The sequence below is a fragment of the Thermoactinomyces sp. DSM 45892 genome (assembly GCF_900107305.1).
Classification (GTDB): domain Bacteria; phylum Bacillota; class Bacilli; order Thermoactinomycetales; family Thermoactinomycetaceae; genus Baia.
The window spans coordinates 57,672-288,357 of the sequence record NZ_FNPL01000001.1; the positions used below are offsets into that span (position 1 = coordinate 57,672).

Annotated in this window: 229 protein-coding genes, 1 pseudogene and 1 riboswitch (2 of these 231 only partly in view); of the genes and pseudogenes, 86 read left to right on the forward strand and 144 right to left on the reverse strand. The window is 40.3% G+C overall.

What is annotated here, in order from left to right:
* From BLU58_RS00255 to BLU58_RS00335, 19 genes are all read right to left on the reverse strand, one after another.
* On the reverse strand, positions 1-595 hold the start of the coding sequence (locus BLU58_RS00255) for a single-stranded-DNA-specific exonuclease RecJ (protein ID WP_093290231.1). 1,025 nt of this gene lie to the left of the window's left edge; only the first 595 of its 1,620 coding nucleotides appear in the window; it begins with the start codon at positions 593-595; the stop codon falls past the left edge of the window.
* The gene (locus BLU58_RS16220; RefSeq protein WP_176786416.1) at positions 558-731 is read right to left on the reverse strand and encodes a hypothetical protein; all 174 of its coding nucleotides are present in this window, start codon (positions 729-731) and stop codon (positions 558-560) included. Before BLU58_RS16220 ends, BLU58_RS00255 begins: the two co-directional genes overlap by 38 nt.
* A gap of 9 nt (positions 732-740) precedes the next feature.
* Positions 741-1,793: a hypothetical protein gene (locus BLU58_RS00260; protein ID WP_093290232.1), complete on the reverse strand. Its 1,053-nt coding sequence runs from the start codon at positions 1,791-1,793 to the stop codon at positions 741-743.
* Between the two features lie 23 nt (positions 1,794-1,816).
* On the reverse strand, positions 1,817-3,331 hold the full coding sequence (locus tag BLU58_RS00265) for a DnaB-like helicase C-terminal domain-containing protein (RefSeq protein WP_093290233.1): 1,515 nt from the start codon (positions 3,329-3,331) through the stop codon (positions 1,817-1,819).
* A gap of 14 nt (positions 3,332-3,345) precedes the next feature.
* Positions 3,346-3,924, reverse strand: a complete 579-nt coding sequence (locus BLU58_RS00270) for a hypothetical protein (protein ID WP_093290234.1) — start codon at positions 3,922-3,924, stop codon at positions 3,346-3,348.
* Between the two features lie 12 nt (positions 3,925-3,936).
* The gene (locus tag BLU58_RS00275; protein WP_093290235.1) at positions 3,937-4,221 is read right to left on the reverse strand and encodes a nucleotide modification associated domain-containing protein; all 285 of its coding nucleotides are present in this window, start codon (positions 4,219-4,221) and stop codon (positions 3,937-3,939) included.
* Positions 4,222-4,289: 68 nt separating this feature from the next.
* Positions 4,290-4,787: a hypothetical protein gene (locus BLU58_RS00280; protein WP_093290236.1), complete on the reverse strand. Its 498-nt coding sequence runs from the start codon at positions 4,785-4,787 to the stop codon at positions 4,290-4,292.
* A 92-nt stretch (positions 4,788-4,879) separates the two neighbouring features.
* Entirely contained in the window at positions 4,880-5,359 is a 480-nt protein-coding gene (locus BLU58_RS00285) for an AAA family ATPase (RefSeq protein WP_093290237.1), read from the reverse strand.
* Positions 5,360-5,399: 40 nt separating this feature from the next.
* Complete coding sequence (locus BLU58_RS00290; RefSeq protein WP_093290238.1) at positions 5,400-6,518, reverse strand: hypothetical protein; 1,119 nt, start codon at positions 6,516-6,518, stop codon at positions 5,400-5,402.
* 139 nt (positions 6,519-6,657) lie between these two features.
* Complete coding sequence (locus BLU58_RS00295; protein WP_093290239.1) at positions 6,658-7,044, reverse strand: hypothetical protein; 387 nt, start codon at positions 7,042-7,044, stop codon at positions 6,658-6,660.
* 310 nt (positions 7,045-7,354) lie between these two features.
* Positions 7,355-8,338: a phage lytic cycle repressor MrpR family protein gene (locus BLU58_RS00300; protein ID WP_093290240.1), complete on the reverse strand. Its 984-nt coding sequence runs from the start codon at positions 8,336-8,338 to the stop codon at positions 7,355-7,357.
* Positions 8,339-8,776: 438 nt separating this feature from the next.
* Positions 8,777-9,109: a hypothetical protein gene (locus BLU58_RS00305; protein ID WP_176786417.1), complete on the reverse strand. Its 333-nt coding sequence runs from the start codon at positions 9,107-9,109 to the stop codon at positions 8,777-8,779.
* Positions 9,110-9,233: 124 nt separating this feature from the next.
* Positions 9,234-9,590 (reverse strand): hypothetical protein, encoded by a 357-nt coding sequence (locus BLU58_RS00310; RefSeq protein WP_093290242.1) that lies wholly within the window; start codon positions 9,588-9,590, stop codon positions 9,234-9,236.
* 410 nt (positions 9,591-10,000) lie between these two features.
* Complete coding sequence (locus tag BLU58_RS16675) at positions 10,001-10,126, reverse strand: hypothetical protein (protein WP_255404502.1); 126 nt, start codon at positions 10,124-10,126, stop codon at positions 10,001-10,003.
* A 142-nt stretch (positions 10,127-10,268) separates the two neighbouring features.
* Entirely contained in the window at positions 10,269-10,940 is a 672-nt protein-coding gene (locus tag BLU58_RS00315; RefSeq protein WP_093290243.1) for a hypothetical protein, read from the reverse strand.
* 88 nt (positions 10,941-11,028) lie between these two features.
* Entirely contained in the window at positions 11,029-11,223 is a 195-nt protein-coding gene (locus BLU58_RS00320) for a hypothetical protein (RefSeq protein ID WP_093290244.1), read from the reverse strand.
* Between the two features lie 146 nt (positions 11,224-11,369).
* Entirely contained in the window at positions 11,370-11,990 is a 621-nt protein-coding gene (locus BLU58_RS00325; protein WP_093290245.1) for a hypothetical protein, read from the reverse strand.
* Between the two features lie 195 nt (positions 11,991-12,185).
* Positions 12,186-12,494, reverse strand: a complete 309-nt coding sequence (locus tag BLU58_RS00330; RefSeq protein WP_093290246.1) for a hypothetical protein — start codon at positions 12,492-12,494, stop codon at positions 12,186-12,188.
* Between the two features lie 96 nt (positions 12,495-12,590).
* Positions 12,591-13,166: a DUF3846 domain-containing protein gene (locus tag BLU58_RS00335; RefSeq protein WP_093290247.1), complete on the reverse strand. Its 576-nt coding sequence runs from the start codon at positions 13,164-13,166 to the stop codon at positions 12,591-12,593.
* 863 nt (positions 13,167-14,029) lie between these two features.
* Between BLU58_RS00335 and BLU58_RS00340 the strand changes: the two genes are divergently transcribed.
* Both BLU58_RS00340 and BLU58_RS00345 read left to right on the forward strand, forming a co-directional pair.
* Complete coding sequence (locus BLU58_RS00340) at positions 14,030-14,425, forward strand: hypothetical protein (RefSeq protein WP_093290248.1); 396 nt, start codon at positions 14,030-14,032, stop codon at positions 14,423-14,425.
* Positions 14,426-14,428: 3 nt separating this feature from the next.
* Entirely contained in the window at positions 14,429-14,989 is a 561-nt protein-coding gene (locus tag BLU58_RS00345; RefSeq protein WP_093290249.1) for an antirestriction protein ArdA, read from the forward strand.
* A 738-nt stretch (positions 14,990-15,727) separates the two neighbouring features.
* Here BLU58_RS00345 and BLU58_RS00350 read toward each other — a convergent pair.
* Complete coding sequence (locus BLU58_RS00350) at positions 15,728-16,348, reverse strand: YknW family membrane protein (RefSeq protein ID WP_093290250.1); 621 nt, start codon at positions 16,346-16,348, stop codon at positions 15,728-15,730.
* Positions 16,349-16,774: 426 nt separating this feature from the next.
* Positions 16,775-17,707: a TolB family protein gene (locus tag BLU58_RS00355; protein ID WP_093290251.1), complete on the reverse strand. Its 933-nt coding sequence runs from the start codon at positions 17,705-17,707 to the stop codon at positions 16,775-16,777.
* An 875-nt stretch (positions 17,708-18,582) separates the two neighbouring features.
* Here BLU58_RS00355 and BLU58_RS00365 point away from each other — a divergent pair.
* Positions 18,583-18,861: a hypothetical protein gene (locus BLU58_RS00365; RefSeq protein ID WP_093290253.1), complete on the forward strand. Its 279-nt coding sequence runs from the start codon at positions 18,583-18,585 to the stop codon at positions 18,859-18,861.
* Positions 18,862-18,887: 26 nt separating this feature from the next.
* Here the strand turns inward: BLU58_RS00365 and BLU58_RS00370 are convergent, their stop codons facing one another.
* Positions 18,888-19,958, reverse strand: a complete 1,071-nt coding sequence (locus tag BLU58_RS00370; protein WP_093290254.1) for a hypothetical protein — start codon at positions 19,956-19,958, stop codon at positions 18,888-18,890.
* A 159-nt stretch (positions 19,959-20,117) separates the two neighbouring features.
* Positions 20,118-21,137 carry a tyrosine-type recombinase/integrase gene (locus tag BLU58_RS00375; RefSeq protein WP_093290255.1) on the reverse strand — a complete coding sequence of 340 codons (1,020 nt, stop codon included), beginning with the start codon at positions 21,135-21,137 and terminating at the stop codon, positions 20,118-20,120.
* 271 nt (positions 21,138-21,408) lie between these two features.
* Here BLU58_RS00375 and BLU58_RS00380 point away from each other — a divergent pair, with 271 nt between their 5' ends.
* From BLU58_RS00380 to BLU58_RS00540, 33 genes are all read left to right on the forward strand, one after another.
* Positions 21,409-23,634, forward strand: coding sequence for an AAA family ATPase (locus BLU58_RS00380; RefSeq protein ID WP_093290256.1), 2,226 nt, complete (start codon positions 21,409-21,411; stop codon positions 23,632-23,634).
* A 67-nt stretch (positions 23,635-23,701) separates the two neighbouring features.
* Positions 23,702-24,064, forward strand: a complete 363-nt coding sequence (locus BLU58_RS00385) for a hypothetical protein (RefSeq protein WP_093290257.1) — start codon at positions 23,702-23,704, stop codon at positions 24,062-24,064.
* 84 nt (positions 24,065-24,148) lie between these two features.
* Entirely contained in the window at positions 24,149-24,487 is a 339-nt protein-coding gene (locus BLU58_RS00390) for a C97 family peptidase (protein WP_143123649.1), read from the forward strand.
* 305 nt (positions 24,488-24,792) lie between these two features.
* Positions 24,793-25,089, forward strand: a complete 297-nt coding sequence (locus tag BLU58_RS00400) for an HU family DNA-binding protein (protein WP_093290260.1) — start codon at positions 24,793-24,795, stop codon at positions 25,087-25,089.
* Positions 25,090-25,355: 266 nt separating this feature from the next.
* A complete protein-coding gene (locus tag BLU58_RS00405; protein WP_176786418.1) occupies positions 25,356-26,831 on the forward strand; it encodes a DUF2828 family protein in 1,476 nt (491 codons plus the stop codon).
* Positions 26,832-26,877: 46 nt separating this feature from the next.
* Positions 26,878-27,048: a YonK family protein gene (locus BLU58_RS16225; RefSeq protein WP_176786419.1), complete on the forward strand. Its 171-nt coding sequence runs from the start codon at positions 26,878-26,880 to the stop codon at positions 27,046-27,048.
* A gap of 53 nt (positions 27,049-27,101) precedes the next feature.
* Positions 27,102-28,376 carry a metallophosphoesterase gene (locus tag BLU58_RS00410; protein ID WP_093290262.1) on the forward strand — a complete coding sequence of 425 codons (1,275 nt, stop codon included), beginning with the start codon at positions 27,102-27,104 and terminating at the stop codon, positions 28,374-28,376.
* Between the two features lie 14 nt (positions 28,377-28,390).
* A complete protein-coding gene (locus tag BLU58_RS00415; RefSeq protein WP_093290263.1) occupies positions 28,391-29,344 on the forward strand; it encodes a hypothetical protein in 954 nt (317 codons plus the stop codon).
* Positions 29,344-31,044 carry a terminase large subunit domain-containing protein gene (locus BLU58_RS00420; RefSeq protein ID WP_093290264.1) on the forward strand — a complete coding sequence of 567 codons (1,701 nt, stop codon included), beginning with the start codon at positions 29,344-29,346 and terminating at the stop codon, positions 31,042-31,044. The genes BLU58_RS00415 and BLU58_RS00420 overlap by 1 nt, the downstream gene beginning before the upstream one ends.
* 16 nt (positions 31,045-31,060) lie before the next feature.
* The gene (locus BLU58_RS00425) at positions 31,061-32,551 is read left to right on the forward strand and encodes a hypothetical protein (protein WP_093290265.1); all 1,491 of its coding nucleotides are present in this window, start codon (positions 31,061-31,063) and stop codon (positions 32,549-32,551) included.
* Positions 32,552-32,572: 21 nt separating this feature from the next.
* Positions 32,573-33,721, forward strand: coding sequence for a hypothetical protein (locus BLU58_RS00430; protein ID WP_093290266.1), 1,149 nt, complete (start codon positions 32,573-32,575; stop codon positions 33,719-33,721).
* A gap of 3 nt (positions 33,722-33,724) precedes the next feature.
* Positions 33,725-34,234, forward strand: a complete 510-nt coding sequence (locus BLU58_RS00435) for a hypothetical protein (RefSeq protein ID WP_093290267.1) — start codon at positions 33,725-33,727, stop codon at positions 34,232-34,234.
* 31 nt (positions 34,235-34,265) lie between these two features.
* The gene (locus BLU58_RS00440; RefSeq protein ID WP_093290268.1) at positions 34,266-35,267 is read left to right on the forward strand and encodes a hypothetical protein; all 1,002 of its coding nucleotides are present in this window, start codon (positions 34,266-34,268) and stop codon (positions 35,265-35,267) included.
* 60 nt (positions 35,268-35,327) lie between these two features.
* Positions 35,328-35,921, forward strand: a complete 594-nt coding sequence (locus BLU58_RS00445; RefSeq protein ID WP_093290269.1) for a hypothetical protein — start codon at positions 35,328-35,330, stop codon at positions 35,919-35,921.
* 8 nt (positions 35,922-35,929) lie between these two features.
* The gene (locus BLU58_RS00450; RefSeq protein ID WP_093290270.1) at positions 35,930-36,349 is read left to right on the forward strand and encodes a hypothetical protein; all 420 of its coding nucleotides are present in this window, start codon (positions 35,930-35,932) and stop codon (positions 36,347-36,349) included.
* A gap of 13 nt (positions 36,350-36,362) precedes the next feature.
* On the forward strand, positions 36,363-37,091 hold the full coding sequence (locus BLU58_RS00455) for a hypothetical protein (RefSeq protein ID WP_093290271.1): 729 nt from the start codon (positions 36,363-36,365) through the stop codon (positions 37,089-37,091).
* Entirely contained in the window at positions 37,088-37,606 is a 519-nt protein-coding gene (locus BLU58_RS00460; RefSeq protein ID WP_093290272.1) for a hypothetical protein, read from the forward strand. The genes BLU58_RS00455 and BLU58_RS00460 overlap by 4 nt, the downstream gene beginning before the upstream one ends.
* On the forward strand, positions 37,596-38,447 hold the full coding sequence (locus BLU58_RS00465; protein WP_093290273.1) for a hypothetical protein: 852 nt from the start codon (positions 37,596-37,598) through the stop codon (positions 38,445-38,447). The genes BLU58_RS00460 and BLU58_RS00465 overlap by 11 nt, the downstream gene beginning before the upstream one ends.
* Before the next feature lie 23 nt (positions 38,448-38,470).
* Complete coding sequence (locus BLU58_RS00470; protein ID WP_093290274.1) at positions 38,471-39,214, forward strand: hypothetical protein; 744 nt, start codon at positions 38,471-38,473, stop codon at positions 39,212-39,214.
* Positions 39,215-39,327: 113 nt separating this feature from the next.
* Positions 39,328-40,260: a DNA cytosine methyltransferase gene (locus BLU58_RS00475; protein ID WP_093290275.1), complete on the forward strand. Its 933-nt coding sequence runs from the start codon at positions 39,328-39,330 to the stop codon at positions 40,258-40,260.
* A 16-nt stretch (positions 40,261-40,276) separates the two neighbouring features.
* Positions 40,277-40,783, forward strand: a complete 507-nt coding sequence (locus tag BLU58_RS00480; protein WP_093290276.1) for a hypothetical protein — start codon at positions 40,277-40,279, stop codon at positions 40,781-40,783.
* Complete coding sequence (locus BLU58_RS00485) at positions 40,783-41,241, forward strand: hypothetical protein (RefSeq protein WP_093290277.1); 459 nt, start codon at positions 40,783-40,785, stop codon at positions 41,239-41,241. Before BLU58_RS00480 ends, BLU58_RS00485 begins: the two co-directional genes overlap by 1 nt.
* Positions 41,242-41,254: 13 nt before the next feature.
* Complete coding sequence (locus tag BLU58_RS00490) at positions 41,255-42,073, forward strand: hypothetical protein (protein ID WP_255404504.1); 819 nt, start codon at positions 41,255-41,257, stop codon at positions 42,071-42,073.
* A 26-nt stretch (positions 42,074-42,099) separates the two neighbouring features.
* Positions 42,100-43,080 (forward strand): tyrosine-type recombinase/integrase, encoded by a 981-nt coding sequence (locus tag BLU58_RS00495; RefSeq protein ID WP_093290279.1) that lies wholly within the window; start codon positions 42,100-42,102, stop codon positions 43,078-43,080.
* 50 nt (positions 43,081-43,130) lie between these two features.
* Positions 43,131-51,392 (forward strand): phage tail tape measure protein, encoded by an 8,262-nt coding sequence (locus tag BLU58_RS00500; protein WP_093290280.1) that lies wholly within the window; start codon positions 43,131-43,133, stop codon positions 51,390-51,392.
* A 35-nt stretch (positions 51,393-51,427) separates the two neighbouring features.
* Positions 51,428-52,195 (forward strand): phage tail domain-containing protein, encoded by a 768-nt coding sequence (locus tag BLU58_RS00505; protein WP_093290281.1) that lies wholly within the window; start codon positions 51,428-51,430, stop codon positions 52,193-52,195.
* A gap of 112 nt (positions 52,196-52,307) precedes the next feature.
* Positions 52,308-56,366, forward strand: coding sequence for a phage tail spike protein (locus BLU58_RS00510; protein WP_176786420.1), 4,059 nt, complete (start codon positions 52,308-52,310; stop codon positions 56,364-56,366).
* Positions 56,367-56,384: 18 nt separating this feature from the next.
* The gene (locus BLU58_RS00515; protein WP_093290283.1) at positions 56,385-58,601 is read left to right on the forward strand and encodes a DUF859 family phage minor structural protein; all 2,217 of its coding nucleotides are present in this window, start codon (positions 56,385-56,387) and stop codon (positions 58,599-58,601) included.
* Between the two features lie 16 nt (positions 58,602-58,617).
* Positions 58,618-59,157: a DUF4376 domain-containing protein gene (locus tag BLU58_RS00520; RefSeq protein WP_143123651.1), complete on the forward strand. Its 540-nt coding sequence runs from the start codon at positions 58,618-58,620 to the stop codon at positions 59,155-59,157.
* A 73-nt stretch (positions 59,158-59,230) separates the two neighbouring features.
* On the forward strand, positions 59,231-60,271 hold the full coding sequence (locus BLU58_RS17095) for a peptidoglycan recognition protein family protein (RefSeq protein WP_093290285.1): 1,041 nt from the start codon (positions 59,231-59,233) through the stop codon (positions 60,269-60,271).
* A gap of 65 nt (positions 60,272-60,336) precedes the next feature.
* The gene (locus BLU58_RS00530; protein ID WP_093290286.1) at positions 60,337-60,660 is read left to right on the forward strand and encodes a hypothetical protein; all 324 of its coding nucleotides are present in this window, start codon (positions 60,337-60,339) and stop codon (positions 60,658-60,660) included.
* 24 nt (positions 60,661-60,684) lie between these two features.
* Positions 60,685-61,017 (forward strand): phage holin, LLH family, encoded by a 333-nt coding sequence (locus BLU58_RS00535; protein WP_093290287.1) that lies wholly within the window; start codon positions 60,685-60,687, stop codon positions 61,015-61,017.
* Between the two features lie 132 nt (positions 61,018-61,149).
* Positions 61,150-61,860, forward strand: a complete 711-nt coding sequence (locus BLU58_RS00540) for a DNA-methyltransferase (RefSeq protein WP_093290288.1) — start codon at positions 61,150-61,152, stop codon at positions 61,858-61,860.
* Positions 61,861-62,192: 332 nt separating this feature from the next.
* Here the strand turns inward: BLU58_RS00540 and BLU58_RS00545 are convergent, their stop codons facing one another.
* Entirely contained in the window at positions 62,193-62,777 is a 585-nt protein-coding gene (locus BLU58_RS00545) for a hypothetical protein (RefSeq protein ID WP_093290289.1), read from the reverse strand.
* Between the two features lie 155 nt (positions 62,778-62,932).
* Here BLU58_RS00545 and BLU58_RS00550 point away from each other — a divergent pair, with 155 nt between their 5' ends.
* The gene (locus BLU58_RS00550) at positions 62,933-64,477 is read left to right on the forward strand and encodes an OmpL47-type beta-barrel domain-containing protein (RefSeq protein WP_093290290.1); all 1,545 of its coding nucleotides are present in this window, start codon (positions 62,933-62,935) and stop codon (positions 64,475-64,477) included.
* Positions 64,478-64,600: 123 nt separating this feature from the next.
* Positions 64,601-65,371, forward strand: coding sequence for a hypothetical protein (locus tag BLU58_RS00555; RefSeq protein ID WP_093290291.1), 771 nt, complete (start codon positions 64,601-64,603; stop codon positions 65,369-65,371).
* 110 nt (positions 65,372-65,481) lie between these two features.
* Here BLU58_RS00555 and BLU58_RS00560 read toward each other — a convergent pair whose 3' ends face one another.
* From BLU58_RS00560 to BLU58_RS00600, 9 genes are all read right to left on the reverse strand, one after another.
* Positions 65,482-65,892 (reverse strand): NucA/NucB deoxyribonuclease domain-containing protein, encoded by a 411-nt coding sequence (locus tag BLU58_RS00560; RefSeq protein WP_093290292.1) that lies wholly within the window; start codon positions 65,890-65,892, stop codon positions 65,482-65,484.
* A 446-nt stretch (positions 65,893-66,338) separates the two neighbouring features.
* Entirely contained in the window at positions 66,339-69,359 is a 3,021-nt protein-coding gene (locus tag BLU58_RS00565) for a UvrD-helicase domain-containing protein (RefSeq protein ID WP_176786421.1), read from the reverse strand.
* A gap of 19 nt (positions 69,360-69,378) precedes the next feature.
* Positions 69,379-69,789 (reverse strand): hypothetical protein, encoded by a 411-nt coding sequence (locus BLU58_RS00570; RefSeq protein ID WP_093290294.1) that lies wholly within the window; start codon positions 69,787-69,789, stop codon positions 69,379-69,381.
* Between the two features lie 57 nt (positions 69,790-69,846).
* On the reverse strand, positions 69,847-70,008 hold the full coding sequence (locus BLU58_RS16230) for a hypothetical protein (protein WP_176786422.1): 162 nt from the start codon (positions 70,006-70,008) through the stop codon (positions 69,847-69,849).
* Between the two features lie 229 nt (positions 70,009-70,237).
* The gene (locus BLU58_RS00580; protein WP_093290296.1) at positions 70,238-70,426 is read right to left on the reverse strand and encodes a hypothetical protein; all 189 of its coding nucleotides are present in this window, start codon (positions 70,424-70,426) and stop codon (positions 70,238-70,240) included.
* A gap of 127 nt (positions 70,427-70,553) precedes the next feature.
* Positions 70,554-70,772, reverse strand: a complete 219-nt coding sequence (locus BLU58_RS00585; RefSeq protein ID WP_255404514.1) for a hypothetical protein — start codon at positions 70,770-70,772, stop codon at positions 70,554-70,556.
* Between the two features lie 13 nt (positions 70,773-70,785).
* A complete protein-coding gene (locus tag BLU58_RS16595) occupies positions 70,786-71,484 on the reverse strand; it encodes a hypothetical protein (protein ID WP_218122164.1) in 699 nt (232 codons plus the stop codon).
* A gap of 417 nt (positions 71,485-71,901) precedes the next feature.
* Complete coding sequence (locus tag BLU58_RS00595) at positions 71,902-72,915, reverse strand: hypothetical protein (RefSeq protein ID WP_093290297.1); 1,014 nt, start codon at positions 72,913-72,915, stop codon at positions 71,902-71,904.
* A gap of 160 nt (positions 72,916-73,075) precedes the next feature.
* Positions 73,076-73,531: an SMI1/KNR4 family protein gene (locus BLU58_RS00600; RefSeq protein WP_093290298.1), complete on the reverse strand. Its 456-nt coding sequence runs from the start codon at positions 73,529-73,531 to the stop codon at positions 73,076-73,078.
* Between the two features lie 162 nt (positions 73,532-73,693).
* Here BLU58_RS00600 and BLU58_RS00605 point away from each other — a divergent pair, with 162 nt between their 5' ends.
* On the forward strand, positions 73,694-74,200 hold the full coding sequence (locus tag BLU58_RS00605; protein ID WP_093290299.1) for an SMI1/KNR4 family protein: 507 nt from the start codon (positions 73,694-73,696) through the stop codon (positions 74,198-74,200).
* Positions 74,201-74,252: 52 nt separating this feature from the next.
* Here BLU58_RS00605 and BLU58_RS16695 read toward each other — a convergent pair whose 3' ends face one another.
* Positions 74,253-75,710 (reverse strand): HNH endonuclease, encoded by a 1,458-nt coding sequence (locus BLU58_RS16695; RefSeq protein ID WP_255404515.1) that lies wholly within the window; start codon positions 75,708-75,710, stop codon positions 74,253-74,255.
* 236 nt (positions 75,711-75,946) lie between these two features.
* On the opposite strand from BLU58_RS16695, the gene BLU58_RS00615 reads away from it, so the two are divergent.
* On the forward strand, positions 75,947-76,480 hold the full coding sequence (locus tag BLU58_RS00615) for a hypothetical protein (protein WP_093290301.1): 534 nt from the start codon (positions 75,947-75,949) through the stop codon (positions 76,478-76,480).
* Between the two features lie 370 nt (positions 76,481-76,850).
* Here the strand turns inward: BLU58_RS00615 and rsgA are convergent, their stop codons facing one another.
* The 3 genes from rsgA to BLU58_RS00630 form a co-directional block, all read right to left on the reverse strand.
* Positions 76,851-77,912 (reverse strand): ribosome small subunit-dependent GTPase A, encoded by a 1,062-nt coding sequence (rsgA, locus tag BLU58_RS00620; RefSeq protein WP_093290302.1) that lies wholly within the window; start codon positions 77,910-77,912, stop codon positions 76,851-76,853.
* Between the two features lie 118 nt (positions 77,913-78,030).
* A complete protein-coding gene (locus BLU58_RS00625; RefSeq protein ID WP_093290303.1) occupies positions 78,031-79,224 on the reverse strand; it encodes an MFS transporter in 1,194 nt (397 codons plus the stop codon).
* A gap of 1 nt (position 79,225) precedes the next feature.
* Positions 79,226-80,470 carry a tetratricopeptide repeat protein gene (locus tag BLU58_RS00630; RefSeq protein ID WP_093290304.1) on the reverse strand — a complete coding sequence of 415 codons (1,245 nt, stop codon included), beginning with the start codon at positions 80,468-80,470 and terminating at the stop codon, positions 79,226-79,228.
* A gap of 692 nt (positions 80,471-81,162) precedes the next feature.
* Between BLU58_RS00630 and BLU58_RS00635 the strand changes: the two genes are divergently transcribed.
* Complete coding sequence (locus tag BLU58_RS00635; protein WP_093290305.1) at positions 81,163-81,891, forward strand: hypothetical protein; 729 nt, start codon at positions 81,163-81,165, stop codon at positions 81,889-81,891.
* A 747-nt stretch (positions 81,892-82,638) separates the two neighbouring features.
* On the opposite strand, the gene BLU58_RS00645 is transcribed toward BLU58_RS00635, so the two are convergent.
* The 9 genes from BLU58_RS00645 to BLU58_RS00685 all read right to left on the reverse strand — a co-directional run bounded on the left by BLU58_RS00645 (position 82,639) and on the right by BLU58_RS00685 (position 92,501).
* Positions 82,639-83,310, reverse strand: coding sequence for a hypothetical protein (locus BLU58_RS00645; RefSeq protein WP_093290307.1), 672 nt, complete (start codon positions 83,308-83,310; stop codon positions 82,639-82,641).
* Between the two features lie 21 nt (positions 83,311-83,331).
* Positions 83,332-83,847, reverse strand: a complete 516-nt coding sequence (locus BLU58_RS00650) for a crossover junction endodeoxyribonuclease RuvC (RefSeq protein WP_176786423.1) — start codon at positions 83,845-83,847, stop codon at positions 83,332-83,334.
* 57 nt (positions 83,848-83,904) lie between these two features.
* Positions 83,905-87,132, reverse strand: a complete 3,228-nt coding sequence (gene dnaE, locus BLU58_RS00655; RefSeq protein ID WP_093290309.1) for a DNA polymerase III subunit alpha — start codon at positions 87,130-87,132, stop codon at positions 83,905-83,907.
* Positions 87,133-87,154: 22 nt separating this feature from the next.
* Positions 87,155-87,991: a thymidylate synthase gene (locus BLU58_RS00660; protein WP_093290310.1), complete on the reverse strand. Its 837-nt coding sequence runs from the start codon at positions 87,989-87,991 to the stop codon at positions 87,155-87,157.
* A 22-nt stretch (positions 87,992-88,013) separates the two neighbouring features.
* A complete protein-coding gene (locus BLU58_RS00665; protein ID WP_093290311.1) occupies positions 88,014-88,505 on the reverse strand; it encodes a hypothetical protein in 492 nt (163 codons plus the stop codon).
* A gap of 282 nt (positions 88,506-88,787) precedes the next feature.
* A complete protein-coding gene (locus BLU58_RS00670) occupies positions 88,788-89,483 on the reverse strand; it encodes a magnesium chelatase domain-containing protein (protein WP_093290312.1) in 696 nt (231 codons plus the stop codon).
* A 146-nt stretch (positions 89,484-89,629) separates the two neighbouring features.
* Positions 89,630-90,355, reverse strand: coding sequence for a methyltransferase domain-containing protein (locus BLU58_RS00675; RefSeq protein ID WP_093290313.1), 726 nt, complete (start codon positions 90,353-90,355; stop codon positions 89,630-89,632).
* A 1-nt stretch (position 90,356) separates the two neighbouring features.
* A complete protein-coding gene (locus tag BLU58_RS00680) occupies positions 90,357-91,484 on the reverse strand; it encodes a DegT/DnrJ/EryC1/StrS family aminotransferase (RefSeq protein ID WP_093290314.1) in 1,128 nt (375 codons plus the stop codon).
* Positions 91,485-91,526: 42 nt separating this feature from the next.
* On the reverse strand, positions 91,527-92,501 hold the full coding sequence (locus tag BLU58_RS00685) for a glycosyltransferase family 2 protein (protein ID WP_093290315.1): 975 nt from the start codon (positions 92,499-92,501) through the stop codon (positions 91,527-91,529).
* A gap of 286 nt (positions 92,502-92,787) precedes the next feature.
* Here BLU58_RS00685 and BLU58_RS00690 point away from each other — a divergent pair, with 286 nt between their 5' ends.
* The 3 genes from BLU58_RS00690 to BLU58_RS00700 all read left to right on the forward strand — a co-directional run bounded on the left by BLU58_RS00690 (position 92,788) and on the right by BLU58_RS00700 (position 95,300).
* Positions 92,788-93,531: an SDR family NAD(P)-dependent oxidoreductase gene (locus tag BLU58_RS00690; RefSeq protein WP_093290316.1), complete on the forward strand. Its 744-nt coding sequence runs from the start codon at positions 92,788-92,790 to the stop codon at positions 93,529-93,531.
* Complete coding sequence (locus BLU58_RS00695; protein ID WP_093290317.1) at positions 93,528-94,562, forward strand: S-adenosylmethionine:tRNA ribosyltransferase-isomerase; 1,035 nt, start codon at positions 93,528-93,530, stop codon at positions 94,560-94,562. Before BLU58_RS00690 ends, BLU58_RS00695 begins: the two co-directional genes overlap by 4 nt.
* A gap of 102 nt (positions 94,563-94,664) precedes the next feature.
* Positions 94,665-95,300: a helix-turn-helix transcriptional regulator gene (locus BLU58_RS00700; RefSeq protein ID WP_093290318.1), complete on the forward strand. Its 636-nt coding sequence runs from the start codon at positions 94,665-94,667 to the stop codon at positions 95,298-95,300.
* Between the two features lie 106 nt (positions 95,301-95,406).
* On the opposite strand, the gene BLU58_RS00705 is transcribed toward BLU58_RS00700, so the two are convergent.
* The 3 genes from BLU58_RS00705 to BLU58_RS16700 all read right to left on the reverse strand — a co-directional run bounded on the left by BLU58_RS00705 (position 95,407) and on the right by BLU58_RS16700 (position 96,711).
* Entirely contained in the window at positions 95,407-96,171 is a 765-nt protein-coding gene (locus BLU58_RS00705; protein WP_093290319.1) for an ankyrin repeat domain-containing protein, read from the reverse strand.
* A gap of 151 nt (positions 96,172-96,322) precedes the next feature.
* Entirely contained in the window at positions 96,323-96,583 is a 261-nt protein-coding gene (locus tag BLU58_RS00710; protein WP_255404550.1) for a MerR family DNA-binding protein, read from the reverse strand.
* Between the two features lie 44 nt (positions 96,584-96,627).
* Positions 96,628-96,711: a MerR family DNA-binding transcriptional regulator gene (locus BLU58_RS16700; RefSeq protein ID WP_255404551.1), complete on the reverse strand. Its 84-nt coding sequence runs from the start codon at positions 96,709-96,711 to the stop codon at positions 96,628-96,630.
* Positions 96,712-96,925: 214 nt separating this feature from the next.
* On the opposite strand from BLU58_RS16700, the gene BLU58_RS00715 reads away from it, so the two are divergent.
* From BLU58_RS00715 to BLU58_RS00735, 5 genes are all read left to right on the forward strand, one after another.
* Entirely contained in the window at positions 96,926-97,693 is a 768-nt protein-coding gene (locus tag BLU58_RS00715) for a MerR family transcriptional regulator (RefSeq protein ID WP_093290320.1), read from the forward strand.
* 7 nt (positions 97,694-97,700) lie between these two features.
* On the forward strand, positions 97,701-98,624 hold the full coding sequence (locus tag BLU58_RS00720; RefSeq protein ID WP_093290321.1) for a CPBP family intramembrane glutamic endopeptidase: 924 nt from the start codon (positions 97,701-97,703) through the stop codon (positions 98,622-98,624).
* 28 nt (positions 98,625-98,652) lie between these two features.
* Positions 98,653-99,585: a phosphotransferase family protein gene (locus BLU58_RS00725; protein WP_093290322.1), complete on the forward strand. Its 933-nt coding sequence runs from the start codon at positions 98,653-98,655 to the stop codon at positions 99,583-99,585.
* A 36-nt stretch (positions 99,586-99,621) separates the two neighbouring features.
* Positions 99,622-100,050 (forward strand): DMT family transporter, encoded by a 429-nt coding sequence (locus tag BLU58_RS00730; protein WP_093290497.1) that lies wholly within the window; start codon positions 99,622-99,624, stop codon positions 100,048-100,050.
* 61 nt (positions 100,051-100,111) lie between these two features.
* A complete protein-coding gene (locus BLU58_RS00735) occupies positions 100,112-100,582 on the forward strand; it encodes a DMT family transporter (protein WP_093290323.1) in 471 nt (156 codons plus the stop codon).
* 77 nt (positions 100,583-100,659) lie between these two features.
* Here BLU58_RS00735 and BLU58_RS00740 read toward each other — a convergent pair whose 3' ends face one another.
* From BLU58_RS00740 to smc, 12 genes are all read right to left on the reverse strand, one after another.
* Positions 100,660-101,025, reverse strand: a complete 366-nt coding sequence (locus tag BLU58_RS00740; RefSeq protein WP_093290324.1) for a YraN family protein — start codon at positions 101,023-101,025, stop codon at positions 100,660-100,662.
* 85 nt (positions 101,026-101,110) lie between these two features.
* Positions 101,111-101,887, reverse strand: coding sequence for a ribonuclease HII (locus tag BLU58_RS00745; protein ID WP_093290325.1), 777 nt, complete (start codon positions 101,885-101,887; stop codon positions 101,111-101,113).
* Positions 101,880-102,773, reverse strand: a complete 894-nt coding sequence (ylqF, locus tag BLU58_RS00750) for a ribosome biogenesis GTPase YlqF (protein ID WP_093290326.1) — start codon at positions 102,771-102,773, stop codon at positions 101,880-101,882. Before ylqF ends, BLU58_RS00745 begins: the two co-directional genes overlap by 8 nt.
* Before the next feature lie 22 nt (positions 102,774-102,795).
* Entirely contained in the window at positions 102,796-103,404 is a 609-nt protein-coding gene (lepB, locus tag BLU58_RS00755) for a signal peptidase I (protein ID WP_093290327.1), read from the reverse strand.
* Positions 103,405-103,490: 86 nt separating this feature from the next.
* Positions 103,491-103,844, reverse strand: coding sequence for a 50S ribosomal protein L19 (gene rplS, locus BLU58_RS00760; protein ID WP_072330234.1), 354 nt, complete (start codon positions 103,842-103,844; stop codon positions 103,491-103,493).
* Positions 103,845-103,941: 97 nt separating this feature from the next.
* Positions 103,942-104,685, reverse strand: coding sequence for a tRNA (guanosine(37)-N1)-methyltransferase TrmD (trmD, locus tag BLU58_RS00765; protein ID WP_093290498.1), 744 nt, complete (start codon positions 104,683-104,685; stop codon positions 103,942-103,944).
* 9 nt (positions 104,686-104,694) lie between these two features.
* Positions 104,695-105,222, reverse strand: a complete 528-nt coding sequence (rimM, locus tag BLU58_RS00770; RefSeq protein ID WP_093290328.1) for a ribosome maturation factor RimM — start codon at positions 105,220-105,222, stop codon at positions 104,695-104,697.
* A 39-nt stretch (positions 105,223-105,261) separates the two neighbouring features.
* Entirely contained in the window at positions 105,262-105,513 is a 252-nt protein-coding gene (rpsP, locus tag BLU58_RS00775) for a 30S ribosomal protein S16 (RefSeq protein ID WP_072330238.1), read from the reverse strand.
* 50 nt (positions 105,514-105,563) lie between these two features.
* Positions 105,564-106,910 (reverse strand): signal recognition particle protein, encoded by a 1,347-nt coding sequence (ffh, locus tag BLU58_RS00780; RefSeq protein ID WP_093290329.1) that lies wholly within the window; start codon positions 106,908-106,910, stop codon positions 105,564-105,566.
* Between the two features lie 25 nt (positions 106,911-106,935).
* Positions 106,936-107,268 (reverse strand): YlxM family DNA-binding protein, encoded by a 333-nt coding sequence (gene ylxM / locus BLU58_RS00785; protein WP_093290330.1) that lies wholly within the window; start codon positions 107,266-107,268, stop codon positions 106,936-106,938.
* A gap of 224 nt (positions 107,269-107,492) precedes the next feature.
* On the reverse strand, positions 107,493-108,482 hold the full coding sequence (gene ftsY, locus BLU58_RS00790; protein WP_093290331.1) for a signal recognition particle-docking protein FtsY: 990 nt from the start codon (positions 108,480-108,482) through the stop codon (positions 107,493-107,495).
* 12 nt (positions 108,483-108,494) lie between these two features.
* Positions 108,495-112,088 (reverse strand): chromosome segregation protein SMC, encoded by a 3,594-nt coding sequence (smc, locus tag BLU58_RS00795; RefSeq protein WP_093290332.1) that lies wholly within the window; start codon positions 112,086-112,088, stop codon positions 108,495-108,497.
* Positions 112,089-112,357: 269 nt separating this feature from the next.
* Between smc and BLU58_RS00800 the strand changes: the two genes are divergently transcribed.
* Entirely contained in the window at positions 112,358-112,966 is a 609-nt protein-coding gene (locus BLU58_RS00800) for a trimeric intracellular cation channel family protein (RefSeq protein ID WP_093290333.1), read from the forward strand.
* A 44-nt stretch (positions 112,967-113,010) separates the two neighbouring features.
* Here BLU58_RS00800 and BLU58_RS00805 read toward each other — a convergent pair whose 3' ends face one another.
* Positions 113,011-113,712, reverse strand: a complete 702-nt coding sequence (locus BLU58_RS00805) for a deoxynucleoside kinase (protein ID WP_093290334.1) — start codon at positions 113,710-113,712, stop codon at positions 113,011-113,013.
* 141 nt (positions 113,713-113,853) lie between these two features.
* Here BLU58_RS00805 and BLU58_RS00810 point away from each other — a divergent pair, with 141 nt between their 5' ends.
* Entirely contained in the window at positions 113,854-114,510 is a 657-nt protein-coding gene (locus BLU58_RS00810; RefSeq protein ID WP_255404517.1) for an HD domain-containing protein, read from the forward strand.
* Positions 114,511-114,758: 248 nt separating this feature from the next.
* On the opposite strand, the gene BLU58_RS00815 is transcribed toward BLU58_RS00810, so the two are convergent.
* The 10 genes from BLU58_RS00815 to fapR all read right to left on the reverse strand — a co-directional run bounded on the left by BLU58_RS00815 (position 114,759) and on the right by fapR (position 122,732).
* Positions 114,759-115,361, reverse strand: a complete 603-nt coding sequence (locus tag BLU58_RS00815) for a hypothetical protein (protein WP_093290335.1) — start codon at positions 115,359-115,361, stop codon at positions 114,759-114,761.
* A gap of 83 nt (positions 115,362-115,444) precedes the next feature.
* Positions 115,445-115,936, reverse strand: coding sequence for a GNAT family N-acetyltransferase (locus BLU58_RS00820; RefSeq protein WP_093290336.1), 492 nt, complete (start codon positions 115,934-115,936; stop codon positions 115,445-115,447).
* 115 nt (positions 115,937-116,051) lie between these two features.
* Positions 116,052-116,759: a ribonuclease III gene (gene rnc, locus BLU58_RS00825; RefSeq protein ID WP_093290337.1), complete on the reverse strand. Its 708-nt coding sequence runs from the start codon at positions 116,757-116,759 to the stop codon at positions 116,052-116,054.
* A 22-nt stretch (positions 116,760-116,781) separates the two neighbouring features.
* Positions 116,782-118,026 carry a beta-ketoacyl-ACP synthase II gene (fabF, locus tag BLU58_RS00830; protein WP_093290338.1) on the reverse strand — a complete coding sequence of 415 codons (1,245 nt, stop codon included), beginning with the start codon at positions 118,024-118,026 and terminating at the stop codon, positions 116,782-116,784.
* A 115-nt stretch (positions 118,027-118,141) separates the two neighbouring features.
* Positions 118,142-118,378, reverse strand: coding sequence for an acyl carrier protein (acpP, locus tag BLU58_RS00835; protein ID WP_072330259.1), 237 nt, complete (start codon positions 118,376-118,378; stop codon positions 118,142-118,144).
* 64 nt (positions 118,379-118,442) lie between these two features.
* A complete protein-coding gene (gene fabG / locus BLU58_RS00840; RefSeq protein ID WP_093290339.1) occupies positions 118,443-119,186 on the reverse strand; it encodes a 3-oxoacyl-[acyl-carrier-protein] reductase in 744 nt (247 codons plus the stop codon).
* Positions 119,187-119,201: 15 nt separating this feature from the next.
* Positions 119,202-120,137, reverse strand: a complete 936-nt coding sequence (gene fabD, locus BLU58_RS00845; RefSeq protein WP_093290340.1) for an ACP S-malonyltransferase — start codon at positions 120,135-120,137, stop codon at positions 119,202-119,204.
* Positions 120,138-120,147: 10 nt separating this feature from the next.
* Complete coding sequence (locus tag BLU58_RS00850; protein ID WP_093290341.1) at positions 120,148-121,146, reverse strand: beta-ketoacyl-ACP synthase III; 999 nt, start codon at positions 121,144-121,146, stop codon at positions 120,148-120,150.
* Between the two features lie 6 nt (positions 121,147-121,152).
* Positions 121,153-122,142: a phosphate acyltransferase PlsX gene (gene plsX, locus BLU58_RS00855; protein WP_093290342.1), complete on the reverse strand. Its 990-nt coding sequence runs from the start codon at positions 122,140-122,142 to the stop codon at positions 121,153-121,155.
* A 14-nt stretch (positions 122,143-122,156) separates the two neighbouring features.
* Positions 122,157-122,732 (reverse strand): transcription factor FapR, encoded by a 576-nt coding sequence (fapR, locus tag BLU58_RS00860; RefSeq protein WP_255404552.1) that lies wholly within the window; start codon positions 122,730-122,732, stop codon positions 122,157-122,159.
* A 216-nt stretch (positions 122,733-122,948) separates the two neighbouring features.
* On the opposite strand from fapR, the gene BLU58_RS00865 reads away from it, so the two are divergent.
* Positions 122,949-123,260, forward strand: coding sequence for a DUF4870 domain-containing protein (locus tag BLU58_RS00865; RefSeq protein ID WP_093290343.1), 312 nt, complete (start codon positions 122,949-122,951; stop codon positions 123,258-123,260).
* Positions 123,261-123,371: 111 nt separating this feature from the next.
* Here BLU58_RS00865 and rpmF read toward each other — a convergent pair whose 3' ends face one another.
* From rpmF to BLU58_RS00885, 4 genes are all read right to left on the reverse strand, one after another.
* Positions 123,372-123,554, reverse strand: a complete 183-nt coding sequence (gene rpmF / locus BLU58_RS00870; protein ID WP_072330272.1) for a 50S ribosomal protein L32 — start codon at positions 123,552-123,554, stop codon at positions 123,372-123,374.
* Positions 123,555-123,630: 76 nt separating this feature from the next.
* Positions 123,631-124,143 carry a YceD family protein gene (locus BLU58_RS00875; protein ID WP_093290344.1) on the reverse strand — a complete coding sequence of 171 codons (513 nt, stop codon included), beginning with the start codon at positions 124,141-124,143 and terminating at the stop codon, positions 123,631-123,633.
* Positions 124,144-124,204: 61 nt separating this feature from the next.
* Complete coding sequence (locus tag BLU58_RS00880) at positions 124,205-125,266, reverse strand: SepM family pheromone-processing serine protease (RefSeq protein ID WP_093290345.1); 1,062 nt, start codon at positions 125,264-125,266, stop codon at positions 124,205-124,207.
* Positions 125,259-126,056 (reverse strand): patatin-like phospholipase family protein, encoded by a 798-nt coding sequence (locus BLU58_RS00885; protein ID WP_093290346.1) that lies wholly within the window; start codon positions 126,054-126,056, stop codon positions 125,259-125,261. The genes BLU58_RS00880 and BLU58_RS00885 overlap by 8 nt, the downstream gene beginning before the upstream one ends.
* 128 nt (positions 126,057-126,184) lie before the next feature.
* On the opposite strand from BLU58_RS00885, the gene ylbJ reads away from it, so the two are divergent.
* Positions 126,185-127,402 (forward strand): sporulation integral membrane protein YlbJ, encoded by a 1,218-nt coding sequence (ylbJ, locus tag BLU58_RS00890; RefSeq protein ID WP_093290347.1) that lies wholly within the window; start codon positions 126,185-126,187, stop codon positions 127,400-127,402.
* Positions 127,403-127,404: 2 nt separating this feature from the next.
* Here the strand turns inward: ylbJ and coaD are convergent, their stop codons facing one another.
* From coaD to BLU58_RS00920, 6 genes are all read right to left on the reverse strand, one after another.
* Positions 127,405-127,902: a pantetheine-phosphate adenylyltransferase gene (gene coaD, locus BLU58_RS00895; protein ID WP_093290348.1), complete on the reverse strand. Its 498-nt coding sequence runs from the start codon at positions 127,900-127,902 to the stop codon at positions 127,405-127,407.
* Positions 127,903-127,915: 13 nt separating this feature from the next.
* Positions 127,916-128,470, reverse strand: coding sequence for a 16S rRNA (guanine(966)-N(2))-methyltransferase RsmD (gene rsmD / locus BLU58_RS00900; protein ID WP_093290349.1), 555 nt, complete (start codon positions 128,468-128,470; stop codon positions 127,916-127,918).
* Between the two features lie 89 nt (positions 128,471-128,559).
* Complete coding sequence (locus BLU58_RS00905; RefSeq protein ID WP_176786424.1) at positions 128,560-129,687, reverse strand: Ger(x)C family spore germination protein; 1,128 nt, start codon at positions 129,685-129,687, stop codon at positions 128,560-128,562.
* A gap of 4 nt (positions 129,688-129,691) precedes the next feature.
* Positions 129,692-130,777, reverse strand: a complete 1,086-nt coding sequence (locus BLU58_RS00910; RefSeq protein WP_093290351.1) for a GerAB/ArcD/ProY family transporter — start codon at positions 130,775-130,777, stop codon at positions 129,692-129,694.
* On the reverse strand, positions 130,774-132,291 hold the full coding sequence (locus BLU58_RS00915; RefSeq protein WP_176786425.1) for a spore germination protein: 1,518 nt from the start codon (positions 132,289-132,291) through the stop codon (positions 130,774-130,776). The genes BLU58_RS00910 and BLU58_RS00915 overlap by 4 nt, the downstream gene beginning before the upstream one ends.
* 501 nt (positions 132,292-132,792) lie before the next feature.
* Positions 132,793-133,110 (reverse strand): hypothetical protein, encoded by a 318-nt coding sequence (locus BLU58_RS00920; protein ID WP_093290353.1) that lies wholly within the window; start codon positions 133,108-133,110, stop codon positions 132,793-132,795.
* A gap of 356 nt (positions 133,111-133,466) precedes the next feature.
* Here BLU58_RS00920 and BLU58_RS00925 point away from each other — a divergent pair, with 356 nt between their 5' ends.
* Both BLU58_RS00925 and BLU58_RS00930 read left to right on the forward strand, forming a co-directional pair.
* Positions 133,467-134,963, forward strand: a complete 1,497-nt coding sequence (locus BLU58_RS00925; protein WP_255404553.1) for a DUF6056 family protein — start codon at positions 133,467-133,469, stop codon at positions 134,961-134,963.
* A 118-nt stretch (positions 134,964-135,081) separates the two neighbouring features.
* On the forward strand, positions 135,082-136,557 hold the full coding sequence (locus BLU58_RS00930; RefSeq protein ID WP_218122166.1) for a UDP-N-acetylglucosamine 1-carboxyvinyltransferase: 1,476 nt from the start codon (positions 135,082-135,084) through the stop codon (positions 136,555-136,557).
* A gap of 89 nt (positions 136,558-136,646) precedes the next feature.
* Here BLU58_RS00930 and BLU58_RS00935 read toward each other — a convergent pair whose 3' ends face one another.
* From BLU58_RS00935 to BLU58_RS00995, 14 genes are all read right to left on the reverse strand, one after another.
* Positions 136,647-137,714 (reverse strand): acyltransferase, encoded by a 1,068-nt coding sequence (locus BLU58_RS00935; RefSeq protein WP_093290355.1) that lies wholly within the window; start codon positions 137,712-137,714, stop codon positions 136,647-136,649.
* 85 nt (positions 137,715-137,799) lie between these two features.
* A complete protein-coding gene (locus tag BLU58_RS00940; RefSeq protein WP_093290356.1) occupies positions 137,800-142,083 on the reverse strand; it encodes a PolC-type DNA polymerase III in 4,284 nt (1,427 codons plus the stop codon).
* A gap of 194 nt (positions 142,084-142,277) precedes the next feature.
* Positions 142,278-142,421, reverse strand: coding sequence for a hypothetical protein (locus BLU58_RS16240; RefSeq protein WP_176786426.1), 144 nt, complete (start codon positions 142,419-142,421; stop codon positions 142,278-142,280).
* Between the two features lie 68 nt (positions 142,422-142,489).
* Entirely contained in the window at positions 142,490-142,690 is a 201-nt protein-coding gene (locus BLU58_RS00945) for a hypothetical protein (RefSeq protein WP_093290357.1), read from the reverse strand.
* 172 nt (positions 142,691-142,862) lie between these two features.
* Positions 142,863-143,441: a SpoIIIAH-like family protein gene (locus BLU58_RS00950; protein WP_093290358.1), complete on the reverse strand. Its 579-nt coding sequence runs from the start codon at positions 143,439-143,441 to the stop codon at positions 142,863-142,865.
* 15 nt (positions 143,442-143,456) lie between these two features.
* The gene (gene spoIIIAG / locus BLU58_RS00955; protein WP_093290359.1) at positions 143,457-144,089 is read right to left on the reverse strand and encodes a stage III sporulation protein AG; all 633 of its coding nucleotides are present in this window, start codon (positions 144,087-144,089) and stop codon (positions 143,457-143,459) included.
* A 15-nt stretch (positions 144,090-144,104) separates the two neighbouring features.
* Positions 144,105-144,734, reverse strand: coding sequence for a stage III sporulation protein AF (gene spoIIIAF, locus BLU58_RS00960; protein WP_143123652.1), 630 nt, complete (start codon positions 144,732-144,734; stop codon positions 144,105-144,107).
* A gap of 1 nt (position 144,735) precedes the next feature.
* Entirely contained in the window at positions 144,736-145,932 is a 1,197-nt protein-coding gene (gene spoIIIAE / locus BLU58_RS00965) for a stage III sporulation protein AE (RefSeq protein WP_093290361.1), read from the reverse strand.
* 13 nt (positions 145,933-145,945) lie between these two features.
* The gene (gene spoIIIAD / locus BLU58_RS00970; protein WP_093290362.1) at positions 145,946-146,335 is read right to left on the reverse strand and encodes a stage III sporulation protein AD; all 390 of its coding nucleotides are present in this window, start codon (positions 146,333-146,335) and stop codon (positions 145,946-145,948) included.
* A 16-nt stretch (positions 146,336-146,351) separates the two neighbouring features.
* Positions 146,352-146,558 carry a stage III sporulation protein AC gene (gene spoIIIAC / locus BLU58_RS00975; RefSeq protein ID WP_093290363.1) on the reverse strand — a complete coding sequence of 69 codons (207 nt, stop codon included), beginning with the start codon at positions 146,556-146,558 and terminating at the stop codon, positions 146,352-146,354.
* A gap of 10 nt (positions 146,559-146,568) precedes the next feature.
* Positions 146,569-147,087, reverse strand: a complete 519-nt coding sequence (gene spoIIIAB / locus BLU58_RS00980; RefSeq protein WP_176786427.1) for a stage III sporulation protein SpoIIIAB — start codon at positions 147,085-147,087, stop codon at positions 146,569-146,571.
* Positions 147,080-148,060, reverse strand: coding sequence for a stage III sporulation protein AA (spoIIIAA, locus tag BLU58_RS00985; RefSeq protein ID WP_369813678.1), 981 nt, complete (start codon positions 148,058-148,060; stop codon positions 147,080-147,082). The genes spoIIIAB and spoIIIAA overlap by 8 nt, the downstream gene beginning before the upstream one ends.
* Before the next feature lie 140 nt (positions 148,061-148,200).
* On the reverse strand, positions 148,201-148,614 hold the full coding sequence (locus tag BLU58_RS00990) for a DoxX family protein (RefSeq protein WP_093290366.1): 414 nt from the start codon (positions 148,612-148,614) through the stop codon (positions 148,201-148,203).
* 142 nt (positions 148,615-148,756) lie between these two features.
* A complete protein-coding gene (locus BLU58_RS00995) occupies positions 148,757-150,073 on the reverse strand; it encodes a helix-turn-helix domain-containing protein (protein ID WP_093290367.1) in 1,317 nt (438 codons plus the stop codon).
* A 220-nt stretch (positions 150,074-150,293) separates the two neighbouring features.
* On the opposite strand from BLU58_RS00995, the gene BLU58_RS01000 reads away from it, so the two are divergent.
* Positions 150,294-150,593 (forward strand): hypothetical protein, encoded by a 300-nt coding sequence (locus tag BLU58_RS01000; RefSeq protein ID WP_093290368.1) that lies wholly within the window; start codon positions 150,294-150,296, stop codon positions 150,591-150,593.
* Between the two features lie 170 nt (positions 150,594-150,763).
* On the opposite strand, the gene BLU58_RS01005 is transcribed toward BLU58_RS01000, so the two are convergent.
* The 3 genes from BLU58_RS01005 to BLU58_RS01015 form a co-directional block, all read right to left on the reverse strand.
* Positions 150,764-151,387, reverse strand: coding sequence for a glycosyltransferase (locus tag BLU58_RS01005; RefSeq protein ID WP_093290369.1), 624 nt, complete (start codon positions 151,385-151,387; stop codon positions 150,764-150,766).
* A gap of 16 nt (positions 151,388-151,403) precedes the next feature.
* Positions 151,404-152,615, reverse strand: a complete 1,212-nt coding sequence (locus BLU58_RS01010) for a hypothetical protein (protein ID WP_143123653.1) — start codon at positions 152,613-152,615, stop codon at positions 151,404-151,406.
* A 174-nt stretch (positions 152,616-152,789) separates the two neighbouring features.
* A complete protein-coding gene (locus tag BLU58_RS01015) occupies positions 152,790-153,221 on the reverse strand; it encodes a CD1247 N-terminal domain-containing protein (RefSeq protein ID WP_093290371.1) in 432 nt (143 codons plus the stop codon).
* Positions 153,222-153,366: 145 nt separating this feature from the next.
* Here BLU58_RS01015 and BLU58_RS01020 point away from each other — a divergent pair, with 145 nt between their 5' ends.
* The 5 genes from BLU58_RS01020 (at position 153,367) to BLU58_RS01040 (ending at position 157,690) form a co-directional block, all read left to right on the forward strand.
* Positions 153,367-154,647 carry an MFS transporter gene (locus BLU58_RS01020; RefSeq protein WP_093290372.1) on the forward strand — a complete coding sequence of 427 codons (1,281 nt, stop codon included), beginning with the start codon at positions 153,367-153,369 and terminating at the stop codon, positions 154,645-154,647.
* A 15-nt stretch (positions 154,648-154,662) separates the two neighbouring features.
* Complete coding sequence (locus tag BLU58_RS01025; RefSeq protein WP_093290373.1) at positions 154,663-155,463, forward strand: phosphosulfolactate synthase; 801 nt, start codon at positions 154,663-154,665, stop codon at positions 155,461-155,463.
* Positions 155,460-156,197 (forward strand): 2-phosphosulfolactate phosphatase, encoded by a 738-nt coding sequence (locus BLU58_RS01030; protein ID WP_093290374.1) that lies wholly within the window; start codon positions 155,460-155,462, stop codon positions 156,195-156,197. The genes BLU58_RS01025 and BLU58_RS01030 overlap by 4 nt, the downstream gene beginning before the upstream one ends.
* Positions 156,198-156,267: 70 nt before the next feature.
* Positions 156,268-156,723, forward strand: a complete 456-nt coding sequence (locus tag BLU58_RS01035) for a DUF441 domain-containing protein (protein ID WP_093290375.1) — start codon at positions 156,268-156,270, stop codon at positions 156,721-156,723.
* A gap of 97 nt (positions 156,724-156,820) precedes the next feature.
* Positions 156,821-157,690 carry a DegV family protein gene (locus BLU58_RS01040; protein ID WP_093290376.1) on the forward strand — a complete coding sequence of 290 codons (870 nt, stop codon included), beginning with the start codon at positions 156,821-156,823 and terminating at the stop codon, positions 157,688-157,690.
* 58 nt (positions 157,691-157,748) lie between these two features.
* On the opposite strand, the gene efp is transcribed toward BLU58_RS01040, so the two are convergent.
* Genes efp through aroQ form a run of 3 tightly spaced genes read right to left on the reverse strand, consistent with a single transcriptional unit; the run spans position 157,749 to position 159,867 of the window.
* On the reverse strand, positions 157,749-158,306 hold the full coding sequence (gene efp / locus BLU58_RS01045) for an elongation factor P (protein WP_093290377.1): 558 nt from the start codon (positions 158,304-158,306) through the stop codon (positions 157,749-157,751).
* A gap of 28 nt (positions 158,307-158,334) precedes the next feature.
* Positions 158,335-159,405, reverse strand: a complete 1,071-nt coding sequence (locus BLU58_RS01050) for a M24 family metallopeptidase (protein WP_093290378.1) — start codon at positions 159,403-159,405, stop codon at positions 158,335-158,337.
* Positions 159,406-159,429: 24 nt separating this feature from the next.
* Complete coding sequence (gene aroQ / locus BLU58_RS01055) at positions 159,430-159,867, reverse strand: type II 3-dehydroquinate dehydratase (RefSeq protein WP_093290379.1); 438 nt, start codon at positions 159,865-159,867, stop codon at positions 159,430-159,432.
* Positions 159,868-160,015: 148 nt separating this feature from the next.
* Between aroQ and BLU58_RS01060 the strand changes: the two genes are divergently transcribed.
* Positions 160,016-160,981, forward strand: coding sequence for a DUF1385 domain-containing protein (locus BLU58_RS01060; protein WP_255404525.1), 966 nt, complete (start codon positions 160,016-160,018; stop codon positions 160,979-160,981).
* 27 nt (positions 160,982-161,008) lie between these two features.
* Positions 161,009-161,275 carry a hypothetical protein gene (locus BLU58_RS01065; protein ID WP_093290380.1) on the forward strand — a complete coding sequence of 89 codons (267 nt, stop codon included), beginning with the start codon at positions 161,009-161,011 and terminating at the stop codon, positions 161,273-161,275.
* 16 nt (positions 161,276-161,291) lie between these two features.
* On the opposite strand, the gene BLU58_RS01070 is transcribed toward BLU58_RS01065, so the two are convergent.
* The 3 genes from BLU58_RS01070 to mntR all read right to left on the reverse strand — a co-directional run bounded on the left by BLU58_RS01070 (position 161,292) and on the right by mntR (position 163,166).
* Entirely contained in the window at positions 161,292-161,672 is a 381-nt protein-coding gene (locus BLU58_RS01070) for a protease complex subunit PrcB family protein (protein ID WP_176786428.1), read from the reverse strand.
* Between the two features lies 1 nt (position 161,673).
* Positions 161,674-162,651, reverse strand: coding sequence for a patatin-like phospholipase family protein (locus BLU58_RS01075; protein WP_093290382.1), 978 nt, complete (start codon positions 162,649-162,651; stop codon positions 161,674-161,676).
* A gap of 80 nt (positions 162,652-162,731) precedes the next feature.
* Positions 162,732-163,166: a transcriptional regulator MntR gene (gene mntR / locus BLU58_RS01080; protein ID WP_093290383.1), complete on the reverse strand. Its 435-nt coding sequence runs from the start codon at positions 163,164-163,166 to the stop codon at positions 162,732-162,734.
* A 139-nt stretch (positions 163,167-163,305) separates the two neighbouring features.
* On the opposite strand from mntR, the gene BLU58_RS01085 reads away from it, so the two are divergent.
* Positions 163,306-163,545 (forward strand): DivIVA domain-containing protein, encoded by a 240-nt coding sequence (locus tag BLU58_RS01085; protein ID WP_093290384.1) that lies wholly within the window; start codon positions 163,306-163,308, stop codon positions 163,543-163,545.
* On the opposite strand, the gene BLU58_RS01090 is transcribed toward BLU58_RS01085, so the two are convergent.
* The 5 genes from BLU58_RS01090 to fadH all read right to left on the reverse strand — a co-directional run bounded on the left by BLU58_RS01090 (position 163,542) and on the right by fadH (position 170,264).
* Entirely contained in the window at positions 163,542-164,300 is a 759-nt protein-coding gene (locus tag BLU58_RS01090; protein WP_093290385.1) for a metallophosphoesterase, read from the reverse strand. The genes BLU58_RS01085 and BLU58_RS01090 overlap by 4 nt on opposite strands.
* Positions 164,301-164,393: 93 nt before the next feature.
* Positions 164,394-166,148, reverse strand: coding sequence for a serine/threonine-protein kinase (locus tag BLU58_RS01095; protein WP_093290386.1), 1,755 nt, complete (start codon positions 166,146-166,148; stop codon positions 164,394-164,396).
* Positions 166,149-166,347: 199 nt separating this feature from the next.
* Complete coding sequence (locus BLU58_RS01100; protein ID WP_093290387.1) at positions 166,348-167,169, reverse strand: lipoate--protein ligase family protein; 822 nt, start codon at positions 167,167-167,169, stop codon at positions 166,348-166,350.
* Positions 167,170-167,350: 181 nt separating this feature from the next.
* Positions 167,351-169,297, reverse strand: a complete 1,947-nt coding sequence (gene ptsG / locus BLU58_RS01105) for a glucose-specific PTS transporter subunit IIBC (RefSeq protein WP_093290388.1) — start codon at positions 169,295-169,297, stop codon at positions 167,351-167,353.
* Between the two features lie 199 nt (positions 169,298-169,496).
* Positions 169,497-170,264, reverse strand: a complete 768-nt coding sequence (fadH, locus tag BLU58_RS01110; RefSeq protein ID WP_093290389.1) for a 2,4-dienoyl-CoA reductase — start codon at positions 170,262-170,264, stop codon at positions 169,497-169,499.
* A gap of 262 nt (positions 170,265-170,526) precedes the next feature.
* Here fadH and BLU58_RS01115 point away from each other — a divergent pair, with 262 nt between their 5' ends.
* Positions 170,527-170,877, forward strand: coding sequence for a hypothetical protein (locus tag BLU58_RS01115; RefSeq protein ID WP_176786429.1), 351 nt, complete (start codon positions 170,527-170,529; stop codon positions 170,875-170,877).
* 23 nt (positions 170,878-170,900) lie between these two features.
* On the opposite strand, the gene gcvPB is transcribed toward BLU58_RS01115, so the two are convergent.
* From gcvPB to gcvT, 3 genes are read right to left on the reverse strand one after another with little or no spacing between them, the layout of a single operon-like run.
* Positions 170,901-172,358, reverse strand: coding sequence for an aminomethyl-transferring glycine dehydrogenase subunit GcvPB (gcvPB, locus tag BLU58_RS01120; protein WP_093290391.1), 1,458 nt, complete (start codon positions 172,356-172,358; stop codon positions 170,901-170,903).
* Positions 172,355-173,701: an aminomethyl-transferring glycine dehydrogenase subunit GcvPA gene (gene gcvPA, locus BLU58_RS01125; RefSeq protein WP_093290392.1), complete on the reverse strand. Its 1,347-nt coding sequence runs from the start codon at positions 173,699-173,701 to the stop codon at positions 172,355-172,357. Before gcvPA ends, gcvPB begins: the two co-directional genes overlap by 4 nt.
* Positions 173,702-173,730: 29 nt before the next feature.
* Entirely contained in the window at positions 173,731-174,825 is a 1,095-nt protein-coding gene (gcvT, locus tag BLU58_RS01130) for a glycine cleavage system aminomethyltransferase GcvT (protein ID WP_093290393.1), read from the reverse strand.
* 149 nt (positions 174,826-174,974) lie between these two features.
* A riboswitch (glycine riboswitch) is annotated at positions 174,975-175,081 on the reverse strand.
* Positions 175,082-175,245: 164 nt separating this feature from the next.
* Here gcvT and BLU58_RS01135 point away from each other — a divergent pair.
* Entirely contained in the window at positions 175,246-176,970 is a 1,725-nt protein-coding gene (locus BLU58_RS01135; protein ID WP_093290394.1) for a DEAD/DEAH box helicase, read from the forward strand.
* The gene (locus BLU58_RS01140; RefSeq protein WP_176786430.1) at positions 176,951-177,772 is read left to right on the forward strand and encodes a YqhG family protein; all 822 of its coding nucleotides are present in this window, start codon (positions 176,951-176,953) and stop codon (positions 177,770-177,772) included. The genes BLU58_RS01135 and BLU58_RS01140 overlap by 20 nt, the downstream gene beginning before the upstream one ends.
* A gap of 46 nt (positions 177,773-177,818) precedes the next feature.
* Here the strand turns inward: BLU58_RS01140 and ribD are convergent, their stop codons facing one another.
* The 7 genes from ribD to zwf all read right to left on the reverse strand — a co-directional run bounded on the left by ribD (position 177,819) and on the right by zwf (position 184,784).
* Entirely contained in the window at positions 177,819-178,271 is a 453-nt protein-coding gene (gene ribD, locus BLU58_RS01145) for a bifunctional diaminohydroxyphosphoribosylaminopyrimidine deaminase/5-amino-6-(5-phosphoribosylamino)uracil reductase RibD (RefSeq protein ID WP_093290396.1), read from the reverse strand.
* A 278-nt stretch (positions 178,272-178,549) separates the two neighbouring features.
* On the reverse strand, positions 178,550-178,987 hold the full coding sequence (locus BLU58_RS01150; protein ID WP_093290397.1) for a hypothetical protein: 438 nt from the start codon (positions 178,985-178,987) through the stop codon (positions 178,550-178,552).
* A 148-nt stretch (positions 178,988-179,135) separates the two neighbouring features.
* Positions 179,136-179,909, reverse strand: coding sequence for an amino acid ABC transporter ATP-binding protein (locus BLU58_RS01155; protein ID WP_093290398.1), 774 nt, complete (start codon positions 179,907-179,909; stop codon positions 179,136-179,138).
* A 21-nt stretch (positions 179,910-179,930) separates the two neighbouring features.
* Positions 179,931-180,626 carry an amino acid ABC transporter permease gene (locus BLU58_RS01160; RefSeq protein ID WP_369813676.1) on the reverse strand — a complete coding sequence of 232 codons (696 nt, stop codon included), beginning with the start codon at positions 180,624-180,626 and terminating at the stop codon, positions 179,931-179,933.
* Positions 180,627-180,823: 197 nt separating this feature from the next.
* Positions 180,824-182,443, reverse strand: coding sequence for an esterase/lipase family protein (locus BLU58_RS01165; RefSeq protein WP_093290400.1), 1,620 nt, complete (start codon positions 182,441-182,443; stop codon positions 180,824-180,826).
* A gap of 149 nt (positions 182,444-182,592) precedes the next feature.
* Positions 182,593-183,222 carry a cyclase family protein gene (locus tag BLU58_RS01170; RefSeq protein WP_093290401.1) on the reverse strand — a complete coding sequence of 210 codons (630 nt, stop codon included), beginning with the start codon at positions 183,220-183,222 and terminating at the stop codon, positions 182,593-182,595.
* A gap of 14 nt (positions 183,223-183,236) precedes the next feature.
* The gene (gene zwf / locus BLU58_RS01175) at positions 183,237-184,784 is read right to left on the reverse strand and encodes a glucose-6-phosphate dehydrogenase (RefSeq protein ID WP_093290402.1); all 1,548 of its coding nucleotides are present in this window, start codon (positions 184,782-184,784) and stop codon (positions 183,237-183,239) included.
* A gap of 195 nt (positions 184,785-184,979) precedes the next feature.
* Between zwf and BLU58_RS01180 the strand changes: the two genes are divergently transcribed.
* Together BLU58_RS01180 and BLU58_RS01185 are read left to right on the forward strand one after the other, a co-directional pair.
* A complete protein-coding gene (locus tag BLU58_RS01180) occupies positions 184,980-185,903 on the forward strand; it encodes a DMT family transporter (protein WP_093290403.1) in 924 nt (307 codons plus the stop codon).
* Positions 185,900-186,391: an HIT family protein gene (locus BLU58_RS01185; protein ID WP_093290404.1), complete on the forward strand. Its 492-nt coding sequence runs from the start codon at positions 185,900-185,902 to the stop codon at positions 186,389-186,391. Before BLU58_RS01180 ends, BLU58_RS01185 begins: the two co-directional genes overlap by 4 nt.
* Before the next feature lie 95 nt (positions 186,392-186,486).
* Here BLU58_RS01185 and BLU58_RS01190 read toward each other — a convergent pair whose 3' ends face one another.
* Positions 186,487-186,930, reverse strand: a complete 444-nt coding sequence (locus tag BLU58_RS01190; protein ID WP_093290405.1) for a MarR family winged helix-turn-helix transcriptional regulator — start codon at positions 186,928-186,930, stop codon at positions 186,487-186,489.
* Positions 186,931-187,109: 179 nt separating this feature from the next.
* Between BLU58_RS01190 and BLU58_RS01195 the strand changes: the two genes are divergently transcribed.
* A complete protein-coding gene (locus BLU58_RS01195) occupies positions 187,110-187,523 on the forward strand; it encodes an organic hydroperoxide resistance protein (protein WP_093290406.1) in 414 nt (137 codons plus the stop codon).
* Between the two features lie 63 nt (positions 187,524-187,586).
* Here BLU58_RS01195 and BLU58_RS01200 read toward each other — a convergent pair whose 3' ends face one another.
* The 3 genes from BLU58_RS01200 to BLU58_RS01210 are packed head-to-tail and all read right to left on the reverse strand — an operon-like array spanning position 187,587 to position 189,748.
* Positions 187,587-188,135, reverse strand: a complete 549-nt coding sequence (locus BLU58_RS01200) for a nitroreductase family protein (RefSeq protein WP_093290407.1) — start codon at positions 188,133-188,135, stop codon at positions 187,587-187,589.
* A 12-nt stretch (positions 188,136-188,147) separates the two neighbouring features.
* On the reverse strand, positions 188,148-189,137 hold the full coding sequence (locus BLU58_RS01205) for an alpha/beta hydrolase (RefSeq protein WP_093290408.1): 990 nt from the start codon (positions 189,135-189,137) through the stop codon (positions 188,148-188,150).
* Positions 189,138-189,148: 11 nt separating this feature from the next.
* Positions 189,149-189,748 (reverse strand): GNAT family N-acetyltransferase, encoded by a 600-nt coding sequence (locus BLU58_RS01210; protein ID WP_093290409.1) that lies wholly within the window; start codon positions 189,746-189,748, stop codon positions 189,149-189,151.
* Positions 189,749-189,933: 185 nt separating this feature from the next.
* Here BLU58_RS01210 and BLU58_RS01215 point away from each other — a divergent pair, with 185 nt between their 5' ends.
* The 6 genes from BLU58_RS01215 to BLU58_RS01240 are packed head-to-tail and all read left to right on the forward strand — an operon-like array spanning position 189,934 to position 198,363.
* A complete protein-coding gene (locus tag BLU58_RS01215) occupies positions 189,934-191,310 on the forward strand; it encodes a diaminobutyrate--2-oxoglutarate transaminase (protein WP_093290410.1) in 1,377 nt (458 codons plus the stop codon).
* Entirely contained in the window at positions 191,307-192,824 is a 1,518-nt protein-coding gene (locus BLU58_RS01220) for a pyridoxal phosphate-dependent decarboxylase family protein (protein WP_093290411.1), read from the forward strand. The genes BLU58_RS01215 and BLU58_RS01220 overlap by 4 nt, the downstream gene beginning before the upstream one ends.
* Positions 192,808-194,649, forward strand: a complete 1,842-nt coding sequence (locus BLU58_RS01225) for an IucA/IucC family protein (protein WP_093290412.1) — start codon at positions 192,808-192,810, stop codon at positions 194,647-194,649. The genes BLU58_RS01220 and BLU58_RS01225 overlap by 17 nt, the downstream gene beginning before the upstream one ends.
* Complete coding sequence (locus BLU58_RS01230; protein ID WP_255404527.1) at positions 194,609-195,196, forward strand: GNAT family N-acetyltransferase; 588 nt, start codon at positions 194,609-194,611, stop codon at positions 195,194-195,196. Before BLU58_RS01225 ends, BLU58_RS01230 begins: the two co-directional genes overlap by 41 nt.
* Positions 195,186-196,520 (forward strand): lysine N(6)-hydroxylase/L-ornithine N(5)-oxygenase family protein, encoded by a 1,335-nt coding sequence (locus tag BLU58_RS01235; protein WP_093290413.1) that lies wholly within the window; start codon positions 195,186-195,188, stop codon positions 196,518-196,520. Before BLU58_RS01230 ends, BLU58_RS01235 begins: the two co-directional genes overlap by 11 nt.
* Positions 196,521-196,533: 13 nt before the next feature.
* Positions 196,534-198,363 (forward strand): IucA/IucC family protein, encoded by a 1,830-nt coding sequence (locus BLU58_RS01240; protein WP_093290414.1) that lies wholly within the window; start codon positions 196,534-196,536, stop codon positions 198,361-198,363.
* 69 nt (positions 198,364-198,432) lie between these two features.
* On the opposite strand, the gene BLU58_RS01245 is transcribed toward BLU58_RS01240, so the two are convergent.
* Positions 198,433-199,224 (reverse strand): transporter substrate-binding domain-containing protein, encoded by a 792-nt coding sequence (locus BLU58_RS01245; protein WP_093290415.1) that lies wholly within the window; start codon positions 199,222-199,224, stop codon positions 198,433-198,435.
* Positions 199,225-199,321: 97 nt separating this feature from the next.
* Complete coding sequence (locus BLU58_RS01250; RefSeq protein ID WP_093290416.1) at positions 199,322-200,653, reverse strand: anti-phage deoxyguanosine triphosphatase; 1,332 nt, start codon at positions 200,651-200,653, stop codon at positions 199,322-199,324.
* Between the two features lie 108 nt (positions 200,654-200,761).
* Between BLU58_RS01250 and BLU58_RS01255 the strand changes: the two genes are divergently transcribed.
* From BLU58_RS01255 to BLU58_RS01275, 5 genes are all read left to right on the forward strand, one after another.
* A complete protein-coding gene (locus tag BLU58_RS01255) occupies positions 200,762-201,460 on the forward strand; it encodes a response regulator transcription factor (RefSeq protein WP_093290417.1) in 699 nt (232 codons plus the stop codon).
* Positions 201,457-202,437 carry a sensor histidine kinase gene (locus BLU58_RS01260; RefSeq protein WP_093290418.1) on the forward strand — a complete coding sequence of 327 codons (981 nt, stop codon included), beginning with the start codon at positions 201,457-201,459 and terminating at the stop codon, positions 202,435-202,437. Before BLU58_RS01255 ends, BLU58_RS01260 begins: the two co-directional genes overlap by 4 nt.
* Before the next feature lie 393 nt (positions 202,438-202,830).
* The gene (locus BLU58_RS01265) at positions 202,831-204,783 is read left to right on the forward strand and encodes an ABC transporter permease (protein WP_176786431.1); all 1,953 of its coding nucleotides are present in this window, start codon (positions 202,831-202,833) and stop codon (positions 204,781-204,783) included.
* A 145-nt stretch (positions 204,784-204,928) separates the two neighbouring features.
* The gene (locus BLU58_RS01270) at positions 204,929-205,699 is read left to right on the forward strand and encodes an ABC transporter ATP-binding protein (protein ID WP_093290420.1); all 771 of its coding nucleotides are present in this window, start codon (positions 204,929-204,931) and stop codon (positions 205,697-205,699) included.
* 158 nt (positions 205,700-205,857) lie between these two features.
* A complete protein-coding gene (locus BLU58_RS01275; RefSeq protein ID WP_093290421.1) occupies positions 205,858-207,804 on the forward strand; it encodes an ABC transporter permease in 1,947 nt (648 codons plus the stop codon).
* A gap of 58 nt (positions 207,805-207,862) precedes the next feature.
* On the opposite strand, the gene BLU58_RS01280 is transcribed toward BLU58_RS01275, so the two are convergent.
* The 9 genes from BLU58_RS01280 to hmpA form a co-directional block, all read right to left on the reverse strand.
* Complete coding sequence (locus tag BLU58_RS01280; protein WP_093290422.1) at positions 207,863-208,480, reverse strand: DedA family protein; 618 nt, start codon at positions 208,478-208,480, stop codon at positions 207,863-207,865.
* A gap of 155 nt (positions 208,481-208,635) precedes the next feature.
* Positions 208,636-209,055 (reverse strand): DUF1801 domain-containing protein, encoded by a 420-nt coding sequence (locus BLU58_RS01285; protein WP_093290504.1) that lies wholly within the window; start codon positions 209,053-209,055, stop codon positions 208,636-208,638.
* A 158-nt stretch (positions 209,056-209,213) separates the two neighbouring features.
* Positions 209,214-210,965 (reverse strand): ABC transporter ATP-binding protein, encoded by a 1,752-nt coding sequence (locus BLU58_RS01290; RefSeq protein WP_093290423.1) that lies wholly within the window; start codon positions 210,963-210,965, stop codon positions 209,214-209,216.
* 1 nt (position 210,966) lies between these two features.
* Positions 210,967-212,718 carry an ABC transporter transmembrane domain-containing protein gene (locus BLU58_RS01295; protein ID WP_093290424.1) on the reverse strand — a complete coding sequence of 584 codons (1,752 nt, stop codon included), beginning with the start codon at positions 212,716-212,718 and terminating at the stop codon, positions 210,967-210,969.
* 148 nt (positions 212,719-212,866) lie between these two features.
* Complete coding sequence (locus BLU58_RS16245; RefSeq protein ID WP_176786432.1) at positions 212,867-213,010, reverse strand: hypothetical protein; 144 nt, start codon at positions 213,008-213,010, stop codon at positions 212,867-212,869.
* A 132-nt stretch (positions 213,011-213,142) separates the two neighbouring features.
* On the reverse strand, positions 213,143-213,808 hold the full coding sequence (locus BLU58_RS01300) for a YknW family membrane protein (protein ID WP_093290425.1): 666 nt from the start codon (positions 213,806-213,808) through the stop codon (positions 213,143-213,145).
* A 76-nt stretch (positions 213,809-213,884) separates the two neighbouring features.
* Positions 213,885-214,640, reverse strand: a complete 756-nt coding sequence (locus tag BLU58_RS01305; protein ID WP_176786433.1) for an HAAS domain-containing protein — start codon at positions 214,638-214,640, stop codon at positions 213,885-213,887.
* On the reverse strand, positions 214,637-214,966 hold the full coding sequence (locus BLU58_RS01310) for a PadR family transcriptional regulator (RefSeq protein ID WP_093290427.1): 330 nt from the start codon (positions 214,964-214,966) through the stop codon (positions 214,637-214,639). Before BLU58_RS01310 ends, BLU58_RS01305 begins: the two co-directional genes overlap by 4 nt.
* 220 nt (positions 214,967-215,186) lie before the next feature.
* Positions 215,187-216,386: an NO-inducible flavohemoprotein gene (hmpA, locus tag BLU58_RS01315; RefSeq protein ID WP_093290428.1), complete on the reverse strand. Its 1,200-nt coding sequence runs from the start codon at positions 216,384-216,386 to the stop codon at positions 215,187-215,189.
* A 118-nt stretch (positions 216,387-216,504) separates the two neighbouring features.
* Between hmpA and BLU58_RS01320 the strand changes: the two genes are divergently transcribed.
* Positions 216,505-217,017 (forward strand): Crp/Fnr family transcriptional regulator, encoded by a 513-nt coding sequence (locus tag BLU58_RS01320; RefSeq protein ID WP_093290429.1) that lies wholly within the window; start codon positions 216,505-216,507, stop codon positions 217,015-217,017.
* Here BLU58_RS01320 and BLU58_RS01325 read toward each other — a convergent pair.
* Positions 217,010-217,927 carry a LysR family transcriptional regulator gene (locus BLU58_RS01325; protein WP_093290430.1) on the reverse strand — a complete coding sequence of 306 codons (918 nt, stop codon included), beginning with the start codon at positions 217,925-217,927 and terminating at the stop codon, positions 217,010-217,012. The two genes, BLU58_RS01320 and BLU58_RS01325, sit on opposite strands and share 8 nt — an antisense overlap.
* Positions 217,928-218,046: 119 nt before the next feature.
* On the opposite strand from BLU58_RS01325, the gene BLU58_RS01330 reads away from it, so the two are divergent.
* The 3 genes and pseudogenes from BLU58_RS01330 to BLU58_RS15985 all read left to right on the forward strand — a co-directional run bounded on the left by BLU58_RS01330 (position 218,047) and on the right by BLU58_RS15985 (position 222,065).
* On the forward strand, positions 218,047-219,321 hold the full coding sequence (locus tag BLU58_RS01330) for an amino acid permease (protein ID WP_255404530.1): 1,275 nt from the start codon (positions 218,047-218,049) through the stop codon (positions 219,319-219,321).
* A gap of 203 nt (positions 219,322-219,524) precedes the next feature.
* Entirely contained in the window at positions 219,525-221,363 is a 1,839-nt protein-coding gene (gene typA, locus BLU58_RS01335) for a translational GTPase TypA (protein ID WP_093290431.1), read from the forward strand.
* An 80-nt stretch (positions 221,364-221,443) separates the two neighbouring features.
* Positions 221,444-222,065 (forward strand): annotated as a pseudogene (locus BLU58_RS15985) (IS3 family transposase).
* Between the two features lie 64 nt (positions 222,066-222,129).
* On the opposite strand, the gene BLU58_RS01355 reads toward BLU58_RS15985, so the two are convergent.
* The 3 genes from BLU58_RS01355 to BLU58_RS01365 form a co-directional block, all read right to left on the reverse strand.
* Positions 222,130-222,768 (reverse strand): flavin reductase family protein, encoded by a 639-nt coding sequence (locus BLU58_RS01355; protein ID WP_093290433.1) that lies wholly within the window; start codon positions 222,766-222,768, stop codon positions 222,130-222,132.
* Positions 222,769-222,780: 12 nt separating this feature from the next.
* Positions 222,781-223,941 (reverse strand): homogentisate 1,2-dioxygenase, encoded by a 1,161-nt coding sequence (locus tag BLU58_RS01360; protein WP_093290434.1) that lies wholly within the window; start codon positions 223,939-223,941, stop codon positions 222,781-222,783.
* A 151-nt stretch (positions 223,942-224,092) separates the two neighbouring features.
* Entirely contained in the window at positions 224,093-224,323 is a 231-nt protein-coding gene (locus tag BLU58_RS01365; protein WP_072330456.1) for a hypothetical protein, read from the reverse strand.
* A 155-nt stretch (positions 224,324-224,478) separates the two neighbouring features.
* On the opposite strand from BLU58_RS01365, the gene BLU58_RS01370 reads away from it, so the two are divergent.
* Positions 224,479-225,366 (forward strand): AraC family transcriptional regulator, encoded by an 888-nt coding sequence (locus tag BLU58_RS01370; RefSeq protein ID WP_093290435.1) that lies wholly within the window; start codon positions 224,479-224,481, stop codon positions 225,364-225,366.
* 190 nt (positions 225,367-225,556) lie between these two features.
* On the opposite strand, the gene BLU58_RS01375 is transcribed toward BLU58_RS01370, so the two are convergent.
* From BLU58_RS01375 to secF, 5 genes are all read right to left on the reverse strand, one after another.
* A complete protein-coding gene (locus BLU58_RS01375) occupies positions 225,557-226,183 on the reverse strand; it encodes an FMN-dependent NADH-azoreductase (protein WP_093290436.1) in 627 nt (208 codons plus the stop codon).
* A gap of 176 nt (positions 226,184-226,359) precedes the next feature.
* Positions 226,360-226,875, reverse strand: coding sequence for an adenine phosphoribosyltransferase (locus tag BLU58_RS01380; protein WP_093290437.1), 516 nt, complete (start codon positions 226,873-226,875; stop codon positions 226,360-226,362).
* A gap of 18 nt (positions 226,876-226,893) precedes the next feature.
* Positions 226,894-229,197: a single-stranded-DNA-specific exonuclease RecJ gene (gene recJ / locus BLU58_RS01385; RefSeq protein ID WP_093290438.1), complete on the reverse strand. Its 2,304-nt coding sequence runs from the start codon at positions 229,195-229,197 to the stop codon at positions 226,894-226,896.
* Positions 229,198-229,265: 68 nt separating this feature from the next.
* Entirely contained in the window at positions 229,266-230,174 is a 909-nt protein-coding gene (locus BLU58_RS01390; RefSeq protein ID WP_093290439.1) for a cation diffusion facilitator family transporter, read from the reverse strand.
* Positions 230,175-230,250: 76 nt separating this feature from the next.
* Positions 230,251-230,686 carry the 3' end of a protein translocase subunit SecF gene (gene secF, locus BLU58_RS16710; RefSeq protein ID WP_255404531.1) on the reverse strand. The gene runs 482 nt beyond the window's last position, so 436 of the gene's 918 nt are visible here — the last part of the coding sequence; its start codon lies beyond the right edge, outside the window; the stop codon is at positions 230,251-230,253.

Sequence of the window (230,686 nt, forward strand, 5' to 3'; positions counted from 1 at the left end):
CTTGTCCCAAAGTATCCTCCATCACTTGAATCACCTTGAAAACTACGCCTGCCCCGCTAAGGTGTGTATTCGGATATTCGCAACCTTCTTGTTGTGGATTGACGATGGTTGCATACGGATTGAGACGTTCAATAGAATGGTGGTCGAGGATGATGATATCGACCCCCTGTTCCTCTCTAATTTCCTTACATATCTCAACATCATTGGAGGATGAATCGATAATGATTAAGAGATCGGTTTCCTCTTCGATTTGATTGATTTGATTCTCTATCCCGTGCCCCTTACTACGCTCACTGTATGTGTAGTAGAGGTTGTTCGAGTAATTATTAAGGTATCGCAACATCGTACTCGTTGCTGTTATCCCATCTGCATCTGGATCGAACGAGAGGCAAATGCGCTCGTTTTTCCCAATTGCTTTTATAATCCTGTTGCTGGCTTCCTCGATATTCTTCATCAGATACGGATCATATAATTCTTGTATAGTCGGATTAAGGAAGCGATCCATATCTTTTATTCCACGGACTTTGGCAATCTTATCGTAAACGGAGTCGTGTTTTCTAAACGACTTTTCTGGTCTTCTCTGTACCCAATCCAAACGCTTTCGCTCCTTCTTCCTCTAGATGAAAAAACTCCTTAGAAAAATATAAATTCAATTCGGCCATTTCTTTATAGCCTCTAGCAAGCACGCTCCATCTTTCCTTCCAAACATTCTTTCCCACGCCTTCTTGCATGTGACCACCTCAAACATGGATTGGATAAATATCATTCTGAACAAGCCGATTCCAAATATCTATTCCTTGATCAATAGGAGAGTTTTTTTGATGTAGTAAATTCTGTGTATCAAACATTCCAAACACCTGATGATCTTGGAGTTTCATTGCTTGGTTCTTTATGTCTTTAGCAGATTTACCTTGATCATAGCAGAGTATGATCTGAATATCTTTTCCTAAACTCTGGAGCAGACGAGCCTGCTCCAGAGAGAGTTCACTTCCCCCGATTCCAACTGTATTATATATTCCATGACTACATGCTTTCATCGGGGATTTTTCTGCTTCGAAAACATAGACTCGTCCACTTTCAAGTATATGTTCGAGAGCCCGATGATAATTAAACAGCTCTAAACTATTTTTACATTTGTATGGATAGAGATACTTCCTATCATCTTCCTCGTCTTTCATAATACGCCCCTTCACACCAACTAATTGCCCTGATTGGTTTCGAATCGGTATGGTGATTCTTTTGGTTTCCAAATCAAAACCGATTTCATATGATAGTTGTGTTTCATATGAAATTCCTTCCTCGATCCACCCTTGAAAAGGAAGAGGGCTATCTTGAAAATAGTATTGATTCAGGATGGACTCAGGAAGAATGGGATTAGTCATGTGTTCGTTAGCTGTTTTTCTCTCTTTGCGCACTTTTACTAGCCAATCGATGCTATGCACCATTTTGTCTAATTGTAGTTGGCATATTTGGCTAATATATCGTTTTGAGTTAAATACATCGCTTGGAATTTCTGCCCCAGTTTTCCGATGATGTATATAAGAAACAAGTGCAAAAATATCACCTGAAAAGTCAGCTCTACTTCGAATCACACAGGGCAAAGACTCCGTTAAACGGACTTGTACGGATCTTTTATTATCCGACTCTGGAAGACCACAAGTCAGGAGTGACCCTCGCTGTTCATACTTTAGATGATGGCATCCAATTGAATCGAGAAGAATCTCCATTTTTTCTGGACAATCTAGAAGTAGTTGTTTAATCATTTGAAAATCATTCAATACTAAATCGCTCATTCGAAGCACCTACTCATTATAAGCTACACTTTCGACATCCTCATAACATCAAAATAAGCTACTTCCTTCCATGTATTGAACGTATAGTTCACCTCATACACAATCCCTGTCTCCGCTTCGCCCTCACGGTTCTTCGCAATAAAGAGGAGCATGTACATTTTCTCTATATTCAAATCGTATTTTCTTTTTCTCCATTCACCTGATGTCTTAAATTTTTCCTCATCCCAATTGTAGGCATAAATGGCATTGCTCCCACCTTCATACTCATCCGAAAATATCAGTCGCCCCATCAATACAACTCCAGCAACTTCTACTATTTCAAGCGATTTCCCAATCGATGATAGATCTAGGGTTCGATATTCCTTCCCAATCTTCAACTGCACTGTAGCCAACGTTGCACAGTTATTGGCATCTGGTTTGATCACATCATAGAGAGTTTGGGCTGAATTACTAAACGCTTCCCACCGAGCATGATCCCCATTTCCCACTTCAGGCTTAAAGGTATCGAAAAACACGTACTTGTAACCGAGAGGTCTATATAGTTCAATCCGACTGGTGACATCATCAATGCGATACTTTGTTAACCCAACGAACTTAATCATGTCAGAACGGTGCTTTCTTAACCAATCTCTCGCTTCTAACAATTTACTCTTCGTTTCTTCATCGAAATTACCCTTTGCTAATTTTGAACGAGGGATTGGCTTATTCAAGATACTTGAGGCAACAGTAGCTATAAGCAGTGTTCTCCACTTCAATACGCCTTCCTCATTTGCGAAAATAATTCCTTTTTCATTACTTCGTAGTAGACTCATGATCCCAGTATGCATGCCAAACGAGGTTTTCCCCATTCCAGACGACATCACGAGATAGATTAAAGTCCCTTCTTTCCAACCTTTAACTTTGTTATTGAGACGAGGAGTTTCAAAAAATGGCATCCCTACCGTTTCTCCCCGATCCATCAGCTCAATCGTTTCATCTATATGATCAAGAAGGTTGTGTTCCTTCACTTCGCCAGAGTTAATGTGCATAAATGCCTCTTTGTTCTTGAACTGGAAGAACATCTTCAATTGAGAGAGGTTCATTTTCACCAGTTTATCGATTAAATGAGGATTATGAGTATTAATCAATCCGTCTTTCGAAAACTTCCTTAGCGTCCAATATTTCTGCACTTCTGTAAAATGATACTCATCATTTTCTTTATCTATATCACATTCGCTTTGTAGGAGTCGTATCGTTTCATAACCGCCAAACTCGTGATAGTAATGTCCAATGCCTTTGCTATGTTCCTTCTCATATCTGGAGTTTACAAAGGAATACACAGTGACATCATCAAAGGTACGTACCCCATGATCATACATCTCTTTACCAAGCCAATAGTAGTAAAACCAAATATCTTTGGTAAATGTGTCCCGTTCAATGGTATGACTTCGATATTTTTGGTAGAGGCTGGGTGTCCTCCATAAATATCCAACATATAGTTGCTCATGTATTTCACTCGGAGTAATAAACTTGTGCTCATGGGTTTCTTGTTCTTGCAATTGAAATCACCGCCTCATAGGAAATCCGATATATCCATTTCATCTGATTTTTTTGCTCCTACAAAGGTATATTCTCTATCCTCATGATGTTGATCCTTGGTATATACCCTTCGTTTAGAAATTTCCTCTCTCATTTCTTGTTCTCTTCTCTGTTTTTCAATGATCGGCAACTTATCACTCATAATCACTAAACCGTATCGAAATGCCTGCATAAATCCGCTAAACTCTTTCTTCCTGTTCCAATAGCGAATCGTTTCAGAGCAATGACTATATGCTTCTGAAATTAGTGAGAAATCATAACCTTCCTTGGTTTTCTTTATACGTTTCCCATAAATCTCTTCCCCATTGCGTATTTTTTGTAGCAAGGGAAATGCAACCGTTGGGATAATTTTCACATCATATATCTCTTTGATGACATCAACTAACTGATCTAATTCATTTCTTTCCTTATCTTTAAACTCTCTATCTTCTAGATGCTTCTTAAAGCAATCCTTATGGTAATACTTCTTTTGTTTGTATTGCGTTTCAAATTCCATTTCATCTTTTGTTGTGTCAGATACTTTACACCAATTGCATTTTAGTATTCGAGCCATAATTGCCTCCGTTTATTCCAGCTTTTGATGTTTTTCCAATGCCATAACTGTCATCACTGCATAGTTAGCTAAGTCAAGAAGAGTATCTGCAATGCTTTCATCTTTTACTTTTGCTTCATTAACCGATAATTGCTTTAATCTCTTCATCTTGTCATCCAAACGAATAATGGAAGATAAGATTCCATACTCTCTAAATTGGTCTTCGAAACTATTTCCATAATCAGCATTCTTCTTTATATATATTTCATGCATGGAATCCAGTACCGCCTTATGGAAATCTGTATTGGATCGGTTCATATAAGCAAATATCCTCCTAAGTTATATAAAAATAGTAGCCCTGTACGAGCTACTATTCTGTTGGTATATCAGTGTTGTTTCAATTCGTCTAAATAATCGATTGCCTTTTTTAGTGCATCCATATCATTTGATTTTCGGAAGTTAGCATCACCAAGGATTTCTCGAAATTTCTCTGCAACCTCTTTTTTTCTATCACTACTTAACTCCGCAACTTTACCCTGAATCTCCTCAATTAGTTCAGAGAGAGATTTATGTTCTCCTAGACTCTTGTTCGCTTGAGAACTCGTTTTGGCTTGTTCTATTTTGGCGGTCTCTATTGCTTCAGTGTCATTACTATATAGTTCTAGAATCGTTTTATTGAATTCACATAAAAATGTCTGAACATCCAAATCTATTTCAGTAGGGAAGTTGCGAAATCTCGTTCCACAAAGAATATTGCCGTCACTACGGAATCTCAACTTCCGCCTTTCAATTGGCTTTCCATCTTTTCCCTTTTCAACAAATAAGTCTCCGTAGATAATCATATCTGCTTCACAAGCGATAATGTCTGATGTCTTAGTTTGCAAGTTAAACGTTGTATAGTCGTATTCAAATCCATCTCGGTTAGTAATTTTTTTATTTTTTTCATGCCCGATTATAAAAACACCAAATCCTGCCTTTAGCGATCAATCTGCTTATAAATCTCTTCTGATACGAGGGTGTAACCTTTACCCCATGGAATGTCGGATATGTCAGTGTATCGTTTCCCATCTTGTCTACCCTCTCGCTTTGATATAAATGATATAGCATATCGTTCCAATGCAGTGATGGTATCGATAATGATAAAACGAAAAGGAATTTCGTCTTTGTATTCAATCAGCTCATCAATTACCTCGATAAACCCCTTACTTTCTACATTCGACGATGAATCTTCTGCGTAGTCAAAGTCTGTAACTGGAATTGCCTTTACGCCCGATATCGTCTTATATCCTATTTCTGTAGCCAATAGTAAAATAGGGTCCCAACTTCCATAATGTTCTTTAGCTAAATCAAGTGCAAAGGTTGTTTTTCCAAACTTACTTTTTCCTAACATACTAATGAAATAGCCATCCAACGAAGCGACAGGCTTATTTGGTTCCAAATGTTTTAAGAAAGACATGTATCAATCTCCTTTTCTAATAGTTACTTAATGATGTCGATTAAAAAGGCAATTCCAATTCATCATCTAAGTCATGTTTCGCCTTAAACGGGTTTGATCTACTGCTACTTCTACCACCTAATTCTTCTACCAGCTTGTCCTCTCCAAAAAGTACATCCTTCACGAAATCTTCTTCCTGATACACTTTTTTGTCCCATGCTCGAACACCTTCTATCTGTAATTCGCTTATGTATGACTTAGAGGACCAAGAACGTGCATGGTTCGGTTTTGCTCGCCCTCCTAAAGCTAACAACAAATCCTCTTCCTCACGAAAATCTTCTTGGATAATAACTCGATTCACTATATTACCGTCAATTTTTATTACATCACCAAAATGAAACTTTTTTTGGAGGTTTGATGCCAATCGGTACATTGTTTCATCTATGCCACCTTTACCATCTGAAAAATCGAGGGCAAATTCACTATCAGCAAAGTTTGTTCTTTTATCAATCATACGCCCTGTCACATAAGCTTTTGAATTATCTCTATCTAACTCTACTCCAATGAACACCATTGCTTGTTCAAAAAATGAAAGTTCTTTGAATTCATTTGAATCAAATTCTATGTCTTCTTTCTGTTTTGTAATTCTTTTGATCCAAAAGTTTCTACTTCTTTTTTTTTCACCATTTCTACTTTCATATTCGCTATAGTTGATTTCACCCTCTATTAGAACAGAGTCGCCATTTTTGAAACAATCATGTATGTATTTAGAAGCAGTATATCTTGGCATCCCTTCCTTAACGATTCTTCCCGTTTCTTCATCACTCACAAAAATCTTAGTTTGGAGAACTTCATATCCATCTGCTTCTAGTTTCTTCTTATTCTTAATCCACTCGCCATAGGCAACCATCTCTCCTTTGTATTTAACCTTTTTTACTTTAGCTTCATTTGCCAATTTTTGATTCCATAGATGTACTTCTTTTGGTTGATAATCATGCATTTCAATTAGGATCTCATTGGTTTCAGAAGTCTTTACTCCAAAACGTAATTTTCGATACGTCTCTCCTTTTCGTTTCCCTTGCGCAGATACTTCTTCGTTAAAAGCCCCTTGTCGATCTAATCTAGTTAATTTACCCATTAACTTAAATTCATTTTTAGTTTGCTTCAATTCATTTGCCATCAATACACCACCAGTTATTATATAATTAATTTTATGTACATAATCTAAAAATTTATGGAAAGAGTATAATTAGCTCTTTCCATAAAGAATGATTTTCATGCTTTTATTATATCATTATTTTTATGTGCCAGTCAAACACCTACAGTATGTACTTTAAAATGCTAAAATTCTTGTTCTTCTTAAAATTTTCAAAGATACACTCAAGTGTAATCTTGCCATTATTGAGAGATTGTTTAATTAAGGATATATCAGTCACTTCAAATTGCAATAGAAACGTTGCTTCAAAAGCTATAGAAATTCCTTTGTTGTTACAGAGCTTTAAAAACTCTTCAAGCGTTATACTAGAGCTCGATATTCTATACTCCCTGTAATCCATTAAATCCTCAATAGCATGCATATTGGTTCCGTAGTAGTTTCTGTAAAAATATTCACGTTCTCCGCTTGTTTTTAGTAATAGAAGCGCAATTGATGGTAAACATAAGTCATTGATAAGATTTTCCCAATCATCATTTGCTTTAATTAACATGAGATTCTCCTTCACATAAAAATAGTATGAGATTCTCTCGTACATTTTTTCACTATAACAATGAACATTCATTCATTATAAATCTACTTCCAATTAATTATATACCTTTTTTTTGCAGTCAACAAACATTAACATATAATTTTTACTTATTATAATAGATTACACACTGTGATCGGTTAAAAAGAATTATCTCAGGATTGTTATTAGATTTAGAACATTCCCCAAAGATATCTAAATGTCTCCAGACCAAAAGATACTATTGTGATCACAATAGTATCTTTTGGTCTGGAGACATTTTAAAAATGCAAATTTATTTAGGATAGATTTTTCGTATATTATCCATTGTTAAAAAGCCCTTTAAGTTATGGTATGATGTTAAGTTAAAACGATCGGCAACAATTTTAAGATCGTTCAGAGTAAGTTCCTTGGCATCTCCAATAATCTGATTTGCGTAACGCATCATACCAGAACGCTGAATCAGCTTCGGCTTTATATTATCAATACTCATTTTCCTCATAACACTGTCTATCCTTTTATATATATTTTGTATTTCCAGTGGCGAATTTTTAAAATTGGAGTTACTATTAAGAGCCACACTTCTAACAACATATGTATTATCTACCAAATCCTCAATAGATCCGTCTCTTGTCTTATAACTCTTTTGAATACGTGCGCCCATAATTAGTTCAATAGTACGCTCATCCACTTTCAGAGTCCGTTCTTTAAATCTCACAGGCAAACCTTTATCATCAGTTACAAGGCTATTAATTAATTGTACTGTATGATTATGAATATCAACATCGTCAATTTTTAAATTCCGTATCTCGCTCATTTCCTTTCCTCCGACTCCTTCAAAGAGCAGGCGAAATATAACAGCATCTTGATAATTGTCACATTGGTCCTCAATTCTTCGCAACTGGCCCTCTGCTAGATAAACTTCTTGATTGACCACATACTTCATAAAATCATCGGGTTTTAACTGTTCCAATAGATTGCTAGTAGCCAATCCTTTTTGAACACACCATTTCAAGTAACCTGAAATTACACGTCCATATGATACAATAGTATTGCGATTATTCGATTTAAAACTATATAAAACCTTTTCTATTTCTTCAAATGTAAACTGATTAAGATCTTTGTTCAACATTCGTTCCAATGCAGATGCAATTAACAATACCCTAGTATAATATTTTACTGTGTCTTGATTTGAAGATAAACTATCAAAAAATAGATGCTTTATCTCTTCATTATATAAGGAACCATTCTTTCCACCCGTAACATCTCTTGACTTCATTCAACAACCCACTCCCACTATCATTTATCTCAATGAAGTACCGAAAAATAATTAAATAAACTGAATTCATCCTACTGTAATATCTTGAGGTTTTATTTAATCTCCCACTCTTAAATCGTTTATCTCATCGTCTGTATTCCCTAAGTACAGAAAAATAATTACATAAACTGAATATATGACAAGAAAAGTTTAATGTCAAACCACAATCCAAATCTATGTAAAATATTTCTAATATCAGCCTCCATTCGTTTATCAGAAAGTTAATTTATACACTTCAGGAAAATCAGGTTTCTAATATATTCATATAGCATAATTTCTCTAACCATTTAACTATATAAAACAGCACCTCCAACTGTTGGGTTTCATTTCATGTCCAACAATTGGGGTGCTGTTTATTAACAAATAGAAAGTTTTTCGTCCAATCCAATTATACAAGAGCTATTTCAACATCTCTTCCAACATACGCTCTGCATCATCAATTCTATCAAATACATCATCTAAATCATCATAGTCGCGATCGCTCAGAATTTCGGTTACTTCATCTAGATCACAATACCTCTCCTCTATTTTCTCTCTTCTGGATTCGGAAAGTTCATCCATATACTCATTCAGTTCCGAAGAAAATGACTCTACTTCATTGGATACATCATTTATACATTCTTCCAATACACCCGAGATAATCTCTTGCTTCAATTGGTCAGTATCCCAAGACTGTATATCAAGCTCTTGCAATTCTTCATCCAATTCATCCACTTTGGTCAATACTTTCAAGAATACTAGGCTTCTTCTCATTTAACTCTTTTCTTGCTTCTTCCATAGATACAAGTATATCTGTCAATCTTTCTTTCTGTTCTGTACGGTTCAAGTTGTATTCTCCTTTTGACGTACTTATTATTTATGCCTTGACCTTGTCTGTGATATGGCAAATTTCCTCTTCAAGCGTAGACTTAAGGATGCCTCTAGTTCTTGCAAACAGAGTGACCCCTCTCCGCATTTTGAAATCTAGCTTGTCCCATATATCGGAGTCTTCCATCTGTTTCAAGCCTGCATTCAATTCCTCTACCTTACCATTAAAACCATTCTTGATGGAAACTTTTCCAAAAAAAGTTTGAATCTGATCATCATCCAAATAGTTGATAAGCTCAGCAAAGCATTTATATGATTCTGTATATTGAGCCAGAGCTTCATCACTAGTTCTTTCTTCAACCAATTCCTTACAAATATCTAGCAACTTAATCAAATCTGTTTTCATTATAAAAACTCCTCTTCGTATTTGTAGGTAGCCGTTTTCATAATACATTTATGTCGTGCAACGATTACTGATGAACTACCCCTTTTAAACATATTAACTTTTTCGAACAACATTTTGATAGATATTTCTCAATTTTTCTTTTTCGTGGAGTACCACCTAAATATACGTTGCATCCCGAGCAATGGTATAAATACCCCTCTCCTTGATATAAGGTTGTCTTGGTGCCCGAAATGCCAAGCCTTCGCAATTCACTTTCAAAATAAACTTCTCCATCTCTAAACGGCTTCTGCAACATAAAACATGCGTAATGAACTAACCCATGATATACGGTATCTAATATTTCCTCATCAGACCCGTAAACAAGAAGCTTTTTAGAGATGTCAATCTTTACTGGGATGCGGTTAACAACATCACAGTGAAAAACTCCCTAATACTTTTTTAATTCTGCCGTTACTCACGATCGGGATCATGAGCTTCAGCTTGTACTCTTTTTCAAAAAAGGCATTAGCGATCCTAACAATCTCCTCTTCTGTCAACATGGCATCTCCCTTTGAAAAAACATAATAAAAGTAACCTTTTATCCACTTTGGAATATGTAGGGGGCTACTAGGTTGACTCCCTACAAGAGCTTGTACACTTTCAATCAGAGTAACCTTATTGGGGTTGTCAGTAGGAATGTCAATTATTTTCTAGAAACGGTTTATGATGCTTTTCTTCTAAAGCTTTCCGTGCCGCAGTAGCATCCTCTATAGTATCATAATAACCTGCTCGGTATGTTTTTCCGTTGATCGTGAGGTAAGCGGTGTACTTTATACTACCGTTTGGCAACTCCATCCTACCAACGCCTTTTACCCCCGTTGAGTTGTTGCTTCCAACTTTTCTTTTAAGAGAAGGCACATGTGCGCCCGCTTTATTATTTTTCTCCCGATAATTTTGCATTGAAATTTGAACGTTTGATTTTCTTAAACAGCCACATGACTTGACATGTTCTCTTTTCAAGTCAAATGAGTGTACATCCTTTTGTTCCCCACAATCACATTGACATCTCCACAACGTATTGGATTTTCTCTCGATAGTCACAAGCAAACCGAAACGATCTCCTGCGTGTACATCATTGACCACGTTTCGGTTTCGCACACTCTCTACCTGTAAACATCCACACGATCTAGTTTCTCCGTTAGCGAGGCTACTCCCGCGTATAGCTTTCGTATTCCCACAGGTACATTTACAATGCCAGTAGCGACTGCGATTTTTCACTCCTGCATCTTCTATGACAGTTAGTCTGCCAAATACTTTACCTGTTAAATCTTTTTGAGGTTTAGATGATTTGTTTAGGTCTTTAGGTGACATATACTCCAACTCCTCTCTCATGTTGCACATCATTTCTTTTTGGTAGCCCCCCACCACATACAATGATGAGGGACTACTTTCATTTCAATCATTCGATTTCGACGTATTTCCCTATAATGGATAGGGCTTGGTTATAACTATCGCTATTTTCCACCTCCTCTATCATGGAGACGACTTGCTCGTCCATGTTTGCTTCTCTCAATGCTCGGCGGGCAATCACCATCAGGTTATAAATGTTCCCGTCTTGCCCGAGTAATCGTACTGTTGGCTTATCTGTATTCATTTTTGAATCCCTCCTTTATATTGAATATTCCATAATTTATAGCTATCCTTGAGGGCTCCACTCCTAAAATCACACATCTTATTTCACATTCGATTCACCTACTTGTTCCTATTGCATTATAACCGCAACAACACAAATCTTTAATGCTAGACTGCTATTGTTGTAAATCTAGGCAAGCCGCTTCTTCTTAAGGCCTCCTCACTTGCATGACATCGAATTGTGATACTATTTTCATCCATTTCTCGAAGTGTAATTACAGTAAATCTTTCATTTAATGCCTTTTTATACATATCATCTATCTTTCGATATGCTTCTCTTCGTCGAGATGCTAATTCATGGTTCACATCAAAATTATCAATTAGGTCATACTTATCCCGTTCCCTGTAGACATCGTAGCCATAGAACTCATCCAGCACTTCAACAGAATCAAACTGGCAATTTACAACTTCATTGATCCATTCTGTAATGCTTGCTTTTGTATAATCCAATTTATAGATTTTATCAAAGTTCCTCTCTACTTCATGGCACTGTTTAAGACCTTCAACAACATCACCAATCTTATATAAGTGTGGTACAGATAAAGCCCTTGCTTGATCTTTTATCTCCTTATAACTATTTTTCTTGTAACGAGGAGTTGCACTTAATTCCACATAATATGCAATCCCGTCCAGATTAGAAAATGCAGTACGAATTCGGTAGTTTCTCAAATCTCCTACCACTTCAGATGAAAATGGGTTTCCAACACCTTCAAAGTATAAGATTCTCATTTGTCACAGCTCCTTTTATTAAAATGTCATTTCTTAAGAGGGTCATGTACACGTTGTTTTGTACCATGACTCTATCATCCGACCATTCTTGTTCGTAATCTCATATTTTGCCTCACCTCCCTATGTAGTAAATGCGACCGAACACTGCTATTCTTCTAAAGCTCTTCCAGAGTGCAACTGTATAAAAATGCTCTTTTATTCATCTCTTCGTATCAATTCGCCTTCATATGATACATCTTCCAGACGTTCAAACTGTTTGATCTGAAAGTAAATACTTTTATCCTTAAAGCCTTGTTTGCCATAATGTTTTTGTATGTGTTCCGACAAAACACGGTATTTCTCAGGGATTTTTGTGTATAGAGAAAGTTTTTTGTCTAACTCGCCTTCCACATCTGTTAGCACTATCTGTTGCGAACCTATAACAACGTACTGTTCTTTGCTCCAGTCAAGAAAAGATGCAGAATCATAAAACGTAACATCATAATCAACTAGAAACTTTGGCATATGTTAGTCCCCCTCTGGATACATCTGCTTTTTTAATCATCTTTGTTCCTGTGTGCATTTCATCGCCATTTAAATCATTTTTTGAAGAGAGAGGAGTTAGTCCCTCTCATATAAATCGATCCCTTCTTCATCTTCATCTTTGAATAAAATATATAAACTGCTTGGACGGTTTGGATTTGATATAAAAGCACCTAAATCTGGAAAGAGTTTAAAAGGATTCCCCTCTATAAATAGACTTTCATAACTTTCAGAGTCAAAACTCTCAACCCTTATTGACATATAGTCCTCCAAGTTTATACTTTCGGCTCTCTCTCGTGTTACTGGAACCACAGTGTATTTTAGATTACGCAAAACATCATGCGCTTCCTCATCAGTTAACGAAATGCTTCTCCCTTCGTCGTCATGCTTACAGATAATTAGCGTTCCAGCTAGAACATCCTTTCCCATAAGCAATTCTCCCCGATGCTTTTTAAAAGACACTAACCAACAGTTTGGGTCAAGACTATCAAGTTTCCCTTCTTCATTGATCCAGAGATCGTACCCGTTGGGTAACTCAACTACTTCTACAAGCCCTTCTACTGTTTCTTGCAGAAATTTCAAACCCACTTCCTCACGGTCTAGCTCAACAACTTGATACTCTTCGAACGGATTTTTGATTATCACTTTACCCATAACAACAACCCCGATCTATATAATAATATACAACTTATTTTATGTACTTGTTTAGTATATTAAACTCTCAATCAACTATTGTCAATATGTTTGTATAAATATTTTTATTCTAACTATTGATAGGGACACGGAACAATAGGGGGAGACTGTTTTCGATGAACACTACTTATCCATTTTTTGATTCAGTTTTGGGCGTATTAGATGATATAACTGCAAATATTCGATCTTACATGACATCTATCCTAATACAGATAAGACTATCCATCATTCCGATCTATTCAATTATCAATCTTCCATAGCCTTGGTAATGTGAGAAAGATAGAATAAAAAAACATGTATAGAATAAGCCCTATACATGTTTTTATTTAATAATCCACCCCTCTACAAATTAACGACATTTGAATGATGCAAATTAATATTGCGGCATCACACTAGCTATTAATAGATAGGTTGACTTATTTCATGAAACACCTAGACATTGACCGTCATAATCACTAAGCACACCAGCATTATCCCTTTTCATCTTCTACTACCAATTTCCTTTGTCAACTCCACACTTTATTGACTCTCTCGAATTTACTACCATCTCTCTTTTTGAACACATAATAGACTTAGCAACTTTTACAGAAACCTGTTAATTATATTAATTATAGATTTCCTACATTTAACCTATGCGGTTATACATGTTTCAAACTCATGGGACCCACGAATATATGAGATTATTCAATATTCAATTTAATTATATAAAATAGTTAATTTCTTTATATAAATATATTGACAAGAGAAATTAGAGAGTCTAACATAATAATTAAAGTACATAAAATAAATCGTATATCTAAATGTACTATTTGGAGGGAAGAAAAATGAACCGTGATAGGTCCTATATTGAGATTTTTAAGGATGTTGAGTATTTTCATCCTGACAATGGATGCGGTTATTACTACTGTGAAATATCAAAGAAGATCAAGCAAGACTCTTCTAAATGGTTAGTGTATACAGATAGTAAAGTTCAGCGCTTAAACAAAAGTGAATTAGAAGCATTTCACTTGCCTGTTAGGATCGAGCAATGGAGCCTATCCGAAGATAAAAAGCATCTTGTTTATAGCCGTTTGGAAAACATGGAGGGTTTCGAGACCGAACCGACAAGAGACAGAACCCTGTATCTAGCTACGTATTTGTTGTATTTGTCCCGAGTCACTTATTTTAGTACCAACGATTACAAAGATCTGCTAAACAATCAACCTATAGAGGAGAAATGATATATGGATACAGATATCAATATCTACATTGCCAATTTAGGAAAATACAGCGAGGGGGAACTGGTCGGCGAATGGGTAGAGCTACCAGTTGATGACAATTTTCAAGAAGTGTTTTGTAAAATCGGTTTAGGCTATCTGGATGATAGTGGAGATTACCACCATGGATTAGAGGTAAACGGCGTTTGTTATGAAGAGTTTGCAATACATGATTATGAAGCACCCTTTAGAATCGAAGAGTACGAGAGTATATATAAGCTTAACGACATTGCCGAAAAGTTGGACGAGCTGGAAGAGGAAGAAAAGAAGGTTGCTATTATCCTAATGGATGATATTGGTCTTACGATAGATCAAGCTGTTGACGATGTTAAGGACTACAATTATCGATTGTGGAATGAGGATAGCATGAGTGACATTGCTTGTGCATGGCATGAAGAGTGTGGAAGCTTTGATGACAACAATCCTTTATCTTGGTATATTGATTGGGAGAGAGTCGGACGAGATATGGAGATGGATGGGACGTTCATTGAAATTGAAAGTGGTTTGTGGCTGGAATATTTCAACTAGCTTAAAATAATGACAATTATATCTAAGTTAAAAGGTGTCCTATGGATGCCTTTTAACTGTGTATATAGTAGTTATATAGATTGGGTTATATTGGTGGTGGTGACAATGTTGGTGACTTACAGTTTTTGGAACTTGTTATATTAAATAGATCGTGTGTGTCTCCTTGTTGTGAAACAGCTAGTAACAATATCCAAACTATGGAAATCAACAAATACCCCTTTGACCGTCACCCGTCTCATTCACTCCAAAACTCCCCCTCCCCTATACCCTCCTTTCGATCTCATTTATTCCTAAGTACCCTATAATGTACGTTATAGGGGTACTTTTTGACCTTTTCAAATGACCGATTCGGCAGAGGACAGGGGAGCTGTACCACTCCCACACCCTATTATCAAATCGAGGTCTCAGATCTAAAAATCATTTTTCTATTATCCTATAAATGGTAATTAACCTCTTAATCGCACGTTTTCTCGCACGAGAAAGCATTCTCTATTGAGACATTTGTGACGCACTTATTTGATCTAATATATTATCTATTGCTTAATTTTTACGATCATAACTCCCTTTATAGACATACTTCTTTCGTGCGAATCTATCTATTTTTCTGGATTATCTATTTAAACTCCCCTCTATCAACATACTTACAGAGAGCTATTCTGTGCCTTTCACAACATGAAAAAAAGCAAGGATCTCTATTATTGGAGTATCCCTTGCTTTTTTATTTATATAGACTACACACTACAATGTACTAACTAATCCTGTACAAACAGCCGATATCATCCAAAATAGAATGGCAATGATCCATGACTTCTTAGGCGATAGATTGGTTAAGGTCGCTAGACCCATTGCAAAGAGAGTGGTAAACCATATTTCGAATAGATCAACACAGCTTAGAACCCCTGCCCAGAAGCCCTTAACAGGGAGCATACTGGCAAAACTGGTATAGTGTACCTCTGGATTAGTTCGGAATAGAAACGTAAGTAAAAGGCTCCCTATTAGACCCAATAGCGAAATAAACCAGAGATTCATATTTAGCGAGAATGAATGCTTAAATGAGATGTTTCCACCAAATAGCTTGACGATCCCTTGCGTAATCCATGACATGATCATGATTGATAAGACAATGAACACATACATAATCATGAAAACGAATAAGGCCAACACTCCAACGAGTGCGATATGCACTCCAGAATTGCCTGCAAATGTGAAGAATGAAGGCTCATCTAGAAAAACGTATACCACCATAGTCAGAAGAGACAATACTGTTAATGGAATCCAAGCAATAGCGGGGTTGCTCTTCATCGCCTCAAATTGTTCTTTCGGTTTTGTGATAAGTCCGATTAAAGATGGTTTTTTCAAGTATATTCCTCAATTTCTCTGTTTTATATGTAAAGGTTGCCTACGTCGATTAGGCAACTCGAAAGCTGTTATCTCATTGTCTGGCGAACGATCTCCTCAACCAAGTCCTTCGAATGAGACACAGGTTTAGATGTTTTCTGTATGATAAAATCCCCACTGCTGAAATACGATAGCAATTTCTCTAACAAATTCATAAAAATTCCTCCGAAATGTTGTAATAAGCCTTTCCACGATAAACAATACGATCTAAATATTGCATGATAGCCACAACCTCCTTATTTGTTTGATGTGCTTACGTCTTATAGATTCCCTTTTTAATATAAAGGAAACTTTTTAGTATATTAAATGTATTATGATAGTTGCTCTTCGATTCCCATAAGGAAAGGGACCTCCGAATGTATCAAGGAAGGTCCCCTCTATATGTGGCTATTTGATCCAGCGAAGTGGCTCTATTCCCTTTTGATTCGGCTTATCAATCTTTTGAATATGGGTTCCGTCTGCATTCATGGTGTAAAAAGGTGTGGATTGAAAAGAATTTCTCATATCGGAGAACAAGATACCTGATCCATCATTGGACCATAAGGGACAATAGGCAAATTCATCAAAGTCTTTCGTTAGATTCTGCTCAATTCCATCTAGTAGACTTTTCATATAGATATCCGATTGGGTGTCTCCATTTTCTGAGAAGCTTCTGGCAAACACAATCTTACTTCCATCAGGTGAAAGGGATGGACTTGTATCATCTTGCCCCATTAGGATATCCCTTGGTTCACTAGAACCATCGGTTTTCAACAAATTGAAATGTCTAGTTGAGGTCTCCCCTTGTCCGAGCCAAGTTGCGTACAGTACTTGAGATCCATCAAAATTACTCGTTGCGTCTGATTCATTGTCTAGAGTATGAGTGAGTCTGCGTTCTCCTGTTCCATCAGTGTTGATGAGAAAGACATCATCTGAGTGAGTGTCATCGCAGAAGCGAATAAATACGATCTTTTTTCCGTTCCCTGAATACTTAGCAAAGAGCCCTTTTGTCAAGACCTTTGGTCTTGTTCCATTCGTGTTCGATAGAATGATATTGTTATTTTCAAAAGGCGATACATATTGATTCTGTAATACCTTTTTCCCATCTGGAGATACGTCCCATATCCGATCTAACTTAGGACTGAGTGTGCGTCCTCCACTCCCATCAGGATTAGCTACATTGAGAAAATAGCGAAAGATCGGCTCGTGATTCACCGTTCCATCTTGGATCATGTGCGAGTAATAGACTTTTCCATCTCCAGTAGGCGGTGAAGCAAATGTATTGGCAGGAGCCAAAATGAGCAAGCAATTAATGATACAGATTGTCAAAATTCGTTTCATATAGACCTCCAATGTTGTCGAATGATAGATCCATTATATCATATTATTATGAATAGAAAAATTTAAATACAGAATGAAATATAGTCATTTTGCGAACCCCTCTTCCTTGCTTTCGGATAAGGAGATACCATTTCCATCTCCAATTTAACATCTAAATGTGGCATGAAGCTGGAACTACATAATTATCTCCCTTCACTTGGCTAAACCTCTCTTCAACAGATTGCATAAGGGATTCTATAAGAAAAGCTCATTTCATCACGCTCCCTATCTTATACACATTCTCAGATATTATTAAATATTAACATAAATATATTCAGATATATAATGATATGATAATTTTTATTATAAATATTTATTGATTTTTTAGTTATATTTATCGTAATATAGTGACTATAAACAAAAAGGGGAGTGGGTGGTTGACGACCAAGATTGGCAGTGAGTGTTTACTTGGTACAACTGACAGATTTTATAGAAAGGGTGAGGATAATCCGTATTCAACGAAGTCTTATGTATATGGGAATTATTCTGCTTGTCATAGTGAGCTCTTTGCATATTAGACAATATTTGAAGTTAGGATCATCTTCGGATCTACATCTCTTGTTTGTCTGTTACTATCTTGTTATATTACTATCACTCACTACACTTTATATCGAAAGTAAATACAAGCATTTGCTAGTATATCTAATGCCAATTCCTCCATCATTTTTATTTCTGGGATTAATGGACCCACATGGTCTATATCCCATGATCAGTGTAGCGGCTATGTGGCTTATCGCATTTGTAGTTCACATGATTTGGTTGATGGTTTGCTTTTTTACAAAGGAAAATATAGAAAAGCGGTCGAGAAATCTAAGTTAGTATGGGAGTTATTTATAGTGAAAATTCAAAAGTGGCTCTATAGAATAGGGCTTGCTGTCATGGCTATAGGTTTCATGGCGGGTCTATTATTAGCAAACGTATCTGTTGTGACACCAAGTCAAGTATTCCCAGAATTGGGTCCCACAACAAAATCCACGTTTGTATGGTCTATAGCCCTTATGTGGTGGATCGGATCAGCCGTGGGTGGAGGGATTTTGCTAGGGTTATCCCAAATGATCGAAAACCAACTTGCTCAAACCGACGAGTTACGAAAAAGTCGAAGCCGATCCTTCTAGGGGTCGGCTTATTCTATTTCACTGTTTTAATCGAATTCAGTGTACTTAGGTTGGATATGGTTTGTTAAATCATAAAAAATCAATAACATCTCCCACATGGGTACATAGTCTTCTAACACTTTCAGTTGCACAATATATTTATTGTCCGATTTGTTTTTTCGCATCTGTCTTTTTGTTGCCAAGGTTAACGAATGCTTTGCATATTGCTCTTTAAAAACCTCAAACATGTTATCACGGTCAATCTGGCTTAGTCTATGCTTAGTATATAACTCCTCCAAATCACCAAAATGTAATTCTGGAACCTGTATGACACAACCGTGTGATTCATAATAGTATTTGATACCCATTCCCATCAACAACTCATCATACTCCTTCTTAAAGGCATTAACGGCAGGATGAAAATGCTTGAAAGATAGATCTGTTAGAGAAACTCCATGCTTCAAACATAATTCTTTTCTTAAGTTTGAAATCTCTTGAACCTCAAGATTAGATAGAGCTCTATGCTCTTCGTCCTCTAACTGACAAGCATACATTTCTTTACGGTAAAGGATGATATTCTCCTCAGAAAGCCTAGTAAAAACAGAAGTTAACCCCCGTCTTAAGCGATTCAGCTCAGTTAAAACAAAATGACGTAAAACCACAATATCATCCTCAGTAAAAGCACTATGATATTTTTCCTTCAGCTTCCCAATATGTTCAATCATGGTTAGATCATTGTTTGAAGCACTGATTATCTCTATATTCACAAAACCTATTTGAGTCAACCATTGATTCAACGACATTGATATGAACTTATCCCTGCAATATGTAAAAAAGTAATCCAAAACTAGATTATATAATGCATCGTTGTAAGGTACTACAGTTCCATTATTTCGGCGTTGATCCCTTCGCTCCACAACACTCTCAAATGGCTCCTCTAAAACAAACACCTTATTACGTCCACGTTTTTCTTCCTTAACAACACCATAATATTGCTTCATCGATTTCAGAAGACAATCATTGCTTTCCTTTCTCCATTTACGACCGTTAGCAATACAGTTTCTTTGTGCTTTCGTTCCAAACCGTTCTACAGCCTCTTTCAGCATTAATACCAACATGGTTTCAGTCCTGTTCTGTTCAATAGGTACGTAAGATCAGTTTTAAAATAATATATATATATTTTATAATTGATTTTACGTACCTATTATTTAAGTAATGAAATCATCCATCATATTTTTTTATACAATCTACAGTCAAAATAGGTTTATCTCTTCCCTTTACAAATCAAGCGTATCCAGAGATTGCAGTAATTTAATCTGGGTACTCCTATCTGCTTGTTTTACTAAATTCAACAACTGCTCATGTGATAAATCATCAAATCTTTCAATGGGTATATGATTATTCACATCGACGATAACTAAATCGTCAAGTGATTTCTTCGCCATATAATCATTTAGAGTGGTCGTAATAGAGGCATGATTCCCCTGTTGTTGCATGGCTTTCAAGTCATAGTTCGTTATCACAGCAACTTCATTAATACTTGATTTTTTAAACGAATGGAAGGCGATCTTCCTGTCTTGGAAGTCCATATTATCTCTTAGATAGCTGATTAACCTATTCACACTTTTATTAGTAAGTCGAAAAATTTTTTCTCCACCTACCAATTCTTTTTGCTTCATCAACGCATCATGAAGATCAGATGAGATTTTTTTGTAATCCCATTTGTTCCCTTTGCCAAGAGTCCTTAAGAACCATACCCCATCACGTTCGATTAAACTGTCCCAAGTCAAATTCAGGATAGAGTCTTTTCGAAATGCAGTAGCATATGCCACTCGAATTAACAGCCCCTTTTCAAATCCCTTACGTGTTGTACCAACTAATTTGATAGCTTCTATGATTTCTAAATGTGTCATAGGATCATAGGATACCTTGTCATGTTCAGCATATCGTTCCACTTCAAACCATGATGGTTTCACATCAAAACCGTACTCTGCTAATTTCTTATAGCATTTTTTCAGAGCGGAGAGACGAGAATTGACTGTTGCAGTTTTATATCGTTGTCGGAGCTGTACCTGATAAGACTCAATCTGCATTTTCGTGAATACCAAATCCCCTTCTACTAGATCATCTACTGCCTTGCGACACATTGTCATGAAAAAATCTCTTATCGCAACCTCATAGGAAGTCCTTGTATGAATACTATTTTGCTCAATTCTCTCTAAAAATGTTTTAATACATTCCCATATGCTACTTCCAGTACTGCCATTTAACTGTAGTAAGTTATTTTGAAAGCTCATAAGATCACCACTCCCTATACTCTTTATATTATACGATTATTTTTATGTACTTATAAAGACCCAATTGAATCTTCTACATTAAGTTTAAAGATATTTCCTTCAATGAAAACTCAACCTCATACGCCGTTAAACCATTGTTAAAACAGGATCACTTACATAAAAATAGACTTTCACAAAACTAAAATCTAAACTAACTATCAGATTTAACATAATAGCCTCGTTTGACAAGTACATAAAAATAATCATATAATATTAATATAGAGGTGACGATATGTCGAATAGAATCATAGTAATACCAAATAAAAAACTGTATTTCGATGAAAAAAACTATTATGGCATCTTTGCTTGCCAAGTTCATTCGAGGTCTGCTAACAAGATCACCCTAAACAAATATGGAACGATTAGTATTAAAGGCACTATGCCCCAACTTAAACTAGGTGAGAAATACTGCGTTTCACTAAAAGAAGATCCAAATGGTAAGTATCAAGGAAGTTACATTGTATTGAATCTCACGCAACTACTCCCTCAATCCAAAGAAGAACAGAAACTATTTTTTAAGTCATTCCTCCCTTCTGCTCAACTGAATCATATTTTTGAGATTTACAATGGGGAAGATATTATTTCGCTAATCAAAGAAGATAAATTTGACTATCGTAAGATCAAAGGGATGGAGAAAAAGGCTTTTGAAACAATCTATACAAAAGTAAATGAGATACTAACCATAAATGAAATATCTACATTTATTCATCGGAACGGGATTCCATATCATTTAGTAGCCGATATATTTAAAAAATATACAAACACTGAGACTGTCATTGATCTAATTGAGAATAATCCGTACTTGCTAACTGGAGTGATTGGTTTCCCCAAGGCAGACGAAATTGCAAAATCTATGGGGCATAGCTTAACAAGTCCCTTAAGAATTGAAGCCTGCATTAAGTACGTGATCCAAGAAGAAAGTGTCAAAGGTCATACTTGGATTGACTATGATACACTACTTAATCGTTGTGCAACATATTTGTCCATTGATCGATCTTATATAGATACCTTGCTGACGGAAGGGACACCAGATATCGTCAAAAAGAGAAATCGATATACCTTGCGAGAGTTTTATAAGCAAGAAGAGTTAATAGCCATGAAAATGAACCAAATCAAGACTCAATCCAAACAGATTTTTACTCCAAAAGAAATAGACGCATTCTTGGACAATTATTGTACAAGCCATCGAATCATACTTGATCACCATCAACGCAAATTCTTCCATGACTGGAACAACAACAATATTCTGTTCTTAATTGGAGGAGGAGGGATGGGAAAGAGCTGGATTCAACGCATCTTACTAGAGCTAGTAAAAAAGAAAAATCTTACGGTTGCCCTTCTAGCTCCTACTGGAAAAGCTAGTAAAGTGATGAGCCATTATACGGGAGAACAAGCATCCACCATACATAGAAAAATTAGAGCGAGTAAGTTCCTTGAAAAAGCTACGGGAAAGATTAAAGAAGACATCATCATCGTTGATGAGTCCAGTATGTGTGACATTTTTATTTTAGCTCAGTTATTTGACTCGATTGATAATCCAAATGTACGAATTTTGTTTGTAGGAGATGACTTTCAACTCCCCAGTATAGGAGCAGGAAACTTCTTCTATGATGCCATACATAGTCACTGTATCACCGCTTCGAAATTAGAAAAATTCTTCCGTCAAGAAGATGATGGCATTCTCAATGTAGCAACCCATGTTCGAAATGGAACCAACTTTTTAAAGGATCACTCAAAAGGTCAAATCTCTTTTGGCAATGATTGTCTATTCCATTTAGTCGATCCTCCTTACATTCAAAATCGATATTTACAACACTATAGTAAGCTTTTGGAACAATACGCCCCAGAGGATACCGTAATCCTCTCCCCTACTAAAAAAGGCATACTAGGGACAGCCATCATCAATCAAGAAATCCAGAATCTAGTTAATCCTGCAAGCCCCATGAAAAAAGAAATCGCATTTGGTAAAAGCTCTACTACTCGATTCCGTGTGGATGATTTGGTAATGAATATTGTAAATTCATATGAAATGGAAGCAATAGGTGGAGAAAAATGTGAGGTTTTGAACGGAGATACAGGAAAAATAGTCGATATTCTGAAGGATGAAAAGGTCATCATTGTAGACTTTGATGGTGTAGAGGTGAAAGTAAAGTTTAGCAATGTATTAAAGCACTTAGTTCATTCGTGGGCATTAACGATACACAAGAGCCAAGGTAGTCAGTATAAAGCTGTAATCGTCATTCTTGATGAGTCAATGGCCTACCAACTCAATGCAAATTTAATTTACACCGCTTTCTCTCGAGCCAAGAATCAATTGTTGGTTTTAGGACAAGCAAAAACGATTAACCATGGAGTCTCTAGATTTGCTAGTTTAGAAAGACGAAGTTTTTTACCTGAATTACTACATCAATTTAGTAAGCCCCATAAACATTCCGACCGTAACATTCATACCGCATAGTTCACTTTTCAATTTGATCCAATTCCAACACAACCAAAAAATCTTCTAACAAGGAGTGAACTAGAAATTGCTAACACTAACAAAAAAACTATCTCAAAAAGAAGGGATAATAGAAGAGCTTACTTTAACCAATCCAATTGTAGTAAAACATCTCATTTTTTTTCGGGATCAGGTTGATATCACATATAACCCCAGCATACTTCCAACAAGTACTATATCTACTATCGATATTGAGATGGTTGCCACCTATATGTCATTGGACCTCGCCATTGCAAAGTGTAGATTCAGCAAAAAGGAACTAACGCTATTAAACTATTTATTTAAAGGCTATTCCGTTTTTGATGTGGTCAAGAAAACTCAACTTTATCCAACTAAAACAGCGTATCGAGTATTGGGTCGAATAGTCAACCGAATTGCACAAGTAAGCTGAATATAAGGAGTGAATAAAAATATTTCCTTAATAGTGACAAAAAAGTCGCTTCAAAAGGGGTATATATATGAAGGGATTTATATCATGAAAATAATATTGCCGAACGGAGAAGTAGTTGAATTAGACCAACATTTAAACATACATGAGAAAAAAGAGATAGTGGAGAAATTGAAATGCGAATGGATTGACACTATAACAAAGGATAAGTATGCATGGTTTAACAATAACACCAAGTACTTCCTCGATTCACTTGCCAACTACTTAGTTTGGCATAAAGATAACATAGATAAATGTAAGCATGATAAAGAGGTTTTATCAAAAAAACGAGTCGATAAGCTTTCCAACTTCCGTAAAGATAGTAAAGAAATCCCCTTTTCTAATCTACCAAAGGAACAACAACAAGACTTAGGTATCGAGGTTTAAATTATGAACAGAGAAAAAAAGTTCGACTTGCTAGTAACAAATAACAAAGCCTACCAATGGTGCTACGTCGACACCGAAAATACTTTCACTTTTATGAATCACACTCTCCAAATAAGTGAAGATGTAAAAGAATATGCCGTATATAACAAAGCTAAATATACAAATGGAGCACTAAACCAATACTCTAATAAAGCCTCTATGGAAAAAATTTTAATCGTAATGAACGCGAATAACCAACTAAATTTTTATAATGAAAACTTTAATCCCATTCCATTTGAACACATTCAAGTCAAAGGAGCTTAACAGTGAATCTACAAAATCTCACGCACACTGTGTGGCAAGATGAGCGAATTCAAGAATTAGGAATTAAGAAAAAGGAAGTAGAATTGCTAATGAGTGTCTTATCAGACAAAATAGCAACTGGACTGGTAGATAAGAAGAAGATCAAAATTAAAGGTCTCTTTACTCTAGGAGTTCGTAAGGTAAAAGGTCGTAAAATCGCTCATCCACAGACCCATGAGCCTATGTACATCGATGACTACTATAGACTACATGTAAGCCCGTCAAAGAATCTGAAGGAACAGCTAAAAAAACTAGATTAATACACCCTTTAGACACACACAGCAAATCATATAAATTAGAAAATACAACTCAAAAATTACTAAGTATTCATTGGTTGTGTCTAGTCCCCTCACTCATTCGAAGTACCTCTCCCCCCTCTCTCCAAATGAGGCACATACAGCAAATCAAACTACATAGAAAACTAAAAGAAAATCCCCCTCATCTAAGACAATCCGTGCCTAGTTATATTTATCTCTATCATATCAATTTACAAAACATCTATTCCATTAGGGAAAGGGACAAACAAATGCTAAATCTTCTTCGAAATGAGTTTAATCAAGCTCAAACCGCAAATGGTGCTGTTTCATATAGAAGTACGGAGTCTACTGTGCTGGACCTTTTCTCTATGGGCGGAGCATACAGACAACGGAATGATACCGATATTAAAATGTTATTTTCCCAAGCATACGCAGAAGACAAACTATTAACCATGAAGACCCTCTTCTATCTTCGGGATATCCGTGGTGGTCAGGGTGAAAGACGATTTTTTAGATTATCGTTGGAGCATCTTGCACTACATGATCGAGATGTGCTATTAAAAAATCTCCATCTAATCCCTAAGTTCGGTCGCTGGGATGATCTATGGGGACTACTAGAAACACCATTAGGACAAGAAGTCGTTGCTATAGTGAAAAGCCAACTAAACATAGATCGATCATCTGCTATGCCAAGCTTACTTGGTAAGTGGATGCCGAGTGAAAATGCTTCTTCCCGTATAACAAAAAAATACGGAAAAATACTACGTGAATCACTTGGCTATTCTTCTAAAACTTATCGGAAGACGTTATCCGACCTTCGTAAGAGGATCGATATTGTTGAAAATAAGATGAGTTCCAAGCATTGGCATGAGGTTGAATACGACAAACTGCCTTCCAAAGCAGGATTGATTTATCGAGATGCTTTCTATCGACACGATGAAGAGCGATATCGATCCTATCTTGACAACTTAAAACAAGGGAAAACAAAAGTAAATGCTAACACCTTGTACCCTCACGAAATTGTTGGAAAAATCCTAGATAGTGAAAGATATCGTTACTGGAGTTCCTCAGATCCACTCACCCCACAGGATATTCAACTATTTGAAGCGCAATGGAGCGCACTACCTGATTTTATTGGTGAAAAGAGCGAAGACTCACTCGTCATGGCAGATTGTTCAGCCAGTATGATGGGGACCCCCTTGAATGTCGCCATCTCCTTAGCGATGTATATCGCAGAACGCAACAAAGGAGCCTTTAAGGACCACTTTATGAGTTTCTCCTCTCGCCCCAATCTAGTTAAAATCCAAGGGAATAACATCGTTAATAAAGTAACGAATATTTCTAAACACAACTTCGTGGAATCCACCAATATCGAATCAGCATTAAGCGTAATCCTCCAAACTGCTATTCGAAATAAGCTCCCCAAAACAGACATGATCAGAAAGCTATATATCATCTCGGACATGCAGTTCGATGTTGCAACGGAAGGCGCAGAAGTTCATATCTTCAGGAGCATGGAGCGCAAATTTGTAGAAGCAGGCTACGATCTACCAAATCTAGTTTTCTGGAATGTAAACGCATTTACTACGAACGTTCCATTCACGATGAATGAACAAGGCGTACAACTTGTCTCAGGCTTCTCGCCGAGTATATTGAAGCATCTCATGAATGCTAGAGAGCAAACACCTTATTCATGGATGTTAGAAGTGATTCAGTCTGAAAGATATGCGGAGGTCAGTGTGTAAAAGCACCTCCTCCTTTTTGAATCTAATGAGAATGAGGTTGAACAATATGGCTAAACGTACCAATAAATTTTCTGCAAAAGGTGAATTGGCAATAGAAGAAGGAAAGATTTATGAACTAAAGAAAGACGAGATGATTGAAGTCCCCTTCTTCAATATCTTAAAAGAGTTTGATGGTAAAACTGTCACTGTCTCCATTTCAGAAGAGATCGAGATTTAACATCGATATATCTTCTCTATTGTCCATGTCAGAGATAAAAAGGAGGATTTTCCTTGCGAAGCTTTACGAATCAAGATGGTGAAAAAATTATAGTTAGTAAAGATCACCTAGAGACAGCCGTTCGAGTAAAAAAAGAACTTCAGAAAGCCTCTCCCTCTCGAAGGTGTTCATGGAATCTACTCGCATCACTTATGCAGAAGGAAGGCTTTCCAGAAGCTGAAAACTCCGAATCGTACCGATGTCTCATCAAAGCTTATCAAAAAGAGATTGGCGAGCTTCCTGAAGTAGCCAAACACGCCGATATGGTGGCGAGTTCAAAGTTAGAATCGATTAAAGAACTCGTTGGAGAAATCCAATACGAGAAACAAGAAAATATCCAGTACTTGCGACAAATCAACAAAGGCAAACGAGAACTCATCAACTTCTCCCTTATCGCAGAACAAATACGAGATGCATTTCAAAACTACGACTTCTCCTCCCTTCAATTCAGCCATTCTCCTCCTAAATCAATCACTCAGAAGAAAATGGTTGTATGTTTGTCGGATTTGCACATTGGGGCCCAATTCGAAAATAAATTCAACTCTTACAGTTACGACATAGCGAAAAATCGATTGGAAAAATACTTACATAAGGTCGTTGAAGAATGTAACATACATAAGGTTCAAGAAGTATTAGTCGTCAACTTAGGAGATGTGATCGAGCACAGCTATATGCACAATCTCGGGTTTAATACCGAGTTCTCCATGTCAGAACAGATCGTTCGAGCTACCGATCTAATCATCAAGTTTTTGATCGGATTAAGTAGTCAGGTTCCGATCGTTAGATACGCTGGAATAGCTGGGAATCATGATCGAATCCATGAAAATAAGGATAAGAACTTAGATGGAGATCATGTTGTAAAAGCGATCAATTATTCCATCAAAGAGTTTATCGCCAATGCTCAAATCCAAAATATCCTCTATGAACAAGCAAAGGATTATGACTACTCCACTCAGATTCATGGTCGATATATCAAGTTCATTCACGGAGATCGAGATTCGATGAAGGATGAAGCATTAATCGCTCGACACTCTCTCATCGATAATATCGGATATGATCTCATTGTAATGGGGCACTATCACAATCACCGAGAAATCGAAGTAGGGATTGATAAACGAATTGCTGTCTTTGGCTCTTTGAAAGGGGTAGACGACTATGCGATGAGGATTCGAAAACTCTCGGCTCCCTCACAAGGAATCATCATCATTGATGAAACGGGCGAGATTGTTATTAAGCGAATCGAGTTAGGAACCAAATCCATACAAAACTCAATCACCATTGCAACTTAATAAGGGTGTCTAGAATGAGTAAAAAAACAACGAAGACTACGAATCTTACCAAGAAAAAATGTAAAGCTTGTAACAAAGAAAAAACCACAACCTACTTTTACAAGATAGATAGTCCACTCTTCCCTGACGGAATGATGACCATTTGCCGTGATTGTGTTCGCAAAACAGTCGATGTGGAAGATATCGAACAAGTCATACTCTTTTTAAGGCAAATCGATAAGCCTTTTATCAAAAGCTATTGGAATGAGGCATTGCAGACCAACAAACATCCATTAGGTGAATATATCCGAAAGATAAATTCCTTACATCAAATTCGAGACAAAACGTTTAAGAACAGTGACGGAATGAGCGATATGGGTAAAATTGAATTGCATACCATTCAAGAACTCGAAAATGTGAAAGGGGAAATGATTGTTTACTCCGATACTCTCATTGATAAATGGGGAATCGGATATGCAAAACATGAATATCTAAAAATGGAAAAGTTCGAGCAAGATATGCGACTCACCCATGAAATCCATACCCCCATTCATGTTGATATGCTTACACAACTAGCTTATATGTCCGTGGAACGAGATCGTTTGAGACAAGAAGGGGATTGGGGCAACTACGCTCGGCTTTCCAAAACCATTGAGGAAATGACAAAATCGGCAGGCTTCCGACCTGTAGATCGTCAAGGAACTGATGAAGCCACAGGACTTAAAAGTTTCTCACAGATTTTCGAAGAGGTTGAAAAACGTGGGTTTCGAAAACCTCCACCACTTGAATTCCGTGAAGATATCGTCGATGCTATGATCCTTTCCTTGTCCAATTACTATCATCGATTAGTGGGCAAACAGATTCTAACTGATATCCCTGAAGAGATGAAACAAGAGCTGGATGCATTTTTCGAAGAGGATCTCACCCCTGTAGACTTAGAAGCGAATGAATATGAAGAGCTGGATTTTAGCGTGGGTGATGATGCCTAATGTCTAAGTGGAAAAACTGGAGCGAATTAGAGAATGTAAAAGGAACAAATATCCGAAATCTTACCTCCATGCTCCCTGATTTTGCAGATATGTTAGCCTATTTTCAAGTCTATCCAGATCGTTTCATTGACTATATCAAAGATCCAGATAGTACATTCGAACTATACCCATTCCAACGAATCTTCTTGCGAATTATGGCTAGACATAAAAAAACGTACATTACCGCCACTCGTGGAACATCCAAATCCTTCCTCAATATCCTCTCGATGTACTTGAAGTGTATTTTCTTCCCCAATATCAAACTGTCTCTTGTTGCTCCCCAAAAAGATCAAGCTTCGCAAATCGCCCAGCAAAATATCGAAGCAATCTGGAACTTCCTTCCTATCTTAGAGAAAGAAGTGAAATCCAAAACATTTGCGAAAGACTTTACTAGGCTAAAGTTCAAAAATGGAAGCGTACTCGATATCGTAGTATGTTCGCAAGGATCTCGTGGTCTTCGTAGGCACGGACTCAGCTTCGAGGAAATTGTACAAATGGAAAAACATCGTGAGGTTATTGGAGAAGTACTACTTCCCTTGCTCGCCAACAACCGAAAAGGCGCAGATGGTAAAGTTTCCAAACATGAGATCCATAAACAGCTAACATACATCACCACCGCCTCCTCCAGACAGTCCTACGCTTGGGAACAGTTATTCGCAGTCATGTTAGATATGGCTCGTGGAAGATCCGCCTTTGTAATCGGTAACGATTTTGAACTCCCTGTCATGTTTGACCAGCTCGACCCTGACTACATCGAAGAAGTAAAAGTAGACCCTTCTATGTCCCCTCTCCAATTTGCTAGAGAATACATATCGGTCTGGACAGGCTCTAGCGAAAATAGTTTGGTTCAACTGAAGGACTTGGAGAAGTGTCGAGTATTACCGAAAGCTGAATTTGTGGCTAGTAAGGGTGATCACCAATATGTGGTCTCAGTCGATGTAGCTCGCTCGGAACGAAAAAATACTGCTACTACAGCCATTGCCATCTTCAAGCTAATCCCTCGTGGAAATGGAACCTACTTCAAACAGTTAGTCAACGTCCATACTTACAAGGGCAACATGCACTTTGAGGATCAGTCGATTTATATTAAAGAACTAGTGGATAAGTATCGTGCCTCCGCAGTCATCATTGATGGCAACGGGTTAGGTCGTGGTCTCATCGATTATCTGGTTAAAGAAGATCGATATCCTTCTTACTCGGTCGTCAACGATAACTCCTATGACAAATATAAACTTCCTAACTCCCTCCCTCTTATCTTCAATGTCATGTCCAATACCAAACAAACAAACGCTTCCGACATGCACAACAATTTTATGACCGTGATTTCGAACCATGATTTAAAGCTTCTGGTATCCGATTCTACTGTCAAAGAAAAATCTCGAGAAAAAGATTATGAGAAACTAGCCGAACAATTACTACCTCATATTGAGACAAGCTTATTTGTCGATGAAGTAATGAACCTCACTTATGTAGCCGAAGGAAACAAGACCAGAATCAAACGAGTCTCAAAACAAATGGATAAAGACCGTTATTCTGCCGTTTCTTATGGACTATGGTATATCTATCTAGAGGAAAAGAAGAATCAACAAAAAAAGCGACAAATCCTTGATGTAGCTGGGTTTCTGGCTATCAAGCAAGGAAGATACAAAGTTTGGGACTAAGGAGGTGGTTCAACCTATGAGTGAGCAGATGAATGTGAAACAAAGAGAAAGTGCCATGGCATTTAGTCACTTTGATTTTGCAAAATTGATATTAAATGATGTATCCAAATCGAATGAAGGCCGCTCTTTCCTGAAGAAATATACACAAAGTGAAGTTCGGGAGTTAATCGAGGGGTATCAACTTCCTAAGAATCAAGAAAAACTCCGAGAAATCTCGCGAATTCTTTGGTCAAAAAGCGGACATTATCAGAGACTCATTCATTATTTTGCAGGGATGCCACTCTTCCCCTGTGTCATCACTCCGATAAAAAATATCCGTCTTCTTAATCAGGACAAGGTGTTGAAACAGTATACACAAATTGGAGAACTCCTCAAAATGATGAATCTGAAACATGAGATGGCCAAGGGGCTCCAAGTTGCCTTCCGAGAAGATGCTTTCTTCGGCTATGTCCATCGGGATAAAAAGTCGTTCTATATCCAGCTCATGCCACCAGAGATGTGTAAGATCACGTCCATTGAGGATGGATGTTTCAACTATAGTATCGACATGAAGATCTTTGAAAAAAACGAGACGAAACTACTCTCCTATGCCAATGAGATCCAACAAAAATATCAAGCTTGGAAGTTTTTAAAAAAGAAGAATCCCCGTATCAGTGAGTGGGTAGAGCTTGATCCCACCAACACCATCGCTATCAAAGTAAATGAAGAAATGATCGAGTCTCTCCCACCCTTTGTGAGTGTCTTCGATTCCGTATTTGATATTGATGCCTTCAAAAAGCTTCGGAAGGATCGAGAAGAGGTCGGTAACTACATGGCAGTCTCCCAACAACTTCCGATCCGAACCGATAGCGAAAATAATAACGATTTCCTCATCGATAAAGAATACATGACCTTGTTCCACAACATGATTGCTGACCATGCTCCTGAAAATGTGGGGGTGTTCACTTCCCCTATGAAATTAGATGTCCTTCGTTTCGATAAGGACAAAGCAGGAAGTGATGGTGTGGCGGAAGCTCAACAAAACTTTTGGACTGCTTCTGGAATCTCTTCCCTCCTGTTCAACTCAGATAAATCTACCTCTCAAGGTTTATTGATGAGTATTAAAACAGATGAAGAGATTGTATTCAAGCTACTTGTTCAGATTGAAAGATGGTTGAACCGTTTTTTGAAGTTTTTGTATCGAGACCTTCTCTTTCATGTAAGTATTTTGCCCGTTACGATCTTCAATCAACAAGATATGTACAAGATGTATCTGGAAGTAAGCCAATATGGGGTTCCCATCAAAAACCATCTCTGTGCAACGGTCGGATTATCGCCAATCGAAACGATGAATATGGCTTACCTTGAAAACGATCTTCTGGAACTCCATGATAAATTCATCCCACTACTCTCCTCTCATACCATGTCTCCTGATGAACTGAAAAATGAAGGTCGTCCTCCCGCAGAATCCAATGAAATTTCCGATGAGGGTTCCCGATCACAAGATAAACCTAATAAATCCTTATAGTGGGAAGGTGGTGAAATCCCAATGAAATACTTTCACTGTGATATCAGCCAAATCACTCCGATCAATCCTCAATTCTCAAGCTGTAAAGTTCGAGTCTTGCATACGGGGAAGAATCAAAACCTGTCCCTGATCTCCAAAGAAGCCATTACAAGAGCTCTCCCTACTTTGCGAAATATCCCCATCGTTGGAGAGTTTCTAGAAGAGAACGATGACTTTGGTGGTCATGGAGGAACCATTGATTTAGATACATATAAGTACATTCATACAACCAAACCTTATGGAGTCGTCCCTGAATCCGCTACCTTTGAGTGGGAGCATGTCAAAGGAGAAGATGGCTATACCCGTGAGTACCTTACCATCCACGGTTGTTATTTATGGACGGGTCGCTATGAAGAAACAAACCATATTCTGGAACAAATGAAAGGTCAATCGATGGAAATCGAGGTGACAAATAGCACTTGGAACAGCTCAGAAGAGACTTACGAAATCCACGATTTTATTTTTTCAGCTCTCTGTATCCTCGGAGATAGAGTCTCTCCTGCATTCCCTGAAGCCGTTATTACAAGCAGTCGTCCCTTTAAACAGGAATTCTCTCTGATGATGAAAGAACTACATTTCTCTTTATCCCCTAACGAGGAGGTGAATACCACCATGACTACAACGACTTCCGATCTACAAGAAGAAACAATCCTCCACAACGAAACCGAACCACAATCGAGTGAACAGACCATAGAGAAGACGGAACAAGTACCTGAGCAGGAGAACCAAGAGGAGACCTCCGAAGAAGTTTTTTCTCCATCCGAAAAGCTAGAAGAGGAATTCCAAGAATTGAAAGCACGTTATCAATCTCTTCTCCAAGAAGCAAACGAGCTACGTTCTTTTAAACATGAGGTAGAGAAGAACGAACTTGAAGATAAAGCTACCAGATTGTTTGAGAAGCTCCAATTGGATGATGGAGATCTAAAAGAGATCGATATCCACTCCCTCACGTTCGAACAAATTGAAGAAAAATGCTATTCGATTTTAGGCCGTAAGATGGCAAACAGCCACTTCACCAAAAAGGATAGTAAAAGTTCTAGACCCACACACTTACCTTTATTTAACGAAGAAAATCAAGATCAGCCAAATAGTCCTTATGGGAATTTATTTGAGAAGTACTGGAGGAATTAATATATGGCGATTGTTCGCAAAGACAAGATGTTAGCAAGTTATAACGGGAACCTCGAAACCGTAAAAATCTTCGGCAATGATGGCAAAGACAAAACATCCACAACCAATGGAGTCTTTGTTGTAGTAGAAGGCTTACTTGCTGGTGAACGTGAGATCAAGAAAGCTCGCTTAGGAGCAACAAGCGATCATGCGAAAGACTTGTTGCTGGTTCATAATCCAGAAGTCATGTACGATCAACGACTAAACAAATTAGATGATTATATCACCCCAACCGATAAAGTAGCTCGTGCCTACCGACTCTATGACGGCGATGTGATCACCCTAACTCAAGACCTGTTCGCAGAGGCGGTTGCAGTGGGAGACAAGTTGATTATCAAATCCGCTGGGAAATTAGGAAAAGATGCCACCAACCTTCCCAATGCAAAGATCGTTTTCGAGGTAATAGAAGATTCTGGATACGAGTTACATAAAACGATGAAGTCTTGGGCGGTGCAGATCGTCCGCCAAAAATAATTACGAAACCATACTTGAGGTGGATACCTATATGCAAAATGAATTAATAAAACTAGGAGTTGATCTCGCCCAAGGGAAGGTCAAGCACTATTCCTCGGACGAAGCAAACTCTACTCTTCGACAAGCCTTCTTGGATCTCATGGAAGTTTCCGATAATGGAAAAATCGATCGAAAAACGTTCCGTCGACATAAAACAGAGGTCTTCGAAATCCTTGAAGTCATCTTAGAGGAAGTGGTAAATGAGAGTATCGAAAATCAATTTTCCGATCTCGCAGAGTACCGCAACCTAAAATGGGGAGATGCAAACGAATTCATTGTTCCAGATAATGAACTTTTCCGAGTCGCCATTGTCTCGGATGGGAACGGAAACATTCGTAGGCAGAGATTGCGTGACGGTGAAGAGTTCATGGTCAGTTTGGATACTTACGCAGTAAAGATTTATGAGGAGTTCCACCGCTTCCTTGCAGGACGTATGGATTGGGTAGCCATGATCAACAAAGTGGCTCAATCCTATCTACTCGATCTAAACCAGAAAATCTATGATGCCCTATACTCCGCCTATGGCAAATACAATTCCACATATCACAAAACGCTTGCTGGACTAAATTCCACACAAATGGAAGACGAATTAGTTCAGTTGGCAATGCACATTGAAGCAGTCACGGGCGAAAAAGTAGCTGTGTATGGTTCTAAAATGGCACTTCGAAAGTTTGCCCCTTCTGCTATTTCAGAAAACATGAAGGATGCCCGAAACAAGATTGGCTTTTATGGTGAGATTGCAGGAATTGAATTGCGAGAGCTAAAGCAGAGCCATCGTTTTGGTACTGACGAATTTAGTATCGATAACAACTTTATTTTAATGCTTCCTCAAAACGCTGACCGCATGATCAAAATTGTCAATGAGGGTGAAGCGATCATCCAAGAAACCGAAGGCGGAAAACATGCGGATATGAGCCTTGAATACTTAATTGCTCAACGCTTTGGCGTTGGTGTGATCTGTTCCAAAGTATTCGGGTTTATCAAACTACAGTAGAATTTTGGAGGGTCTTCTCTCCCTCCTATTCCACAACAGAAAGGAAGATCAGGAATAACTATGGCATTAAAAAAAGACTTGATTCAAGAGTTAGTAGAGAAGCATGGGTATGAGAAGAGTAAGGTAGTCGACTTAACCAGTGCTGAGTTAACCGACTTAATTGAAAAAGAACAATCCAATGATGATCCTACGAAAAAAACAAAAAGTACTGAGGTAGATCGAGATGATCTCATCGAAGTGATGAACGGAACATCTGGTGGATTAAAGATTGGCTCGTCAAGGACAGGCTATATATGGGAGTTTTCCGAGTATGGTCAGATGGACTCTATCGAGTACCACGAGTTGGAAGCGATGCGAAATCGGAATCCTAAGCTATTTGCAGATGGGGTTCTCATTCTCTTAAACGATGAAGTGGTGAAGAAGTTTCGTATGGAAGAGGTGTACGAAAATCTGGTTACTCCTGCCAACGTAGAGAAAATCTTTGAGAAAAGCGTAGAAGAACTCCAGTTATTCATTGAAAAAATTCCAAAAGGGATGTTGCAAACATTAGTGGGACAAGCAGTCGCCTTATACAGACAAGGGAAATTAACCAATATTCAAATGATCAAGTTCCTAGAAGAACGTTTCAACCTCACCTTTGATGATATGTTGTAGGTGATTCGATGACTCCATTGAGACAAGTCTATGAAGTGTTCCTCTCCAAGATCTCCGACTACACATTTCTCTCCCTCACACCCTCCCAAATTGAAGAAGATTTATTTGGTTATCTCCGTTCTGCTACAACACGCTTCCATCGATGCAAAAAAGACTTATCCATTCAATCCAACTCACTTGTATCTACATTAACCCTGTTTGAAATTGAGATTTTGGTTACTCTCATGATCTGTGAGTATATGAAGCCACTTATTCTCTCTTCCGAGCTCATGAAACAATCCCTCAGCGACAAAGACTTCCGTATCTATTCTCAAGCCAATCAGATTCGAGAACTAAACCTCACTTATCGGATGTTTCGTACAGAAGCACAACGACTCATGACAGACTACAACTACTTAGATTTGTCCGAGACGGATTTTCGTGATTAGGGCGGTGATGTCAATGAGTTATTTAGAATCCTATCAAAACCGTCTCAAGAGAAACGGAAGTCATAACGGTGAAGCTTACACAAACAATACCATTGCCATGATCCAATCTACGTTCCATGCCTCTCCTACCTTCCGTGTATTGGGAGTTAGAAGTGCCCAGTATCCCGATCTTATGCAAATGGATGCACGGATCATCAAGATAGAAAGATTAGGATCATTACGAGAGGTCATCTTTCGGCCTAATCAGCGATTGGAGATCGGAACTTACATCACTTTCGATGATGACACTTGGATTATCTTCGATCAATTTCGAGGACTTGTTTCCAAGGTCATCGTAGCAAAGTGTAATCACACATTGAGATGGAAGAATCAGCACGATCAAATACTGGAATTCGATTGTGTCGCCAGCACCATGGATCTGGGTTCTAAGACGAAAAAAAGTAAGGATGAAATTCGGTGGAACAAATACGATGTCCCTCTTCCGATGGGTCAACTCTTGGTCTTCGTAGAGTCCAATTCAGCTACTAGTCAAATCGAATTAAATCACCGATTCATCTTTAACCGAAAGGCTTATGAAGTGGTGGGAATCGATGGTACTACTTTAGTCAATAAAAGTGGGTTTGGTGTCCTCCAGTTAACTTTATCTCTCACAACCCTACAAGAAGGCGACGATCTAACAAATCGGATTGCTTCCAATCGATATCCACTTGAAGAATCACCTACAAGGGAGGGACTATGGTGAGACTAGACTCCTTATCAAAAAATATCGTAACAATCCTTACCGAGTTGGCAAAAAACGAAGGACTTGCCAAACTGTTACTCAACGATGTAAGCACCCCCTTCTCCTCTCGTTTACCTCCTATTGATTCGAATAAGATCCTCAATCAGAAAAGCGAGCTATGCCGAATTTTTCCCTTCCCCTTTAGCCCCGAAGCCCATACAGAAGATCATTCCTTTATTCGTGTCTACTATCCCAACGGATCATTCAACGAAAATGAAGTCATCGCTGAAACCCAAATCAACTTTGATATCGTCGTCGCTAAAAGCTTGTGGTTGATTGAGGACGGTAATCGAAAACTAATACGCCCCTATGAAATCATGAGTAGAGTCACAGACATGCTAGGTAAGAGAAGTATTGGATCAACCATCCAACTTAAATTCTCAGGTTGGAACCATCTCTCCGTAAACAACCGATTTGATGCCCTCCGTCTCTACAGTGAGTATATGTCGGTGGAAGCAGGTTCGCATGGAGTATAAAAAGTTAAATGAAGTCGATCTCAAACTGAAACTGCTCAGTGGATCTAGTATCTATGTAGACGGGTTAGAGATTCAACCCTATACCCTGAAAGAAATCTGTGATTACGGCTACTCGAATTATATGAAATACCTGCAATGGGTTGCCCTTTCTATGGAAGACTTTCTACATGGGATCAAAGACGAAAGCGAAAAGGAAATTCTAGCTAAACAAAAAGACCATCTAAAAGTATTCGATTTTTATATCAAACTAGGCGGTCAAGAATTACAACAAGATCTGCTTACTAGTCTCTCCATGATATTCCGCACTGAAGATGTCTCCGTTTTGGATGATGGTGTTATTGCCCTCGATTGGGTTCGTTTGGGCATTTTGCAACGTTCTGATTCCAATCAACCTCAAATCAATGAGCAAAAGCTCAACTCCCTCCACGAAAAAGAAATCAAGCTCATCCATCGAGATAATTTTGACGACATCATTCAAGTCGTAAAGCTCCAAAACTACATGAGCAAACCCCATATCAGCAAACAGACCATAGAGAATCCCTCAGATGATGATACTCGTCAATTAATCGATCAAATGAAGAAACTACAGCAAAAAGTAGAGACAGCAAAAAAATTGAGTAGCAGTACTGGTGAATCCGAAATGGATCTCGCTGACCTAATCTCTGCGGTAAGTAGTAAAAGCCACTCTCTCAACAAGTTCAATATTTGGGATTGTACTCTCTATCAGCTTTACGATGAGTACGCTCGTCTGGAATGTATTGAACAATATGAATTTAGCACCAAAGCCATGCTTGCAGGTGCAGACAAAATCAAGCTGAAACATTGGTCTGCCCCATTGTAATTTACATCAGGAGGAATACATACATGCCCAACATTCAATACGGTTTAAAAGAGGTTGCAAACGTAATTTTCTTTGATGCCTCCACCAATAAACCCATTATTTTCTTCGATACCTTGAAAGTATCTTCCATTGAAAACGAATCCGAAAGCACTGAAGCCCGTGGTGGCCAAGGGAACGGTAAATTGATGAGCTGGGACTTCGGACGAACAGCCACCCTAACCATGCAAGATGCTCTGCTTTCAGATGCATCCCTTGCAATGCTATCAGGTAATGCATTACAACAGTCAAATATTAAAGTAGTAGGCCGTGAAGTTCTATCAGCCACAGGAGCAACCGCTACCAAAGTTACTTTAAAAGAAACTCCTCTTACCAACTCTGTCACTGTCTATAAGATGGCAGGCGGGATGATGACCACAGAAGTCACTACATTTACGACGAGTGCAAAAGATGTGAGCTTTTCCGCAGGAGTAAAAGACGGGGATCAGCTAATGGTTTTCTATGAATATACCATTGCTGATAACACAGCAACACTCGTTACCTTCTCAGCAGAAAAATTCCCTGCTACTTATCGAGTAGTGGGAGACACTGTTGTTCGTGGTCGTGATGGTGTAGACCGTAAAATGCAATTTCTTATTCCTAGAGCGAAGTTGCAATCTTCCTTCACCTTCACCATGGATGCAGAAAACGTTTCCACTTTCGATTTCAACTTGGATATCATCGTAGAAGCAGGAACCAACAAGCTATACGATATTGTCCGTTTCGCCTAATTTCTAAGAGAATGGTAGAGGTTCTCTCTGCCATTCTTTATATATAAGATCTCTTTTATCAACTTGACATGAACAAATCTGCCAACAGAAATACCCAAAAGGAGTTTGAATAAATGAAGGTATTGGATTTATTCGCAGGGGTTGGGGGCTTTCGCCTTGGAATGGAGATGGCAGGGCATCAAACTGTAGGATGGGTGGAGATAGATAGATTCGCACGAGAATCATATGAAGCTATACACAAGCCAAAGGGAGAATGGACACATGACGACATCGCAACAGTCGATCACAATGACTTGCCCACAGCGGACATCTGGACGTTCGGCTTCCCGTGTCAGGACATTAGTGTCGCTGGATCACGAAGTGGATTCAAAGGAAGTAGATCAAGTCTCTTTTTCTCAGTTACAAAGCTACTTAGAGAAATCAAGAAAGAAGATTCCAGCCAACTACCTAGCTACCTTATCATTGAAAATGTTAAAAACTTTCTTGCAGTCAACGGAGGATGGGATTTCCTCGCTACCCAAATTGAATTGGATGAAATCGGGTACAATCTGGAATGGCAAGTACTCAATTCACGAGATCACAGAGTCGCACAGAATCGAGAACGGATCTTTATTATCGGACATTTGCGAGGAAGAGATACCAGAAAAGTACTTCCTATCGGAAGCAATAACAAACAGACTGCACTTAAACAAGTTGGAGTTCTAACAGGTCAGAAATTCAAACAGAGTGCTAGAGTATACAGTCCTAAAGGCATATCGCCCACTCTTTGTGCTAAAGGTGATGCTCCTAAGATTTTAGTAGAAACTTCGCAAGGTGAACGATCTGTTACTATCCATAATCTAGAGAGATTAAAGAAGCTGGCTAAGAGTGGATACAGATTACGTAGATTAACACCGCTGGAGTGCTGGCGGGCACAAGGATTCCCAGATTGGGCATTCCATAGAGCTAGAGATGCAGGTATATCAGACACTCAATTATATCGACAGGCAGGAAATACGGTCACGGTTCCTGTTGTGTATGAGATTGCAAAGAGAATTCCAATTTGACATGGAGGAATGCATAGTGGCAAAAAGCAAATCCGAAATAAAACGACTTACCTCTCATGAGCTAAAGAAACAAGACAAGAAACTAGAGGGCACATATCCAGTCGATCTAGTAATAAATGAGACAGTATACGAGATCATAGTAGATGAACATTTCCGCAAATCAAAAATCTTCCAGTTACTTGATGATATGATCCGATTCTACAACGAAGCAAATAAACCCCTTAATGCCTCTCTACTCGAACTCAGTACCCCCTACTCTACTCTTCTCATTATCAAACACTTTACGGACTTTGAGGTTTCAGATGATATCAACGAAGCTCTAGCCGTGTTAAATCTATTAATCGACCTAGACCTCCTTGATAAGATCCTTAATGCGATGCCTGAACAGGAAATCACTAAAGTCTACGAGATGTTGTCTCAGATGCTCACCAACATGCAAGTTAATCTAGAAGAAGCCGAAAAACAAGCCGATGAGCTAGGTAAGCAAGTTGCAAACAGCGAAGTGAAAACATTGGTTCAGTAATGGCATTCAATCTACATGGACTTCGTGCGATCGGAGAAGAGGAAATCAAAAAGTTGCTTCTCCAAGAAGGAAAACAACTAGAGCGAATCGCCAAACACACTTGGCAAAAATACCTAGATTCCTATCATCCTATTGAGTATATCCGTACAGGAGCCTCTATGAAAGCAATAAAACTGGGGCGAATTGAGAGATTGTCTTCTCTAGAATATGGCATACGTCTAGAGTTTGTTGATGATCTTAGTTACCATGATTCAGTTATAAGAGGCGGTGATCAAGGTCATGCAATTATGCTAATTAGTGACGGTTGGAAGGCTACTCAAGGAAGGCAAGCTAAAGTTTATCGATTCGGATATTATGAAGGCTTTCAATATATCGAACAAGTTCTGAAAGCATATGAACAATCCAAACCTGATCTAGTTCAAATTCAATTTCACTGGAATGGAGCCTATACCCGTTAACGGAGGTGATCAGTTGGCTCATAAGAACGTGGACAGAAAACATATTGTATTTTATAGTGGTGGACTCGGAAGCTGGATGACAGCCAAGCTTGTAATAGAGAAATATGGGAAAGAAAATATCATCCTCTTATTTACCGATACCCTAATAGAAGATAAAGATTTATATCGTTTTCTCAACGTCACTGAGGAACATTTCGGGATTCAAATTACAAGGATTGCAGATGGGAGAACTCCTTGGCAGGTGTTTAGGGACAATCGCTGGCTTGGAAATGCTAGAGTCGCACCATGTAGTCACCATTTAAAGCAGAAAACTGCTAGAAAATGGATTGAAGCGAATTTCCTCCCTAATGAATGTACCTTATATCTTGGAATAGATTGGACGGAAATGCATCGAAGAAATGCACCTATCAAAAATTGGCACCCTTATCAAGTGGAGTTCCCACTCTGCGAAGAACCCTATATTAGTAAGCAAGAAATTGTTGGAGAATTAGCTAATACTGGAATAGAACTCCCCAAACTTTACAAGCTTGGATTTTCTCATAATAACTGTGGAGGCATTTGTGTTCGAGGTGGACAAGGGCACTGGATTCATTTATTAAAAACGATTCCAGAGAGATATTTGGAAGCAGAACAAAAAGAACAAGAAATGAGAGAATTTCTTCAAAAGGATGTTACGATTTTAAGCCGTCAACGGAATGGTAAAAAACATAAATTAACCTTACGAACATTACGTAAAGAATACGAACAAGACAAGCCTATCGATATATTGGACATTGGTGGATGTGGCTGTTTCGTAGATAATGAACCCGATCAATATCCCAATGTAAATTGAGCTGGATAGCCAACGGAGGTGATTACTTGGCTCAACCATATCGAAAAATTGAAAACGTAGACACTGAATTTTGGGATATCCAAGCAAACCCCTACAACAAAGAATTAATCGAAGAATTTCTATCTCAACAACACCTCTCCCCTGCTACACTCAAACAGTATACTTCTGCCTTAAAAGTGTTTGCAAAATGGATATACGACTTTGCCCGAAATAAGAATATCCATGAATTAAAACCAAGGGATGCTTTAAAGTATCAAAACTGGCTCATCAGCTTAAATCTCTCCTCTAACTCAATCAAGTTCAAACGGAGCGCTGTCTCCAGCCTTTGTGGATTCATTGAGTTATACTACCACGACGAACATCCAACCTTCCGAAATATCTTTACCAAATCTATCCCTGCTGTCCCTAAGTCAAATATAAAAGAGAAAGTCCCTCTCACAATCGAAGAGATCCAAACCCTCATTGACGAATTAACCCGTCGTCAGGAATGGCAAAAGATTGCTTACATTTGCTTCACTTACTCCACAGGTTGTCGACGTGAAGAGACACGTCAGTTACGAACAGAAGTTGCTACCTATGAGAAGTATAAAGAGAAAAATTTCTATGTCAGCCATAAGATACGAGCCAAAGGGCGTGGCAAAGAAGGAAAACTCCGTCACTTTGCATTTGACGAGAGATCCATGAAAGCAATTCAAAAATGGTTATCCCATCGTTCTAATCAAGTCGAGCAAGACAATTGCCCTTATGTATTTGTCCGAAAGACGAAGAACGGCTATCAGCAAATCTCTGCTAATAGCTTCAATTTATGGTGTAAGGAGTTTAGTGAAATCCTTGGTGGAAAAACCGTATATCCCCATTTATTCCGAAGCTCCCGAGCTACCAATGCTGTTATCGAGGAAGGTAAAGATATTCAATCTGTCCAGAAATTACTGGGACATGAAAGCTCCCAAACAACAGAAATCTATGTCGTTCGGGATGATTCGGATGATCTAGACGATTTGTTTTAAACCAGATCCAAGCATAATATCCAAATATCCAGAAATGGGGTGAGAAAAAGTTGGCAAAATCCAGTGCAAATATCCTATTACGAGCTAAAATTGATATCTCCAAGTCGATGCCCGATATCCGAAAACAAGTGGACGAGATCAGTCACAAGCTAGAAAACAAACCTGTTAAGCTAAAAGCAAAACTGGATCTGAAGATGAAAGACTTCGTTCCTCAACTGAGACTTATATCTAAAAAGATTGAGAATAAACCACTTAAACTAAAAGTCCATTTAGATGTCCACGGCTCCGCACTCGCTATTAAGAGACAGCTTCAAGATGTCCACAAGACAGTGGATGATTTCAACAAAAAATACAGCAAACAATTGTCCCGTATGCAAGATCAAACGAAAAAAGGGTTCTCCACTCCCTCTTTAGGTGGGTTTGATCTTAAGCAATACGTATCACATATAAAAGAAGCCGAAAGAATGATGAAGCAGACTTTTGGAAAAGGTCTCTTCTCTTCTGTTGAAACAAAGGATGCTTTTGGGAATCTAAATGGATTCGTCGCTCAATTAGAAAAGGTAAACGGAGTTGTCCAGCGAATCCGCTATAACTGGAATCAGGACGAAGATAAATTTAAAGTCATTGACATCAAAACAGCTACTACAACGGAAAAAGTAGTGCAGAAATCTATAAACTCCCTACGAGAATTGGAACGAGAAATTCTAAAGCTCGGAAAAAACAGTACTCAGTTTTGGAAGGAATACAACCAACTTCAAAACCAAGGAAAATCAGGCACTCTCACTCCCTCCACTGTAGCTGATCTCAAACAACGTATTCGAGATGAACAAATTCTCCAACAACAAATCAGTAAGGAAAACCAGTTTCTTCTCGAACAAAAAAAGCTCATTGAAGAAATTCGCCATACCCGATCCCAGCGTACCGCCGAACGAAATCAAGTAGCCTATCGTCCCTTGGATCAGAGTGCCCGAAAAGCTACTACTGCGGAAGAGTTAAAAGAGATCCGTTTCCAAACAGAACAGTTGGCACGTCGTCATCAAAAAGATGAGCAGTATCAGAAAGACCAAATCAATCTATTGAAAGAGCGCATCAAGATCATGCGTGAACTAAGAAAGATTGAAGCCCAAACCCCTACGAATCCGAACAACGGAAAACTCCGCCAACAGTATGTAGAAGAAGCGAAAGCTATTACCCAATCAATCCGATCCTATCGAGATTTGGAGCAAGCTCGGAATCGTCTTAGCGCTCTAAAAAATAACCAGTGGCAAGATTCAGATCAACGCCGAGCAAGAAAGCTTTTAGAAGACTTGAAAGCAGTTGGGGAACAGCTTAAAGTCACAGGTCACAACATGTCTCGCTTTAATCGTGAAATTGGAAAAATAGATGTAGGGCAAGGTCAAAAACTGAATACCAAAGATATTGAGTTGCAATTAGATGCTTATACCCGTCTACTCCGTCGGAAGAAAGCTGAAATTCGAAATGCCGAAAAGGAGTTACGATTAGGCGAGGATATTACCCAATCTGTGAATCGACGAATGGGTCCAACTGGAGTCTCACAATTAGAAGGGTTAATTAAATCCAGAGACATCCAAGGGTTACAGGAATTCATCGGGAAAATCTATGGAGCCAAAGTCGCTACTGTATCTTTGAGAAATGATGGAGTTGATCCGACTGGTCGTGCTGTAACCAAACTGGTCACAACATTTGATAGTGCTGGGAAATCCGCTCGTCGTGTGAGCTTGACCATGGCAGAAGGATCTCGTACCCTCCGACAATCCTCCGAAGAAATGGTTTACAACGCTAACCGAAACTTAGGTGTCTTTGAGCAACTGCGTATTGCGATGTCTAGGGTTCCTGTTTGGATGACAGCTATGACCGCTTTTTATGGTTCGATTAATGCTGTCAGAGCAATGGCTACTGAAATCCTACAATTGGACAAGGCTTTAACAGAATTAAAGCGGGTAGCCGATGGGAATCTCTCCATTGACACCCTTTTCCAAGGAGCCATTCAACTCTCTAGCGAACTCGGGAACAATCTTCATGATGTGATGAAATCGTTAGCCGAATTCACTCGTACCTTTGGTGATTTTAACGAGCGACAACTTCTTGCCATCACCAAAACGGCCACCCTCATGTCAAATGTCTCAGATCTATCCGCTCCTGAAGCAACCGAATCACTAGTTGGAACAATGAATGCTTTTAACATAAGTGCAGAAGAATCGATTCGAATTGTGGATGCCTTGAACCAAGTCGATAATGACTATGCCATCTCTACAAAACAGTTGGCGGAAGGATTATCGAAATCTGCTTCTACTGCTAGGACATTTGGTGTTTCAATGGAGGAGTCCGTTGGTCATATTACCGCTATTGGCGCTGTCACGATGGAATCAGGGAAGGTCATCGGGAACGGCTTGAAAACCATTTATTCGAGAATCACTACTTTGGCAGATGCTCGGGAAGTTCTGCAAGGAATTGGGATTGACATCAAGCAGATCAAAAACGGGCAAGAAACCGTAAGGCCCGTTGCCGATATACTGGGAGACTTACATAACCGTTGGGACTCACTCAGCAATTCCCAAAAACAAAATATCGCTGTTACAGTAGCAGGTCGTTACCAACTAAGCCGTTTTCTTGCGTTAATGAACAACTATCAAATGGCTCTTGATTCAACCGAAACAGCCGAGACCTCACATGGTTCAGCCATGAGAGAAAATGCCGAGTATCTAAAGTCCTTTGAAGCGAGAATCAATCAGTTGAAAAATGCTTTCGCTGAACTCTCTCATTCCGTTGGGGATGCAGTCTTAAGTGATGGAATGTTAGCCGTCATCTCAGGTTTAGGTGCACTTACTCAAGCAGGAATTTCGATTGCTCAGACTTTTGGTGCATTGCCAGTCATATTTGGTGTGGTTGCACTCGCCATGACCAAAATGGGAATGTTTGAGAAAGTTACAAAGGGATTAACAGAAGGCTTTGATGCATTCGGAGATGCCATGAAACGTTCCATGTCTACTACAGGCGGGATTCGAGGGGTCTTAGTTGGTGCTTCCGCAGGATTTGGAGCATTAGCCGAAAGTACTCGGGGAGCTACTGTAGCTACCAAAACCTTTAGCATAGCTTGGAAATCCATGCTTGCTGAAACGGTTATTGGAGTAGCATTTGTTGCTCTTGGAGTTGCTATCGAAAAACTTGCCAGCCATTTCGCTGAACAAAAACAAAAAGCTGAAGAGCTAAAAAAGCTGAATGATCAAATGGTGCAATCCTATCGTCAACATGCAGATGGCATGCAAGGTCTCATCTCTCGATATGAAACTCTCAGCAATAAACAAAACAAAACGGCGGAAGAGCAAAAAGAATTCAACCGTATCCAAAAAGAACTTGCTACCTCCATCCCTACTGTAGTCCAATATGTGGATGCAAATGGGAAGGCACATCTTAAAAACACGGAAGCTATCAGAAAAGAAATTGATGCCGTAGCCAAGCTCTCTCAAGAACAAGCACGGTTAACCGATTTGAACTTTGCGGAAAACGTGAAGAAACAAGCAGAGGCTTATCAAGATGTAATCGATAAGATTAGCGACCTCCAGTCAAAGAAAAAAGACTTAGAACAATCAAATGGCAAATTGGATATATCAGCAGGTACTAGGGCCAACTATGGGATAACTGACAATCTTCTTCAAGACAATTCGAAGGCGATCCAAAAGTCCAAAGTCGAGATCATGATGGCTGAAGCAGAGAAAACGGAAGCTATCAAGAAGACCATCAAGGTCATTCAAGAGCAAACTCTCACTCATCTTGAAGCAGGCGGAAAACTATCCAGCCTTGGTGATGCTCAACAAGCCGTCATTGAAAAGTTCATTCAATCCAATGAAGGAATACTTCGTGGAGCCCAAAGTGTAGAGGAGTACAAAACGAAAGTTCAAGAACTATTTACACTGGGTACAACCATTGGAGATGTGTTCGTTAAAGCATTCCAACAAATGTCTGCTGGTTTTGAAAACGATCCGCTCAAGTTAGATAGTATTAAGCAACAGTTAAATGATGTAGCTAAAATACTACCTGAAAGCTTCTTCACTTTGGATCAAAATCGGAATGCGGATGTGGTTGCTGGGCAACTACAAAAAATCTTAGACATTAGCAACCAAATCGCACAAGGTTCAACAGACTGGAACGGTTTACTACAAGCCTTGCAGAACTCTGGGCTTTCAGCCGAACAAGCAGGTGGTTTCCTCTCCCGCCTTGCAAGGGAGCATGATAATGCTAGTTTACGTGCACAAGCTCAAGCGCAAGGAATTGGAGAATTAACAGGATCTCTTGAAGACCTCAATGAGAAAACACTTGCCACTGTAGAGATTACAGAGACTTTGTTCGGTTTCAAATCTGGCAATCTATCCGCAATGAAGTCTCACATTGAAAGTTTACAAGTGCTGAAACAAGTCTATCGAGATAATGCATCTAACACCTCTCAGTGGAAGGCTTCCTTGAGTTCCCTAGCGGATGCCCTCGGGGTTACAGAGTCCGAAATCGCCAGCAATTTATCACATTACCATCAAATCATTGGGGCTTTACAGAACGTAAGAGTAAAAACGGATGATGCAGGTAAATCGACTCTAGATCTATCCGAGCTAAATAAACAACAGAAGGCAATCCTCCAAGAGTGGATCTCTACCGCTCAAAATAAGGGTGCAGTTATTGATATCCTGACTGGAAAAACAAATGCACTCGTTTCAGGAGAACAACAAACCCAATCAGCAATCAACGCCACCAAGCAGTCCATGCAGGATATGAACAGTGTGAGTATCTTCACTCCCCAATCTCAATTAAATGCTCTCGGTAATCAAGCGATCTCTACAAAAGGGCAAGTACAAGGATTACAAACTACGATCTCTTCCCCACTTCTACTAAGTCCGTCACTTACCTATACTCTGAACCAATACACTCAATTGGGAACCACAGCTAATACAGCAAAAGGACAAGTTCAAGGTATGCAAGGCGCAGTCAACTCTCCTGTCTACAGTCCTACCCTTCCCTTGTTAATCGGGCAGTACAATAACCTAGGAACATCCTTAGATAGCACTGCATCAAAAGCTCAAAATACTGCTTCTGTTGTTCAAAACGTCGGGAACCAAGCAGGAGCTGTATCTCAAGTCAGTAGCCAAATGCAAGGTATGCAGTCCTCGGCTCAAGGTGCAGGAGCTTCGGTTGGAACCATGAACCAGCAGTTAGGCGAAACCTCTCAAAAAGCTTCGAATCTGACTCAAGTTCAAACGGGTATTCAAAGCATTGCCTCAGCTTCGCAAGGAATTAGCTTTGATTCGATCAATGGATCTTTAGAGAGATTAGGTGCAGTGGCATCAAGTGTAAAAGCGAAGATAACTGAATTTGCTCAGTCCCTCACTCAAATCGGAGCATCTGTAAGTTCCTCGTCAGGATCAATTAATAGCTCTGTCTCGACAATGAACAACCTTGCTTCAACTATGGTTCGTAGTGCCTCCTCTGCAAAAGCGAGTGCAGACTCTTATTCGAGTATCGCCAGTTCGTTTAAATCAGGAGCAAGCTCTGCTATCTCCTATACGAATGCAATCAATCAAATATCTTCCGCCTCTAATGCCTCTGTCTCTGCTTCATCCAAAATAAAAGCATCCTTATTACAACAGGCTCAAGTATTGGCACAACTACAACAAGCATATGGACAAGTAGGTAGTGCGGTATCATCCGCATTTAGTAGCATGGCAAGCACTGTCAATTCCCGTACCAATAGTATGATTAGCTCCCACCAATCACAAGCTTCTGCAATGAATAGTTTGGCCTCCTCCGCTCGGAGTGCAAAATCTGCTATTGAGAGCCTAAACTCCTCTGCTCGAAGTGCGATGGATACTTTGAACGATTATATTGCTCGAGCCAAAAGTGCAAGATCTGCTGGTTCAAGCGTTCCTTCTGCCCCTAGCTTCCATGCCAATTCCTATCAAGATCTCTCTTCTTCGTTCCAAGGAAACATCGCTTCTGCTATGAATTCATTCTCTGCATTATCAGTTGATTCGATTGGTGAAAGTGTTTCTGCTAGTGGCGATACTGCTTCATCGGGTACGTTGAGATCTTCTATCTATGAAGGCGGCATTGGAGTAAATGGTAAGTTCTATGCATTGGCACTAGCGGACAAAGTAGTTGGTGATCCCGAAGAACGTCAAATGACAGTCTACGATGGACTCATTCGCCAACAAGAAGCTATGCTACAGCGTATGATCAAAGCAAATGTTCAATATCGGGATGTTTTAAAGACTGTGATTACCTATGAAAATTTGAGACTGGAGTTGGCGAAAAAAGAGCTATCCCAAACTCAATCTCGAAATTCATGGGTTAACAATCGAATCAAACAGTTGGATTCGTTGAAAAAACATACGGAATCCCAACGGGAAGAATACAACAAGCTCCAACAAGAATACGATCAAAATCTCAGTAAAATAGCTAATCTCCAAGGTGAAGTAGAGAGTAGCTTTAATAGCATCCGCCAGAACTCCATTAACATGTTTACAGATTTTGTAGATGAGATCGTCGATAAGTATGATCGAGCAATTAACGAAATCAAAGCTAAGGTAGATGATTTCGATTTCAAAATTGATGTCCTAACCCTGACACAACCAGATAACATTCAAGATATGTTAAACGCTCAGATTGAAAAGGCTCTAGCTTTACAACAGTCACAAACTCAAGAATCTGGAAAGGTCTCTGCTCTCTCAACAGAATATGAAACCACAAAAGCTAAATACGGGATTAACTCGGAACAAGCGAAAGTGATTAAAAAAGAGTTAGATCAAGCGAAAGAAGCTTGGGAAGATGCTGTGATGGGTGTTCTTCGAGCAGAAAAGGACATCAGGGAAACCCGTGGAAAAGTGGCAGATGAGTCGATCAAGCAATTGCAAGACTACTACAAGAACATGAAGTCCATGGCAATCGGAGCAATCGATATGGAAAAAGAGGCTCTGAAAAAAGCTCACGATGAAAAGATGGAGATGTATGATCGTGAGATTGACCAGATCAACTCGGTTTACGATCGTAAGTTGAAAGCCATGGATAAGGAGCAAAGTGAGTCCGATTATCAAGAGAAACTGGATGAAAAGAATAACAAGAGATCCGAGTTAGTTCAACAAATCTCCCTCCGATCCCGTGATAACTCTCTAGAAGGTCGCAAAAAGCTGGAAGAACTCAGAAAGCAATTGGCTGATCAAGATAAGGAAATTGCCGATTTTCAAAAAGATCGCCAAAATGAGCTTCTTCGCCAGTCCATCGAAGAGCAAAAGAAACAACAGATTGATGCGCTTAATGATAAGAAAGAAAATGAGAAAACGGGGTTAGATACCCGATTAGGTGAATTGGATCAAGAGAAAGAATCCGTCATCAAATACTATGACGATCTCTTGAATAACGATCAGCACTGGGCAAATAGGCGAAACGAATTCATTACAGGTAGCTTCTCTACTCTCCAGACAGAGTTAGAAAGTTTGAAGACAAACCTAGACAATATGAATCATGGGGTTTTTGATGGACTCACTAAGAGTTTCTCTACTTTCTCAGATGAAGTTAAGAAAAAGATCGCCGAATTAAACTCCCTTGAAGTTGATAATATGTTGTTCCGTGCTAATAAGCTGGAGCAGTTTGATCAAGTGAAGAATGTGAATCCTTATACTTACACCAATGGCGAGTTAAAAACAAATCTCCCCTATACACCACCGATTTTTAACACTCCTCCACCACCAGAACCACCCAAACCAGATCCTCCGCCTAAGCCTACGACTCCTCCCACTACTTCTAAACCTGTACATGGTTGGAAAACAACTTCGGACTTAAACCTCCGAAGATCTCCAAGCTATGGGCGAAATGTTATAGCTGTTATGAGACGAGGAGATTTGGTTGAGTTCCTCGGCATGGAAAGAGGCTGGGCGAAGATTCGTTGGAAAGGGAAAACGGGTTATGCGGGGAAACGTTATCTCCAACAATTTGATACGGGTGGATATACAGGTACATGGGCTGGAAATGATGGCAAAATCGCTATGCTTCATAAAAAAGAGCTTGTCCTCAATGAACGTCAAACCTCCGACATCCTTGATACTGCCAAGATCTTAGATCGATTAAAAAACATTATTCCAAATTTGAGTTCCATACGAAATGGTACCGACCAATTGGCTACAGTAGGCTCCGTTCATTCAAATCAAGTTTCCTATGGAGATATCTATGTAACCGTTGAAGGCGGAGATAAAAAGAAAGCCAAAGACATCGCAAAAGAAATACTATCAAGCTTGAAAAAGAAGGGGCGATAATCGCTCCCCTTCCTTAAGTTTCTGGAGGTGAGAGTATGCCGACTACAAAAGACCGTTTGCACTTCAACTATGATGGGATTTCTTCTCGAAAGTTCGGTTTGATCCAAGTCAATCTAGACAGCGGAATGTTTGAAGAAGCACTCATAGCAGAAAGAGCGATTCAAGAAACGGAAGTGAGAGGTCAAAAACCCCTCTTCCACTCGATTGAAGAATCACCCTTGGAATTCGATCTCACTCTCGCATTCGAAAGGAAATTTAATGAATCCGACCTAGACAATATAATCCTCTGGCTGTTTCCAGATACATACAAACCTCTCTATTTTGAAGATAAGCCAAATAAAATCTACCATTGTCTACCCGTTGGCAATTCCTCAATTACTCATAACGGATTGAACCAAGGGTATCTCACCGTAACCATGCGATGCGATTCCCCTCGGATTGTTTCACCGCTCTACTACACTCCTGAAGTAGAAGTGGCGAATGAACAAAAAACATCCATCACGATTGAAAATAAGGGGCATCTGACAATCTATCCTGAAATCTCGATCAAAAAAATCGGAGCAGGGAACATTACTCTTATGAAGGATGAAAAAATCTTTGAAATCAGAGACTTAACCGATCAAGAAGACATATACCTCCATTGTGAAAAAGAAGTCATCGAAACAGATCTCATTGGGTTTTATCGATATGACCAAATCATAGGAGATTTCTCCACACTTTCCCTTCAACGTGGAACAAACAAGATTGAGATTGAAGGCGCATGCAAGATTCAATTTCGATATCGGTTTCTATATAAAACGTAACACCTAATTAGACAAAAGAAATCAATAATTATATAATTACACTATAATAGTAAATAAAATTTGTAATAAACATAGATGATCATAAACATATATGAGAGGGGTAATTCTACGATTGTTTGTCGACATCGACTACTCAAAAAAGCCCAAAGATATTCGCCTCCACTTATCAAAACCTAATAAGCAAGTCATCTCTCACATCTCCGAAAAATGGAATGTAAACCTCTCCTTAAAACTCGGTAATATCAGCGAGTTATCCTTTTCCATCCCCTATAAAGTAGCAAATAGGCACAACTCCCATGTAGAACTGATAAAGGAAAAAATGTTGATCAAAGTGACCATGGAGGGACATATCGAATGGTTCATTGTCGATGAGATTGAAGAAGACAGTGATGACTCCGACACCTTTCATGTAAAAGCATTTTCCTTGGGATATGAATTGCAACACAAACGAATTTCGGTACAAGAAGATAGCATCAATGCTCATGAACTGTTAACGAAACTAGTAGCCAATACGATTTGGACAATTGATTCGGTTGATCCCATCTTCCACTCGATTTATCGACAGTTTGATCTTAGCGATACCAATGTCTTAGATGGTATTCTCCAATTAGGAGAAACCTTTCAGGCCCTAATAAAATGGGACACCACACAACGAAAAATTTCTCTTCACTCATTTACTACATATGGAAAGTTCCGAGGTACAACGATTGACTATGGAAGGTTTTTACGTTCCATTAAGAGAACTCGAACAACGGATGAATTGGTCACAAGATTATATGTCTATGGTAACGAAGGAACCAGTATCCACTCAATAAACCCCACTGGCCAAAGTTATATAGAAGACTTCAGCTATTTCCTCTACCCCTTTGAACGTGACAAAGATCGAAAAATCATCAAAAGCTCTCACTTCATGTCCGACGATCTGTGTCATGCGCTCCTAGATCATCAAGAATTGGTAAATCAAAACTCCCCTCAAATTAAAACCCTTTCCAATCATAAAAACCCAAAAGAGACTCAGTTAGTCACTGAGGAATCAAAATTGGCTCAACTCCATCTGGAACTCACCAACATCCTCCAACTCTTAGATCTCGCTAAGGCGACAGAAGACACCAATCTAATTAAACAAAGAATAGAAGAAAGAAACCTCAAAGAAGCACAAATCACTTCTCAAACCACAATCGTCTTCAACCTCAAAAATGAAATCTCTCATCTTAACTCTCAAATCCAAACTCTACAAGATCAAATTTCCAATGATCCTCAATTCACTTCTGTATTAAAGAAGGAACTAGATCCTTATATCATTGAGAAGGAATGGCGGGACGAGCGATACACTAATCCCCAAGAGCTTTATGATGATGGATTAAAGAAATTCAATGAAATGAGAATCCCCAAAGTCGTGATTGAAGCAAATGTCGAGAATCTGATCGATGTAGCCCAACTACAACTAGGAGACCTGATTAAGACAAAGTACAGGCCAATGAATATTGAATATATGGCTCGCTTCATCGAAATCCAAATCGACTTTGAATCACATGATACAAAGCTGATCATTTCAAATACTCAAGATCTACTTGATGAATCGGAAAAACTCGTTCAACTCCTATACAGCACTTCTGCTACCAGTTCTCTAGTAGAAGCTAACAAGCATATCTGGAATCAGATCCAACCAGCAGTCGAACAAGTAAACAGCATCCTATCTAACCAGTGGGAGGCAAATAAGAACAAGATCGTTGCAGGTGTCAACAACCAAGTAGAAATCGGGAATCGAGGAATTGTCATTCGAAACCCTGACACTCCAGAGGAAATTGTGATTGCCCAAGCAGGTATTATCGCCCTCTCGAAAGATAATGGAGAAACTTGGAAGACCGCAATTAAGCCAGATGGTGTGGTAGCAGAACGGCTAATCGGAAAAGTAGTCGCTGGTGAAAATCTCCTCATCACAAACGGAAATGGTCACTTTGTTTTTGATAACCGTGGAGCACGTATTAAAGCTGATTCGTTTGTCATTGAATCAGGTACGGGTAGTAACTTAATTCAGGACTGGACAAACAGTCTAAACCACCTTGAATTTAAGCTACAAGATGATCAAATCGCCTCGATTGTCACCAGAAATGAACCCTTCCTTACTTCTCTTGATAGCAAACTACGAAATCATGACTTCCAAAATGATCTCTTATACTGGAAAGAAGACCACAAACTATCCACTCCCTTGAAAGCTCCTATCATCAGTGGACAAGGGAAATATGGAGATAAAGTAGTTCAAATATCGGGTTCCAAAACGGTATTCTATGGCAAGATGATTCCCATCGATCCATCCAGAACTTATCGAGTTCAGTTCCGTGTCAGACAAACCAAAGATTCCTCAGTCAGTGAGAAGTCCAAAGTTTTTGCAGGTGTCGCTTCCTTTGATGTAGCCAAGCAACCTATCACGACCGTTCATTATGGAGAGCATCGTTACTGTGCTGTACAAGGTCAGAATCTAACGGTGGCAGACGGTTGGCAGGAATTCAATGGGATTATCACGGGTGAAGGGGTGGATAGTTACAATCAGTTTATTCAAGGAACAAAGTATGCCGTTCCTGTGTTTGTAGTCAATCATGATGATGGAGATGGAGTTGCGGAAGTAGATAGTTGTAGCCTTGATGACATTACGTTAGAAAGTAATATGGACGGGCTCTCTACTCGAATCTCCAATGCGGAAGAACGAATTACCGATGACTCAATCGTTAATACCGTGACCCAATCGATTTCTTATCAAAATGATCTAGACAGTAAAGCAAGCTTTGATGACCTATCCCGATATACAACATCAGAGGCTCTAGAGAAATCTAAAACGGAAGCCAATTCCTACACCGATAACCAGATTCGAAATATTGATTTCTCCCCCTATGTAACCCAGTCCAAACTCGAACAAAAAGCAGATAGTATTACTGCTAAGTTTGCTTCGAGTGGCGGAGTCAACCTTCTAAAAAATAGCGTTGGCTATGCAGGAATCGATTTCTGGACAATCCATAGCCAAAACATGCTCCCTAATAGTTCTCTTCAAAACGGAACTACTCACTATTCTCTTTCAACAGGCTGGTCGCTTGACAATATGATGCAATATAAAGGATTTAACACCTTGATATGTGATGTAACAAGTCTCACTACAAATGAGATGCGAGCCGTTACCACTCCATTTGGGAATGTGAGAGCAGGAGAAACCTTTTCAGGTAGTTGGTTTGTGAATATCCCTTCTACTCACAACATCGATATGGGTGCAAAGGTAGAAATGGAATGGTATGATGCTGAATCAAAACTCAGCTCCATTACGACTAATGTAAATTTATCCATGATAAACCGATGGCAAAGAATTGTAGCCAAGGGAACTGCTCCAAATGGTGCAACGAGAGTACGAGTAAAGATTTATCCAGTCCAAAACGGGAGCTTCTGGGCAACACTCCCTCAATTAGAAAAAGGAAATCTCACAGAATGGTCGCCCAATTCCTCCGACCCTGCTATTGGCAAGTTGATTAAGGTTATTCAAAATGATGAAGTCAAAACCAAAGGATCGGGCAGTGGTTTCTCACTCTCTACAGGTGGGAAGATGGTTCAATCGATCATTCCGATCGAAGGCGCATCTTATTCCATATCTGCAATGTGTAAGTCATTGAATGGAAACGGATATATTCGACTTTATGATGGAGATGTGACCAGTACGCAATATGCAGAAATCTTGTTAAATGGCTCACATAACTATTCTGCTCAACATATCACACTGAAGCCCACCACTAATAAAGTGACCGTAGAATTATGTTGTAGTTATCATCAAATACTTTTCACTAGCATCATGTTAAACATTGGAGAGATTCCCCTTCAATGGCAACATGCATCAGGGGAAGTGTATAACACTCACATTCGAATGGATGTAAACGGTCTTCGAGTTTCCCACTCCGATTACTCTGGGTACACAACGATGACACCTGAAAAGTTCGCTGGCTATTATGATGTGAATCAAGATGGCTTGATTGATGAATCGCTTGGCTCTACAGATGAAGTGTTCCGTATGGATCGTGATGAATTCGTGATGAAAAAGGCGAATGTAAAGCAAGAAATCTTGCTGGGTTCAATCAAACTCATGAAGATACATTCGGGAGATAAAAATGGATGGGCATTTGTGGCTACAGGATGATAATGAAAGGAGAATGGCATGGCACTAAGCGGAAGTTTCTATACAAACGTAGGGAGTGGGTATCGCCTTCAGTTAGAATGGTCAGCTACTCAGGACATTACCTCTAATACAAGCTCTGTGACCGCAAAACTATATTGGATGTCGCTTGGTTCACCATACACGGTAAATTCGAGTGCATCGAAAGATTGTACTATCTCCATTGATGGTTCATCCTCTTCTACATCTGGAGCAGGCATGGCCTCATTACGAGGGAATCAAAAGAAGTTAATCTATCAAGTTACCAAAAATGTTCCCCATAATAACGATGGAACAAAATCAATCTCATTTGACGGTTGGTTCGATGCAGAGGTTACGTTAAGCGGTACGCATTATTCTCGAATCAAATTACCAACCAAAATCTATACACTCAATACCATTCCTCGCTCCTCCTCTTTAAGCTCTAACCCCTCTTGGATAGCAGGTGAAGATCTCCCCCTAGCGATTTCAAGATCGAGCACGAGCTTTATCCATACCATCAAACTCTATGTAAATGATATTCTCATCAAAGCTCTCAACAATATCGAAACTTCCACTACCATTACTTTCTCGGAATCAGAATATAGAACGATTTTTACTCAACTTAATCAAACGGGTAGTAAACCCTCTACCATTCTGCTCGAAACGTATCAGGGAAGTAATCTAATAGGCTCTAAAGAGTATACAGGTCTCTGTAAGGCTCCCTCTCCCAGCAAAGTTGCCTCTGGTAGTAGCTTTAACATCGGGGATACGGTTCTCATTTCCCTATCAAGTGCGAATCACTCCTTCACTCACGATCTAAAGCTATATGTAGGTGAAAGCCTAATCAAAACGTATTCTAGTGTTGGCTTAGAGGCTCAGTGGATACCTACACAAGCAGAAAAAGAGGAAATGTATGCAACCACTCCAAATGCGAATACTGTATCGACTCGAATGGAATGTATAACATACTATCAAGGCATTCAAGTTCAATCCCTTACATCTGTAGTGGGGACAGCAATCGTTACAAATAGTGATCCTACTTTCAACGATTCTTTCATCTATAAAGATACCAATGCTACTACCTTAGCGATCACAGAAAATGATCAATATATCATTCAAAACCATTCCACTGTACTAGTAGAAATCCCCTTCCTTTCCAAAGCAATCGCAATCAACGGCTCCACTATGGAGTACTATGTGGCCACATTAAATGGTATGTCCATCTCCAGACCTTATTCAAGCTCCAACATAGTATCCTTTGATTTTGGATCAGTTCAAACCAATACCTCCGTCACACTATCGGTCAAAGCCGTAGATAGTCGTGGCAACTCCACCATCGTAACGAAAGCCGTTTCGATTCTCGAATACTCCAGTCCTACTCTTACCTTCTCTGCAAGACGATCGAATGACTTTGAGAGTGAAACCATCCTAAAAGCAGGAGGGAATCTATCTCTTTTAAGTATCGGGAAAGTCCCTAAAAATCGAGTAAAGACCCTCCAATATCGCTTTAAAGAAACGATTTCTCCTACTTGGAGCGATTGGGTGAGTTTGTCCGCATCATTCGTCCAAAACGGGAGCACCTATACGAACTCGGATACTCCTATTAATACATCATCTGGCCTAGACAATTTGAAAGCATGGAACATCGAAGTCCAAGTCGTCGATCTGCTCTCCTCTTCTCTTTCCTCAGCCATTGTTCCAGTTGGACAACCCCTTTTATTTATTGATTCCACCAAGAAATCAATTGGTATCAATCAATTCCCCAATGCTCCATCTTCGCTAGAAGTAAATGGGAACCTCAATGTAACTGGAGGTATTACACTTGGAAGCACTGGCATCGTCCAAGTAAAAGAAGACATGTTGTATTTCAACGAAAAACCCATTGCTAGTGCAAATATTGGTACGGGCTATTTATGGACAGGCTCTCTATTTATGTCTCCCGACCAATCCATCACTCCCACAAAAACCATCTCCTCCTGTCCCAACGGCTGGATATTAGTCTGGAGTGAATACAGCGAAGAAGAGGTTCGGAATTGGGATTTTGTTTTCCATCCCATCCCCAAATATATTGCCTCTAACCATTCAGGAGCTGTCTCCATGTTTTCTATCCCAGTTGATTCCATTGTTAATGTGGTAAAAGAGCTAGAGATCTACGATGACCGAATCAAAGGTTTTACAGATAAAAATGCTACAGGGGATACTACTCAAGCTACCCTACGATATGTATTGGAATGGTAGGGAGGGAGTAGAGAAATTGAAAGTGTTTCTAGAGCTAGATTCTCAAAATAGGGTTACTGGCTGGGGTAGTAGTCTAGTTAGTGAGAAGTGCGTGGAGATAGACATACCCGACCACCACGAATTCTTCTCATTGCCATTTTCTTGGTTTGTTTATATCAACAACGCCTTAGTTAAAGACGACACGCACTTGCTAGATCTTGCGAAAGAACGGAAAAATAGAGAACTGAATGAGGCTTGTAATCAAACTATCCTAAATGGTTTCGATTATACGATTCATGAATCTACCTATCATTTCTCCTTTGATATGGAGGCGCAACTAAACTTTCAGGATGCAGAAAGCGCCCTAAAAAATGAAGATCTTGAATCAGTCAATTGGACTGTGATGAAGGATGGAAAATACGAACGGATCGCCATTACAAAAGAAATAATGGATGAACTAAAGAGAATGATTTTCCAACATAAGAACAGCAACATTTCAAGGTATCGGGATTTCTTTCTCCCTAAAGTTTCCTCTGCATCAAACATTCAAGAGGTAGAAAGCATCTCTTGGTACTAAAGAATGATCTCTCAACACATGACTGCTGGATGAGAGTGTAGTCCAGCAGAATACATAACTAAGGAGAAACTATATGTCAGTATGGCAAGATAAATATATTGTAGTCAATTCAAAATCACGCCCTAGCTTTAAGTTACTTGGTGTGAGAAAGTTAGTTATCCACTATACCGCCAACAACGGCGGAACCGCAATGAACCACTTTAACTACTTTAACAACTATCGAAGTCTTCCCCGTGCCGCCTCAGCTCACATCTTCGTCGATCGAACACAAGCGCTTTGCATTGTCCCCTTGAACGAAGTGGCGTATCATGCCAACGATAAACCTTCTCTTATTCCCGCATTGCGAGCAACCGCTTCCTACTATAAAGGTGGAAATGCGAACCTAACATCTATTGGTGTAGAGATGTGCATGGAACGAAATGGAACTTTCCATCCCGATACGATCTCACGAACCGAAGATGTATTTGTGGAACTATGTAGGCGTTATCGACTTGATCCACTCACAGATATTGTCCGTCACTATGACATTACCCGAAAGAACTGCCCTGCTCCATGGGTTAGTAATCCTCAAGCATTTACTAACTTTAAGAATAGAGTATATGCAAAATTAAAAGGCACAGTTCCTCCTTCCTCCCTCCCCTCTACCACTTCCTCTTCTTCAGATCCCATCCTTCGAAAAGGAAGCCGATCCGATGCAGTAAAAAGTCTTCAATCCTACTTAAATAAATTTGGATACAATCTGAATGTAGATGGAGCTTTTGGTCCACTAACCCAGAATGCAGTTAAAGACTTCCAGCGAAAGAATGATTTAGTTGTAGACGGAATCGTAGGCGAAAAAACATGGTCAAAACTGAAGTCTGCCTCCCCTGCACAACAATCCTCTAAATTCCCACTCCCTTCTGTCATTCTCAAATATGGATATCACGGTTCAGAGGTACGTCAGTTACAGGAAGCATTGAATGAAGCAGGTTTTTCATGTGGCAGAGCAGATGGTGTATTTGGAAAGAAGACTTTAACAGCCTTAAAGAGCTTCCAAAGATCAGCAAGTCTTGTTGTAGATGGAATCTATGGAAATAAAACAAGACAGGCCCTACATAGCAAAGTAAATACATAGGCGGTACTGCCTCTTTGAACTAAGAGCATTTAGAAAAAATCAGAAAGGTGGGGGTGCTATCCCAAATGAATTTCTTTGGAATACATATCGGGATTGAATGGTTTACTACTCTCATTACTCTGATCGGCGCAGTCCTTGGCTATCTTGGAACCAAGCTGACAACGAAAAAAGACCTTAGAATTAGTGAGCGTGAGCAACTCTCTAATGACCAACACCATCTGATCTCAGAATTAAAATCATTATTACATGAGCATAGAGAACAGATTGACGAACTGAAAACAGAAATCAGTAAACTTCAACAAGCAAACATCCAGCTCACTATAGAAAATAATAAATTATCCCATGAAATCGCCGAATTAAACGAGAAGCTAACTCGCTTCAATCATTAACCACTCAAAGGAGACTTATCATATATGGAAAACTTAAATATGGAACTATTTAGCGTAATCGCAAGCTTTTTAACCGTATGCACGGGTATTGTTACACGATATGTTGTTAGATACCTTAGCGAAAAAGGTATCATCCACAAGCTAGAAGCTAATAAAGAATGGGTAAATCTTGCAGTGCAGGCCGTTGAGCAAGGCTATAAAGACCTCAAGGGAGCAGACAAATTAAATCAAGCTAAAATTGAAGCTACCAAGTTACTAAATGAGAAAAAAGTCAAAATTACTGAGGACGAGCTAGGACTTCTCATTGAAGCTTGTGTGAAGCAAATGAACGATGGGATTGCGAAGGAGCTTAAGTAGTTAAATTTCCATAGTGGAAAATCAAAGAAAATAAGTGAATACAAACAGAAAAAAACCTTGCCCGATATGAAAGCAAGGTTTTTCTTTACTCATCTCTATTTCATTGCACAAATCGAACAACAGGAGGAGTAAATGGAACTTAATAAAATATATCATATGGACTGTTTAGAAGGCATGGGGTTAATAAAAGATAAAAGCATAGATATGATTCTTTGTGATCTCCCCTACGGCACTACTAGAAATAAATGGGATACCGTTCTTCCTTTTAAAGTAGTGTGGAGCCATTATGAAAGAATCATTAAAGATAATGGAGCAATAGTTCTTACTGCACAAACGCCATTTGACAAGGTGCTAGGGTGTAGTAATTTAAAACTGTTACGGTACGAATGGATTTGGGAAAAAGAGTTTGCAACTGGTTTTTTGAATGCAAACAGAATGCCACTGAAAAAACATGAAAACATACTTGTTTTTTACAAGAAATCACCAGTGTATAATCCACAGTTTACTTCAGGAAAGCCCTACAAGGCTGGACGTTCGAGTTATACCACCAATTATGGTAAATTTGATCCAAACAAGAAACCTGATAATAGTGGCTTTCGTTATCCTAAGTCTGTTTTGCAATTTAAGCATGACCAAAAGAGATTACATCCTACACAAAAGCCAGTGGCATTGTTTGAGTATTTGATTAGAACATATACAGATGAAGGTGATACTGTTTTAGATAACTGTATGGGATCGGGAACTACTGCTATAGCTTGTATTAAAGCAAACAGAAATTTTATCGGGTTTGAGATTCAAAAGGAGTATGTAGATATAGCTAGTAACCGCTTGAGACAATTTTAACAAAAAGCCATTTGATAACAACCCTACTACTGTTGTTATCAAATGGCTTTTTTGCTATATAAAATATGGATTTTATCAAATATGATTTCATCAAAAAATAGCAAATTCCTCATCTCCATTAGACAAGGGATTTGCTATTTTTAATAGGTTGATACTGCAATACAATTAAAAAACGATCAACTAACATGGTAATGCTGAAGACTAAACATCCATGGATCTACATTTAGATAATCTTTCATCCTGTTAAACTATACGTGTAGCAGTCATTATATATGCTATTTTCTTCATCTAGAATTCGAGATACCTGCACATGGAAAAAGCTCACAATAGTCTTACCACTTTTCCATTACTCTTCCAAACTCTCTTACTTCGTCACTCATTTTCTCGATTTTGGATGCTTTTAATATTGAAGGTATGAAGTATTCTTCTGGTTTAAACTTTTTGACCTGTGTAGTAATTTGAAAGATTCGTGTATCGTTTTGCATAATGCCAATCGTAACAGTTTTAGCTCCCTTTATGTCTTTCTGTTGAAGAAACTCGTAATACTGATTAAGAATGAATTGTACAGCATGCCCCGCATGAGCTTTGTTAAAAAGAAAGATATCTACATTTATATGCTGTGTAATTTTCCTAGCATCAGTTACTTTTATATCTTCAACAAAACCCATTTCGCCAAGCATTAACGTACTTGAATCAATAGAGGAGCTTTCCTTTTTTTTCTCTTCTACTTTCTTTTCCTCAATTTTTGCCTCAGTTGGAATGGTAGATTCAGTAGCTGGAGGTTTAACAGGGGTATTAATCTGTGGATTTGAAGCCCAATCAGTCTTTGTTGTCTGTTGAGATGTAATAGATTGGCAAGCTGTTAGCGTGTGTAGTAAAACACATAAGATGCCTGTACTAATAAGGATTTTCTTCAAATGTGTTGCTCCTTTCTAATATCAATTCCCAACACAAAAATAAACTATGAATTATATATTAATACAATTATAATTAATATAATGACAAAAAACAAAATTAAATTTAAAATGTTTTTTGTACATAATCTTTTATAAATTCGCAAGGAGACGTGTAAATGAAAAGTTCAAACACTACAGTTACCAAGTACAAATATCCACGGAAATCCATAATATCAATCCTTTTATTTTCATTGATATTACCAATTGTTACTATACCTACAGCATTCGCTTCTGAAATACCTATAGTTATTAGTCCAAGCAGTCAAACAAAACCAGCGGTTTACAATGATAAAGTCGTTTGGGCAGATAATCGAAATGGAAATAACGACATTTATATGTATGACATAAGTGCTGGAACAGAAAAGCGGATTACTTCAGATTCGCACGATCAAGACAATCCCGTAGTCTATAAGGATAGAATTGTTTGGCAAGATAGTCGAAATATGAGTGGAAGTGGAAATCTAAATACAGATATATATATGTACGACCTCAATACTGACGAAGAAATCCAGATCACTAAGAATGACAGATATCAAGGGCAACCTTCAATCTATGAAAATAAGATTGTTTGGACAGATCGTCGAAATGGAGAAGGAGCTTCGGAGCTTTATATGTTTGACATAGATAGCGGTACAGAATCCCGAATCAATACAAAAACAAATACTTGGCAAACTTCCCCTAAGATTTATGGAGATAAAATTGTATGGGAAGATACACGAAAGGGAAGACCAGAAATCTATATGTTTAATCTAAATACAGGTGTAGAAGAGAAAATTAGTCCAGATATAGACGAACACCAAACCGATCCTGCAATTTATGAAAACAAAATTGTATGGAAAGGTGAAAATTATAGAGAAAGAAATTCGGATATTTTCATGTATGACCTGCTTACAGGTAAAGTAAGTAAAATCACGGATGATAAAAAATCCCAAAATAAACCTCAGATCTATGGAAATAAAATTATTTGGCTAGATAATCGAAACAGCGAACGCAATTGGGACATTTATTTATACGACATAAACAGCGGTACAGAGCACCGAATTACTACGAGTTCGAGCAATGCAGGCTCCCCAGCAATTTATAATGATAAAATTATTTGGCAAGATTATCGATACGGGAACTCAGATATATTCATGTATACTCTTGAGTTTGAAGCACCTGTTACAACACATACAAATACCCCTTCAAGTGAAAATGGTTGGTACAAGTCCAACGTAACCATCTCACTTTCAGCCTCTGATGACAAATCTGGAATTGAAAAAACAGAATATCGGGTTAACGGTAAGGCATGGACTCCCTACCAAAAATTCACTTTATATGCCTTGAAAACAAATACGGTTGAATATCGAAGCGTTGACCGAAACGGGAACATAGAGCAAACCAAATCGTTTGAAATAAAAATTGACAAGACAAAGCCCACTACTACTCATTCAATCACTCCTTCATCTTCGGATAACACTGATGTGTCATTCTCTGCTACGGATAACTTTTCGGGAATTGCTAAGACAGAATACCGAATTAATGATGGGAGTTGGGTTAATTATACAAAGCCACTTGTTATATCAACCAAAGACAAGGTTGAATATCGAAGTATAGATCATGCAGGAAATGCTGAGGACATTAAGTCATTCCAAGTGACTAATGACAAAAAGATCCGTTGAACGCATTCATTAAATGGTGAACATTAGAGGCTAAAGTGCCTCTTTTTTCATTAAAAACTCAAGAGCGTCTTTCATTTATAATGTTGCTATTATAAGAGCTAAATACTATTAAGGAGTTTTAAAATGGATATTTTATTGCCACATGCACCTTTAGAGTTTGCAATTGAAATGAAGTTTGAATCTCTATGTTCTTTTCTCTATCCCTCTCTCACCTCGATTGATTACCAACAGGATCAGTTAGAAGAACACAAACTACAATCTTCCTCCAGAGATCCTGAATATTATTACATGGAGGATCTACAAATTTATGAAGAACTGCCAGAATTATTTTCACAATCATTTGTCATTATCTGGTTTTCTTCGATTGAAAACTTGCTTTATCCGATTATGCGACAACTCTTACTTGAAAAAGAGCTAGATTTAGAAAAAAGGCAAGCAAAAAATAAGAAATACTCAAAACACAAAAAACTTCATCTCTATATACCTGAATTCCATACTTTAACGAATGGAGCTTTAAATCAGAGGGATGATTTATGGGAAGAGATATCCTTTATTAGAGTAATCAGGAATGAACTTGCTCATCAGGACGAATTCATTCCTGAACACGTTAAGGAGAAATTTTTTAGTGTTCCCTTTTCTGACAACGCATTTCAAGACTTCATAGACTATCTAAACATTCATTGCCTTCTTGCTTCAAATCAAATGGGAGACCCTGCCCTTAAACCAACTCCAAGTTTCTGTATCCACTTGATGACATTTTACTGTCACTGGTTTCCTGAAATCTTCAAGCGACTATTTAAAAGAAATATGCAAGTTCCATTATCCTCACATTGTTTCTATCAGCGGTTGATTGCATTAAATATCAAGCTAGAAAGTCAACTTAATAAAACATGAATTTTATCTAGACTGGCTTTTGATATATACGTAGGGATACTATGTTTTTGATAATAACTGATTCAATAAAAAAGAGCGATTATACCAAAATGGTACAATCGCCTTTCTCACTACTTCACCACAATTCGTACCTTTTGACCATCTGCATAATCCCCCAGTTGATTTCCAATATGGGAGCCCGCACCTCGGTTATCGCTGGGCGAAACATATTTTACATGAGCTCCTTTTCCCCCCTCGCGGCAAACCGCCATGGGGAATTCATCTCGATCATAGCCTTTCTTCGTGGGAATCCCTTCTAATGATTCTTTTCTTCGCTGGTCTGCCCCCTCTCGATCAACGGTACATAGATCGGTTTTACCTTTTAATATCGCTTCCTCTACGTGCTGAGCGGTTTCGGGGTATTCCGCAGATGGTAACTCTATGACTGGGATTGATTCTCTAAGAAAAATAACTTCATGGGCTTGTACTGGAAATCCTATGGAGACTAAACAAATCGCAAGTAGTATAAAGCGTTTCACCATTTTCTCCTCCATGTACAAATTTGGTTTCTAACCGTATTTCTCAACTTATACGTTATATACGTACAGAAATCCTCCTACAACATTATTATTTCTGTTAACATGTAAATATCTATATACAAATTCGTCGGACTATACACAGTAATCATATTTTCTTCATACAGAAAAAGGAGACTATACCAAAATGGTACAATCGCCTTTTTTCTATTTTTTCATCCGAAGTTTCTTCCTATCTACAAGAGAAGTGGATACAGGAATTGGCACCTTACTTTAACTCCCGAATAAAGTAAGACAGAAAGTCAAAGTATGCATGAACACCTTTCATCTATGCAGTAGGGTCTTTGGAGAGATCGTTTTCCGGCATATACTCCCAATTATGCCAGAAAACGATCTCTTTTTATTTTTCTTACTAAGGACAACGAATTGATTTATTTACAAGATTGTCATCCCTAACTGATATCCATTGTGTTGGCACATGAAGGATGATTGTCTTTAGAATAGTTTGTACACCCAAGAAAATCGCCATATTTCCCTGTTTTCCTTACCATGAATCCGCCACAAGAACTACACTTTTTAGGATTTTCGAGAACGCCTATTTGGTTTAACGTATAGTCACAGCTCGGATAATTGGCACAGCCTACAAATTTCTTTTTAGCCTCTCTCAATTGTAAATACCCAGTTTGACACTTAGGACATCTTGGATTATCCAGAATGCTCTTTCCTTTACTCAAAGATATATAAGGTGCGTCATAGGATTCAATGAGTTCTTTTGTAAATGTGGACATCTTCCCTTCAGGAGCAAGGACATAAGTTATATTTTTGGTTCTTGTCACAGCAACATAAAACAACCGACGTTCTTCGCCATATAGGTAGCTATCACTATCCGTCAACACCCATGACAATATTGGGTCATCTACCATTTTATTAGGGAAGCCATTTATGTCGTTTTTGCCATTAAGAAGTATTACATTATCTGCCTCTAAGCCTTTTGATTTATGTGCAGTTAAGAAAACCATTTTAAGCGAAGGGTATTTATTATATTTTACTGGACATATCCCAGTTTTTTTATTCCACTTTCCTTTAAAGTCGGGTTCCTCAAGAACTGGCTTAATATCAAATCTATTTCTTCCAAGTAACATAATTTCTGTTTCCTCGCCATAAGAAGACACAATCTCTTCAATTGCAAACTTTAAGGCTTCATGAATCTGATTGTTGAAACCAATAACCTTAATGGGTTCAGTATGATTCTTTGGTGAAGTCAGATCTTTCTTAAACTGCATCGGATTCTTCATAACAAAATCGCCAGCAGTATTGATCAATTCTTGAGAGTTCCGATACGTTTTTTCAATTCTCAAAAGCTCATGTTCCCCAAAAAACTTGCCAAATTGAGTAAACAATTGGATGTCACTACCTGCGAAACGGTAGATGGATTGCCAATCATCTCCAACACACAAAACCTTTGCACTTGTCTTTTCCTTAATTGCCTTTATCAAATTAAATCGGCTGATCGATACGTCCTGATACTCGTCAATGATAATGTATCTATAGCCAAAATACACATCATCAGAACACACTATATTGGTTGCTTGGTTGATCATATCATTAAAATCAATCATTTTCTTTTTACTTAAATCCGCTTGATAATGTAAATAAATCGGCTTCACAAAATGGAAGAAGAGATCAGTTCGCTCTTTCAGGAACTCATTATTCTCTTTTTGCTTATTGATTTCGATGAACTCATCAAACTCTTTCTCGGTAAAGCCATTAGATTTAAAAAGCCCAATAAACGTTTTAATCAGGTTAAAGAATTCTCTAAAATACTGATCCTGTTTGTCTTGATCGAAAATAATCGAGAATATCTCCTGAAAATCAATTTCATACATTTCGACGTTATGTTTCTTTAGATTTTCTCTCAACATCTCCAACAGAATTCCGTTCTTATTGTAGTATGAGTACGACTCGATGAGAGTTGTGCCTTTCTCAGTATGCAACTTCCTTTTCCATGCAACACCTTCTATGTATTTCTCTTCTTCATAGCGATTTAGCCAAGGCGCTCGCTGATGTTCTGTTAGCCCGAAATGCTCAATATAAATATCGAACTCTGGCAAATAAAAATCTGGTTTATATTGTCGATAATCCCTATCTCTTGTCTCATGCTTGTAGTCGGCTTCATAAATATAGTCAACACCATTCAAAAACAGGAAGTTTGCAATCATCACTTCTTCTAAACTCTTAACCCGCTCCCCTTTCAAGCTCCTCATTTCTTCCTTCCTAGCTCCTGTAGCTTTTTTGACAAATATTGCTTCCTCTGTCTTTCCTCTGATGGTTTGTTTATCAATGCTCTTACAATGCTCATGATATTCTCCCAGACTTTTAAAATCTGTGTAATCTTTAGGTATGTTCAAATAATAACTAAAAAACTCGATCAGTCTTTTTATCTGATTCTTATCATGAAGGAGCTCGCTTTGTATGTATGAATTAATAGCTTTCTCCAGTTCACTCTCCTCTGCGATGCTCGGGTTCTTCTTCTCATGGCGTTTGATAATTTCTAACCCTAATTTGTGAAAGGTCTTAACTTGCACATCGACATTAAGCTTCTTGGAAATGCGATCATACATCTCCTCCGAAGCTTTTTTGGTAAAGGAGATCAGAAGAATTTGCTCAGGTCTTATCTGTTTTTTGTCTATGAGATACTTTACCTTACCTGAGATGGTTAGTGTTTTCCCACTACCTGCACCAGCCAAAATCAGATTATGATCTTCATCTGTAACGATGGACAATCTCTGTTGTGCATCTAAAGATTTCCCATCTATGTTATCAAAAAGCTCTTTGTTTTCTTCGAGCTCACGTTGAACATACTCCTTATTCCACCGTGAAACAAGTGAATGAAAATTCGTATATGTCTCGAGAAAAACAGCCACTTTATCGACTTCAGATTGTCTTCCACTCGAAAAGAAAGTATACGGATTTGAATAGTCCGTCAGTATTTTATTGGTGATGGAGTGCGTAATGTACTCCTTTTTGATGGAAACAACATGAGAGATAAATTGCTCTATTAGCCTATTATTTTGACTAATATGATCGTTAATCTGAACTACTGCTTCATCCAAATAAACCAATTGAGAAAGAAATGCGTCTTTAGTTTGGTTATATCTAGTCATCACCTTTTTGTAAGATGGATTGGATATGATCCAGCCTTCCTCTTTCTCATAAAACGAGTGCGCTTTTTTATTTATATTAAATGGATTATCTAAACTGAAATAACTAGCTTCTGGCAAATATACATTTTTAACTGCCTCTAATTGTTCATCAGTTATATAATCACGTTGATTAGATAAACTTTGGAGGCAGGCTCCAATTTCATCTTTCTTATTGCTAACTTCAAGTAGATATTGGTCAATTTGAACTAGGAAATTCTTTAGCTTATATTTTTTATATACGTTAAATATGAAAGCAATTATACTCTTCATTGTTGTACTCCTCATCTTATTAAATTTGTCTTATACCTATTATCTTAACCCCGAACTCCTCTTCTCCTATATAGTGCTGAACATCTTCTTTCTCAAAAAGGATCTTTATTACTCTTGCGATAGCTTGTGGATCAGACTCAATTCCCTCAATACATAAATCTGCATGACGAATCCCATCACTTGCTATTATGAAATAATTTTCTGTTGAATGTTTGCTCACCACCTGAATACTAATATCTTGTACCAATGAACATAGCGATGCCCAATATTCCTCTTCATTCAAATTCATTTGATTTAGATGACCTTTCGCTATACATTCCATATACTCTTGAACAGTCATCTCTCTATCTGTAGCCAGCTCCAATAGCTGGTCATATTCCTTGTCCTCTAATCCTACTTGTACTATTTTTTTCTTGTGCACTTCACTCATAAATCTATTGCCACCTTCTCCAATTACGTAAATTCCAAACTCTGTTCTATGTTTTATCTATTCCATTATAGGCTCAATTTTTAATTTATTGTCATCACTACCTGCATCTGTATCCTCCACTGACTTATAAGTACTTCGATCTGTTGGACTCTTGATAAATTTATCCTTTTCTGGAGAAATTTTCTTTGATTTATCTTTATTTGGTAGATTCCGACTCATAATTTCATCTCCATATCGTTCATCTCTTATATGGACCATATATCCACTTAATAAAAGCGTATTTTTATTATATTTAGAGTATACTCTATACCTTGGATCATTCAAAGTAGGAATAGCTACCGCAATCTATATCAAGAATTCGTTCGTTATATATTGTAGGAAAACACTACTTTCCTCAATAAACTCTCTTTCTTCATCATAAAAGAGACAAGAAAATTCTGTTCTGAGTTTACCCACTAGAAACTCCTCCCTTTCTAGCTTTAAGTATTTTTGAATCACGATGTTCAAAACCTAGCTCCTCTTCGCTAATGATCTCCCGATTCAGTACTTTCTTCCTAGCTTCTGAGCTAGTTTCTGCATCCACCAAAGCAATATATTTGATTACTACAACTTGCTCGTACTCCACTTCATAAGTCATGTAAAATTCCTCCTCACTTACTAAAACAGTTGTTTTTCTCATTTGTGATCAGTTTTATACAAAAAAAATGAGACTCCGTAGTGAAGTCTCATTCCTGATTCGAGAGTATAATTACTCTTTTTTCGTCTTATTTTTTGGCTAATTGCTCTTTGGCGAATAGCCGACGAAACACTAAAGCCAAGACAGCGAATATAATGCTAGCTACTGCTGAACCAGTAGTAATCATCTTCGACACATCGCTTACTGGAGAGTCGAATAATGGAGGGATCGAGAGGGTTAAAACGGAACCAGATAAAGACAATCCTATAATCGAGACCATCAAAATCTTAGCCAAAATCTTATCCATTAAATCACCTCACTCACTTAAGGTTGAAACAAGCTACCGCTCCAGTGATACCCACACCACTAACAACTGCAAATCCACCAATACACGCGGCGCAGACAGGAGCAGTAACTGGTGTCAGTGCTCCACACACACCAGCACACGCCGCCACAATAAGAGTAGCCACCGTACCACTAACACCGAGGGCTACGGTAAGACAAGCTAACAATTTTTTCTTACCCATTGGTTGAATTCCAGAAGTCGGATTTTCTGCAAGCATTTGATCATTTGTCTTATATGCAATCCCAGTATCTTTGGAAATAGTAAGTACTCCATTCAAATACTTGTTAACTTGGAAATTTCCTACCACATTCTTGGTTATTAACGTTTCATTTGTCTGCAATACAGCATTATCCTTGAAGAATACAGTTACGTTACTAGTAAGGCTATAATTCCCATGCAAAGGAACTGCAACAAACGTAACTCCACCGCCAATATCGTACACCTGTGACCCTTCAAAATCAAAAGTAGACAAAGGAGCAACCTTTTTAACTTCACCTTTCTCTATTGCGTGTTGTGTTGTATCAACCCATTTCTTAGCCTTATCCCCTGTAATCTTAACAATGCTTGGAGTACTGTTAGCTTGCGCAGTAACCCTTAGAGCTGGAGATAAAGTTAAACAAAACATAACCAAAGCTATTAGTACTGGCATAAAAATTTTTTTCGCTTTCAACATGATAAATCCTCCTAGTATATATTCTGATTGTGCAAATCAATTCCCTTCTTCTGATTTTCTATAGGGATATCACTTCCTCTCATGATGAATTCAGTTTGTTTTTTATGAAAAGATTCTTTAAGGTTCTTCCACAATTCTAGATATAGATTTTGGATTAAATAGATTAAACATAAGTTTCAATCTCTACTATATTTTTAAAATTGTGTAACACATTTATAATATTACAATATATAAAATTCGATAGTCAACAGGATTAACAAAAGACATAATAGTTTATTTTGGAGAAAATATTTATATTATTAGTAATTTTTATGATGGAACTTCTCTAAATTTTGATTCCATAAAAAAACACCTCCAACTGTTGTTTTTCGTGTCCAACAGTTGGGGTGCACCTTAGTACCACAGATCATATTCACATCAATTTGATACTTTTATAGTTGGTGATTGTATATTCTTTTGATCAGAGTCATCAAGTTTCTTTTTGCACACACTAGGTGACATCTCTTTTGTATAAGGCTCTAGTTTCACTTTCTCACTCATAATCATTACATTTTCTGCGCCATAAGAGTATCGATTAAATTCCTTTTTGGAGTCATCGATTGACTTTTGGACTGCTTGAACCTTCTCATCATCAGCAAGTTTAATTAACTCAAAACATGGAAACAGCAAGTTTTTTTGATCAGTATATCCTATTAGATAATAGTCTCGATAACGATTCATCAATACTTGATTGCTTGCTTTTCCATTATAGCTAACTTTGTTTAGCGACTCAGACGAATGCCCCATCCACCATGGGACACCCACTAGGACAATAATCAACAAAGCTGTACCAAGAAGAAGTCTTAAGGCTCTCTTGACACTCTCCATATCTTCAGAAATCGATAAAATATCTTTAAATATAAAACTGGGTAAGCAAATGAGAAAGGAAAATACTGTCCATCCAATAAGAGCAATCCAAAAATACGCTGAAAATGTAGGGCTCGTATTAAAGTAAAAATTCATTAATAAATCAAGAAACCCTGCTAATACCACATAGATTAATATCTGCCTCTTTTTTGATAAAGGGATTGCTTTTCTTTGGGGCTTTGTTTTATGAAGCTTGAACCTTTTTATGTTCATAAAATTGACTATCACATAGTTATACATACTAGAAAAAAGTACAATGACATACACTATGACAACCCCAGCGTCTGAGCTTAGAAGTAAATCAACCTCCAAATAGTTTAACGGAATCTGCCACTTTGTAAAATAGCCTAGTTGATAAAAATAGTTGATCAAAAACCATGCAATAATGAGAAATACCACAATTAATTCTGCCTGAAGTATTTTCATTAAAATCGGATGCTTTTCAGCAAATGTTCTTTTTAAACTGTAGTCTTTTGGAACAACCAAATGTGTATCATCATCAACATTATGTTCTTTCCATCGCATGTTGTCACCACTCTATAAAATTTCATTTTTATCCACTATTTGAAGTATACTCTATACCTTAGATCATTCAAAGTAAGGAAGACCTTCACAATTCACATGATTATCCCTACAAAAAAGGAGACAAGGGATAATCCTTATCTCCACTAAGTCATAGAATTTTCTACATAGATGGATCATCATATAGTGAATCCAAAAAATCGAAAATATTATTTGCCAAGAAGTACATGTTGCTCATATCAGACTCATCTTCTGCTTCTTCTTCATGATCCCAGAAGTAGATATGATCGTAGTATGGAACTTTAGTACCTAATACGATCTGATTCCCAGCAGGGTCGAACCCAATCGAAATAAAACCACTTGGTAAACGATCATCATCAAAAATATCAAGGGAATCCTGCAAGTTGTCATACATATCACCTATACCATGTAACCCGTTCAACACACTAGGTCCTTGCTCTTTCGAGATGAAAAATAGATTTGGTTCCGTATATGCAACTCCGTTCCATCTTAATAAAAAGTCTTTGTATTGATCAGGTAGTTGGAGATCATTTTTCTTTTCAAATTGAGTAATCTCATCAATGGAAAGTTTGTCATTTGTACTAAACACTTTGGTCATATCCTATTCCTCCCTCGACACAGAAACTCCACCCCTATGTTTAAATTAAGTATGAATGTATTCATCCACAAGAATCATCATCTTCCCATCTTCGCTATGCACCAATATGATATATTTAATAACAGGAGAATCAATCTTAATTTTCGATATGGAGGAGCTAGAATGAATAATGGTTTAAATGAATTTTGGAGTCAGTCCGATTATTTTACGAACTCAATGTCCGTTACAGAGGAAATGGTTGTCAAAGCAGAGGAAAAACTAGGTTACAAGCTTCCATCAGCGTACATAGAGTTGATAAAAACGAAAAATGGTGGAACTCCCATTAATTCTTGCTTTCCTACTACTTCGCCGACTTCTTGGGCAGATGATCATATTGCGATTGAAAGTATTCGTGGCATAGGAGGCGAACATGGGGTTGATTCTGAAGATGTTCGTGATTCCGATGAGGATTGGGGCTATCCTACTAACATAGGATTTGTCATATGCGATTGCCCATCGGCTGGTCATGATGCTGTAATGTTGGATTATAGTCAATGTGGAAAAAGTGGAGAACCACGAGTAATTCATGTGGATGTTGAAGTATCTGATAAGCCTGTTGTGACCCTTTTATCCAACAACTTCAAAAGTTTTTTACAAGGGTTAACCAACAGTAGCGAATATGAAGACTAGAAAAGCACCCAATAAAACTAGGTGCTTTTCCTTTATTGCATATCTCCATAGACTATTTATTTAATGAAACTCCACCAACATGAGTGAATTCTCTATGAATCGAATAGTCTACTAACATCATTGTTTCCCCGTCTTGATGATGATGCCATGTATAACCAGTAGGTGGTCTATCGCTTGCTGGTACTGATGGTGTAGATTCTCTGCCTAAACCAGCTTTTAAATTGGCTTCCTTAAAATCAAGCCGTCTAGTTGACGTGAAATTAATCTTTACAGGTGCGACAACTGGATGCTGATATCTGGAGAAGTCTGGATACCCATCTGGATACCTTATAGAAACTCCGTTCTTATTGGTATAAGTCCAGACTTTATTTTCATCTATACTTATACTACCACCTTTATCTAGCCATTTCTTTGGAACTGGTGAATTTTTGGGTTTGGTTTCTAGTAATTCCTTAGTGAAATTTTCATTTCCACCTTTAGTAAAACTCTTTGAACCCGTTTCTGCTTTCCCACTCGGACAATCAATCTTCCCAGCCAATTGCATCGAAGCAAGATAATGTCCTGTGTCCTGCTGTTGTACAGCTACACAGTCCTTGAACTTCATTAATAATGGCTCGATCTTCGGCCATGCAAATGTAAGTCCTGTTACTGCAACCGCACCGGCTGTCGTGGTAGCAAGGATTCTTTTGCCACTACCGAATAGATTATCGCCGAATGACTTTACTTTGTCACCCAACCCGGTTAATGAGTCAGAGATTGCATCAAAAGCTTTACTTGTTAAAGGAAACTTACTAGAGAGGCCACCTGACTTCGAAACAACATTGCCTGCCTTCCCTGCTTTATCTACACCTTTTAACCCAAGAAGTTGTGAAAATGCATATCCGAACCACTCTGAACGAGATTTCCCATCACCGTTGATTACCATGCGATCCCATGACTCGGTTATCTCTTTCCAGATCCCCCCTGCCGCATTGGATATGTTATCCCAAACCTCGCCCGGGTGTGTAGCCCAATGTTTGAGCTGGTTCCATGACTCCCTAGGGTTTAGAATGACATACCCTAGGAGTCCTACAGCTCCTAGCGCTAAGTCAAAGACCCCGATGAGCATGTCTACCAATCCTCGTAACACACCTTTAAGGAAATATGTTGCCCATTCCAACACTTTTAACATTGGAAACTGCTTCTTTAATATAGCCCATGCTAAGGTAACACCAGCCCCGATTGTCAATCCCCATTCCCATAAATTATCCTTAATACTTTTGATTTTAGCACCTAGATCGTCCAAGATATTATTTACATCATCCCACAGCTCACCGCACCAATCCGTGAAACCATTCCATTTGTCACTAACCCAATCTCCTGCTTTGTCCCACCACGACACCTCGGTCGTGGGTTCACCTGCAAGATCGGTCGGAAAATGAGAGTCAATTTCGATGTTATCGATGTTGAAATCGACTGCATATGTGACCCCACTCCCAACAAAGCTAAATCCGATTAGTACAACCATCATGATAAGTAACATTTTTATGATTTTTCTATTTTGCATAAAGTAACCGTTGCAAAGACGTTTCTCTTTGCAGTCCCCTCCCCTGTAATATGTATATAATCTATTTCTATAATCTATTAATTTTATATTATGGTATACACAATTGGCAATCTTCCTTTTCATAATATAGAAAAGGAGGATCAAATAAATTAAAAAAACGTCCATCTATAGAATGATGAACGCTACTAGGTTTTATCGAATTGGGCAAATTCCAGATTCACAACCACCTTGACCAACCAAGTCTTAATGCTTCACTTAGTTCTTCTAAGGAAAAAGAGTCACTGCTTCAGGAAGAAGTAACTGCTGGCAATAATCGTTCTTTAGATCTTCATAATCAAATTAAAGAACTAGAGGATGAACTCAAGGTAGCGAAAGATAAGATAACGAAAGAAAAGAAGCTCAAAAGTGAATTCAAGTTCAAACGAGATAATCTATTTGGGCATATTATCGATTCAAACCACTGCGTACTGATTGATATTCACCTTGAAATGGATAATAAGGAGGCCACTTGTTACACTACCACCTATTTAGTAGAAAGGCTGGAAGGCGAATTCTATCTGCCCTACGAATTTCAACAAAAGAATGCATTCAGGTCAACATCCCCTGATCATTTCCTCCGACAAACAACTAAATCCTATCAATTTTTCACTTTCAAAAGAATGACGGAAGCCATTCAAGAGAAATTGAAAAATGATGTGGATGAACTAAGTTCCCACTTTGAAGCAAAGCTTTAGAGTGATAAACATAAAAACAGACGAAAGCATGCTGTGTAGGAACAGCTATGCTTTCGTCTCTAAACAATTTCTAATTTCTTGGCAGAATCAGACTAACCATTTCTATATAAAATCTATTTTATCAACTATTTAGAGTATATTTCATAGTCTTAAATTCATCTCATTTTTACAAGCATAGTACCTACTTAGCTAAAAGTTTCTTGATTTTTAAAAAATATTAGATATACTATTCAAGGGTATTCGTAATAGCTCTCCTCTGATTAGTAGATTAATATTAGACTATTCTTTATTTACTGAAATTTAAATGTCGATCTCAGGGATTTACTACGCCACTAGAGATCGACAAAAGTCATCTAAATTCACTTATTTATCATCTTCTTTTAAAATGGTGATTGTAAGCTTTTTGTTGCTTCTTTGTTCGATTCTTCTCTGCTAATTGTAGATCCTTATCTACTTTCCTATCCATATAATCAAGCTCTCTTTGAAGCTTTCGATAGCTGTGTAAGCGTTCCGATGATAAGACCCCTTCTTCAATTGCCTGTTGAACAGCGCATCCTGTTTCTTTACGATGTGTGCAGTCAATAAAGTGACAGGATTGGGCCAAATCAATAATATCCATAAAAGCATCATCGATTCCACTCACAATACTTCCTAATTGAATCTCTCTCATACCAGGAGTATCGATTATCGCTCCACCCTGTGGTAAAGCAATTAATTCTCTGTTAGTTGTTGTGTGTCTTCCCTTCCCATCTTTTTCTCTGCTTCCCTGTGTAGATTGACGATCCGTACCCAGTAAGGCATTCACCAACGTTGATTTCCCTACCCCTGATGATCCCAACAAAGCCACCGTGTTTCCTGCCGACACATAAGGTGATAATTCCTGAATTCCTTGGTGACTCATTGCACTGATTACATGAATAGGTACACCACAAGCAATACCTTCCACTTGATGGACTTTTTCATGCACATCTGGACATAAATCTCCTTTATTCAATACGATTACGGGGTTAGAACCGCTTTCCCACGCTAAAACAAGATAACGTTCGATTCGTCGCAGATTGAAATCTTGATTGAGTGCACTAACCAAAAAAACAAAGTCTACATTACTTGCTACATTCTGTTCTTCTAATCCAGTCCCTGCTTCTTTCCGAGAGAATTGACTAAAACGAGGGAAGATCGAATGAATCATTCCCTTATCCTCATCGTAACGTTGAAATGAAATCCAATCTCCCACACAAGGGTAATCACTCCGTTGATGAGCATGGAATCGAAATTTCCCTGAAACTGTTCCTAGGAGCTCCCTTTCTTGTGTCATGATTCGATACGAACTAGGATATTCAGTTATAATTCTTCCAAGTTCATAACCGTTTATCTTACATTCATTCTCCCAAGCTTCCTGCTGTTTTTTCCATCCCAATTGGATCAAACTCATTCCGTCAAGCCTCCATCGCTTTTAAAAATACTTTCTTTTCATAAAAAAAGATTAACCAATGATTATAGAAACAGATTATAGATTACTAAGAAATTCTACTCGTCCGACCTTCACATAATCATCTGATTTTCTCTGCCTTAAAACCAAAAATCCAGAAAAATGATATGATTAACAGAAACAGCGATGTCAGATATAATATGATCTCAGTACTTATGAAATCGGTAAGTCCCCCTATTATAAGTAAAGCAATCGGCATGCATGCCTGCTCAATCACACCAAACAAGCCAAATATTCGTCCTCTAAATCGATCCTCTACATTCGTTTGAATAAATGTAACTGAACTTATGCTCACTAGTGAAGATCCGATACCATATATAAATGCAAATACACAGGCTACCTTAAGAGAAGGCGAAAAGGCTATTCCACCTATCGAAACTCCCATCGCAACTAATCCAATTGGTGTATAGATATTTGCGTCAAGGTACTTACCAAATTTCGAAATCCAAGAACTAGAACATATTGATCCAATTAAGAGCACTGAAAACAGGATTCCAAATCCTTCTGCACCGTAATTCACACTTTTTAACTTTACTGGCATTAGCATCTCCAAGACTGCATAACTAACACCCATGGCAGAAAAAATAAAGGGAATCTTCAACAAAGGGATCGAAGAAAATAAATAAACAAAACCTGCTTTTAGATCTTCCACAACGGAAGCGTTATTACCATTTTCAGTAATCTCAGGAAACTTAATAAGTCCTAGTAATATTGACATAATCACAAACGTAACCCCATTGATTAGAATCGCATATAAGATTCCAATATATGCAACTAGAATCCCGCCGAAAATAAATCCTGCAAAATTGGCTATCTGTCCAGAGAGTGTATTTAAAGCATTCGCACGTGCTATATCTTCATTTGGAACTAATCTAGGCAATATTGATCCAAATGTAGGGCGATAAATAACGCCTATTAACCCTGTTAAAAAAGCAGATCCAATTATGACAGAAACAGTGAGATGATTACTCCAGAGGAGATAACAAATCAACATCATAATCATCCCTCGTATGAGATCTCCCACAACAAGGTATGGCTTTATGTTGATTCGGTCAATCATAACGCCAACTAGTGGGCTAAGTACATATGGTATAGTACCAGCCGCCATAGTTATTGCTGTGTATTTCGGTGAACCTGTCAAATTTAAAACTAAATAAGTTAATGCTACTAGATAGAGGATATTTCCACATACAGATTGTGCTTGACCGATCCATAATAAAGTGAAATTTCGATTCCATAATTTTGTTGGTGACATTTTAACTCTCTTCTCTTTTATTTGACGAAATTAGTTTCTTAAACCAATAATCCGATCTTTCTTCATTTCCCAAATCGTCATAAGTAGCAATCAGCATTTTATGAATCTCTTTTAATTTATCAGACCACACACTTCTTGCGAAAAGCTTTTCAGCTCTTACTAAAATGTCTACAGCTTCGTTGAATCTTTTATTGCGAATCAGAGCATATCCTAACATAGCCAAACCTTCTGACAAGGATTCCCTATGATGATGTTCGCTGAAATAGACTGCATCTTTTAAAAGAGCAACGGCACTATCCCAATCCCCTATGGTTTTAAAGTATAGTCCTTTATTTTCTAAAACTTGCATTCGATACCTGTTTGAAATTTCTGGTCGAATGTGTATTTCATCATCGGAAACACTTGAAATCAGTTCCCACGCTTCATTAATTGTTTTCCCAGCTTCTTCAATTTCCCCTGATTTTAGCAAATGCAATGCATGTAAGTTACGGATCATTCCCATACAAAATCTAGTTGTATTTTTACTTCTAGTAACAGTCCCAAAAGCCTCAGCTGCTTTTTCAGTATCTAGTAAAGAAGACTCTATGTTCTCTGGAGTATTTAAACGTTTAATCTCAGCAACTGATAATCTAAACTGTGTAGTGAACTTTTGATAGGGATCCATCCAGATATCAAATGCTTCACGATAAACATCCCTACACAATGTATTGCCAGTTTGAGCCAAAAGATTCCCACACAAAGATAACAAACGAGCTGTGTCATCCTTCTTTACAAATTCATTTTTATGGAGTATAGCTAAGTGCGCAAATTCATCGGCATCTTGCCATCCACCTAGCACATCAACATAATAACTCAAGACCTCGCTCAGCAAAAATGGATTATCACTATTTTGTAATATAAACTTTTCAAAATCATAATGTTCTACTGAACCTAATTCAAGCTTCAAATCATCCAATATGTCTTTTGTTGTTGCGTCTACTTTTGCAAAGGATGCATTATCTATTCCTAGTTTCTTTAAAAGAGGAATTGCATTTTCGAAAAAGTAATGTTTCGCTTCATCCGTTCTACGCAATCCTAAATCAGATATGTAACTCACATTATAATAACTACTATCATCTTCCCCCCTAGTCAATGCGGTAAAAAAAAGAGGATGACATCCACTCTCTAAGTACTCTCTATTTTCTAATAATAAACGCACAATGGAAAAAGAAGGTGTGCTCGAATAAAGATAGTTGCGGTATTTCATAAATAATAGCATCCTCTCATGATTATTAAAATTTAAAAATACAGAAGGAACTCACAACGAGAACCTTCTGTATTTTGTGTCTTAATATTAACCGTGATTCCATCCATTAATGAGTCGAACGCTGAAATCTACTTTTTTCATTTCTTCTTTAATTTGAGCTACTACTTGTTCTTTAGTCAATATTAGCACCTCCTATTAAATTCTATGTAATACATTTATTAATATAACATATATAATTATATAAGAGATTGATATTTGCAGTACTTAGCCATCAAATTTAGCAAATACTACTATCACAAAATAGCATCTCACTAGAAGATTTGCAAAAACATAATTTAGAAATTTCTTCGGAGCGGGGCTCCTTTCGGAAACATCAAATTAGCTTGATTCATTGTCATTCAGGTGTGTGCTGAAAAACAGGATTTTGGGATATTTTCGAGCTACTTTCGACTTTTGAAATAGCTTCTAGATACTGATTCACCCAAAAGCTAAATATCCTCTAATGGTTGATAAAAGTACAATTTTATCTAGCTATCCCGAGCATAGTTTCATTAATATTAGCTCATAAGTCTTAATAATTAGAAATATTAAGTATATAATTAAAAACATTGAAATCTATATTAATAAAATATATCATTTAAATAGTATTAATTTTATTGAAAGATTAATATATAAAAACAGGAGGTTAGTTTATGAAAAAGTTCTTTAATGCTGTATTATCTATAGTACTATTCTCTAGTATTTCTGCAACTACTTTTGCGGCAGAAACGGGATCTATTAACGAAGTAAAAATTTTAAAGGCTGAAGCCAGTAGTACAACTGTCTTCGATAAAGTTGAAGCAAAAAAGGGCGAAAACGGTTTCCATATTAGAGTAAGAGGAACTGGCACTGCCGATGGTGTCTATAGAAGCTACGTAGTCACAGCAGACCTCGAAAAAGGGACATATAAAGCTGTAAAAGAAAATCCCATGTTTCAAACATCTCCCATTGTTACAAAAGAAAAGCCAGTAGGAAATTCAAAGGCTTTAGTCAGTTACAACAGTGCTAATGTTAGAGCGCATACTTACGATCCAGTTAATATAGACTGCAATTGGACTGATCTTGGATATAGTTGGAAAGATGATAATGGTAAATTCAGCTACTATAGCAGATCATTAAATACTTGGGATGCAAGCCCCACTTCTTTAGGAACATATTGGAAATTAGTGTGGAAAAAATACAATAACGATCCAAATAGTTTTCAATCAGCTAGTGCAAAACATGTTAATACTAATTTCTTGGGTGGAATCACGGGGACAACATATGCAGAACACTATATCAGTATTACACCAAAGCCAAATAAAAAATATCACTACTTCGCTGATTTAGATACTGAAGGCGTAGCTGGTCATTTATTGCATCTTAAAATTACGACACATTAAGCAAAGTAAATTTGTATCTTAAGTAGTCAGAAATACACACCACAGCAATTGCCATAGCGTGTATTTCTGACTACTTAAGATACAGTTCTTATCCCAATATACAAACATTGTTTGAACCCAAACTCATCTGTTTTGATGAGTTTTTTTACTGATTTCTTCTCTCTTTTCGGATAAAACAGTTAAAATTGAGATGAAACTGAACAGCAATGAAATAACAAATAGATTCCATATGCTAGGGATTACTGCAACCCCCAAGTAAATCCCAATAGGTATTGACCATATTAAAAACAACAGCATTAGTAACGGTCTTCGAATTAACGATGCAATTAGAAATAAGCAGGTTGGAAATGTCACCAAAGAAAAAACCCTAATTATTGTATCTTTACTGTTAGGAGTAAGAAGCAAAAAGCAGGCGGATAGCATGATAGTGATGATAGAGGAAATAACACCCATATACATTCCACTTCTTTTAGCCATAGCACCAACCTCATCTTTTCATTTAGAATAAATTTAACAATTACCTTTACTTTATAGTACCACTTCATTTCTAGAACAACAAAATTTTACGATATTTTTCTTTGAAGATCCTCAAAGAAATGTTCCTCGGTATCATTCGCTTATACTTCTCTAACTGTTAGGTTTCATTTCATTTCCAATAGTTGTGTTATCCAGCTCAAAGGGCTAGGGGTTGATTCTAAAAATATCTGTTGATTTGAGAAAGACGTTCATAAGCCATCACTAGAGTAGTCATTTATTTTCAAGAAATGGCCTATGATATTTTTCCTCTAAATCCTTCCGTGCGATGGTAGCATCTTCTATAGTGTCATGATAGCCTGCTCGGTGAGTCGTTCCATTTATGGTGAGATATGCTGAATACTTTATACTACCATTAGGCATCTGTACTCTTCCTACACCTTTTACACCTGTAGAGTTATTATGTCTCACTTTTGTTTTAAGAGCAGGCACATGTGCGCCTACTTTTTCCTTTTTTCTCTTATAATGTTGTACTGTATTTTGTAGCTCTTTATTTTTTTTACAGCCACATGATTTGACTTTCTTTCGTTTCAAATCATAGGACTCTACGTCCTTCATCCCCCCACAGTCACATATACACGCCCATAATGTATTAGATTTTCTCTCGATTGTCACAAGCAAACCGAAACGATCTCCTACTTTTATATCCGTGACTCTTTTTCTTATTCGGATCGCATCACCATTTAAACAACCGCACGATCTTGTTTTTCCGCTTGTGAAACTACTTCCTCTTATAATTTTTACTTTTCCGCAAAGGCACTGGCATTCCCAGTACCTTATTCCTTTATTATTTGTCCCTCCATCAGCTAATACAGTTATCCTACCATATGTCTGCCCAGTTAAATCATTTTTAGGAGGGCTCAATTTATGTAGTTCTGGTGGCATATAAACCAACTCCTCTTCTCATTACGCACGCACTTCTGAATTAGACAGTGCGGGCTTTTCATAGTCAATTAGATCTTTTTTGATTAGATATGTAAGACAAACTGCAAAAGAATCACTCTCATCTTCGCTTACAAACCGAATAAGATGTAGTACTTTAATAGCCTGTTGTACCTGTTGCTTAGTCGCATTCCCACTCAGAACAGCTTCCTTAATTGCCTTGGGAGGATAGTAGACTTGCTCAACATCATAAAATAGAAGATTTATCAAACCGTGGACTCTGTAAGTAACTTGAGTGGAAGTGTTAAAGCGACTAAATCCCCGCTCAATAGCAATTACAGTTGGAGGATACTTTGCTTTCAGCTCTGATAGGCTATCGTATACATGCTTGAGTTTCAATGCGTTATGGTATCGTTTCTTTTGACTTTTGATTTTGGTCGTCTGAATACTTCCTATGTATACAAATCGTTTTGTTTCCAAATCGTAAATAGTAACACCTGTGCTGGACAGACTTGGATCTATCCCATAAATATAATTCAAATGGCATTCTCCTTGATCAGGAAAATCCCCCTCCATACAAAGCAAATCCTATCTTTATTATACAATTGATCTGCAATTGTTATCTAATACGGCATCACGTTCTTTGCTCTTTCGAATCAACTTGCATTTTTCTAGCCAGATGTCTTTTGCTTCTGGATTCTGCACCCACTTACCATTCACGTTTTTCCATCCATTCTTCTCAGCAGTCTCTAAAATTTGGATCACATCTCCTACATATAAAAGATCGTCATCTCCTTGGTAAAATTTCTTCTTGTTCACCTTTAATACAGACTCCTCGCCTGTTTTTACTCTATAAAGCACAATCTTAGGAGTAAATTTTTTGTCGATATCCAAAACAACTGCAAATGACTCACTCACATCTTCAAAAGTCGATACTGCATAGCCCAATGTTTCTTTTTCAAAAGAAATCTGCTCATGGAGACTAACTTTTTGAGGCGGATGATCTCTAACCGCTTTTTCGAAGTTCTCCAAGTTAGCAATGCGTTGTTGTTTCGTCTTCTCCTTATGCCCCTTTGTATACTTCAATGATACTGTGACAAATTCGGGGTACAATTCTCCATCTGGCTTCTTCCTATCCATCATTACTTTGGAAATTTCAAGTAAGACTTCCTGCCTACCAAACTCCTGAAAGAAGTCTAAACGAATAAGTATCTCCATTTGCCTAGTATCAATCGTCGTGTGCTCAAGCATATCAACCACTAACATAACAAAATTATCTCGATCATAATCCTTTTTCGCTAGTTCGTATAGCTCTTCAGCAACTTTGGCATTCAGATATTTGATTGACTGAATACCTTTATAGATCGCCTGTTCGTCTTTACTGAAGCTATAGACAGAACGGGATTTGCCAAATTGTATTGGTTTAATCTCAATTCTTTTTTGCTTTGCATAATGTACGATTTTTGTGGTCTTATCCAAATCATTGCCTCGCAGGTTAAGAGCCACTGTAAGAAATTCTAACGGATAATGGTGGCGAAGATAAGCTCCGATGTACCCGATATAAGAATATGGCTGTGAATGGTTAACAGAGAACCCATAGTCGGATGCATCCTCAATTACCTTCAAAAAGGATTGAAGAATTTGTTTGGCATGCTCTTCATCTTCATCATACTGCGTTCTCATCGTTTCAATAAATCCTGCCTCAATAGCAGGTAGAAATTGTTCCGTTCCCACCTTCTTCGCAAGTCCACGTCTTACACTATCTGACTCCGCACCTGAAAAGCCACAGAAGTCCGTTAGGAATCTCATGATTTGTTCTTGGAATACCATATATCCTAATGTTTCGGATAAAAATTGATTTAAACCTTCGTGGCCATTATCTTTTGTTATCCCTTTTGCTAGATCATACCGATAAGATTCTCCTGAAGGGCGTATTGCTCCATTAGCTAGGGAAAGCAGATCTATATAATCAACCTCTCCCAAATCATGATGTATTTTCTCTAAGGTCTCATCACTAAAGAGCGTTTTTAAATACGCATGTGCACTATCCCCCTCAAACTGAAAAACACCAAGAGTAGACTCTCGCAGGGTCTTCCAAACATCCAAGTCTGACGTATCAATATTGTCTGGTATCAATCGTTCGATTCCAGCGAGTTTGCAAGTCTCATTGATAAGCTCAATGTTATCTAAGCCTAGAATATCTAGTTTTACGTAATTTTCTCCATCAAGCTCTTTCATGTTAACGCTAGTAACCCTATGCTTGCTTTCCTTTGTATAAACTGTCCCAAGATGCTTGTCCAGATCAATGGGTGATACTACAAAGCCTGAAGGGTGACTCCCCATGCTTTGGATTACACCCTTAAGCACATCTACATATTGAAATAAATCTGGATACTCTTTTCTGAACTTCTTCTCATCTGTTTCAATGTTTTTTGCAATATGATCCACAACATCTAACGACATATCCAGCGCTCTGCCAACTTCTCGGATAGATCCTTTGTCTGCCAACGTATTGAACGTTATAATCTCGGCGAACTCTACTCCATCTAAGCCCGATAAATAGTCAATTACGTCCTGTCTCCTGCTTGGAGGGAAATCGATATCAATATCAGGTAAGCTTACACGATCTGGATTAAGGAATCTGAAGAAGTTAAGCTTGTGCTTAATCGAATCCATTTCAGTGATACCCAATACATACGCAATTAAGCTCCCATTTACCGATCCACGACCATACCCTTGATAGATCTCATTTTCATGACACCAGTCAATGATCTTTTTTTGAAGCAACATATAGTCTACAGAATCAAGTTTGATATAAGTGTCTATCTCTTCCTTAATCCGATCGTAGTATTCGTTTCTCTTTTCCTTTGGAAATTGATGAATCCCACGTTTTACAACACCGTCATTAATCTTCTGTTTGAATACTTCAATCGGATTTTCATATAGTTTGGGGTATTTAGGAGTTTTATCGAGACTGAACTCTTCAACCATATCTGCCATTGAATTTGTGTTATGGATCGCCTCTAGGTAAACATTTCTAGGGAGTGCACGTTGGGATTCAAACATCCCTACTAGTTCTTGGAAGGATTTGAAAGTGAGGTCAAACATGTCTTCATTCCCATACGTTGCCCCTTTGGACTGGAGAAAAATCTTGCGAGCTTCTTGATGCTCTCTATTCAGGGCATGCGTATCGGTTCCTGCAATCAATGGAATTTGTAAATCTTTTGACCACTGGTGTAGTAGTTTGTTGAATTCAAATTGCTCTGGATGTGTGTGATATTGGATTTCTAGAAACATACGATGGCGATTATCACCCATCCACTGCAACATATCTTCGAGTTCATTTTTAAGTTTAGGATTTTTGTACATCCGCCATAAAGGGGAAGCTAAACAAGCAGAGGTCATGATAATGTTGTCGGAGGTACTTTTTAACTCTTCAAATGAGATACGGGGGTTGTAATAGAAGTGACCATCTTGGCGATTGAACGACTTAGATGTTAGTGTGTTTAGCTCTTTCACCCCTTCATAGTTTTTGGCGATTAGCATGTAATGGTAATTATCGCGTATTAGACCTTGTTGTTTGTCAGTATGACGGGTTAAGTACACTTCATTGCCATGTATGTATTTCATACCGCGTTTTTCTATCCCTTGCTTCTTTTTAATCCAATTCATCTGATTGCCGTGCTCTGAAAAACAAAAGGAGTTCATTCCATATTTTTCTGCCAGATCGAGATAATCTACAAACTTTGTTACACTGTCTGCACCTGTTCCTGCTGTAAGATTGGATAGATCGGAATGAATGTGGTATACAGTATAGTTGTCCATCTAATTCCTCCTCTATTCGAATCTAAGTGGCTACTTCATATTGGACTGGATCTCCATGATGGTATCCAATTAATTGAAAATCATCGATGGTAAAGTCATAGAAATTTTTAATGTCAGGGTTCATCCATAAGATAGGTGCATTGTATGTATCACGCTTAATTTGTTCCTCTATAATGGGAAGATGTCGCTCGTAAATATGGCAATCACCGATATGAAATATGTATTCTCCTAGTTGGTAGCCTGTTACTTGTGCAATCATTCGTTGTAGTATGTTGTATTGAAATACGTTGAAAGGATTTCCTAAAGCCATATCATTACTTCTTGCTCTAACTTCTAAGCTCAACTCACCTTGTCTTACATACCATTGCGTTTCGTATACACAAGGCAACAAGCTCATCTCTGATAGGTCATCTGTATTCCAAAGAGTTGTAAGATGCCTGCGACTAGAAGGATTGTATTTTAGTTGATGAAGAAGATAGTCAACTTGATCCACTTTTTTGCCCATGAGATAACGGCACTTTTTCCCCAACTGATATCCATATGCCTTCCCAATAGTTCCATCTGGCAACTCCCACTCATTCCAAATTCCCACTCCCATATCTCGAAGCTCCTGTACCTTATTTGATTTCATTTGCCAAATCCAAAGCAATTCTTTAATAGCTGTTTTCCATGCCACTTTTTTAGATGTTATAATCGGAATTTCTTTATTATCAAATCTCATCTTTTGAGAAATTATTGACTTAGTATACGCTGGTTCTCCATGTTTCCACCTTGATCTGACAACATGATCTACATCCCAAATTCCATTATTGATAATATTCGATATTAAATTTTTGTATTGATTGTCAGCTTGGCTCATTATATATCCTCCCATAGTCTATCTAGTCTATATACTCAAAGTTAATATGATAAAACTTCCCTTTTAATTCAAAGTACTCATTTCCACAATCCATACAGAAAATACCAGAAGTATTAAAATTTCGGACAAGTGATTCAATTCGGTTCACCTTTTCACTATTACAATTCGGGCATCTTTTCAAATTATTTATTCCCACAATTTCTGAATACAGATTATACGATGAAACTCTCCCCTTAGTTTTCTGACCAAATTGTTTGCAAGCTTTACTCACTGTTGCAACATTAATTCTCAATTCTGTCGCTATCGTCTTTCGAGGTACGTTATGCATATCTCTTTCGGCTATGAGCTTTTTAAAGTCATCTGAAAATGAGTTCTTTTGTCTATTTTTTTCTTTATACTTTATCAATATTCTAGATATATCAGACTCCAAACAACTCAGTTCTTCTTGTATGACTAAAATACCAACGCCTTTACTAAATGCATCTAATACCTTCTCTTCTTCTATTTGAGACATATGCTACTCCTTTCAAAGCGGTCTAAAGAATACCTGCTTTCATTTATACATTATACGATTTATTTTATGTACTGTAAATATATATTTCGACTAGTCCTCTCTAATTTCGAATATTAATCGTACCACTGCTTAGCATTGTTTGTATTCATTTCTTGATTTTCAGACTTGGTTGCAAATAGCAATACACCTCCTTTTAATGTCCGTTTAGAAATCATAAATCAAATTAACACAAACTAATCTCCAAATATAGCAGAGCTAGAAAGAGAACTTGCATTTGTACCCTTACAACAGCAGATTAGGATACATTGGCATGCTAATGTATCCTATCAGGATCAAATTATGCCCGCCTCCAGCTGCCACTTCCATCGCTCTTTTTACATGTTGCTGTCCTTGGACATCTTTCAAATCGGGTTGAGTCCATTTCGTTTGTTCGATGGTGGTAGCGGTTTCTACAAAATCTGGATGCCACTCTCCCTTTAAGTAGCCAACAGACTCCTGCAATGTCTGGAGAGGGATAATTTCAATTCCATCTACTAAGCAGGCCTCTGAATAATTGGCAGCAGGTACTAACACCTTAGTAAAACCTTGTTCCTGCGCACACATCACCATCGGCAAAATTCCATGTAAGGGGCGTAAACATCCATCTAGAGATAATTCACCTAAAAATATCGTTTTATCTACGCTGATTCCAACCATTTGATCACTAGCTAGTAGAATCCCCATCGCAATGGCTAGATCAAAGCTAGCTCCTTCTTTTTTAATATCTGCTGGAGCTAAGTTTGTCGTAATACGCTGTAAGGGAAAGTTTACACCGCTATTTTTAACCGCTGCCCGAACCCGCTCTCTGGACTCCCGAACAGCGGAGTCAGGGAGTCCGACTATATCAAAAGCAGGTAACCCATTACTAATATCTATCTCCACCTCTACGATAAATCCATGGATTCCTAATACGGATGCACTATAGATCTTTGCATACAAATGATTATCCCCCAAACATTTGTTCCATAATATGGAATTATTCGGCGTCTTTTGACATAATCCTGCTTATTTGCTTGAATAAAACATAAAAAAGATGACCCTTATCTTACTAGTCATCTACATGGACACTTATTTTCGGAAAACAATCATGCATCTTTATGCACAATATAAAGATTATCTTCTTTAGATAGGCCTAATCTATGTGCTTCTTCGAAAGAATATCTCTTTGCGATATTATACAACTCGACTCGAAAACCGACTGATTCAAGTCTCTTTATATAATCCTCCTTTGCATATACTCGCACATGATCTGGATGGCCATAAACTCTAGCCCGATCTTCTGGAGTAATGCGTTGCTCATCCTCTAAACTCGTCCCTATATTTATAGCCAGCGGTACTTGCATAATCCCCCAGCCTCCGACTTTCATCACTCTATAAAGCTCACTCATCGCCTTGCGATCTTCTGAAATATTATCGAGTATATGACTACATATTATGACATCAAATGAATGATCTTTATAATAGAGATTTGTAACATCCAGCCCCTTCGTCCATGGATCTAGCGGTTTAAATTCGCCAGACACATAATGGAGATTCGAATATTCAGCAAGCTTATTTTTTACATGTTTTTCTTTTTCAGGGTCAATATGAAAAACAAAAGCTTGTGCCATAAATAAATCAGTTTCTCTTTCAATAAACCATGTGTATAGTCTTTCACGATCCAAAGCCCTACACATCGAACAAATTCCTGTTTCGGGATTCCAATTTTCCAATTGAAACGATTCTGGTTCAAAAAAACCGGCGGGCCAGGGAATAAATTGTGCAACGTGATTCTTACAACATGGACAATAATAGGAAGATGTATGTTCCAATCTACTCACCCCTATGTAATGTATTTGCTAGTGCTTTGACAATTTGCTTTACATGATCCCTCTCAATTTCTTCCCAAAACGGTAGACTGATAATACGATCTGATATACATTCCGTCACGGCCATCGTAGATTGATTGCTAGTAGCAAACTGTTTTTGTCTGTGGCAAGGCGGAGAAAAATAACATCGCGTATCAATCCCTTGTTCACCTAAGTGATGTATGATTCTATCGTTTTCACCCTGTGGACTGAGAACAGAGAGAAGTTGCGTCACAAGTTGTCCTGAGCAATTTTGAACTCTCCACCCTTTCTCAAATAAATTCCATTTGTCCATCTGCTCCAAATACCATTTTTTAATCTGCTTTCGGGATTCTACTTTCTGTTCAAATACATCCAACGTTGCCAAACCGATGGCAGCCATGTATTCGGACAATTTACTATTGAGCCCTTTTAAAGTTGATTCCTTACTCCCCTTGTAACCGAAATTCCCCGCTTGCCGCACATTGGAGATGAGCCCCTGATCCCCACTGTATACCAGTCCCCCCTCTCCAATTCCAAACCCCTTGGTAGCATGGAAGCTGTATATAATACTCCCTAAAAATCCCTTCCCAAAATGTCCATACGCATCTCTTGCGCCAAAGCTGGCTGCTGCATCCACAACGACTGGGATTCCCTTCTTCTGTAATTCGTTGTAATAGGTTAGATCTATACAGGTTCCAAAGGTTGCATATGGCACGACAACGGCAACCTGGTCTCCTAGATTTTTCAAGGTGTCCTCTACTATATCTACATTCATAGACCATTCATCTTCACGAATATCAATAAAATAAGGCTCTAATCCACACCAAATAGCAGCTAAAGGAGTAGCTGAGAAAGTAAAGCTAGGCATTAGCGCGTATCGACCATTTGGCCTCATACTTTCGGAAATTGCCAGCATTAGGCCAATCGTTGCATTATTAACTGTGCTAACCGCCCCCTCCCCTTCAAAAAACTCCTGAAGGATCCGTTCTTCGAAAGTGTCATTCAAGGGGCCATAGTTCGAATAAATCCTATTTTCATCAATTTGCGAAAGATACTTTAGGTATAATTCGCACCTCACTACATTAGGACGAAGAAATGGTATCTGCTTAATTAGAATCTCCTCACTTTATATAAAAATCCACAGTAGTGGTTGCTATAAGTTACATACTTGTGGAATGTCCTCTAGTAGCCTCAAGCATTTGGCACGTACTCCTTGCATAATAAATGCTTGATTTTCAATCGCCATTAATTCATGGATACGAGAGTCCCAACGTTCATTCCACTGCTTGAGATAACCTTGATACTCATCCATTTCAATCAGTTGGCCTTCCAATGAACTCCGCAGAATACTGGCCCACTCAGCTATACGTCCTAACTCTAGATCTGCTGAATTCATCTGATTATAGTCTAAATGGATCCTAGAGTAACTTAACGGTTCTGCTATATATACCGCATCTCCTTGAGCGAGTAGAGACATCCAAGTAGCTACATCACTCAAGACAGCATGATGGGCACCTCCATACCTTGCCCACCCTTCCATGAGATCGTTTTTTCTAAATAATACAGTCGTAGATTCCCCTATAAAATTAGTAAACTGACTAAGCATGAGCTTTCCAAGATTTTTTCCATTAATAAGCGAATTTTGATGAAATAATTTAGCTGTACTTACTACTGGAGGGAGTTCACTTCCAGCGTCGTCGACCAACTGTCTGTAAGAAGTGACCAATTTGACATTCGGGAGGCGAAGAAAGGAATGTACCATTTTTTCAATTTTTTCTCGATGAAAAAAGTTATAATCGTGCAGAAAGTTAATAAACTCTCCCGTAGCCATACTAAACAAGGTTAGGGTGTTTGCTAAGCTGGATAAGTTTCTACCTGTCTCTACACTTCGCACATACTTAATATGATCATAGGCCTCTAAATATGGCCTAATCAAAGCTTCTACTCCATCATCTGTACTACCATCCCCAATAATGATTTCCATATTGGGATATGTTTGATCTAATACACTCTCCAATGCCTTCTTCAACATATGAGGACGATTAAAAGCAGATATTAAAACACTTACCTTTGGAAGATACAAATTCTTTTCTTGACTCATAAACATTCTTTTTAATCCCTGGCTCATAAGCAAACCTCCTAATCATCCCTTTTTTATCGATCTTCATAGTATTTATTCATTAGCTTCAAAGAATATTCTAAGAGTTGGAACAAGAGAATCTCATCATGACTCCTGTAATTAATAGCCTATTTTTTGGAAAAATATCTATATTTACCATTCGCATAGAAAATGAAAATATTACTTTCATTTCCTCTTTACAGATTGTTATGAAGAGGCTAAGATAAAGAGGAAGTTTTTTTAACTAAAAGGTTAATTAAGTTATAAAATTAACAATCTCAAAGGAGCGATTGATATGTCAACCTCTTCAAATCAGGTTATTATGATCACTGGAGCATCAAAAGGGCTAGGGCGTGCTTTAACGCTAGCATTTGCTAAAGAAGGAGCAAGATTAGCTATTTGTGCCCGAGAAGAAACGAAATTACTCCAAGTAAAGAAGGAAGCGATACAACAAGGAGCTACTGAAGTATTAGCCATTACGGCTGATATGTCACTGTCTCGTGATGTAGAACGGTTTGTGGCATTGGTGGAAGCAACATTTGGCACCATTGATGTCTTAATTAATAACGCATCCATACTAGGACCGAGTCCTATGCCCCTTCTAGCCGATTATCCCGAAGATGACTACCAAGACGTTCTTCGTGTAAACGCAGTAGGGCCCTTCCTCGTCACAAGGAGAGTGGTGGCGAAGATGCTACAAGAAAAAAAGGGTTCGATCATCAATGTAACTTCAGAAGCAGGACATACAGGTTATCGTGGTTGGGGGGCTTATGGGATCTCCAAATTTGCGCTGGAAGGATTAACCCAGACGTGGGCTGATGAGCTAGAAGGTACCGGTGTTCGGATGAATATGGTTGATCCTGGTGAAATGGACACAGAAATGCATGCTTTAGCAGTGCCAGATTGCAATTACGATCTCGTTGATCCAAATGATGTCGTACATATATTTCTATACTTAGCTTCAACTGAATCAAAAGAAAATGGCGAACGAATACAAGCAACAGAATTCCTACAAGAAAGGGGAGCATATCAATCATGACAACATCCCTTTCCTTCTACCTACCGGACTCCCTGCATGCATCCTCGCCACCTGAACGCCGGGGCATTCGCCGTGATCATGTTAAGTGCATGGTGTTACATCGTCAAACAGATGAAACTACACATACTCAGTTTCAACATATCGATTCCTATCTCGAGAAAGACGATTTATTAGTATTAAATGCAAGTCGAACCATACCCGCCGTTTTTCACGTTGATTGGACACGGGATCATGTACTCTTACAATCGCAAGTAGAAATGAGACTGGCACGGAGAATCGATGCTACGCACTGGGAAGCGCTAATCGTGGCCGCTGGAGTTACGTTAGGAGATGAATTTCTTTTTGCTCCTTCTCTCCAAGCGACCGTTACTTCACTATCAGATGCTTCACTCGTAACCCTACAGTTTTCCCAATCTGGGAATCATCTACTTGAATCTTTCTATGCTCTAGGCGAGCCGATTCGATATGAATATATCGATCAACTGTGGGATCTAGACTATTACCAAACCGTTTATGGAACTGTGCCAGGGTCTGTAGAGATGCCTTCTGCAGGGAGAGCTTTTAGTTGGGAGTTATTACTGAGATTACAGCAAAAAGGAGTGAGGATTGCTTATATTCAGCTCCATACAGGTCTAAGTTATCTACTAGATGACCAAGCGTATCTCGATCCAAAAAAGCACATTGAAGAATACTTGGTTCCTGTTAGTACCGTTCAAGAGATCAAAAAAGCGAAAAAACAGAGGAAGCGAGTCATTGCAGTTGGGACAACAGTAGTAAGAGCCTTAGAAACATCGATCGATGGTGATGGAGAGATCATCCCCCAAACCAGTTGGACCAATCTACATATCACAGCCGATACAAAGCTCCGTGTCGTAGATGGACTAATTACAGGGTTTCATGAACCAGAAGCAAGTCATCTCGATCTTCTCTCCTCTCTGATCAATCCAGAACGAATTCTACATGCTTATCAGGAAGCGATCGAACATCAGTATTATTGGCATGAATTTGGTGATATGAACTTCATTCTGTAGAAAAGGAGAAGAGGAGCACTTGACAGATTTAATAGGGAGTCTAAACTAAAGTGGAGGTATTACGAAGAGCGAGATTATTTTAGTGAGGGGAGGTCGTTTGCTATGTCTGAACCAATGAGCTATACACGTCAGCAAATCCTAACTCTACTTCGAAAAAGTGGATCCATGAGCGCACAAGAGTTAGCAAATATCTTAGAAATCTCTAATATTGCTGTGAGAAAGCATCTACAAGTTCTTGAAAAGGATCAGCTACTCAAGACAACACTAGTACGTCAAGCGATGGGGAGACCTACATCCGTCTACTCCCTTACTGAGAAAGCAGAAGTATTTTTCCCAAAACATTATCGTGATTTAACACTTGATTTTCTACAAGACCTGGAGTCTCTTCACGGCAAAGAAACGATCGATCAATTATTTCACCGGAGGGAAGAACGCTTAAAGCAAGCCATTCGATCTCTCATGAAAGGTCTTCCTCTCTCCGAGCAAGTGTCCCAATTAGCCTCTATTCAACAGGAAAAGGGATATATGGCCGAGTGGGAAGAAAGTGCAGAAAAAGACACTTACACCCTAACAGAATACAACTGCCCCATTCATACCGTTGCACACCAATATCTGCAAGCATGTGGAAGCGAACTCTCTTTGTTTCGTGGTATTTTGGATGCAGAGGTAGAGCAAGTGGAGTGTAAAGCCAAAGGCGGGAAACATTGTGTTTATCAGATCCGTCCTCGTAAAAATTAAGCAAACGATTATAAGAGGATCTATGTCCAATATAAGCACATAGATCCTCTTTTTTCATTCATAGCATTCTACATTCTGGTAACATTACTCAGAACTATGCATTGGATCAACTCAATTCGCTGATAGACTTGGCTCCCTGATTACGCAACCATTGAACTAGATCAGTAGCATGACTCCGTTGTGCAGCATCCAATGGTGTTAGATTGTCCCACAATGAAATCCAGTTCAGATTAGCCCCCTTATGGAGCAAGTACTCAGCGGCGTTTCGTTGTCCACCGTGACAAGCGCACCAAAATGATACGTTCATTTCCTCTGTAGGTGAAGTAGATTTTTCTACCCAAGGGTATTTTGCTGAAAGTTGGCCACCTGCAAAGTAAGCTTCTACTACATCCATTTTTCCTAATGCGGCTGCATGCCATAGTGCCAGCTGTGCTCCACGTTCCGCCAATCTATATGCCGTCCCCCACTGTGCAAATGCAATTGCATCGTCCAACGGTGTCCCACCAGCAATTACTGCACCATCCGCCTCGATGTCAGCACCAAAGTCGAGAAGCATGTCTAGTATCTCGATATCATTATTGCTTGCAGCCCAATGAAGCGGTGTCTCCGTATGTGAGCCGGAAAATCGCGCGTTCACATCAGCACCTGCCTCGACTAGTACAGTAACGGCTTCCGCTCCATTCGGAAAGTGGCCAGGCGAGTCAGTTACTACATGTAACAACGTACGGGACATGCGATCTCTCCCCATAATTCGCGCTGTAGATAAGTCTGGGTTTACAGAAAGTATCTCCTTCAACATTGGGATATTGCCTGTGTGAATTGCACTGATAACATCCATTGCCAGCTTATCATTCTCATTGAAAAAATTCATGTCTACATCATCTCACTTTACACTCATTTTGTCGTGTCGATTCATACAGTTACATTTCCTCTAGCTTTCGCTAAAAGTAGAATAAGCTTTAACATTGTGTCAATGTCAATCTATTATTGTGATCTTTTAGAGACAGGAAAACATATTTGTGTCACACATTGACATTCCTCATTCCGATCAATATATCGTATGACCTCTCCGTTCTTTGAATCAAACCTTCGTTTCTCTCTATCTCTATCATCTCGTTCATTTCTATAATAATTTGCCTATAGCGATCCACTTCATTGGAAAGTTCATTCATTTTCGAGTATATCCATTCGACCAATAAATTCTTTTCGGGTGTCTGTAGGATCGTCTTAATCTCTGACAAGGAGAATCCATACCTTCGTAGCTTTTTTATAAATAATGCTATTTCTAACTGACTTTTCTCATAATATCTATACCTATTAGTATTTTCTAAAAAAGTCCCTCTTTGTCGTAGTGTCGTAGCATGCGAGGGCTTAATTTGCAAAGCTGTGAAAACTTGCTAATCGTATACATCTGCCTCCTCCTTCTTTATGATAAAGACGATTTGCGAGAATACCATCCATCGTAATAGAAATTGTATATACTATTATCGATTAACCCATTTCTAATATATCAAAGTTTATCAACCTGACTATATTGAAATCTCTCAAGTAGGTTCTTATTTTTTAGATGTATTGACCTTCACGTATACGTAATACCATATAGTATTTTTAGGGAGCGGATAACCATGCTTAGCATAGGTGAATTAGCAAAAAAAGCAAATATAAGTAGACGGACACTTCATTATTACGATGAGATTGGTTTGCTAAAACCAACGAAGGTGGATGATAAAAACTATCGCTATTACGATCAGAATGCATTATTAAGGTTACAAGAAATACGACTGTTAAAATCGATTGGTTTTACATTACGGCAAATCAGACAAATGGTTGGTCAGCCAGTGGTCAGGGCCGATGAAAAAATGTGGATTACATCTTTACAGGAACAAATCAAGATCATTCAAAAAGAAAAGGAAAATCTAGAGAGAAAGCAATACTACTTACAATCAACCGTGCATGCTATTCAGGTAACAGGGCAAGTCAAGGCAAACGAGATTTTTGAGTTAATAACATCTTTGGAAGATCGAGAGGTAGAAAACGGAGTTATCGTCGCTACATTCCCTGACCAGCTTTTTACGGATGAGGAAATGGAGATTTTGCAACAGCTTCCCCTGTTAGGAAGTAAAGATCCTCGATTAGTTGAATTGATCGAATTGATACAGCAGATTCGCCAAAATATTCATAAGCCTGTTTCGGATACCATCGTACAAGGATTTGCTGAAGCACTACATGTACAGATCGTCCGTCTATTCAAAGGAAATATAAATCTGGTAGAAAAATATTGGAAATTAATTACACCAAACGAAAATGAAGCCCCCACTGTTTATGGATTCGATTATAAAATAGTGAGCTATATTAACCAGATGTTGGAATATTACTACATGCAACAGGAGTGAGCACAACATGAACACAAAGCAAACAAACCAACTGACTTTTTATCGAAAATGGGGACAGGCAGTCAGCTTAATCCATTTTTTGATTATAGCTATAGCGATAGGATGGTTAATGTGGAACGGGTTGACTGATATTCGATATTCATCTGACCATCAAAGTACAAAACCAATATGGAATATATGGATTCCAGCGCTTATCGGTATCATGCTTATTAAAATGATGTCACTTCATCTACCCGTGACAAACTTCCATCAAGTCAGCCATCTTCCAAAGTCACAGCTTACCATTCAATCTATTATTTTTCTGTCAGGGGCAGTCTTGTTTCCTACTACTTTGCTCTTAGTCGATGGCAATAATCCACATTTTTCCATTTGGTATATTGGACTAAAACTTACTTTTCTGCTAATGCTCCCTTGGATTATTATATTTATCTATCGATTTCCATCCCAACATGATACCATAGCTAAACAGCCTCAGTCTCTGTCGCAATGGGCTCGGATGGCTCCCTTTTTTATTGGAGGCGTTTGGATTTATCTGTCCTACTTCTCTATCTTTTCAACTCCGCATACTCCTAGTACCGTTACCGATCCTTTGACATTATTCCTTCTGGTACTATCCAGTTTTTTCGTTAATAGCTTGCTGGAAGAATGGTTCTATCGCGTCTGGTTACAAACACATTTAGAAAGATTACTTGGGACTTGGCCAGCTATATGGATAACGTCTGTTCTTTGGTCTATTTGGCATATTGCAATCCAAGGAACAGGAGAATGGAGTACGGATATTGCAACTGTCATTTCCAATCAAGGCATAACAGGTGTTTTCTTGGGTTATCTCTGGTCTCGTTACCGTAATATATGGATTTTAATTTTGATTCATGGAATCATAAATGCGCCTCCTTATTTATTACTGGATATATGGAGAAATTGGTTTTAATCAAACTTGAATATTGGAGGATGTGTCCATGAATAAATCGATAGCAGAAGAAAAGATGAAACAATTATCTTATCGAATAGATCCACAGAGTAAGTTACTTTACTCACATGAATTAAAAGGTGGAGTCTCAGCACAGGTAACCATGCTGGAAGTAGAATATCCAGATGGCCACAAGAAGAAAATGATTATACGTCAACATGGTGAGATCGACATAAAACGGAACCCAAAAATAGCATTAGACGAGTTTACACTCCTAAAAAGCCTACATTCCTTTGGATTGCCTACACCAGAACCTTATTATTTAGAATCATCAGGCGAAATTTTCACCACACCATGTATTGTGATGGAATATATAGAGGGTGAAACACAGTTTAAACCTGCTTGTTTAAGCGATTATATCCTTCAACTAGCAGCGAACTTAGCAAAAATTCACAGTATAGATTACTCAAAAATAGATTTATCATTTCTCCCTAATCAAGAAAACATGTATACAGAAAAAATGAGAAATCGTCCTCCCGTTCTTGATGAATCATTGAGTGAAGGACGTATACGAGATACAATCGAACTGGTCTGGCCGGTAGTCCAACAGAACTCATCTACCATACTCCACGGAGATTTTTGGCCAGGCAATCTATTATGGAAAGAAGATCAACTTGTCGGCATTATTGATTGGGAGGATGTAGCATTTGGAGATCCGTTAGCTGATGTTGCAAACAGCCGTCTCGAAATTCTATGGCACTTTGGTATTCATGCCATGAATGATTTTACAGCCCAGTATCAATCGATAATGCCTACTGTTAACTTTGAAAATCTTCCTTATTGGGATCTATGTGCTGCGTTACGACCAACCTCTAAAATCACTACATGGGGACTAGATGAAATCACTTTAAAAAGGATGAAAAAAAGACACCATCTATTTGTTAACCAAGCAATAAAAAAGATTCTATCAAGTAATGTATGATAGATATGAAAAATCATATACAGAAGGGATATTATGATGAAAGGAATTTTTTTTGCCATTATAGGTGGAGGTTTCCTTACATTACAAGGAGTAGCTAATTCCCATATTACTCAAGGGATTGGTACATGGAAAACGGCCACCATCACACAACTAACAGGATTCATAGTATCCTATATAATCCTTATGCTCACTCGAGATTACCATTGGGAGTCATTAAAGCAAGTTAAGCCCTTATTTTTGACTGGAGGTGCTCTAGGAGCCATCATTATTTTTAGTAATGTGACTGCCATTCACCAAATCGGGGTTACTCTCACAGTTGCATTACTACTTATTTCACAGTTAGGTTTTACGTTTATCACAGATCGTTTTGGATGGTTTGAAGGAAAAAAGCAAGAGGTGAGGCCTTCGCAGTTAATGGGTATTGGAATGATGGTCTTAGGTGTAGCCATTCTTCAGTTTGCATGATAGGAGTCACAAAACAACGCATATCTAATGAAAGAGATTCAGTTATAAGAGGTAGTGAAAAATGATGATAGGATTATTATTAGGATGTCTCGCTGGAATATTAATCAGTTTCCAAAACACCTTAAATAGTAAATTGAATGAGCAGGCTGGCACTTGGATGACTACAACATGGGTACTAGGGCTAGGATTCTTAGCTTCATTTATAATTGGTTTTATAGTAGAAGGAATTGATTTTCTTAATTTACGAAATGCAGAAATCTGGTATTGGTTTAGCGGAGTGCTTGGTATATTTGTGGTGTCATGTCTTATGCAAGGAATCCGATTACTCGGTGCCACCTATGCCATTTCAATCGTCCTTACTTCACAGATTGGTTTCGCGCTTGTATTTGATTCACTTGGACTCTTTGGATTAGAAAAAATCCCATTTCAGACTACCAAATTACTTGGAGTATTCATCATTATTAGTGGCATATTCGTTTTCAAGCTAGATAGTAGGAAGCGAATAGAAGATTCACTACAACACAAAGAATGACGTATGAGCCGTTTCCCTCACATGTCATTCTTTTTTTGTTAGGTCTCCACCTTTTATCCCCTCTTCAAAACGCCCCTTCAAAACGCCCCTTCAAAATGCTCTGTCTCGATAGCTTGTCCTGTTTGACGATTTAGAAGAACTGAGACGACATCGAACCGCAAGGAATACGGTCGTTTCACATGGCTGAGAACGTATTGAAGCGCAATTTTTCGAACTTGTTGTTGTTTCTTTCCATCTACAGACTGAAAGCCGTAACCAAAACGAGTACTTGTTGTCGTTCGCACTTCAACAAATACTAAATCTCGTTGATTCGTTACGATTAAATCGAGCTCACCTAATTGGGAGCGCCAATTACGCGTTAAGACCTGATAACCCTTTTCTTCTAACAACTGTGCAGCAACTTCTTCCCCTAGGGCTCCTATTTGTTTACGCACATCTTTCATAACATAAGCGCCTCCGACAAAAACCGTTATAAGGGTAGATTACCAGAAGTTGTATAATTCTGTCAATTATTTGATGAAATTGGATCTATCTAGAGCGTAATACTGCTTGAATGGGTGCAAAAGATGATCGGTGTTCGGGAGTGATCCCGAGTGCTTCAATAGCTTGTAAGTGTTCGGGGGTTCCATATCCCATGTGCTTTTCAAAGCCATAGCCTGGATATTTGTCTGCCAATCGGATCATATATTCATCCCGAGTTGTCTTCGCGATAATCGAAGCAGCTGCGATGGAGTGGCTTTGTGCGTCACCTTTGATGATTCCGTGTTGAGGAATGGTTACTCGGGGAATCTTGACAGCATCACCTAAGATAAAGTCCGGGATGGGTTGTAGTTGGCTGAGAGCGACTCGCATGGCCTTATAAGTAGCTTGCAAAATATTATATTGATCTATGTAAGGTACATCTATTATTCCAACGCCAACCGCAATGGCCTCTTGCTCAATCTCTTGGCGTAGTCGATTTCGCTCATCCTTCTTTACTTGCTTGGAATCATTTAGACCTGTTGCATCAAAGTCGGGTGGTAAAATGACAGCAGCTGCTACCACAGGACCTGCTAAAGGACCTCGGCCTGCTTCATCTACTCCAGCAATCCAACTCTTTCCCTGAGCCCATAACCTACGCTCAAATCGCCACATTCCTTCAATCCGCATCTGCTCAGCCTGTGCTCTCTCTTGCAGCTTTAAGTAGGATTGAAGGAGTTTTTGGATGCCTATTCTTGAATCCGCCCGTAGTTCAGTTAGTTCACTTTCCGTTATTATCTCTGAAGATGAAAGCCTCTCTTTCCAATCTGCGATGGTTCTACTCATCTCTTTGTACATCCTGTTCCGCTGTAAAAAATTCATCGCCCGGATATTCGAAGGAAATTCTTCCAATCATACCACCCTGTAGATCATTTAGGAAAATCTCAGCCGCTTTTTCGGTATTTACGATTCCGCCACGCTGGATACAGCCCCGCTTTTTTCCGATCTCTTGAAGTACTTCATAAGACTCATGCTCGAGCGCAGAATCCTGTAGCTTATAACGGGTGATAAGTTCGGTAGCATAGCGCTCTTTGAGATAAGCAATCCCATGTACTGCCACTTCTTCAATCGGTAGGATCTCTTCTTTGATCGCACCACTTAGAGCAAGACGAAGCCCAACTCCATGATCTTCAAACTTTGGCCATAAAATTCCGGGTGTGTCCAACAACTCTAGATTTTGTCCAATTTTAATCCATTGCTGAGCTTTAGTAACACCAGGACGATCACCTGTTACAGTTGCCGCCCTCTTAGCCAATCGATTAATCAAGGATGACTTTCCAACATTAGGAATCCCTAACACCATCGCACGAACACGACGCGTTAAAATCCCCTTGCGCTGGCGTGTTTCAAATAAAGGTTGAAGGAGCTTATCTGTAACAGATTGGATCAAGTTTACTCCTTTTCCTGTCTTTGCATCCACTTCTAGTACGCCAACACCTTGTTCACGAAAATACGCTACCCATTCCTTATTCACTTTTGGATCAGCTAAATCGCATTTGGTCAGAAGAATAACTCGTGGTTTTTGTGCCACAATCTCGCCCATCATCGGGTTACGACTCGAGATTGGTAAGCGTGCATCTAATAATTCAAATACAACATCGACCAACTTGAGCTTTTCTGTCACTTGCCGGCGAGCTTTGGCCATGTGACCCGGAAACCATTGAATACTCATATTTCCACATCCTATTTAAAAACTATAAACCCGAAAAATGGGCTATCGGCCAATATACAAAGGACGCCTTCCCAATGATCTCATCTGTAGAGACTGGACCTAAAACTCGACTATCTGTGCTATTAGAACGATTATCCCCTAGTACAAACACCTGTCCGTTTGGTACTTTAACCATGGCAAAGTCAGCCGTTTTAGTAGAGGTTGATAAGTACGGTTCTTTCACTTCTTTTCCGTTTACCAACAACTGATTATTTTTTACTTCGACCGTCTCTCCCGGAAGAGCCACAATCCGTTTGATTAAATCAACCTTGTCTTTACTGCGAAAAACAACTACTTCTCCCTGCTTCGGAGAACGGATTTTATAGATTAACTTATTTACCATTACCTTATCACTGGAAGCTAAGGTATTTTGCATAGAGGGACCTGAAACATGAAATGGCTCCAGTACAAATCCCCGAATTAAAAAAGCAAGAACGAGTGCAGCAATAAGCGCGATCGCCCAATCTCGATAGGAATTCTTCCCTTTCTCCTTTCCACGATTACGCCTCGAACGTGAAGGAAGAGAAGATTGATTCTGAGATTGCTGTTTTTTCAAACGCTCTGAACGTGGGATAAACTCTTGACGGTCCATAGATCCCTCCTATATAGCATTGGTAAGTAAATATACAGTAAAAGGGCTGGATTGAAAACCCAAGCCCTTTTCTATGTGTACTCTTATTATTTCTCAGTACGGATTTCTTTAATACGTGCTTTTTTACCACGTAGGCTACGTAGGTAGAACAATTTCGCACGACGTACTTTACCACGGCGTAATACTTCGATCTTATCGATACGTGGAGAATGGATTGGGAAAGTACGCTCTACTCCCACTCCGTAAGAGATTTTACGAACGGTGAAAGTTTCAGAGATACCGCCACCACGACGTTGAATAACCACGCCTTCGAAAATCTGGATACGCTCGCGTTGTCCCTCTTTTACTTTCACGTGCACTTTCAAAGTATCACCGGCACGGAATAAAGGAATATCTTGACGAATTTGAGATTCGGATACGCTTTTCAAAATTGGATGCATAATCGTTTGTGCCTCCCTTCCTTAAGGTATTTTTTTATCCGCTTCTGAGTAAATCATGAACGGAGATATTTTAACATAAGCCACTACTGAAACACAATTATTCGGATCGCTTTCGTTGCTCCAATGTCCGCAAAAACTCCCGATCTTCTTCTGTCAACGGAGCTGACTTCAAAAGGTCTGGCCTTCGTGTCCATGTTCGCTCTAGTGACTGTTCTCTACGCCATTTCTCCATATTCGCATGATGACCAGATAACAAAATCTCGGGTACTTCCAACCCACGAAATTCCGCCGGTCTCGTGTAATGTGGATACTCTAAAAGCCCGTTTGAAAACGAATCCATCACCGCCGAATCATGGTTACCGAGCACACCAGGGATTAATCGACTCACACTGTCCATGATGACCATCGCTGGGAGTTCTCCACCAGTGAGTACAAAATCTCCAACGGAGATCTCTTCCGTCACCAAGTGCTGGCGAATCCGTTCATCAAATCCTTCATAATGCCCACAAAGGAAGATCAGATGCGAGTGCTCCGATAACTCCTCTGCTTTTTTTTGCGTAAAAGGAGTACCTTGTGGAGACATCAACAGAATCGGTGGACGCTTGGTAACATCCTGAAGTAGATGATCGACTGCATCAAACAGAGGTTGTGGTTTTAATACCATGCCCCCACCGCCGCCGTACGGAGTATCGTCGACAGTCTGATGCTTATCGGTAGCAAACTGACGAAAATTGGTTACATTCGTCTCAATGAGCCCTTTTTCATGAGCTTTACGGATGATACTAGTAGATAAGAATCCATGAAACATCTCAGGAAAAAGAGTGAGTACATCAAAGCGAATCTGTGCCAATTATTCCAGTCCTTCCATCCACTCAATCGTAATCTGTTTTGAAGCCACATCGATCTCGTTGACAATGTCATCAATATAAGGCAAAAGGATCTCGTTCCCGTCCTCTGTCGCCACGACCCAAACATCGTTGGCCGGAAGGGTTAAAATTTCTTTTACCTTCCCCACTCTGCGTCCCTCTGTTGTAACTACTTCGCAACTAATAATATCTTTGAAGTAGTACTCACCTGCTTCCATATCAAGAGAGACAACATCTGTAGCAGGAACTACGAAAGTTCCTCCCTTGAAAGGTTCTGCTTGATTGATGTTATCCCATTCTCGGAACTTCACCAAGTAAGCATTTTTATGAAGGCGACTCTTCTCTACAGTCAAAGGGAGCGGTGCTTTAAGTGTTGCATGTTGTAGCATTAACACCTGTCCAGGTGTAAAGCGATCTTCTGGGAAGTCAGTCTCTGAAAGCACTTTAACCTCGCCACGAATACCATGTGTGCCAAGAAAACGGCCTACTTTTAAAAACTCTACTTCTTTCAAATCAGTTCACCTATTCCGCTATCGGATCGGATCATAACATTATTTTGATTCAAGGATACCTTCTTTACGGAACAAGTTACGTACGGTATCAGATGGTTGAGCACCAGTAGCCAACCATTTTTTCGCTTTTTCAGCATCAATTTTTACTTGAGCTGGTTGGGCAATCGGATTGTAGTAACCAATTTCCTCGATAAAGCGACCATCACGTGGAGCACGAGAGTCAGCAACGACTACACGGTAGAAAGGAGCTTTTTTCGCACCTATGCGTTTTAGACGAATTTTCACTGCCATTGATTCTTCACCTCCTAATTAGGGTTTCACAAATTCATCATTATACCATACTATCCAAGGAAAGGAAACTTAAATCCTTTTCGCTTTTTCTTTGATTTCGTCATTTGAGCCATTTGCTTCATCATCTTTTTCATATCTTCAAACTGTTTGAGAAGGCGGTTCACTTCTTGTACCGAGGTTCCACTACCAAGAGCAATCCGTTTTCGTCTGTTTGCATTAATAATCTCAGGTTGCTCACGCTCGGCCTGAGTCATTGAACGAATAACTGCTTCAATACGTCCTATTTTTTTCTCATCGACGTTAAGGTCTTTGACCCCTTTCAACTTGTTTGCCCCTGGGAGCATCGCAAGCATATCTTCAAGCGGCCCCATGTTTTTCATCTGTTGAATTTGATCTAAGAAATCGTCGAGTGTGAAGCTTTGTGTCCGCATCTTCTTTTGAAGTTCGCGTGCTTTCTCTTCATCGACTGCTGACTGCGCCTTTTCGATCAAGCTGAGAACATCACCCATCCCCAGAATGCGAGATGCCATGCGGTCTGGATGGAAAGGCTCGATCGCATCCATTTTTTCACCCAAACCTACGAATTTGATCGGACAATCTGTAACCGACTTAACGGAAAGTGCCGCTCCCCCGCGAGTGTCACCATCAAGCTTAGTAAGTACAACCCCTGTCAGTCCTAGCTCTTTGTTAAAGTGGTCGGCTACATTTACTGCATCTTGTCCTGTCATCGAATCCACTACTAACAAGATCTCGTGAGGCTGTGTGTGCTCCTTGATCTGACGAAGCTCATCCATCATATCTTCATCAATATGCAAGCGACCGGCTGTATCGATAAAGACATAATCAAAGCCCTCTGCTTTCGCCTTCGCCACACCTTCGGTTGCAATCTTCACAGGGCTTTCCTTATCTCCGAGCGTGAAGACAGGAGCACCGATTTGTTCCCCAAGGACTTGTAGCTGTTTAATCGCCGCTGGACGATATACATCTGCAGCCACTAAGAGAGAACGCCGATTTTGCTTTTGTAAGAATTTCGCAAGCTTTCCAGTATGGGTGGTTTTCCCTGCCCCTTGCAAACCAGACATCATGATAATCGTAGGGGATTTAGGTGCCGTATTTAACTTAACCTGCTCCCCACCCATCAAGGTGGTCAACTCTTCATGAACTACTTTAATCACTTGCTGTCCTGGTGTTAGGCTTTTTAGCACTTCTTGTCCAATCGCACGTTCTTTCACGCGATCGATAAACGTTTTTACTACTTTAAAATTTACATCTGCCTCTAGTAAAGCGAGACGTACTTCACGCATTGCTTCTTTTACATCGGCCTCGGTAACTTTTCCCTTACCTCTTAGCTTCGACATAACTGATTGTAGTCGCTCAGACAATCCTTCAAATGCCATCCGTACACCTCCCTAGCCTTTATTTTCAATCAATCTCTAATAGTTTTGTTATGATCGGTTCGGCCACAGCTCGAGCATTTGCATCTGTTTCTAGCTGAGAACGTAGTTCTGCGATAAGCTCTTGGCGTCTTCTATGTTTCGTTACTAAGGATAGTTTATTTTCTAGATCCGTAAGTGTCGCTTGTGCCCGTTTAATCGCTTCAAACACCGCTTGACGTGAAGTCCCTTGATGTTCGGCAATTTCCGAGAGCGACCAGTCTTCTAAGTAATATAACTCGAGGAGAGATTGTTGCTTCTCCGTGAGAAGTGAACCATAAAAGTCATATAGCAAATTCATCTTAGTGGTTTGCTCCAGCATTGGGAGTCACCTCATTTATGCCTGTCAAGGCAATCCCATTTACAGGTATTAACTATAAAGGATTGGAATATAGGTGTCAAGTGTTTTAGGTTAACAGCTGTGAAGTCTGCACTGGAGCATGTATCTGTTCACCGCTCAAATAATAAGCCAGCGAGGATGTGGATTCTCCTGAAAAGAAATAGTCCAAAGGACCCTGTTTGAGCAGGAATTCTTTGGACTTGGACTTAGTTACTCTCATCTTCTTCGATTGTATCTTTAAACAATGCATGTAAAAATTGATCCCGGTCAAACTCTTGTAAGTCGTCGGCTTTTTCTCCAAGTCCAACGAACTTAACAGGAATCTTTAGTTCATTGCTGATGGCGATGACAATTCCACCTTTTGCTGTGCCGTCCAGTTTAGAAAGTACTAGGCCTGTGACGTTTACAGCTTCGCCAAATGTCTTGGCCTGTACCATGGCATTTTGTCCAGTTGTGGCATCTAAAACAAGGATGACTTCATGGGGGCCGTCCGGAATCTCACGCTGAACTACACGGTGCACCTTTTTCAGTTCTTCCATGAGATTTACTTTGTTTTGCAGGCGACCAGCCGTATCACATAGGAGAATATCTGCTTTTCGGGATTTGGCCGCCTGAATGGCATCGAAGATCACGGCGGCTGGATCCGAACCTTCTTGATGTTTAATCACGTCGACACCAGCTCGCTCACCCCAGATTTCTAACTGTTCAATTGCCCCCGCTCGAAAGGTATCTCCAGCAGCTAGGATGACTTTTTTACCTTTCTGTTTGAAGCGATGAGCCAGTTTTCCGATAGTCGTCGTCTTCCCGACACCGTTTACTCCAACAAATAGAAGAACCGTCATGCCATCTTCTTGGATTCGTAATGTACTACCTGCATCTGCCTCTTCTAAGATATCTGCAATCATCTCAGACATCAGTGGCTGTAATTCTGTAGGCTCGGTGATTTTTCGCGTTTTCACCTCACTACGTAACCGCTCCACGAGATCCATTGTCGTAGTAACCCCTACATCGGCGCTGATCAAAATTTCTTCTAATTCTTCATACAAATCATCATCAATCTTTTTTCGATTGCGAAATAGATCGCCCATCGCACCTACTAAATTAGTACTTGTCTTACTTAAACCGGATAAAAACTTTTGCGTAACGGATTCTGTACTTTTTGATACACTTTCTTTTAATCGTTTAAAAAAACTCACACTTGATGCCTCCTAACTCATCGTTGCAGCTACTTCTTTACTACTATCATCATAATCTTCCATACGCACGGATACTAGACTAGATACTCCAGATTCTTGCATGGTAATTCCATACAGTACATCTGCGCCTTCCATCGTGTGTTTACGGTGAGTGATGAGGATAAATTGGGTTTTCACAGCGGCCTCCTTCATATATTGGACAAAGCGGGTTAAGTTGGCCTCATCCAGTGCCGCATCCACCTCATCTAAAAAGCAAAACGGGACCGGCTTCACTCTTAGTACGGCAAATAGTAATGCCAATGCTACTAGAGAACGCTCCCCACCTGATAACAAGGAAAGTTGTTGCAATTTTTTTCCCGGTGGTTGAGCCACAATCTCAATCCCTGTTTCTAACAGGTTATCCTCATCGGTTAATTGCAGATCAGCGCGCCCCCCACCAAACATCTGCACAAATACATCTAAAAATTCTTCTCGAATAAGCTGGAATACATCTAAGAAACGTTTTCCCATCTCTGATTCAATCTGAGCAATGAGATCGTAAAGGGAACGTTTAGCATCTAACAAATCTGCTTCTTGTGTTTTTAAGAACTCTAGACGTTCACTAAGCCTCTTGTATTCTTCGATTGCTCCTAGACTCACTTCCCCTAAACCCACAATTTGTTGCTTGAGAGAACGGACTTTTCGCTCTGCCTGATTTGGTTCTTCTGGGGCACCATACATCTCTTTCGCACGTTCGAAACTAATCTCATACTCTTCGGCAAGCTTCTGTAACAAATGATTTAACTCAACATCTAACCGGTTTACTCGAATTTCTAGATCACGAAGTTGCTCTTCTTGTTTGCGGATGGTGGATTGAGCTTGATGAACCTCATGTTCTAACTCATTCCGTTCCCGCATTTGCTCATCACGAGTCCCACGCACCTGACTCAATTTCTCCTGAATCGCTATTTTCTGCTCGCGGAGTTGTTCAATCCGAGCGGATAGCTGATCTAGTTCTTGACTATTTAACTCCCCACGCTCACCTAGAGCCGTCTGCTCTTCCACAATTTGCTGTTGTTGTTTTTGGTTCCGCGATAAGTCACTTTGGATACGAGTTATATTTTCTTTGCTATTACGGATTTCTTGCTTGAGTTGAGCGACCGCTACCCGCCATTCCGTCACCTGTTCATTTGCTTCCGCTTTAGCACTAACTTCTTGTTTTCGACGTTCTTCTAACTCTTTTCGCTTCTCTGTAAGCGATTTTTTTTGCTCTTCCAGCAAGTTTAGTTCTTGTCCAATCTCGTGGGTGCGCTTCTCAAGCTCCATCGTTTTCTCATCCATAGTGCGTTGTTGTTGTTCGCTTTGCTCAATCAATTTCTCTACATTTCGTAACTGGATCTGGCTTTCGCGGAGATGACTCTCCATCTGCTGTTCTTGCAAACGAAGCTGCTCACCTTCTGCACGAAGCTCCTCCCAAGCTTTTTCCAAATGAGTTCGTTGTTCGGTCGTCGTCTTTAAGTCAGCCTGCACCGAATCCCATTCTTGCTTTTGTTCGTGAAGCTCTGTCTCCAGCTCCTCTAGTTGACGAGCCCTTCCAAGTAGGTTACTTTTATTATTTTGACGACTACCACCTGTCATCCCTCCACCCGGGTTTACAACATCCCCATCCAATGTAACCACACGATAGCGATATTGAAGTGTCCGTGCTAACTGGTTGGCAACCTCCAGATTTTGTGCAACCACTACAAGCCCGAGCAAATTCTCTACTAGCGCCTGATATTCCGGCTCACAGGAAACCAAATCTTTGGCCATCCCTATAAAACCATCTGCCTTGTTGATTCGTTCGACATCACGACTTGGTAAAATCCGAGGCTGGATCACATCAAGCGGGAGAAAGGTAGCTCGTCCCAAACGGCGATCCTTTAAAAATTGAATCGCATGCCTCCCTGTCTGCTCATCCTCCACCACTACATTTTGCACAGCTCCACCTAGTGCTGTCTCCATTGCAATCTCATATTTCTCGGAAACATGAATCAATTGAGCAACCGCACCCCTGACACCCAACAACGTTTCATGTCCCCGATCAGAGGCAAGTAGAATCTCTTTTACACCTTGGAAAAAGCCTGCGTGCTCCGCTTCCATATCTTTCAACACATCATACTGAGAACGGGTCCGGTTATACTTCTGCTCCAATACTCGGTTTTGATGAATGAGACTTTTTTCTTCTTCTTGGAGAGCATTCCGTTTCTCCACCACTTGATTAACTTCTTCACGCTTTTGTTCTAAAGTAGACTTTACTTCTTGTAGCTGCTTATGTGAGCCTTCTTCCGTCTCTTCCATATCCTCACGCTGCTCATAAACCTCAGACAGTTGGTCCACCAACGAAGACAAACGCTCCGCCAATTCTGTCCGTTGTTGTTCTACAAACTGCTGTTCACTTTTTAATGTAATCACTTCATTGTTACATTCCTGAATCTGTTGCATGACTTCTTGAAGAGGAGTAGAGGCTTCTTGTACGGTTAACCTCATCTGTTCCATAACCGTTTGTAATTCTGTCTCAGCTTCCTGTGATTCTATTTCCTTCGCAGAAAGCCTCTCTTGAAGCTCCGAAATCTCTAACTGTAGTCGTGTTTCCTCTTCCTGTAATGCAGTGTGGCGCTCCTGTAATTGCTGCTGGGTCGCCTCTCTGTTGCGGCCCCGCTCTAACCACACTTCCCGTTGCCCTTCTGCTTTCTCAAGATCCTCACTTGCTTTAAGGAGCTCTCCCTGCACTTGCTCTAAACGAGCTTCACTTTCGTCCACCTGCATCTTTACCTCTTGCAGATAGACTTCTCGTTTATTTAGTTCAGCAGATAAAATCGCTTGCTCTTCTTTTCGCCGTTTTACTTCTTGAGCAGATGACTGCCACTTATCATGGATATCCTCAATCTTATGTACATATAAGCCAATTTCCACTTGCTCTAATTCTGCTTTTAACTCTTTATAGGTAACTGCTTTTTCCGACTGATCAGCGAGCGGGCCAACTTGATCATCTAATTCATGAATTAAATCATGGATGCGCGCTAAGTTTTGTTCTGTCGTCTCTAGCTTCTTCTCCGCTTCCTTTTTCCGAGACTTATACTTTACGATTCCAGCCGCCTCTTCAAAGATAGCCCTTCGATCCTCAGACTTGCTACTCATAATCTCCTCAATTTTTCCTTGTCCGATCATGGAGTATGCTTCTTTTCCAATTCCCGTATCCATAAATAATTCATTAATATCTTTCAGTCGGCACGTTTGCTTATTTAACAAATATTCACTTTCACCGGAACGATAAACCCGTCTTGCCACCGTCACCTCTGCATAGTCAAGAGGTAGCTTCCGCTCTGTATTATCAAATGTAATCGCTACTTCACAAAAACCGACTGGCTTACGTGTATCGCTTCCAGCAAAGATGACATCCTCCATCTTGCTACCCCGCAATGATTTCGCACTCTGCTCACCGAGCACCCAACGAATTCCATCAGTAACATTACTTTTTCCACTACCGTTCGGGCCCACCACCGCCGTAATACCAGGGACAAACTCAAGCTCTGTCCGGTTTGCAAATGATTTAAATCCGGACATCTCTAATCTCTTTAAATACATGGCCATCCTCCCTTCTCTTGCGGGCGTAATCCATTTATTTTATCATAGCCAAACTATGTATGAAAATTCCGCCTATCACTTTTGTCTTTTTCTTTCTACACGATCGCTCTGTTTCCTTTTCGGCACCCCAGAAAACTGAAACAAAATGTTCACAAACTCATGGATGTCCATGTATTTACTACCTTCATGCAATCCTTTATGATGAATTACATTATGGAGAGTGAACATATATAGAGACACATGCGGAAACGAAATAGGAGGTGAAGCAGATGCTTTGGGACGTACTAAACATTATTGGCATTCCAGCATTCGCCATTAGTGGAGCGATCGTAGCGCTCGAGGAAAAATACGACTTATTTGGCTTGTATGTACTCGGATTCGTTACTGCCTTTGGTGGAGGAATCATTCGAAATGTACTAATTGGAGTTCCCGTAACAGATCTATGGAAACAAGGAAATTTAATGTTGGCGGCGCTGATCGCTATGTCCATCGTTGCTCTGTTCCCATACGTCTGGGGAAATCGCTGGCGCAAATGGATTCTATTCTTTGACGCTGTTGGTTTATCCTCTTTCGGCATTCAAGGAGCACTTTTTGCTCACAAGATGGGGCACCCTCTATACGTAGTCATCGTTGCTAGTGTGTTAACTGGAATTGGGGGCGGAGTAATCCGAGACCTCCTCGCTGGTAGAAAACCAGCCATTTTGCGAGATGAGATCTACGCTATTTGGTGCATTATGATTGGTGTATGCGTGGGTTCTGGATGGATTGCATCTGAAATTGGCCTTTATACATTGCTTGTTATTATCGTGATTCTTCGGATGTTATCCGTTCATTACCATTGGAATTTATCCATTTATCGTAATTACCCATCCGTATAACCAATACAAACCCCCAACTCTGGCGAATTGGGGGTTTGTCGTAGCTATTTACAGGAAACTTTTTTTTGAACCAAACGGGCTGTTTCTTTCTCATCCACTTCTCTTAATTTCGCATCTAAGATCTCTAAAAACTCTGCCGCATCCTCTTCACGTGTAATATCTAGGCGATCGGCATCAATAATGAGTACATCACTTTCCTTATAGTGATTAAATACCCAGTCATCATAACGCGAATGAAGGCGGCGGAAATAGCTAACATGACTTGGATCTTGCTCGTAGTCACGCCCCCGCTTCTCAATCCGTTCCATAATCGTTTCGAAAGAAGCACGTAAGTAGATAAATAAATCAGGGCGCTTCTTCGGTCCTGTTGGGCAAGTGCAGTGATCCAGCTCCTGAATCTCCTCTAGCATATTATGTAAAAGGTCCAGATAACAATCAAACTCTGCTTCTTTCATCATGCCGTCTTCAAAATTAATTTTCGCAAACAAAGCATCTTCATAAATCGAGCGATCCAACACGTTATTTTTATGACGCATTGCTTTTTTGATTGAACGGAACCGGGTATTTAAAAAATAAATTTGTAGAGGGAAGGCAAAACGCTCCCGATCGTTGTAAAATAAATCAAGTAGCCGATTATCATCAACAGACTCATAAAATGCTTCACTATTTAAATGCTGTGCAATCAATGTTGTATAGGAAGTCTTTCCGACTCCAATCATACCGCCAAGACAAATCACATAACCCATCTCCCTCAAAAGCCTCCTGGACTAGCTTCTTGAAACATTCCCATTATGGTATGGACAAGCAAAGGCCCGGAACCAACATATCAAATCCGAACCATATATGTAGGACAATAGTGTAACATTAAACAGATTGGAGTGGTATTCTTGATTTTTACTAAAAAACAAATTTTAGGATCTACACAAGACTTTGCTTATCAAGTTCATCACAATGATACAAGTGGTCATGATTTCCTACATATTGAACGAGTCGTAAATAATGCGAAAACGATTGCTGAGCATACTGGAGCAGACTCGTTTATCTGCCAAATGGCTGCTTATTTGCACGATATAGCGGATGAAAAAATTAGTGCGGACCCCGAAAAAAGCAAACAGCAAATTATTCAGTTTCTCATCGAGCAAGGCTTGTCCACAAAAGATCGAACACATATTATGGAAATTATCACCACTATGTCATTCCGTGGAGGAGCAAATAAACAGCCACCTCGTACACTAGAAGGAAAGGTTGTCCAAGATGCTGACCGCTTAGATGCATTAGGCGCTATCGGCATTGCCCGAGTCATGGCGTATTCAGGTCACACCGCTCGCCCCATTCATGATCCTTCTATCCCAGTACGTGATCAAATGACAGTAGCGGAATATCGTAGCAATCGGGGAACAGCTATTACTCATTTCTACGAAAAGCTTTTAAAGCTAAAGGATTTGATGAATACAGACTACGGAAGACACATGGCTGAAGGAAGACATAAAGTGATGGAGGAGTACTTAGAACAGTTTTATGCTGAATGGGATGGGAAGCGGTAAGACTGTTTAATTGAGTACTGGTTTTTTCTAGATCCTAGGTCCTGGGCACGTATCTGACCACAGCCTAAATAGTAAGCTTACGCCGTCGCTGTGGTCTCATTGCCCCTATTCCACTTGATCACTAGCATCAACCAACCTGTTCAAAATGTCTACCTCCAAATACCAACATCCCTAACGCATAATAGGCCCAAACGTGATCGATCTAGTTAGCTAAAATGTTCCTCTAGCTTTCGACCAAGCTATCCTTATTATTTCCCTTTTTTCTGTCTCGCACCCGCAATCAATGTCATCGTAACTAATAGTAGTGCTGTTCCTACAAGCAACCATTCAGAAGTCCCGACTTCCTTTGATGAGGAATCGACTTCTGCCTCTTTTGAATCGGGGGTACTATTGGTAGGTGTATCTGTTGATGGTTTATTTTCTACTCCATCCATCATCCACATACGTTTATTGAGTGCATCTAGATCAGCCTGAGCCTCCGATAATAGTTTCGTGCGACTACAAATAGTCGTCGTAAGGTGACCATTTTTCTTGATAGCATAAACTAAATACTCTTTCTCCATTTCAAACGTAAAACCACACGACGCCTCAGACAAGGCTGTATACACTATTAATTCCGGATCAAGGTCTCCTTTCCAGCGTTTGGATACATGTAAGGTGGCAATGCGTTGATTCGCATCCCTTTCCAATTGGACAACCTTACCTACAAAGACCGCACTACTTTTATCCGCTTCTTTAACCGGATCATCTGATGGAGCACAAGAACATGCCTGCACTTCTAACACCCACCATCCACTCATGGTCAATACGAAACCCATGATAACTCCTAGCATGATACAAACTCGGTTCATACTGAGAAAGCCTCCTTATGAGAATGGTTGGTTAATTCAGACAATTATATCCCTATCATAGCATGTTAAGAGCTTTTCCTCTATCAAAACTCTTTCTCCATATGAATTAATTCCTGCATTCCTTTACAAGTCTTAACATAATCAGAAGAAATCGTTTGAAAGCCTTGTTGCTTCCAAAACTTCATCGCAGGTGTATTAATGGCTAGTACATGTATTCCAACTCGTTCCCATTCCATAAAACTAATAAATAGATGCAATATTTTTTGACCGTAGCCATGCCCATGGTATCGCGCATGAATGGTCAAAAGAGAGATATGAGGGATACCGTACTTAGGATGTATCGGAATCGTATCAATCATTCCGATTCGGAATCCATCCGACTTTCGCGTTACCCCTATCATCACCGATCCATACTCCCGCCACGTTCGCAGGAAACGATGTGTATTAAATTTTGCATCATCATTAAAAAATGACCAATAATATTGGTTACTCCGTTGCACCTCAATAAAATGTACCCACGTTTGTTCATTTAATTGATCAAATATGAAATTAGGCGATTCAAACAGTCTCTCCATCCTGTCTCCCCCAAAAGTTCGGTTTCAAGTGCATTACCCCGAACATATAGGAAAACAAATAATAATACAATAATTTATTTGTTATTCGCATAGAAAACCACCTAGTGTATATAACCTAGGTGGCTCCTTCTGTTCGTCTCGCTTGCCAAAGTTTTAAAGCCTTGGTGGCAGCTTGTTGCTCGGCTTCTTTTTTAGAGCGACCAGAGCCCCTGCCTAAACATTGGTTCTCCAGGTATACTTCAGATACAAAGTATCGGTCATGAGCAGGCCCTTGTGTATCAATAATGCGATAGTCCAAGGGGCCTACCCGTTCTTGTTGCACTAATTCTTGAAGCTGACTCTTCGCATCTGTCATCCGTGCTAACCACTCGTCATTAATCTTCGGAAACACCACACGTTGTAGGAAAGTGCGTGCCGGTTCCAAGCCTTGATCGAGGTACACAGCCCCTATGAATGCTTCAAACACATCAGCCAACAGAGAAGGTCTAGTCCTTCCTCCTGTCAATTCCTCTCCTTTACCAAGTCGTACAAAGCTACCAAAATTTAATTCCTTGGCAAACGAAGCCAGCGAAGGTTCACAAACAATTCGAGCACGACGGCGAGTTAGCTCTCCTTCACTCATCTTCTGATCATAATGAAAAAGAAACTCGGATACAGCTAATTCCAAGACCGCATCCCCTAGATATTCGAGTCGTTCGTTATCTGGGATGTGCCCTGAATTTTTCCGCTCGTGTGCATACGAGGTGTGGGTGAATGCTTGTTGGAACAATTCTCTGTTACGAAAGCGAATCCCAGTCGCTTGTTCCAAACTTGTAAAGTTCATGTTAATATCACCACCCTAAGAATTACACATCCTCATATACTTTAAACGCGATCGTTGCATTGTGCCCACCAAAACCAAATGAATTGGAAATCGCAGTACGAATCGATGCTTTTCTCATTTCATTTGGTACATAATCCAAATCGCATTCAGGATCAGGATGTTCTAAATTGGTTGTTGGTGGGAGGATTTGGTGATATAAAGCCAAAACAGAAGTAATCGCTTCGATCCCACCTGCCGCACCCAGCAAATGACCAATCATTGATTTAATCGAGCTCACGGTTAATTTATAAGCATGATCACCGAAAGCACGTTTAATCGCAATCGTCTCATATAAATCGTTTAGCGGTGTAGAAGTTCCGTGAGCATTAATATAATCAACATCTGTCGGCTTTAGCCCAGCGTTGCCCACAGCCGCTAACATACTTCTCGCCGCCCCATTTCCATCTGGAGCAGGGCTGGTAAGATGGAACGCATCTGCGCTCATCCCGTAACCAATCATCTCCGCATAAATCCGAGCACCTCTTGCCTTCGCACGCTCTAAGGATTCTAGAATAATGACTCCAGATCCTTCTCCCATGACAAATCCATCCCGCTCCTTATCGAAAGGTCTGCTCGCACGTTGTGGATCATCATTATTACGAGAGAGAGCTCCCATTGAAGAGAAACCTGCAAACGCCATTGGAGTAATCGTTGATTCCGTTCCTCCGCAAACCATTACATCCGCATCTCCATGTTGGATTAAACGGAATGCCTCCCCAATACTGTTTGTACCACTGGCACAAGCGGTTACGGAAGAACTGTTGGGCCCTTTGGCACCTGTATGTATTGATACTAAACCAGACGCCATATTTCCAATCATCATCGGAATGAAAAAGGGGCTTACTCGCTTAGGACCTTTTTCTATTAAAACAGAGTGCTGGCTTTCTAGAGTGGGTAGTCCGCCAATGCCAGATCCGATATAGACTCCGATGCGTTCTGCATTTTGATCATCAATTTGAATGTCTGCATCTTGGAGTGCCATCTTAGCCGCCGCAATCGCATACTGTACAAATAAATCAGTTCTTCTTACTTCTTTCTTATCTATATATTGGAGTGGGTCAAAATCCTTGACCTCTGCAGCAATTTTCGTGGAATAATCAGTAGCATCAAAACGAGTTATATATCCTATTCCAGATTTCCCAGCAATCAAATTGTTCCAGAAGGTAACGACTTCATTTCCGATGGGCGTGAGCGCTCCTAATCCTGTGACAACAACCCGACGTTTCATCTGGTTCACCGCCTTTCTGAATGCTGTACAAATAAATTCAGTCATTTAGGAGAGAGTCCCACCGTTAAACGGGACTCTCTCCGGTAGGTATAAATGCATATTTAATACTTAAGTATTAAGCTTTTTGTCCGTCTACAAAGCTGACGATATCTTGTACGGTCGCAATTTTCTCAGCAGCTTCTTCACTAATTGACAGACCAAACTCATCTTCCAAGTCCATGATCAAATCCACTACATCAAGGGAATCTGCATCAAGGTCTTCACGAATGGAAGCTTCTAGTGTAACCTCTTCAACTGCTACATCCAATTTCTCAGAAATAATTTTTTGAACACGTTCTAATGTAGTTGCCATCCTTATCACCTCCTTACGTATTATACGAAAACAACATTTGACAGACAAGCAATGAAGCATTTCCTTATGAGGTAACCATCCCGCCATCTACATGGATCGTTTGACCTGTAATGTATCCCGCCGCAGGACTTGCTAGGAATTTCACTAGCTCTGCCACCTCATTAGCCGCCCCAAAACGTCCGAGTGGAATGGCCCCAAGCATCGATTTTTTCGTCTGTTCATCTAGTTTAGCTGTCATATCGGTCTCAATAAAACCAGGTGCAATTGCATTTACAGTAATGTTGCGGCTAGCTATTTCTTTTGCCGTCGATTTCGTTAATCCAATTACACCCGCTTTTGCCGCTACGTAATTAGCTTGTCCCGGATTCCCCATTACACCCACCACAGAACTCATATTAATAATTCGACCAGATCGTTGTTTCATCATCGGGCGAATCACTGCTTTGGTGCAGAAAAAGACACCTTTTAAATTTGTATCAAGCACCTGATCCCAATCTTCTTCTTTTAAACGCATAATTAAATTATCTCGAGTAATTCCTGCATTATTCACTAGAACATCAATTCTACCAAATCGTTCCAAAACCTGCTTACATGCCGCAGCTACCTGCTCTTGATTTGACACATCTACTTGAAGAGCCAGACCTTGCCTCCCGGTAGCTTGAATAGCAGAAAGTGTCTCCTCAGCCGCTACTTGATTTCCAGCATAGAAGATCACTACATCTGCTCCTGCTTCTGCTAATGTACACGCAATAGAGCGACCAATTCCTCTAGAGCCGCCCGTTACGATGGCTACTTGATTTGCTAACATGATCTCTCTCCCTTCCTAACGAAGTTGTTCAAGAGCTTTTTGAAGTGTTTCTGGATCTTGAATCGGAAGCATCGTAATCCGACGATTTACTTTCTTAACAAGTGCTGATAAAACATTCCCTGGGCCAATCTCGATAAACGTATCAACACCTTGGTCGAGCAAAGTACGAACCGTATCTTCCCATAAAACAGGCGCAGCTACCTGTCTAATTAACGACTCACGAATCTCAGCAGGTTGTGTAATAGGTGACGCGCTAACATTCGCGATAACAGGCACTTTCGCTTCTTGAAACTCAATCGCTTGCAAGGTGTCAGCAAGCCGCTTTGATGCCGGAGCCATTAATGAAGAATGAAACGGCCCACTCACAGTCAACGGAACAACCTTTCTCGCTCCTGCTTCTAATGCTTTCTCGCCAGCCGCTCTGACAGCATCAGCATGCCCTGAAATTACAATCTGCCCTGGGCAATTATAATTAGCAGGCTCCACAATATTTCCTGCAACACTTACCGAACTGCATATCTCATCTAATACATCTCGCTCACAGCCAAGCACAGCAGACATGGCTCCCACACCAGCAGGAACCGCTTCTTCCATAAATGTTCCCCGTTTATGAACGGTTGCAACCGCATCACGAAGAGAGAGAACGCCTGCTACCACTAAGGCTGAGTACTCACCTAGGCTATGTCCAGCTACAAAATCAGGTCGAATTCCCGACTGGCGGAACACTTCATACAATGCCAAACTAGTTGTTAATAGAGCTGGCTGTGTATGCTCTGTTAAACGCAATGTATCCTCTGGTCCTTCAAAACACAACCCTGATAAGGAGTATCCCAAAACCTCGTCCGCTTCACGATACACCTGCTTTGCTTCTACAAAGGATTCTGCGATCTCTTTTCCCATACCCACTTTCTGTGAACCTTGCCCCGGGAAAAGGCATGCTATTTTCCCCATGTCAAGCCCCCTATTCTGCCTCGTCTTGTGACCAACGTAAAACAGTAGCTCCCCATGTTAATCCGCCGCCAAAGCCACAAAGAACAACCGTATCTCCTTCATGAATTCGGCCTTGCTCCCATGCTTCATTCAATGCAACTGGTATAGAAGCCGAAGACATATTCCCACAGCGATCCAAATTCACAATGACCTTCTCCTCATCCAGTCCCAGTCGATCTACCGCAGCATCAATAATACGCATATTCGCTTGATGCGGAACTAACAAACTAATGTCTTCTTTCGTTAATCCTGCCTTTTTAAGAGCCTCATCTGCCGCACTAATTAAGACACGAACCGCAAATTTGAAGACCTCACGACCATTCATATAAAGATAATGACCGCCCTCTTTTATTGTCTGTTCGCTAGCAGGACATCTAGAGCCACCCGCTTTTAGATTTAAATGAGTCGCTCCGGTTCCATCGCCTCCTAGTTCAAACGACTGAAACCCGTAACCTTCTTTTACAGGACCTAGTACTGCCGCACCTGCACCATCTCCGAACAGAACGCATGTATTCCGATCTGACCAATCCACAATTCGAGAGAGGACTTCTACACCTACGACCAACACATATCGATAAACACCCGTTTTGATAAACTGAGCGCCTGTGGTGATCCCGTAGATAAATCCTGTACATGCTGCTGATAAATCAAAGGTTGCTGCATTTTTAGCACCTAATTGTTCTTGTACGAGGCAAGCCGTTGCTGGAAATGACATATCGGGTGTAACAGTCGCCACAATAATGAGATCAAGCTGTTCTGCCGTGATATTTGCACGCTTCAGCGCCTGTCTAGCAGCCCCCACAGCTAGATCAGAAGCCGCTTGCTCTGGAGCCGCTATATGACGTTCACGGATCCCTGTACGAGAGACAATCCATTCATCGTTAGTATCCACCATTTTTTCCAGATCGGCATTCGTAATCACTTTTTCTGGTAAATAGGCACCTGTTCCTAAGATTCCTGCTGATCGCACCTCTCCTCATCTCCCTTTCGTTTTCACTAACCCCTGTTGAATCTGTTCAATCACATTTTGCTCTACAATCTTCTTCGCTTGCATCGCCGCTTGATAAAAAGCACGAGCATCAGAAGAACCATGTGCTTTAATAATAGGACCTGCCAACCCTAAAAGAGGGGCTCCGCCGTGTTCTTTATAATCCATACTCTCTTTAAATCGTTTAAGGCCAGGAGCGAGGATTCCTGCCGCCACCTTCGTTCGGATGCTTCGAGTAAATTCCTCTTTTAACTTACTAAAAATGGCCTTGGCCACACCTTCCGTATTTTTTAGAAGAATGTTCCCTGAAAAACCATCGGTAACCAATACATCACATGTGCCATCTAGCACGTCTCGTGCCTCCACGTTTCCAATAAAGTGGATACTAGACTCGTTTGAAAGAAGATCGAATGTTTCTTTCGTGAGAGACGTTCCCTTCCCATCTTCCGTACCGATATTAAGCAAGCCAATTCGTGGTCGCTCGATTCCCATTACCTGCTCTGCATAGATACTTCCCATCACTGCATACTGACGTAAATGTTCTGGTTTCGCCTCGGGATTCGCTCCTACATCCAGCACGAGCGTTCCGCCACCCTTCATACTTGGAAAGATCGGTGCTAGAGCAGGACGATCCATCCCCTTCATCCGACCTGTGACAAATAAGCCAGCAGCCACCAAAGCACCCGTATTACCTGCACATACAAACGCATCAACGGATTTTTCTCTCACCAAACGACAGCCAACAACTAGGGATGAATCCTTTTTCCGTCGAATCGCTTTAACTGGTTCGTCTTCTGCTGTGATGGTTTCCGTTACCTTGATCATCTCAACATTAGATAGTACAGATGACACCAGAGCTTCCTCAGTACCAATCAATACAAATGTGATCTCAGGGTAATCTTTTGCTGCCTGCAGGACACCCTCAATCACCGCATTCGGTGCGCGGTCTCCTCCATGGACATCAAATGCAATTCTCATGGATCATTTTCCTCCTAGTTGCCTCTATCGTCACTGACACGGTACACTTCAAAATCACCTTGAAAAACGATTTCCTCTTGAACCTTTGTCTGCACTCCAACATGCAAACGACTATCATAAGCTTCTGCGACATTGGCAAAAGCAATACACTTCTCTCCTAACTGAACCGGTCGAACAAAGCGAATGGATGCATTCCCCGTTAGAGCCACTTTCCAATCCGCTAAGGCAATCGCTAAAGAGTTCGCCTGCGCAAACAAAATGTGCCCGCGGGCAATTTGGTTTCGCTCAAAAACGTGCTCAAATCCAATTTCGAGTAAGGAGATCCCATTTTTATGTAATTGCAGATCAATCACTTCACCAATCACTTCATTTGGAGATAACGACTGGACACGATCAAACTTTTTCTCTGCCATGTGCTTTATTCTCTCTCGCAACTCTGGTATCCCTAGTTCTAACCGATCCAATCGAATCGTCTGGATACTAACATGAAATTTTTTCGCCACTTCCTCATCTGTTAGAAATGGATTTTGTTCCAATGCTTGAGATAAATAAGATTGACGTTCTTTCTTTGTTAAGCGCAAAGCGGAGATCACCACCTTGGATTATGACCTCATTTTAATACCTAGTCCTAAGTGCTAGTATAGAAAAAAAGATCGAGTTTGACAACACCTAATCTTATCGCCGTAATAACTCTTATTAGTTTGCACAACACTTACGATATACATGTTTATAAAAATTACATCAGGGAAACAATCACCATACGTATGTAAAATCTTACAAACAAGAAAAGCAGGAGGTTTTGATCCGTGGATTCACAGTCATCTGGATTAAAAATATTAGTTCATGCTAGTACGTGGTTTGCCCCTGTACTACTCCCACTTATTGTCTATTTTCTTTCATCGAGTTCCGATGTAAAGCGCATCTCTCTTCAAGCTCTCATATTCCATTTTCTAATGGGTATCCTCATTACAATCTCTATTTTCTTCTCCTTTATTCTCATTGGAATTCCGTTTTTCATTATATTTGGTTTGATCTATCTCATATCGCCGATTATAGGAATTGTCCGCGCAACGCAAAATCGCCACTTCCAATATCCATTCTTAGGTTTCATCAAATAATGAAAACATATATATCGGAATCAAAATACAAAAAAACGAGCTACCCTCTTGATTTCCCAAGTTGGTAGCTCGTTTTTGTTTCTAGTACTAGAAACTAGCTAGTCATATCGATTACTCGTTTACTACGCCTTCCACTTTTTCACCTTTGTAATAACCACACGATTTACATACACGGTGGGACATCTTAGGTGCACTGCATTGTGGGCAGCTTACAACGCCAGGAGCGCTCAATTTAAAGTGAGTGCGACGCATGCGTTTACGAGTTTTAGAAGTACGACGAAATGGTACTGCCATGTCATTCACCCCCTGTGCCGTTCTTAAAACACAACTTCGTTGATTATACTACAGTTCCCCTCGATTGAGAAGGTTTTCATTCCTTAAATAAGTCCTGAAGTGCCGCTAGACGTGGATCAATCCGTTCCGTCATACAACTACACTCTCGGACATTTTTATTCGCTCCACACACGGAACATAGCCCCTTGCAATCCTCCATACATAGCGGTGCAAAGGGAATCGTGAGTAGAAGCGCCTCGCGTATATAAGGATCAAGATCTATCGTCTGTGCCTCGACGAGATGAACTATCTCTTCTTCTGAATCGATCGCTCGGCTCTCTTCATCCGTAAATCTCTCAGACCATTCTGCCTGTAAGGGTACGGTATACCCAGTTAGACAACGCGAACATGTCAATACCGCTTGAGTGGATTCCTTCACTTCCCCATGGTACAAACGAGAACCCACGTTCTGAAAAACCGCTTCTACCTGTACGGGTTCGATCCGTTCCAGACCTAGAACTTCATCTACCAACTCATCTAACTGGATACTTTCTTTCACAATCAGTTGTTGATTTGGTTGTTGATTGATCTTTTGTAGAGAGATCTGCATTCATTCCACTCCTCGCGTGAAAACAGGCTTATTATATGACATCCATATAATTGTGTCAATGTTAACTCGCCTTTTGTGATGATTTTTCTTGGCTTTGCAAATACTGAAGTGCCTCTTGAAAAGTAGCGACCGGCACAATTTTCATCTTTGTTTTAATTTCTTTCGCGGCTTGAATCGCTACTTTTTCATTTTCATCAGTCGGCTGTATATCTTTGGGAGCAAAGAAAATCTCAGCCCCTTCCTTATCTGCGGCCCTCACCTTATACTGAATCCCACCAATTTGGCCTATTTTCCCCTCACTATTCATCGTACCTGTACCTGCAATTTTCATGCTATGTGTCAGATCACCTTCTGTAAGCTGATCATATACCTCTAATGTAAACATCAGTCCAGCAGATGGACCCCCGATATCACCCGCTTCTATCTTAACTGAAGGGGTCGTACTCACTTTCTCCCGTGTCAATGGATAAATACCTAGCCCGGCTCGTTTCTGCCCCTCCTGTGGCTGGGCTACATCCGTTAACACAATTTCTTTTTCGATCGGATCTTCCGTATTTGTTCGCTGGAACTTCACTTTTACCCGATCCCCAATCCTCTTTTTCTCGAGATATGCAAACAAATCTTCTTTGCGCAAAATCGGCTGTCCATCGATGGCCGTAATGAGGTCCCCTACTTGCAGGTCATTATCCTTGCGAATCGAAAATACTTCAACACCTAGATAGTCAACTTTCATCGGCTTTTTCGCTTCTCGAAACGCGGCAATTAAAGCAGCATTTTGCGATTCCAACATATTCTCTTTTTGTTGGCGCTGATACTCTTCGTCATCCCGAACGTTGACAAACATCTCTTTTTCGGGAATTAACTCTAGTTCATGTGAATATTGGGCCCAAATCCAATCCAATACCGTTGCTTTCCCCACCCCAACTGTCGTTAGATAAAAGGTGCCCTCTCCGTGCTCAGCAGGTTTTTCATCTACTTTTACGAATGGCGCAACATCCTCTGCGGACCCTGGCTCCATCACGTAATAGGGAAGCCCAGCAATCGGAGTACCTAAAATTCCGATCAGGATCAGAAACGCTAAAATCCAGAAAAAGACTCGACCTTTATTGTTTCGTTTAACCATCTTTCTTGTCCCCTCGCCACTCTGCAATCATTTTTTTTACCAGCGGAAGTTGCTCTCGCGCAGCTTCCTCCCCATAACGAATGCATTCTTCTACTTTTGTAAACGCAGTCGAACTAATATCTTGCACCTTCGGCCGAATTGTAACATCAGCCTGATATGTATACCTTCGCAATAACTCTCTTTCCATAATATCAAGAGTTTGCGCAATCACATCGATAATATTTCGGATTTTCACCTCTTCAACCTTAGCAAACACATCTACCGCAATCACGAGATCGGCCCCCATCTCTTGTACCACACTAACAGGTACCCGATCTACGACGCCTCCATCCACTAAAAGTCGATCTGCTATGTTTACAGGATCAAAAACACCTGGGATCGAAATACTTGCTCGAATCGCATCAGCGGCTGGACCCTCACGAAACACAACCTTTTCACCTGAAGACAAATCTGTTGCGACAACAGCTAGTGGAATCGGAAACTCTTCAATCCGCTTCCGATGAGTTAGCAAGCGAATCACTTCATGCGCCTTTTGTCCGCCGACAAAACCCATTCCTGGAATCTTATAATCTAACCAAATCTTACGCTTAAAGTGAACAGCCAAGCCTTCCATCAGCGATAATCTGCATCCATTTGCATAACAGGCCCCTACAAAACTCCCCATGCTACTTCCTGCGATTAAATCGATTGGAATTTGTTCTTCCTCTAATACTTTTAGCACACCAATATGTGCAAATCCCCTTGCTCCACCAGCACCTAATGCCAAGCCAATCACAGGACGACGAGACATATTGGATCGCTCCTTCCACTCTATGATAAAAGGAAAATTTGCATTCTTAATCGGACAAACCGGTCTAAACGGAGGGATACATCCATACATATTTATGGATCGAAGTGTCGATGAGGAGAGAATGACCCATGATTCAAACCCTTCTCCCCAGAAAGCAACTACAATCTATCCTTCTTGCTTCTGGTGTATGTATATTTGCGATTGTCCTGATGAAATATCCTGATGAGTCGTTTCAGGCGTCTCTCCGCGGACTGAAAATATGGTGGGAAGTTGTATTCCCTGCTTTGTTACCCTTTTTTATCACGGCCGAAATTTTAATGGGATTCGGTGTGGTTCACCTGCTTGGCGTACTACTCGAACCCCTCATGAGACCTTTGTTTCGAGTCCCAGGAGCCGGTGCCTTTGTCATGGCAGTAGGGCTCATATCCGGAAACCCGATGGGAGCCAAGCTAACCACTCGCTTACGAGAAGATAAACTGATCAGCAAAGCAGAGGCAGAGCGACTTGTTTCCTTTACCACCACAGCAGGTCCCCTTTTTATCTTTGGCGCCGTCTCTGTTGGTTTTTTTGAAAATAGCTCGCTCGGTGTCCTACTAGCTATCGCTCACTATGGCTCGGCTATTGTCGTAGGAATCTGTATGCGTTTCTATCAAAGGCATGCACCCATGACTCCACGACTTGATCGGCGTCGTGCTAATATCCTCATTCGATCCCTTAGAGCCATGCACCATGCTCGGCTAAACGATGGAAGACCCATCGGACAGCTATTAGGAGAAGCAGTCACCAGCGCCGTCCAAACCCTCCTAATGATCGGTGGATTTATTATCATCTTTTCTGTATTGGTACACCTGCTTACCTTCATTGGGGTTACGACTTTCTTAACACACCTCCTAGGGTTTCTGTTTTCCCTATTCCAGCTTCCAGAATCTCTTCATCATCCGTTTATCGCTGGAATCTTCGAAATGACGATCGGCTCTCAAGTCATAAGTGAAACTTCCATTCCCATTCCACTATTAATTAAACTATCTGTGGTCAGCTTTTTCATTGGATGGAACGGGTTATCTATTCATGCACAAGTTGCCAGCCTGCTAAGTCGTACTGATATTAGTTATAAACCATATTTCTTTGCAAAAATACTTCATGGTACCTTAGCTTGTGCCGCAACATGGCTTCTATACATTCCCATGCAACCATGGCTACAAGATCAACCAACCGTCGCACCTGCTTTTACTTGGACCAACCATCTTCCTATGCAGGACACCACTTGGACCTTCTGGCACTATTTTTCCTTGTTTTTCATCATTTTCTGGGTATACAAACTGTACAAGAAAACCCGCCGGTTATAACACTAGCGGGTTTTCGTATGACCAAACTTTTCTCGTAACATCTGTGCCACAAAATCAGGAACCAATTCCTTGGTCTCCGCACCATAGCGAGCAATCTCTTTTACCATAGAAGAACTAATAAATGAATGCTTATTATTCGACATGAAAAATAGGGTTTCCACTTCATCGCTAATAATTCGGTTAACTGATGCAATCTGTAATTCGTACTCAAAATCAGAAATCGCTCGCAAGCCCCGTAAAATCACGTTTGCTTGTCGTCTCTTCACATAATCCACTAATAAACCATCAAAATGATCGACTTCGATCTCACAATCTTGAATTCCACGTACTGCTTCCCGAACCATACCCGTTCGCTCATCAGTCGAAAACAAGGGGTTCTTTGCCGAGTTTACAAGTGTAGCCACAATAATTTTATCAAACACTTTTGCACCCCGTTGGATAATATCAAGATGTCCATACGTAATAGGGTCAAAGCTTCCTGGATATACGGCGATTTTCATAGCTCGTCCTCCATCAAGTCTGGCTGTACTCGTACAATGTGATCGCTGTATCTCCATAGGATAACTGACGATAGGCAGATAAACCAGCTACTATGCTAGGCATCTCTAGCTTAGAAGGATGCTCCACCACGAGAGTGCCCTCATCTGTCAGCAGTTCTTTCTCCCCAATATACGTCAGTATCGACTCATAAAAACCCTCATGATAAGGTGGGTCTAAAAAAATAACAGCATATCTCGCTTGATCTGCAAGCGTTTTCACATATGTCCGTGCATCACGCTTGATTAGCGTAGCGCGATCAGCCATTTTCGTCAACCCAAGGTTTTCCTTTATGGTATCTACACTAGCACGAGCATCATCCACAAATGTGACATGGTCCATACCACGGCTTAACGCCTCTAGACCGAGAGCGCCCGTTCCCGCAAACAAATCAAGCCCTTTTCCCCCATCAAAAAAAGGGCCTATCACCGAAAACAGTGACTCTTTGACTCGATCTGCAGTAGGACGAACATGTTTCCCGGGAACCATCTTTAACCTCGTGCCACGAGCGCCACCCGCAATAATCCTCATCACGTTCACCTAATTTCTTGATCGTAAAAAACATTTTTATCCTATCAAGATTATGATGGCGAGTCCAGCAACCCTCTGTTCTCTTTACATTAATCAATAATTCCCCTATGAATGGTTTCCACTTCTACACGTGGCTCTATTTGTAACGTTTTATAAAGGTCATCCCAGTCTTTCTCTACTTTTTTCCAATACGAAAAATGGTGTGCTATTAATTGTCGACCTATCCCCAAACCATCAAAACCACTCTTTTGCATCTTGGATATCACTTGCTTCGACATCTGTGTAAGATCCTCACTAAGTGCTTTTTCCAATTTTCTCATGGTAGCATGATCGCTCCCTAGTTCCGTTTGTAATTCAGTTATCGCGATTTTAATTTTTATTTGTAGATCAACCTTTACTTTCCCATCCTTCGTTACATCGACATCAAACTTTTGGTTCTCATCTCTTATATCAAACATCAAGCTTACTTTCTTATCATCCATGGATACCTCTCTAAATAGAGACCCTTTGTCTTCTAATTGGTTATTTAGAATTAGAAAAAGAGTGGCCTCCTCTACGGATAGAAATGTATTTGTATACGAATGGTTATGAAACATCGCAATTCCGGAGATGGATATAGCTCCATCCTCACTTGTGATGTAAGGCAAACCAAAATCATGTCCTGGGTCTAACATAGCAGAACAAACTGACTGAACAGTAGTCCTGGGAATTACGGTAGTCTTCTCACCGCCTAAAAGGAGCTTCTCAAAAAATTGACCAATTAACGTCCCTTTTAGCTCTTTTAAATTTACTAACTCCCCTGCCTCCCCTTCTACAACCGCCATCCTAGCATCGAGAGCTGCTTTGGGATCACGGTAGATAGAATCGAGTAAAGGATACATATCTTTTTCTGCTTCCTTATTCCCGAATAGGAGAACCCTTGTTTTATAGGTACGGAATTTACCCGCAGTTTGCCGATCTAATGCGTTACGTAGACTTCTCGTAGAGGTCCCTTCTGCTGTATAAGTTTGGCAAATAGGCTTATCACCTTGACCAGCAGGGATATCATGAATGCCAATCGTCACTTTTAATCGACCTTCAGGAGTTTGGTCAAATGCTGTAACATAAACCAGGTCTGCCGTCTTTAATAGATCTTCATCCCAACAGCCCGGTAATACGAACAGAGAAAGAATACAAAAACATACTGACAAGGCCTTTTTTACAGTTAAAGAATTCACTATGTCAACGCTTCCTTCCCCTAAATAATGAGATAATGAACAGAAGAATAGGTATCCCGAATACAAAAGGATAACTTATTATTTTAATAAACTCATCAAATATCTCACCTCGATGAGGAGTAAGCGTAAAAATAGTACAAACACAGCAGACAGCCGCTATCCAATAGACAAACTTCTTATGGTTCTTTGCTCTACATATTTGCGCTACTCCAATGGAAGAAAGATAAACAAAACTACAAACAGAAGTAATGACGCTAACCAGCCAAATTGATAGAAAAATCAAATCAATCCGTTCAATCACATGAAGTGAATATGATTTCAATACATATAGCACGGGCTCTGGAACCAAAGGCAACTCATCTGGAGCAAATGATATCAGACATACAAAGGTAGTAAACGTGTACACAATCGTCACAAAAAAATTCCCTATAGAAGCCGCCTTCAGTTTGTCTTTATCCGATCCTTCCACTGCAAAATAAGTGAACAACATAGCTTCATAACCCAAAAAGTAAAAGAAAGACATTTTAGCACCTTTCAAAATAGCTAACCATCCGTTTTCAAGGAAAGGCATGGGATATGTAAAATGAACATTTTTAAATCCTAAGGAAGTAAAAATAACAAGCGGAATAATGAGGAAGCTTACAAATACATACATGCGAGTGATAGTCCCCAGTGATTCCTTTGCCAGATACACCACAGCGATTGCGACAATAAGGATATTAATCCAGACAGGTGTTTCAGGAAACACCCACTTCGTAATGATTCTTATATACTCTGATAATTCAAGAACTGTGACGAGCGCAAAGAAGCAACTATAACCAATCACTAAGCCTTTTGCTGTGATTTTCCCTACTAGCTTTTCCATTGCTTGCAAAAAGTTTGAGGCTGGATTCTTCTTGAGAAAAGCCCAAAAAATAACAATCATCACTTGAGAAATAACTCCACCCATGATGACTGAAATCCATGCTCCTCCTTTCGCATCTTTATGGATTTGGTGGGCTAAAGATAAAATACCTACACCCAATTGAGTCTGTAAAATAAAAAATAGAAATTGGGTTGACGTAATCTTATCTTTTATCGAGTAATTCATTCCCTCCCCTCCCCAAGGATTGCTTTTTCTGAATTACGTTGATCAGGAGTAGAGTCTTTCGTACTTTTATTTAAATGCCAGAGAGGGAACCTGATAAAAGTATCTTTAAAGCCTTTTAGTTTAAAGGGCATAACCGGTGAAAAATATGGATTTCCGAACGTTTCTATCTTCGCTAAGTGAGTAAAGATCAGAAAAAGTCCGGTTGTCATCCCGATAAATCCAAACATCGAGGCCGCTATCATAAGTGGAAAGCGCAGGAGTCTTACGGTTGAGCTCATTTCGTGCGATGGAACAACAAAAGCAGATATCGCCGTTAACGCTACTACAATAATCATCGGCAAGGATACTAACCCTGTTTGTACGACAGAGTCTCCAATCACAAGTCCGCCTACTATTCCAATCGTCTGGCTCACCCTAGTAGGTAACCGAATCCCTGCCTCTCGGATCAGCTCTAGGGTTAACTCCATAAAGAACGCCTCAATCAAAGAGGGATAAGGAACTCTTTCTATAGAACTTTTAACAGAGTAGATAAGCTCGATTGGCAATACCTCAGGATGAAAGGTAACGATCGAAATATACAATCCAGGTAAAATAAAAGCGATCAAAAAACTCGCAAAACGAATGGATCGTATCAATGAACCAAACATCCATCTGGAATGATAGTCATCGGGTGATTGATAAAACGAAAATAGTGTAACAGGGGCAATAATAGAAGTCGGATTTCCTTCTGACAAAATAGCAAAGCGCCCCTCCATTAAGTATGCAACGGTCCGGTCCGGTCTTTCTGTATACAATAATTGCGGAAACGGAGAGTATGAATCATCCTCGATGTATTCCCCGATAAAGCCGGGAGAGAGAATAAAATCAGTCGGAATTAAGTTAAGTCTCCGTGCTACTTCTTCAATCAGTTCTTCCTTTGCCAAGTTCTTCATGTATAATAATGCGACTTTGGTATCACTTTTTTTTCCTAGAGAAAAGTATCGCACCACTAAATTAGGATTCTCAATCCGATTACGAATCATATGTAAATTTATAACTAAATTTTCGATAAATCCATCATGTGCTCCCCGTACTATCCCTTCATTATCAGGCTCTTTAACCCCCCTCTTTACAACTAAACTAGTCTCACAGATATATACTTCCGGAATCCCTTCTAAAAACAATAAACATTTTCCTGCTATAATCCAAGAAATCGCTTTATCTAGACCCTCTCCTACCTCAAGCCCAGAGGATGTAATAACATGTTCAACCGCTCCAACCTTCGCTCGTTCCAAAGGCTTGATAATCGATTCCATGACTAAATATTTGTCCGATACCGTTTCTAAAAAAATCAACTTTCCTTGACGATTATCAAAATAAATGTCACGTTCTAAAATATCATCTGAATAAAACAATTGCTCTTTTATATAATCAACATTCTCTTTTACCGAAGGAGACACATCTTTTGCTTCTGGACTGAGAGATAGGCCCTTCTGTAAATGAGGGATCCTTGCTTTTTTCCTGATCCTTTTCAAGTTACGTCCTCCTAACAAGTAAAATCAGGTTTTTTTCGGTATTACTTTAACCTGAAAGATGGGACAATATACCATCTGTCAATTCTAAATAATGGGAGCATACAATCCCTCAAATCGAACGGGTTTCCATTCTTACTTTATTGTGAGAATGATATTCGAAATATTCTTGTGTATAAAACAAACACTACTGGTAACAATAGCTAGGGACAGCATTCATTTGTGAACGCTGTCTAACCGCGGAGAAGACTTACATTTCCCCATAAGCTCTTCCTCCGGTTTCTCCTCTCCCATAAAGTATCTTTCGTCATGGAAGATACGATTGGCTCGCGAACTGTCAACGCGGGCTCTTTTTTTGCGCTAAAAAACCCGTAGTCACACAAACACTACGGGTTCAGTTCAATATGGTTGATATTTGTATAATGTCTGAAGTGCTCCAAAAAACATAGTGTTTTCAGGGGTTTCCAGACTCTGAATAGTCCGTTGTTTAACGCTTGTTTCGTTCTATACTGCTCTCCTCAACATCATTGCCTCAAACTGTGAAATAACACCCTCTCTTACAAATAAATCAATAACCCGATATGAAAACTCACGATATCTTGGTGATGTCCTTAGCATCTCGATCTCATTGGTAGAGAGAAACTGATAAGGGAGCCTTTGTGCATAATTCATCAACCCCATCGTCCCCTGTGTCTTCCTAACATACTTCGCCTCCATCACCAACTTCTGCAAACGACTCGCACTAACTGCTCTTCTCCCCGTCGTAGTATTGACGAGATCCGCCACATCTCTATACAACGGATCTTTATAACCTCTACTCATCGATGATCCTCCTTTGTGACAATCTCTAGTCGTATTATCCTATTCAAAACCAGCTCTAGCGTAACAACACTAGCCCCAGTTCGACAGATGCGATCTAAAAAACAGGCACATTTTAGGGAATGGTTAAAAAGTTCATTGGAGCAATCCCCGATCATGTTTGCCCCCTGCTTCACTCTCTACAACAGCATGTATGGTGAGAGATAACCAACGACTTCAAAGGAGATAAACGTCATGTTTCAAGTGAATCAGAAAATATAAAATAAATATCGTAAATATTTATAATAAAATAAGAGATTTATTGTTATCAAGTAGTGTATACTACTAAAAAATCACCTAAGGAGACTTCTATAGTGACAATGCTGCAACGCTACTTGGGACATCTTCCCTTTCTTATCCTTTTTCTCGGAATATGGGGCATTAACCAATTTACATTTCTGTACGGGGATGATCTACGTTATGCAACTTATTTGGGATTAGAGCCACATATTTATGATCATCCTGTAACGTTATATCAGATTATCCAAACTCAACTTCACGATTATTTACATATGAACGGACGATTCATCGTAAACGTTTTCACCATTCTCACCGTACTTGACGGGATCGAGTTTTGGAGGTGGATGAATCCCATCCTCGTGACGGTTCTTGCATATGCGCTATTTTATCTCGTATTTGTTCGATTTCCACAACGAAAAGATCTCGTACTCACGACCCTTACTACATCTCTGTTTTTCTTCATACATATCGTTATTTTCAAACAAACCCTTGCATACGCCACGGGGGCATTTAACTATGTCTACCCCATGATTTTTTTATTTGCCACTCTAATCTATTTTCGAAAGCAAGACTTGAGGGAACCTATTACAACAAAGTGGAAATATGGACTTGTATTGCTTTGTTCATTTTTAGCTGGTTGGTCACAAGAACAGATTTCTGCTATTGGTCTGTTGCTACTCTTGGTATGGTTCGCGAAACGAATATGGCTTAAAAACAAGGTTCAAATCGCGGACTGGCTACTTCTTATCTCCTATGTCGCTGGGGCTCTCTTCCTATTTTTAGCGCCTGGTCCAAGGTTACGGGCTCAGATGCCAGGATTAGAAGCGTACAATCAACTCTCTTTTTTTTCTAAGATAAAAAAGACATTACCTGAAGTATTACATTTTTTTATATACCAACAATCTATTTTCATGCTATTTGTAGTCGTTTTATCTGCCATCTTATGTTATCAGATTTCAAAGAAGGCCCACTTCCTTTTATTTATCTGCGTTCCTCTTATCCCGTTCATTTTATCCATCCCATTTTTTAGTACTGGTCAAATCGCTTCATTCCTGACTGGGAGTCGACTTATGACTGTTGTAATCGGACTTTTTACTGCACTCACCATCATCGGACTAAATGCTTTTATTAGTTGGAAAGAAAAGAATGATTTCTATCTTGTTCTTGCTCTTGGATTTATCTCGATTAATTTGATTATGATCTTCACACCCTCTACCTTTGGCGGACGCGTCGCCTTTCCTGCTATCCCATTTGCAATCTGCTTAATCATCTTATTATGGTCTAACATTCCATTTCGTGCTTTTCATGTCCCTGTTGTCTGGATATTGACGATTTGTGCGTTAATAAATATCATATTTGTCTTTCGAGAGTATCAATTTAATGCAAAAATTCATTTAGAAAGAAAACAAATCATGTTACAAACGAAGGGACAGAAGAACACCGTTATCACTCTCCCGCTCCTTCGAAATAAGCAGTACGCCGGCTATGAGATTCATGACTACTCTTGGGCTCTGCAAGCATATCGGGATTATTATCGAATGGATCCCTCAGTGAAGATTCTCTTTCAAACAAAATAGTGTACGATTTGTGAAAGAAAGTAAGATCTGCTCAAAATGCTTTAGAAATGATATACTTCTTAATCATAACGTAATAGCAAATTTCATATTTATCTATTACAAAAAGGAGGCATTTCTAGTGCCAAACCAAATAAAGAATGAAACAGAAAAATTATTTGATCAGATAATGAACCAAATGGAAAATAATAGACAAAACCTAAGTGTGGATATGTTGACACATATTAATGGCTTGCTACATAAAGACCAAAAAGAATCAGGTCATTCCGAAAATCCTAATACGTTAAACATTCGTGTCCACGGTGGGAAACCACTTTCAGGCGAAATCGAAGTAAAAACCAGTAAGAATGCAGCCGTTGGTCTACTCTGTGCGTCATTGCTAAACAAAGGTACCACAACCCTGCGAAACCTGGCACGTATTGAAGAGGTTAATCGGATTATTGAAGTTCTCACAAGTTTGGGTGTTCAAATACAATGGCTCAACAACCAAAATGATTTAAAAATCACCCCTCCTGAGCGATTGCTCATCGAAAGCATCAATATGGAAGCAGCTCGAAAAACAAGGTCTATTATTATGTTTCTAGGACCACTCCTACATGTTTTCAATGACTTCGAACTCCCTTATGCCGGTGGGTGTAATTTAGGAAAGCGTACCATTAAGCCCCATCTTGACGGTTTAAAACACTTTGGATTAGAAGTAGATGCCTCTCAAAATGGCCTGTATAAAGCACATGTAAATCCTCGCCAGCCGAAAAAGCCGATTGTCATGATCGAGCGCGGAGATACAGTAACAGAAAATATCCTCATGGCTGCGGCACTTTCTACAGGGACCACGATCATCCGCAACGCAAGTCCTAACTATATGGTTCAAGACTTATGCCTATTTTTACAACAATTTGGCGTTACAATTGAGGGAATCGGAACCACAACTCTTAAAGTAACTGGGGTAGAAAATATAAATCAAAACGTAGAATATTACCCTAGCGAAGACCCGATCGAGGCTATGAGCTTACTAGCTGCAGGCATCGTTACAAAGTCGCAGATTACGATACGCCGCGTGCCAATTGAATTCCTAGAAATCGAACTACTTCTACTTGAAGAAATGGGACTACAGTATGAGATGAGCGAAGAATATGTTGCCCATAACGGCTACACACGTTTGGTAGATCTGGAGATCAAGCCATCCGAATTGAATGCGCCGACAGACAAAGTCCATCCCCTTCCTTTCCCAGGGATCAATATCGATAACTTACCATTCTTTGCTTGTATTGCCGCGACCGCTCATGGCCGCACATTGGTACACGACTGGGTATATGAAAACCGTGCCATTTACTTAACCGAGCTAACCAAGTTAAATGCAAAGGTTGAGCTACTTGACCCACATCGTGTCTATATCGAAGGGCCAACGAGATGGAAAAGCGCCGAAGTGATCTGTCCACCCGCACTACGGCCTTCTGTAGTCATTCTACTAGGGATGCTTGCAGCAAAAGGAACATCCACCCTGCGCAACACCTACTCCATTGCCCGTGGATATGAAGACTTAGTAAATCGGCTAAATTTACTAGGTGCTGAAATTGAGATATTTGGTGGAAATTAAATAGCGAAAAAGGAGGACTCAAGCTTTGATTTAGGCTTGGGTCCTCCTTTATTAGTATCTGGAGCTACGTATTTAGATTGATTCATCATCTAGTTAGAGATATCCAACTTTTTCTTTGCGAAAAACCTCTTTACTATTTGTAACCCCTCGTACGCTAAATAAGCAGTGACGAATACAACAGGAGTATACACCATTTGCCATGTGATGGACCTATCCAATCCATCCGTTCCTAATAAGAAGAAAAGATGAATGGTCAACTTAACAAAGAGCATATGGATCACGTAAATTCCCACAGACTTGCTACCGATCTTAGTTAAATAGGATCCTCGACCTAATAATGGCTTAGAAAGGGAAAATAAAAAGAGGGCAGGTACAGCAATCATTGTAGATAGAAAGTATTCCTTCCAAACGGCCTCTAGATAGTAAGTACTAATATAGCATTCGACAATACTCGTGAGCGAAAAGAAGAAAAACAAGCCCAAATATATCTTGGGATATTTCAGCCATCTTCCAATTCGTTCCATATTATATCCTATTACACTGCCTAATGTAGTATAGAACAAACCAAAGAATAGAGCATCGCGTGTCTCGATAGATAAATCATAGATGACAGAGTACCCTTGCCCCAAAAAGCCAATCAAGTGTAGTGCCAGACTAATGGCCAACAAATAGGTGATATATCTTCTTTTCACGATAAATATGATTGAAATACAGACAATAAGTGCATTTAAATACCATAGGTGATTAATTCCGTAGTAAATGATATCCCATACATCTTCGAATGTATGATCTGTAAAGATCTCCTTTCTCCAATAGGTCCCCTTCGCAAGATTAGTAGATATATTTAATATGATCCCCAGTAGTAGATAAAATATTGTCCATGTAACAAGAAGTTTCCCAATCTTATACATGTATTTTTTATAATACTGTACTTGACCACTATATTTGAGATTCATCATTTTCTGGGAAAAAAGATATCCTGAGACTAAGAAGAAAAATGGAACAGCAAATCTAGAAAAGGCATCTAATGCAAGATCTAGGTACTTTCCTTTCATGCCTAATAGGTTATCCACTTTTTGAAATGGGTTTGTGTGTATAACTACTACAGCAATGGTAGCAAAAAATTTTAATAAATCGATTGAGTAGTTCCGTTTCATGTAGCACCTCTGATCAATATACACGTCTAATATAGGCCGAGAAACCTACTAATTACTAGTAGCCCTCTCGGCCTTCCTTCATTTTTTAAAACAACGTCAACTGATTGCTCTGTGGTAGTCCCTCCATACATCCCATCAACCTAAGCAAATCAATCGTAGTAGAACTTGCCTTGGTTCGCTGTTGGAAGTCGTCAATCGAGAGGAAATCTCCACTTCCACGAGCTTCCATAATCTTATAAGCAACGCTCTCCCCTAAACCCTCGAGTGATTTGAACGGTGGGATCAGGGTTTTATCACCCTCCATGACGAATTGGGTGGCATGGGAGCGATATATGTCAATCGGTTTAAATGTAAAGCCTCTTGCAAAGTATTCCTGTACGAGTTCGAGCGTAGTATATAGACTTTTTTCCTTCGCAGAGGCGGAAAAGCCCTTATCTTTAATCTCTTTCATCGTTTTCTCGACGTGAGTAGGTCCCTTTAAGATCACTTCACAGTCAAATCCGTCAATCATGCGATAGAAGAAGGCGGCATAGTAGTGGATCGGCTGATACACTTTATACCATGCAATCCGTACAGCCATCGTCACATAGGCAACCGCGTGGGCACGAGGGAACATGTACTTGATTTTTTTACATGAATCAATATACCACTCGGGCACTTTATTATTGCGCATAGCTTCTTCGAATTCGTGAGAAAGCCCCTTCCCTTTCCGTACCTTCTCCATGATATCGAAGGAGAGCTTTGGCGGGAGACCTTGATACATCAAGTAGCTCATAATCTCGTCACGTGTACAAATCGTTTCGGAAAGCTTATGACCCTTCTTGACTAACTCTTGCGCATTCCCAAGCCATACGTCTGTACCATGTGATAGACCCGAAATTCTCACTAATTCGGAAAACGTAGTAGGCCTTGTCTCTTCGAGCATCTGTCTTACAAAACCCGTACCAAACTCAGGGATTCCGGTTGTCCCGACCTTAATTCCGTTTACATCCTCAGATTTAATTCCCAACGCACTAAGTGAGTTAAAAATACTAAGCACTTTGGGATCATCAAGCGGTAAATGAAGCGGGTCGATCCCTGATGTATCTTGTAGCATTCGCAAGGTAGTAGGATCTTGGTGAGCTAGCAAGTCCAGTTTCAAAAGTCGCCCTTCAATCGCTTTATAGTTAAAGTGAGTGGTCTCTGTTTTCGCATTCATGTCGTCAGCCGGATATTGAACCGGCGTAAACTTTAAAACGTCGCTTCCTTGCGGGACAACCATCAATCCACCTGGATGCTGGCCCGTTGTCCGTTTGACATCAACGCATCCCTCTGCTAGACGTTGGATTTCGGCGAAACGAGGATTTTTGCCTTGTTGTTCCGCATATTTCTTCACATATCCAATCGCTGTTTTTTCTTTCACCGTCGCGATGGTTCCTGCACGGAAGATTGACTGCTTTCCTAACCATTCCTCGGTGTACTCATGAATTCGACCTTGATACTCACCTGAAAAATTCAAATCGATATCGGGCGTTTTATCTCCTTCAAAACCAAGGAACGTCTCAAACGGAATATCCTGTCCATCTTTATCTAGCTTCGTGCCGCACTTCGGGCAATCTTTTTCTGGTAGATCGAAGCCAGAGTCAACACTACCATCTAAGATAAACTCACTATACTGGCACGATGAACATACATAGTGTGGTTGGAGAGGGTTTACTTCGGTAATGTTACTCATCGTTGCGACAAAGGAAGACCCAACAGAACCACGAGAACCTACTAGGTATCCATCCTCATTTGACTTCATAACGAGACGGCGAGAGATGATATAAATAACCGCAAATCCGTTTCCAATGATACTTTTCAGTTCCTTTTCCAGTCTTGCCTCTACAATCTCAGGTAAGGGACTTCCATACTTCGCCTCTGCATTTTCGTAACACGAGTTTCGCAACTCTTCCTCTGCTCCCTCTAACTTCGGCGCATGTAGATCATCTGGAAATGGCTTCAATTCTTCCATCATATCGGCAACGAGGTGTGTATTGGTAATCACCACTTCTCTCGCTTTCTGGCTACCTAGATATGAAAACTCTTGTAACATCTCGTTCGTCGTACGTAGATGAGCTGGCGAAAGATCGTCTGTAAATCGACCTCCACTCTGATTCCGATACAGAATCGTCCGATGAATAGCCTCTTCGGGATTTAGATAATGGGCATTGGAAGTTGCTACCACAGGCTTCCCTAGCTTTTCTCCCAATTGAACAATCAGTCGATTAGCCGCTCTCAGTTGCTCTGGACTGGCAACGAAGCCTTTTTCCACCAAATGCATATTTACATCAATCGGTTGAATCTCTAGGTAATCATAAAAGCTTGCTATCTTCTCTGCATCTTCAGGACTTTTATTGAGAGCCGCATCAAATAACTCGCCTTTCTCACAACCTGAACCGATCACTAATCCCTCCCGAAACTCTTCTAATTTACTACGTGGAATTCGGGGTACTCGGTAGAAATATTCTGTATGAGCAATCGAAACAAGTTTATATAAATGATAGAGCCCTGTTTCGTTCTTAGCAAAAAGGATAACATGGTAAGGCCTTGAGCGCTTCACATCAATAAAGTCTACATTTTGATTTAAATCTTCCAGTGTAAATAATTTTCGCTTCTCTGCTTCCTGTGCCATTTTCCAAAACACATACCCAGTCGCTTCCGCATCGTAAATCGCACGGTGATGCTGCTCAAGATGGACATCCAGATGCTTAGATAAGTTATTTAGACGGTGATTCTTTAATGATGGATACAAAAAACGCCCTAATTCTAGAGTGTCTATAACAGGATTCATCACTTGGGGACCATGTATTCGATTGACAGCTTGTTGTAAAAAGCCCATATCAAACCGGGCATTATGAGCAACGAGCACACTATCGCCGATAAAATCAAGAAACCTAGCTACTACCTCATCCACTTCTGGTGCATCAACCAGCATACTATCGGTAATATGAGTCAGCTCAATGATTTTCGGGGCTAATGGACGATGTGGATTGGCAAACTCAGAAAATGTATCGATCACTTTGCCATTGTGAATTTTAACCGCTGCTAGCTCGATAATCACATCATGTATAGCTGAAAGCCCTGTCGTCTCCACATCAAACACCACATACGTCTCATCTACTAGATTTGTAGGACGTGGATTCATCGTTACCGGCACTGCATCATCCACGATATTGGCTTCCATTCCAAATAGTAGCTTGATACCTGCATCTTTAGCCGCTTCATAAGCCTTCGGGAAGCCTTGAACACCACCATGATCCGTAATCGCTACCGCTTTATGCCCCCACTTTGCTACCTTTTTTACGAAATCGCTCGGTGCAAGTAATCCGTCCATAGGAGACATAGATGTATGTAAATGTAACTCGATTCGTTTCTCCTCTGCATCATCTTTTCGTACAGGGGAGGAAATTTCTTGCAGATCGTTTACCATAAAACAGAGTTCTCGGGAAAATGTATCAAACTGTACATCACCACGAATTTTAACCCAGTCGCCATTTCGAATCTGTTGAAACACCTGTGCTTGCTCCTTATCTCGAGCAAAACACTTACAAGAAATCGAATCTGTATAATCCGTGATATTAAAAGTTAAGAGTTTACGTCCACTTTTTAATTCGCGAATCTCTGCCTTAAAAATCTTGCCTTGTACCGTTACTCGTCGATCTTCTTCTTGAATGGTTTGAATCTGGACCGACTCATTCCCAATGTGCACTCCAAGCTTTTTCGCCACTTCTATAGTAGGCGCTGCTACATCGGCTAGTGTCGCGGCCCTTTCTCGCTCTGCTTCCCTCACTTGTTCGATGAGCATCTGCTCTTCCTCTGACCGCTTTTGCAATAACTCTGTGCGGTAATCCGCTTGATTTTGCTCGCTCATCAACCGAACCTTCATCTGACTCCCTGTGTACTCTAGGTAGTAACGAGCCACATGATCAGCAATCTGCAACTTCTCCGCCATCGCTTGGACAGCCGGATTCGGCAGTTGGATACAAATCTCATTCTCCTGAAGCACCCACTCCGCCTTCCCTAGCCAAGCCGCCGCAGAACGGGTATGATTTTCATTAATTTGCTTTTGAATAAAGGTTTTCGCTTGTTGCAAAGCAACCTGATGGTCGATTGATTGATATTGATAATGAACTTGAACCGTCCATTCCTTATAGTGGTTCATCAATGATTGAGCAAATTGATGGGTAAGCTCAATCGGAATCAGCTTAGGAAACTCCATAAACAAATCCCAAGTATTTTGCCGCTCACTCACTTCTACTCGTAATATTCGTCCATTTTTATAGTAGTTGGTATACCATTCTCTTGGTAATTTCGCTTCCTTAAAAAGGTTGATCATCGGATCATACATGATTTTAACCTACTCCCTATCTCTGTAATCAACCGTTATACAATGACTTTCATTCTATCAAATAATGCTAGATTCATCTAGAAATACGGGCGAAAAATAAAAACTCCTTCTAGGGAGGAGTTCAAGTTTAGAATCTGTTAGGTTGTAGGAAGCCCTAACCTTTATCCATACTGAAACCAATCTTTTACATAGTACTACACTAGAGCACGGACATAAGAAGGTACGTGATAAGGAATGCTTGCTTCTGTAAATGGATTTATATACGTACCATCATATATTTCGATTACAAATACATTGGGATTCGTAGTCAGTATCTTTCCTTCCACTACCTCATTCAAAAAATAAACCTCCACGTTTTCCCCCACGTGTGCTTGTAACAAATTCCGTAAATTCAATACAGTCATCCCTAGGCAAGAATCGCACGAATGCTCACAATTGGAATCATGACTAAATACCCATTACTTTCTTCCAACTGAATCCCATCCGATCCTACTATTTGTAGTTCGCCTGTGACAACCCCTGAATCCGTCATAATGTTTACTGTTCGGTGCAAACATTCGCATGGATCAAGCAAAATACCGTCAAAAATATTTTCTAGGGAACTCACTCAATCACATCCCTTTCTTCCAATCTACCAACTATTGTATGAATTTGTTGGTGATTCGGAACGAACATTCACCTAAAAAATGCGAGGATAGTGGGGTGAACAGTTCCATTATCCTCCACTGGATCGGTTATGAGATCGTGATCGAATCCGAATCCCCAAATCCTATCCCGTCTCACGAATGGGAACTAACCGTGACTTGCAAACCTTCAACATTGCTATTCTGCTTCACTAAATCCATCACCTTTACCACTTGACTCGGAGTCAATTTCGCTGTTTTCACGATCACATCTACATGATCCTCATTCGTCACAACAACCGCATCTGCAAATTTTAGCTCTTTACAGATAAGGTCTTCTAACACACCCTCTTGCTTCTCCGTTTTGTTTAATTGCTCAACCTTTTTACTAGCAGACTCTAGTTGATTTTTGGTCGCTTTGGGGTCCATCATCATTTTGTAGTTTTCCTCTAGTAATTGCTGGCGGAGATATTCCCTGTTTAATTGATGTCCGACGAAATAATCAGACCCTTTTTGCTGCTTAGCATCCTTGGTATCCGTTTTCGCTGTTGCTGAGGCTGGTTTGTTTGCCGCCTTAATATCTACTGCAATTTCACTTTTATTTAAAATTTCTTCCGCCTTTTTTGCCATCTGACCTGCAGGTTCCACTGGACCCGAAACGATATAGTAAGCAGATAAAACAACCATAAGTGATAACATCGTCACCAACCAAATCGTCTGTTTGTTCATGTTCATATGAAATTCCTCCTTTTATCCTTTGGACAATACTTCAATTCGGTGAATCGGGAGATCTAGGACCCGTTGAATCGCTTGTAGTACAATCGCCTTCACTTGTAGGTCTTCTACTCCACGTGCTACTACTAAAACCCCACGAACTCTTGGTTTTAATCGTTTGACAACAAGGGGCTTTTCTCCACTTCCATCACGGTACATGGCAGTTTTATTATTTGTGTTATTTTGTTGAGTCGATCTTGTTCCACCTTTGGGATCCGTTTCGGTTGTCGTTTGTACGTTTTGTTGTGTCTCATTTTGAATGACTTCTTCTTCGGTAGAATCTAGATTAACCACAACATCCACATCACTAACCCCTACCACTTTGCTAAGGATATTGGCTAGTTCCTGTTCATACTCAGCCTCGTACTTCTGCATAATCGTACCTTCAGACATCTTTGCCTGAGCGGGTTGAGCAGAATTCTTCGATGTGAGTAGACCCCTTTCATTTCCAGGAGGCATCGCATCTTCCTCCGGTTGAAAAAACGAGGAGACGAGCATGGCTCCGATTCCAAAGAAAACGAGTAGGAGAAAGAGAAAAAATCGCTTACGCTTCTGGTTGTTTCCTCCACCCACTTTATCGCCCATTTTTTCAAATAACTTATCAAACATTGATTTCCCCTCCTCCTACTCTAATTGGACCTCCACTTGCTCCGCAGTCAGATTCCACGTTTGCTGGATAAAGCTTTGAATCTTTTTACCAGTCTCGTTTGAAGTAGATTCCGTAGGTGTGGGCTCATTTGATGGAAGAATGGATACTTCTTGAACCGGCTTTACCTGTTTCGCAGAGGCATCTATCGCTTTCTCTCTCACAACAAGATGGATCTTCTCAATATGAGGGTTTTCTGTTGTGAATTGAGCCACTACATCAGCCGACACCACCTCCATAGCAAATCGATCCGGTATATTTTTCTTCATCCACGTCTCCATAGACTGTTTCGTTTTCTGCTGAATTACTTGATCTTGTTGCTTTTTTAGCTGATTTGTTTGCTCGTTTATATCTGCAAGCGACTTCATCTCAGGGACTGCCACTACTGCCTTGTTCGCATCAAAGAAAGCAAGCTCGGTCAGATTCAAGTTTTCACTTAGTAATTTGAATATGGGAGATAAGATCGCCATCAAGATGAGGAGGCCCATTACCAATTTGACGTACTTCTCCATCGCATTACTAGGTAACAACATGTCTAAAAACGTAGCTACAAGCACTAGCAAAATAATTTGTTTGAGCCAATCACCCATCCATTCGATGTGTCTCACCTCATCTCATCATCAGTGATATATTCCCAGATGTAATCACAATCGTAATTGCAAGGAAAAACATAAGCCCTACAGCAGCCAATGCGGCAAAGACGAAAATCAAGGTTTTCCCTATCGCTGACAAACTTTCAATCACCGGACTATTTCCCAAAGGCTGCATAATCGCCGCCGAAAAGTTATAGATAAAAGCCAGTGTAAGAATTTTCAGTGCAGGGAACGCACAGATCATGAGCAAAATCACAACCCCAGCTAAGCCAATCGTGTTCTTCATCAATAAGGAAGCTCCCGCAACCGTATCTGCCGCTTCTGAAATGGTTCTCCCTACAACCGGGACAAAATTTCCTGTTATATACTTGGCTGTACGGATCGTCACTCCATCTGCTACGGCTGTGGTAGCCCCTTGGATCGAGATGACACCTAAGAAAATCGTTAACAATCCTCCTAGTACCGTAATCGCAACTTTTCTCAGTAAGCCCGCTAGTTGATTTACCTTATATTTGCTTGAAATCGTACTAACAACAGCCAAAATCGTTGAGAAAAAGAGAAGCGGAAACACAAATGTATAAATGATCGTGCCAATTACATGAATCATAAAGATGATTAAGGGATGAAATAAGGTAACGGACGTCAAATTCCCCATCGATCCAAGCAGGGTTAAGAGGAGCGGCACAAGCGCAAACATAAAATGAATCATTTTCTCAATGGCACTCTTAGCGGCTTCGATGGCAACTGAGAAACTATCTACAGCTAGGACGACGATGACCAAGAACACAATGGCATACGCCACTTTGCTCACCTGATTATTTTCAAAAGCATTTTGCATCGTTTGGAGCAACATACTAAAAACGGTCAGAACCACGATAGCACCAAGTAATTTGCCATTGTACATCACTTCATGGAAGAAAAACTTAGCAAAAGCCGTAAAGAATGCTTTAAAGCTAATCTCTTTTTCTTGAAATAAGAGATCAAAAAAACCTGGCACCTTCCCCTCAAAATACCTTCCATACTCCGTTTGAAGTTGATTCCAAAACGACTCTACCTCTTGCGTCTGGAGTTGATCCAGTTGGGAGCGAACCACTTCTTTGGTTAAGTTAGCAGGGGTGGGAGTGGGTTCTTCCCCGTTCGCTAATGCAGAACTTGGATTCAAGTTGACGATGAGGAGAAAGAGAGCAAGAATCATCCATCCAACTCTCTGCATAAGCGAACCTCCTTTACGTGGGTAAAATCGAAACAATGGTCTCAATAATGACGGTAATAATCGGAATCGCCATCACCATAATTAATACCTTTCCAGCTAGCTCAATCTTAGAAGCAATAGAACCTTGTCCAGCATCTCTGGTAACTTGAGCCCCAAACTCAGCAATATACGCAATCCCAATAATTTTTAAGATCGTTTCTAGGAATAGATTGTTCACATGAGCTTGAGTAGCTAAATTCTCCAGAATGCGGATTACATCGGCAATCTTCCCAGCTAGAGCGAGAAAGATCATAATTCCCACAAACGTAGCTAACAAGAAAGCAAAGATTGGCTTTTGTTCTTTGACGACTAAGATGAGGATCGTAGTGATTAAACCTAACCCCACCACTTGCAAGATTTCCAAGTGGATCGCCTCCGTTCTACATTCGGAACAAGAACACGTTCTTAATCGTGGTAAATAAGTCTTGGATTAGCATCGCAACCATAAATAAGACCACTCCAAAGCCGAAAAGCGTTACCCAATGAGCAAAGTCTTCCTTCCCCATCTGTTTTAAAATGGTATGAATCATAGCGACAATGATTCCAATCCCAGCAATCTGGAACACAGCATCAATGTTGTATGGCATTATGTACCTCCTAATACATCAAGATGATCAATAGTGCCCCGGCAAGGATTCCTAGCGTTTTGAACATTTTCTCGTACTGGATCTGCTCTTCCTGGGCTCTATGCTCCTCGATCTCCAAATTGCTCTTTGTTACTGCTAGATTTTGTAATTGATCCTGCCGATCAGAGATCCCCAGTGTCTTACAAAAATCCAAGATCACTTGCTTCTCTGACTGTTTCATACAAGTGGCTCCCCAATTACTCTCGATTGCCTGAACAAAACACTCATAGGTAGAAGCACCGTCTAATTGGAGTAAATTTTGATGAGCCTGTTGAAAAATTGCTTGTACAAAACCGTCCATTCTTGCCGCAATCGATTGGCAGGCATCAATCAGAGTTCGGGTCCCATAACCAATTTCCGTTTCTAGTAGTTGAAGAGCGGATCGAACCTGACGGATCTGCTTGGGTCTTTCTGCAAACGTACGAGCATGCTGAAATCCAGCCCATGTTGTTCCAATCAAGATAATGCATGCACCAAGTAGCTTAAGCATAGGAAGCCCACTCATTTTTTTTAGATGGATAGGTCATCTGTTTACCCGATCCATTGTAAATCGCCTCGATCGTTCCAGGGCCTCGTCTACGCGATAGTAGGATGACTCGATCAAAAATTCCTTGCTTCAATAGATCGCCCAACTCCACCCGACGCGATACTTCTTCCCATGTATGTCCATGTGCAGTCGAGATTACCTTTACTCCCGCATGAATCGCTTCATGCATAGCATATAGATCTTCTAGCCTTCCGATCTCATCAACAATCATGACATCGGGAGACATCGAACGAATCATCATCATCATCCCTTCTGCTTTGGGACAACCATCTAAAACATCTGTCCTCGGACCTACATCGTGTTGAGGTACGCCTCCTACACAGCCAGCGATTTCGGAACGTTCATCTACAATCCCGATTTTCTTGGATGGATATTTCTTTTCATCACCTAAACTAATCAGGCGAGCTAAATCGCGAAGCAAAGTTGTTTTTCCACATTGAGGCGGCGATACGATCAGAACATTATGCAAATTTCTGTTAGATCCAAACAAAATGGGTAGCAATTCTTCACCTACCCCTTTTACTTCTCGTGCAATGCGAATATTAAATCCTGTTACATCTCGCAGATGCTTGACTCTGCCCTGTTCCATCACCACTTTCCCTGCTAATCCCACACGATGCCCACCTTCAATGGTGATATATCCCCTTCTAAGTTCCTCCTCCATCGCATACAAACTGTGATTGCTGAGGAGATTTAGTAACTTGGCACATTCTTCACGACTGGGTAAAACAGAATCTTTCGGTATTTTATTCAACTGGCGACGGTAACTGACAAACCACGATTGTTCGGATGTAATCACTTCTAAAGGACGATTTTGTCTAATGCGTATTTCTTCTAGGCTTCCTAGAATCGTACGTGGAAGTGATTGAATGATTTCGCGGATAGACAGTGGAAGAATCTGATAAATCGGTTTCAGCATCCAAAAACACCTCCTGTCCAATACTCTCTTTATTCCTCAATGTATGGCTTGTATCGTTTGTTTATGACAAGCTCTCTTGAAGGCAATAAAAAAGAACTAGCTCGTGAAAGCTAGTTCGAGTGAAAAACCAAATCTCATTATCCTCTTTTTTTACTTGAAAACAGTGAATCAACAGCAAGAAATCTACTTCCATTCAAGGCAAGATAAATCGCAATTGCTAATAGGGCAAGATCAAATTCATATCCAGCCGATTGTCCATTTCCCATAAAGCCAGCTGATAATTTCACAGAGAAAATCGCGCCAATCATAACAAAACCGTTTAAGATCGCAATGACTCTCGTACCCAGTCCAATTATAAGGAGGATTCCTCCTACTAGCTCAATCGTCGCAACAATATAAGCTAAGAATCCGGGTAATCCAATACTCGCGAACCAACCAGAAACTCCATCAATTCCACCAGAAAATTTAGACCAACCGTGTATGAAAAAAGTTAGCCCTAAAATAATGCGAAGAACAAATGCTCCCCACTCCACTTGTCTATTCTCTGTCATCTACTATACACCCTTCCATTTTTATAACCAAGTAAACTTATAAACAATATAGTGGTTATGATTTGTAAGTCATTATACTTAAAGTAAGTAACTTATGTCAACACCGATATTTTCCATGTACTGGATATAGAAAAAGCAAGGCTTAATGCCCTGCTTTCTCTCTCAACTCTTGCTCAAAAGCAAATTTCTCGATCAAGCTGTCCATAAATTTCGGATCATCTTCCAATGTCCTATACGTCTCAGCTAGCCGTTCCAACACGAGCAGCCGAATCTGGGTACTACCTTTTTTGGCGATTTCTTTCGCTTGCAGATACTGATTTAATCCATTTTCTAGCTGATTCAATTCTACCTGCAAATCTCCAAGATAGACATATGCTTTTGCTAAACTAGTAAAGTCATTCCACCGCTTGCTAAGGAAGACGACTTGTTCGATTTTTTCTCTTGCTGCTTCATACTGCTGCTCTTTTAGATAGAACATACCATATTCAAGATATGTCTGTACCACAAGGGAGCGCTCTTTAATCCGATCTTCTAAAGCAAGAGCTGTTCGATACGCAACATCAGCAAACTCGATTAATCCCTGTTCATGATATACATTTGCCAGCATTAACCAACATTCACAAACTAATGAATACTCCCCGTTTTCCCCACACCAACGTATCGCTTCTTCTAGTAATTGAATCGCTTCTTTGTTAAGACCTAGTGCCCGAGACAATCTCACCTTACCCATATATAATTGGATAATCAGATAGGAGGAACGTATCAATGGGACCTCACTCCAAAAAGAAGAGTAGAAGTAATACGCTTCATTCATTCTCTCTAGCTGAATTAAGCATAGAACACGAAGCCCTGCCAATGTTAGCTCAGCATCTTTATTTTTCTTACGCTTCTCTCCTTCTTCAATCCACTCCATTCCACGATCTGCTACTTCAAGGGCTTGTTCATAACTCTTCAATAGATACAGAGAATGGCAAATCTCACGATAACACTCTAACTCAAGCGGGTGATGGACGTGAGCCACCTTTGTAATGCGCAGAACCATCTGATACTCCGAAATCGCTTTTTCGTAGTCTTCTTGGGAAAAATAATATTTCCCTTTCGAAAAATGGTAAAAATGAGCCAGAGCATGTGTTTCGGATAAACGATTCTTTTTAAGCCATTCCCAAGCCCGTTTGCTATTTCCAGAAGAAATCCATGTTTCAACGGCCTTTAACTCTAATAAATACAAGTCATCTTTCTGCTTTTGTTTGGTTTCCAATGCATTTAATTGATGGAAGTCGATCCCTAACTTCTCTAACAGATACCTAACCTTTTCCTCTTTTACATGCGAGTATCCACGCTCAATGTTACTAATCGTGGAAACGGAAATCTGATCATCTGCTAAATCCTCTAAGCGAAGACCTCGCTCTTTTCGATAAGAGCGAATCGTTTCTCCTAGTTCCATAGTAGATAATTGCATCCTACTCTTCCTTTCTTTTTTATAATTGCAAAATTAGATATGTATTTTTTTGAAAAAACACCCTGTTTAATACCTTCTGAATGTTTATTCCAAATTTATAAAAATAGTTTGAATATGTGGTATATTTATTATGTAAACTCTTGCCAAAAGTTGTCAGCTTGAGTATAATCAAAAGCGTGATCCACCATATTCTCATCATTCAGATTAGAGGTGTTTTTTCTTGTTAAAACTACTTGTACAAGGCTCTCAAGACGAGCTTTCTCGATTTTTCCTCCAATTTCGGACTCATAAAGAGTTTATTGTACACCCAGATTCCATTCAGTGGCAAGAAGAAAATTCAGAAAACGTGCAATTGTATGTCTCTTTTGATTTCTGTCCAGAGTCCCGAGAAAATCTTACCATACAAATGATGACAGAAAAAGGGACAATTGTAAAATTAGATCTACTAGATGGTATTGTCACCCGCTTTGATGATGGTAAGACTTACATAAGGGGTAAGCTCTATGATATTTTTGGATAAAAAAACTCATTGAGGTAACCCAATGAGAAAAAATAGTACAAACCTAACTCCGATTTTATCATAAAATTCTGCCACAATAAAGAGATGAGGAGAATTTTCCTATCCTTACATATAAGGGAGTGTGAAAGGCTTGGATGCCCCTCACACTCCCTTATATTGTCCTTTCTTCATTATAAATCATATTCCTGCTTGAGCGCTTGTAACATGATATGGTTTTCCAACCCTTTGTATCTGCCCTCTCTTTTAAACATATAATCATAGTAATAAAGAATTTTTGGTATTTTTTCTTGCTTTTGGATTTGATCACGAACCTGAACAGCCCATGCTGTATCTTCTCCAAAACTCAGATCTAAATAGCGATACTGACTAGCTAATTTCCTAGAAAAACACATAATGTGATTAGGGTTCCGATAGTAATATTGTTCATCTTCTAATTTGTCTTTCCCATACATTACATCGTACTTGCAAATTTTCTTAATGATTCCACCTAAGCTTACCTGAACATCAAACGTAATACAGTCTGCATCTGGAGTTTGACGAATAGCGGACATTAGCGAATTAATATAATCAGTGGAAACTCGATCGTCATCATCAACAAACACAACAAAATCACCTTTTGCTTGCTGAATCAAGTCATTCCTCTTAGTCCCAATTGATCTCCTCTTATTATCGACGAAAATAAGGATCTCCACAGGAAATCGCTCAGATTGTCTCTGTAATTCATTTACTAATCGAGCTAAGCAACTTGCCCTTTCAGGAATCGATGGAATCAAGATAGACAGTTTTATATCCACGTGATCCCCTCCTCCTTCAACCCTTAATCATTTCACCACTCTTACTATAAAACACGGGATGATAACAACTAGCAAGAACCGGGATATTCTTACTTGAAAACGGTTGCTCATAGTGATTTACTTCAGAGTGAAACAGACAACAGAACTTACTTTGATGATGGCTTAGTAACCACATCTCAGGTGCTAGATAATCTGGACCTATCTCCGCATCTAGCTGCTTTATGTACTCACTATTCGCCCACCAAAAATTCCCTGAAAAATGAGGCTTAGGTGATGGCAAATAATTAACACCACAGGCATCAACGCTTCCCAGATGTTTTAAACACATTTCATGATGATCGATTAATACCGTTTCCATCAAATGAACCCAATCCCGTACATATGATTCAACAAACGTTCCGAATCGAGCCACTCCTTTAGTGTGCATATATAAAATCTGTACATTATGCGGACTTTCAGTACAATACTGATGCAACCACTGTAGCGTAGGGCGCTCAAAATCATGTGTCTGAGGTAGGATTCTTATTTTCATGGTATCATCTGCTTTTGAAAGCATATTCACCTCTCGTAAGATATCCTCAACATGTTTTTCGTCATTTGCACGTTCAGTAACAAATGAGATATAAATAGAGTCCATTTTCTCATACAATCCTGATGATTGCAGCCGGCCAATCTGCCTTTTTACAATTTCTAACCAATTATTAATCTCAAACACATGCATAAAACAAACCGTTTTATCCAATTTTCTCAATAGGACTTGCTGGACCTCAACTTTGTCTCGTACAAATCCGATCACTCTTTTTACCCATCCTTGACTCTCTATCCCTTCCAATACTTCCTTTTGAGACTGAATCAAAACCCTTTTTGCATAGCACATCAAATGTTTAGGCTTACTATTAAAACCAAACCCTGCTTTAGAATTCCAGTTATAAGCTACATTAAAAGCAATGCAATCGGCATTTGGATGCTGAAAAATCTCATCAAGTATGGTTGCAATGTAATCCTCTGATAGCAAATAATGATCATCTATAGAAGCAATAAACTCTCCCTGAGCCAGATTCAATAACGTCATCTGCTGTTCATCCATCGAACGTAATTGATTATCCATTAACATCAGTACTTCTACTGGACGATCACAAGCTTGCTTCTCCAACTTTCTCATCATTTCCATAGAACCTGTAAGTCGTTCTGGTGTAGAGTACACTAAAATTGATAGCTTAATATCCAACTTGATCTCCCCCGAAATCATCATTTTTAACGAACTCTCTGTTATCTCATTTATAGTTATATGAATACATTTGCAGGTTAATTCTTAATCTTCTCCATTAACACTTGGTTTTGTCACACAAAAAAGGAACTTAAGGCTTGTCTCTTAAGTCCCTGTTTATGATATGAATCTGATTTAATCGATACTCTCTTCATCTACTCCACTATTATCTGGTTCGATATCGGAAGCATCTTCTACAATCAAAACCGTGTGACATTCTGGGCATAACAACTCTATTTCAGCATCTGCTACGTCTTCATAATCTACATATACGTCTTCTCCACACTCGGGACATACGATACATAGCTCATCTTCATCATTCTCATCAACATCATCTTCATCGTCGTACACTAGTAACTCCATGTCATTTAAATCATCATCAATGGATTCCACATATTCCTCTAACTCTAAGAATCGATGCTCTAGATGTTCATTTGCTTCTAACAGTTCATCCACAATATCTAAAAGCCTTTGAATCGCTTTCCCCTCTGGATGACTGCTTTCTTGGTTGGCACCTTCCATCAAACCCTGCACATATGAAACCTCTCTGCGTAGACGATCGTACATTACAACCCCACCCCTCATCAAATATCGGTAGCTCTATTTTCACCTTTCGATTCAAAAGAAATACATTTTAGTTGAAATAGGCTATTTTTTCTTTAGTTGGACAGACTAAACAATCAAATGAATTCATAAATGAGGTTTATTACATATGGATCAAAAAGCAAAAGCAACATCTCAGCCAAAAGCAAAAAAATGGATTCTTGCAATCTTATCCTCTATCCCTATCATCATGGTTTTGGGGAACTCTATGTTAATTCCTGTACTACCAACGATTGAAAACGTATATGATGTTTCAAGTGTACAAACAAGCTTATTAATTACTTTATTTTCTATCCCCGCGGGGATCGTGATCCCTTTTGCTGGGATCTTAGCCGACCATATAGGAAGAAAAAAAGTCATTTTCTATAGTCTGCTTATATATGGTGTAGGAGGACTATTAGCTGGATTATCGGCAGTTTGGTTTCCCGAATCATTTGGATTTCTATTGGGGAGTAGAGTGATTCAAGGTATTGGAGCGGCTGGAACAGCACCTATTGCAATGGTATTAGCAAGTGATCTATTTGAAAAAAATGACCGAGCATCTGCCCTTGGAATCATCGAATCCTCTAATGCTATGGGAAAAGTACTAAGTCCCATCATTGGCTCCCTGCTAGCACTCTTTACTTGGTATACGATGTTTTTTGTTTTTCCTATTTTATGTATCCCGGTTGCTTACTTCCTTGTAAAAGTAATTCAAGAACCAACTCAATCTCATGAAAAAACACCCCTTAAACAGTACATCAAACATGTAAAATCAGTATTTCAACGAGAGGGGCGTTGGTTATTCCTTGCTTTTATCATTGGATCTATGACACTATTCACACTTTTCGGCGGGTTATTTCGACTATCCGATTCCATTGATACAAATACTAGCCTGAGCGGGGTTCTAAAAGGATTCGTTTTGGCTATTCCCCTTCTTGCTCTTTGTATCACAGCGTATACAGTAGGGAAAACAATCAAAACCAAAATCGGTCTAATGAAGATACTTATCTTGATTGGTTTAGGATTATTGACGACAACCATCATTTTCATGATCTGGATGAAGTCCATCATATGGATGATCACAATCTTATCCATTAGTGCTATCGCCTGTGGACTCATCCTTCCGTGTCTAAATACATTTATCACTTCTTCTACTGGCACATCAGAACGAGGAATTATTACTTCTTTATATGGAAGCATACGCTTTTTTGGAGTCGCACTGGGACCTACTGTCTACGGCGCTCTGCAAAATCGCCCTTTTCTCCTATTTATTGGAAGCGGGGCTATATTTGCGCTATTATTACTATTATCAGCTTGGCTCATCCACAGTCCCCAACGAATCAATGGAAATCGAGAGGGACATTCAAGGATTTTGATTCGATCCAAGCGCATTCATCCCAGCACTTAGAGAGGAGTTTTAGTAATGGGGAGAAATATATGGGGGGACTGGTTACAAATCCATACGAAGCATCGACAAATCAACAAGCCACGGTCTACCGGGCTAACTATGGTGATGGATAAGGGCCTCGGGATGCGTGCTTTTGATGACCTAATCGAAATCGCTCATCCCTACATCGACTTCTATAAACTAGGATTCGGAACCGCTGCGGTCACACCTTTACGCCTACTAAGAGAAAAAATTGAACGGACTGAGCAGGAGCGTATTCACATCTATCCGGGGGGAACGTTTTTTGAAATCGCCCATCATCATCGATGTACAGACCAGTATTTCCAAGCCTTGCGGGATCATGGGATCAGGTGGATTGAAATATCAGAAGGCACCCTCTCCATACCTCCTAAAGAAAAACGAGATTTGATCCGCAAAGCCCATAAATTAGGATTTTCTGTTATTACCGAGATAGGAAAAAAGGAATCAGGTACCTTTCTGACAGTAGAGGAAATATACACACAAGCTACACTAGATCTGGAAGAGGGTGTACAATTTGTCATTATTGAGGGTCGTGAATCGGGGGTCGATGTAGGTATCTATGATGAAAATGGGAAATTTGATTCTTCTCTGATCCGTGACTTAGTAAATAGCTTACCTCTTAATCAAATCATGTTTGAATCCCCTCTCAAAAAACAGCAAATTCAATATATTCAATCGATTGGGAACGAGGTAAATCTAGGAAACATTGCTCCTACAGAAGTAATCGCCCTTGAAGCTCTAAGACAACATTTGCGCTCAGATACGTTTAATCCCACTATGGAGGTGTACCAATGAACATTCAAACAATCCCTTATGTCCAAGCGTTCAAGCCGAGCGATTATGTAGATCAAACCATTATTGTCATAGACACATTTCGAGCTACTTCCACCATTGTGGCGGCCCTTTCATCCGGAGTAAAGTGTGTCATCCCTGTCAAGGAAATTGAAGATGCCAAGAAATTATGGAAGCCGGGACGTATACTAGCTGGTGAGCGGTTTGGAGCACAGATTGAGGAGTTTTCCCTCGGTAATTCGCCTGTCCATTTTATTCAAGATTCTTCTTGTAAGGGAAAAGAGCTAATCCTTACGACTACGAATGGCACTCGGGCACTGAGCAGGGTCGCCCAAGCAAAACGGGTCTGGATCGGTAGCTTGTTAAATGCGAGATCCATTGCCCAGAGATTGCATATAGAAAACATCTCAAATGTCCTATTTTACTGTGCAGGAACAAGAGGCACGATGTCATTTGAAGATTGTGTTACCGTTGGGGCCATACTAGAGGAATGGCGACAACTGGACTCACAAATTACTCAATCCCCTTCACCTTTTGACGATCTTTCTCTCCTATGTATGAGCAGTTTCCAATTTCTTCACTCTCAAGATCAACTTCATCTATTGCGGGAAAGTAGGGCGGGAAAGCGAAATCACTCTCTTGGGAATGAGGAAGATCTGGATCTATGCCTAAAGATAAATGAATTTAACGTAGTCCCGACTTATGCGCATGGAGTTATTACAGCTTCTATCTTTTGATTTTCATTCTATCCCTGCTCGATCGTGCATAGTTTAGTGATAAAGTCATTATGGACAAGGGGGGCGCGACATGAAAGCAGATCTTATCATTGTAATCTTAATCGTGATCGGGTTATTGGGTCGTTCCCCCATCATTGCTACTGCGGCAAGTTTTCTCCTTATTTTAAAACTTCTCCATCTCGAACGTTTTTTTGACGGTATCGAGCGCCGTGGACTAGAACTTGGATTATTATTTTTAACCATTGCTGTATTGGTTCCATTTGTATCCGGAAAAATAACGTGGCAACAAATCGTGGATGTATTCACTTCGCCCGCCGGGATTTTAGCTTGTATTGGCGGAGCACTTGCTACTTATATGAATGGAAAAGGACTAGACTTATTACGCGTAGATCCCCAATTAGTAGTAGGTCTTGTAATTGGATCTATTTTTGGAATTATTTTCTTGCGAGGCATTCCTGTCGGACCCCTTATGGCAGCTGGGATTACCGCATTTTTTATGGGGGTACTCAAAATATGGTGGCATTAAAACCTCCTACTTCTAAAGATATATAAAGTCATATACATTTTTCTTGAGTCCCTAGGAGAACTCACGTATACTTAGGGCAGTCAAGGGGGTTTTTCTATTGTCCAAAATTGCCATTATTACTGACAGTTCGTGTGATCTACCGAAAGATCTAGTTGCAAGGCTAGGTGTTTCCGTTGTACCGCTTCGTGTGATCTATAAATCTGGGGAATTTCGAGATGGAATTGATATTGAAGCAGCCGATATTTATGAGCGGCTTGAAATAGAAGTTCCAACTACCTCCATGCCTTCACCAGAAGATATTTATGCTACATTTGAAAAAGTACGTTCCGAAGGATTTACTCATTGTCTTGTCATTAGCGTATCCTCTGGATTAAGTGGAACTTATAATACATTTAAACTTATAGCAAACGAGTTTGATGATCTTCATATACACGTTATTGATTCTAAGTACCTTTCTTGGGCATTAGGTTATCAAGTAATAGAAGCCTCTAAATTAGTCCGCGAAAAACTAGATTTTGGCGAAATTGTCCAAAAGATCGAAGCGATGAAGAAGCAAATTTCTGCTTACTTTGTAGTGGACACATTAGAATACCTAAAAGCAGGAGGACGAATCGGACGAGTTTCAGCCCTCTTCGGCTCTATGCTAAATGTGAAACCTATTATTTCAGTAGATGATGATGGTACGTATTTCCCCCTTACAGTAGCTCGTGGAAAAAAACAAGCGATGAAGAAGCTTTATCAGCTTGTACAAGAGCATGTTGACTCCGCTAAGGCAAGTATTGCCATTGTACAAGGACGTGCTGAGAAAGAAGCAGAAGCACTTGCAGATCGAATTCGTCAACTAGGGGATAATATCTCGGATATTTATGTAGGGACTGTAAGTCCTGCCCTCGTTGTTCATGCAGGTCCTGGATTGGTCGGTCTTATTATTAAAGATGAAAGTAAGAGCCCTCTTCTGTCACGATAATCAATAAAAAATATCCTTAACCCGGATGATCTGGGTTAAGGATATTTTTTATTGATTATTATGCACGTGAAACGTATTGACCGCTACGAGTGTCAATTACAAGGCGATCGCCGCGATTGATAAAAAGCGGAACCGTAACGACAAATCCCGTAGATAACGTAGCAGGTTTATTTCCACCTGTCGCTGTATCACCACGGATTCCTGGGTCTGTTTCCACAACTTCCAACTCTACTGTGTTAGGTAGTTGAATTCCAATCGTTTCATGCTCATACGTAACGATTTGAACTTCCATGTTTTCTTGTAGAAAGTTTAGTTCATACTCTAGGCGCTCTGCTGGCAATGAGATTTGATCATAGGTTTCATTATCCATGAACGTGTACTCACCGCCAGACTCATACAAATAGCTCATCCGGCGAGTTTCAATCAACGCTTTAGCTACTTTCTCACCACCACGAAACGTTTTCTCTGTAATATTTCCATTACGAAGGTTACGTAACTTGGAGCGGACAAAGGCAGCACCTTTTCCTGGTTTTACGTGTTGGAATTCAAGAACGGAATAAATATCACCATCAATTTCAATTGTTAAACCTGTACGAAAATCGTTTACACTAATCATCCATCGTTCCTCCTGATGAAACAAAGATCTAGAGTATAATAAGTTCCTTAGTACACTGAGTTAATACTTCGTGACCTGACTCCGTAATTAGAACATCATCTTCAATACGGACTCCACCGAAATCAGAGAGATAAATTCCTGGTTCCACCGTTACGACGTTTCCAGGCTTTAAGACAAGAGAGCCAGCTTGAGAAAGTCTTGGACCTTCATGAACTTCCAGCCCAATTCCATGTCCAGTCCCATGTCCAAAGTGTGCGCCATAACCTCGCTCAGTAATCAAATCACGAGCTACTGCATCTGCCTCCATCCCAGTCATACCTGGACGAAGAGCATCTACAGCCTTTCGTTCCGCCTCTAAAACAATATCATAAATTTCCTTTTGTTTCTCGTTTGGTTTTCCAACCATTACGGTACGAGTGAGATCAGAAACATATCCTTGATAGGCAGCTCCAAAATCAAGGGTAACAAGATCACCCTTTTCAATCACTTTCTCACTAGCCACACCGTGTGGTAATGCTCCTCTCCAGCCAGATGCAACAATAATATCAAACGATGGACCCGTCGCTCCCATCTCCATCATGAGTACCTTCAATCGAAGTTGTACCTCCGATTCCTTTAATCCTGGTTGAATATATTGAATGATCTGTTCAAAAGTACGGTCTGCAATCATAGCCGCATGACGGATGATGGTTAACTCTTCATCCCTTTTTACCATCCGTAATTCTTCTATGATTTGTGCCGCAGGTATGTACTCAATCGAAGAATCTCCTTGAGATAACGCTTGGAATTGAGCAAACGTCATATGCGTTGCTTCAAAACTTACCTTTTTTAGACCAATTTTTTTAAGATTTTCTCGAACCGTGTGCCAAATATCAAGTGATGATTGGAGTTCCAGACGAAAATGTGGACACTCTGCTTTTACTTGATCGATATAACGAAAATCTGTGATGAATACAGCATCCCTTTCCGTCACAATCGCCACACCACTAGAGCCAGTAAAACCAGTGATATATCTACGATTATAAGGATTCGTGATCAAATAGACCTCGATCCCTTGACTCATCATCTTTCTCCGCAAGCTGGCTAGACGTTTTTCCATGAGTCTCACTCCTAGTATGTTCGGTTATGCTAGATCAATTCTCTTTATCGCTTGTAACGCGAGATCATAACTGTATGATCCAAATCCACTAATTTGTCCGATACAAACAGGCGCAGTTACAGACTGCCTACGAAATTCTTCTCTAGCATGAATATTAGATAAATGTACTTCAATGACAGGAACTTCTACCGATGCCATCGCATCTCGGATAGCATAGCTCGTATGGGTATAAGCTCCCGGGTTACATACTATGTAATCAAAATTTCCTTCTGCTTCATGAATCTCCGTAATGAGCTCGCCTTCAAAATTAGACTGTTTCGTAACAACGGACAACGCCAAGTGATCACCTAATTTTTGTAAACGTTGGTTGATTTCATCCAATGTTTCAAAGCCATAAATCTCCGGCTCACGTTTGCCCAAACGGTTTAAATTCGGGCCATGAAGGATTAATACTCTCGTCATCTACGAACACCCCTATAAGGGTATATTTTCTCATGGATTCAGCGATTTGTCCAACCTCCATATCAGATATTCCCGTTATGTGATAAAATGGAGATACTTACAAAACTCACAATTTAAGACACATGATACAAAGGTGGTGCCAGATTTCGTGGCTGAACAACCCATAGCATATGGCGGTCAGGCAGTAGTAGAAGGTGTTATGTTTCAAGGGCAATATAGCCTTGTTACTGCCGTTAGACGTAAAAGCGGAGCAATCGAAACATTTGAAGTACAAAAAAAAGAACAACCCATCCTCTCAAAAGTGAAGAAAATCCCTTTTATTAGAGGATTGATCGGGCTCATTGAAGCAAGTGCATCTGGTGCAAAACACCTTCAATTTGCTACTGAACAGTATGATTTAGACGAAAATCCTGAGCAAGTTCATGATACGAAAGAGACTTTCTCTTCCAAGTTATCCATGTGGTTAGGTGTAGCAGTAGTTGGGATTCTTTCCTTCATTGTGGGAAAGGTAATCTTCACACTTGTCCCTGCAATGCTAGCCAGCTTTTTATTCGATGGATTCGTAACGAATCTGATTCTCCAGAACCTAATTGAAGGCGCCATCAAGACAATCTTACTCTTCTCATACCTTTGGATCATCTCGCAAACCCCCATTATCAAACGAGTCTTCCAATACCACGGAGCTGAGCATAAAGTGATTACCGCGTATGAACATGGGGAAGAATTGACAGTAGAAAATGTTCAAAAACATTCTAGACTTCACTATCGATGTGGTAGTAGCTTTATGATTCTGACCATATTGGTGGGCGTTATCGTATACTCCTTTTTCCAATATGACGACATGTGGGATCGAATGATCATACGTTTGGAACTACTTCCAGTCGTGATTATGCTATCTTATGAGGTTTTACGCTTTACCAACGCGCTTCGTGATGTCCCTGTGCTCAAATATTTAGGTTATCCTGGATTATGGCTTCAATTACTTACTACAAAAGAGCCAAATGATGAGCAGGTAGAAGTCGCTATCACCTCATTTAAGCGCATGCTTGACTTAGATAGCGAAGTGAAAGCCAAACAAGCTCCCTTGAATCATGCTTCTTCCATCGAAATGTAACTAGACCTTTACGAAAGTGGTGGTAGCGTGAATATCTCCAAGAGACTTTCAGTTGGAACGATCATCATATTAGGATTAGTCGCCATCGGGATCATGTCAGCACTACGTGAATCCTTTTGGAATGTAGTAGGATGGATCGGATTGATTGGGATCATCTTTTATTTATATAAGAAGCCTCCCATCTGGTTACAAAGAATAAGTGGGCATATTCCCGCCACAACATCAACCAAACGAAAGAAAAAATCACATCGATTTAAAGTAATAGATGGCTCTAAAAAACATCGCAAATTCTAGAGAAAAACCCCTAGTCTCACTTTGACTGGGGGTTTTTCGTATGGATCTGATTAAGGCCTTCCACATTTATAGGCACATCACTTTTCGTCAAGACAAAAGGATATACAATCATCTGCGGATAAAACGTACCTGGGGCTGGCTCATGCTCCATTACTTCCACTTTCACCTTGTTATCTTGTTGTACAACATTGGTAACCTCTAATTGATACCCCGGATTAGGCCTCATACCAAGTGAGATAAGTGTGTATTCTTCATCCTCCATCTGAATCTTATGCAGCCCCGAATGTACTTTTTGATTCATCACCCATTCTCGAATCGAGACAGGTAGTGTATTTAGTTCATCACTCGTAATAAGTTTAATCCCATTCTCAAGATCTTTTTCATCATTCTGATTCATATTAACTTCCTTTCTGAACGGGTGGCTCATCATTTTTCCCAAAGTTGATCTGGGTGGAACGACTTTTGCCACGTGCTTGTAAATAGGAATCAAATGTCCAACCCTCAAAGAACGCTTCTCCTGCTTTCATTCCAGATTGATAAAGAGTGTCTTTTTTATCCTTACTTAAAGAAAAATCAGTTATTTTGACACCGAGTGTAGGGACAGAAATCGTACGAATCTGATCCTTTGACCGAATATAACGATTATCGTGAGCGTCCATCATCGTATAAAACAAGGATAAAAACATATTTAACGGTCCTGGGACTTCTGCTACTGATTCCTTTGTCTCTTTGGTTGGATTGTTTAAATCAAAGCCAAAAGTAGGCCAACGGGGACAGTCTGAATCAAAAATCCAAATAGGAAAATTACTTAGCACCCCTCCGTCTACAATACAACTATACTTCCCAGAAGGCGCATGATACAACATCGCAGGATCAAAGAAGAAAGGAATACCACAACTCATCCGAACCGCTTTTGCAACTGAAAACGTTGTTGGCTCATGGCCATAACTAGGTAGATCATCTGGCAGAATCATGAGCATTTTTTGTGTGATATCGGAGGCAATAATTTTCAATCCAACGTCCTGCAAATCACCGAAGGTTCGAACCCCCTTCTCAGCCAATCGACATTCTAGCCAATGTTCAAGTGCATCACCCGAGTAAATCCCCTTTTTAATCCACATACGTAGAGCCGGACCAACATAAGGGATGCGGTGGTAGAATGTCTTCGGTAAAAACGATGTAAAGTCAAGATCTAGAAGAAGCTGATGAAGCTCCTTTGCTGTATAACCGGCCGCAATTAGAGCCGCGATCATCGATCCAGCAGAGGTCCCTGCTACGTTTTTCCATTTGTATCCTTTTTTCTCAGCCACCGATAGTGCTCCGACTAGTCCAATTCCTTTTACACCGCCACCCTCGAATACTGCATCTGCCCACACATGACTCACCTCTTCATAAAAAGAATGATTTATTCATGTGTATGAAAAAAACCCTTGGAACAGGACTTCCGAGGGTTAATTTATTCTTCTTGCTCTGTAGTCTCTTCAGCAGCTTTTGTAGATATGAGAAGTTTAACCACTTCTGGATTTCTTTCGAGATAGTCAACTAAGTTCTCCACACAGGTGATAGAATCCCAACTCAGATGGTGTTCAATCCCTTCCACATCCTGATAAACAAATTCTTCACGCACTCCAATCAAGCGAAGAAATTTCTCTAATAATTGATGCCTGTCTACTAGGCGCTTTCCTACTTTTTTACCCTTAGCAGTTAAAACCAAACCACGATATTTTTCATAAACCAAATATTTATTTTGATCAAGTTTCTGAACCATCTTTGTAACGGACGAGGGGTGAACGGATAACGCCTCTGCTATGTCTGACACGCGTGCATATCCTTTTTGATCAATTAATTGATAAATATTTTCTAGATAATCTTCCATACTTGGTGTTGCCAAATAAACCACCCCTTCAAATCAATGCGACCAGAGTCATTTTATCAGATGTTACGTATTAGCTCAATGAAAGTGTTACAAAAACACCTCTCAAAAAAGCACCTACTTCCGTTATAATGAAGATCAAAGGAGGATTCGCTTTATGAGAATCACCCCATCTGATATTCCAAACAAGAAGTTTAATAAGTCTTTCTGGGGCTATGTACCCGATGAAGTAGATCAGTGGTTAAATGAAATCGTTATTTGTTATGAAGAGGATGTAAGCGAACTAAAAGAGCTACGACAAGAAATTACACGATTACGAAGCGAAAACAAACAATTACGTGGCATAGTAAAAGAGATGGATCAGTTAGATGAAAGCCGAGTATCTAGCGAATGCTAGTAAGTCTCGGCTTTTTTCTGTTCATCATTCCAAATTCGAACAGGTCCAAATTGGATCGCATCACAAGCAACCAAACGGAGTTCAACACCTTCTACATTCCCTTCGATGGCATCTTCATGTGCCTTTCCATGAAGGTGCCCGTACACACATAAGGAAACCCCATACTCTTTCAGGAGATCGAAAAACTTGGATTCTTTTCCTGTCTGGGTTAAAGGAGGGTAGTGAAGCATCACGATAGTAGGCAAATCGGAATGTTTTTTTCGCCCTGCCTCTAACGCCATTTTCAGCCTTCCTGCTTGCCGCTCGTAAATCTTTCGATCTTCGGATTCTTGATAACCGTAATCTCCCGGAAGCATCCAGCCACGGGTGGCAGCGACTATCTTATTCTCCACAACGGTAAAATCAGCATCTAGCCAGGTCATTCGCTCAGGTAAAGCTTCTCGAATCTTCTTCTTACTATGTACATAGTACTCATGATTACCTGGTGAGAAAACCTTGTTTCCAGGCAACTGATCAATCCACCTGAAGTCATATAAAGCCTCTTCCAATCGTAGCGCCCAGCTAATATCTCCTGGGATAAGAACCGTATCTTCTTCTCTTACTCTCTCCATCCATAAATCTCGAATTCGATGGTAATGTTGATCCCAGCCAAAGCGCTCCATTGGCTTTCCAATATCTCTCTCGGGATCAATCTCATATAGATCCACAGGCCTTTGGAACGATAAATGTAAATCCGCAATTGAAAAAATCGCCATACAAGTACCATCCTTTCTCACAACTACACAATACTCCAATTACGAAAAAAAAAGCAAGAAGACTGTTGATCCTCCTGCTTATTCATCTGCTATTTATTTTTCCAACAATTTATATGGTTGAGCCGATTTATCAATAAATAAATCACGTAATGATAGTGAAGTTTTCTCTGACAAACCCAAGGTTGCCTTTACCTCTGTACCTTGGTTAATGTTGATGACCATATCACTATTCGTCACATTTAATGAGAAGCCGATCGGCTTATTCTTCACTAATTTCGGTATAGGAGTAGAGTCTACTTCCGTAATTTTCGTACCCGAGTTACGTAACAACGATACTTTTCCGTTCGACCACTCCACCACGTACGTAATGCCATCTACCGAATTGAGTTTAATCTCAAATGGAGTACTTGAGTCTTGAGTAAGCCCTACCAAGAAATTCGTGAATGAGCTTGAGATCGGAATCGCAATCTGTGTCTTAGGCATAACCGTTAAATCAGAGCCCTTCGCAATTCCAATACCTGTATTTAACATCCACGGTTGATTGGGTAGAAAATCAGCATCCACTTGGGAAGTATCATCAATCTTTTGAAGACCCGGATTTTGCAGGGTGATCCCTTTACCCGCAGTAAAAACCGGCTTTAACGCACCTTGTATCGGATTAGTACCACGGAGTACAAACGCTTCCTTCGTCTCTTTATCCACTATTTTCACTCGTACGGGAGCAAGTGAGGTATGGTATACATAAAACTCGTACGACTTACCTGATTTAATAAAAGGAACTCCTTTTGATCCAAACGTAGTAGTACGCGCGCCTTGTGAGGACCCTGAGATAATCTGACCATCTCGCTTAATAAGGAGTTCAAAACGTCCCCCATCTGATTTTTCCATCGTAGCCTTGAAATCATCAAATGTTTCATCAAAAGCAAGTTCCCCTTGTAGTACAGTAGATTCTTCCATCGAATCAAAGGCATAATCTGATTTGGAAGCAAAATCATGCTTCTGGCCATTCGGTTTGATCTGGAAAATCGCCTTTTGTTCACCCTTAATTGGATCTTTGGCGTCTGATTCATTTAAATAATAATTCCCAACCAGTGCACCCGTTGCAATCAAAATGAGCGCTACAGCAGTAGACATGAATACTTTACGCAATCCGCCAGGGTTACGCCGCCCAGATTCCAAACTCCGATCTTTCAACAACTTATCTACTTGCCCAATCACTTCCTCCAGACTCACTTTTGTCTTCCAAGACTTCAAAGCAAGTTTTTGTAATTTACGAGGAATTAGGTTATTTTCCAAGAATAATTTGTTATTCTTCGGGTTCTTAGAGGGCTGATAACCTGTGAGAAGGAAGAATAGGAGATCTCGCCACTTCTGATCACGCTGTACCTTGACTTCATCATGTACATAATAGAATAAGAGCAAAGGTTCCGATCCACTTAATAAAATATTTTTCGGATCGAGCGTTGTTCGAAGCGGAAAGTTTCTGCGTTGTAACTCTCGAATGGTTTGTAGCAAGCTTTTTGCTACTTTTAAAGCTTTCAATGGCTTCATGGGGCGCTCTTTCGTCACGAGCAATGGCAGCGGTTCGCCTGAAAAGGGGGCATGAACCAGAATGACCTCATGCTCGTCCACCATTACATCAATAATCGGGGCAAGATGAGGATGTTGAAACTTTAGCGCAAGCTCTCGAAAATCCTCTGGCAAGGTTTGACCTTCTATTGGAATACTTTGGAGAAATACACGTTTTCCTGCGTGAGTACGTGCCTGCAAAAGCTTTCCAGATGAAAATTGAATCTCATCTTCTACTTGAAACCTCTTCACAAATTGAGAGTGAAATGATTTAGCCAACGGTAGTACCACCCTCACACAACAAATTTTTAGAAGTGATAATGATAGAATATAAATACAAATAAATTATTCGGGAATCATCTCCATCCTAAACTTAAGTATATTAAAAATCAAGTTATTGTTTCGTTGTAGAAATATTATAATGTGAACAATTTTCCACAAATAAGAATGGAGTAATGAAAATCAAAGACATGAAAGGTTATCGCTTATAATTCCAATCGTCATTTGCGTATTTCGCTCGAACCAGTTTATATGCCATTTCTTCCTCATAAGAGCTAAGTCGTCCTATTTCTGCATTCAGCTCTAACCCTTCAATAAACCCTTGTGTAAAAGCATGCTCAACCTCTAGTATGTGAAATCGCTGTGAGCTGCATTGATGTATCGAAATCGCTTTTTGTTCCAACTCCTGCTTTCTCACAGTTCGAATCTCTTCCGTCGGAAACGTTAGCACTTCAAATAATCGATCTGTATCAAGATCTAGCAAAATGGAACCATGTTGCAAAGCGACCCCTTTTTGGCGAACTTGAGCACTCCCAGCCGCCTTTCGTCCATGAACGACCAATTCGTAATCTGATGGGGCATCAAAGCAAGCCGCTGAATGGAGTGCTGGGGAACCCTTGGCAGGTGGAGCAAGCTCTGCTTCTATTCCTAAGTTTTGATACCCACGAAGCAGACCTCTGCTTAGATAGCGATAGGACTCTGACACGCTTCCTCGTACCGATGAATGCGTTTCTGGGGCAATGATACTATAGGTTAGTTCAGAGTCGTGTAGAACAGCTCTGCCGCCTGTCATTCTGCGAACAAAACCCCAGCCTAATTCCTTCAATCGCTCTAGATTAACCTCTTTTTCAGATCGTTGGAAATATCCAATACTGAGGGTTGCTGGATTCCAGCCATAAAATCGCAGAGTAGGTGGAGCTTGATTTTCGCTGATGGCTGTTAAAATTGCTTCGTCTAGTGCCATATTCCATGAGGGAGCGTGTGGTTGATAGGGAATGAGTCGCCACTTGTTTTTGTTCATTTTAGAACCCTCCTCTATGTCCAAGTTCCGGGCCAATCTATCCGAATACTGCTCAAATAGTAAGTATACAAATTAGAATAACACAAAAACGGTTCCCAATGAAAAAGCACCTCCAACTGTTGGATTTTATTTTCGTGTCCAACAATTGGGGTGCAGTTCATTTTGAGTGCTTTTTTATTTGCTATTGAACGGTAATCGGTAATGGCTGTCCTTTTTGGCATTGGATTGCCTGACATTCTATTTTTTGTTCTTGAAGGTTCGTGAAGACGATCGGGGTAATGATGGATTTCGCATGTTGTTTGACATAGTCGAGATCGAAGGTTACGAGTTCTTGTCCCGCTTTTACGTGATCTCCTTGTGCAATCATGGCAGTAAATCCTTCTCCCTTTAATTGAACGGTATCAATGCCGATGTGGATGAGGATTTCCCGGCCACTTAGGGAGCGAATGCCGATTGCGTGTTTGGATGGGAATAAGTTTACGACTTCCCCATCTACTGGGGATACTACGACTCCTTCTATTGGATCAATTGCAAATCCGTCTCCCATTAGCTTATCTGCAAAGACTGGGTCTGGAACTTCTTTAAGAGACAACACTTTCCCTGTCATCGGAGATAAGAAAATGTCCGTTTCAGATATAGTCCCGATAGAACATGTCTCACTTGGTTCCACTCGGGATCCTACCTTGTCTACCAGTTTAGGAGTCTTCCCTGCTATTATGTCTTTCATTTGTTCCTTAATTTGATCCGATTTGGGGCCAAAGATCGCTTGAATATTGTTTCCAACTTCTAGAACCCCAGCAGCTCCTAGCGCTTTTAATTTCGCTTTGTCTACTTTTTTAGGATCTTGAACCTGAATACGGAGTCGTGTAATACATGCATCTAGATGAGTCAAGTTTTCCTTTCCACCGAAAGCTTCTATAACTCCGTAAGCAAGAGAATCAGGATGACCACCCGTATCGCCCAGGTCTATCTCTTCTTCTGTCTCATCCTCCCGACCAGGAGTCTTCAGATTCCAAGTACGAATCGCAAACCGGAATCCAAAATAGTAGACGACTGCGAAAACAAGACCAACCGGGATAATCATCCATGAATTTGTACTTATTTTCCAGTAGAGGAGATAGTCGATCACACCACCTGAAAAAGTAAGCCCTGCTTTTACATTCAAAAGCGCCATGATCATAAATGAAACCCCTGCAAGCACACAGTGGATCGCAAATAAAACGGGAGCTACAAACAGAAACGAAAACTCAATCGGCTCCGTAATCCCTGTTAAAAAGGAAGTGAGGGCCGCTGAGAGCATAATTCCTCCAACCACTTTTTTTCTTTCCGGACGGGCTTCTTGATAAATAGCAAGCGCCGCCGCAGGTAGTCCAAACATCATAAACGGAAATTTCCCTGATAAAAATGTTCCTGCTGTAGGGTCACCTGCAAAGAATCTAGCAACGTCCCCCTTTACTACTTCTCCTGTTGATTTCACATACTCCCCAAATTCAAACCAGAATGGTGCGTACCAGATATGGTGAAGGCCAAATGGGATTAACGCTCGCTCGATCAAACCAAAGATAAAGGCTGATAAAGCGAGGTTTGTATGTAGTACCATGTGTGAAAATGTATCAATTCCTGCTTGAATCGGCGGCCACACAAACGCAAAAATGAGTCCCAAAATAAAAGCCGAAGCCGCTGTCACAATAGGCACAAAACGCTTGCCCGCAAAAAAACCTAAGAACGGAGGAAGCTCGATATCATGAAACTTACGATATAATAAGGCGGCTACCACCCCGATGAGAATGCCACCAAAAACCCCCATTGGGATGGTTTTAATACCGAGTACAGGGGTTGTTTCCAAATGACGGAGAATAGCCATCTGCCCAAGCGTAGCATTCATGATTAAATATCCGACTACGGCAGCCAAACCAGCTGATCCATCTCCATTTGTTAATCCGATTGCTACTCCAATCGCAAAAATCAGAGCTAGGTTCGCAAATATGACATCGCCGGCTTGGGACATTAATCCGATTTCGAGTGCACTACCTACTCCTAATAGCAATCCTGCTGCTGGAAGAATCGCCACTGGAAGCATTAAGGATTTCCCGATTTTCTGTAGGCTTCCAAATAGATTTTTAAACACCTCTTACCCTCCTGTGAACAAAGACAAATTAGATTCTTTTTAATCGTGTTCTTTATTTTGTCCAAGAATAGAAAAAGCATGAATGAGCATCTAGACGAATTCGTCACTCATTCATGCTTTTTCTATTCTTGGAGCAAGCCGGGGCAGATACATTGCCCCCGTTTTCTTCCTGCTTACTTGGTATTCGTATGGCTACTTCTTATAAAAATCGGAAGCCTGATAACCAGTGGCCACCATCAACGGTGATACAATCTCCGTTAATAAAGCCTGCTTCTTCGGATAATAAAAACTTGGTAACGCTTGCAATCTCTTCAGGGGTGCCGAAGCGTTTTAATGGTACTTGTCGTTCAACCATTTTATAAGCTTTTTCGTCTTGAATCAGCTTCTCCGTTCCACCTGTACGTTCGATCGGACCTGGTGCAATGGCATTTAACCGGATGCCATATTTGCTACCCCACTCGACCGCTAGGGTTTGGGTCATCGCCAGTACGCCTGCTTTGGCAGAAGCTGAATGAACGACACCAGCCGCCCCAGTCCAAGCATATGTAGCCACAATGTTTACAATAGAACCTTTGATTCCTTTTTCAATCCAATAATTCCCCACTGTATTGGTACAATACCAAGTACCATTTAACACAATATCAATAACAGAACGCCAGCCATTATTTGAAAGCTTTTCAGCTGGTACGACGAAATTACCTGCCGCATTATTTACAAGATGATCAATACTACCGAAGGTTTCATGAACCGTTTCCACCATTTCTTTTACTTTCTCTTCTTCTCTCACATCCAAGACGAAGGTTAGTACTTGTCCTGGAAACGTTTCATATTCCTTTTTTACTTCCTGCATGCGCTCTTCATTACGGGCACAGATGACCACGTTCGCTCCTTCTTGGCAGAAACGCTGTACCATTGCTTTCCCCATACCGCTACTTCCACCCGTGACGATGACCGTTTTTCCTCTCATCTTGCCACCTCATCTCTATGAATATTGATTGTTTAAATAAATCTCTCACTTAAGCCTAGATGAGAGTTCTTCTAACGTCAAGGTACTATTTCTTACTCATGTTTGAAAGGTACCTATTTTTTTACAATTGATATTTTCTTTGTCTTTTTATAACATTTATAAGTACATCAAATACATACACCATGGAAGGAAGATCATTATTCGTAGTAACTTTCGGGTTCAATGGAGCCTATACGTAGATGCTAAAACCCAAGAAAAGGCCATGCTCATCTTTCAACTGGTTTCAGAAGCAATTGATTTACCTCTCCAAATAGAGAACTGCGAACCTTACTGGAGAAATCGCAGTCAATATGAAATTACGTTTACAACAACGTGGGAAGGTGTAACCCCTCCAGAAGCCGTTTTCCGCACATTAGCTGCCGCCGATACACTAGCATGGGAGTGGAATGTAAGGTGCCCAGTAGAATGGGAAGACGGATTGTTTGAATTTGGAGGACAATCTGTTAAGACGAAATTAGCTAACTTATTATGGATTGGATTTGAACTGGAAAAAGAAGCTACTCAAAAACAAACGATACAAGAAGGTACTGTATACGAGACGAAAATCCCCTAGAGAGGGGATTTTCTTGTTTTCATTTATGATTTGCTATAACGCAACACAGGTTTTCTTGCCGCTGTTACTTCATCAAGGCGTCGTACGATCGTATGGTGAGGTGCTTCTTGCACAACTTCAGGTGTTTCTTCCGCCTCACGGGCGATTTGGATCATCGCATCAATAAATTTATCTAACGTTTCCTTGCTCTCCGTCTCGGTTGGCTCGATCATCAGGCATTCATCTACGATAAGTGGGAAGTAAATTGTAGGTGGGTGATAGCCAAAGTCTAAGAGGCGCTTTGCCATGTCCAAGGTACGAACCCCTTGTTTCTTCTGGCGATTCCCTGATAAGACAAACTCATGCTTACAGTGCTGGGTAAACGGTACATCAAAGTAAGGTGCTAGGCGATGCATCATATAGTTCGCATTTAGCACAGCATATTCGGATACTTGCTTGAGGCCGTCTGGGCCCATGGTTCGAATATACGTATAGGCACGAACCAAGATGCCGAAGTTGCCATAATATCCTTTGATTCTCCCAATTGATTGAGGCATGTCATGGTCCAAGAAGTAGCTGCCGTCTTCACGTTGGCGCACCATTGGCTTCGGTAGATATGGAATCAAATCTTTCTTTACACCTACTGGACCTGCACCCGGCCCACCACCACCATGTGGAGTCGTAAAGGTTTTATGTAGGTTTAGATGCACCACATCAAATCCCATATCCCCTGGACGAGCATAGCCTAAGATTGCGTTCGCATTGGCCCCATCATAGTAGAGGAGCCCGCCTGCTTCATGCACTAGGTCCGCGATCAATTTGATTTCCTCTTCAAAAAGCCCAAGTGTATTAGGATTGGTCATCATTAAAGCCGCCGTATCGTCTCCGAGAGCCTCTTTTAATGCTTCTACATCAACGAGTCCTTTTTCATTGGAAGGAATGGTAATCGTTTCAAATCCAGCTACAGTCGCAGAAGCTGGATTCGTACCGTGAGCAGAGTCTGGTACGATCACCTTATTACGCATAAGGTCACCGCGGTTTTCATGATACGCACGGATCATCATGAGGCCGGTCCACTCACCTTGCGCTCCCGCCGCCGACTGCACCGTTACATCATCCATACCAGTAATCTCTGATAAATCTTGTTGTAATTCAAACAACAGTTGCAATGCCCCTTGTACGGTCTCCTCTGCCTGATACGGGTGAATCTTCGAGAATCCCGGGTAGCGTGCTACATCTTCATTGATTTTCGGATTGTATTTCATCGAACAAGAACCAAGTGGATAGAAACCATTATCGATCCCGTGATTACGACGTGATAACTCGGTATAATGACGCATGAGGTCCAGTTCTGCAACCTCTGGTAACTCAGCCGGAATCTCACGCATGAATTGCGCAGGAAGTCCTTCTGTTTCAGGTACATCACTTACTGGTAAGCTGTAAGAAATACGACCCGGCTTACTCATCTCAAAAATGAGTTGTTTCGCTGCCTCTTTGCTCATAGTAGTCCCTCCAATGCCACTGCCAACTGTTCAATTTCCTCTTGGGTGCGAAGCTCGGTTACGGCAACTAACATATGATTTTGATATTCTGGATACGTATTACCTAGGTCATAACCACCAATGATTCCTTGATTCAATAGCCTTTGATTTACTTCTGCAACAGGCCCATTTAGCTTAATCACGAATTCATTAAAGAATGGCTTCTCATGAGCAATCTCAACTCCACTCACTTGTGACAAACGCTGCTTAGCGAAATGTGCTTTTTTCACGTTTAGTGATGCTACATCCTGCATCCCTTTTTTCCCTAAAGCAGACATGTAAACGGAAGCAGCTAGAGCCATCAGCGCTTGGTTCGAGCAAATGTTAGAAGTTGCTTTGTCGCGGCGAATATGTTGTTCACGAGCTTGTAGGGTTAATACAAAACCGCGTTTTCCGTCCTCATCCACGGTTTGACCTACGATACGTCCTGGTAGACGGCGCATTAGAGCCTTTGTGGTCGCAAAGTAGCCACAGTGCGGACCTCCGAACTGTGGAAGTATGCCGAGTGGTTGCGCATCCCCTACTACAATATCGGCCTTAAAGGCACCCGGAGGTTGTAAGATTCCCAAAGAAAGTGGGTTAGAGCTTACTACGAGCAGTCCTTTATGCTTGTGTGCGATTTGCTCGATTTGGCTGAGGTCTTCGAGGTTTCCTAAGAAGTTTGGATACTGGACGATAATCGCCGCCGTATCTTCATCTGCCACTTCTTCTAAGCGAGCCAGATCGGTCACTCCATCTTGCAAAGGAATCTCAATCACTTCATAACCAAGTCCTTTTGCATTCGTCAATAGGATTTCACGTGCTTCCGGATGAACTGCTCTGGAAACAACCACTTTTTTCTTCTTCGTATGAGAAAAAGCGAGGGCTGCCGCTTCTGCTAGAGCAGTTGGGCCGTCGTACATCGAAGAGTTCGCAACATCCATACCAGTTAACTCACAAATCATCGATTGAAATTCAAAAATAGCTTGCAGTTCACCCTGACTAATCTCAGGCTGGTAAGGAGTATAGGCAGTATAAAACTCTGAACGGGAGATGACATGGCCCACTACACTTGGTACATAATGCTCATACACTCCAGCCCCTAAAAAAGAAGCGTACTGATCCACGTTTGCATTTTTTCCAGATAAACGTTGCATATGCTTCACCAATACTGGTTCTGGCAATGCCTTAGGAATCGCTAATTCCCCGTGGAAACGGACATTATCCGGAATCTCGGCAAATAAATCTTCTGTTGTCTGGACTCCAATCGTTTCAAGCATTTCTTTCCGATCTTGTTCTGTCATTGGTAAATAACGAAATGTCATCCTTTTCTCCCCCTCCAAAACCGTAGATGCTATTTTGCTCGTTTGTAAAAAGGCGCTTTTACAATCTTGGCACGCACACGTTTCCCACGAATTTCGATTTCTACTTCTTCCCCTAAAACGGCATATTCACTTTTAATGAGCGCTAAGCCAATATTTATTTTTAGGGTAGGTGACTGTGTTCCGGTGGTAACTTCACCGATTAACTCCCCGTCCCGATAAACAGGATAATGAGTACGCGGGATACCACGGTCAATCATTTCGATGCCTACCAGTTTTCGAGGCGCTCCTTTCTCTTTTTGGGGAGCGAGAACATCACGACCAATATAATCCCCTTTATCCACTTTAACCGCAAAGCCCATTCCCGCTTCGATCGGAGAGATCGTTGCTGAAAGTTCTTGCCCATAAAGAGGTAACTTTGCTTCAAAACGCAATGTATCTCTAGCCCCGAGTCCACAAGGCAGAAGACCATCTTCTTTCCCCGTTTCAAGGAGTAGATTCCATATAGCAGAAGCATGCTTGCTTTCAAAATAAAGTTCAAATCCATCTTCACCTGTGTAACCGGAACGAGAGATAAGCGTAGGAACTCCGCCAATCTCGACATCATTTAAAAACGTAAATGGACGCAAACTACTCAGGTCCTCCTCTGTAAGGCGTTGCAGAATCGTTTCCGCAAGCGGCCCTTGTATCGCGATTTGAGCAACCTGATCTGAAATATGAGTAACTTTTACGTCCCCTGCCTTATGTTGATTAATCCAGTCCACATCTTTATCGATATTTCCTGCATTAATCACCAAGAGATACTTCTGTTCGCCTGTGCGATAAACCAATAAATCATCTACGGTACCGCCATCTGGATAACACATTAACGTATACTGAGCCTGCCCGATGGAAATCTTAGATGCATCATTTGTCGTAAGCTTCTGAACTAAAGCTAAGCTATCTGGTCCTGATACTTCCACTTCTCCCATATGTGAGACATCAAACAATCCAGCACGAGTACGAACCGCCTCATGTTCTTCTTTGATGCTCGAAAATTGAACAGGCATTTCCCAACCGCCAAATGGGACCAATTTCGCTTGATCCTTGTACGCGTCAAATAGTGCAGTACGCTTTAATTGCTCCATGACCAGCACCTCCAAATAAAATAGACAGAGCCCTGTTCTTGTCGCACAGTCTCTGTCATGAAACCTGAGAGTTCACCTGAATAACACATTCAAGTTGCCCCTTGGGTGGCCCATGATCATGAAAGGATCACAAGCACTCTCCAGAGTCGCGTCCAGCAAGCCTCCTTTTGCCTGAGAGATTCACTTCTTTATTCAGAAGCTTGCTCCTTCGGCGCCGTCGATCAAATCGATCAACAGTCTCTCCTCTCGCCTTCATTCGCCCGAACAATATGTATCTGTCACGTATATTGTGCCATATCTTTTTATACATTTCGATACATTTTTATTGGAATTGCCTCTATATACGAGGAGTGTATGAAATAGGGTTTCTTATGCATACTAAAAATTGGATGATCTGTATACGAAAGGCGGAACGATTCTATGTTTTCTCTACCAATCCATTACGATCGAAGCTGGCTTTCCCAGTTGGAACAAAATATCGAACAAGATACTGGATGGTCTAATTGGGAACGTTTCCAATTAGCCTTAGAAGCAGCTCAAGCGCAAGTTGTCCCTGCCTTTGACAGTATCCTTAGCTTACAGCAGATCTATGGCTTTGAGCCCCTTCGCCATCAGATTGACGTGACTCGGCAAGTAATCCATGAGATGAGGGGTCGAGCGATCCTAGCAGATGAAGTAGGGCTGGGTAAAACCATCGAAGCAGGACTTATCCTAAAGGAATATATGATTCGCGGTCTCGTAAAAAAAGCACTGATTTTAGTACCCTCTTCCCTTGTCTTACAATGGACAAGAGAGTTAAACCAAAAATTCCAGATCCCAGCAGTGGCACAGAAAAAAGCATGGATGTGGGATAAATACGACATCATCGTAGCCTCTATGGATACAGCGAAAAGGGAGCCACACCGTGAGTTTGTATTAAATAGCGAATACGACCTTTTGATTGTGGATGAAGCCCATAAATTAAAGAATCGACGGACAAAGAACTGGCAATTTATTAACGAGGTGAAGAAAAAGTTTTGTTTGTTACTTACTGCTACTCCTGTACAAAATGAGATGGAAGAATTATTTAATCTCGTAACGCTATTAAAACCGGGGCAATTGGGACGAGAATCACAGTTTAACAGTGATTTTGTAGCGAGTAAGAGAAAAGCGAAGAATGAAGAACAACTACGGGATGAAATCAGTCGTGTCCTAATTCGAAACCGAAGAAGAGACGGGGATCTAAACCTAACAAAGCGCATCGTTCATACCATTCCCATTCACCTCACCCCCGAAGAGCGTGACTTGTATGAAGGTGTAACTGGATTTGTCCGCTCCCGATTCCAAAATGGAGCAGGCGATCTCAAAAGTATGCTCTCGCTCCTTGTCTTACAAAAAGAAGTTTGTAGTAGTCGCGATGCTGTTTTCCATACCCTCTTTAAACTATTTAAGCGGGGCGAAGAGGGGAACGAAGTGATTTCCCCTGAAGTAGCCCATCTAGTGGAATTACTTCGTAAAGTAAAAACTTCTTCCAAAGTAGAGAAAGCTGTAAATATGATTCAACAAATCCCAGATAAAGTCATCGTTTTTACTGAGTACCGGGCTACACAAGAAATGCTCATTCGCGCTCTCCAACAACAAGGGATTTCCTCCGTACCATATCGTGGAGGATTTAATCGAAATAAAAAAGACTGGATGATGGAGCTGTTCCAAAAACGTGCACAGGTGATGGTCGCCACAGAAGCCGGCGGTGAAGGAATTAACCTACAATTTTGTAGCCATATCATCAACTTCGATATGCCGTGGAATCCGATGCGCGTCGAACAGCGAATCGGACGTGTTCATCGCCTAGGGCAAAAGAAAGATGTACATATCTATAACTTCTCTACTTCAGGCACGATTGAGGAACAGATTATCTGGCTCCTACATGAGAAAATCCAGCTATTTGAAAGTGTAATCGGCGAACTTGAAACCATCTTAGAAAAGCTGGAATCAGAAGAATCATTGGAACAAAGTCTGATGAAAATTGCCCTTACTTCCGAAGATCCGCATCAAATTCGCAACCGACTTCACTCTCTTTCAGATCAATTTCATCAGAAAAAAGGGGAAGTAGTTCGTACCAAACAAGAACAGGATGAACGATTCTATGGATCAACAACAAGTTAGGTCTTTTACTGAGCGATACTTACAATACCAACAGTGTCAGGTGATTGAATCTGCCCCTTCCCATATCTATACGCATCTGTCGATCGAAGCAGACAAAGACTTATTAAATCGTCCGATGTACTGGATGTATGTTGAACGTATGGGACTGCAACCCAACCCTAGCCATCAATGCTTTATCTTTGATGCCGATAACCCTCCAGCTGATCTAAAAGGGGAGTATGTATTTTATGGGTGCCCCAGGTTTACACAACTCCTCGATTCAGCACAAAAGCATGGTAGGTTTGTGAGAGTGTACCAAGATACAGGCGCCTTCGGCATGGTAAGCCGCCAAACCAAGCCGTATTCTCCTTGGCTCGTAATCAATTTCTTTGTTTCCTTCGTCTGCGATCACAAACGGGATGAGATCTGGTCTCTCGGAATCGATCTTCAAACAGGGGCGATCCAGGAGCAGTTTGATGATCAAATCAAACATATCAACTGGCTTAACCGGATCCCTGCGAAACGGTATACTGAAGAGGCAAATATGTCCATTTCTGAGGCTATTGGGGAGTTAGAGTATTATTTACAAGATCGTCTGCAAAATGGCGATCTTTCATGGGCGATGGAAGCAGAAGAGCGGCTACAGAAAGAGCTTGCTCAACTAGATCTGTATTTTCCAGACGATAAGAGTTTAAGTGAGGAGCAGCTGAAATCAAAGCAGGATCGACGCAGAGAGCTTGTGTGGCAGTATCACCCTCGGGTAGAAACCCGGTTGATTAATGCGGGGCTTTTTTATCGGGATAAGGTGTTTCGGTATCAATGATAATACTTATCTCGAAGAATCAGGAGCGGACCAGACTTTCCTAAATCTAGTCCGCTTTCTCTTTTTCTGCTGCCACATTCTCTAAGAAATCCTTCAAATCCTCTCGAATCAAATCTTCACAATGACCCAGACTCACCTCAACTCCATGATCCCGTAAATGATCGATCCCTTTTCCATTTACCTGTTCATACGGATCTCCAATTGCAACTACAACACGGGTCACCCCTGCATCCGTCAGAGCCACACAGCAAGGGCCCGTTCTTCCATAGTGAGCACACGGTTCCAGCGTACAATACACCGTTGACCCCTTCGCCTTTTCCCCTGCATCAGCTAATGCATTTACCTCTGCATGCGGCCCGCCTAAATGAGAGGTGTGCCCTCGTCCCACAATCTCTCCATCCTTCACCACGATGGCTCCCACGGGCGGATTCGTCCCCGTCTTCCCCTGAGCTTTTCGCCCCTCTTCTATCGCAATTAACATGTATTCTAGATCAGTCATCAGCTTTCAATCCCTTCCCCACGATGATTCAGGTCTCAATCCATTTATAAATAATATCAGTATTTATGAAATACACCCGTATTTAAACAAAACGCTCTCAACATTACTAAGCGTACTTTCGACATCTCAACTAGAATCAACTACATTATAGTTAGCGCAAATACCATCAAGGTATTCAAAATACAGTTCCTCCACTGATATCTTCAAAATTATACCAAAAAGAACCAGGGCTCTCACCCTAGCTCTTCTCATTACTTCTTTATTGATTACTCAACAACCTACGGTAGCCAATATGGCTGAGTTGCTGTTCCTTGATAATGATTCTTCGAATCATGGAAGTCAAAACGTAGCTCTTGTAGATTTGGGAATTGTAGATACTTCACATATCTATGTACGATCCAGCCAGAAAAAGCTTTTGGATTCTTGAGATATTTCTCTCCGAGATGCTTAGGCAAGAGAAGAGGTGCTGGAGCATCCATAGCCCCTTCAGGTGCTAAGCGAAGATATACTTCTCCATCTTTTACAAATAGTTTTTTACTGTCTAACCACTCAGATCCTACATATTGGTAGTCCCCTGATTTACTTGTTTGTTCTTGATTCACCGTTGCAGTCGTATTCGTTACTGAATCATTCGCATAGCTTGTCCCTGCGAATGAGAAACTAAGAGCGGCCACTCCTGCTACAACTAGTCCTGCTAATCGGACCGATTTTTTCATATTTGTTCCCTCCCATTGAGTTATTAACAACGATTTAATTATATAATTTTTATAAAATTAGTTCTAGTATTAAAAAATTTTATTTTTATACAAAATTTATATATAAGATATTAAACAGATTATATACCTATCTGAAAAAGAAAAAGAACTAGAGTCCCCACCCTAAGTTCTTTTCTACTCCTACATATAGTTGATCTAAAAATTGCTTCGTTCTTGCATGAGTAGGGTTTCCAAACACCTCATCTGATGTTCCGATCTCGATGATTTTTCCCTCATCCATAAAAATCACTCGATCGGCCACCTCTCGGGCAAAATTCATCTCATGCGTCACGATCATCATGGTTTGAGTTTTATCTTGCGATAGCTCACGGATAATGGCGAGCACACCCCCCACTAGCTCCGGGTCAAGCGCAGAAGTAGGTTCATCCAGCAGGAGAACAGACGGATTCATCGCCAACGCCCTCGCTATTGCAACCCTCTGTTGTTGTCCACCTGATAACTGAATAGGAAACGCATCTTGCTTTTGGGACAAACCTACTCTTTCAAGCAATTCTTTCGCTTGCATAGAAGCGGCTTCTCTACTGATCCCCTGCACGGTAACAAGTCCTTCCATCACATTTTGCAATGCAGTAAGATGGGGAAACAAGTTAAAGCTTTGGAAAACCATTGCCGTTTGGGAACGAAGGGCTCGGATTTCTCTTTCTTTTGGTTTTTTATCATTAAATTTTAATGTATGATTCCCTATTTTTATTGAACCGGCAGTTGGGGTCTCCAGACCGTTTAAACAACGTAGGAAGGTGGATTTACCAGACCCGCTCGGTCCAATAATCGCGATTACCTCCCCTTGCTCCACAGTTAGATCAATATCATGTAACACATCTAATTTACCAAAACTTTTTCTTAGATTCTTTACCTCAATCAATGAATTCACCTCCCAACCCACCTATATATTTGTAAAGCGATTATAATGCTTTTCTAACCTCTCTTGCAGCGCATTCAAAACCGTACAGATAACCCAGTAATATAGGGCTACGATGAGATAAACGGTCATGTAATCATATGACCTTCCTCCTACAATTTTCGCATAGTAAAGCATCTCCGGCACGGTAATAACCGTTAAGAGAGACGTATCTTTTACAAGGCTTAGAAAGCTATTCATCAAAGATGGAAGCGCCACGCGAGCTGCCTGTGGAAGAATGACTCGGCGCATCGTCTGCCGATAACTCATATTTAATGAGGTTGCCGCCTCCCATTGTCCACGAGGTATCGAGAGAATCGCACCACGAATCGTCTCCGAAGCATATCCACCCACAGAGGCTGTTAATCCAATAATCGCCACCGTAATCGGTTCCAAGGTAATCCCAATCACAGGGAGGCCAAAATACAAGATAAATAATTGTACTAATAGCGGTGTACCGCGAATAATCGAGATGTAGACCCTAGCTGGGTAGCGGAGCAACCGATAAGGAGACATACGTGCAATCGCAACAACTAATGCCACTAGTAATCCCAGGATCATCGTAACCACACTAATCCACATCGTATTCCAAAGACCATTTTTTAAGATATAGGGGGCGGCTTCTTTGGCTAATTGCCAGTCAAATAATTGCTCCCATTGAATGGTAGATAAAAGATTCATCATGAAGACTCCTATCGATCAAGTAAGAAACAAAACCATTATTCATAGTAAGTTTATCGGATTTTATTAAAAAAGAAAAGGATTAATAATGGGGCGGATAATAAAAGAGCTAGGGCCGAACTACGCACCCTAGCTTGAAATGGTGAAGATATAAGAACTTGACTATCATAACCATTTCACCAACAAATATAAATTTATTATTTCCCTATATAAACAGATTTAACAAGAGTCCGTTCAAAGGGGGTTCCTGATTTCTTTTTACCTGTTACTTGAACCGTAACATTATATAAGCCCGACTTTACCTGAGTAGGTAGGGGAACCGTATATTCATCTAAAGTATCAAGCTCTCTCTTCTTCCTTGATGGTAAGCCTATTTTACTCGGTTGCTGCTTTACTTCCTTCCCCTCCGAATCCATTAGCTTCACATCTACTCGAATCGATTCAGGATTATAATCCTTCTGTTCATCTAATTTTACCTTCAACGGGGATTCTTCCGTAACTGTCTGACCAGGCAGTTCTAACGCTAGGCCCTGTGAATCTTTATAGGTTGTGACAAGAAAATAGGCATCTTTACTTGGACTTTGGATTCGAACTTTCCAATTACCCATTTCTGCATCTTTTAATTGAAAGCTTTGATCTGTTACATCACCAAACAACTCATCACCTTTAGCCAACACATAGTTACTGCTGTTTTTATCGTACATTTTACCGGAAGGAGATTGTAATGTTACTTTTACATCAGGTGATTTTGTCATTACTTGAACAGAGGCCGCTTTTGCATCCACTGAAATGGATTTTTCGACCGGTTGATTTGCTAATAATGATCCACCCGCTAGAGACTGATCCGCTATTGGAGCGGCTGGGGCCTGTTTTGTTTGATGAAAAAATGCCATTTTCGGTGATATAGTAGGGGTTGCATTACGCAAAACAGGTTCCATCAATTTAAATGAAACAGAACCCTTGCGAATACTATCATGGTCAGCAGGGATGGTAAATAAGTGGTTTCCATAGGGTAAATATGTACTTGATATATTGACAAGCCCATCATTTTCTCCGTAGCTAGATAAGGCAAATCCCGCTAACCAAAGCGCCGTTCCAGAAGGTCCCCAGCTTGTTCCTGCCGTCGTGTAGTATTCATTTTTCATCACGTTGGGATGATGGTCGGTTTGCTTACGAAACTTCTCCATCTCTCCTGTTTGTAGCGAATAAGCTCCATCATCTTGTTCTCCAACTAATTTGGTTAACCAACTAGCATACCAACTATAAGCCATATCCGCTAAATGAGACCCATAGTTTGGCGCACCTAACGCTACGATTTTGCCCACATATGGATAGGCATTATAGTGAACCAATGCAGCTTGGGCATCCACTCCACCTTTACTATGTGCAACGATATTTACTTTTTGTCCAAAATGCTGCGAAATCTCTTTTAGAGACTTAGCGATCAACTGACCATTGTCATAGGGATTCGCTGTGCCTTTGCCCGCAGAATCGTGCAGGTGAACAAAGACCGTTCGATACCCAGCATTATATGCCAACTCATACATATCATTGATGCCATGATACTCTGTGTTGCTCCACCAGTCTTGAGCATGTCTACTTCTACCTTGGACGAATACAACAGGGGGTTTGCTTAGATCTACATTTGGTGGTATTGCTCCCATTTGCCACGTTCCAGGAGTCTCTGTCAGTTGAAAACCTGCAATTTCTTTAGGAGGAGGTAATGTAACATGATCTTCAGCCCTCACTTGATAGGGAAAAAGAGTACCTATAAAAAGAAGAAATGTAACAAGTAATCTAGAGAATTTAAACATCATAGAATAGTCCTTTCTAGTAAATGTATGTAAGATTTTTATGTATTATCATACCGCTAATAAACTAGATTGGCTAGTAGCTATTAATTAGAAACGCCGGCATTCCCCTACACCAATAAATAGTGAGTCTCCTGCCGGCACATATCGTAAATCTAGCCCGTAATCCCTTCAAAAAGTAATACGCGGGCGGGTGCTGCTTCCGTCTCCATTACTTTCAGAGGTGCGGCAACCATGAAATACTCTCCTTCTGGTACTTCTGCTAATCGAAGCCCTTCTATAATGAGAACTCCTGCGTGAAACAGCGTTTTATGAGTGGGGTGTCCCGGTTGGGCCCTCTCTACTCCTAACGCATCAATCCCTACACCACGAATTTTTTTCGCAGCTAGATATTTTGCACCACATTCTGCAAGATAGATAAAATCAAAGTTAAACTCTTCTTCCATCGAGTTACGCGTTTTGAGAAGAATAAAATCTCCCTCCCCAATCTCGTGCTTCTCTAGATCTGGCTTACGTACTCCATCTATCACATGAGTCATATCCAGAACTTTACACGACCCAATCAACATTTCTAATGATAGTGTCTCCATCGTTCCCCCTTCAGGCAACATGTGGAGTGGGGAATCAACATGGGTTCCGGTATGAACATCCATCTCGATCTTAGATTCGCGGGCAGTGGCTTTATCAAAATCTTGAACCACGCGAATCGAGGGCTTCTTCTCTGGTTTATTTTTATAGACTTGCATGTTTTCGCTGATTGCCATCGTTACATCATATATTTTCATGTTTCATTCTCCTCCTATTTCAATCGCTTTTTGGTTTGGGTTTCATGCGCCGGGATCGTTTCTGTATCTCTGTTTGTCCCCACCGACCACCAGTTATGTCCTTCTGCTTCGAGCAACTCATCTGCCAATTTGGGTCCCCACGATCCACTCTCATATGTTTCCAGCGAAATCAAGCGATCCCGAAAGGCTTGTTCAAGTGGATCGATAAATTTCCAAGCTAAGGAGACTTCATCCCAGTGAGCAAAGTAGGTAGAGTCTCCCATAATTGCATCGTGAATTAAGGATTCATATGCTTCTGGAGATGCGTCAATACAATTGTTACAATACTCCATCTCAATACGAGTCAATCCTTGAATACCTCCAGATTTCTTCGCGTTTAAAACAAAACTAATTCCTTCTTGCGGATTAATCTTAATGATAAGCAGATTAGGCTCTAGGGTATTCTCTCGGTTGAAATAGAGATTTGGGGGCATGTTTTTAAATTGAACGATGATCTCTGTAGATTTCTCCGACATCCGCTTTCCGGTACGCACATAGAAAGGAACTCCCGCCCATCTAAGATTATCAACATATAGCTTGGCCCCTACATACGTCTCGGTCTGTGAATGAGGATCTACTCCTTTTTCGTCCAAATACCTCGGAACGGACTTCTCTTCCACTATTCCTGCCCCATATTGTCCACGCACTACGTACTGCGCCGCCTCTTCTGGTTTTATATGACGAAGAGAACGGAGAACTTTTACCTTCTCATCATGGATCGCTTCCGTTTTTAAACGACTTGGAGGTTCCATCGCTACGATCATGAGCATTTGAAGAATATGATTTTGCACCATATCCCGCAAAGCCCCTGCCTCCTCATAATAACTGGCACGCTCTTCTACCCCCACCGTTTCCGCGGCGGTAATTTGAATGTTTTCAATATGTTGGTGATTCCAAAGAGGCTCAAATAGCGTATTAGCAAAACGAATCACTTCTATGTTTTGAACCATCTCTTTTCCTAGGTAATGATCAATTCGATACGTTTCCTTTTCGGCAAATGACTGTTTTACTTGTTCGTTTAGTTTTTTTGCAGATTCATAATCATGCCCGATTGGTTTTTCGATAATGAGTCGCTTCCAGCCCGGCGTTGTCGTTAAACCCGACTCTTTTAGATTGATTGCCACAGTTCCAAAGAAGTCAGGAGCAATAGCCATATAAAATAGGCGGTTACCGGGTAGTTTCCATTTTGACTCTTCTTCCTCTACAATCCGTTTAATCGATTCGTACCCTTCTGGGTTTCGAACATCAGAGGTAGTATAGAAAAAACGCTCTGCGAACTTCTCCCACTCTGACTCTGAATTTATTTCCTTCTGTGAGAAAGTCTCGATTGATTGGCGAAGATCTTGGCGAAACTGCTCTGTCGATAATTCAGAACGTCCTGTACCTACAACAGTAAATTGCTCGTGCAATAAACCATTTTGAGTAAGGCTATAAAGTGCAGGAAACAGTTTTCTTTTGGCTAGATCGCCAGTAGCACCAAAAATCACAAGGGTAAACGGTTCGGTTTTTCTTCCGATCCCCATTTTAAATCCTCCTCACAACTACTTCATCATTGAATTTATTATGTGTTAGATCATTTGGAATATGTAGCCACACTAAATAGTAATTGTATCAGGAAATAGAGCCAAATGATAAAAATATGTTTATATAGTCTAGAAACATTCTGTAGTCTATAATAGGTATTATTACGCAAAACGAAATTTTCTATTGGAGGCATTATGCTAGCTAAGAAACAAACCATTTATATCATGCTACTCGCAAACATGGTTCTTTGGGGAAGTTCATTTGTAACCTCCAAAATAGCCATTAACTCGGTACAAGCACCTGTTTCCGCTTCGATTCGTTTTGGGTTAGCCGCCATTATATGCGGGCTTTTTCTCATTATCCAGACCCAGCATCCTTGCAAAGTAAGTAAGAAGAATCTTGGGAAATTATTCCTTATGGGGATAAGTGGAATAGCCATTTATAATTGGCTTTTTTTCGTTGGACTATCCCACACACAAGCCTCCGATGGAGCCGTTATTATTCCAGCAATGAGCCCGGTACTTACAACTTGTCTCGCCTTTTTCCTCTTAAAACAGCGTCAAACCATTTCGAAGATACTTGGACTCACCCTAGCTTTAAGTGGAGCGGCTATTTTCTTCTTTTCGACAGCAGCAGGCTCTCTCGATCAAGCCCGTCTATGGGGGGATCTCATGTTTATCGGTTCTTCAGCTTGTTGGGCTGTCTATACGATGATTGGGCGGACCATTTTTCAGGAAGTCCACCCGTTAATCGCCACTTCCTATGCACTTATCTTCGGTGGCATTTTGTTAGTACTCGTTGCACTTCCTCAGTATTCTCAAGTATCGTGGGAACAAGTGGATACAAGCTTTTGGATCGTCCAACTTTATACCGCTATCTTCCCAACTGTACTCGCAAACTTTTTCTTTTCATATGGGGTGAAAAACATTGGTCCTACTTCTACAGCCATGTTTATGTTTTTCGTCCCGATATCGGGTCTCGTTTTATCTATCATTTGGTTACATGAATCCTTAAACCAACTACAATTAGTAGGCTCAGTTGTGATTATTTTAGGTATTTGGCTGATGAATAAAAAAGTGTCGGTAGCGAAGGATCGAGCGCGGGTGAGGACAAATTGAAGAATGTTACTCTAGCAGATGGTCGTAATATTACGGTAAAATGTTTAAGTTGTTCCATTGTCACAGGAGATGTACAGCCCAGCGGCGGTACGATCTATGAAACAACATTTTTTCATGCTCATCAAGATGTCGCATATCCCATTAGAGGCCTTGTGATTTTGGCTTCAAAGAGGCATATTACGTGTTTGGACGAGCTTACTGAAGAAGAGCGAATTAACTATATTCATACACTTTACCAGATTCGAAAAGCACAACGTGAAGTCTTAGGCATCGAACATGTATACTATTTCTACAATGAAGATACTACGCATCACTTTCATGTATGGATGGTTCCACGTTATGATTGGATGCATGAATTTGGGAGGTCTGTTGAATCTGTTCGCCCTGTCCTACTTCACGCACGACGAAATAGAAACCATACGAATGAAGTGGAAAAAACCATGACAGCCATACATGAACTTAGAGAGTACTTAGGGAAATTCTACTAAGAATAGAAATAGCATTTATCATAAAACCAGCCCCTTTTCCGGCTGGTTTCGTCTGTAAATAACCCCTTCTAAACGCATTTTTTAGAGGGGGTTTCTTATGACTTTTTTGTTGTTAACGCAGAAAGTAGCTCCTTAAAGCTATGACTATACTCTTCAAATTGTTCCGGTGTGAGACCAGTCTTTTCAAAGATCTGGGTAGGGATAGATTTTGCCTTTTCTTTTAATCCCATCCCTTTCTCCGTTAATGAAATAAGTACACTTCTCTCATCCTCTTGAGACCGTTTACGAATGACTAATCCGGCCTCTTCCAGTCTTTTCAGTAGCGGTGTTAGTGTACCTGAATCTAGGCATAGTTGATTACCTAACTGTTTAACAGATAAAGGTTCATGTTCCCACAGAGCAACCATGACAAGATACTGAGGGTATGTGATGTTTAACTCTTTCAGAATGGGGGTGTAGAGCTTTGTAAATTCTCGGGAACAAGCATAGATTGAAAAACACAGCAGGTTGGATAGTACCAGCGGATTTTCTACCTTCATAGTGTGTAGCCTCCATATTCATCTTTTCTATATTGTAAACCCATATCCCTATTATAACAATCAACTAAATTACACAAAATACAATTATATATAATTTAGTTGACGACAAACATCTACTCATGGTATATTTATATCACAAAATTAAATTTTGTAAAATACAAATACAAAGGTGAGATCCTATGCAAAAATTATATACAGCTGTCGCAAAAGCAACTGGAGGAAGAGAAGGCAAGGTTCAAACAGATGACTTACAATTGGATTTAAATATTGAAATGCCTAAAGCACTAGGTGGAACCGGAAAAGAAGGAACCAATCCTGAACAATTGTTTGCAGCAGGATATGCAGCATGTTTCGATGGAGCCTTAAACCTAGTCGCCCGTACAAAGCGAGTTAAAGTAGGGACTACAGAAGTGACCTCTCATGTTACAATCGGAAAAGATGCTTCTGGATTTGGCCTAAGTGTCGTATTAGAAGTTCACGTTCCTGGTGTATCGTTAGATGAAGCAAAAATGCTAGTTGAAGAAGCTCATCAAGTTTGCCCATACTCCAAAGCAACTAGAGGAAATATGGGAGTAGAATTAAAAGTAGTTTAATCAAAGAAAGCTGTAGACCATGTCTAAAAACAAGGTCTACAGCCTTTTTTCTCATTTACAGTGTTACATGATTGTCAAAAGTTCATCCACCGATTTACGCTGAGTCGCTTCTGGAGCATCATCAAAATATCCCATTTGCAAAATGCCAACTATTTTTTCATCACGATGTACACCTAAATGCTCTTTCATCAGACTCGTGATTTGCTCGCCAAAAGTTCTCCAAACTACACCTACTTGCTTCTCCCAAGCAACTAGTTGTATGTTTTGAGTTAAAGCAGAAGTGGCACATAAATCATCTTCCCACTGTTTACGATTCTCTTTCTGCTCCATCACTACAATTAGAAAGGCGGGAACAGTTTGAAGGTACGAGATAAAAGCGGCTAATGCTGTTTCAGATAGATGTGTGTAAGCTTTTTTTGCCATATGAATAATCTGCTGGCGTTGCTCACCATGAAATAAGATCAGCCTCCACGGCTCTGTTTTAGCATGATGGGGTGCCCATCGGGCCACATCAATAATATCTCGAATCGTATCAATGTCTAATGGTCGGTTTGAAAATTGGCGAATTGTTCTTCTTTCTTGTATAATTTGCATAATGGAAGTAGTAATCACTTTTCAATCCTCCTATCGAGTAGCAACTCGGGTCCAATGTAAGTTGTATATGTCTTCACATATCTCTTGATAAACGTCTACCATTTCACAAAATGCCTTATGTGCTACGGAAACTTGACCTGCCATATGGATAAAGCTATGTACCATTCTTGGATAATGGAGATGTTTAGTCATAACACCATATCCTTGCAATAACTCTCCATATTCCCGCCCTTCGTCATGAAGTGGATCAAATCCAGCTGTTACCACGATCGCCGGTGGCAAATTAGAAGCATCTGGAACAAGGAGAGGAGAAGCATAATAATTTTCGCCTTGCTCTGCTGATTGTAAGTAATGATCCCAAAACCACATCATTCGCTCACGACTTAGATTCATTGTCCCTTTTTGTAGGTATGATGGGCGGTCAAAAGAGCAATGAGTGACAGGCGTAATTAATAATTGCCCTTTAATTATGGAAGAACAACTATTTCGGAACCAGATAGCTGCCGCCGCTGCCAGATTGGCTCCAGCACTTTCGCCCCCAATCATAATCTGATCTGGATGGATTCCAAGTCGATACGCATTGTCATGTATCCAGTGTACCGCATCAGTGGTATCTACAAGTGGGATGGGGAACTTGTGCTCGGGCGCTAACCGATAATCGACGGACACGACAACCGATTGAGTACGATTTGCAATAAAGGAGCAAATAGAATCACAACTATCTAGATCGCCTAGTACCCATCCTCCACCATGCAGATAGATAAGAGCAGGTAATGGTTGATCTTTTGGTAACTGAGCAGGACGATAGATTCTCACAGGTAAAGCTGGTTTATCCAAACGTATCACTCGGTCATCCACTTGATTCACATCTACCTGTTCCCATCCTCCAAAAAAGGGTCTTCCCTCCTGGAAGTAGTATCGGGACTGTGTTGGAGATAGATCCGAGAGAGGTGGGTGGCTTAATTGATCCATATGGGTATAGATCTGATTTAAAAGGTGTAAAACATCTGATTCTATCATTTCTCTAGCCTCTATCCATTATATTTTGCTCTATACTTTATGCGGTCACAGATTAATAGCTCCGCAATTTTATGTGGTAGATGGATACGCCCAAACGATTGAAAACCTACTTCTAAAAGAGCAGGGATGATAATCCGATTCCTTACATCTGGTTCAACAATAAAGCGGTCCACATGGGGATAATAGGCAAAGCAATACTCTATTAGCTGATGTGCCATTGGAACAATGTATTTCTTAGCAAGATAAGTCCGGGGGCCAATCACGATATGAACTCCGAGATCGGTTTCTTGATAAGGGTAGTATTGGTGAATTAGGTCGTTTTTCACTTGGTACGTCATCATATAGCTAACCGATTCACCATTACATTCAATCCAAAAGTGATCCCGATCCGTTGCTCCAAACGAGCGATCTAAGTATGTAGTAAACTCTTCTCTTGAAACATTTAACTTCCAAAACGGAGCGATATGTTTCTGTTGCATCCATTGATAAAAAAACTCTTCATCTCGCAAACGATCCGCTTTTCTGATTGTAATAGTTTTATCTATTTGAGCATGATAGCGCGTCCTTGTATCATGTTGAAATTCTTTCACCTTAGATTCACAGGATGCCATTTTCGAACCCTTCCCTTTCTAAAAATACAGGTTATCTTTAATCTAATTGATAGTGATTATCACTGTCAATTTATTTTTTTAATGAAAACATATTTACAAACATTTTTAGCTAGGCTATAGTGAGGTCGTGTCTTTAGTGATAATGATTCTCATATACATTTTTCTACCCTTTAGGAGGCAACTCTATGAGTTCGGATACATATAACAATCAACATTATTTAGATCGACAATCCATTCGTGAATCAAATGCTCGCTCCTATCCGAGGCGAATTCCCCTTGCAATCAGAAAAGCAGTAGGGATTCAGATCACAGATGTAGAAGGAAAAGTTTATTATGATTGTCTAGCAGGCGCAGGTACCCTTGCTCTTGGTCATAATCATCCTGTTGTGAAGGAAGCTATTTTAGAAATGGTTCAATCCGACTATCCCTTACACACATTAGATCTTACAACACCGATTAAGGATGAATTTGTCGAAGAACTCTATTCTGTACTCCCTTCTTCTTTTGCTCAAAAAGCCAAAATCCAATTTTGTGGACCGGCTGGAACAGATGCAGTTGAAGCGGCTTTGAAGATTGTTAAAACAGCAACTGGAAAACGATCCATTCTTTCTTATCGGGGTGGTTATCACGGGATGACTCATGGAGCACTTAGTTTAATGGGGAACTTAGGAGCTAAGGAGGACATGCCTGGGCTGATGCCTGATGTTCACTTCCTACCCTATCCCTATCCGTATCGTTGTCCCTTCGGAGTCGGTGGAGACAAGGGAATAGAAGTTCATCAACACTTCTTAGAACGCTTTTTAGATGATCCTGAACGAGGTGTAACGAGTCCAGCAGGGCTCATTATAGAGATGGTACAAGGTGAAGGTGGCGCCATCCCTGCCCCAAATGAATGGGCTAGACATGTTCGTGAGACGACAAAGAAGCATGATATTCCCATGATTGTCGATGAGATTCAAACTGGTTTTGGCAGAACCGGCAAGATGTTTGCCTTTGAGCATGCTGAAATCGAACCAGATGTACTTGTTCTATCAAAAGCTATCGGGGGCTCCTTACCACTGGCTGTAGTTGTATATAAAGAGGAATTAGATAAGTGGGGTCCTGGGGCTCATGCAGGTACATTCCGCGGTAATCAGATGGCGATGGCCACTGGACTTGCGACGATTCGCTTTATTCGAGAAAACAACCTCGCTGATCACGCTGAGAAAATGGGGGAACTCCTACGAGGAAAATTACATCTCATCCAAGATGTAACGAATTCTATCGGGGAAGTTCGTGGAAAAGGGCTTATGGTTGGTGTGGAAATCGTCAACTTTAATCAATCTCCTGATCACTTAGGAAGCTATCCAGCTCATCCAGAGCTCGCGCGTCTCATTCAACAAGAATGTTTCAAACGAGGGTTAATCTTAGAGTTAGGTGGTCGTCACGGTAGCGTAGTGCGATTCTTACCCCCTCTCATCATTACTTCCGAGCAAATTGAAGAGATTACCAACATTTTTGGAGAAGCTGTTCTCGCAGCAGAAAAAACCCTTTCTCCCCGTCAGGAGGCAACGATCACATGAATGAACAAAATTGGGATCATTGGTTCCTAAATCATTCAGTCGGTTCCATCATTAATCAAAATTTAGCATCCGAAACGACCCGGGTAGCAATCGAAGAACAATTTGCCAAGCTTTCACAACCATATAGTGGAGCCAACATATCAGAAATCAAGAGAATGGTGGAACAAATTGAGATTTATCCGAAGGAGGGGGTTCCTTTGACGAAAGCCCTCTTCGAACTATCTCAAAGTGTCTTAAAGCACTCGATTGCCGTTCATCACCCACGCTCGATTGCTCATCTACACTGTGCACCGTTAATCCCTGCGTTAGCGGCGGAACAATTTATCTCGGCCACGAATCAATCGATGGACTCTTGGGACCAAAGCTCTGTAGGATCATTTGTTGAAAATCGGATGATCGAGTGGTTATGCGGGCTATATGGTTACCATTCTACAAGTGATGGCGTATTTACAAGCGGTGGAACCCAATCAAACTTCATGGGCATTCATCTAGCGCGCGATCACTATGCTACGTCAAGATGGAATTGGAATATCCAACAAAAAGGATTGCCTCCAGAAGCATCGAAGCTACGGATCTTATGCTCAGAGAAGGCTCACTTTACTGTTCAACAGTCAGCGGCATTGCTAGGTCTTGGCTCTCAATCAGTCATCTCCATTCCAGTTGATCAGCATCAACGAATGTCAATCCTTCATCTACAGGAGACGATTGAACATTTACTTCATGAAGGCTTAGAACCTTTTGCCATCGTAGCAACAGCGGGAACGACTGACTTTGGCAGTATAGATCCTCTCGCCGAAATCGCTGAGATTGCAAAACGACACTCGATATGGCTTCATGTCGATGCTGCATACGGTGGAGCTTTAATCTTAAGTGAACGAGAGTCTATCAAACTAGCCGGTATCTCACAAGCAGATTCCATCACAGTCGATTTTCATAAGTTGTTTTATCAACCCATTAGCTGTGGGGCTTTTCTTTTACGTGATCGGGAACATTTTGGGTACATTCGTCTTCATGCGGACTACTTAAATCCCGAAGATGATGAGGAGCAAGGCTTACCCAATCTCGTAAATAAATCGATACAGACAACGCGACGTTTTGATGCGTGTAAGTTATTAATTAGCTTGCAGGTATTAGGGGAAAACCAGTTTCCTAAGATGATCGAAACCACGATTGATTTAGCTAAAGATGTGGCCCACGATTTAATACATCATTCTTCTTTTGAAATAATCAATCCAGACCCTGAAATCAATGCGATTGTGTTTCGGTATCATGGAGTACATCAAAACTACTCTGATCATCAGTTAGATGAACTCAATTACCAAATTAGACAAGCACTCTTGCAATCCGGCTCAGCTGTCATTGCAAAAACGAGATATCAAGGGAATGTCTATCTCAAATTCACATTACTAAATCCACGGACCAAACGATCTGATATCCAATCACTATTAACTGAAATAACGAAGATCGGGAAGGAATTAGAAGGAGGGCTTATCACACATGCAATCTCCAAGTAGACAAATCGCCAGGCAACACAGCATGCAAAACCTACTAAACTGCTTTTTACGTGAAACACAAATTGGTTCGATTATCGATCGCCATTCTCTACCGCCTTCCATTACAGGCACAGTGAGTGTAGAAACTATTTTTGAAATCCCTTTAAAATCAATTGGCTTTACTCTGTTCGCACCTGCCTCCTATGTTTCAAAGACTGGGAGACACCTCTTTACGTTCCCACTCTACGTTGAGAGAGATTCAAAGATAGAAGAGCTAGATTTTGTATGGCTAGCTACGTTGTTAGCGAAAGAAGCAGCGGCGTTAGAGGGAGTTGGCTCCATTCCGAGTGATCTACTCGCGCGAATCTTGGAAAGTGAACAACTGATGGCCCAGTTTATCGAAAACCGTTCTACAGATCAGGAGTCCCTTACGCACACCTATTTTAGCTTTATTGAAGCGGAGCAATCACTCATAGTAGGTCATCTCCTCCATCCAACACCAAAGAGCAGACAAGGTCTACATGAATCAGAGCAAATTCGTTATGCGCCTGAGACAAAGGGGGCATTTGCACTCCACTATTTCCGTGTCCATCACTCGATTGTACTGGAAAAGTCAAATCTATCTGAAAGTGCAACCGATTGTATCAAGCAGGAACTACGCAATGATCAGACGATTTCTGCAAAGTGGAAAAGAACGTATTGCCAAGAAAATGATCATTTTTCAATTATCCCTATTCATCCATTACAAGCAGAACGTCTACTCCAACAGGAATGGGTTCAGGCCGCGATCTTAAACGGGACGATTTATAACCTCGGAACCATTGGTAGAGCATACCAAGCAACCTCTTCATTACGTACTTTGTACCACCCAGAGTCTCGCTTTATGATCAAGGGATCTGTTCCGATTCAAATTACGAACTCTTTGCGAGTAAACAAATATAAAGAGTTGGAACGGGGTGTAGAAGTTTCCAAGATCGTAGAAAGCCCGATTGGTAGTAACTTGCACGACCGTTATCCTGACTTCCAAATTATCACGGATCCTGCTTTCATCACGGTGAAACATCCAACTGAAGAAGAATCTGGATTTGAAATCACACTACGTTCCAATCCATTTACCTCTAGATTTGATCAACAAGTCACTTTAATCGCTGGTTTAGGACAAGACGTATATCCAGGTCAAGGCTCCCGATTGAAACAGATTATCGAAAATCTTGCTAAAATTGAGCAACGATCGGTAGCGGAGGTAAGTCGAAAATGGTTCCAGCGTTATCTCGGGATTTCACTCGAACCTATGCTTGATCTCTATTTACATCATGGAATCGCGCTAGAAGCTCATCAGCAAAATAGCTTAGTGCAACTTTCTATGGCCGGGTACCCGGTGAAATTTTTCTATCGCGATAACCAAGGATACTATTACGCAGAATCGATGTTTGAAAAACTACAAAAGTTGATACCCGACGTAAGCACCTTAAGCCAAACTATGTGCTCCGATGCAGTCGCAGATGAGCGTTTCCGGTACTACCTCGTCTATAATCACATGTTTGGATTGATCCAAGCTTTCGGAAATGCTGGCTTAATTGAAGAAGAGATTCTACTCTCAGATCTACGTGAAAGGCTCCAAGCATGGCGGGTTCATGATCGCCCTTCTTCTCAGTTCTTAACAAGCCTGTTGGAACATGAAGAGCTGCCCTGTAAAGCCAATTACCTTACCCGCTTCTATGAGATGGATGAGCTGGTTGGTTCCCTAGATACACAATCCATTTATACCCTGATTCCAAATCCACTTTCGAAAGGAGCAGCTTCCGTTGGTCAAACACAAGTTACCCCGTCAGACCATTTGGGATAGATCAATTGAGAAAGAAATTTCGTTTCGTCCCGTTCAGCTAGAAGCTGATTTCGAGATGCTCTACCAGTGGCATCAAGAGCCACATGTAGTTCCTTACTGGAATTTAAACATCTCCCGCGAAGAGTATCTCAAACACTTAACACAATTTCTCCAAGACCCCCATCACAGTTTACATATCGGATTGATCGATGGGGTTCCGATGAGCTATTGGGAGACCTATTGGGTAAAAGGAGACATTCTTGAAAATAGCTATGAATATCATCCAGCCGATCAAGGAGTCCATCTGCTCATCGGTGATACTGATTACCTTGGAAAAGGATACGCACTTCCTTTATTACGAGCGATTACCCATCTCCTATTTGAAAACGCTGAGACTGAGAAAGTAGTTGCAGAACCAAACTTTTTAAATAAGAAAATGATTCATGTTTTTGGAAAATGTGGATTCCAATTTCAGAAGAAAATCCCCTTACCTGGTAAGGAAGCGGCTCTTCTCTTCTGTGATCGAAATGAATTTAAACAAAGGTGGCAAAATACCCATGCAATCTAACACCCTGTATGATGTGATCGGAGTTGGGCTTGGTCCCTTTAACTTAGGGTTGGCATCATTATTAGACCCTGTAAAAGAGGTAAATGCTTTATTTCTCGAACAAAAGCCAGAGTTCGCTTGGCATCCTGGTTTATTAATCGAAAATACAACCTTACAAGTTCCCTTTTTAGCTGATCTCGTTACCATGGCGGATCCGACGAGTCCCTATTCTTATTTGAATTATCTACGTCACCAAAAACGTCTATATCACTTTTATTTCTTAGAACACTTTCATGTGCCGCGTAAGGAATATAGTCATTACTGTCAATGGGTTTCAAAGCAATTACACAGTTGTCAGTTTGGGAAACAAGTAATTGGATTTGAATTTCATCAACAAGATGATCCAACTCAAAACTACTACGAGGTTTGTGTGCGAGATACAACGAGTAAAGAGATCGACCTGCTACGTTGTAAGCATCTCGTTCTCGGTATCGGAACCGCCCCGATCATGGATGAGCGTTTCCAACAACTTTCGGATCAAGACGTCTTTCATTCTTCTTTGTTTCTCGAAAAGAAAAAACGATGCCAAGAAGCAAAGAAAATTACCGTGATTGGCTCGGGACAAAGCGCGGCAGAAGTGTTTCTGACCCTTTTTCAAGATCAACCAAATCATACCTATGAGCTAAATTGGTATACACGATCGAATGGATTTTTTCCTATGGAATATTCTAAGCTTGGTCTTGAACATTTTTCACCTGATTATACTCGCTATTTCTATTCGCTATCTCAAGAAAAAAAGGATGTGCGAAGAAGCAAGCAGGATTTGCTCTATAAAGGAATTAGCGCCTCAACGATCGCTGATATCTATGATCTATATTACGAACGCACCATAGGTGGGCAATCAGTTCCGGTTACCTTACAAGCTATGACTACATTAGAGTCGATCGAACCCCGATTTGACGGAACCTACGAATTAACGCTCAAACATACCGAACAGGAAATTATCTCCACTCACCAAAGTGATGTCGTGATCCTTTCAACTGGATATGCCTCTCAAGTAGATCTCATGCTACATCCTTTTGGTGAATACATCCAGCGCGACGAAAAACAACGGCCCATCATCCAAGAAGATTATCAAATTGCTACGCAGGGCTGTCAGAACAATCGAATCTATATCCAAAATGGTGAGCTTCATAGCCATGGTATAGGTGCCCCCGATCTAGGACTAGGAGCATATCGAAACTCAGTCATTATTAATTCCTTGCTTGGTTCAGAAGTATATCCTGTACAAGAGAAAAATGTATTTCAACAATTCGGCACAGCTCGTATTCCTAGCTACAATTAGAGGTGAGAAAACGATGACAATCAATTCATCTAGTCAAAAGATAAAGGAAATCCTAAATCCTGCTATCTGGGAAGAAGTTTCTGTACGACTGCTAAGTAAAATGCTTTCCGAAATGATGTATGAAGACATTATCCAACCCAAAGAAGTTTCCTATAACGTTAAACAAGCATCCTATTTATATGAATTAGAAGTAGCCAATCAAGTTGTTTACACCTATGAAGCAAAAAAGCATCTATTTGATAGCTATCAAGTTATCCCTTCCTCTATCAAACGAAGACAGGATGGTATCACCACTCAGGCTACCAATCCCTTACCGTTTCTACTGGAGTTACAACCTACGATTCCGATGTCTGGGGAAACAGCAGCTCATTTGATTCGTGAATATCAACAAACCTTGATCGCGGATGCTCATATTCTTCATAAAAAGAAAACGACTCAAGGCCTTGATCTGACGGGACTTGACTACTCCGATCTAGAAGGCATGATGGAAGGTCATCCTTGGATTACATATAACAAAGGAAGGATTGGCTTTAGCTATGAAGATTACCTCACGTACGCACCCGAACAGCAACAAACAACTCAATTTTTATGGGTTGCCGTTCGCAAAGATCATACCGATCTTCGAACTGTCGAGCAAGTTGATTTAGAAGCACTCATTACAGAAGAAATAGGCGCAGAGCTTTCTAATGAGTGGAAAAACCAACTCATCCAAGACGGACATTCTACAGATGACTATATTTTTATGCCCGTTCATGAATGGCAATGGGATCAATACCTGATTCAGATGTTTGCGGAGCAAATTGCCACCCAAGTCATCATCCCTATGGGGCGTGGTACAGACGAGTATCTACCTCAACAATCTGTACGCACCTTTGTCAATGTAACCAGAAAAGATCGCTACCATGTAAAACTGCCGATGAGCATCCTAAACACACTTGTTTACCGTGGACTACCAAGTGAGCGTACGGTCTTAGCGCCTGAGATCACCACCTATATCCAAAACATCCATCATCATGATTCCTTTTTACGTGATGAACATCGAGTGATTCTACCTGGGGAAAATGCAAGTATCAATTTAAGCCACCCTTACTTTGAAAAAATCGCAGGCTCTCCTTATCAGTACCTAGAACTACTCGGTTGTATCTGGCGAGAAAGCATCTATAACCTAATTGATGAAGGCGAACAACCAATTACCTTGGCTTCTCTTCTCTATGTAGACGGAAATGGAAAACCCTTCATTCAATCCCTAATTGAAAAATCAGGTTTATCCGTTGAAGAATGGATGAAAGAGCTATTTGCTACTCTCCTACCTCCACTCTTACATTATTTATATCAATATGGAGTCGTCTTCTCCCCACATGGACAAAATACGATCCTAGTTCTAAAAGACCACAAGCCTCACCGATTAGCAATCAAAGACTTCGTGGATGATGTTAACGTCAGCAAATACCCACTGCCAGAACTCGCAACCCTTTCAAGCGAACTTCGCCAAGTATTACGAAGCGAAGAACCAGAAGGACTATGCCAGTTTATCTTTACAGGATTATTCGTCTGCCATTTCCGCTACCTCGGACAACTGCTAGAAGCGCATACCGGTTGGAGTGAGCAATGCTTCTGGAAGGAAGTACGAAGCGTAATTGAATCCTATCAAAAGCGCTTCCCACAACTAGAAGAACGCTTCGAAGTGTTCGATCTACTGCGACCTGAGTTTACCAAACTATGCCTGAACCGCAATCGGATGCTCGATTACGGATATGGCGATGATGCAGAACGCCCTCATGCATCAGAGTTTGGAAAAGTGCGCAATCCGTTGGCATTAGGGGCGATTAATCAGTCATGTTAAAGTTGTTCAAAGTGAGTTGTACATAAAGAAAAGTGTGCGGAATCTCTGCACACTTTTCTTTATTTTTGATTACCCCTTCGATACATCCTCACCAAAATACTTTTTCGAGATCTTCTCCAATGTACCATCTTTCTTCATCTCATCCATTGCCCTATTAACCTCTTCTAACAACTTAGGGTTCCCTTTCGGAATAGGAAAGGCGCTTTCTGCACGTTCCATCGGTTCACCCACCGTTTTAAGTGGCAATTTATTTGTCTTCATCATCTCAGCAATCGCCAAACGATCATTCATACTAAAGTCAATTCGCTTCGCCGCCACATCACGCATAGCAGTCATCATATCTTCGTATGCTTTGATCTCTGCACCCGCATCAATGGCCATTTTTCCATAGTTACTAGTTGGCGTCTGACCGGCTTTCTTCCCTTTTACATCCGTAATCGCTTTAATCGAATCGTTATCTTGCGCGACCACTATTTGTGCAAATGAAACGGTATATGCTTGGCTAAAATCAAACTTTTCTTTTCGTTCCGGCTTGATCCCCACTTGATTGGCAGCAAGATCAATTTTTTTCGTTTGAAGACTTGTCAGCATTCCATCCCAAGGAATCTCTTGAAACTTCGCTTGAACACCTAACCGTTTAGCTATCTCTTTCGCTACTTCTACATCGTAACCGGTTAACTCATTCGTCTTCTCATCGTGATAACTAAAAGGCTTATAAGTACCCTCTGTCCCAATGGTAATAAATCCTTGTTTTTTCATTTTATCGTAAAGGTCCGTGCCCGTTGCTTTTTCTTGGCCACCACCGCAACCGGTCACCACCATAGAAAAAACCACCACGATTCCTAAAAGCCACTTCTTCATTCTCGTATTCCTCCTACAAACTAATCCCTAGTATATTAATATGAATTTAAGGTTTTATCAACAACAATCTTACGCTCCTTTCAAATAGCTGTCAACTCTAGTGATCAAAAAAACTTCGACTATGACCAAAGAGGCGAGCATGCATCTTGGTAGCAAATGAATCTGTCATCCCTGCGATATAATCACAAACGACCCTAGCCCGATCGGAATCGGAAGAAACTTGTTGATATAAGATGCGATCATTTTCGGAAAGAAGCAGATGATTATTCATCATCGCTTCGAAAAGTTGATGAATCATACGCTGACCTTTAAAGGCAACCATCTGCACTTTCTGTGAATGAATGACTCTCTCCATCACCACTTGACTAAAGCGTTCTAAGATAGCTTGTAAATCAGATGGCATCAAAACCGTATGAGAAATTCTCATCGAAGGAGTTTGATCCGCAAAAAAAAGCTGATGCACTTCTAAACTATGAATAAATGTGGAAATAATAGCACCAAAGACTCGATTTAGCTGATATTTTAAACTGTCTCTATCTGACTCCAATTGCTTTAAATTATAAATTGCTTGCTGAAGCGCAGGTTCTTTATTGTATTTGAGGAATACTTGTACTAGATCAACTAACTCATCTACCCGAAGAAAGCCAAGATTAATAGCGTCTTCGAGGTCGTGGGTCGCATAAGCAATATCATCAGCAAGCTCGATAATGGAACACTCTAATGGTTTATGTACCGTTTTTAGATATCCGTTAGGCAGTTCCTTGGTATGTGTCAGATGGGCACGCTCTTCTGTCGTCAAGGGAGCTAACATCCAGTCAAAAGCCTCTTGATCACTCTGATAGGCGCTTGCTTTCGGAGGATGCTGGGTTTGCGCTGGATCTGTCGCATCTGCCATCGCTTTATTAAGCAAGATTGGATACTTTAAAATAGACATTAGTAAACCCCGAGTCGGATTCAATCCTAGCTTTTTATCTCCTTCTAACCGGGTTAAGATACGAAAGGTTTGAGCATTCCCTTCGAAGCCTCCGTACGGCTTCATGCATTCGTGTAAGGCATATTCTCCATGATGCCCAAAGGGGGGATGCCCCAGATCGTGGGCAAGAGCGGCTGCTTCTACCAGTGAAGCATCTAGGCTCTGCTTTTCTTGAAAGACAGCATGATTCTCATTCAGATGAATCACAATTCCCCGGGCAATTTGGGCAACTTCCATCGAATGCGTTAGCCGAGTACGGTGAATATCACCCACATCTAAACCGATTACTTGTGTTTTCGCTTGCAATCGTCGAAACGCGGCACTGTGAACAATTCTGCCATAATCTTTTTCAAACGGATCCCGAGCATCTGATATGCTACTCATACTAGAAGGACCACGGCGCTCGTAATCACTGGTTCGATAACATGTGTTATACTCATTACGTTCCAATATCATTTTATACACCCCTATTTTTCTTAATAATTTACATGTTGTATTCTTTATATTCTCAAGTCAAATATTTTCATTGATCTACTCATTCACAGAAAAGAGGGTACGAACTTGATGTACAAAATTATGGTTGTAGAAGACGATCCAAAAATTGCTCAACTCCTACAAGACCACCTAACTCGCTATGAATTTCAAGTAGAAATTGCGACTCAATTTAACCAAATTACAGAAGAGTTTATGAGAATTCAACCTCATTTGGTACTCATGGACTTAAATTTGCCAAGCTTTGATGGATTCTATTGGTGCAGACAAATACGTCAGACCTCCAAGTGTCCGATTCTCTTCATCAGTGCTCGTGAGGGTAGTATGGAACAAGTGATGGCTTTAGAAAATGGAGCCGACGATTATATTACTAAGCCATTTCATTATGAAATCGTACTAGCAAAAATTCGTAGTGCTCTGCGGAGAGCATATGGAACGTATGCAAACCAAGGTGAGCGAACTGTAGAAGTAGAGGGTCTCGTTTTATACCCTGAGCGAATGTTACTTACACTAAAAGATCAAAGTGTTGAATTAAGCCAAAAAGAAGCCATTTTAATAGAAGCACTCATGGAAAAGAAAATGCGTGTGGTAAGTCGAGATCAACTGTTAGATCGACTGTGGAATGACCAACATTTTATTGATGATAATACACTTAATGTTTATGTAACTCGTGTTCGCAAGAAGTTTCGAGATCTTGGAATACAAGAAGCAGTTGAAACGGTAAGGGGATCCGGCTATATGCTAAAAATAACATGGAGCGGGGAAGCATGAGGCTATTTTATCGAGAGCACATCCCTCTTTTAGCTTTTTACTTTGTCCAAATGGCTTTGTTTCCCCTGCTTTACTGGCTAGATGGCTATAAGCATTTGCCTATCATCTTTTACTCGATGGGATTAAGTTTATTTTTCTTAACCACCTACTTACTACAACGCTTTATCAGCCACAAAACATTTTACCGTCGTATGTCCCAAACAGTAGATGCTTTAGAGGATGCGATGCAAAAATCAGGGGACTCACCCCTTCCGGAAGCACTGGATCATTTAATGGAGAGACAATTCCAATGCTACCAAGATGAAATCATTCACTACAAGAAAAAACTACAGGACCACATTACGTTTATCAATCAATGGGTTCACCAGATGAAAACGCCCATCTCCGTCATTCACCTGACCGTTCAAGATGACGATAACGAGCAGAGTAAGAGCATTCAGGAAGAGCTCGACCGCCTCCGTAAAGGCTTGGACATGGTATTATATGCTTCTCGATTAGATGAATTCGAGCATGATTTCCATGTAAAATCGATCTCCTTATCATCCCTTGTAAAAAAAGTAATCTCAGAAAATCGTCGCCTCTTTATCCGGAATAAAGTGTATCCTGATATTCAAGTTCCAGATGATCTAACCGTTTATAGTGATGAAAAATGGTTAGCCTTTATTTTGAATCAATTATTAACCAATGCAGTTCGATACTCTGCTGGAAAAGGGCAAAAGGTTACATTTCAGGTAAAGAAAGCGGGGCCTAATGTGGCGTTGGAAGTATGCGATCAAGGGATCGGAATTCCAAAACAAGATTTACGACGTGTCTTTGATCCCTATTTCACAGGTGAACATGGTAGAGAGTATCAAGAATCTACCGGAATGGGCTTGTACTTAGTACGCGAAATCTGTAAAAAACTAAATCATAGAGTTGTAATTGAATCAGAAGTCGGAGTCGGGACAACGGTGTGTCTTATCTTTGATCATGTCTGATAATCAGAGTGAACCCACCCGAAACAGAGACAGGAATAGAATTAACACATTGGTATGAATCAAAGCATGAAGCAACAAAACTACATTACGATTTTTCATCTCGTGCTGTACTCCCCTTTTCTTTGCAGGTATCCAGTCATTCGTTGCGCTAACGAGTATAAAAATGTTTTCTATAAACATGCTATCAGTAAGACTGTCGTCAGTCGGGATCTTTATCGCCATCCAAACGATTTATTTCTTCATTGTTCGCTCTCGCTATCTAGTACAACTAAAGCCTGTCATGGTGTGAAATACAACTCGATATACACTATAAGAAATGCATCGACAAAGGGATCTATTTCCATTCAGATCCCTCTGTTTCATGAAGGAATGTACCGAAGGGAGGGAACACTTATGAGATTTCGACAGTTTGCATTCAATAATATACGCCGAAATACTTTCACCTACATTGCTTACTTTTTAAGTAGCTCATTTGCCGTCATGACCTTCTTTACTTATCTTGTATTTGTATTCCATCCCGACATTTCAGAAACTCCAATCGGATTACCTGCCTCTTATGGGATGAAGGTTGCTGCTGTTATCACATTTATCTTTTCATTCCTGTTTGTCCTTTACTCCATTAGTGCCTTTCTTAGAGCTCGCCTAAAAGAATTTGGAATCCTAACCCTATTAGGTGCACCTCGAAAGCAACTAAACTACCTCATTTTCTTAGAAAATATGTTTATCGGTACCATTTCAGTAATCACCGGAATGTTTTGCGGGCTTCTCTTTTCCAAGCTGTTTCTACTATTCGGAGAGAATGTGCTCGATCTAAAGCTACCTATGTACGTTCCGATGAATGCAATCAAGATCACTATAGCCGCCTTTATGGGTCTCTTCCTGATCCTCTCATTCATGACAACCATTTTTATTCGCCAACGTAAGGCACTCGAAATGGTACAAGGGGCTAACAAACCAAAAAAAGAGCCAAGAGCATCCATTTGGCTAGCATTATTATCAGTCGTCTCCCTTATTCTAACCCCCATCCTCGTGTTGCAAGGTGGAATAATCAATCTTTTACTCGCACTTCTCTTTGATATGATTGGGATTTATTTCTTTTTTACACAACTATTTGTCGTCATCATTCGTTTATTAAAAAAGAATCGGCGGTACTCTTGGTATGGACTAAACTTACTATGGGTTACAGAATTGGCTTATAAGATGAAAGATAGCTCTCGCATGTTCTTCATGATCACGATCGTAGCCACAATGGCATGTACGACTGCCGGCTCTGTCTTGGCAATCCAGCGATATATTGAGTATACCTATACTGAAAACCCGTTTGCCTATACCATTCACTATTACGATTTAGACGCCAAGACAAACAAAAAAATTATCCATGTCGCCGAAAAGTTAGAGCAAACGTTAAAAAAGGAAGGAATCCCTTACCAGAAGTTTCGTCTTCATACAGTGGACATTCGTTTTCAATATGTAGGATATCTGAGTCTGATCCGCCAATCAGAATATCAGGAGATAGCAAATGCTCTTTCCTGCCCTAACATTTCCCTACAAGATCGTGAAGCCCTTTTTATCCCTTCTAATCTAGCACCGATAAATGAATCCATTGATAATCTAACTCATTTGACGTTTGTAAATCAAAAACTATCTGATAAGGTAGAAAGGCTCAAAATAAAGCATCAATACCCAAAAGCACTACTTCAACGAGAAAACCTAGTAGTGGTAAATGATCATACCTATGACCAGATCATCGAAGCCTTAGCCACTGATCCCTATACCCTCAATCAAATTGATCAATACCTACTTTCTAAGTGGAACGACCAAGTACTCCCTGACATACATTCACCAGAGGTAAAAATGGGGAGAGACTTAGCAAACTGGGAAGAAACGCTCTACGATAATGACAAAGTAACAGTGGATGGATATCTCATGAGTAGGGCTGAAGATTACTATTCGTTTAAACAGGTAACGAGCCTTGCCATTTTTATCGGCACATTCATTATCGCGATCTTTTCCATTTTTATTGCTAGCTTTTTATATTTTAAGCTGTTTATCGATTTACAACATGATCAGCGTTACTATCACGAACTATCTAAAATGGGGTTAAGTTATAAAGAGATGAGAAGAGCTGCAACAAAGCAAATGGCCCTTCTGTTCTATATTCCTCTTTTCTTCTCTGGAATCCAAACACTCGTAGCATTATCTGCCTTAAATCCACTATTCCCTGTTGCCACCAGTACCATAGCAACAGGATTGTGGGCAATCGGCATCTTTACTGCAATCCAAACCGTCTATTTTTTTATCGTCCGTTCTCGTTACTTAGCACAGTTAAAAAAAGTAATGGTGTAAGAATCAGACATGTAAGATATGCTATCTTACAAAGAAGTAAGGAAACGGTAAGCTAAATCCATGGTAGACCGGTTCCTTTTCCCTTACATTTGATATATAAGATTTATACATCGAATCAATCGATCTATGAGAGGAGCTCAAAAAAATGGGCATGCTAGAAATCCAAAAACTAAGCAAAATTTATAACGGTAAGGTGTCCACACGGGCACTTAACAATATTGATCTTACGATCGAGCAAGGAGAATTTGTAGGAATCATGGGTGCTTCCGGAAGTGGGAAAACGACCCTTCTAAACATGGTATCTACCATCGATACGCCTAGTTCAGGAAAAATTTTAATTAATAATCAAAACCCTCACCAAATGAAGAAAAACCAACTAGCGCAATTTCGTCGTCGCCAATTAGGCTTTGTATTCCAAGACTTTAACTTACTCGATACCTTAACCATCGCTGAAAACATCGTGCTACCTTTGACATTAGAGAAAAAAAGCCTGAGGGAAATGGATCAAAAGTTAAAAGCAGTCGCGGAGAAACTAGGAATTGTTGAGATTTTGAACAAGCGCACTTATGAAGTTTCTGGGGGACAGCGTCAAAGGGCGGCAATCGCACGAGCCACCATCCACTCCCCAGTCCTCTTACTAGCGGACGAGCCTACTGGTGCTCTGGACTCGAAATCATCTCGAAACGTAATGGAAATGATGGAGAAAATCAATCAAACAGACGGTACTACAACCATGTTGGTTACACACGATCCTCTCGCAGCAAGCTACTGTCACCGTGTTGTCTTCATTAAAGATGGTGAACTATATAACGAAATCCATCGTGGACAGAACAGACAGGACTTCTTCCAAGAGATTATCGATATGTTGTCGTTCTTGGGCGGAAATGCACACGAACTTTCGTCAGTTCGCGTTTAGGAAGAAAAGTGCAGTGGAAAGAGCTTAAGCAAAACAGCTCATTTTACATTACCTTTTGGTTATCACCTCAGAGGGATCTGTTTTTATCACAGATCCCTCTATTTTCATGGGACAAAAATACGCACTCTGCAAGCAACATACCTTGGAGGAACTTCTTTATGAGCTTTCGACAATTTGCACTAAATAACATACACAGAAATGCCTCTACTTACATTGCTTATTTTTTGAGTAGCTCGTTTGCTGTCATGATTTTTTTCACCTATCTCGTTTTTATCTTTCATCCCAGTATTATAAAAGATCAAACTGGACAAACAGCCTCTTACGGAATGATAATAGCTTCTTATATCACGTTTATTTTCTCATTCTTGTTTGTACTCTACTCCGTTAGCGCCTTTCTGAAGGCACGACTAAGAGAATTTGGAATCCTAACCATATTAGGTGCACAGCGCAAACAGCTAAACTACCTCATTTTCCTAGAAAATATCCTAATCGGTACAGCCTCTGTAATAACGGGTATATTAGGTGGACTCCTTTTCGCCAAACTGTTTCTCCTTTTTGGTGAAAATATACTTGATTTCAAACTACCTATGTATCCCCCAATCCTTTCAATCTGTGTCACAGTATTTGCTTTTATGGCTCTCTTCTCCATCATTTCTTTCATGACCACCATTTTCATTCGCCAACGTAAAGCACTTGAAATGGTTCAGGGATCTAGCAAACCTAGGAAAGAATCCAAGGCATCTATTTGGCTTTCTTTCCTATCTGTGGCCTCCCTTTCTTACGCTGTTTATCTAATCGCACAAGATGGCCATGAAAAAAGTGCTGCATTAGCACTACTATTTAATAGCATCGGGCTTTATTTCTTCTTTACCCAACTATCTGTGGTCATCATCCGATTACTAAACAGGAATCGTCTTTTCTCTTGGCGCGGACTAAACTTACTATGGATTACCGAACTCGCTTACAAAATGAAGGATAATGCTCGGATGTTCTTCATGATTACCATGATAATCACAATATCATGTTCGACAGCTGGCTCTGTATTAGCCATCCAGAACTATGTGGAAAACACCTTCACTGAAAGCCCATTTGCTTATACAGTTAGCCAAAGAGAACTAGATTCTACAAAAAAAGGCATTTCTGTTACGCAAAAGATAGAACATACCTTAAAACAAAAAAGCATATCATATCAAAAACTTTCTTCCAATACCCTAGAACTTGCCTTTCAACATGTAGGTTATATAAGATTCATCCGCCACTCAGAATATCTGGAAATGGCCAAAGCACTTTCTCTTCCACTAGTTTCTCTGCAAGATCGTGAAGCCCTGTTACTTAAGTCGCCCTTGATCACACAAAAAGATTCGTTAGACAAGCTAGCTCATCTTTCATTTGAGAGCCCGCAACTAACCAACTCACTAGGCAATCTCAAAATCAAAGAGCAATATACAAAAACACTATTCCTATCAGAATATACTGCAGTAGTAAATGATAAAACGTATGATCAAATCGTGAGCGTTTTATCTGATCCGGACATCATAGACCAGCGATATCACTATCTAATCCCTAGTTGGAACAACCACACCATCCCCAATACAAATTCAATCGAGTTGAAAACAGGGTTAGAATTGCGACAGTGGGAGTATTCCTCCCCTATCGATAGCACAGAAGAACTAGACGGTTATATAAACAGCCGTGCACAAGAGTACTATACGCGTAAGCAGTTAACCAGTATCGCTATCTTTATCGGCCTATTTATCGTTGCGATTTTTTCCATCTTTATCGCTAGTTTCTTATACTTCAAGCTATTTATCGACTTGCAACATGATCAGCGATACTATCATGAATTATCTAAAATGGGATTAAGCCTAAAAGAAATGAAAAGAGCCGCGACGAAGCAAATCGCTATACTTTTTTATATTCCTTTGTTCTTCGCTGGAATCCAAACTATAGTTGGACTTTCTGCAATAAATCCCCTGTTTTCTACAAAGACCGATACCGTAATATCCGGATTATGGGCGCTTGGCATCTTTACTGCGATCCAAACCGTTTATTTCGTAATCGTCCGTGCTCGTTACTTGGCACAACTAAAACGTGTGATGGTGTAGGGAAGATATATGAAAGGGATCTGCTCTTATGAACAGATCCCTTTCTCTCATTATGATTTTAATTTACTATAAGTCTCCAAGCCCGCCGAGCATACCAGATTAGAAATAAGGCACCTAACAAATATGTAAGCACAAGTAGAGCTTGATTATATATTTTTAGATAACCTATTACTAATCCCCACTCTAACCCTAGGGCAAATCCAAGGATCAAGAGTGCTGAATTCCAAATAAGAGAACCCAGCGTAGTGAATAACAAAAATCGTCCAAATTTCATTCCCGATACACCCGCAAAGATCGAAATGAAACTACGCAGAAACGGGAGCATTCGGCAAAAAAATATAACCCACGTCCCACAGCGTCGGAACCAATTAAGCCCTCGGCATACATCTTCCTTTTTTAACATGAATACACGACCATAACGATCCACTATTCGCTCCAGCGAGCTGATTTCTAGCATATTCCCTATATAGTACAAGATACTCCCACCCACAACTGATCCTAGCGTTGAAGCTATGATTACATCTGTAAACGTTAAACTTGTCTCTGTCACCATAAAACCGCTTAATGTTACAACCGTTACATAAGGGATGGGCGGAGATACATTTTCTAAAGCAACTAATAAGAATATGCCTATATCACCAAGAGCTTCTATAAAATCCATAATCCAAACTTCCAAGCTTACAACCCCCAAAACCAACACAACGAAATATAAGCCATATCGTAAATAATTATATATTTATTTAAACACATTCCTACCACACATCAAAGAAAAAAATCCCATAAAAAAAGCCAGCCTTATAGCTAGCCTACGCCTTATTCAACTCGGAAGACTTACGGGTAAAGCTTCTTCAAAAAGTCCACAGATTGATGAATCAACATTTTCAACACATCCACATCAATATCAGCCACTTTGTTAATATATACACAAGCCTTCCCTGTAGTATGTCGGCCAAACTTTTTTAGTAACTCACCCCTTGCTTCATCTCCTGGAGCAAAGTATAAACTAATCTTCGCTTTTCTAGGCGAAAAACCAACTAACGGCGCATCACCTTCATGTCCAGAAGCATACCGATAGTGATAAGAACCAAAACCAATGATACTTGGCCCCCACATCTTTGCTGTATAGCCTGTAGTCTCGGTAAAAATATCAAGTAATTGATATGCATCTGCTTTCTTTTTCTCGTTTGGAAGTAGCTCTATAAACTCAATCACACTATTCTCTGTCTCTTTCGTCTTACATTCATACGCCATCATAATCATCTACTTTCTAATCTTCTTTATCTAAAATGATTCCCTTTTTTTGTATGATTATATGATCCAGATACAATCAGATACTCTCTCCTGAAGAAATTGCCGTCCCCCTTATTGGTAAGGAGGACGGCAACTTGATTGGTTGTATGGATCGATTTCTAGTTCGCCACTAAGGAGGTCGCTCCCTGCTGAAGGAGATACATTTTATGATAAAGCCCCTCTTCAGCTAACAGCTCTTGATGTGTTCCACGTTCTACAATCTCTCCGCGATGGAGCACAAGAATTAAATCAGCATCCTGAATCGTAGAAAGTCTATGCGCAATGGCAATCGTGGTACGACCTTTACGCATTTTATTTAATGCCACTTGAATCGCTTCTTCCGTCTCAGTATCGACACTTGCCGTGGCTTCATCTAAGACAAGGATCTTCGGATCGATTGCCATCGTCCGTGCAAAGGAGAGTAACTGCCGTTGTCCGCTAGAGAAAGTAGCACCCCGCTCCCCTATCGGTTCATCATATCCTTGCGGTAGCTTTTCGATAAACGTATTTGCCTGCACAAATTCCGCAGCCTCTTGCACCTGTTCGTCTGTAATCTCCTGATTATGCAAACGAATGTTACTCTTCACATCCCCGTAGAACATAAAAGAATCTTGTAACACTAGGCCCATTTTACTTCGCAGCTCTATATCGGAAAAGGTTTCGAGCGGCTGACCATCAATTAAAATCGTTCCCTGTGCAAGCGGATAAAAGCGCATCAAGAGCTGAATGGTTGAACTTTTTCCACTTCCAGTATGCCCCACTAACGCTACCGTTTGACCTGGTTTTGCCTTAAAGGAGATATTTTTTAACACATCCGTCTCTCCATCATAAGAAAACGTTACATCACGAAACTCGATTTCTCCTGCTGTAATCTCAGGGGTCCCTTCGCCTTGTTTCACAGGAGCAGATTCAGTCTCATCCATTAATTCAAACACACGCTCAGCCGATACAATAGATTGTTGCATGGGTGCTAGACGCATCATGATTTGGTTAAATGGCTCAAATACACGCTCAAACAGGTTGATAAACGCAAACATCTCTCCGATAGTAACGGCCCCATCAAAAGATAAAATTCCAAAGTAGTACAGAACGAGTACTAAAGCAAGCGCATAAACAACACGTGTCGCAGGACGTAACAGTAAACCAAACAGCCTGAGATTACGCATATTTGCTTGAAAATGCTCATGATTTAATTCTCCAAACTCTTTCTGTAGTCGTTTCTCTTGGGTAAAGGCTTGGATCATGTTCATCCCACCGAGAGATTCACTTAACTTCGCATTCATCGCACTTAGCTTTTCACGGGATTTACGGAACGATACAGAAGAGTGCTTCTGATATGTTCTCATCAACCACCAAAAGATGGGCAGGATAAATGTCGTTACTAATGCTAAACGCCAGTTTAATGCAAATAAGGCGGCAAAAACCCCGATCACATAAATCGCATTTTGCATAAAAGAGGCAAGTACCTCAACATACAAATCTTTCACCGCTTCTGTGTCATTCGTGATCCTTGATACAAGCGAACCGGTTGGCTTCTTATCATAAAACGATAGGCCGAGGTGTTGTACACGTGCAAATACATCCGTCCTAATCTGTCTTACTATCCATTGTGCCAAGGTATGAAAGCGAACTAATTGATAGTAATGGAGAATTGAAGACAAGATATGCAATCCTAAAAATACACCCCCATAAATCGCTATCCAAGTTGGGTCGAAATTTCGAGGACTCACCATCTCATCAATGTACTTTGCGGCAAGCGGGACAGCAAAAACGTCTGCCGCAGTCGCTACTAACAAGAATCCAAATGCTATCCAAAAATACGTACGATAAGGTGATAAATAGCTAATCAATCTACGTGCAGTCGTGGACATATTATTTTCCTCCTTCCATGATTAAAGATTCAAGTTGCTGACTCTCATACATCTCTCTATACCAACCATCTAGATTCATTAATTCTTCATGGGTTCCTCGTTCGGCGATGCGTCCATCTTCCATGACCAGAATTAATTCAGCTTCCTCTACTGCACTGAGTCGATGTGCGGCAATCATCGTCGTTTTATCAGATCGGTTCATTCGTAGTTCATGTAAAATGGAGTGCTCTGTCTTCGCATCCACTGCCGACAACGAATCATCTAGAATCAATACCTCTGGATTTAGAAGAAGTGCTCGGGCAATCGAAACACGTTGCTTTTGCCCCCCAGACAAGGTTACCCCTCGTTCTCCCACTACCGTTTCATATCCTTGTGGAAGTTGCATGATATCCTCATGAATGCAAGCCACTTTGGCTGCCGCCTCAATCTGTTCCCTAGTTGCATCTGGATTTCCAAAAGCAATATTTTCCGCAATATTAGCCGAGAAGAGAATATGGTCTTGTGGCACATAACCTATCGCTCTTCGTAAGTAACTCATTTGGTATTGGTCTATCGGTTTATCTTTAATCAAGACCTGTGCCTGTGATCCTTCAAATTCACGAAGTAGCAAACGGAACAAGGTCGTCTTCCCACTTCCCGTTTTTCCGACGATCCCCAGCGTCTGCCCTTTCTTTAACGAAAACTGAACATCTTTCAGCGCTTGACTCCCTGCCTCTGGATATTGAAACTGCTTCACCTTATATTCAATATCACCTGATGGAATTTCCGCTACCGCATCAGATAAATCTTGAATCTGCGGCTCAGTTGTTAATAATGCATTTACTCGGTCGTAAGAAGCACGCCCTTTTTCTACAATGTTAAACAACCAACCAAACGCTAACATAGGCCAAATGAGACGACCTAATAAAACGGTAAACTGAGTAAGTTGACCAACCGTAATCGTGTCATCTAGTACTTTTAATGTCCCTACTGCAATCGTAATCAAGGTAGAAATTCCCATTAAGATAATAATAGTAGGGTCGTATAGCCCGTCAACTCTTGCAACTGCGACATTTTTCTGAACCACATCATCTAACAATCCACCAAATTCTTTCTTCTCATCATCTTCTTGACCAAACGCTTTTATGACACGAACCCCAGCCATCGACTCCTGAACCTTATCATTCATCGTTGAGAATGCTTTTTGTGCCAAATGAAACCTCTTATGTAGCAGCGTTCCATATCGGTTCGTACAATAAGCTAAAATGGGAAGAGGTAAAATAGCAAGTATGGTTAGTTGCCAATCGATGGTAATCGCCATCGTCCCGATGACCAAACCACCTAACACAACCGTGTCCGTTAAAGTCATAACACCTTCTCCAGCGGTCATCGTCACCGCTTGAATATCGTTCGTCGAATGAGCCATCATATCCCCAATTCGTTGCTTATGGTAAAACTGAGGCGACATCTTAGTAAACGACTTATACAGGCGATCCCTTAGTAATTTACCTAATCGATGGGCTGCTCCAAAGATGGAGATACGCCATAAATAACCACAAACATAAGCCAAAATCCCAAAACCGATTAATATAAGCGCATATTGAAGTAAATGATCGTACGTAAGTTGCTTCGTATTTACTAAATCTATAATCCGACCCACCATCCAAGCCGGGACAAGTTCTAATATCGCTAGGATGATTAAGGCAAAAAATCCAACGAGATAGCTTCGTTTTTCTTGTTTAAAAAACCACCATAAGTCTCTAAAAACACTCAAATCTCCCACACCCTTTCAAAATAAAATACAAAAAAGACCCTAGGAATCCCTAAGGTCGTCGAAATAAAAAAACGAACCATGGAAATGCCTATAAATAAGGCAACCCATGGTTCGTTTCTATGTCAAATCCAACTATTTATCAAATAAGCTAGAAATGTGAAATAGACCCGCCGTAGAGAGGTTGCCGAATCATATCATGTTGAGTCGAGCCAGCGACAAATGCGCCAACCTGCAAAGCTACAGCAGCGCCACTTTTGACACCAGTGGTTGCTAATTGAACTCTTCTCTTCATCTTTTCAGCACCTCCCTTTCCGTTTAATATTTCGACATATTAATTTTACAGTAATTTATAACGATTGTAAATAGGTCATCGAATAAATTTGTTTGACACACGAATGATATGAAAACCGTAAAATCGTTCTACTTATTTAAAGCATGCTACAAACAATGCCCCTAGGAGCCAGAATAAAATCGCAATGGTCCATGACTTCGAAGCAGACAACTTTCCGACTATCTGTAAGCCCTTAGCCAAGAGAGCCGTATATACAATTTGGAATACATCTATGTGGCTCAATATCCCGTGCCAAAAACCTTTAGCCTCGATTACACTTGCTAGACTGGTCACAGGAATAGCAGGACTGAGCTGAAACAAGTAGTACATGGTGATATTTATCATTAAACTCAAATATGTAATCACGCTTAAGTGGATAAAAAGAGAAAATGCTTGCTTAAACGTAATTTCACCTTGAAAGAGTGTCACCAACAACCATGTAATAAGAGCACAGATTGCAGCGGCTATGACCACCATAATAGCTCCCGTTACAGCACCAGTAATCATTAGAACCATGTTCATCGTTTTCATATCAATCGTAACATCCGAAGCAATTGGGGTTGGCATAAGTGATGGGTCATTTATCGTTATATATGTAGTAATTCCAGTTAAAATCGCTCCCATAATGATGAATAAGACCAATGCCAAGCCAAATTTCGGATTTCTCCTAATACGCTCAAACTGCTCAGTCGGATTAGTCAGTGCTCCAAAAATTGTAGGCTTCTCCACGGCTACATTTTCTTGTGAAGATGAATTCATGTATATTCCTCCCAATTTAGTAATAGTAAAATAATTTAGCCCAATCTCATATTACCCAAAATATAATGATACTAATCTATATTCTTAGTCTTATTTCTTTTAATTTTAGAAATGCATAAAGACATATACCAGACGTCGAGAGTAGGAGCGATAACATATCCTTCGTACCTGCAGTCAGATTTGTGTGCTTCAGAAGTACATCAGGTAAAAATAAAATAGCAGGGAGCATAATGGCATCCCATGTTTTACTCCAAATGGCTATGCCAATAAAAGCAAGAATGGATAACATAATAGCCACGATGTTTCCCGTCTCTCCAAGATGAATAGCCATTGTGCTATAAGATTTACCTAAAAATATCAGTGCCACAAATGAAGCAGTAGGAATGACAGCGGTAACTCCCAAAAACAAGATATACTCCTTCCACTTGGAAACTTTGTGGCTTGAGGTATATTTAAATAGCCTAGAAATAGAGAATAGATACAATAGAAATATAAAGGGGTAGCCAATACACTCGATAAGTGAGTATTTTATCTCTCCTTTGATTGCATCACCCATTACTGTATACGCCAGTGCACCCATAAAAACTATCGGCAGATACTTTAACCAACCTCTTACGTCAAACGGCATCTCACTAGCCAATTGTTCCATGTATTCTTTTGGTTTGATTCCAATAATATCATCTACTCTCTTCCCATTTTTTTCTGCCTCATGTAGATGATCCTTTAACTCCTCAACTATTCCCTTAACTTCTTCTTCCTTTTTTCCACTTGAATACAAATAAACAGTTAAATCATCTAAAAAATCTTGGCTTTCCTTTGATACCACCATCAACTATTCTCCCCCTCTAGTAAACAATTGACACTACTTGCAACCTCGTTCCATCTCTCTTGAAAATCGTCTAACCTCTCTCTCCCTTTTTTCGTTAAAGAATAGTACTTTCGCTTTGGCCCCCCTGAAGGAAGTGTTTTTTCACTGGTTGTCACTAAACCTTCCTTCCTCATTCTGATTAACAACGGATAGATACTTCCCTCACTAACCATCGTAAAGCCGTATGTATTTAGTTTCTCTATCATCTCGTATCCGTATGTTTCACCTCTAGCAATCACTGCTAGCAAACAACCTTCTAAAATCCCTTTTAATATTTGGCTCGTGGACAATGAACTTCCCCCTTTTTCTTTCCACGAGTCCAACTAACTTGTATAACAAGTTAGTTGGACGGAACATGACCATTACATTGCAAAACAAGATAGTGGTATTCTACCATATAAAATAATTCTAATTCAAGATAGACATCTATTAGACTATCATTACTTTAAAAAAGAGAATCGCTAAACGAAAAAATACGCTTAACGATACTCCTGTTTACTCTCCTATATGCTACAACGCTTGATTAGGACCAAAGAATTCATAGTGAATCTGTTCCATTGGGATATTTGCGGAAGTAAGTTGTTCGATCATCGCTTTCATGAAGCCCTTCGGACCACAGAGATAGTAATCGGCTTGAGGGTCGAGTCCTTGTGGTATCCTCCTGATGTCGAGTTGCCCAACATGATCTGCTGAAGTACTGGCATCCACTCTCTCATCATAGTTAACATACTTCTCTACTTGTGGGTGTTCGGAAGTAATCTGCTTCAATTCACTACTGAAGGCGTGATAGCTTTCATTGCGTGATGAATGAACATAGATCACTTTTCGATTCGTTTGTGTATGAGCGACATCCTTCAAGATGGATTGCATGGGGGTCAGACCCACTCCACCACTAATGAGGTATATCTTATTCTCTTTGGTCTGATTCACATAAAACTCACCAGCTGGAGCGCTAATTTCTATTTGATCCCCGACTTGAATTTGATCTTGAAGGTGATTGGAGATTACACCATTTGGGAGATGATCACCACCACTTTCCCTCTTCACAGTGATTCGGTAAAAATCCTTACCAGGGACATCTGACAAACTATACTGGCGAATCTGTAGATATTCACTCCCTTTCGGATGAACCCGTACGCTGATGTATTGTCCGGGTTTAAACGTAGCTCGGAAATCTTTTAATCCGACTGGACGCAGATAAAATGAAACAGTGTCAACGCATTCTACTTCTTTTCGAATCACTTCAGCAGGGATGAACTCTTCTGCTAGAAGTCCTTTAGCTTCTTCATACATCTCACTTTCGATCTGGATAAAAAGATCGGCGAGGATTTGATATGCTTTTCCCCAGACTCGGATTACTTCTGGACTTGCAGCGTCACCTAATACCTCTTGAATGGCGAGTAATAAGTACTTTCCAACAATCGGGTACTGAGAAGGTTTTACCCCCACACTACGATGTTTCTGAGCAATATGACGAACAGCTGGCAAGAGACTTTCTAATTGGTCAATATTGGCTGCAACTGCATACACCGCATTGGCTAACGCTTGGGGCTGTGTTCCTTCTCGTTGATGTGTTAAATTGAAGACATTTTTCAACTCAGGGTGATTTTTAAACATTTCTGTATAGAAGTAGGAAGTAATGGCGAGACCTTGTTCTTTTAATACAGGGGCTGTAGCGCGAATAATCTCCATCTCTGAATGTGATAACATACCATTCACCTCTTCATTAGTATTTGACTTATATATGAGATCTAGCTTTATTATAAGAAATAAGGAATAAGAAGCTTTGTGATTTACGTCACATTGTTTGTGAGAAAGGATTGAACAAATGAGCGTACAGACATTATGTCGAGGGGAAATCTTGTTTCGACAGGAAGATCAAGGAGATTATCTCTATTATCTTGAATCAGGATTACTTAAAGTAACTCGAATGAAAGAAGATGGAAGTACTATTTTCTTAAATATTCTTGTACCCGGAGAAACATTCCCTCATCATAGCCTTGTATCACCAAAAGATTATCACGGTACTGTTATCGCATTAACAACATCAGAAATCGTAAAAATTCCAGCAGAGCACTGGTATGAATCAATCCAACAAGAGCCCATTCGATATCGTTCGATTGCTCAAACCTTGCAAAATAAACTTCGCATGATGCAACAACGCATTGATATTCTCACAGCTCCGCCTCAAGAACGGCCTGATTTGTTTCGTAAATGGCTACAATTATACTTTCAGGATTACCACATAGAAGATCTCTTTACTCAGGAAGAAATCTCTCAATTTATTGGGTTAAGTCGTGAGACAGTCAATCGAATCTTACGAAAGAAAGGTTCTAACTAGGGAGTGGACTATGATTCTCCCAAATCGCTTGATATTTCTTCACTAATACCAACCATTCTCTAACAGCGGAGGTCATCCAGCGCTTCTTCGAATAGGCTACTTGAGTGTAGACTTGATCTTGTACCACATCGGGTTGCAACCAAGCTAGTTTCCCTTCGCGAACCTCCGTTTGAACACTGATAAAAGGAAGGTACGCAATCCCCAGACCCGCATAGACACAGCTTTTAATCGCCTCAATTGACCAAAACTCCATGTCTGATTCCGGCTTAATCCCCTGTTTTTGCATCGCATGTTCTAAATAATTTCGATAGCTACATCCTGTTTCTGTAAGAAGGAGAGTCTCCCTTTGTAAGTCATGTAGCTCAAATGCTTGAGTTTGGGCTAGGGGATGATCAGATGAAGTCACCAGCCCAATCGGTTCAGAGACAATCGTCTCAATCTCGATATCTTCTTGGCCCCCACAGTTCGGCTCCAATAAAAAAGCAATATCCAACTCTGCTTTAGCAACCATCTGTCTCATTTGCCAACATACCCCTGGCTTTAAAATAATCTTAACCTGAGGAAACTTTTGCTTGTACTCATGAATCAGAGCAGGTAAGCGATACGCGGCTAGAGATTCGGGTGAACCAATCGTGAGAACTCCTGAAGGAATAGAATCTGGGTGAATCGCTAGTTTAGCCTCATCATGTAGTTGTATCATCTGATTCGCATAGGGAAGGAGCCTCTGTCCGATTTCTGTTAAGATAATCCTCTTGCCTATCCGATCAAAAAGTGGGCTTTCCAACTCCTCTTCTAAAGCCTGAATTTGAGCGGTAATACTGCTTTGTGCGTATCCCAAGACCTCAGCCGCTTTGGTAAACCCATTACATGATACAACCGTTCGAAATGTAATCAAATTACGCAACTCCATGCGGTAGTTCACCTCATCAATCGATTTTTACGATGATTATAAACGAAACTATCTATTTTACTGATGATATATCTTTACAGTACCATACAGATATCAAAATGAAAAAGGGAGTGGGGTTAGTGGGAACTCAACTTGCATTACACAAAACCATTCAGCTTCCGCAAGCCATCGCTCTTTATATCGGATCCGTAATGGGTTCTGGTATTTTATTGGTACCGGGATTATCAGCACAGATAGCAGGCCCTTCTTCATTACTTGCATGGGGGATTATGATGATACTCGTGTTTCCAATGGCTCTAGTTATGGGGTGGTTATCAGCGCTATATCCTCACTCTGGAGGAGTAGCACATTATGTAACCAAAGCGTTTGGAGAAAAGCTCGGAACGTTGGCAGGTTGGTTTTTTTTGATGTCCGTAATCATTGGAGCCCCCGTTAACGCATTAACAGGAGCTAGTTTTCTAGGAGTCGCCATCGGCATAGGTAGTACCGGGCAAATTGTAATCGCCGTCATCATGATTATTCTAGCTTTAACTATGAATTATGTTGGAATGAAAGTAAGTGGGCAAATTCAAGTCATCCTCACCTGTGGAATTGTACTTGTGCTATGTCTTGTGATCTTCAGTTCGTTTTCACATATGGAACCTGCAAACTTTCAACCATTTGTGCCACATGGTTGGTGGAATGTAGGAGAATCAGCGGCCATTTTATTTTGGTGCTTCATTGGCTGGGAAGCTGTCACTCATCTCAGTGAGGAATTTGTATCTCCCAAGCGCGATACAGTAAAAGCGGTTACCATAGCCGCTGTAATCGTAGGGGTTCTGTACTTTCTCACTGCCTTTGCGACAGTGGGCACCGCTTCCTATCTAGACGGAGCTCAGATCGCTTTGGTCGGGATTATTAAGAAATCGTTTGGCATTAGCGGCTCTGTGGTAACAGGCGGACTAGGCTTTTTTATCTGCATGGCTACGATGATTGCTTACTTTGGAGCTGCTTCTCGCCTAGCCTACGCGCTCTCACAAGCAGGGAAGGCTCCTGCCTTTATGGGTTTATTCAATAAACGCTACGGCACTCCGGTAGGTGGGCTTTATTTCTTGTCTGGAGCATTTGCGATCATTGTATCTCTATACGCTACAGGTTTCATTCCATTATCAACTCTGATTCAATTGCCAAATGCTACCTTTATTATGACCTATTTGCTCGGTTGTGCGGCAGCCATTCGAATCTTTCACGATTTTAAGATTGCACGACTGTTTAGCTGGATTTCCTTTTATCTGACCCTTTCCATTATTCCATTTGTTGGATGGTCACTATTTTATCCAGTAGTCATCACCCTCTTTGTTAGCATTTTTATCTGGAAAAAAGATCTTTTCTCTAAATCGATTGGCCCGCTCTAATTGACAATTGGCGGAAGGATCGATACAATTTTAGGTAACTTGCTCCATCGGTAGTGCCTTGCAAGACTCAGCAAGTTACTACCGATGGAGTGAGTCCACACCAAGAAAAAAGACTCGTACTTTGTACGGGTCTTTTTTCTTGGGCTTCCATGTGGTACGATTTCGAAGAACATATATTTGAAGAAAAGGTGAACAAGAACCTCATGAAACCAGAACAGATTCGCAACATCGCGATTATCGCGCACGTAGACCATGGGAAAACAACATTGGTTGATGCGATGTTGAAACAAAGTCGTATATTCCGCGCCAATCAACAAGTAGATGAGCGCGTGATGGATTCCAACGCACTTGAGCGTGAACGCGGAATCACAATCCTAGCGAAAAATACTGCCATTGATTATAAAGGAATCAAGATTAACATCATTGATACTCCTGGACACGCAGACTTTGGTGGAGAAGTAGAGCGTGTGATGAACATGGTAGACGGTGTGCTACTACTCGTAGACTCAGTAGAAGGACCGATGCCGCAAACCAAATTTGTTCTTCGTCAAGCATTAGAACGTGGACATAAAGTAGTAGTGGTCATCAATAAAATCGACCGTGAAAATGCGCGTCCAGATTATGTGATCGATACTACTTTTGACTTGTTTGTTGACTTGGGAGCAAGTGATGAGCAATGTGAGTTCCCTGTGATCTACGCAAGTGGTCTTGCTGGGACTTCCGGTCTCGAACCAGATCAGTTAGGCGAAACCATGGAACCACTCCTTGACACGATTTTAGAAGTGCTTCCGTCCCCAAAGGTGGATGTAGACGGACCTACTCAGATGCAAGCCACATTGCTTGGTTATGATGAGTACAAAGGACAAATCGTCATTGGCCGTCTTCATCGCGGAAAATTAAAGCGGAATCAAAGTATTACTGTTATAGCGGCAGATGGCACGACCCGCAATGCACGTGTGGCTCAAGTCTTCACTCATCAAGGACTTGCACGTGTAGAAGTAGAGGAAGCTTCAGCTGGAGATATCATCGCGGTAACCGGTTTAGGCGAGGTCCGGATCGGAGATACATTAGCAGATCCCAATCATCCAGAAGCATTACCTTCTATTACAGTAGAAGAACCAACCCTGCGGATGACGATTGGAGTTAACACCAGCCCGTTTGCAGGACAAGATGGTACCTTTGTCACATCACGTAAACTCCGTGAACGACTCTATCAGGAAGCAGAGCGCGATGTAGCTCTTCGAGTGGAGGACACCGAATCTGCAGATAACTTCATGGTTTCCGGTCGTGGTGAGCTTCACTTAGGCATCTTGATTGAAAACATGCGCCGTGAAGGGTATGAATTCCAGGTAAGTAAGCCTGAAGTAATCATCAAAGAAATCAACGGAAAGAAACATGAACCGGTTGAAGCAGTTGAAATTGAAGTAGGTAGTGACCATCAAGGAGCTGTAGTAGAACTACTCGGTATTCGGAAAGGCCAAATGAAGGACATGGAGATCTTAGATAATGGAAATATCCATTTCTCTTATCTCGTCCCATCACGAGGCTTGCTCGGGTTCCGTCAACAACTGCTTACGGCAACACGCGGAGAAGCATTGATGAACTCCCTACTCGCTGGTTATGAGCCATATGCGGGCGATATTGAAACACATGGCTTCGGCTCCCTTATCGCTTGGGAATCTGGAACAGCTACCACCTATGCCCTCCATTCGGCACAAGAGCGTGGTCAAATGTTTGTCACCCCAGGTACCGATGTTTATGAAGGAATGGTAATCGGACAACATATTCGGGATAATGATCTCGAAGTAAACGTATGTAAAAAGAAACATCTCACCAGTATCCGTAGTGCTACCAAGGAAGAAGCCCTACGCCTCGATACACCGCGTCAGATGTCGATCGACGATGCCATCGAATATCTGAAAGATGACGAGTTACTAGAGGTAACCCCAAAAACATTCCGTATTCGGAAACGTTATCTGTCTAAGACAGATCGCTCGCGTTATAACAAAAACAAAGGCTACCATGCTTCACGCCCAGAATAGAGAAAAGAAGGTTGATGATTTCAACTGCACCCCAATTGTTGGACACGAAATAAAATCCAACAGTTGGAGGTGCTTTTTCTATGACTAAGTATTCAGTAGAAATCAAATTAGCGGCTGTACGAGCCTATCTCGATGGGGCCGAGTCCTATGAAGACATTGCAGAGAGGTATCAGGTAAGCAGAACTCCATTACAAGAATGGGTAGCAAAGTATCAAGAACACGGAATTAACGCTTTCCAAAAGGGATATACAAATTATTCATTTGAAAAAGAAGCCACAGAGGAAGCATTACGAGCAGAGAATAAGCGACTACAAATGGAGAATGCCTATCTAAAGAAGTTGAATGCCTTAATTCACGACAGGGAAAAGTTAGCCAACAAGACAAAGCCCAAGTAATCTATGAATTAAGGCACGACTACCCTGTAAAAGCTCTAGGAAAAATCGCTTCGATTTTTCATGAGCATAAAGGTCGCTATGGTTATCGTCGTATCACATGGGAATTACGAAACCAGGGCTATCATCTGAACCATAGGAGAGAGCGAGGCTCCCCTCCTCCATTCAGATCAAGGATGGCATTATCAGATGACATTTCAAACAAGAGTTAGAGGATTATATTCACTACTACAACCACAAACGCCTGAAAACCAAACTAAAGAGTATGAGTCCAGTTCAATACCGAACACATACCCTGCAGGTTGCTTAAATCTTCGTGTCTAACTTTTTGGGTTCACTTCAGTTCATCAGCCTTCTTTTTTATATGACTCTCTCTATTTTTTCTCCTCTTTCCATGCTTCATAAGACTTACGCGGCATCGCATACTTCTCTCCTATGTTTCCATAGTATAAGCCCGCTAAACGCCCCACCGGCTGTAGTTGGTCAGTGTTAATCTTTCCGTCCATCAGCAAATCATCTTGTACGTGGAACTGAACAATCTCGCCGACGATAAAGTCTGAATTAGGAGCATCAGTCGTCCCGCCCATTGGGATGATTTGATGCAGTTTGCATTCTAACTGAACTTTACTCTCTCGAATACGCGGCACTTTCACCACCTCGCTCGGCGCAAGCGTAAATCCAGCCGCCTCTACCTCGCTTACATCGCTTGGGAACTCGGTGGCGGTCTCATTTACCATAGTCACATTGGTTTCGTCGACTACATGAACCACAAACTCATGATTTAACTGAATATTTTGCGCCGTATCTTTTTGTACATTTCCCGGCTTGCGATTCACTGTAAAACCAATCATAGGAGGGTTAGTGCTTACAGCTGTATAGAAACTAAAAGGTGCCGCATTTACAATCCCATCTTGATTCATAGAAGTGACAAATGCGATCGGTCGAGGTAATACACTACCAATCATCAGTTTATAATTTTCTTTTTGCGTTAATTGTTTGGGATCAAATAGCATGCTCGTTCCTCCTTACGGTTTTCGGTTCCATGACAACATATACTCTGCATCTTCGGTCTCTAACGCAGATTTCGCTACTTTTAGCGGACGGAATGTATCGATCATGACCGCCAGCTCTTCCGTTCTAGTCTTGCCAATGGAGCCCTCCGCTTTACCAGGATGAGGTCCGTGTGGAATCCCACTTGGATGCAGGGTTATTGATCCCTCTTGGATTCCATTACGGCTCATAAAATTCCCCCGCACATAGTATAAAACCTCATCACTCTCTACATTACTATGGTAATAAGGGGCTGGAACCGCTTCTGGGTGATAATCATACATACGCGGTACGAAAGAACAGATAACAAAATTAGGCCCTGCAAACGTTTGATGCACAGGTGGTGGTTGATGAATGGAACCGGTGATCGGCTCAAAGTCATGAATACTAAAGGCCCACGGATACAGGTAACCATCCCATCCTACAACATCTAGTGGATGAAAATCATACGTATAGCCATGCAATTGATTCCTTGCTTTGACCCGCACTTCATAGCTATCTTTGCTTTCATAAGCTACTAATTGAGTAGGAACCCGGATATCTCGCTCACAAAACGGGCTATGTTCTGCCAGTTGTCCGTATTCATTTCGATAACGCCGCGGAATCGTAATCTCACCTGTGGTTTCAATCACCAACATGCGAATCGGATATGTATCTGCCACTACTCGATAAGTCGTGCCAATCGGGATCACTAAATAGTCCCCTTGCTGAAACGATAGCTCCCCAAAGATCGTCTCTAATGTACCACTTCCCTCGTGGATAAAAAGGACCTCATCCCCATCCGCATTCCGATAAAAATAATCCATTGGCTCAGACGCGTATACGGTTGAGATAGCGCAATCTTCATTTGCTAACGAGTATACCCTTCCGTCTATACAATCTCCCTTTGCCTCATGCCCAAAGGTAAAGAAATGACGATGTCGGTTCGCCCCCTCTTCTTCAAGTGTAACCATCCAATCGCGAATCTTACGATATTGACTTACTTGAGTAGGTGGATTCACATGATATAAGATGGACTGGATTCCAGAGAATCCTTTCGTTCCCATCACTTGTTCATGATAAAGACTTCCGTCAGGTTGGCGAAATTGAATATGTCTCTTATGCGGTAATGTTCCTAATTGATGATAAAACGGCATAACACCACTTCCTTCCACAAGGGTTTGATAGAAAGATGTATCAATTTCATCTTATCAGATTAGTAAAGCATTTTGCACTGATGATAGTGAATGATAAAATGAGGATGCCACTAAAATAAGTAGCATCCCCTCTGTATTTGCTCAATTAATTTTATGAAAAATTCCAGTTTGCAAAATCAATAAACCATCCAAATAGACTAAATAGCTCCATTGCAAAAAAGACAATCGAAATAATGGAAATGATAAATAGAATCAGGACCCAAACTTTAAGGTTTTTTCCCTTTTTAAATAACATCATAACGCCTAAAACAACCAAAACGACTAGTGAAATTAGAAAACCTAAACCAGAGAAGAGGATTCCTCCTAATGTATCCCACGGCACAAATCATCACCTCCTAGTATCCAATGCATTCATTCCACTATCGGCTAAGTTATAAACGTCAAATATTTTACTCGATCCCTACATAAATAGAACCGATATAGTCGGAAAGGGTAATGCTATTTTTGCTATCGTTTTTGGTAAGGGAGGTCATATGGATGGATTTGCTGAAAAACATGAACGCTTCTCTCCAGTATATAGAAGAGAATCTTACTCAAGAGATCGATTTTAAAGAAGTAGCAAAGATCGCTCTCTGCTCCGAGCATCATTTTAAAAGGATGTTCTCTTTTCTTGCTGGTATTTCCTTATCTGAATACATTCGCAGGAGAAGACTTACACTTGCAGCCTTCGAGCTTCAGAATCGAACCTCACGTATGATCGACATTGCAATGAAATACGGATATAGCTCCCCCGATTCATTTAGTAGGGCCTTTCAAATTTTACACGGAATCACTCCATCTGAGGCTAGGAATCAGGCGCAAAATGTAAAAGCTTATCCACAAATGACCTTTCAACTAACGATTCAAGGAGGCTCAGAAATGAATTATCGAATAGAAGAGAAGGGGTCATTTCGCATCATAGGGATTCAAAAGAGAGTTCCGATTGTTTTCCAAGGGGAGAATCCAGGAATTACAACGATGTGGAAATCATTAGATATGGAGATGATTCATCAGTTAATGAAGCTATCTGATGTTGAACCTAAGGGAATGATTCAGGCATCGACAAACTTTTCGGAAGGTCGCATGGAGGAACAAGGGGAGCTAGACCATTATATAGGTGTAGCAACTACTGAAGAAGACTTAGAGGGATTTGACAAGCTAGAGGTTCTCAGTTCGACTTGGGCTGTGTTTGAAGCTGTTGGGCCCTTTCCACAGACACTACAAGAGACATGGGGACGGATCTATTCAGAGTGGTTTCCATCTTCCCTTTATCAACTAGCGGAAGGTCCAGAGATGGTTTCCATTAAAAGTAAGGATTTGACTTCGCCAACTGTGCCTTGTGAAATTTGGATTCCGGTTTCAAAAAATACAAGTTCATCATGGTGAATCAGCTATTGAAGTAGTCTCGTGAATGTTTCAATTCCGGTTCGAATCGATCCAGCAAGCTAGTACCTCGGGGTACAACACAAAAGAACAACCAATTCATTTGAAGTGAACCCCAGTTGTTGGATACAAAAAGGGGGGCACTTCAATGAGTTGGTTGTTCTTATATGTTTCTATCATTGTACCGGTTTAATTAAAACTTACTTGCTACTTCCTTTGCTTTAGTAATTCCTTTTTGTAAGATCGCATCAGCTTGATCAGGAAGAGCACTATGACCTTCCATAGCGATATGCTCATAATCCTCGATACCCATGAAGGAAGTAATCGCACGAAGATAACGATCCCCAAACTCTAGTTCCTTTGCGGGGCCCTCGCTGTACATACCACCACGAGCTTGGATATGAAGAACTTTTTTGCCTTTAAGTAGACCTTCTGGGCCTGCCGGTGTATAGCGAAATGTTTTACCTGCAATAGCAACGGTATCGATATACGCTTTCAGACGTGCCGGGATACTCAGGTTCCATAGCGGAGTAACAAATACATACTTATCCGCATCTACAAATTGATTCACTAACTCGCCCATGCGTTTTGCTTTTGCTGCTTCATCAGCCGTTAATTCTATTCCTTTTGCACCTTTACCCCAGCTAGATAGTACATCTTTATCAATATAAGGAATTTCTTCTTTATAGATATCAACCGTTATTACTTCATCTTGAGGGTTTTGTGCTTTATATTCAGTAAGAAAAGCTTCGCCAGCCTGTGCGCTGAAAGACGCAGATACCGGTTTCGGATTAGCCATAATGTATAATACTTTTGCCACTTGTGTAACCTCCTAATACGAATATAAAACTTACTTTACGTAAGTATATTACTATCCACAACATACATATGTCAAGTATGCTTCCGAACCTAATATTTAGATCCACGAAAGAAGCCGTGATTATACTAATAATAGTATAAATCCCGGCTTCTTTCGTGGATCTAACAAAATGAGTCTTAATCGTATTTAACAAGGGAAACAATCTCCACATCCCCTAGTTTCGCACGCCCATTTAGATACATCAACTCGATCAAAAATGCGGCTCCTACTGGCTCTCCGCCTAATTGGCGAACGAGATCAAGCGTTGCGCTAATGGTTCCACCTGTAGCTAGCAAATCATCTGCAATCAGAACTTTTTGGCCTGGCTGAATCGCATCTGTGTGCATCGTTAAAATATCTTTTCCATATTCCAAGTCATATTTCGCCTCAATAATCTCACCTGGAAGCTTGCCCTTTTTTCGAACCGGCACAAACCCAGCACCGAGTGCAAGAGCAAGCGGGGCTCCTACGACAAATCCACGAGCTTCAGGGCCTAGTACAACATCGATTTCCATTCCTTTGTAATGTTTTGCTAACTCTTCAATGGCCGCCCGGTACGCTTCACCATCTTTTAATAAAGTAGTAATATCCTTAAAGCGAATCCCTTCCGAAGGGAAATCTGGGATCACGCGAATTTTTTCTTTGAAGTTCATTATGGGTATACCTCCTGATTATAATCCAGAAAACATCTGACATATCTCTTTATACGAGCTATATACCAATGCCTGAAGAACTTCCTCTTTCTCCAGTTGTTGTCGGTAGGTCAACGAGTCGGTTAAAGGTCGTTTGGAAGGGCTTTCTATTATCTGGATCATTCCATTATTATTTTGTAAGAACTGTAATTCCTCGAACACTTGAATCATAAAGGAAAGTGTTCGTTTTGACAATCCCGTTCTTTTTGTCAGAGATGGATATGATTTCAATAAAGAAAACGGCTTTTTTCCGTACAATAAATTATATAGATGTTTGAATTGTTCGCGTGAAGGGACTGCTAACAGATTTTGGTCGAAGTCACGATCTCCAAAAATAAAGTAGACCCGTTCCATATGTTGAATTTGATTGAGATGATTCCGCCAAATTTCCATGGAAGGTGGAGGGTCGATCCAAGCGATCTGTGTGTACTTGGCGAGCGATTCCCCTGCCCCCTTAGCACAATCTTCCCATGAGAGAAAAGAATATGTGTTTCCTGCTAAAAGCTGATGCCCAATCAATAGAACGGGCTTGTCACGTAATCTATTCAGGTGCTCCCCTTTATGATTACTACGCCAGTCAAAAATTTGTCTTTCATGTACAGCCAGATCCTTACAAATCAACTGCGGGGTACGGCGACCGTTCCATTCATTAATTTGTAATTCACCGACCACATGGATTTTGCTGGTTGGAACCAACTCTTCTGCTAATTCTGCTTTACGAAATGCGAGTGCATCCATGAAGATACGGTCCATCTGGAGAGTCAATTTAAGATGGTTTTTATCAGCACCAATGGTTTGAATTTTCGCGATGGAAGAATCTTTCAATAGAAAACTAGGCGTTGCATTTCCCATACCATATGGCTCTAACAAGGCTAACTGCTCCAACATCGATAGCTCCACTTGATCAATCGTTAATTCATCGTCAATATGTGTCAATGGAATATAATCTTCCTCTTGCAAAGTCTCTTGTGCAACACTCGACAGTTTGGCATGGAAAGCAGGGATATCTTCTACCTTGAGCGACATACCTGCTGCCATATAGTGTCCCCCAAATTGTGGAAGGTACTCTTTGCAAGCAGTCAGCGACTCATATAAATCGAATCCAGCGATGCTTCTGGCTGATCCTTTTGCTATCCCTGTCTCCTCATCACATCCTAATACGATCACAGGTCGATAATATTTTTCCACAAGCCTAGAAGCAACAATGCCGATCACACCGACATTCCAGCCGGGCCTAGCGGCAACGATAACATGCCTGTAACGATCTGGGTCTTGTTCTACCATCGCCATAGCTTGTTCTGTTATTTCTTCTACGATCTGCTGACGTTCTTCGTTCATCTCTTGCATTTTTCCCGCTAGATGTTGCGCTTCATTTAGATCGTCTGTTGTTAACAGTTCAACCGCTTGTCCTGCGGAATCTAAACGACCACTTGCATTGATTCTAGGACCTAGAAAAAAGCCCACATGTCCCGCGGTAGCTTGCCCCGCGATGCCCGCCACATCCATTAATGCGGAGAGTCCTTTGTTGGTGCGTTCGTTTAAACGTTCTAATCCATATGTAGCTAACACTCGGTTCTCATCCACTAGTGGAACAAGGTCCGCAATGGTACCAATCGCAACGAGATCCATCCACTCAGTAGGGACTCTGTCTAACAAGGCAGTAGCCAACTTAAAAGCAACACCGACTCCAGCCAAGGATTTAAAAGGATATGTACAGTTTGGTTTCTTTGGATTGATCACTGCGACCGCTTCTGGTATTACAGGAGGCGGTTCATGATGATCCGTTATAATCAGGTCTAAACCGATTTCACGAGCAAACGCTGCCTCTTTCGTAGCACTAATCCCCGTGTCAACCGTAACCACTAAGTCGTAACCACGTTCTTTTGCATCTTTGAGAGCCTCTTGATTAAGGCCATAGCCCTCTCGAAAGCGGTTCGGGATATAGTAATCAACTTGCGTAGTCAGAGTACGAAACATGTTTAATAATAAGCTCGTACTACTCACACCGTCTGCATCATAATCACCATAAATCAGGATCTTTTCTTGATGAGTCAGCGCAGAGCGAATTCGCTGTACTGCTTCTTTCATACCATCTAATTCGTAGGGATCATGTAAGAAATCCATAGAAGGACGTAAAAACTTCTGAGCCGTTTCGATATCGGTTTGCCCACGACGAATCAGTAACCTAGCAATCGTCGGATGAACGGACAAACCTTCCGCTAACCTCTGGATCTGCTGTGGATCTGCCTCAACAGGAATCCATCTTGTCTTCGAACGAATCATAAAAAACCGTTCACCTCTCTTCGCGGTATGATTATAGCACAAAGAATGAGAAAACGGTGATTCATTCCTTATTTCCCCTGCAAAATTTTGCCATCATATGGATTTACATGTACAAATACATCTTCCACATGATCAAAACGGTCTAATAAGGTTCGTTTTACCTGCTTCCCAATCCGATGCCCTTCTTCCACCGTAATATGAGGATCTACAGAAATTTTTACATCTACAATCACATAGTGGCCGTGTTGACGAGCACGTAAGTTATCAATATCCAGCACACCCGCTACTTGTCGAGCCGCATCAACTAGCTCCTGAGCTTCTTTCGGAAGAAGGACAGGGTCTAGTAAATTGTAAATCGCTTCACGGGCTAGTCGGTAGGCCATCCAGAAGACAAAAAAGGAGACCCCCATACCCGCAATCGGGTCGAGATAGACTAACTCCGGAACACCGATATACCGACTTAGCACCGCCCCTAGGATCCCCACTAAGGCCGCGATTGTGGCAAACACATCGGCTCGATGTTCATAAGCATGGGCTACTGTGGCTTGACTATTTTGACGTTTTCCTACCCGATAGGTATAACGATATAATATCTCTTTTACTAAGATCGACAGAAAGGCGACAACCGCAGCCGAAATACCTGGGGGCTCCAATTTATCAAATAATGCTTGGAAGGAACCTCGTGCAATCTCCACTCCCACCATAGATAACAGAACAGCAACGATAAAGGAAGCCACTATCTCCGCTTTACCATGTCCATATGGATGTTCCGGATCCGGAGGACGTTTTGCTACGCGGATTCCAAAATAGACGGTAAGAGAACCCACTAAATCGGCTGCTGAATGCGCCGCTTCCGCGATCAAGGCACGACTATTAGCCCAAAAGCCAACGATCCCTTTTACAATGGTTAATAAAATATTAAAAAATATCCCAATCCATGCTGCTCGATTGATCTCTTGAAACCGTTGGTCACCCATAGTTGCTCCTCCAGAAATAAGACCGCAGATTCTCCTCCGCGGTCTTTTCCTTCATTGTATGGAAACCATGATGTTCTTATTCAGTTGAAGGTGATAATTTCGGTTCTTCTTTTCCAGTCTTCATCGAACGCCATTTCCACATCACCCAGATCTGGGAAGCAATGAAGATGGAAGAATAAGCTCCTGCTAATAAACCGACCACAAGTGCAAGGGAGAAATTCCGAATTCCCTCTCCACCCAGTAGGAATAGGGATACAGCACCAAATAATACAGTAAGAACCGTATTAATTGATCGAACCAAGGTTTGTTGGATACTTTGGTTTACCATAGCAGATAGTTGTTCCCACGTCTTTGGCTGTAGCTTCTCTTCATTTTCGCGGATCCGGTCAAAGACGACAATTGTATCGTTCATCGAATAACCGATGATGGTTAGGATCGCGGCGATAAAGAATAGGTCTACTTCGATCTGGAACAGAGAGAAGAACGTGATGATCAGAAATGCATCGTATAAC

Coding starts and splice junctions, on each gene's coding strand:
- BLU58_RS16220 (WP_176786416.1), bottom strand. CDS start 731: ATGCAAGAAGGCGTGGGAAAGAATGTTTGGAAGGAAAGATGGAGCGTG.
- BLU58_RS00260 (WP_093290232.1), bottom strand. CDS start 1,793: ATGAGCGATTTAGTATTGAATGATTTTCAAATGATTAAACAACTACTT.
- BLU58_RS00270 (WP_093290234.1), bottom strand. CDS start 3,924: ATGGCTCGAATACTAAAATGCAATTGGTGTAAAGTATCTGACACAACA.
- BLU58_RS00275 (WP_093290235.1), bottom strand. CDS start 4,221: ATGAACCGATCCAATACAGATTTCCATAAGGCGGTACTGGATTCCATG.
- BLU58_RS00285 (WP_093290237.1), bottom strand. CDS start 5,359: ATGTCTTTCTTAAAACATTTGGAACCAAATAAGCCTGTCGCTTCGTTG.
- BLU58_RS00290 (WP_093290238.1), bottom strand. CDS start 6,518: ATGGCAAATGAATTGAAGCAAACTAAAAATGAATTTAAGTTAATGGGT.
- BLU58_RS00295 (WP_093290239.1), bottom strand. CDS start 7,044: ATGTTAATTAAAGCAAATGATGATTGGGAAAATCTTATCAATGACTTA.
- BLU58_RS00300 (WP_093290240.1), bottom strand. CDS start 8,338: ATGAAGTCAAGAGATGTTACGGGTGGAAAGAATGGTTCCTTATATAAT.
- BLU58_RS00310 (WP_093290242.1), bottom strand. CDS start 9,590: ATGAAAACAGATTTGATTAAGTTGCTAGATATTTGTAAGGAATTGGTT.
- BLU58_RS00315 (WP_093290243.1), bottom strand. CDS start 10,940: ATGTCACCTAAAGACCTAAACAAATCATCTAAACCTCAAAAAGATTTA.
- BLU58_RS00320 (WP_093290244.1), bottom strand. CDS start 11,223: ATGAATACAGATAAGCCAACAGTACGATTACTCGGGCAAGACGGGAAC.
- BLU58_RS00325 (WP_093290245.1), bottom strand. CDS start 11,990: ATGAGAATCTTATACTTTGAAGGTGTTGGAAACCCATTTTCATCTGAA.
- BLU58_RS00330 (WP_093290246.1), bottom strand. CDS start 12,494: ATGCCAAAGTTTCTAGTTGATTATGATGTTACGTTTTATGATTCTGCA.
- BLU58_RS00335 (WP_093290247.1), bottom strand. CDS start 13,166: ATGGGTAAAGTGATAATCAAAAATCCGTTCGAAGAGTATCAAGTTGTT.
- BLU58_RS00340 (WP_093290248.1), top strand. CDS start 14,030: ATGAACCGTGATAGGTCCTATATTGAGATTTTTAAGGATGTTGAGTAT.
- BLU58_RS00345 (WP_093290249.1), top strand. CDS start 14,429: ATGGATACAGATATCAATATCTACATTGCCAATTTAGGAAAATACAGC.
- BLU58_RS00355 (WP_093290251.1), bottom strand. CDS start 17,707: ATGAAACGAATTTTGACAATCTGTATCATTAATTGCTTGCTCATTTTG.
- BLU58_RS00370 (WP_093290254.1), bottom strand. CDS start 19,958: ATGTTGGTATTAATGCTGAAAGAGGCTGTAGAACGGTTTGGAACGAAA.
- BLU58_RS00375 (WP_093290255.1), bottom strand. CDS start 21,137: ATGAGCTTTCAAAATAACTTACTACAGTTAAATGGCAGTACTGGAAGT.
- BLU58_RS00380 (WP_093290256.1), top strand. CDS start 21,409: ATGTCGAATAGAATCATAGTAATACCAAATAAAAAACTGTATTTCGAT.
- BLU58_RS00390 (WP_143123649.1), top strand. CDS start 24,149: ATGAAAATAATATTGCCGAACGGAGAAGTAGTTGAATTAGACCAACAT.
- BLU58_RS00405 (WP_176786418.1), top strand. CDS start 25,356: ATGCTAAATCTTCTTCGAAATGAGTTTAATCAAGCTCAAACCGCAAAT.
- BLU58_RS16225 (WP_176786419.1), top strand. CDS start 26,878: ATGGCTAAACGTACCAATAAATTTTCTGCAAAAGGTGAATTGGCAATA.
- BLU58_RS00415 (WP_093290263.1), top strand. CDS start 28,391: ATGAGTAAAAAAACAACGAAGACTACGAATCTTACCAAGAAAAAATGT.
- BLU58_RS00420 (WP_093290264.1), top strand. CDS start 29,344: ATGTCTAAGTGGAAAAACTGGAGCGAATTAGAGAATGTAAAAGGAACA.
- BLU58_RS00425 (WP_093290265.1), top strand. CDS start 31,061: ATGAGTGAGCAGATGAATGTGAAACAAAGAGAAAGTGCCATGGCATTT.
- BLU58_RS00430 (WP_093290266.1), top strand. CDS start 32,573: ATGAAATACTTTCACTGTGATATCAGCCAAATCACTCCGATCAATCCT.
- BLU58_RS00435 (WP_093290267.1), top strand. CDS start 33,725: ATGGCGATTGTTCGCAAAGACAAGATGTTAGCAAGTTATAACGGGAAC.
- BLU58_RS00440 (WP_093290268.1), top strand. CDS start 34,266: ATGCAAAATGAATTAATAAAACTAGGAGTTGATCTCGCCCAAGGGAAG.
- BLU58_RS00445 (WP_093290269.1), top strand. CDS start 35,328: ATGGCATTAAAAAAAGACTTGATTCAAGAGTTAGTAGAGAAGCATGGG.
- BLU58_RS00450 (WP_093290270.1), top strand. CDS start 35,930: ATGACTCCATTGAGACAAGTCTATGAAGTGTTCCTCTCCAAGATCTCC.
- BLU58_RS00455 (WP_093290271.1), top strand. CDS start 36,363: ATGAGTTATTTAGAATCCTATCAAAACCGTCTCAAGAGAAACGGAAGT.
- BLU58_RS00465 (WP_093290273.1), top strand. CDS start 37,596: ATGGAGTATAAAAAGTTAAATGAAGTCGATCTCAAACTGAAACTGCTC.
- BLU58_RS00470 (WP_093290274.1), top strand. CDS start 38,471: ATGCCCAACATTCAATACGGTTTAAAAGAGGTTGCAAACGTAATTTTC.
- BLU58_RS00475 (WP_093290275.1), top strand. CDS start 39,328: ATGAAGGTATTGGATTTATTCGCAGGGGTTGGGGGCTTTCGCCTTGGA.
- BLU58_RS00485 (WP_093290277.1), top strand. CDS start 40,783: ATGGCATTCAATCTACATGGACTTCGTGCGATCGGAGAAGAGGAAATC.
- BLU58_RS00505 (WP_093290281.1), top strand. CDS start 51,428: ATGCCGACTACAAAAGACCGTTTGCACTTCAACTATGATGGGATTTCT.
- BLU58_RS00515 (WP_093290283.1), top strand. CDS start 56,385: ATGGCACTAAGCGGAAGTTTCTATACAAACGTAGGGAGTGGGTATCGC.
- BLU58_RS17095 (WP_093290285.1), top strand. CDS start 59,231: ATGTCAGTATGGCAAGATAAATATATTGTAGTCAATTCAAAATCACGC.
- BLU58_RS00530 (WP_093290286.1), top strand. CDS start 60,337: ATGAATTTCTTTGGAATACATATCGGGATTGAATGGTTTACTACTCTC.
- BLU58_RS00535 (WP_093290287.1), top strand. CDS start 60,685: ATGGAAAACTTAAATATGGAACTATTTAGCGTAATCGCAAGCTTTTTA.
- BLU58_RS00540 (WP_093290288.1), top strand. CDS start 61,150: ATGGAACTTAATAAAATATATCATATGGACTGTTTAGAAGGCATGGGG.
- BLU58_RS00550 (WP_093290290.1), top strand. CDS start 62,933: ATGAAAAGTTCAAACACTACAGTTACCAAGTACAAATATCCACGGAAA.
- BLU58_RS00555 (WP_093290291.1), top strand. CDS start 64,601: ATGGATATTTTATTGCCACATGCACCTTTAGAGTTTGCAATTGAAATG.
- BLU58_RS00560 (WP_093290292.1), bottom strand. CDS start 65,892: ATGGTGAAACGCTTTATACTACTTGCGATTTGTTTAGTCTCCATAGGA.
- BLU58_RS00565 (WP_176786421.1), bottom strand. CDS start 69,359: ATGAAGAGTATAATTGCTTTCATATTTAACGTATATAAAAAATATAAG.
- BLU58_RS00570 (WP_093290294.1), bottom strand. CDS start 69,789: ATGAGTGAAGTGCACAAGAAAAAAATAGTACAAGTAGGATTAGAGGAC.
- BLU58_RS16230 (WP_176786422.1), bottom strand. CDS start 70,008: ATGAGTCGGAATCTACCAAATAAAGATAAATCAAAGAAAATTTCTCCA.
- BLU58_RS00580 (WP_093290296.1), bottom strand. CDS start 70,426: ATGACTTATGAAGTGGAGTACGAGCAAGTTGTAGTAATCAAATATATT.
- BLU58_RS00585 (WP_255404514.1), bottom strand. CDS start 70,772: ATGGATAAGATTTTGGCTAAGATTTTGATGGTCTCGATTATAGGATTG.
- BLU58_RS16595 (WP_218122164.1), bottom strand. CDS start 71,484: ATGTTGAAAGCGAAAAAAATTTTTATGCCAGTACTAATAGCTTTGGTT.
- BLU58_RS00595 (WP_093290297.1), bottom strand. CDS start 72,915: ATGCGATGGAAAGAACATAATGTTGATGATGATACACATTTGGTTGTT.
- BLU58_RS00600 (WP_093290298.1), bottom strand. CDS start 73,531: ATGACCAAAGTGTTTAGTACAAATGACAAACTTTCCATTGATGAGATT.
- BLU58_RS00605 (WP_093290299.1), top strand. CDS start 73,694: ATGAATAATGGTTTAAATGAATTTTGGAGTCAGTCCGATTATTTTACG.
- BLU58_RS16695 (WP_255404515.1), bottom strand. CDS start 75,710: ATGATGGTTGTACTAATCGGATTTAGCTTTGTTGGGAGTGGGGTCACA.
- rsgA (WP_093290302.1), bottom strand. CDS start 77,912: ATGAGTTTGATCCAATTGGGATGGAAAAAACAGCAGGAAGCTTGGGAG.
- BLU58_RS00625 (WP_093290303.1), bottom strand. CDS start 79,224: ATGTCACCAACAAAATTATGGAATCGAAATTTCACTTTATTATGGATC.
- BLU58_RS00630 (WP_093290304.1), bottom strand. CDS start 80,470: ATGAAATACCGCAACTATCTTTATTCGAGCACACCTTCTTTTTCCATT.
- BLU58_RS00635 (WP_093290305.1), top strand. CDS start 81,163: ATGAAAAAGTTCTTTAATGCTGTATTATCTATAGTACTATTCTCTAGT.
- BLU58_RS00645 (WP_093290307.1), bottom strand. CDS start 83,310: ATGCCACCAGAACTACATAAATTGAGCCCTCCTAAAAATGATTTAACT.
- dnaE (WP_093290309.1), bottom strand. CDS start 87,132: ATGGACAACTATACTGTATACCACATTCATTCCGATCTATCCAATCTT.
- BLU58_RS00660 (WP_093290310.1), bottom strand. CDS start 87,991: ATGAGCCAAGCTGACAATCAATACAAAAATTTAATATCGAATATTATC.
- BLU58_RS00665 (WP_093290311.1), bottom strand. CDS start 88,505: ATGTCTCAAATAGAAGAAGAGAAGGTATTAGATGCATTTAGTAAAGGC.
- BLU58_RS00685 (WP_093290315.1), bottom strand. CDS start 92,501: ATGAGCCAGGGATTAAAAAGAATGTTTATGAGTCAAGAAAAGAATTTG.
- BLU58_RS00690 (WP_093290316.1), top strand. CDS start 92,788: ATGTCAACCTCTTCAAATCAGGTTATTATGATCACTGGAGCATCAAAA.
- BLU58_RS00695 (WP_093290317.1), top strand. CDS start 93,528: ATGACAACATCCCTTTCCTTCTACCTACCGGACTCCCTGCATGCATCC.
- BLU58_RS00700 (WP_093290318.1), top strand. CDS start 94,665: ATGTCTGAACCAATGAGCTATACACGTCAGCAAATCCTAACTCTACTT.
- BLU58_RS00705 (WP_093290319.1), bottom strand. CDS start 96,171: ATGAATTTTTTCAATGAGAATGATAAGCTGGCAATGGATGTTATCAGT.
- BLU58_RS16700 (WP_255404551.1), bottom strand. CDS start 96,711: ATGTATACGATTAGCAAGTTTTCACAGCTTTGCAAATTAAGCCCTCGC.
- BLU58_RS00715 (WP_093290320.1), top strand. CDS start 96,926: ATGCTTAGCATAGGTGAATTAGCAAAAAAAGCAAATATAAGTAGACGG.
- BLU58_RS00720 (WP_093290321.1), top strand. CDS start 97,701: ATGAACACAAAGCAAACAAACCAACTGACTTTTTATCGAAAATGGGGA.
- BLU58_RS00725 (WP_093290322.1), top strand. CDS start 98,653: ATGAATAAATCGATAGCAGAAGAAAAGATGAAACAATTATCTTATCGA.
- BLU58_RS00730 (WP_093290497.1), top strand. CDS start 99,622: ATGAAAGGAATTTTTTTTGCCATTATAGGTGGAGGTTTCCTTACATTA.
- BLU58_RS00735 (WP_093290323.1), top strand. CDS start 100,112: ATGATGATAGGATTATTATTAGGATGTCTCGCTGGAATATTAATCAGT.
- BLU58_RS00740 (WP_093290324.1), bottom strand. CDS start 101,025: ATGAAAGATGTGCGTAAACAAATAGGAGCCCTAGGGGAAGAAGTTGCT.
- BLU58_RS00745 (WP_093290325.1), bottom strand. CDS start 101,887: ATGAGTAGAACCATCGCAGATTGGAAAGAGAGGCTTTCATCTTCAGAG.
- ylqF (WP_093290326.1), bottom strand. CDS start 102,773: ATGAGTATTCAATGGTTTCCGGGTCACATGGCCAAAGCTCGCCGGCAA.
- lepB (WP_093290327.1), bottom strand. CDS start 103,404: ATGGACCGTCAAGAGTTTATCCCACGTTCAGAGCGTTTGAAAAAACAG.
- rplS (WP_072330234.1), bottom strand. CDS start 103,844: ATGCATCCAATTTTGAAAAGCGTATCCGAATCTCAAATTCGTCAAGAT.
- rpsP (WP_072330238.1), bottom strand. CDS start 105,513: ATGGCAGTGAAAATTCGTCTAAAACGCATAGGTGCGAAAAAAGCTCCT.
- ffh (WP_093290329.1), bottom strand. CDS start 106,910: ATGGCATTTGAAGGATTGTCTGAGCGACTACAATCAGTTATGTCGAAG.
- ylxM (WP_093290330.1), bottom strand. CDS start 107,268: ATGCTGGAGCAAACCACTAAGATGAATTTGCTATATGACTTTTATGGT.
- smc (WP_093290332.1), bottom strand. CDS start 112,088: ATGTATTTAAAGAGATTAGAGATGTCCGGATTTAAATCATTTGCAAAC.
- BLU58_RS00800 (WP_093290333.1), top strand. CDS start 112,358: ATGCTTTGGGACGTACTAAACATTATTGGCATTCCAGCATTCGCCATT.
- BLU58_RS00805 (WP_093290334.1), bottom strand. CDS start 113,712: ATGGGTTATGTGATTTGTCTTGGCGGTATGATTGGAGTCGGAAAGACT.
- BLU58_RS00815 (WP_093290335.1), bottom strand. CDS start 115,361: ATGAACCGAGTTTGTATCATGCTAGGAGTTATCATGGGTTTCGTATTG.
- BLU58_RS00820 (WP_093290336.1), bottom strand. CDS start 115,936: ATGGAGAGACTGTTTGAATCGCCTAATTTCATATTTGATCAATTAAAT.
- rnc (WP_093290337.1), bottom strand. CDS start 116,759: ATGAACTTTACAAGTTTGGAACAAGCGACTGGGATTCGCTTTCGTAAC.
- fabF (WP_093290338.1), bottom strand. CDS start 118,026: ATGAAACGTCGGGTTGTTGTCACAGGATTAGGAGCGCTCACGCCCATC.
- acpP (WP_072330259.1), bottom strand. CDS start 118,378: ATGGCAACTACATTAGAACGTGTTCAAAAAATTATTTCTGAGAAATTG.
- fabG (WP_093290339.1), bottom strand. CDS start 119,186: ATGTTAGCAAATCAAGTAGCCATCGTAACGGGCGGCTCTAGAGGAATT.
- fabD (WP_093290340.1), bottom strand. CDS start 120,137: ATGGGGAAAATAGCATGCCTTTTCCCGGGGCAAGGTTCACAGAAAGTG.
- plsX (WP_093290342.1), bottom strand. CDS start 122,142: ATGAGAATTGCATTTGATGTCCATGGAGGAGACCGCGCACCGAATGCG.
- rpmF (WP_072330272.1), bottom strand. CDS start 123,554: ATGGCAGTACCATTTCGTCGTACTTCTAAAACTCGTAAACGCATGCGT.
- BLU58_RS00875 (WP_093290344.1), bottom strand. CDS start 124,143: ATGCAGATCTCTCTACAAAAGATCAATCAACAACCAAATCAACAACTG.
- BLU58_RS00880 (WP_093290345.1), bottom strand. CDS start 125,266: ATGGTTAAACGAAACAATAAAGGTCGAGTCTTTTTCTGGATTTTAGCG.
- BLU58_RS00885 (WP_093290346.1), bottom strand. CDS start 126,056: ATGTCTCGTCGTCCTGTGATTGGCTTGGCATTAGGTGCTGGTGGAGCA.
- ylbJ (WP_093290347.1), top strand. CDS start 126,185: ATGATTCAAACCCTTCTCCCCAGAAAGCAACTACAATCTATCCTTCTT.
- coaD (WP_093290348.1), bottom strand. CDS start 127,902: ATGAAAATCGCCGTATATCCAGGAAGCTTTGACCCTATTACGTATGGA.
- rsmD (WP_093290349.1), bottom strand. CDS start 128,470: ATGAGGATTATTGCGGGTGGCGCTCGTGGCACGAGGTTAAAGATGGTT.
- BLU58_RS00910 (WP_093290351.1), bottom strand. CDS start 130,777: ATGAATTACTCGATAAAAGATAAGATTACGTCAACCCAATTTCTATTT.
- BLU58_RS00920 (WP_093290353.1), bottom strand. CDS start 133,110: ATGAGTAGAGGTTATAAAGATCCGTTGTATAGAGATGTGGCGGATCTC.
- BLU58_RS00925 (WP_255404553.1), top strand. CDS start 133,467: ATGCTGCAACGCTACTTGGGACATCTTCCCTTTCTTATCCTTTTTCTC.
- BLU58_RS00935 (WP_093290355.1), bottom strand. CDS start 137,714: ATGAAACGGAACTACTCAATCGATTTATTAAAATTTTTTGCTACCATT.
- BLU58_RS00940 (WP_093290356.1), bottom strand. CDS start 142,083: ATGTATGATCCGATGATCAACCTTTTTAAGGAAGCGAAATTACCAAGA.
- BLU58_RS00950 (WP_093290358.1), bottom strand. CDS start 143,441: ATGAACATGAACAAACAGACGATTTGGTTGGTGACGATGTTATCACTT.
- spoIIIAG (WP_093290359.1), bottom strand. CDS start 144,089: ATGTTTGATAAGTTATTTGAAAAAATGGGCGATAAAGTGGGTGGAGGA.
- spoIIIAE (WP_093290361.1), bottom strand. CDS start 145,932: ATGCAGAGAGTTGGATGGATGATTCTTGCTCTCTTTCTCCTCATCGTC.
- spoIIIAC (WP_093290363.1), bottom strand. CDS start 146,558: ATGCCATACAACATTGATGCTGTGTTCCAGATTGCTGGGATTGGAATC.
- spoIIIAB (WP_176786427.1), bottom strand. CDS start 147,087: ATGCTTAAGCTACTTGGTGCATGCATTATCTTGATTGGAACAACATGG.
- BLU58_RS00990 (WP_093290366.1), bottom strand. CDS start 148,614: ATGACAGAGAATAGACAAGTGGAGTGGGGAGCATTTGTTCTTCGCATT.
- BLU58_RS00995 (WP_093290367.1), bottom strand. CDS start 150,073: ATGCAATTATCTACTATGGAACTAGGAGAAACGATTCGCTCTTATCGA.
- BLU58_RS01015 (WP_093290371.1), bottom strand. CDS start 153,221: ATGTACGATCGTCTACGCAGAGAGGTTTCATATGTGCAGGGTTTGATG.
- BLU58_RS01020 (WP_093290372.1), top strand. CDS start 153,367: ATGGATCAAAAAGCAAAAGCAACATCTCAGCCAAAAGCAAAAAAATGG.
- BLU58_RS01025 (WP_093290373.1), top strand. CDS start 154,663: ATGGGGAGAAATATATGGGGGGACTGGTTACAAATCCATACGAAGCAT.
- BLU58_RS01030 (WP_093290374.1), top strand. CDS start 155,460: ATGAACATTCAAACAATCCCTTATGTCCAAGCGTTCAAGCCGAGCGAT.
- BLU58_RS01035 (WP_093290375.1), top strand. CDS start 156,268: ATGAAAGCAGATCTTATCATTGTAATCTTAATCGTGATCGGGTTATTG.
- efp (WP_093290377.1), bottom strand. CDS start 158,306: ATGATTAGTGTAAACGATTTTCGTACAGGTTTAACAATTGAAATTGAT.
- BLU58_RS01050 (WP_093290378.1), bottom strand. CDS start 159,405: ATGGAAAAACGTCTAGCCAGCTTGCGGAGAAAGATGATGAGTCAAGGG.
- aroQ (WP_093290379.1), bottom strand. CDS start 159,867: ATGACGAGAGTATTAATCCTTCATGGCCCGAATTTAAACCGTTTGGGC.
- BLU58_RS01070 (WP_176786428.1), bottom strand. CDS start 161,672: ATGAATCAGAATGATGAAAAAGATCTTGAGAATGGGATTAAACTTATT.
- BLU58_RS01085 (WP_093290384.1), top strand. CDS start 163,306: ATGAGAATCACCCCATCTGATATTCCAAACAAGAAGTTTAATAAGTCT.
- BLU58_RS01090 (WP_093290385.1), bottom strand. CDS start 164,300: ATGGCGATTTTTTCAATTGCGGATTTACATTTATCGTTCCAAAGGCCT.
- BLU58_RS01100 (WP_093290387.1), bottom strand. CDS start 167,169: ATGAACAAAAACAAGTGGCGACTCATTCCCTATCAACCACACGCTCCC.
- fadH (WP_093290389.1), bottom strand. CDS start 170,264: ATGAGAGGAAAAACGGTCATCGTCACGGGTGGAAGTAGCGGTATGGGG.
- BLU58_RS01115 (WP_176786429.1), top strand. CDS start 170,527: ATGCTCATCTTTCAACTGGTTTCAGAAGCAATTGATTTACCTCTCCAA.
- gcvPB (WP_093290391.1), bottom strand. CDS start 172,358: ATGAGCAAAGAGGCAGCGAAACAACTCATTTTTGAGATGAGTAAGCCG.
- gcvPA (WP_093290392.1), bottom strand. CDS start 173,701: ATGACATTTCGTTATTTACCAATGACAGAACAAGATCGGAAAGAAATG.
- gcvT (WP_093290393.1), bottom strand. CDS start 174,825: ATGGAGCAATTAAAGCGTACTGCACTATTTGACGCGTACAAGGATCAA.
- BLU58_RS01135 (WP_093290394.1), top strand. CDS start 175,246: ATGTTTTCTCTACCAATCCATTACGATCGAAGCTGGCTTTCCCAGTTG.
- BLU58_RS01140 (WP_176786430.1), top strand. CDS start 176,951: ATGGATCAACAACAAGTTAGGTCTTTTACTGAGCGATACTTACAATAC.
- ribD (WP_093290396.1), bottom strand. CDS start 178,271: ATGACTGATCTAGAATACATGTTAATTGCGATAGAAGAGGGGCGAAAA.
- BLU58_RS01150 (WP_093290397.1), bottom strand. CDS start 178,987: ATGAAAAAATCGGTCCGATTAGCAGGACTAGTTGTAGCAGGAGTGGCC.
- BLU58_RS01160 (WP_369813676.1), bottom strand. CDS start 180,626: ATGAATCTTTTATCTACCATTCAATGGGAGCAATTATTTGACTGGCAA.
- BLU58_RS01165 (WP_093290400.1), bottom strand. CDS start 182,443: ATGATGTTTAAATTCTCTAGATTACTTGTTACATTTCTTCTTTTTATA.
- BLU58_RS01170 (WP_093290401.1), bottom strand. CDS start 183,222: ATGAAAATATATGATGTAACGATGGCAATCAGCGAAAACATGCAAGTC.
- zwf (WP_093290402.1), bottom strand. CDS start 184,784: ATGGGGATCGGAAGAAAAACCGAACCGTTTACCCTTGTGATTTTTGGT.
- BLU58_RS01180 (WP_093290403.1), top strand. CDS start 184,980: ATGCTAGCTAAGAAACAAACCATTTATATCATGCTACTCGCAAACATG.
- BLU58_RS01190 (WP_093290405.1), bottom strand. CDS start 186,930: ATGAAGGTAGAAAATCCGCTGGTACTATCCAACCTGCTGTGTTTTTCA.
- BLU58_RS01195 (WP_093290406.1), top strand. CDS start 187,110: ATGCAAAAATTATATACAGCTGTCGCAAAAGCAACTGGAGGAAGAGAA.
- BLU58_RS01205 (WP_093290408.1), bottom strand. CDS start 189,137: ATGATAGAATCAGATGTTTTACACCTTTTAAATCAGATCTATACCCAT.
- BLU58_RS01210 (WP_093290409.1), bottom strand. CDS start 189,748: ATGGCATCCTGTGAATCTAAGGTGAAAGAATTTCAACATGATACAAGG.
- BLU58_RS01215 (WP_093290410.1), top strand. CDS start 189,934: ATGAGTTCGGATACATATAACAATCAACATTATTTAGATCGACAATCC.
- BLU58_RS01220 (WP_093290411.1), top strand. CDS start 191,307: ATGAATGAACAAAATTGGGATCATTGGTTCCTAAATCATTCAGTCGGT.
- BLU58_RS01225 (WP_093290412.1), top strand. CDS start 192,808: ATGCAATCTCCAAGTAGACAAATCGCCAGGCAACACAGCATGCAAAAC.
- BLU58_RS01235 (WP_093290413.1), top strand. CDS start 195,186: ATGCAATCTAACACCCTGTATGATGTGATCGGAGTTGGGCTTGGTCCC.
- BLU58_RS01240 (WP_093290414.1), top strand. CDS start 196,534: ATGACAATCAATTCATCTAGTCAAAAGATAAAGGAAATCCTAAATCCT.
- BLU58_RS01245 (WP_093290415.1), bottom strand. CDS start 199,224: ATGAAGAAGTGGCTTTTAGGAATCGTGGTGGTTTTTTCTATGGTGGTG.
- BLU58_RS01250 (WP_093290416.1), bottom strand. CDS start 200,653: ATGATATTGGAACGTAATGAGTATAACACATGTTATCGAACCAGTGAT.
- BLU58_RS01255 (WP_093290417.1), top strand. CDS start 200,762: ATGTACAAAATTATGGTTGTAGAAGACGATCCAAAAATTGCTCAACTC.
- BLU58_RS01260 (WP_093290418.1), top strand. CDS start 201,457: ATGAGGCTATTTTATCGAGAGCACATCCCTCTTTTAGCTTTTTACTTT.
- BLU58_RS01265 (WP_176786431.1), top strand. CDS start 202,831: ATGAGATTTCGACAGTTTGCATTCAATAATATACGCCGAAATACTTTC.
- BLU58_RS01270 (WP_093290420.1), top strand. CDS start 204,929: ATGGGCATGCTAGAAATCCAAAAACTAAGCAAAATTTATAACGGTAAG.
- BLU58_RS01275 (WP_093290421.1), top strand. CDS start 205,858: ATGAGCTTTCGACAATTTGCACTAAATAACATACACAGAAATGCCTCT.
- BLU58_RS01285 (WP_093290504.1), bottom strand. CDS start 209,055: ATGGCGTATGAATGTAAGACGAAAGAGACAGAGAATAGTGTGATTGAG.
- BLU58_RS01290 (WP_093290423.1), bottom strand. CDS start 210,965: ATGTCCACGACTGCACGTAGATTGATTAGCTATTTATCACCTTATCGT.
- BLU58_RS16245 (WP_176786432.1), bottom strand. CDS start 213,010: ATGAAGAGAAGAGTTCAATTAGCAACCACTGGTGTCAAAAGTGGCGCT.
- BLU58_RS01300 (WP_093290425.1), bottom strand. CDS start 213,808: ATGAATTCATCTTCACAAGAAAATGTAGCCGTGGAGAAGCCTACAATT.
- hmpA (WP_093290428.1), bottom strand. CDS start 216,386: ATGTTATCACATTCAGAGATGGAGATTATTCGCGCTACAGCCCCTGTA.
- BLU58_RS01320 (WP_093290429.1), top strand. CDS start 216,505: ATGAGCGTACAGACATTATGTCGAGGGGAAATCTTGTTTCGACAGGAA.
- BLU58_RS01325 (WP_093290430.1), bottom strand. CDS start 217,927: ATGGAGTTGCGTAATTTGATTACATTTCGAACGGTTGTATCATGTAAT.
- typA (WP_093290431.1), top strand. CDS start 219,525: ATGAAACCAGAACAGATTCGCAACATCGCGATTATCGCGCACGTAGAC.
- BLU58_RS01355 (WP_093290433.1), bottom strand. CDS start 222,768: ATGCTATTTGATCCCAAACAATTAACGCAAAAAGAAAATTATAAACTG.
- BLU58_RS01360 (WP_093290434.1), bottom strand. CDS start 223,941: ATGCCGTTTTATCATCAATTAGGAACATTACCGCATAAGAGACATATT.
- BLU58_RS01370 (WP_093290435.1), top strand. CDS start 224,479: ATGGATTTGCTGAAAAACATGAACGCTTCTCTCCAGTATATAGAAGAG.
- BLU58_RS01380 (WP_093290437.1), bottom strand. CDS start 226,875: ATGAACTTCAAAGAAAAAATTCGCGTGATCCCAGATTTCCCTTCGGAA.
- recJ (WP_093290438.1), bottom strand. CDS start 229,197: ATGATTCGTTCGAAGACAAGATGGATTCCTGTTGAGGCAGATCCACAG.
- BLU58_RS01390 (WP_093290439.1), bottom strand. CDS start 230,174: ATGGGTGACCAACGGTTTCAAGAGATCAATCGAGCAGCATGGATTGGG.